General features: G+C 37.4%; 170 protein-coding genes, 1 tRNA gene, 4 pseudogenes and 2 riboswitches (2 of these 177 cut by a window edge). Of the genes and pseudogenes, 118 read left to right on the top strand and 57 right to left on the bottom strand.

Annotated elements, in window-relative coordinates:
- The 6 genes from ACFCT9_RS09215 to ACFCT9_RS09190 form a co-directional block, all read left to right on the top strand.
- Positions 1-488 carry the 3' end of a BCCT family transporter gene (locus ACFCT9_RS09215; RefSeq protein WP_412518782.1) on the top strand. 1,147 nt of this gene lie to the left of the window's left edge, so the window shows 488 of its 1,635 coding nt (coding positions 1,148-1,635); its start codon lies beyond the left edge, outside the window; it ends in the stop codon at positions 486-488.
- A gap of 938 nt (positions 489-1,426) precedes the next feature.
- Positions 1,427-1,537 carry a putative holin-like toxin gene (locus tag ACFCT9_RS09210; RefSeq protein ID WP_412518780.1) on the top strand — a complete coding sequence of 37 codons (111 nt, stop codon included), beginning with the start codon at positions 1,427-1,429 and terminating at the stop codon, positions 1,535-1,537.
- A 752-nt stretch (positions 1,538-2,289) separates the two neighbouring features.
- Complete coding sequence (locus ACFCT9_RS09205; RefSeq protein WP_412518778.1) at positions 2,290-3,747, top strand: carbon starvation protein A; 1,458 nt, start codon at positions 2,290-2,292, stop codon at positions 3,745-3,747.
- Between the two features lie 375 nt (positions 3,748-4,122).
- Positions 4,123-4,227, top strand: a complete 105-nt coding sequence (locus ACFCT9_RS09200; RefSeq protein WP_412518777.1) for a putative holin-like toxin — start codon at positions 4,123-4,125, stop codon at positions 4,225-4,227.
- 485 nt (positions 4,228-4,712) lie between these two features.
- Entirely contained in the window at positions 4,713-5,828 is a 1,116-nt protein-coding gene (locus ACFCT9_RS09195; RefSeq protein WP_412518775.1) for an aminotransferase class I/II-fold pyridoxal phosphate-dependent enzyme, read from the top strand.
- Complete coding sequence (locus tag ACFCT9_RS09190) at positions 5,828-6,514, top strand: 6-carboxyhexanoate--CoA ligase (protein WP_412521654.1); 687 nt, start codon at positions 5,828-5,830, stop codon at positions 6,512-6,514. Before ACFCT9_RS09195 ends, ACFCT9_RS09190 begins: the two co-directional genes overlap by 1 nt.
- Before the next feature lie 57 nt (positions 6,515-6,571).
- Here the strand turns inward: ACFCT9_RS09190 and ACFCT9_RS09185 are convergent, their stop codons facing one another.
- On the bottom strand, positions 6,572-7,525 hold the full coding sequence (locus tag ACFCT9_RS09185) for a rhodanese-related sulfurtransferase (protein WP_412518773.1): 954 nt from the start codon (positions 7,523-7,525) through the stop codon (positions 6,572-6,574).
- 297 nt (positions 7,526-7,822) lie between these two features.
- Here ACFCT9_RS09185 and ACFCT9_RS09180 point away from each other — a divergent pair, with 297 nt between their 5' ends.
- On the top strand, positions 7,823-8,095 hold the full coding sequence (locus ACFCT9_RS09180; protein ID WP_412518771.1) for a GNAT family N-acetyltransferase: 273 nt from the start codon (positions 7,823-7,825) through the stop codon (positions 8,093-8,095).
- Between the two features lie 67 nt (positions 8,096-8,162).
- Here the strand turns inward: ACFCT9_RS09180 and ACFCT9_RS09175 are convergent, their stop codons facing one another.
- Positions 8,163-9,080, bottom strand: coding sequence for a TDT family transporter (locus ACFCT9_RS09175; RefSeq protein WP_412518770.1), 918 nt, complete (start codon positions 9,078-9,080; stop codon positions 8,163-8,165).
- A gap of 139 nt (positions 9,081-9,219) precedes the next feature.
- A complete protein-coding gene (locus ACFCT9_RS09170; RefSeq protein ID WP_412518769.1) occupies positions 9,220-9,708 on the bottom strand; it encodes a hypothetical protein in 489 nt (162 codons plus the stop codon).
- Between the two features lie 232 nt (positions 9,709-9,940).
- On the opposite strand from ACFCT9_RS09170, the gene ACFCT9_RS09165 reads away from it, so the two are divergent.
- The gene (locus ACFCT9_RS09165; protein ID WP_412518768.1) at positions 9,941-10,222 is read left to right on the top strand and encodes a GNAT family N-acetyltransferase; all 282 of its coding nucleotides are present in this window, start codon (positions 9,941-9,943) and stop codon (positions 10,220-10,222) included.
- Between the two features lie 180 nt (positions 10,223-10,402).
- On the opposite strand, the gene ACFCT9_RS09160 is transcribed toward ACFCT9_RS09165, so the two are convergent.
- The gene (locus tag ACFCT9_RS09160) at positions 10,403-11,329 is read right to left on the bottom strand and encodes a VOC family protein (protein ID WP_412518766.1); all 927 of its coding nucleotides are present in this window, start codon (positions 11,327-11,329) and stop codon (positions 10,403-10,405) included.
- A gap of 203 nt (positions 11,330-11,532) precedes the next feature.
- Between ACFCT9_RS09160 and ACFCT9_RS09155 the strand changes: the two genes are divergently transcribed.
- The 5 genes from ACFCT9_RS09155 to ACFCT9_RS09135 all read left to right on the top strand — a co-directional run bounded on the left by ACFCT9_RS09155 (position 11,533) and on the right by ACFCT9_RS09135 (position 15,850).
- Positions 11,533-11,709, top strand: a complete 177-nt coding sequence (locus ACFCT9_RS09155) for a hypothetical protein (protein WP_412518764.1) — start codon at positions 11,533-11,535, stop codon at positions 11,707-11,709.
- Positions 11,710-11,844: 135 nt separating this feature from the next.
- Positions 11,845-12,450, top strand: coding sequence for a DUF4004 family protein (locus tag ACFCT9_RS09150; protein ID WP_412518763.1), 606 nt, complete (start codon positions 11,845-11,847; stop codon positions 12,448-12,450).
- A gap of 5 nt (positions 12,451-12,455) precedes the next feature.
- The gene (locus tag ACFCT9_RS09145; RefSeq protein WP_412518761.1) at positions 12,456-13,181 is read left to right on the top strand and encodes a hypothetical protein; all 726 of its coding nucleotides are present in this window, start codon (positions 12,456-12,458) and stop codon (positions 13,179-13,181) included.
- Between the two features lie 148 nt (positions 13,182-13,329).
- Positions 13,330-14,739 (top strand): sodium:solute symporter family protein, encoded by a 1,410-nt coding sequence (locus tag ACFCT9_RS09140; protein WP_412518759.1) that lies wholly within the window; start codon positions 13,330-13,332, stop codon positions 14,737-14,739.
- Entirely contained in the window at positions 14,717-15,850 is a 1,134-nt protein-coding gene (locus ACFCT9_RS09135) for a M24 family metallopeptidase (protein WP_412518757.1), read from the top strand. Before ACFCT9_RS09140 ends, ACFCT9_RS09135 begins: the two co-directional genes overlap by 23 nt.
- Before the next feature lie 69 nt (positions 15,851-15,919).
- Here ACFCT9_RS09135 and ACFCT9_RS09130 read toward each other — a convergent pair whose 3' ends face one another.
- From ACFCT9_RS09130 to ACFCT9_RS09120, 3 genes are all read right to left on the bottom strand, one after another.
- A complete protein-coding gene (locus ACFCT9_RS09130) occupies positions 15,920-16,135 on the bottom strand; it encodes a hypothetical protein (RefSeq protein WP_412518756.1) in 216 nt (71 codons plus the stop codon).
- A 58-nt stretch (positions 16,136-16,193) separates the two neighbouring features.
- Complete coding sequence (locus ACFCT9_RS09125; RefSeq protein ID WP_412518754.1) at positions 16,194-17,375, bottom strand: YbfB/YjiJ family MFS transporter; 1,182 nt, start codon at positions 17,373-17,375, stop codon at positions 16,194-16,196.
- Between the two features lie 173 nt (positions 17,376-17,548).
- Entirely contained in the window at positions 17,549-17,689 is a 141-nt protein-coding gene (locus ACFCT9_RS09120) for a hypothetical protein (RefSeq protein ID WP_412518752.1), read from the bottom strand.
- 189 nt (positions 17,690-17,878) lie between these two features.
- On the opposite strand from ACFCT9_RS09120, the gene ACFCT9_RS09115 reads away from it, so the two are divergent.
- Together ACFCT9_RS09115 and ACFCT9_RS09110 are read left to right on the top strand one after the other, a co-directional pair.
- A complete protein-coding gene (locus ACFCT9_RS09115) occupies positions 17,879-18,958 on the top strand; it encodes an aldo/keto reductase (RefSeq protein ID WP_412518751.1) in 1,080 nt (359 codons plus the stop codon).
- A gap of 184 nt (positions 18,959-19,142) precedes the next feature.
- Entirely contained in the window at positions 19,143-19,631 is a 489-nt protein-coding gene (locus ACFCT9_RS09110) for a DUF4064 domain-containing protein (RefSeq protein WP_412518749.1), read from the top strand.
- Positions 19,632-19,696: 65 nt separating this feature from the next.
- On the opposite strand, the gene ACFCT9_RS09105 is transcribed toward ACFCT9_RS09110, so the two are convergent.
- Both ACFCT9_RS09105 and ACFCT9_RS09100 read right to left on the bottom strand, forming a co-directional pair.
- Complete coding sequence (locus ACFCT9_RS09105; RefSeq protein WP_412518748.1) at positions 19,697-20,119, bottom strand: hypothetical protein; 423 nt, start codon at positions 20,117-20,119, stop codon at positions 19,697-19,699.
- Positions 20,120-20,317: 198 nt separating this feature from the next.
- Positions 20,318-20,503 (bottom strand): hypothetical protein, encoded by a 186-nt coding sequence (locus ACFCT9_RS09100; RefSeq protein WP_002480125.1) that lies wholly within the window; start codon positions 20,501-20,503, stop codon positions 20,318-20,320.
- 90 nt (positions 20,504-20,593) lie between these two features.
- Between ACFCT9_RS09100 and ACFCT9_RS09095 the strand changes: the two genes are divergently transcribed.
- The 4 genes and pseudogenes from ACFCT9_RS09095 to ACFCT9_RS09080 all read left to right on the top strand — a co-directional run bounded on the left by ACFCT9_RS09095 (position 20,594) and on the right by ACFCT9_RS09080 (position 26,951).
- Positions 20,594-22,639, top strand: coding sequence for a Mur ligase family protein (locus ACFCT9_RS09095; protein ID WP_412518747.1), 2,046 nt, complete (start codon positions 20,594-20,596; stop codon positions 22,637-22,639).
- Positions 22,640-22,942: 303 nt separating this feature from the next.
- Positions 22,943-24,895, top strand: a pseudogene (locus ACFCT9_RS09090) (Ig-like domain-containing protein); the annotation flags it as partial.
- Between the two features lie 246 nt (positions 24,896-25,141).
- Positions 25,142-25,264: pseudogene (locus ACFCT9_RS09085) on the top strand (LPXTG cell wall anchor domain-containing protein); the annotation flags it as partial.
- A gap of 70 nt (positions 25,265-25,334) precedes the next feature.
- Positions 25,335-26,951, top strand: a complete 1,617-nt coding sequence (locus ACFCT9_RS09080) for a poly(glycerol-phosphate) alpha-glucosyltransferase (RefSeq protein ID WP_412518745.1) — start codon at positions 25,335-25,337, stop codon at positions 26,949-26,951.
- A gap of 50 nt (positions 26,952-27,001) precedes the next feature.
- Here the strand turns inward: ACFCT9_RS09080 and ACFCT9_RS09075 are convergent, their stop codons facing one another.
- The 4 genes from ACFCT9_RS09075 to ACFCT9_RS09060 form a co-directional block, all read right to left on the bottom strand.
- Positions 27,002-27,187, bottom strand: a complete 186-nt coding sequence (locus ACFCT9_RS09075; protein ID WP_002480121.1) for a helix-turn-helix transcriptional regulator — start codon at positions 27,185-27,187, stop codon at positions 27,002-27,004.
- Between the two features lie 376 nt (positions 27,188-27,563).
- Positions 27,564-27,896 (bottom strand): hypothetical protein, encoded by a 333-nt coding sequence (locus tag ACFCT9_RS09070; RefSeq protein ID WP_412518743.1) that lies wholly within the window; start codon positions 27,894-27,896, stop codon positions 27,564-27,566.
- Positions 27,897-28,010: 114 nt separating this feature from the next.
- Complete coding sequence (locus ACFCT9_RS09065) at positions 28,011-29,315, bottom strand: LLM class flavin-dependent oxidoreductase (RefSeq protein WP_412518742.1); 1,305 nt, start codon at positions 29,313-29,315, stop codon at positions 28,011-28,013.
- A gap of 31 nt (positions 29,316-29,346) precedes the next feature.
- Positions 29,347-30,099, bottom strand: a complete 753-nt coding sequence (locus ACFCT9_RS09060; RefSeq protein WP_412518740.1) for a 3-oxoacyl-ACP reductase — start codon at positions 30,097-30,099, stop codon at positions 29,347-29,349.
- 114 nt (positions 30,100-30,213) lie between these two features.
- A riboswitch (TPP riboswitch) is annotated at positions 30,214-30,315 on the bottom strand.
- A 150-nt stretch (positions 30,316-30,465) separates the two neighbouring features.
- Here ACFCT9_RS09060 and ACFCT9_RS09055 point away from each other — a divergent pair.
- The 3 genes from ACFCT9_RS09055 to ACFCT9_RS09045 all read left to right on the top strand — a co-directional run bounded on the left by ACFCT9_RS09055 (position 30,466) and on the right by ACFCT9_RS09045 (position 33,515).
- Complete coding sequence (locus ACFCT9_RS09055; RefSeq protein ID WP_412518738.1) at positions 30,466-30,780, top strand: hypothetical protein; 315 nt, start codon at positions 30,466-30,468, stop codon at positions 30,778-30,780.
- A 174-nt stretch (positions 30,781-30,954) separates the two neighbouring features.
- Positions 30,955-32,370, top strand: coding sequence for a YfcC family protein (locus ACFCT9_RS09050; protein WP_412518736.1), 1,416 nt, complete (start codon positions 30,955-30,957; stop codon positions 32,368-32,370).
- Between the two features lie 281 nt (positions 32,371-32,651).
- A complete protein-coding gene (locus ACFCT9_RS09045; protein WP_412518734.1) occupies positions 32,652-33,515 on the top strand; it encodes a phytoene/squalene synthase family protein in 864 nt (287 codons plus the stop codon).
- A 90-nt stretch (positions 33,516-33,605) separates the two neighbouring features.
- Here the strand turns inward: ACFCT9_RS09045 and ACFCT9_RS09040 are convergent, their stop codons facing one another.
- Positions 33,606-34,031, bottom strand: a complete 426-nt coding sequence (locus ACFCT9_RS09040; protein ID WP_412518732.1) for a pyridoxamine 5'-phosphate oxidase family protein — start codon at positions 34,029-34,031, stop codon at positions 33,606-33,608.
- 127 nt (positions 34,032-34,158) lie between these two features.
- Between ACFCT9_RS09040 and ACFCT9_RS09035 the strand changes: the two genes are divergently transcribed.
- Positions 34,159-35,325: a glycerate kinase gene (locus ACFCT9_RS09035; RefSeq protein ID WP_412518731.1), complete on the top strand. Its 1,167-nt coding sequence runs from the start codon at positions 34,159-34,161 to the stop codon at positions 35,323-35,325.
- Positions 35,326-35,396: 71 nt separating this feature from the next.
- Here the strand turns inward: ACFCT9_RS09035 and ACFCT9_RS09030 are convergent, their stop codons facing one another.
- Complete coding sequence (locus tag ACFCT9_RS09030) at positions 35,397-35,582, bottom strand: hypothetical protein (protein WP_412518729.1); 186 nt, start codon at positions 35,580-35,582, stop codon at positions 35,397-35,399.
- Between the two features lie 220 nt (positions 35,583-35,802).
- On the opposite strand from ACFCT9_RS09030, the gene ACFCT9_RS09025 reads away from it, so the two are divergent.
- The gene (locus ACFCT9_RS09025; protein WP_412521653.1) at positions 35,803-36,804 is read left to right on the top strand and encodes an NADP-dependent oxidoreductase; all 1,002 of its coding nucleotides are present in this window, start codon (positions 35,803-35,805) and stop codon (positions 36,802-36,804) included.
- An 85-nt stretch (positions 36,805-36,889) separates the two neighbouring features.
- Here ACFCT9_RS09025 and ACFCT9_RS09020 read toward each other — a convergent pair whose 3' ends face one another.
- Positions 36,890-37,738: a CPBP family intramembrane glutamic endopeptidase gene (locus ACFCT9_RS09020; protein ID WP_412518727.1), complete on the bottom strand. Its 849-nt coding sequence runs from the start codon at positions 37,736-37,738 to the stop codon at positions 36,890-36,892.
- A gap of 314 nt (positions 37,739-38,052) precedes the next feature.
- On the opposite strand from ACFCT9_RS09020, the gene mqo reads away from it, so the two are divergent.
- On the top strand, positions 38,053-39,540 hold the full coding sequence (mqo, locus tag ACFCT9_RS09015) for a malate dehydrogenase (quinone) (RefSeq protein WP_412518726.1): 1,488 nt from the start codon (positions 38,053-38,055) through the stop codon (positions 39,538-39,540).
- A gap of 261 nt (positions 39,541-39,801) precedes the next feature.
- Here mqo and ACFCT9_RS09010 read toward each other — a convergent pair whose 3' ends face one another.
- The 3 genes from ACFCT9_RS09010 to ACFCT9_RS09000 are packed head-to-tail and all read right to left on the bottom strand — an operon-like array spanning position 39,802 to position 44,088.
- Positions 39,802-41,481, bottom strand: a complete 1,680-nt coding sequence (locus tag ACFCT9_RS09010; protein ID WP_412518724.1) for a hydantoinase B/oxoprolinase family protein — start codon at positions 41,479-41,481, stop codon at positions 39,802-39,804.
- Positions 41,471-43,519 (bottom strand): hydantoinase/oxoprolinase family protein, encoded by a 2,049-nt coding sequence (locus ACFCT9_RS09005; RefSeq protein ID WP_412518722.1) that lies wholly within the window; start codon positions 43,517-43,519, stop codon positions 41,471-41,473. The genes ACFCT9_RS09010 and ACFCT9_RS09005 overlap by 11 nt, the downstream gene beginning before the upstream one ends.
- Before the next feature lie 26 nt (positions 43,520-43,545).
- A complete protein-coding gene (locus tag ACFCT9_RS09000; protein WP_412518720.1) occupies positions 43,546-44,088 on the bottom strand; it encodes a helix-turn-helix domain-containing protein in 543 nt (180 codons plus the stop codon).
- A 773-nt stretch (positions 44,089-44,861) separates the two neighbouring features.
- On the opposite strand from ACFCT9_RS09000, the gene putP reads away from it, so the two are divergent.
- Entirely contained in the window at positions 44,862-46,406 is a 1,545-nt protein-coding gene (gene putP / locus ACFCT9_RS08995) for a sodium/proline symporter PutP (RefSeq protein WP_412518719.1), read from the top strand.
- A gap of 213 nt (positions 46,407-46,619) precedes the next feature.
- On the opposite strand, the gene mbcS is transcribed toward putP, so the two are convergent.
- Positions 46,620-48,206, bottom strand: coding sequence for an acyl-CoA synthetase MbcS (gene mbcS, locus ACFCT9_RS08990; protein WP_412521652.1), 1,587 nt, complete (start codon positions 48,204-48,206; stop codon positions 46,620-46,622).
- A gap of 215 nt (positions 48,207-48,421) precedes the next feature.
- Here mbcS and ACFCT9_RS08985 point away from each other — a divergent pair, with 215 nt between their 5' ends.
- Positions 48,422-49,255 carry a sialate O-acetylesterase gene (locus ACFCT9_RS08985; RefSeq protein WP_412518717.1) on the top strand — a complete coding sequence of 278 codons (834 nt, stop codon included), beginning with the start codon at positions 48,422-48,424 and terminating at the stop codon, positions 49,253-49,255.
- Between the two features lie 72 nt (positions 49,256-49,327).
- On the opposite strand, the gene nhaC is transcribed toward ACFCT9_RS08985, so the two are convergent.
- The gene (gene nhaC, locus ACFCT9_RS08980) at positions 49,328-50,824 is read right to left on the bottom strand and encodes a Na+/H+ antiporter NhaC (RefSeq protein ID WP_412518715.1); all 1,497 of its coding nucleotides are present in this window, start codon (positions 50,822-50,824) and stop codon (positions 49,328-49,330) included.
- A gap of 626 nt (positions 50,825-51,450) precedes the next feature.
- Between nhaC and ACFCT9_RS08975 the strand changes: the two genes are divergently transcribed.
- Positions 51,451-52,164, top strand: coding sequence for a poly-gamma-glutamate hydrolase family protein (locus tag ACFCT9_RS08975; protein ID WP_412518713.1), 714 nt, complete (start codon positions 51,451-51,453; stop codon positions 52,162-52,164).
- 65 nt (positions 52,165-52,229) lie between these two features.
- Here ACFCT9_RS08975 and ACFCT9_RS08970 read toward each other — a convergent pair whose 3' ends face one another.
- Both ACFCT9_RS08970 and ACFCT9_RS08965 read right to left on the bottom strand, forming a co-directional pair.
- Positions 52,230-52,451, bottom strand: coding sequence for a YfhO family protein (locus tag ACFCT9_RS08970; protein ID WP_412518711.1), 222 nt, complete (start codon positions 52,449-52,451; stop codon positions 52,230-52,232).
- Positions 52,436-52,756, bottom strand: a complete 321-nt coding sequence (locus tag ACFCT9_RS08965; protein WP_412518709.1) for a MurR/RpiR family transcriptional regulator — start codon at positions 52,754-52,756, stop codon at positions 52,436-52,438. Before ACFCT9_RS08965 ends, ACFCT9_RS08970 begins: the two co-directional genes overlap by 16 nt.
- A 174-nt stretch (positions 52,757-52,930) precedes the next feature.
- Here ACFCT9_RS08965 and pfkB point away from each other — a divergent pair, with 174 nt between their 5' ends.
- A complete protein-coding gene (pfkB, locus tag ACFCT9_RS08960) occupies positions 52,931-53,809 on the top strand; it encodes a 1-phosphofructokinase (protein WP_412518708.1) in 879 nt (292 codons plus the stop codon).
- Positions 53,810-53,822: 13 nt separating this feature from the next.
- Positions 53,823-55,706 carry a fructose-specific PTS transporter subunit EIIC gene (locus tag ACFCT9_RS08955; protein ID WP_412518706.1) on the top strand — a complete coding sequence of 628 codons (1,884 nt, stop codon included), beginning with the start codon at positions 53,823-53,825 and terminating at the stop codon, positions 55,704-55,706.
- 542 nt (positions 55,707-56,248) lie between these two features.
- Here the strand turns inward: ACFCT9_RS08955 and ACFCT9_RS08950 are convergent.
- From ACFCT9_RS08950 to lpdA, 4 genes are read right to left on the bottom strand one after another with little or no spacing between them, the layout of a single operon-like run.
- Entirely contained in the window at positions 56,249-57,496 is a 1,248-nt protein-coding gene (locus ACFCT9_RS08950; protein WP_412518704.1) for a dihydrolipoamide acetyltransferase family protein, read from the bottom strand.
- An 18-nt stretch (positions 57,497-57,514) separates the two neighbouring features.
- Positions 57,515-58,555, bottom strand: a complete 1,041-nt coding sequence (locus tag ACFCT9_RS08945; RefSeq protein WP_412518703.1) for an alpha-ketoacid dehydrogenase subunit beta — start codon at positions 58,553-58,555, stop codon at positions 57,515-57,517.
- Positions 58,556-58,575: 20 nt separating this feature from the next.
- Positions 58,576-59,523 (bottom strand): thiamine pyrophosphate-dependent dehydrogenase E1 component subunit alpha, encoded by a 948-nt coding sequence (locus tag ACFCT9_RS08940; RefSeq protein WP_412518701.1) that lies wholly within the window; start codon positions 59,521-59,523, stop codon positions 58,576-58,578.
- 23 nt (positions 59,524-59,546) lie between these two features.
- Entirely contained in the window at positions 59,547-60,899 is a 1,353-nt protein-coding gene (lpdA, locus tag ACFCT9_RS08935) for a dihydrolipoyl dehydrogenase (protein WP_412518699.1), read from the bottom strand.
- A 367-nt stretch (positions 60,900-61,266) separates the two neighbouring features.
- Between lpdA and ACFCT9_RS08930 the strand changes: the two genes are divergently transcribed.
- The gene (locus tag ACFCT9_RS08930) at positions 61,267-63,015 is read left to right on the top strand and encodes a DUF2075 domain-containing protein (RefSeq protein ID WP_412518698.1); all 1,749 of its coding nucleotides are present in this window, start codon (positions 61,267-61,269) and stop codon (positions 63,013-63,015) included.
- Entirely contained in the window at positions 63,008-63,346 is a 339-nt protein-coding gene (locus tag ACFCT9_RS08925; RefSeq protein WP_412518697.1) for a nucleotide pyrophosphohydrolase, read from the top strand. The genes ACFCT9_RS08930 and ACFCT9_RS08925 overlap by 8 nt, the downstream gene beginning before the upstream one ends.
- Positions 63,347-63,385: 39 nt before the next feature.
- Here ACFCT9_RS08925 and ACFCT9_RS08920 read toward each other — a convergent pair whose 3' ends face one another.
- From ACFCT9_RS08920 to argF, 4 genes are all read right to left on the bottom strand, one after another.
- On the bottom strand, positions 63,386-64,615 hold the full coding sequence (locus ACFCT9_RS08920; RefSeq protein WP_412518696.1) for a transposase: 1,230 nt from the start codon (positions 64,613-64,615) through the stop codon (positions 63,386-63,388).
- A gap of 2,156 nt (positions 64,616-66,771) precedes the next feature.
- Positions 66,772-68,340, bottom strand: a complete 1,569-nt coding sequence (locus tag ACFCT9_RS08915; protein ID WP_412521651.1) for a YfcC family protein — start codon at positions 68,338-68,340, stop codon at positions 66,772-66,774.
- 479 nt (positions 68,341-68,819) lie between these two features.
- Positions 68,820-69,752, bottom strand: a complete 933-nt coding sequence (gene arcC / locus ACFCT9_RS08910; protein WP_412518694.1) for a carbamate kinase — start codon at positions 69,750-69,752, stop codon at positions 68,820-68,822.
- A gap of 14 nt (positions 69,753-69,766) precedes the next feature.
- Complete coding sequence (argF, locus tag ACFCT9_RS08905; RefSeq protein WP_412518692.1) at positions 69,767-70,771, bottom strand: ornithine carbamoyltransferase; 1,005 nt, start codon at positions 70,769-70,771, stop codon at positions 69,767-69,769.
- A gap of 469 nt (positions 70,772-71,240) precedes the next feature.
- Here argF and ACFCT9_RS08900 point away from each other — a divergent pair, with 469 nt between their 5' ends.
- The 5 genes from ACFCT9_RS08900 (at position 71,241) to ACFCT9_RS08880 (ending at position 75,433) form a co-directional block, all read left to right on the top strand.
- On the top strand, positions 71,241-72,266 hold the full coding sequence (locus ACFCT9_RS08900; RefSeq protein WP_412518690.1) for a DUF4352 domain-containing protein: 1,026 nt from the start codon (positions 71,241-71,243) through the stop codon (positions 72,264-72,266).
- A 231-nt stretch (positions 72,267-72,497) separates the two neighbouring features.
- A complete protein-coding gene (locus ACFCT9_RS08895) occupies positions 72,498-73,535 on the top strand; it encodes a DUF4352 domain-containing protein (protein WP_412518689.1) in 1,038 nt (345 codons plus the stop codon).
- A gap of 45 nt (positions 73,536-73,580) precedes the next feature.
- Positions 73,581-73,934 carry a DUF4064 domain-containing protein gene (locus tag ACFCT9_RS08890; RefSeq protein ID WP_412521650.1) on the top strand — a complete coding sequence of 118 codons (354 nt, stop codon included), beginning with the start codon at positions 73,581-73,583 and terminating at the stop codon, positions 73,932-73,934.
- Between the two features lie 103 nt (positions 73,935-74,037).
- Complete coding sequence (locus ACFCT9_RS08885; RefSeq protein ID WP_412518687.1) at positions 74,038-74,388, top strand: DUF4064 domain-containing protein; 351 nt, start codon at positions 74,038-74,040, stop codon at positions 74,386-74,388.
- A gap of 118 nt (positions 74,389-74,506) precedes the next feature.
- Entirely contained in the window at positions 74,507-75,433 is a 927-nt protein-coding gene (locus ACFCT9_RS08880; RefSeq protein ID WP_412518685.1) for a DMT family transporter, read from the top strand.
- A gap of 48 nt (positions 75,434-75,481) precedes the next feature.
- Here ACFCT9_RS08880 and yidC read toward each other — a convergent pair whose 3' ends face one another.
- Complete coding sequence (gene yidC / locus ACFCT9_RS08875; RefSeq protein ID WP_412518683.1) at positions 75,482-76,342, bottom strand: membrane protein insertase YidC; 861 nt, start codon at positions 76,340-76,342, stop codon at positions 75,482-75,484.
- Positions 76,343-76,560: 218 nt separating this feature from the next.
- Positions 76,561-77,142 carry a hypothetical protein gene (locus tag ACFCT9_RS08870; protein ID WP_412518682.1) on the bottom strand — a complete coding sequence of 194 codons (582 nt, stop codon included), beginning with the start codon at positions 77,140-77,142 and terminating at the stop codon, positions 76,561-76,563.
- A gap of 295 nt (positions 77,143-77,437) precedes the next feature.
- On the opposite strand from ACFCT9_RS08870, the gene ACFCT9_RS08865 reads away from it, so the two are divergent.
- Entirely contained in the window at positions 77,438-78,361 is a 924-nt protein-coding gene (locus tag ACFCT9_RS08865; protein WP_412518681.1) for an osmoprotectant ABC transporter substrate-binding protein, read from the top strand.
- A 221-nt stretch (positions 78,362-78,582) separates the two neighbouring features.
- Here the strand turns inward: ACFCT9_RS08865 and ACFCT9_RS08860 are convergent.
- A pseudogene (locus tag ACFCT9_RS08860) lies at positions 78,583-80,172 on the bottom strand (BCCT family transporter).
- A 219-nt stretch (positions 80,173-80,391) separates the two neighbouring features.
- Here ACFCT9_RS08860 and ACFCT9_RS08855 point away from each other — a divergent pair.
- The 4 genes from ACFCT9_RS08855 (at position 80,392) to ACFCT9_RS08840 (ending at position 84,515) form a co-directional block, all read left to right on the top strand.
- The gene (locus ACFCT9_RS08855; protein WP_412518679.1) at positions 80,392-81,642 is read left to right on the top strand and encodes a Fic family protein; all 1,251 of its coding nucleotides are present in this window, start codon (positions 80,392-80,394) and stop codon (positions 81,640-81,642) included.
- A gap of 415 nt (positions 81,643-82,057) precedes the next feature.
- Positions 82,058-82,681: a thiaminase II gene (gene tenA / locus ACFCT9_RS08850; protein WP_412521649.1), complete on the top strand. Its 624-nt coding sequence runs from the start codon at positions 82,058-82,060 to the stop codon at positions 82,679-82,681.
- A gap of 86 nt (positions 82,682-82,767) precedes the next feature.
- Positions 82,768-83,487, top strand: a complete 720-nt coding sequence (locus ACFCT9_RS08845) for an acetoacetate decarboxylase (protein ID WP_412521648.1) — start codon at positions 82,768-82,770, stop codon at positions 83,485-83,487.
- Positions 83,488-83,645: 158 nt separating this feature from the next.
- Positions 83,646-84,515, top strand: a complete 870-nt coding sequence (locus ACFCT9_RS08840) for a hypothetical protein (RefSeq protein ID WP_412518677.1) — start codon at positions 83,646-83,648, stop codon at positions 84,513-84,515.
- A gap of 171 nt (positions 84,516-84,686) precedes the next feature.
- On the opposite strand, the gene ACFCT9_RS08835 is transcribed toward ACFCT9_RS08840, so the two are convergent.
- The gene (locus ACFCT9_RS08835) at positions 84,687-85,811 is read right to left on the bottom strand and encodes an SAP domain-containing protein (RefSeq protein ID WP_412518676.1); all 1,125 of its coding nucleotides are present in this window, start codon (positions 85,809-85,811) and stop codon (positions 84,687-84,689) included.
- 234 nt (positions 85,812-86,045) lie between these two features.
- Between ACFCT9_RS08835 and ACFCT9_RS08830 the strand changes: the two genes are divergently transcribed.
- Complete coding sequence (locus tag ACFCT9_RS08830) at positions 86,046-86,237, top strand: hypothetical protein (protein ID WP_412518674.1); 192 nt, start codon at positions 86,046-86,048, stop codon at positions 86,235-86,237.
- Between the two features lie 90 nt (positions 86,238-86,327).
- Here ACFCT9_RS08830 and ACFCT9_RS08825 read toward each other — a convergent pair whose 3' ends face one another.
- Entirely contained in the window at positions 86,328-87,032 is a 705-nt protein-coding gene (locus tag ACFCT9_RS08825) for an SDR family oxidoreductase (RefSeq protein ID WP_412518672.1), read from the bottom strand.
- A 334-nt stretch (positions 87,033-87,366) separates the two neighbouring features.
- On the opposite strand from ACFCT9_RS08825, the gene ACFCT9_RS08820 reads away from it, so the two are divergent.
- From ACFCT9_RS08820 to ACFCT9_RS08795, 6 genes are all read left to right on the top strand, one after another.
- A complete protein-coding gene (locus ACFCT9_RS08820) occupies positions 87,367-88,965 on the top strand; it encodes an FMN-binding glutamate synthase family protein (protein WP_412518670.1) in 1,599 nt (532 codons plus the stop codon).
- A gap of 293 nt (positions 88,966-89,258) precedes the next feature.
- Complete coding sequence (locus ACFCT9_RS08815; protein WP_412518669.1) at positions 89,259-90,719, top strand: MDR family MFS transporter; 1,461 nt, start codon at positions 89,259-89,261, stop codon at positions 90,717-90,719.
- Positions 90,720-90,989: 270 nt separating this feature from the next.
- Positions 90,990-91,778 carry a putative hydro-lyase gene (locus ACFCT9_RS08810; protein WP_412518667.1) on the top strand — a complete coding sequence of 263 codons (789 nt, stop codon included), beginning with the start codon at positions 90,990-90,992 and terminating at the stop codon, positions 91,776-91,778.
- Positions 91,779-92,128: 350 nt separating this feature from the next.
- A complete protein-coding gene (ald, locus tag ACFCT9_RS08805; protein WP_412518665.1) occupies positions 92,129-93,247 on the top strand; it encodes an alanine dehydrogenase in 1,119 nt (372 codons plus the stop codon).
- A 39-nt stretch (positions 93,248-93,286) separates the two neighbouring features.
- A complete protein-coding gene (gene tdcB, locus ACFCT9_RS08800; protein ID WP_412518663.1) occupies positions 93,287-94,327 on the top strand; it encodes a bifunctional threonine ammonia-lyase/L-serine ammonia-lyase TdcB in 1,041 nt (346 codons plus the stop codon).
- A 30-nt stretch (positions 94,328-94,357) separates the two neighbouring features.
- Complete coding sequence (locus ACFCT9_RS08795; RefSeq protein ID WP_412518661.1) at positions 94,358-95,680, top strand: APC family permease; 1,323 nt, start codon at positions 94,358-94,360, stop codon at positions 95,678-95,680.
- Between the two features lie 139 nt (positions 95,681-95,819).
- Here ACFCT9_RS08795 and ACFCT9_RS08790 read toward each other — a convergent pair whose 3' ends face one another.
- From ACFCT9_RS08790 to ACFCT9_RS08780, 3 genes are read right to left on the bottom strand one after another with little or no spacing between them, the layout of a single operon-like run.
- Positions 95,820-96,272, bottom strand: a complete 453-nt coding sequence (locus ACFCT9_RS08790) for a hypothetical protein (protein ID WP_412518659.1) — start codon at positions 96,270-96,272, stop codon at positions 95,820-95,822.
- 57 nt (positions 96,273-96,329) lie between these two features.
- A complete protein-coding gene (locus tag ACFCT9_RS08785; RefSeq protein WP_412518657.1) occupies positions 96,330-96,650 on the bottom strand; it encodes a hypothetical protein in 321 nt (106 codons plus the stop codon).
- A 17-nt stretch (positions 96,651-96,667) separates the two neighbouring features.
- Entirely contained in the window at positions 96,668-98,197 is a 1,530-nt protein-coding gene (locus tag ACFCT9_RS08780; protein ID WP_412518656.1) for an SAP domain-containing protein, read from the bottom strand.
- A gap of 253 nt (positions 98,198-98,450) precedes the next feature.
- On the opposite strand from ACFCT9_RS08780, the gene ACFCT9_RS08775 reads away from it, so the two are divergent.
- Both ACFCT9_RS08775 and ACFCT9_RS08770 read left to right on the top strand, forming a co-directional pair.
- Complete coding sequence (locus ACFCT9_RS08775; protein ID WP_412521647.1) at positions 98,451-100,385, top strand: catalase; 1,935 nt, start codon at positions 98,451-98,453, stop codon at positions 100,383-100,385.
- A gap of 193 nt (positions 100,386-100,578) precedes the next feature.
- Positions 100,579-101,886: an anaerobic C4-dicarboxylate transporter family protein gene (locus tag ACFCT9_RS08770; RefSeq protein ID WP_412518654.1), complete on the top strand. Its 1,308-nt coding sequence runs from the start codon at positions 100,579-100,581 to the stop codon at positions 101,884-101,886.
- 70 nt (positions 101,887-101,956) lie between these two features.
- On the opposite strand, the gene ACFCT9_RS08765 is transcribed toward ACFCT9_RS08770, so the two are convergent.
- Positions 101,957-102,985, bottom strand: a complete 1,029-nt coding sequence (locus ACFCT9_RS08765; RefSeq protein WP_412518653.1) for a DNA-3-methyladenine glycosylase family protein — start codon at positions 102,983-102,985, stop codon at positions 101,957-101,959.
- Between the two features lie 238 nt (positions 102,986-103,223).
- Between ACFCT9_RS08765 and ACFCT9_RS08760 the strand changes: the two genes are divergently transcribed.
- From ACFCT9_RS08760 to ACFCT9_RS08715, 10 genes and pseudogenes are all read left to right on the top strand, one after another.
- Positions 103,224-104,465 (top strand): putative glycoside hydrolase, encoded by a 1,242-nt coding sequence (locus ACFCT9_RS08760; protein ID WP_412518651.1) that lies wholly within the window; start codon positions 103,224-103,226, stop codon positions 104,463-104,465.
- A gap of 391 nt (positions 104,466-104,856) precedes the next feature.
- A complete protein-coding gene (locus ACFCT9_RS08755; RefSeq protein ID WP_412518649.1) occupies positions 104,857-111,342 on the top strand; it encodes a YSIRK-type signal peptide-containing protein in 6,486 nt (2,161 codons plus the stop codon).
- A gap of 183 nt (positions 111,343-111,525) precedes the next feature.
- Positions 111,526-111,637, top strand: a riboswitch (SAM riboswitch).
- 121 nt (positions 111,638-111,758) lie between these two features.
- Complete coding sequence (locus ACFCT9_RS08750; protein ID WP_412518646.1) at positions 111,759-112,775, top strand: methionine ABC transporter ATP-binding protein; 1,017 nt, start codon at positions 111,759-111,761, stop codon at positions 112,773-112,775.
- 1 nt (position 112,776) lies between these two features.
- Entirely contained in the window at positions 112,777-113,436 is a 660-nt protein-coding gene (locus ACFCT9_RS08745; RefSeq protein WP_412518645.1) for a methionine ABC transporter permease, read from the top strand.
- A gap of 23 nt (positions 113,437-113,459) precedes the next feature.
- On the top strand, positions 113,460-114,302 hold the full coding sequence (gmpC, locus tag ACFCT9_RS08740) for a dipeptide ABC transporter glycylmethionine-binding lipoprotein (RefSeq protein WP_412518643.1): 843 nt from the start codon (positions 113,460-113,462) through the stop codon (positions 114,300-114,302).
- A 169-nt stretch (positions 114,303-114,471) separates the two neighbouring features.
- Positions 114,472-115,176, top strand: coding sequence for an alpha/beta hydrolase family protein (locus ACFCT9_RS08735; protein ID WP_412518641.1), 705 nt, complete (start codon positions 114,472-114,474; stop codon positions 115,174-115,176).
- Positions 115,177-115,587: 411 nt separating this feature from the next.
- Complete coding sequence (locus ACFCT9_RS08730; RefSeq protein ID WP_412518639.1) at positions 115,588-125,289, top strand: Rib/alpha-like domain-containing protein; 9,702 nt, start codon at positions 115,588-115,590, stop codon at positions 125,287-125,289.
- 298 nt (positions 125,290-125,587) lie between these two features.
- Complete coding sequence (locus ACFCT9_RS08725; protein ID WP_412518637.1) at positions 125,588-126,418, top strand: hypothetical protein; 831 nt, start codon at positions 125,588-125,590, stop codon at positions 126,416-126,418.
- Between the two features lie 198 nt (positions 126,419-126,616).
- A pseudogene (locus ACFCT9_RS08720) lies at positions 126,617-126,716 on the top strand (YSIRK-type signal peptide-containing protein); the annotation flags it as partial.
- Between the two features lie 8 nt (positions 126,717-126,724).
- Positions 126,725-137,041 (top strand): GA-like domain-containing protein, encoded by a 10,317-nt coding sequence (locus ACFCT9_RS08715; RefSeq protein WP_412521646.1) that lies wholly within the window; start codon positions 126,725-126,727, stop codon positions 137,039-137,041.
- Positions 137,042-137,246: 205 nt separating this feature from the next.
- Here the strand turns inward: ACFCT9_RS08715 and ACFCT9_RS08710 are convergent.
- A tRNA-Ser gene (locus ACFCT9_RS08710) sits at positions 137,247-137,336 on the bottom strand.
- Between the two features lie 364 nt (positions 137,337-137,700).
- On the opposite strand from ACFCT9_RS08710, the gene ACFCT9_RS08705 reads away from it, so the two are divergent.
- Positions 137,701-138,534, top strand: a complete 834-nt coding sequence (locus ACFCT9_RS08705; RefSeq protein ID WP_412518635.1) for a helix-turn-helix domain-containing protein — start codon at positions 137,701-137,703, stop codon at positions 138,532-138,534.
- A gap of 150 nt (positions 138,535-138,684) precedes the next feature.
- Positions 138,685-139,725: a hypothetical protein gene (locus ACFCT9_RS08700; RefSeq protein ID WP_412518634.1), complete on the top strand. Its 1,041-nt coding sequence runs from the start codon at positions 138,685-138,687 to the stop codon at positions 139,723-139,725.
- Between the two features lie 85 nt (positions 139,726-139,810).
- Here the strand turns inward: ACFCT9_RS08700 and ACFCT9_RS08695 are convergent, their stop codons facing one another.
- Positions 139,811-141,097: a YhgE/Pip domain-containing protein gene (locus ACFCT9_RS08695; protein WP_412518632.1), complete on the bottom strand. Its 1,287-nt coding sequence runs from the start codon at positions 141,095-141,097 to the stop codon at positions 139,811-139,813.
- Positions 141,098-141,262: 165 nt separating this feature from the next.
- On the opposite strand from ACFCT9_RS08695, the gene ACFCT9_RS08690 reads away from it, so the two are divergent.
- The gene (locus tag ACFCT9_RS08690; RefSeq protein ID WP_412518631.1) at positions 141,263-141,862 is read left to right on the top strand and encodes a TetR/AcrR family transcriptional regulator; all 600 of its coding nucleotides are present in this window, start codon (positions 141,263-141,265) and stop codon (positions 141,860-141,862) included.
- Between the two features lie 533 nt (positions 141,863-142,395).
- On the opposite strand, the gene ACFCT9_RS08685 is transcribed toward ACFCT9_RS08690, so the two are convergent.
- Complete coding sequence (locus ACFCT9_RS08685) at positions 142,396-143,526, bottom strand: DsrE/DsrF/DrsH-like family protein (RefSeq protein WP_412518630.1); 1,131 nt, start codon at positions 143,524-143,526, stop codon at positions 142,396-142,398.
- A gap of 173 nt (positions 143,527-143,699) precedes the next feature.
- On the opposite strand from ACFCT9_RS08685, the gene ACFCT9_RS08680 reads away from it, so the two are divergent.
- From ACFCT9_RS08680 to ACFCT9_RS08670, 3 genes are all read left to right on the top strand, one after another.
- The gene (locus tag ACFCT9_RS08680; protein ID WP_412518628.1) at positions 143,700-144,158 is read left to right on the top strand and encodes a MarR family winged helix-turn-helix transcriptional regulator; all 459 of its coding nucleotides are present in this window, start codon (positions 143,700-143,702) and stop codon (positions 144,156-144,158) included.
- A 178-nt stretch (positions 144,159-144,336) separates the two neighbouring features.
- Complete coding sequence (locus ACFCT9_RS08675; RefSeq protein WP_412518626.1) at positions 144,337-145,983, top strand: alpha-keto acid decarboxylase family protein; 1,647 nt, start codon at positions 144,337-144,339, stop codon at positions 145,981-145,983.
- A gap of 506 nt (positions 145,984-146,489) precedes the next feature.
- A complete protein-coding gene (locus ACFCT9_RS08670) occupies positions 146,490-148,106 on the top strand; it encodes a BCCT family transporter (RefSeq protein WP_412521645.1) in 1,617 nt (538 codons plus the stop codon).
- A 112-nt stretch (positions 148,107-148,218) separates the two neighbouring features.
- Here the strand turns inward: ACFCT9_RS08670 and cudC are convergent, their stop codons facing one another.
- A complete protein-coding gene (cudC, locus tag ACFCT9_RS08665; protein WP_412518624.1) occupies positions 148,219-148,773 on the bottom strand; it encodes a choline uptake/conversion transcriptional regulator CudC in 555 nt (184 codons plus the stop codon).
- 208 nt (positions 148,774-148,981) lie between these two features.
- Between cudC and betB the strand changes: the two genes are divergently transcribed.
- The 11 genes from betB to ACFCT9_RS08610 all read left to right on the top strand — a co-directional run bounded on the left by betB (position 148,982) and on the right by ACFCT9_RS08610 (position 176,885).
- Positions 148,982-150,472: a betaine-aldehyde dehydrogenase gene (betB, locus tag ACFCT9_RS08660; RefSeq protein WP_412521644.1), complete on the top strand. Its 1,491-nt coding sequence runs from the start codon at positions 148,982-148,984 to the stop codon at positions 150,470-150,472.
- A 123-nt stretch (positions 150,473-150,595) separates the two neighbouring features.
- Complete coding sequence (gene betA / locus ACFCT9_RS08655) at positions 150,596-152,284, top strand: choline dehydrogenase (protein WP_412518623.1); 1,689 nt, start codon at positions 150,596-150,598, stop codon at positions 152,282-152,284.
- A gap of 338 nt (positions 152,285-152,622) precedes the next feature.
- A complete protein-coding gene (locus ACFCT9_RS08650) occupies positions 152,623-160,923 on the top strand; it encodes a G5 domain-containing protein (RefSeq protein ID WP_412518621.1) in 8,301 nt (2,766 codons plus the stop codon).
- Between the two features lie 6 nt (positions 160,924-160,929).
- Positions 160,930-168,348: a G5 domain-containing protein gene (locus ACFCT9_RS08645; RefSeq protein WP_412518619.1), complete on the top strand. Its 7,419-nt coding sequence runs from the start codon at positions 160,930-160,932 to the stop codon at positions 168,346-168,348.
- Positions 168,349-168,752: 404 nt separating this feature from the next.
- A complete protein-coding gene (locus tag ACFCT9_RS08640) occupies positions 168,753-169,958 on the top strand; it encodes a DegT/DnrJ/EryC1/StrS family aminotransferase (protein WP_412518617.1) in 1,206 nt (401 codons plus the stop codon).
- Positions 169,955-171,064: an ATP-grasp domain-containing protein gene (locus tag ACFCT9_RS08635; RefSeq protein WP_412518615.1), complete on the top strand. Its 1,110-nt coding sequence runs from the start codon at positions 169,955-169,957 to the stop codon at positions 171,062-171,064. Before ACFCT9_RS08640 ends, ACFCT9_RS08635 begins: the two co-directional genes overlap by 4 nt.
- Positions 171,065-171,970 carry an NAD-dependent epimerase/dehydratase family protein gene (locus ACFCT9_RS08630; RefSeq protein ID WP_412518613.1) on the top strand — a complete coding sequence of 302 codons (906 nt, stop codon included), beginning with the start codon at positions 171,065-171,067 and terminating at the stop codon, positions 171,968-171,970.
- Positions 171,948-172,538 carry a sugar transferase gene (locus ACFCT9_RS08625; protein ID WP_412518611.1) on the top strand — a complete coding sequence of 197 codons (591 nt, stop codon included), beginning with the start codon at positions 171,948-171,950 and terminating at the stop codon, positions 172,536-172,538. The genes ACFCT9_RS08630 and ACFCT9_RS08625 overlap by 23 nt, the downstream gene beginning before the upstream one ends.
- 15 nt (positions 172,539-172,553) lie before the next feature.
- A complete protein-coding gene (locus ACFCT9_RS08620; RefSeq protein WP_412518609.1) occupies positions 172,554-173,810 on the top strand; it encodes a glycosyltransferase in 1,257 nt (418 codons plus the stop codon).
- An 85-nt stretch (positions 173,811-173,895) separates the two neighbouring features.
- Entirely contained in the window at positions 173,896-175,353 is a 1,458-nt protein-coding gene (locus ACFCT9_RS08615) for an O-antigen polysaccharide polymerase Wzy family protein (protein ID WP_412518607.1), read from the top strand.
- A 2-nt stretch (positions 175,354-175,355) separates the two neighbouring features.
- The gene (locus ACFCT9_RS08610; protein WP_412518605.1) at positions 175,356-176,885 is read left to right on the top strand and encodes an oligosaccharide flippase family protein; all 1,530 of its coding nucleotides are present in this window, start codon (positions 175,356-175,358) and stop codon (positions 176,883-176,885) included.
- A 64-nt stretch (positions 176,886-176,949) separates the two neighbouring features.
- Here ACFCT9_RS08610 and ACFCT9_RS08605 read toward each other — a convergent pair whose 3' ends face one another.
- The 3 genes from ACFCT9_RS08605 to ACFCT9_RS08595 are packed head-to-tail and all read right to left on the bottom strand — an operon-like array spanning position 176,950 to position 179,522.
- Positions 176,950-177,672 (bottom strand): hypothetical protein, encoded by a 723-nt coding sequence (locus tag ACFCT9_RS08605; protein ID WP_412518603.1) that lies wholly within the window; start codon positions 177,670-177,672, stop codon positions 176,950-176,952.
- 29 nt (positions 177,673-177,701) lie between these two features.
- Entirely contained in the window at positions 177,702-178,922 is a 1,221-nt protein-coding gene (locus tag ACFCT9_RS08600) for an LTA synthase family protein (RefSeq protein WP_412518601.1), read from the bottom strand.
- Positions 178,923-178,964: 42 nt separating this feature from the next.
- Entirely contained in the window at positions 178,965-179,522 is a 558-nt protein-coding gene (locus ACFCT9_RS08595) for a hypothetical protein (protein ID WP_412518599.1), read from the bottom strand.
- A gap of 230 nt (positions 179,523-179,752) precedes the next feature.
- On the opposite strand from ACFCT9_RS08595, the gene ACFCT9_RS08590 reads away from it, so the two are divergent.
- On the top strand, positions 179,753-181,276 hold the full coding sequence (locus tag ACFCT9_RS08590; RefSeq protein ID WP_412518597.1) for a DUF6056 family protein: 1,524 nt from the start codon (positions 179,753-179,755) through the stop codon (positions 181,274-181,276).
- 71 nt (positions 181,277-181,347) lie between these two features.
- Here ACFCT9_RS08590 and ACFCT9_RS08585 read toward each other — a convergent pair whose 3' ends face one another.
- Positions 181,348-181,920, bottom strand: coding sequence for a TetR/AcrR family transcriptional regulator (locus tag ACFCT9_RS08585; protein ID WP_412518595.1), 573 nt, complete (start codon positions 181,918-181,920; stop codon positions 181,348-181,350).
- A gap of 234 nt (positions 181,921-182,154) precedes the next feature.
- Here ACFCT9_RS08585 and ACFCT9_RS08580 point away from each other — a divergent pair, with 234 nt between their 5' ends.
- From ACFCT9_RS08580 to ACFCT9_RS08545, 8 genes are all read left to right on the top strand, one after another.
- A complete protein-coding gene (locus tag ACFCT9_RS08580; RefSeq protein WP_412518593.1) occupies positions 182,155-183,654 on the top strand; it encodes a glycosyltransferase in 1,500 nt (499 codons plus the stop codon).
- Between the two features lie 139 nt (positions 183,655-183,793).
- Positions 183,794-185,968 carry a CDP-glycerol glycerophosphotransferase family protein gene (locus ACFCT9_RS08575; protein ID WP_412518591.1) on the top strand — a complete coding sequence of 725 codons (2,175 nt, stop codon included), beginning with the start codon at positions 183,794-183,796 and terminating at the stop codon, positions 185,966-185,968.
- 93 nt (positions 185,969-186,061) lie between these two features.
- Positions 186,062-186,628 (top strand): DUF488 family protein, encoded by a 567-nt coding sequence (locus ACFCT9_RS08570; protein WP_412518589.1) that lies wholly within the window; start codon positions 186,062-186,064, stop codon positions 186,626-186,628.
- A gap of 59 nt (positions 186,629-186,687) precedes the next feature.
- On the top strand, positions 186,688-186,939 hold the full coding sequence (locus tag ACFCT9_RS08565; protein ID WP_412518587.1) for an AbrB/MazE/SpoVT family DNA-binding domain-containing protein: 252 nt from the start codon (positions 186,688-186,690) through the stop codon (positions 186,937-186,939).
- Positions 186,936-187,325, top strand: a complete 390-nt coding sequence (locus ACFCT9_RS08560; RefSeq protein ID WP_412518585.1) for a type II toxin-antitoxin system death-on-curing family toxin — start codon at positions 186,936-186,938, stop codon at positions 187,323-187,325. The genes ACFCT9_RS08565 and ACFCT9_RS08560 overlap by 4 nt, the downstream gene beginning before the upstream one ends.
- Before the next feature lie 128 nt (positions 187,326-187,453).
- Positions 187,454-187,846: a (deoxy)nucleoside triphosphate pyrophosphohydrolase gene (locus tag ACFCT9_RS08555; RefSeq protein WP_412518583.1), complete on the top strand. Its 393-nt coding sequence runs from the start codon at positions 187,454-187,456 to the stop codon at positions 187,844-187,846.
- A gap of 5 nt (positions 187,847-187,851) precedes the next feature.
- On the top strand, positions 187,852-190,725 hold the full coding sequence (locus ACFCT9_RS08550; RefSeq protein WP_412518581.1) for a DUF3427 domain-containing protein: 2,874 nt from the start codon (positions 187,852-187,854) through the stop codon (positions 190,723-190,725).
- 123 nt (positions 190,726-190,848) lie between these two features.
- Positions 190,849-191,367, top strand: coding sequence for an AAA family ATPase (locus ACFCT9_RS08545; protein WP_412518580.1), 519 nt, complete (start codon positions 190,849-190,851; stop codon positions 191,365-191,367).
- A 55-nt stretch (positions 191,368-191,422) separates the two neighbouring features.
- Here ACFCT9_RS08545 and ACFCT9_RS08540 read toward each other — a convergent pair whose 3' ends face one another.
- Both ACFCT9_RS08540 and ACFCT9_RS08535 read right to left on the bottom strand, forming a co-directional pair.
- Positions 191,423-192,571, bottom strand: a complete 1,149-nt coding sequence (locus ACFCT9_RS08540; protein WP_412518578.1) for a low temperature requirement protein A — start codon at positions 192,569-192,571, stop codon at positions 191,423-191,425.
- A 200-nt stretch (positions 192,572-192,771) separates the two neighbouring features.
- Entirely contained in the window at positions 192,772-193,662 is an 891-nt protein-coding gene (locus ACFCT9_RS08535) for a fructose bisphosphate aldolase (protein ID WP_412518576.1), read from the bottom strand.
- A gap of 229 nt (positions 193,663-193,891) precedes the next feature.
- Here ACFCT9_RS08535 and ACFCT9_RS08530 point away from each other — a divergent pair, with 229 nt between their 5' ends.
- Positions 193,892-194,593: an MOSC domain-containing protein gene (locus ACFCT9_RS08530; RefSeq protein ID WP_412518574.1), complete on the top strand. Its 702-nt coding sequence runs from the start codon at positions 193,892-193,894 to the stop codon at positions 194,591-194,593.
- 434 nt (positions 194,594-195,027) lie between these two features.
- Here the strand turns inward: ACFCT9_RS08530 and ACFCT9_RS08525 are convergent, their stop codons facing one another.
- Both ACFCT9_RS08525 and fmdA read right to left on the bottom strand, forming a co-directional pair.
- The gene (locus tag ACFCT9_RS08525) at positions 195,028-195,288 is read right to left on the bottom strand and encodes a zinc ribbon domain-containing protein (protein ID WP_412518572.1); all 261 of its coding nucleotides are present in this window, start codon (positions 195,286-195,288) and stop codon (positions 195,028-195,030) included.
- Positions 195,288-196,481 carry a formamidase gene (gene fmdA / locus ACFCT9_RS08520; protein ID WP_412518570.1) on the bottom strand — a complete coding sequence of 398 codons (1,194 nt, stop codon included), beginning with the start codon at positions 196,479-196,481 and terminating at the stop codon, positions 195,288-195,290. The genes ACFCT9_RS08525 and fmdA overlap by 1 nt, the downstream gene beginning before the upstream one ends.
- A 232-nt stretch (positions 196,482-196,713) precedes the next feature.
- Here fmdA and ACFCT9_RS08515 point away from each other — a divergent pair, with 232 nt between their 5' ends.
- Positions 196,714-197,013: a hypothetical protein gene (locus tag ACFCT9_RS08515; protein ID WP_412518568.1), complete on the top strand. Its 300-nt coding sequence runs from the start codon at positions 196,714-196,716 to the stop codon at positions 197,011-197,013.
- A 61-nt stretch (positions 197,014-197,074) separates the two neighbouring features.
- On the opposite strand, the gene ACFCT9_RS08510 is transcribed toward ACFCT9_RS08515, so the two are convergent.
- Positions 197,075-197,755, bottom strand: a complete 681-nt coding sequence (locus tag ACFCT9_RS08510) for a type 1 glutamine amidotransferase domain-containing protein (RefSeq protein WP_412518566.1) — start codon at positions 197,753-197,755, stop codon at positions 197,075-197,077.
- Positions 197,756-198,201: 446 nt separating this feature from the next.
- Between ACFCT9_RS08510 and adhE the strand changes: the two genes are divergently transcribed.
- From adhE to ACFCT9_RS08470, 8 genes are all read left to right on the top strand, one after another.
- Entirely contained in the window at positions 198,202-200,754 is a 2,553-nt protein-coding gene (gene adhE, locus ACFCT9_RS08505; protein WP_412521643.1) for a bifunctional acetaldehyde-CoA/alcohol dehydrogenase, read from the top strand.
- Positions 200,755-201,023: 269 nt separating this feature from the next.
- Positions 201,024-202,109, top strand: a complete 1,086-nt coding sequence (locus ACFCT9_RS08500) for a MupG family TIM beta-alpha barrel fold protein (RefSeq protein ID WP_412518564.1) — start codon at positions 201,024-201,026, stop codon at positions 202,107-202,109.
- Positions 202,075-202,959, top strand: a complete 885-nt coding sequence (murQ, locus tag ACFCT9_RS08495) for an N-acetylmuramic acid 6-phosphate etherase (RefSeq protein ID WP_412518562.1) — start codon at positions 202,075-202,077, stop codon at positions 202,957-202,959. Before ACFCT9_RS08500 ends, murQ begins: the two co-directional genes overlap by 35 nt.
- Before the next feature lie 14 nt (positions 202,960-202,973).
- Entirely contained in the window at positions 202,974-204,428 is a 1,455-nt protein-coding gene (locus tag ACFCT9_RS08490) for a PTS transporter subunit EIIC (RefSeq protein ID WP_412518561.1), read from the top strand.
- Between the two features lie 5 nt (positions 204,429-204,433).
- Complete coding sequence (locus ACFCT9_RS08485; RefSeq protein ID WP_412518559.1) at positions 204,434-205,291, top strand: MurR/RpiR family transcriptional regulator; 858 nt, start codon at positions 204,434-204,436, stop codon at positions 205,289-205,291.
- Positions 205,292-205,332: 41 nt separating this feature from the next.
- Positions 205,333-206,190, top strand: coding sequence for an alpha/beta hydrolase (locus tag ACFCT9_RS08480; RefSeq protein WP_412518558.1), 858 nt, complete (start codon positions 205,333-205,335; stop codon positions 206,188-206,190).
- A gap of 117 nt (positions 206,191-206,307) precedes the next feature.
- Entirely contained in the window at positions 206,308-206,925 is a 618-nt protein-coding gene (locus ACFCT9_RS08475) for a CadD family cadmium resistance transporter (RefSeq protein WP_412518556.1), read from the top strand.
- A gap of 37 nt (positions 206,926-206,962) precedes the next feature.
- A complete protein-coding gene (locus ACFCT9_RS08470; protein ID WP_412521642.1) occupies positions 206,963-207,292 on the top strand; it encodes an ArsR/SmtB family transcription factor in 330 nt (109 codons plus the stop codon).
- A 335-nt stretch (positions 207,293-207,627) separates the two neighbouring features.
- Here ACFCT9_RS08470 and ACFCT9_RS08465 read toward each other — a convergent pair whose 3' ends face one another.
- Together ACFCT9_RS08465 and ACFCT9_RS08460 are read right to left on the bottom strand one after the other, a co-directional pair.
- Positions 207,628-208,350 carry a peptide ABC transporter permease gene (locus tag ACFCT9_RS08465; RefSeq protein WP_412518554.1) on the bottom strand — a complete coding sequence of 241 codons (723 nt, stop codon included), beginning with the start codon at positions 208,348-208,350 and terminating at the stop codon, positions 207,628-207,630.
- Between the two features lie 17 nt (positions 208,351-208,367).
- The gene (locus tag ACFCT9_RS08460) at positions 208,368-209,000 is read right to left on the bottom strand and encodes an ATP-binding cassette domain-containing protein (RefSeq protein WP_412518552.1); all 633 of its coding nucleotides are present in this window, start codon (positions 208,998-209,000) and stop codon (positions 208,368-208,370) included.
- Positions 209,001-209,465: 465 nt separating this feature from the next.
- Between ACFCT9_RS08460 and ACFCT9_RS08455 the strand changes: the two genes are divergently transcribed.
- The 10 genes from ACFCT9_RS08455 to ACFCT9_RS08410 all read left to right on the top strand — a co-directional run bounded on the left by ACFCT9_RS08455 (position 209,466) and on the right by ACFCT9_RS08410 (position 217,792).
- Positions 209,466-209,753, top strand: a complete 288-nt coding sequence (locus tag ACFCT9_RS08455) for a hypothetical protein (protein WP_412518550.1) — start codon at positions 209,466-209,468, stop codon at positions 209,751-209,753.
- 181 nt (positions 209,754-209,934) lie between these two features.
- Complete coding sequence (locus tag ACFCT9_RS08450; protein ID WP_412518548.1) at positions 209,935-210,495, top strand: tyrosine-type recombinase/integrase; 561 nt, start codon at positions 209,935-209,937, stop codon at positions 210,493-210,495.
- A gap of 36 nt (positions 210,496-210,531) precedes the next feature.
- Complete coding sequence (locus ACFCT9_RS08445) at positions 210,532-213,015, top strand: DUF4040 family protein (protein ID WP_412518547.1); 2,484 nt, start codon at positions 210,532-210,534, stop codon at positions 213,013-213,015.
- Positions 213,002-213,427, top strand: a complete 426-nt coding sequence (locus tag ACFCT9_RS08440) for a monovalent cation/H+ antiporter subunit B (RefSeq protein WP_412518545.1) — start codon at positions 213,002-213,004, stop codon at positions 213,425-213,427. The genes ACFCT9_RS08445 and ACFCT9_RS08440 overlap by 14 nt, the downstream gene beginning before the upstream one ends.
- The gene (locus ACFCT9_RS08435; RefSeq protein ID WP_412518543.1) at positions 213,424-213,771 is read left to right on the top strand and encodes a Na(+)/H(+) antiporter subunit C; all 348 of its coding nucleotides are present in this window, start codon (positions 213,424-213,426) and stop codon (positions 213,769-213,771) included. Before ACFCT9_RS08440 ends, ACFCT9_RS08435 begins: the two co-directional genes overlap by 4 nt.
- Positions 213,758-215,254 (top strand): Na+/H+ antiporter subunit D, encoded by a 1,497-nt coding sequence (locus ACFCT9_RS08430; RefSeq protein ID WP_412518541.1) that lies wholly within the window; start codon positions 213,758-213,760, stop codon positions 215,252-215,254. The genes ACFCT9_RS08435 and ACFCT9_RS08430 overlap by 14 nt, the downstream gene beginning before the upstream one ends.
- Positions 215,254-215,742 carry a Na+/H+ antiporter subunit E gene (locus ACFCT9_RS08425; RefSeq protein WP_412518539.1) on the top strand — a complete coding sequence of 163 codons (489 nt, stop codon included), beginning with the start codon at positions 215,254-215,256 and terminating at the stop codon, positions 215,740-215,742. Before ACFCT9_RS08430 ends, ACFCT9_RS08425 begins: the two co-directional genes overlap by 1 nt.
- Entirely contained in the window at positions 215,739-216,035 is a 297-nt protein-coding gene (locus ACFCT9_RS08420) for a Na(+)/H(+) antiporter subunit F1 (protein WP_412518537.1), read from the top strand. Before ACFCT9_RS08425 ends, ACFCT9_RS08420 begins: the two co-directional genes overlap by 4 nt.
- A gap of 25 nt (positions 216,036-216,060) precedes the next feature.
- Complete coding sequence (gene mnhG, locus ACFCT9_RS08415; RefSeq protein WP_412521641.1) at positions 216,061-216,483, top strand: monovalent cation/H(+) antiporter subunit G; 423 nt, start codon at positions 216,061-216,063, stop codon at positions 216,481-216,483.
- A 316-nt stretch (positions 216,484-216,799) separates the two neighbouring features.
- Positions 216,800-217,792: a D-lactate dehydrogenase gene (locus tag ACFCT9_RS08410; RefSeq protein WP_412518535.1), complete on the top strand. Its 993-nt coding sequence runs from the start codon at positions 216,800-216,802 to the stop codon at positions 217,790-217,792.
- A gap of 132 nt (positions 217,793-217,924) precedes the next feature.
- On the opposite strand, the gene ACFCT9_RS08405 is transcribed toward ACFCT9_RS08410, so the two are convergent.
- Positions 217,925-219,298 (bottom strand): amino acid permease, encoded by a 1,374-nt coding sequence (locus ACFCT9_RS08405; RefSeq protein ID WP_412518533.1) that lies wholly within the window; start codon positions 219,296-219,298, stop codon positions 217,925-217,927.
- A gap of 306 nt (positions 219,299-219,604) precedes the next feature.
- On the opposite strand from ACFCT9_RS08405, the gene ACFCT9_RS08400 reads away from it, so the two are divergent.
- The 4 genes from ACFCT9_RS08400 (at position 219,605) to ACFCT9_RS08385 (ending at position 223,352) form a co-directional block, all read left to right on the top strand.
- On the top strand, positions 219,605-220,282 hold the full coding sequence (locus ACFCT9_RS08400) for an NDxxF motif lipoprotein (protein WP_412518531.1): 678 nt from the start codon (positions 219,605-219,607) through the stop codon (positions 220,280-220,282).
- Between the two features lie 116 nt (positions 220,283-220,398).
- Complete coding sequence (locus ACFCT9_RS08395) at positions 220,399-221,298, top strand: ATP-binding cassette domain-containing protein (RefSeq protein ID WP_412518529.1); 900 nt, start codon at positions 220,399-220,401, stop codon at positions 221,296-221,298.
- Position 221,299: 1 nt separating this feature from the next.
- A complete protein-coding gene (locus tag ACFCT9_RS08390; RefSeq protein ID WP_412518528.1) occupies positions 221,300-222,892 on the top strand; it encodes an ABC transporter permease in 1,593 nt (530 codons plus the stop codon).
- Between the two features lie 109 nt (positions 222,893-223,001).
- Complete coding sequence (locus ACFCT9_RS08385; protein WP_412518526.1) at positions 223,002-223,352, top strand: zinc ribbon domain-containing protein YjdM; 351 nt, start codon at positions 223,002-223,004, stop codon at positions 223,350-223,352.
- A 100-nt stretch (positions 223,353-223,452) separates the two neighbouring features.
- Here ACFCT9_RS08385 and ACFCT9_RS08380 read toward each other — a convergent pair whose 3' ends face one another.
- On the bottom strand, positions 223,453-223,689 hold the full coding sequence (locus tag ACFCT9_RS08380) for a hypothetical protein (protein WP_412518524.1): 237 nt from the start codon (positions 223,687-223,689) through the stop codon (positions 223,453-223,455).
- Positions 223,690-223,872: 183 nt separating this feature from the next.
- On the opposite strand from ACFCT9_RS08380, the gene dhaK reads away from it, so the two are divergent.
- The 7 genes from dhaK to ACFCT9_RS08345 form a co-directional block, all read left to right on the top strand.
- Positions 223,873-224,838 (top strand): dihydroxyacetone kinase subunit DhaK, encoded by a 966-nt coding sequence (gene dhaK / locus ACFCT9_RS08375; protein WP_412518522.1) that lies wholly within the window; start codon positions 223,873-223,875, stop codon positions 224,836-224,838.
- A 21-nt stretch (positions 224,839-224,859) separates the two neighbouring features.
- Positions 224,860-225,438: a dihydroxyacetone kinase subunit DhaL gene (gene dhaL / locus ACFCT9_RS08370; protein WP_412518520.1), complete on the top strand. Its 579-nt coding sequence runs from the start codon at positions 224,860-224,862 to the stop codon at positions 225,436-225,438.
- Positions 225,439-225,442: 4 nt separating this feature from the next.
- Positions 225,443-225,805, top strand: a complete 363-nt coding sequence (gene dhaM / locus ACFCT9_RS08365; RefSeq protein ID WP_412518518.1) for a dihydroxyacetone kinase phosphoryl donor subunit DhaM — start codon at positions 225,443-225,445, stop codon at positions 225,803-225,805.
- A 173-nt stretch (positions 225,806-225,978) separates the two neighbouring features.
- Entirely contained in the window at positions 225,979-227,328 is a 1,350-nt protein-coding gene (locus tag ACFCT9_RS08360; RefSeq protein ID WP_412518516.1) for a glycosyltransferase family 2 protein, read from the top strand.
- A 3-nt stretch (positions 227,329-227,331) separates the two neighbouring features.
- On the top strand, positions 227,332-228,438 hold the full coding sequence (locus ACFCT9_RS08355) for a glycosyltransferase family 2 protein (protein WP_412518514.1): 1,107 nt from the start codon (positions 227,332-227,334) through the stop codon (positions 228,436-228,438).
- A 12-nt stretch (positions 228,439-228,450) separates the two neighbouring features.
- Entirely contained in the window at positions 228,451-230,532 is a 2,082-nt protein-coding gene (locus ACFCT9_RS08350; RefSeq protein WP_412518512.1) for a CDP-glycerol glycerophosphotransferase family protein, read from the top strand.
- Positions 230,516-230,686: the 5' end (the start) of a DUF6270 domain-containing protein gene (locus tag ACFCT9_RS08345; protein WP_412518510.1), read on the top strand. 1,671 nt of this gene lie beyond the right edge of the window; only the first 171 of its 1,842 coding nucleotides appear in the window; its start codon is at positions 230,516-230,518; its stop codon lies off the right edge, out of view. Before ACFCT9_RS08350 ends, ACFCT9_RS08345 begins: the two co-directional genes overlap by 17 nt.

Below are 230,686 nucleotides of genomic sequence, written 5' to 3'. Positions count from 1 at the left end.
AAATTGTAGACAAAGATTACTCTGTCGCATTATTTGAGTTGTTGAAACAATTCCCAATCTCAGATATCACAAGTATTTTAGCTATTGCGTTAATCTTTATCTTTATCGTGACAAGTGCTGACTCTACGACACATATTGTCGCAAGTATGGCAACAGGTGGGGTTGATAATCCGAAAGTCAAAGATAAAGTCATTTGGGGCTTACTTATCGGTGCGATTTCAGTCACAATGACGATCGCAGGTGGTTTAACAAGTTTACAAACCGCTTCACTCGTAACAGGTTTACCGTTCTCGATTATTCTTATCTTAATGATCTTTGCGATTATGAATGCTTTACGTCGAGAACCGACGAAACACTTCCAGATGTCTTATATTGATGATGATAAAGACTTCTCCATTCCATTAGAGAAACGAGAGAAAGAAGTTCAAAAAGAACAGGAAGCACAAGCGCGACATGATGAACAAGAGCAACAACATAAAGAAGACTAATTATACTAGAGATAGAGAGATAGCTGCTTCAAACGATACAGGTTTGAAGCGGCTATTATTTATTGTATAATATAAATAACTATTACATTGTATAATTAAAAATAGATTCACCTAATTGAAAAGCAATGCATGCTTAATCAAGAGAAATCCCTAGATAAAGAGAGAAGGCTAACCATGATTAAAACATTAAAAATCATCGCTTTTATCTTTTCGCTCATTTATTTGATTCTATTTATTATCAAATTTGTTTATCAACCCATACTAAGTGAAAAGACTGAAGGTTTCGCAGCAATATTCATTATTGTACTCGCTCTGGTAATTATAGTAAGTGAAAAATTAAGTAAGAAGCATAAAACATAAGCAACCTCATGATGTCATGAAGTTGCTTATGTTTTATTTTTATAATGATATATAACATAGGCAATGATTATCACCCACATAAACATATCAAAAGGATGAAGCACTGCCTGAAGAATAGTTTCATGATCAGCGAAGATATTATCTAATATTTTAACGATTTGAAGTAGAACCATCGCAATAATGACATAATACAATGGTTTGCGTTTCACAATACAGTAGATAACGAAACTTAAGACAGCTATGGGAATAAGTATAATACCAAGTGTGTAAATCAAATTATGCATACCTTTCTTTATCTGTAATTATTAATAGTGTCTCACATGATCTATGAATACAGTATCACAATTATATATAGATTAGACATAAACTGTCATTTCCATGAAAATATTTGTAAAAATTGTAGATACATTTGCATGTAATTATATTGATTTTGGTAATAAAAATAAATAATTTTATTATGCCATAATGTAAAGTACGTAGAACCATAATATAATAAAAGTATGAGAAAGTTGAATAGATGGTGGCAAATCTAATTTAAAGGAGGTGATGCCTATGGTATCGCTGAATTTAGAAAGGAAATGCCAATGAGTGTATTTGAAGCTATAAGTATAATGATTGCGTTCTGTGACTTACAGATCACAATTCTAGTATTTATCGTTTTGTACATTTCTAATAGAAATAAAAAATAAACCATCTACACACTTTGACAAGTTAGATGGTTTATTTATAAATCAATAATTGTCACCGTCTTTGAAACGGTCTCAAAGAGTCGTGTAGCAAGCACGGCTCTTTTTTAACACACTTATATTATCGCACAACGCAATTAAGAAGTGCAACTGAAAATAATTCATCAATTACCGAATTCAGTCAAATTCATGCTTTGTGTTTCTTTTGATAGACAAATACGCCATAAGCAATAAAGACAATGAGCAAAGGAATGATGAAAGGATCTAGCAGTGCTTTAGATAGCGGTACATGAGTGATAAAGATACGGTCTAATAATTTTGCGAAAAAAGAATCAACATCCCGACAACTATGTAATACAAAGGCTTCCTTTTAATCACACAGTAGATAAGAAAAACAATAATTAATATTGTGAGAATGATAAATCCATATTGAAATAACATATGTCTAACACCCCTTTCTTAAATTGAAGTAAGCACTACTTAGCTGAGATTTGAGAAAATCATGCTAAATCTGTTGTCCGTTATTACTGAAATTGTTGAGAAAGGGACGGTGAATAAAAACATATACAATCTATAACTTATATAATATAATTATAATTAAAAATAAACAAAACAATGAATATTGTAAAACAACATTAGAGAAATATTTCACATTCTTGTGACAAATATCAAAATATGGTTAAATTAAGAAAACGCTTTCATAAAGTTGTCACAATTTAAACTATAGGGAGAGATAGAAAAAGGGGGATTGTGAAATGATTACATTTATTGTTTCTATTATTTTACTAGTGATTGGTTATTTCACTTATGGGAAGTATATTGATAAGATGTTCGGACCGAAAACAGGAAGACCGACACCTGCACATGATCAACGAGATAATGTGGATTTTGTACCGATGAAGACCTCATCAAACTCGTTGATTCAATTGTTGAATATTGCAGGGGTAGGTCCAATCTTTGGGCCGATTATGGGGGCACTCTATGGACCGGTCGCGTTTTTATGGATTGTCTTAGGTTGTATTTTCGCAGGAGCGGTTCATGATTATCTGACAGGTATGATTTCTATTCGAAACAAAGGGGCACATTTACCGGAACTTGCGAGTAAATTCTTAGGGAAAGTAATGAAACACTTCGTTAATATTTTCTCGATTTTATTACTATTGCTGACGGGGACGGTATTCGTTACGAGTCCAGCATTACTGCTACATAATATGATGGACGGTCGTATTGCATTAGGTGTTATTATCTTCGTTATTTTTGTTTACTACATTCTTTCTACAATCTTACCGATTGATAAAATTATAGGACGTATTTATCCGATCTTTGGGGCGTTATTATTAATTAGTGCGGTCGCAATGGGCTTTCGTTTAATTCAAACAGGCGCACCAATTCCAGAATTGAGTTTAAAGAATATGCATCCTGATGGCGCACCAATTTTCCCATTGCTATTCTTTACGATTACTTGTGGCGCATTATCAGGTTTCCATGCGACACAAACACCGATTATTTCACGTACTGCGAACAATGAAAAGAATGGTCGCTTTATCTTCTATGGCATGATGGTCGCAGAAGGGATTATCGCGATGATTTGGGCAGCAGCAGGTATGAGTTTATTCAATGGTTACCAAGGCTTACAAGGCGTGCTAGCGAAAGGGGAAGCAGCACTTGTTGTGAGTGAGGCATCTCATTTATTACTTGGCTCTGTTTTAGGTACGATTGCGGTGTTAGGTGTAATTGTGTTGCCTATCACAAGTGGCGATACATCATTTAGAAGTGCGCGTATGATCATTGCAGACTACTTGAATGTGAATCAGCGTTCATTAGTTAAACGCATTATTGTCGCAGCACCATTGTTTATTATCAGTTTCGGTTTAACGCAAATTGATTTCACGATTCTTTGGCGCTACTTCTCATGGGCGAACCAAACAACAGCGGTTGTCGCATTATGGGTCGGTGCAATGTATTTATTATTGGCTAAGAAGAACTTCTGGGTTGCGGCTGTACCTGCGACATTTATGACTTGGAATATCTTTGTCTATATCTTAAGTCAGAAGATTGGCTTTGGTTTAAACTTAACGCTTAGCTATTATTTAGGTGCTGTCTTAACACTTCTTTGGATTGCTTATTTCATATATCAATACAAGAAAATGACAGCTGGTGTAAAATTTGAGTTAGATCATCCAATCGTGTCACAGCGTGATGCGGCAGTCTAACAAGGCGTCTTATATAGACTAGTTCAACCCGTACGTAAAAGCGCGTGCGGGTTTTTTAATTGTGCTAAAATACTGCGCTCATTACATATTTTCATAGTCAGGTTCAGATCTAGTTAATAATTACAGAAGATAAAGTTGCATCATAGATTAGACATATAATGTCATTCTTGTAAAAATATTTGTAAAAAATGTAGGTACATTTACATGTAAATACTTTGACTTTGGTTATAAAAATAAATAACTTTATTATGTCATAATGTAAAGTGCGTTGAACCATAATATAATAAACATATGAGAAAGTTGAATAGATGGTGGCAAATCTAATTTAAAGGAGGTGATGCCTATGGTATCGCTGAATTTAGAAAGGAACTGCCAATGAGTGTATTTGAAGCTATAAGTATAATGATTGCGTTCTGTGACTTACAGTTCACAATTCTAGTATTTATCTTTTTATACATTTCTAATAGAAATAAAAAATAAACCATCTACATACTTTGACAGTTAGATGGTTTAGTTATAAATTAAAAATTGTCACCGTCTTTGAAACGGTCTCAAAGAGTCGTGTTCCCGCACGGCTCTTTTTTAATACACTTATATTATCGCACAACGCAAATAAGAAGTGCAACTGAAAATAGTTAAACAGTTATTATGACTTGCAGTTCACAATTCTAGTATTTATCTCTTTGTACATTTCTAATAGAAATAAAAATTAAACCATCTACACGCTTTGACAATTAGATGGTTTATTTTAAACATTTATATGTCACCGTCTTTGAAACGGTCTTAAAGAGTCGTGTTAGAACACAATCTTATTATGACACAACTTAAAGTAGAAGTACATAGTGTAAATTTATTAAGGTATAATTACAAATGTTAATTTTATTGGCTTATCGGTTTACATTTATGAGGTGGAATTATATTCTATTATTATGAATTTAATGATGGCATGGAATTGAGGGGATAAGATGGATTTTCAACACAAAATTGAACACCTTAAAGATAAAGGACGATTTCGAGAGCTGAAAGAAGTGACGAGTCTAGAAGGAAAATTCATTGATATTCAGAAGCGGCGTTTTGTTAATTTTACTTCTAATGATTATTTAGGAATTGCCCAAACACCTATAGACTTAGAACGCTTAGATAAAGATCTACATACTTATGGTAATCATTTATCAAGTTCGCGTCTTGTAAGTGGCAATTCAATAATGTATACCGAAATAGAAGCAAGACTATGTGCATATACGGGTTTTGAGGCGGCTTTGATTACTAATAGTGGGTATGATGCAAATTTAGCTGTTTTCAATGTCTTGAAAGATGAAGATGTCATGATATTTTCAGACGCTATGAATCATGCCAGTATTATTGATGGTATACGATTAAGCCAGTTGGACAAAAAGATATATCCACATTTAGATTATGATATTTTAGAGCACAAAATCAAAAGCGAGAAACCAGAGAAAACAAAAATCATTGTGACTGATACAATATTTTCAACAGATGGCAGTATGGCTGATTTGAATCGATTAAAACAAATTAAGCAGCAACATTCTAACGTATTTATCATTATAGATGATTCACATGGTTTAGGATTAGCTCTTAACGAAGACTATGCAGAAATAGATGTACTAACTTCAAGCTTATCTAAAGCTGTGGGCGCATATGGCGGTGTCATCTTATCTTCAAAAGCGTTTAAGGTTATGTTGGTGAATACTGGCAGACCAGTGATTTATGCGAGTGGTTTACCAACTATTAACCTTCACATCATTCGCGAAAATGTGAATCGATTGATAGACAATGATACAAAATGTAAACAGTTGCTTGAACTCAGTCGCTATTTTAATCAAGAATTTAGCCGCTATGTTGACAGAAATCAAAATACAGATTCACCGATAAAGGAAATTAGATTTAGAGATAACCAAACAGCCTCAAGTGCTTATCAAACATTGATTGATAATGGTATCCTTGTAAGTTATTTCCGCTATCCCACAGTTAAACATCCAGCTTTGCGCATATCATTAAATACATTTCATAATAAAGCAGATATAGATGCTTTATTGAAGATAGTGAGGGATGTTTTATGATGTATAGTATCAAAATGAGAGCAAGTCAACATGCTGAACATATTAGCGGGGCGGAAACAATTTGTAGGAAAGAAGAAATTGAAAGTACGCTCCAAAAATTCATGCGTAAAGGCTTTTTCCATGAAAATGGTGAACCTGACTTCATGAATTTTAAAGTAGAGCAAATCACAAAACCATTGATTACTTTAGAAGCACTTCAAATTATAGGTAATCAAACACAAAGTGCAACATTAGCAAGTCAAGGGTGTGGTATTTCAGTACAAGCATTGACTGAAGCTTGGAAATATATTCAAAATGAAGTGAATTATCGAGGTGCAGTTATAATTGATGCTGCTAGTGGAAAACGTCTAGATGATACAAATGATAGGGGAATTAGAGTTACTAATTTTATGATGGATCAAAGTGCTTCAAACGGATTGAATGAACGTGTCCAAGATGCATTAGCGATTGCGACATGTATTAATGCCTATCCAGGTGTAGCAGGTGAATTATGCGTATCAGATGATTTAAATTACACGACAGGCTATTTTGCATCTCAAGCAAAAGGTTATTGTCGTTTGTATCAAGTTAAAGAGGTTGGTTCACGTAACGGAGGACGGGTCATATTTGTCGAAGAGGCCATTGATTTAAACAATTATAGAAGATTTCTAGAGCAAGAACCGAAATGCATAGTTTCAAAGAACTAGAAATTTTAAATAAGGCATAAAAAAGATGGGTACTGAGTACCCATCTGTATTGATTAATTATTGGTGAACAGTTTCTTTAAAGTTTTCTAAACGGTTTTCTTTTTCCTCGTCACTGAGATTGTGTTTTGCTACATAACGGTTACGTTCGTGTTCTGCACATTCTTTACAACAAGCACCTAAATAACGGTGTTCATTTTCTTCTGATACTAAGATTTGTTTATTACATTCAGGGTTGCTGCAGTTGATATAACGTTCGCATGGTGTACCATCGAACCATTCTTTACCAATGACTGTTTTTTCAACTTGGTTAACATCTACACTGATACGTTCATCAAAGACGTACATTTTGCCGTCCCATAATTCACCTTGCGTTTCTGGATCTTTACCGTACGTTGCGATACCGCCTTCTAATTGTGCAACATCTTCAAACCCTTCTTTAAGTAAGAAGCCTGAGAATTTTTCACAACGGATACCACCTGTACAATATGTGACAATCTTTTTATCCATGAACATATCTTTATTGTCTCTGATCCATTGTGGTAAATCACGGAAACGTGTGATGTTTGGACGTACAGCACCACGGAAATGACCTAAATCAAATTCATAGTCATTACGTGCATCTAAGATAATCGTATCTTCATCATCTAAGGCTTCTCTGAACGCTTTAGGTGATAAATATTTACCTGTTGTTTCACGTGGGTCAATATCATGTTCTAAATCAAGCGCAACAATTTCATGTCTTGGACGAACATGCATTTTCTTGAAGGCATGGTCTTCTGCTTCATCAATCTTGAATGTGATATCTTTGAAGCGTTCATCTGCACGCATATGTGCAATATAAGCGTCTGTGTCTTCTTTTGTTCCTGATAACGTACCATTAATCCCTTCAGTAGAGACTAAAATACGACCTTTCAAATTGTGTGCTTTACAGAATTCTAAGTGTTCTGCCGCAAATGTTTCTGGGTCATCTATCGTGACATATTTATAATATAACAATACTCTATAATCCATTTTATGATACTCCTCAATCTTTCTATCTATTTCTCATTATAAAGGAAAAAGTTGAAACCTAAATGATGCATTAGACCTATTTTTTATACCGATAAGCATTATTTTCCACTGTCATATCTTAACAAATCATTGTAAATATGCAATAAGTCTGTTTGTGAAATTAATACTAAATGCACTTAAATGATGGGAATAAGGCTGGTCTATACAGTATTTAAAACATTGAAAGCACATGGACATTTGCTTTACACACAAACGGGTATAATCATAATATATAGAACTTTAAATGAGGTGAGAGACATGGCAGAGATTAAACATGGAAATAATAAATTTTATGTGGGTGATGAAGCGAAGCCTGATGCTGAAATGGATTATACGATGCATGATGATGTGATGACGATTTCTCATACAGGTGTAGATCCAAGTTTACGCGGACAAGGTGTAGGCAATCAATTAGTTCATGCAGGTTTAGAGTATGCGAAAGAGAATAACTTGAAAATTGATGCACAATGCTGGTTTGCGAAAGCATTCATTGAGAATACAGATGATAAAGATATCCTAGTAAATAAATAATCATGAGCGTTTAAAAATGGCGCGTTAGTCTGAGAACTAGCGCGCTTATTTTATGATTTGTATCGATTCAATTCAGTAGGTGTTTGGTATATTTGTAGTAGACCCAGGCAATAACACATCCCGCAAAGATAACTTCAAGTATCGCAAGCACTCCAAGCATTTCCTGGGAAATATCAGGGAGGTCTAATTGTGTATAGAGATGATACGTTGATGCGGCAGTGACAGCCCATGGGAAAGTCAGTGCTGCGTATGCAGGTTTAAAACGTTTCTCAATGATTTGAGGTAAGAAAATGATGGAGAATATAAATAGAAATTGTGCAATCACGAAATAAAAGATGATATAGCTGATAGACAAACTTTCTACATAAGATAGATATGCATTTAAACATAGTGAAGCGGGTGCACTAATAATCACTGCCATGGGTAATTGATCTTTCGGATAATAGTGCCACATTCTCTCGATTAAGATGAATGCTAAAAGTATCCAGAAAAGGACGGAACTGAAATCAATGGCGAAGATGCCAATTTTAGCATAGAACGTAGAAGCCGTTTCCCCAATGACACCAATACCGACAAACATCACAAACCAACTCGTATTGGGATACGTGCGATGTCTAATAATAAAATACACAATAAATACTATCAGCATGACAATATGGAGTAAGACTGCGCTGAACCAGAAAGCTGTCAGAATAGGTGTATTGATATGGAACTGTGATTTCAAAATAGATGCCAGTGTCATCAATCCCATAGGTAATGCGGGCATAATCGCAAAAGTATTACTGTCTTTTATTTCTTTCCTTATTGCTTTTGGAAAGTGAATTAGCTTGATTAGGAACAATACAAGGCAGAGGCTGCCTAGAATTGTTGTGAATGAACCTAACCAAGTGAAATGGATTTGAAATAATGTGTGACTAAAAGTAAACGTACCTAAAGCTAAGCCGCAAATAGCGGCGGGTACGTTTTGAATGATGGATTTAAACATATATATAGCCTGCCTATTCTCTCTCTTTTCATATGCTCAAAGTATAGCACTGCGTAATAGAATAAGAAACAGAGTATTCAATGAGAAAGAAAAACAAAAACAGAGAGAATCTTGGGAAGTGAGATTCTCTCTGCTTGTATTAATGACCTTGACCTTGCGGTTGTTGCGCAGGTTGGGCTGGTTTTTGTGGTTGAGGTGCAGGCTGCGGTTGAGGTTTTGGCTGTGTTTGTTGTTGAGGTTGCTGTTGAGAAGATGAATTGTCAGCTTGACTAGATGTTTCAGCTTTCTTTTCTTCTTTCACTTCTTCTTGTTTTGGTTCTGGTTTTTCTTCAGGTTGCGGTGCTTGGTAAACATGCACTGTAGATTGTTGTACCTCATATTGTGTTTGTTCTTCTACAGCAGGTGCTTCTGGTTCTGCTTGTTTATGTTCTTTTTTCTCAGCTTTCTTCTCTTTTTGTTCTTCTTTATTTTTATCTTTTTCTTTCTTTTCATAGTATTTCGCCGCATCCACTTGTGTACTGCTGTGGTGCTTATATTTATCATATGCAATCATACCAGTGACAATGACACCTGTCACAAGCAATGCTGTGACAACGACTGCTAGAATACGTTTGATAGCTTGAAACATAATAGATTTTCTCCCTGTATTTGTAGTTTTATCTTGTTGCTTTGTGTATAGCTTCATTCTAAGTTTATAGAATTGTTCAACGCTTTTCCACTCTTTTAATATTAAATGAACGTTACATTATGAAAAAATTAAGGCTTTATGAAGGAATTGAGCACTAAGTCTTATGAGTGTTTAGACAAAAAGTAAAGTGGTATATGTTTTATACTAATCGATGTGAAAGCGAGGAGATATTATGACAGAGATTAAACATGGACATAACAAATTCTATGTAGGAGATTCAGAAGAAAATCCAGATGCAGAAATGACGTATGTGCCAACAGGTGAAGATAAAATTATAATTGATCATACTGGTGTAGATGAAAGTTTAAGAGGTCAAGGTATCGCGAAGCAATTAGTTGAAGCAGGTGTGAACTATGCACGAGAAAATAATATTAAAATTTTAGCAACTTGCCCATTCGCTAAACAAGTATTGGAAGAGACGCCGGAGTACCATGACGTCTTGCTTAAAGGTTAGTCTTAGGATTGTCTTAAAACCCTTTGACAACAAAGGTTTATAGTGTTGCGGTAAGTGTAAACAGCGCTGAGATATGACATCCCAGCGCTGTTTTTTATGATTGCTTTTCTTTCGTTTTTAACGTTACTTTTATCTTGATTTTAACGATTTTAAACGATGTCTATCGTTTCAATTTAATGCTTATATTTCTTCTAATTGGCTTTCAATTTGTGCGCGTTTATGTTCTAAGAAATCAGGTAATGCGAGTTTACTTCCTAAATCTTTAACATCTGTATCGACCGTAAAGCCGGGTGCTTCTGTCGCAAATTCATATAATATTTTGTTGTTGCGGTAGTAGATAGATTTAAAGAAATAACGGTCAATAATACCTGAAGTATTACCAGGTAATTGTTCTAATTTGGCTAACAACGTTTCCAACGCTTCGTCAGTCGGGACACTCACTGCGATATGGTGTATATAACCACGACCTGGTTTCACACTTTGACCTTGTGCTTCAACTAAGACAAAGTCAGTATAACGTCCATTAGGATTGAGTGTGTAGACATTATCATCACCTAAATGTGCTTGATAACCTAGTGTTTGAGTTAAGAAATCAATCGTAGGCTGTAAGTTGCGCAAATGGAGTTCAACTGGTCCCATACCTAAAATTTGAACTGCTTTGGGTACATCTGTATATGGATTAGCACGCCATGCGTTAGGAACGGTATTGTCACCATTGACCATTAGTATTAATTTCAGGCCGTCAGGATCTTCAAAGGCTAATGCAGATTGTCTAAGATATGTGATAGCTTCTGTTTCCACATGATGATGATGCAAACGTTCTTTGAAATAGTCTAGTGCTGCTTCATCCGGTACGAGTAAAGTTAAACGTTCAATACTATTGGTTCCTGCGTGATGTTTGCCTAACATTTTCATTTCAAAGAACGTTAATAAAGTACCAGGGGCACCTGTTTCATCCCCATAAAATAAGTGATACATAGATGGATTATCTTGGTTCACAGACTTTTCAATTAAGCGTAAACCTAATACTTCTGTATAAAATTGTTTATTTTCGCGTGCATCTTTTGTGTACATTGAGATATGATGATGTCCTGTAATCAGTGTCATACTATCCCTCCTGTTCATCTAGTATAATTTTTATACTTATATCATAACTGCTTCTCTACAATAAAGAAAGTTTTATGTACTTTACTTTAAATTTACCCTTAATTTTGACAAAACACGCAAACCTAGCGTTTTTACTTTGAGGATACGTTGGTAATCGGTCATAATAGAATAAAATACCTAAGAGAAATAGATGGGGTGAAACGATGAACTTGGTGAAAATATCGCTGTTGGTTGCGTTAATGTGTTTGTTAGCATTAATTGAAATGATAGTCGCATCAACTATAGGACTAAACTATATCGTGGCTGTACTCATCACGATTGTTATGGTTGTATGTATCGTATTAATCGTATTAGAGATATTTAAAGGTAGAAGAAAGTGATAGAAAGATAAAGAGAAGCCTGATCTAGCCAGTTTGCGTACGCATCCGTCTGGATCAGGTTATTTTTATGGGAAAATAGTGGAAATGCTCGTATGTGTAACAGTGTTATGTTACATTATAGCTAGGAGGATAATGATGAAAGAACAATTAATCAGCAAAAAAGACTTATTAACAGAATGTGGTATTACTTACGGACAATTGTATCGTTGGAAACGTAAACACTTGATTCCAGATGAATGGTTCATACGTAAATCTACGTTTACTGGCCAAGAAACATTCTTGCCTAAAGCGAAAGTGATTAAAAGAATTGAGGACATTCAACGTTATAAACATGATTATGTGTTAGATGACATGGTCAAAATGTTCGCAGAAGATGGCTATGAACCTGAAATTGAATATAAAGATAATGATACTTTGATTCAATCATGGGCAGGCTTCTTTTATCGTGAAATCGGTAAGGTATTGTTAGAGAAATATCCGAAAGATCAAGCTGTGTATGTCGGTACCATTTTAGATGAAGTTGTAACACGCAGTATTGTCTCTATGGAAGAAGCACAGGATTTACAAGCATTCTTATTAGAGTATAGCGAGAATGATAAAGAAGCAGCATTATATATCTGTCGTAAATTTGGGATTACTTTTTATTTGCTGGTTGAACAGAATACACCGATTAAAATTGATGACAGTGTAAGAATTTTAGAAACCATTAACATCCAAAACCTATTTAAGAAAGAAGTGTAAACATCATGAGTCAGTCAATCAGAGGCATGGGCACGAAAAGGTTAGAAGACCAAACATATGACACGATTACTTTATTAGGAGAAGTCGAGTTTCCTTTTGAAACGAGTGTCAATCATATTAAAATGACGGGTGAAATTACCGCATTAGACCAAATTGATATCGATAAAATCAACCTGATTGGTAATTTCACAGGTCATAAAAGTGCGCATGTAACCACAGCTTCGATTATTGGTGAAGTTGAAGTAGCAGAAAATTTAACCTTTGAACTATTGAAAGTTACAGGGACGATTGAAACGCCAGCCAACTTAAATGGCAACAAACTGAAACTGATCGGTGGACTTAAAACAGCAGGACACTGCGAAGTGGATGAACTCAATATCAATGGCCGCGTTGAAGTTAAAGGCATGTTGAATGCGGATACCATTGATATCACTGTGCAACAAGACAGTTACGCACGTGAAATAGGCGGTAACATTATCAAGATACGCAGACAAGAAAAGGAAAAGAAAAAGTTTAAACTGATTACGGTCATTTCAACGCAAAAGGAACCTGCTTATTTAACAACGGAAGTCATTGAAGGTGATCGTATAGAAGTCAATCGTGTGAAAGCGAAAGTGATTCGCGGTGACCATATCATCTTACATGAAGACGTAGAAGTTGAAACTGTCGAATACACGAAGACACTAGAATGTGCACAATCAGCAAAAATAAACCAAATCACCAAACAATAATTAGCGCTTTAAACTAAGTTGCAATTTAAAATATCAGAATAATTAGATTGTTGTTACTATTGTTTTATTTTTGTGATAAAATTAACCTTTATTCTTAAACTAATCGTTGAAAAACGGTTAGTTTTTTTAATAAGGGGAGGGGATTCTTATGGGCTTTTCAACGGAACCAATTTTAATCTGGTTCGTCATTGGTTATGGCGTGTTGATGGTTGCATTAGGATTTGTTTATTCAAAGAAAGTAGAAAACAATGAGGATTTTATTCTTGCAGGTAAATCTTTAGGTCCAGTGGTGTTAATGGGGACACTGCTTGCGACGTGGGTAGGAAGCGGTTCTGTCACAGGGGGACAGAACTCATTAGCATACAGCTTCGGTTTATGGCCAGCAGTAGGTTATGCCATTCCAAGTGTCATTGGGATTGGGACCATTTATATTATCAGTTCCAAAGTTAGGAACTACGGCAAATATACAGTCGCAGAAATTTTAGAAATGAAGTATGGTAAAGTTGCGAGTTACTTCGCCGCAATTATCATTATTTTAGCGTTTGTCGGCATAGTCTCTTATCAATATCAAGGTTTAGGTTATGTCTTGCATGTCTCTACAGGGATTTCAGTAGAACTGGGTACAATTATTGCCGCAGTAATTATCATTTTGCTTGCGACAATGGGCGGTTTAATGTCCGTTGCGCCGACAGATGCGGTCAGTGCCTTCTTAATTACCATTGCGTTGATTATCGCAGTGCCCGTTGCGATTGCGATAGGCGGGGGCTGGGATAATATTGTCGCGCATGTGCCAAAGACACATTTGAAACCGATGGGCACATTAAGTTTTGTTCAAATTCTCGGTTTCTATATTCCAATGTTGTTCTTACTATTAGCTGATCAAAACATTTATCAACGTTTGGCATCGTCACGTGATAATAAAGTCACACGTATCGGTACAATTGGTTGGGTTGTCGGTTTATTGATTGTGACACCTTTAATTTCATTACTCGCGTTTATTTCGCGTTCATTATTTCCGAAAATTGAACCAGGTATGGCATTGATAGCTTTAACGAGTCAACTGCCGATTGTGATTGGCGGTATTTTAATTGCGGCGTTAACGGCGTTTATTACAACGACAGGCAACTCTTATTTATTATCTGCCGCAACAAGTGTACTTTATGACTTGTTCGGGGATAACTTTAAGTATAAGTATGAAAGCAAAATGTTATTGATGACAAGAATTCTCGTACCGATTTTAGGTGTGATCGCATTCTTATTAACCATGTATTTCCCATCTGTACTTTCTGTACAAATGTACGCATACACCGTTTACGGTGCAGGGATTACGCCAGCCTTATTAGCTGTATTCATTTATCCGAAAGTGACGAAAGCAGGCGGTCTTGCTTCGATGGCAGTCGGCTTAATTACAACATTGATATGGGAATTCGGTTTTGTTCAAAGTACAGGCATTAACTCAGCATTAATTTCAGTACCACTTGCGATTATTGTATTAGTGGTCGTGACATTATTTACTTCTAAAGGAGGCAAACAACGTGAACTTGAAACAACGTCTTGATGCATTCAGAACAACGATGAAACAACAAGACATCGATTTAAGTATTGTGATGAATTTTGAAAATCAAATGTATTTTACAGGGTTTAAAGCTGTGATTTATTCACGTCCGATTATCTTATTTATTTCCCAGGAAAACATTGAAGTGATTGCGCCGAAACTAGAAGAAGCGCACTTCAGAGATAAAACAGGGATTCAAGACATTTATACGTATACGGAAATTCCAGTTTCAGAAGCTATTCCGACACAGTATCAAACAGTCTTTAACGACTTATTAGAGAAACACCAATCAGCTGAAACTATCGGGATTGAAACAGGCTTCTTGCCAACCCAATTCTATTTAGATATTGTGAATCATGCGTTTAAAGTGAAAGATATCGGTCAAGCATTGGTAGACCAACGCACGTATAAATACGAAGATGAACAACAAGCAATCAGAGAAAGCGGAGAGATTGTCAGTCAAGCTGTCGCACAAACGATTGAACATACGAAAGCGGGTCTGACTGAAATGGATATTGATAATTTCGGAAACAGTTACTTATTCGACACGATTTCTCAAAATTATCCGGATGCAGAATTTGGGTTCTTTGTGATGTCACCTTCTGGCATCAAACGTTCTACGATGCCGCATACCTTCTCTAACACGAAACCGATTGAACAAGGCGATGTTATTGTTCATAGTCGTCAATTAGAGTTGAATGGCTATCGTGCGGAATGTGAACGGACTTTCTTTGTCGGTGAACCGAATGAGGAACAACGCCGTGCGTTTAATGCGATGGTTGAAGCGCATAAAGCTGCGTTAGATTTCATTGAAGTCGGTGCAACCGCAAATGCGGTTGATCAAGTGGCGCGAACGATTCTTGAAGCGGAAGGCTATGGGGACTACATCAGTCATCGTACAGGACATGGTATCGGTATTGGTCAACATGAAGAACCCTCATTACGTTTTGATAATGATTTAGAATTAAAAGAAGGCATGGTTTTCTGTGTCGAACCAGGTATTTATATTCCAGGTGTTGGGGGTTTCAGACATTCTGATACAGTCATCTTGAAGAAAGAAGGCACAGAAGTCGTAACGGACTATCCGCATGATTTGGAAGATTTAATTAAATAGATACATCAGCAACACATTATAAAAAACCTGTGCGATCATTTGATGGCACAGGTTTTTTATCTTTAATCATTATTTGCTTCTTTCTCTTAATAATAGACCAAGTAGTGAAAATGAAAAGACCGCAAAGACAATATTCATAATTGATAAGACTTCAATAATGACGATGTCTTTACCTAAACGTTCAAACGCTCTGTTTTGAAGTTCTTGGTCTGTCGTGAAGCTGTCTTCGCTTACACGTGGATCTTCAGTTAAATCTTCTTTCATTCTGCTTTTTACAAAAGGCATAGTAACATCCTCCTTTGTTAGTAGTTACATTCCCTTTGCACAAAAGACCAAACTTAACCTATTGCATAGCGTCTTTGTTTAAAGCACGATAACTGATCCAACTGCTGATTAACCCGATGATTAATATCACAGTCGCAAACAGTAATGCCGCATTATAATTACCTGAATCTCCAATCAGATAACCAGAAACAAAGGGGGCAATCATTTGACCAATACTGTAAATGACAGTTAATGTCGCGATGAAGTTAGACTTGCCGCCTGTCTGAAGCATCAACATTTGTCCTTTAGACATAAAGAGTGTTGTGAGTCCTAAGAATGTACTGCCGAAGATGAGTGAACTGATAATCAAACTAACGATATGGTGTGAAAATACAGGCAAAGCGACACTGATAATTTGTAATCCAAACGCCATATAAGTAGCTTTACTATAATCCATTTTCTCCGCAATCATTGACCAAACAACCGTAGAAGGAATGGCACCTAAGCCGACAAACATCCAACTTAATGCTGCGTATTCAGAGAAAGCAGGAATGGATTTGATAATTGCGACTAAGAATGTACCAGTAATAATATAGCCGGCCCCTTCACAGAAATAAGCAATAGAAAACCACCGCATAAAGGTTTTATTGAGACGGAAGGATGTCTTAGATTCGTTGTCATGGTGGGGTTCAACTGTAATTTCTGGGTTCTCGCGCATAAAGAGAATCACGAGTAAACTGAGTGCGAGTGAAAAGATTCCAAGAATAATCCAAGTCATTTTCCATGAGTTGACGTCTGTATAAAAGAAGACGAAAATACTACTTGAAAAGAGTCCGATTCCAACAGCGCTGTACAATAATCCTGAAATCCCTTCTTTGTGTGCTTGTCTTAAAGCTTCTAACACCACATTAGAGGCTAAAACAAAAACAGTTCCACTTGTGATTCCAGCAATTAAACGGAGGACAGACCATAACACGAAGTTTGACGTAAAGCCCATAAAAATAGTAGAAAGTACATTCAATATGAGATAAATCTTCACATCAACGACTTTACTTTTAATAATCCAAAACATCGGAATAATGGCACCGATTAAGTAACCGAGATAGTTAATCGTCGCGAGCAGTCCAGCGCCTTTACCATCCATATGCTCTGCTTGCTGCATAAACGGTAGGATTGGTGTGTAGGCGAAGCGACCGATGGCCATTACGATAAATAACGATGCCATCCCGAGTAATAACTGACGATGTGCGTGTTGTGACATGGCATTCACCCCTGAATTGTGATAGATGACCTCATTATACGCCTCGATATAAATTAATAATAATGATGATTAGTGATAGTTACTATAAGTAAAAGTTATCATAATAAAAAAACAGACCACTTTCGATTGAAAGCAGTCTATCTATAGGCAAATAAGTGGGTTAATCCACTTTATTATTTATTATCGTCTTTTTTCTCGTCTTTTTTGTCTCCGCCTAATTGATCTTTAGCGAATTCTTTACCTTTTTCAACGTACTCATCTTTATGTTCGTTTAAGTGATCTTGGCCTTTTTTCTTAATATCATCAAAGTTCATAATCAAATTCCTCCTTAAAAATTAAGTACAGTTATGTGTTACCCCGCGTATGACATCCGAAACATCCCACACATAATTTTTTTGATTCAGTAGGTAGAATCCATTTTATTTATTGATGTGACAGGTTAGATTTAAAAGCCTTCTGAACAGGGAATTATACTTGTAAGCTTTAAAAGGAGGAGAAAGATCATGGATTATACAACGTTAGGTAATTCTGGACTAGTTGTTTCAAAATATGCGTTAGGTTCTGTTCCGTTCTCCGCAACGAATGGGTTTGAAAATGCGGGCGGTATCACAGAAAAAGAAGCCGCATACTTTATAGACTATGCTTTAGAACAAGGGATTAACCATTTTGACACCGCAAACCTATATGCGAAAGGTGATGCAGAACGCGCATTAGGCAAAGCAATCAGACATCATAGAGATGAAATGGTCATCAGTACGAAGACAGGATTCCCTTATAATGAAATCGCAAATAATATAGGGGCATCTCGCTTGAATATTGAGCGTTCGATTGATCATTCATTGAAACGCTTAGGCACGGATTATGTTGATTTGTATTATATTCATACATGGGATGGACAAGTGCCGGTTGAAGAAACGATTCAAACGATGAATGATTTGATTCGAAAAGGTAAAATTCGCTATTGGGGTGTGTCTAACTATAGCGGTTGGAATTTAGCTAAGACTTATACCGTCGCGGTAGAAAATAATATGGCACCGCCGATAGCCCAACAAATTTACTACACACCTGAGTCGAGAGAAGCGGAATATGAATTGTTGCCTGCAGGTACAGAACTGGGTGTCGGCAACAGTATTTGGTCACCATTAGGTGAAGGATTACTGACGGGTAAAATAACGCGTGATAAAAAAGGTGAACCGAACACACGTCAAGGTGACGGTTGGGCTGAACCTTATGTCAAAGACCATGAGGTATTCTATCGCTTAATTGAACGCGTACAAGAAATCGCGCAAGCGCACAATGCGACCGTCCCTCAAGTCATCTTAGCGTGGTTAAGAGAACGTCCAAACGTAGATTCAATGGTGCTTGCGGCACGTAATCAAGCACAATTAAAAGAAAATATCGCATCTTATAATTTGAAACTAACGAAAGAAGAACATCAACTGATTACAGATTTAACACAGCCCCAACCGATCTATCCGTTATGGCATCGTGCGATGAATTCAGCAGCACGTGGTTCTAATGCTGAAAAAGTTTATTTAGAAGAATATAACCGTTTAATGAAAAACAGTGATACGTTACTATAATCTAGTGAATTACAGCTATTTGAAAAAGTATTTAAAAAACAAACATTTATATTTATTAAAAGTGTAAAAAATGTTTGAGATTTTAAGTAGACTATGGACGTATAACTGATGTATTAGTATACTAATGATAATTGTAAGCTTATAAAATTTTTAACAATAATTTGCATATAGGGGAGGGTTTCAAATGATTAAACGAACTGGTGAACATGTCTTAACATGGATTGGTGTCGGTATTACTGCATTAATTGTCTTGATGGTTGCGTTAATGGTGCCATTAATGCAAAGTGAAGAATTCATGACAGGTATGCAACAAAGTGAAGCGGGATTAACAGCTGATGAAATTACGCAAGCTACTGCAGGGTTCCAAGTTTTAGGAACTTTCGTGCTAGTCGGTAACGTAATTGCAGGTATTCTAGCAATTGTCGGCGGTATCTTTATTAGTAAGAAAGCAAAAGCAGCTGCGATTTTATTATTAATTGCAGGTATCGTGTCATTACTATGCAACTGGGTTTCAGCTATTCTTTGGATTATCGCATCTATCATGTTATTCAGCAGAAAACCAAAAGCACCATCATTAACACAAGATGGTTACTATAACTATGATCAAGCGAATGAACTCGCTCAAGAACGTACACATGAACGTACGAAAGAAGAAGATCCTTATAAATATTAAGGATAGCAATATTTAAGCCGTCTCACATCGAGGCGGCTTTTTTTATGTGATGTGAGAAACAATGATTATCGCTTTTGATACCATAAATTTTTCTCGAAACGCAGGATAAATACGATTAAGAAGATAAAGATAGTGTGTCCTAACATCCAAAAGGCATAGTCTATCCAATAAAATTGGTAGGTTGGATCAATAGACCAATTGATAAGGGAGAGGTAAATCACGCCGAATAAGACAATGATAATTAAGATACCAGCAGGATAAACGTAAGAATCACGGATGGCTTGAAAGACGATATAAATCATTGTGGTGAAAATGATATGTATCATAAATTTAAGCCCAAAGCTTGCGTTATGAAAACCTGGCACAAAATCCATGTTTAATAATAAACTTGCGAGATGATGGGTATAAAATAAATCAGTCAAGCTGAATAAACCGAATAAAAAGACGGATAAAATTAAAATGGATATTGTGTGGTACAGTACTTTCATTTTTGACGCCATCCTTTATAGAGAGGTATGTTAACTTTGAGCGTATCATATTTAAGTGAATCATACATAAAGAACTCACTTGATTAAATGTGTACAACATTAAAAGTAAGTGGCGAAGCGACTGCTTTCCTGTATGACGGCACACATTAATTTTAGATTATGATATAGTAGCGTTAATTATTGATACGTATCCAATTTTTAGAAAAAGAAGTGGAGTAAACGATAGAGCGCAAGTCCTAATACTACTAATAGAACAATAAGTCTGGGTTTGGTGAAGAGTACACTTCTTTTTGGTTTTTCCTCTTTATCAGGATCATAATTTCTTAATTCTTCTTCAATTTCTTGGTTAATTTCATCTAGACTTTTATCTTTCTCAGTCGTCATTGCTGTAAGCCTCCTGTAAATTGTTTAGATTATCTATACAATAAACCATAAGGCTAAGCCAATGCAAAACTAAAATTTTCGGAGGTCATCATGTATACATTAGAAACGATTGCACAAATCTTAGATACAGAACTACTTGATGCACAAGGAAAGGAACAAAATAAGATTGATGATTTTGAATATCAAATGCTGCATGTACATTCAAAATCGACCGCATTTATATCAATCAGTGAGACATCATGGAAACAATATTTAAAGAAATCTAAAGTCATGAAAGATGGCAATGCACAAATTCCACAAGATGTTTCAGAAATTGGTTTAATCATCACAGAAACTTATGTAGAAGACTTAAAACACCAAATTCCGCAAATTGTAGTAAAGAATGCGATTAAAGCTATGAAGCGATTGGCTTTACATATTAGAAAACATTATCACAACCCAGTCATTGCACTGACAGGTTCAATGGGGAAAAGTTCGACACGTTTAATGTTAAGTGCAGCGTTGCAACCTTATCAAGTTCAACAAAACAGAGGGAACAGTAACACACGCAGTGCGATTTATTTGCATATGTGCAAGTTAGCTTCTAACCCAGATATTGCGGTGTTTGAAACGTCTTTAAATGCACTCAATAACCGTGGTAATATGGCAGAAGTATTGAAACCGCAGATTGCGATTGTGACAGGCATTGGTTCTGCTCACTTATCTACGATTGGTTCAACAGAAGAAATTGTTGCGTTCAAATCAAGAATCTTTGCGGGATTAAATCAAGAGGGTATTGCGATTTATAATGGTGACACGCTTCATCAAGATAAACTGAAACAAGCAGCATCTACCTATACTAAACATGTATATTGCTATAGCACGAAAGATGCTACAGCTGATACTTATACGACACAAATCAAGCCTGTAAAAAAAGCAGTAGAAGTGACCACAAATGATGGTTACCAGTTCGAAGTACCTTCGGTCAGTAAAGGTATGGTTGAAAATGCATTGGCAGTATTACTGACTTTGAAACATTTAGGTGTGGATGTATCGCATCAGTTGAAACAGTTAGCACAAACACAGCTCTTTAAAAAAGTTTTAGAATTTAGACCTGTAAAAAGTAAAAATGAGGAAGCGACTGTTTTAGATGATACACATAATGCCTCCTTACCAGCCATGTTGAATGCGATTGATGCGTTTAATTCACAGGCACCTTTCTTTAAAGGACATAAGGTGATTGCGTTAGGTCAAATCAGTGATTTAGGTGAACAAACAGACCGTGTGCATGCAGAACTTGTGCCGGATTTAGAACAGTCGGAAGCGGATTATATTTTGTGTATGGATCAACCATTACGTAAAGTCGTGAATAAAGTGAAGGGTAAGCACATCACTTGGTACCATAATAAAGATTTGATGTTGAAGGATTTATGTTATTTGATTAATCAAGATGCTTTAGTGTTGATGAAATCATCAGTCACGCAAACGGAATTTCCTAAAGTGGCAAGTCAACTTCAAAATGCTTTGCTTCATTATGAAAGGTCGGGAAAAGATGGGAAGCATTTTGAAGCGGCAGTACGTCAAGGACGTGCATATCTCATTTATAATTTAGAAACGAATCAGATTGAAACTCAATCTAATCGGTATGGTTCAGCCACAATTGAAGGATTAGCGCCTATTATTTATTATCTAGATGCGAAGCAACGAAAGGCTAAAAATGATACGATTACGCTGAAACAATGGCCGACGAACAATCAAACGTATTACGAAGGTATGAAGATCTCATGGGATGAGCTCGTTGAGGCAATGACAGATACGCCGCATCCATCACTGGTATATCAGTTAGCGCACGAATTGTATCCAACGCACCAAGCAAGGAAGCATTATGTTCAACAACTCATAAAAGAATTAAAATTGTCTGACTCTGTTGCGATTAATTTAACAGGACGTTTTAGAATGAAAGAACGACAAACCTTTAGTGTTGATGATTTACTTGCGCTATGGGTTTATGGACAAAACCAACTCTTTGATAATGCGAAGAAAGGCGTGGTGATTGGTGAGTATGGGCGTCATGGAATATTGAAAATAGATCATAGCGTCATCATTTTCACAGGATTTGAAAGTGATGACGCAGCAAAAGCATATGTAACATCATAAGTCTGAGGGTAACTTTGTCTGAGGTTAGCCTCAGACTTTTTATTAATTAATTGAACTTAATTGGATTAAAAACTTTGAATCGTGGTAAAAACATACTACTTTTAAAATAATTTTCAGGAAATCTATAAAAATAAACGAAGTCTATATTAATTAAAAACCTATTAACCGTATACGATTAATAAAAATAAATAAAATGTGACTAAAATTTAAAGATTTCGCCAAATTAACCTAAAAATGTTTATTTGTTGTGTAAATGTGTAAGAGTAAAGGGGTAAGACCTTATAAAAATGTAGGAGGGATTTCTTGAATAATCAAGACTTTTTTAACAAACGTAATCGTTATTCAATTCGTAAAATCACAGTAGGGGCAGCCTCGGTTATTGTAGGGGCAACATTATTTGCGAATGCGAATGACGCACAAGCCGCAGAAAATACCACAAGCGGTGAGACGACGACAGTATCAACATCACAAGAACAAACTCCATCAACTGACACGCAAACTCAAAGCACAACGACAAATGCGACAAACGCAACACAGGATCAAACACCTGCAAAAGACACATCAACAACTAGCACGACTAACACAACTGCGAATCAAACAATAGCAGGGGAACAACCATCTGCAGATTCTACCCAACAGTCGACAGATACGACTACACCAAAAGCAGATGCACCATCAACAACTGATACGAAAGCACCAACGAATGATACAACAACAGATACAAATGCAACAAGTCAAAATACGCCAGTTGAAACACAAGCACCAAAAGCAGATACGCAAACTAATACAAATACATCAAATACGACTTCAACTGAGCCGAAAACAACTGAAACAAATGCTAACCAAACAGTTGATAAACCAACATCAACAACAAACACAACAACGCAACAAGATGCACAACCAGCACAAGATACTGCATTGAACGCATCTACACCTGTAGCGCCAGTTGAGGCACCAACAACAGATGCAACAGGAACAAATACAACTGGAGACACAGTTGCACAAAATACGACAACACCAACGAATGATACAACAACACAACAAGCGCAATCTGTTTCACCACAACAAGATGCACAATCAACTGCGCAAGCACCAGTTTCAAATACACAACAACCAGCATATGATCCAAATGCTGCACAATTAACTGATGCTAATGCGCCTGCATCTGCAACAGTAGGTGACACTTCAACTACAGCTGATCCGACAAACTTGAATAAATCAGTACAAGATTATTCAAATCAAAAAGACGGTTCTCAAGCACTTGCGACAACATCAAATACTACTGCAGCACGTTCATTAGAACAACCGACTCAAGAAGGTACAGCACAAACTTATGCGTTAGCACAAGCTGCACCAACAGGTAACAATGTTGACGGTGATGTGACTGCTTCAAATATTCAAATCAGTCCGAATACAATTGAAGCAAACGATAGTCAATCAACAAACATGTCAGCAGATTTAACAATTGCGGACAGTGTAAAAGCTGGAGATTACTTCAATGTTCAATTCCCTGAGTACTTGAACTATTATGGTAACAGTACACCAGGAAGTACTAAAATTCCTGACTTGATGAATGGAACTGAAGTTGTCGCAACAGGTGAGTTCAATCCAGATTCGAACTCATTAACATACACTTTCTCTGATTATGTTGACACTCACGACAACGTAACAGGAAGCTTTGAAATCCCATTATATGCGGATAGACAAAATGCGCCAACAAGCGGCACATACCCAGTACAAACAACAGTGGCTGGCGAAGCATATAACACTGATGTTGATATCAATTACAGAACTTCAGATTCGCCATATCCATCAAACGTAGATGGCTTTATCACTACAACTGATAAAAATACTGGTGATTACAGACAAATTGTATACGTAAACCCACAAGGTAAAGAAGCGTATAACACTAAAGTGAACTTATACAATTACTGGCCTAATACTGCTGACGGCACACCTGCACAAAGTTCAGCACAATTAAACCCAGATGTGACAAACTTCAAGATTTATGAAGTTAGAAATGGTGAACAACTGAACCCAAGTTTCTACGTTGATGAAAGCAATCCTAATTTGGTAGACGTTACAAATAATCCAGATGCGATTTACAACTTCAACCCACAATATTCAGTAGATGAAAATGGTGGACAAGTGCTATCACTAGATTTCCAAGACCTAACTTCAAACGGAAGTCGCTACATTATTGTTTTAGATAGCGTGGCTCAAGACGGCTCACGTGAAGAAATCAAAACAAGATCAGAAATGATTTCAGATGCGACAAATGATGGTCAAGGTCACACTTACTACACATGGGATAACTACAATACTTATAATAGTGGTTCTGGTGATGCAGGCGGTGACGACACTGACGCAGATGCAGATGCCGACGCCGACGCCGACGCAGACGCCGATGCTGATTCAGATTATCCATTTGAACCAAATGAACCGGGTAATCCAGACGAACCAGGACAAGGAGTTACACATGGGGAACATCAAGGTCATGGCGATAAAGCATTACCTGATACAGGTGAAGAGAATAATAAACAAGCTACATTATTTGGTGGCTTATTCGCAGCATTAGGTTCTGCATTATTATTCGGACGCCGTAAGAAAGATAAAGAACAATAATTCTATTTAAATAGTGGGCTGGACATTGTTTCGGCCCACTTATACATATTAAATGAGAAGGGGCTTGGATATGACAATTAGCAACGAGATTGAACAAGTACTACAAAAAGCAGATCAACAATTACTAGGAAAAGATTATGTGTTTGTTAGTTTAGGTAACCCTAATATGAAAGCTGTTGTAAAATTGATTAAACAGTCACGCAACCTTAAAAGAGATATTGTGAAGTTTTATGAGCAGTTTAAGAAAAAAGCAGGTAAGTATCCAAAATGGGTTAAAATTGATTTTGTTTATCGTACGAAAGAAGTTGTCTTTGAAGAAGTTAAAAGAGATTTAGAAGAAACACGCCGTAATTACATTGATTATGGAATCGTTTATGATAAAAACTGGAATTTAGCTTTCATGGCAGAGGAAATTAATATCAATGCGTTTGTCAGACCCACTAAAGATAAAAAAGCGTTCTTTTTATCTGAAGATAATATCAATAACTATTTGAAGAAATATACGAAACATCAACAGTTCTATCGTCATCAAGACTACATGGGTAAACCGATTAAAAAGTTTTATACGAAAGGTTATTTTATTGAAAACCATGAGATTTATGAATTAGCTGCAGAAGGTCGTGAAAAGGGATTACGTCATGTCGAAGATTTGACACAAGAAATTGATAAGATGTTAGAAACATCGACAAGCTATCTTGCGAATGAACTACAACCTAGCGGTCAATTTATCTATGGCTACTTTCCACACTTCGATAAGAAAATCAGTTTCTATAATAACTTGAGACATGCATCTTCAACATATGCATTGATGGAAGGATTACATTATTTAAATAAAGATATTAGTGTTGCTGAAAAAGCGATTGATTATTTAATTGATAACTACTTATACAAACAAGGAGAAGTCGCACATATTTTTGATGACACAAAAAATATTAATGAAATCAAGTTGGGGCAAAATGCGGCTTTTGTCTTTACGGTTTGTGAGTACTTGAAAATCAAACCAGGCAACCAAAAGTATTTAGAAGCTGCACAACAAGTTGCTGAAGGGATAGTTTCAATGATTGATAATGAAACGGCTGAAACGGTCCATGTTTTACAGTATCCAAGCCTGGATGTTAAAGAAAAGTTCCGTGTTATTTATTATGATGGGGAAGCTGCGTTAGGTTTATTACGACTATATCAAATCGATCAAAATGAGAAATGGTTAGAAACTGTACGTCATATGTTTGAAAGATTCATTTCACTCAGCTATTGGAAAAACCATGACCATTGGTTAGGATATTGTACAAATGAATTGATTCAAATTGCGCCTGAAGCAAAATATATAGAATTTGGGATTCGAAACGTTTCTAGTTATTTAGATTATATTCATAACCGTATTACAACCTTCCCAACATTCATGGAGATGTTGATGGCCACGTATCATATTGTACGTAAAGCAAGAGAAAAAGGATTTGGAGAACTTGTAGACCGATTGATTAATGTAGATGATTTAATGACAACCATTCATAAGCGTGCAGATTATCAACGTACAGGTTATTTCTATCCAGAACTAGCGATGTACTTTAAAAATCCACAACGTATTCTTGGTTCATTCTTTATCAAACACCATGGTTATCGTGTGCGTATTGATGATATCGAACATTATATTTCAGGTTATGTCCAATACCAAAAAGTCTTTAAATAACCACATATTAATAGGCTATGAACGCATTTGTGATGTTCATAGCCTATTTATTATGAAAATAATTCATCTACTGTCACTTTAAACTGTTTAGCGATTTTAAAAGCTAAGCTTAAAGAAGGATCATATTTATTATTTTCAATCGCATTTATCGTTTGTCTTGAAACATTGACACTTTTACTCAGTGCTTCTTGAGACATACCGTTTTGTTTACGATACAATTTTATTTTGTTTTTCATGACTCTCAACCTTTATAGGTGTATTTTCGTTTAACAGCAAAATAATTTATCAAAAGGAACAAGAATATAACAATTAATATAATTATCTCAGGATACTTCAACATGAATTCAAATCTAGGTTGATTCGAGGTAAAAAATTTGAAGAATAGCCCAACCAATAAAAAGTATACCGTGCTGATTAAAGTTCTTGAGAAAATTTCATGATACATACGTACTTGTCGTTCATCAAAACGTTTATCTTTTTGTTTAACACCGGTTACGCTTGAAGGTAGGTACTTTGTGGTGAAAACTGACCATAATGTAGTCAGGACTCCAAAACTTATAAATACGATTACCTTTGTAAGTATCAATGTAAAAACTCCTTTGTGTGATTAAATTATGAGTATTTTCGTTTAACAGCTTGATAGTTATAAATCAAAGTGCTGACTGTTATAACTAGAAAGACAGTTTCAGGATATTTTGAGATAAAACTATGTGCACTGACTAGCCCTAACGTACGATTTAGAAAGGCGAAAGTAATAATAAGGATGGTAATGATAAAAGTCTTTGCGAGTACTTCTAAAATAATTTTAGTTTGACGTTCGTCATAATGAGACTCAGTTTGAACATCTACTGCTTCTGAAGGCATATAATTTTTCAAAAAACCTCTCCAAGCAAATGCGAAAGCAACTAAAGTCATTAAAGGGATGACAAATTTTAATACTATCATGATGAACCTCCCTGAATGTAAAGTTTATTTGACATTTTTAGAATACTGCTGTGTTTAAATAATGTCAAGTATGTTTTACATTTGGTATAAAAAAACAGAGCCTAATGGCCCTGTTTATATTCCTAAATGCTCCTTAAACGTATGTCCCTCATATGCTGTTCTATAAAGTCCGCGTCTTTGTAGTTCAGGAACTATAAGATTAACGAAGTCGTCTAAGCTATCTGGTAATGTAGGCGGCATTAAGTTGAAACCATCTGCTACACCTTCATGGAACCAGTGTTCCATTTCATCTACAATTTCTTCTGGTGTGCCAATGAGTGTTAAATGACCGCCACCAGCATTTAAGTATCCCAGTAATTCTCGAACGGTTGGGTCTGTGTCTCTAATAATTTCAAGGACTGTTTCATAACGCCCGACGGGTCCAGTAAATTCGGAGACAGGCGGTAGTTCAGGTACTTTGTCATCTAAGTCCCAATTATGACAATCTTGTTGAACAAAGAAGCTTAATTGATTGAGTGCTGTTTCAATCGGCAACTGCTTATCAAGCGTTGCTTTCTTTTCTAAGGCTTTGTCATGTGTTTCTGCGACATAAGTGACGAGGCCAGGGAAGACTTTAAGATTGCGGTCAGTCTTACCTGTACGTTTGATTTCATCATCTAAGCGTTGTCTGAACTGCTTAGCTTGTTTGAGATTCCAAGAGACCGAGTAGACTGCATCTGCATATTTGACTGCCAATGCCACACCTTGTTTAGATGCGCCTGCCTGCATCGCAACCGGCTTACCTTGCGGACTGGCCGGTGTTGAGAGCGGTCCACGAACTTGGAAGTGTTCACCTTGATGGTTGAAAGGTTCTATAGCTTTAGCGTCAATCAACTGATTATGTTTACGGTCGTGTTTGAAGGCACTGGTTTGCCATGATTCAAAAAGTTGATTCATGACTTTCGCAAACTCATCTGCTTTCTTATAGCGATTCGCATGATCAGGCAGACCTTCCATACTATGATTTTGTGCTTCAATTTCTGTCATAGATGTCACTAAATTCCAACCGACACGCCCGCCAGTAATATGGTCTAAACTTAACAGCTGACGTGCTGCACTATATGGATTAGAGAACGTACTAGAAATCGTTGACACTAATCCCACATGTTTTGTGACTTGAGAAATCGCAGTTAAGTTGACGATAGGGTCAAACCAGAACGCGGGCATGGTTGTGTCGTGGTTTGCGGGGAAAGATTGATTATCCGCAAAGAATACTGCATCAAAGTAACCACGTTCTGCGATTTGTGCTAATTGTTGATAATATTCAATGGTGCCGATGCGTTCAACACTTGAATCAGGCATCAGCCATGCGGCTTGATGATGGCCGCATCCATATAATAATACGCCGATGTGCAGTTGTTTCTCTTTCTGCATAGGCATGTCATTCACCTCTTATTTAGTCATTCTTAAATTAGTTCATAGTCAATCCGCCATCAACAGTGATGTTTTGGCCTGTAATGCCGTCTGCTTGTTCTGAAACAAGATAGGCAACCATATTGGCGACATCTTGCGGTGTTGTTACTTTGCGTAATGGCGTACTTTGCGCAATTAAGTCAAAGACTTCCGGTGTGGTTACTGAACTTGCATCAGTGGTTTTAAGCAATCCGCCGGACACGACATTCGCATTAATCCCATATTGGCCAAGTTCTGCTGCGATGTTACGCGTGAAACCGATTAATGCTGCTTTAGCTGTTGTATATTCGTGATAAGGTACAACAGGATTTTGGTATAGATTGGTACCAATAGAAACGACACTGCCACGTTGGTTTTCAATAAATTGAGGTACGACACTTTGTACGACATTAAATGCTGCTTTTAGTGTACCGTCGATTTGATTTTGATAGTCTGACCAATCCATATCTTTAAATGCTTTTTGTGTTGTCGGGTCAAACTTGAAACCAACTAATGCATTGTTGACCACACCATCAATGCGACCGAACACTTCAGTACCTTCCTTGACTAAGCGCTCAACAGCTTCACGATCAGTGACGTCTGCTTGAATTGCGATAGCACGCTGATTATCAATATCCTGAGCCAATGCTTCTGCTGCTGCTTTACTTTGGTTATAGTTAATAATTACATTAAAGCCTTGTTCACCTAGTGTACGGCTGATGACAGCACCTAAGCCGCGTCCACCGCCTGTAACTAAAATTGTTCTTGCCATTTAAATCGCCCCTTTAGTTAAATTCAGACATAAAAAAACACACAACCTGTATCAGCTGTGCGGATTAGAGCGAGATAGAAAGTATAGACTTAGACATGCTGCACCATACTTTCTTGATATGTACTCACACTTTCCTACGCTAGTTTCAGCTAGATCAGGTTCAAAGGGTCTGAAGCCATGCTTCATCTCAGTTAAAAAACGCCCCTAGTGCATTTATAATTGTCATTAACTTTAATCTATCGACTTTGTAGAAGCAAGTCAAGGCAAGCCTATGAGAAAGGATTTAGTGAAAATGCAACGTGAGACATGTTATGATAAATAAGAATACAAATTACAGGGTCTCCCTACAGAATTGGAGTGAATTGTATGTTCTGGTTAGGCATGTCATTCCCTTTATTAGCCATTATTTTCATTGTCTTTTCCGTACGTGAAGAAAAGAAACGTAAATTGAAAAAACAAGAAAAAGAAGCTAGATGGGAAGCGCAAAAGCAACAAGAAGCAAAAGCGCAAGAAGAACAAGACGCGGCGACAACACAAGAAACAAAACAACAGCCGCAAGATGTTAAAGCACTTGAACAAAAACAAGAACATCAAGAAGTAACAGCTGAGGAAGAAGCACAGCGTGTTGAAGCAAAAGCAGCAGCGCATGCGCCGCACGAAGATGATAAACCTTCTTCATAACTCAATATAATAAATGAAAGCTGACCGAAAATATAATCGGTCAGCTTTTTCACTGTAACTTTTTTGCAACCAGTACACATTGCTACAGAAATTTCTACGACTAATGTTTTGAAAATAGGCTATACTATACAAAATAAGAAAATTCAGATAATTATAAGTGGGAGAGGGATGTGTATGACAGAAAATACCAAGGGACAATCCAAAGATTCATCTTCTAAGTTTAAATTAAAAACGCCACATACGTATGCGTTATTGATGATGATTATCGCCATTGCTTGTGTCTTGACGTATGTGATTCCGGCAGGGGAATACAAACGTGTGGATAAAGGCGGACAAACATTAGTTGTACCCGGTTCTTATCACGGTATTGAACAACATGGGGTATCATTTTTAGATTTATTCCGTGCAGTACCTGAAGGCTTGTTGACAGGGGGAGAGATTGTCTTTTATATCTTTTTAGTCGGCGGTGCTTTTGGTATTGTACACAGAACCGGCGCATTTGAAAACGGGATTAATCAAGCGATTAAAACGTTAGGCTCATCGCGTATTTTAATGATTCCTTTTACGATGATCGTGTTTTCTATTTTAGGATTTTCAATCGGCTTAGCTGAAGAAACCATTATCTTTGTGCCGATTGGTGTGATTATTGCCAGAACATTAGGTTATGACGCCATGACAGGTGCAGCCATGGTTATTTTAGGTGCCGCAAGCGGCTTTATCGGAGGTATGTTGAATCCATTTACAGTCGGAGTTGCGCAAACAGTCGCAGAACTTCCAATGTTCTCAGGTTGGGGATTGCGTTCTATTATTTATCTATTTATTCTAGGGGCAGCTATCAGTGCTGTCATGCTGTATGCGAGAAAAGTAAAACGCAATCCAAAGAAAAGTGTGGTCTATGCCTTAGAACAAGAAGAAGGACAAAGTCATAAAGCGATCGAATATGAACGCTTTACGAAACGACAAGCTTTCGCCCTCGCAATTATTGCGTTAACCATTGTGTTTAATGTCTATGGTATCTTTCGTTATGAATGGTCATTCAATCAAATGAGTGCCAACTTTGTCTTAGCGGGACTACTTGCAGGCTTTGTGAGTGATTTAGGTATGAATGGCACGTTTGATGCCTTTATTGAAGGAATGAAAGATATTTTATTCGGTGCGATGATTGTTGGGTTTGCGAAAGGGATTGTCGTAATCTTAGAACAAGGCAAAATCATTGATTCAATCATTCATGGGATGACCACATTATTGAATGATGTACCTTCATCTGTGGTGATTATTGCGATGTTTATTTTCCAATTCTTCCTAAACTTCTTTATTCCGTCAGGCTCGGGACAAGCATTGACGACAATGCCTTTGATGGTGCCGATTTCAGATTTACTGGATATCAACCGCCAATTAACAGTCCTTGCATTCCAATATGGAGATTCAATCAGTAATGTATTGTTTCCGACTTCTGCCATATTAATGGGAGCACTGGCGGTGGCGAAAATTTCATATGTCCAGTGGTTAAAGTTCGCTTGGAAGATTATCTTATTGTGGGTTATTATCTGTGCGATAGCGATGTCCATCGCATTATTCGTCGGCTATTAGGAAATAGGTTGTTGATTCATATACTTACACTTAAATATGCGTGTCACGCCTTGTTGAATGCCTCAATTTTGAATAAAGCATGACGGAAAATGATGCAGGCTGAAAAATTTGAGGAAAACGGTAGGTTATTAAATGACTTTTGTGTGGTTTTCGCTTAACATGTAACACAAGTTTCAAATTAAATCATGTTTGGTTAACTGTATAACTTAATTCATTATTAAAATTTTAAATAGAGGGTAAGAGACTCTAGTAGGAATATTGACAACAAGGTGTGAAATGTTATGGAACAATTAATAAATGAAGATTATGAATACTGCAGAAAGATTATGGAAGCATACTCTAAGACTTTCTCTTACGCGTTTAATCGCCTGCCTGAACAAGAACGTAAAGCCGTCTGGGCGATTTATGCAGTATGTCGTATGATAGATGATAGTATAGATGAATATGAAGATCCGAAACGCTTAGATGCGCTTCGTGAAGATTTAGAACACATTTACAATGGTGATTCTGAAAATGTGAACTTTAATAGTAACGCATCTGTGATGCGTGCGTTTCGTCATACATTACAATCTTACTCCGTTCCATTACATGCCTTTAAAACACTAATGGATTATGTGGAAAGTGACTTAACGATGACTGCGTTAGAAACAGACAAGGATTTAGATGCCTATTGTTATGGCGTGGCAGGGACGATTGGCGAATTGCTGACACCTGTACTGGCTTATGAACAATATTATGAAACGGCAGATAAAGTAGGTATTGAACTTGGGAAAGCCCTGCAAATCACCAATATTTTACGTGATGTCGGTGAAGACTTTGAAAATGGCCGAGTTTACTTAAGCGCAGATCGTTTAAACGCATATGACGTTGACTTAAAGTCAGTGTATAAAGACGGTGTAACACAAAACTATATTGATTTATGGGAAAGTTACGCTAAAGATGCAGACGACATGTACAACAATGCATTAAGTCATTTGGATTACTTCCACGAAGAAGCACGTCCAATTATTGAAGTCGCGGCACAAGCGTATCGTGAAATTCTTGAAGTTGTGCGTAAAAAACATTACTCGCTGCATCAACGTGCGTATGTGAGTCGTTTGAAAAAAGGACAGATTTACCGTCGTGTCATGAAATCATATAAATAAACTTAATTAAAATGAGAAATATTAATAAATCCTAAATCAACCAGCATGCCTATTTCAACACGGCATGCTGGTTTTAGCTTGTCTATCCATTTAATTAAACTCTACATATTGCGGGCCATCTTCAGAATCGCTATTCATTAATTTAATAGATCTTGGCATAGCTCGGATGACACATAGTTTAGGGTCTTCTTTAGATTCAAAGAATGATTTATCTTGCTCATCCCAAATCCAATCTAAGACATCTGGATCTTCAGTCACTTCTAAATCTGCATAAATTTCTAAGAAACTATGATTTTTTGTATCGTCATAACCTAATAAAATATGCGCAACAGGGTTTTGTTTGATTTCTTCAATCTTCATTGAGTCCGTGCTTGTTTTCGTATATAAATCAAATTCTTGGTCATAGAAAATCATATAACGGCTATCTGGTTTATCTTCATAAGAAGTAGAAAGTACACCGATACGAGATGCTTTCATAATATCTTTAATTTTTTTCAGTACAACTTGTCTGTCCATGTTTTTCACCTCTCTTCTTAAATACCCGTATGTGAGGTTGCTAAATATTGTGTCAGGTATAACACGTACTTTAAGCATGTCTAAATTGTCGCTATAATGAAGAGGAAATAAGAAGGAGGCCTCATCTATGATTAAGAAAATTGTGATTGCGCCAGATTCATTTAAAGAAACGTTAACAGCGGCTGAAGCGGCACAAGCTATTGAGTCAGGACTGCGAGAAGTATTGCCTGAAACTATAATCTACGACAAAGTCCCCATGGCAGATGGCGGTGAAGGCACGATGCAGTCACTCCATGATGCCTTAGGCGGGATGATGATGCCTGTCAAAGCCACAGATGCATTAGGGCGCATCATAGATGCACAATATTCATACGTCGAACAAAGTAAAACAGCGATTATTGAACTCGCAGAGGCTTCTGGTTTAGAAGCGATTCAACCAACAGAACGTAATCCGCTTGTGACGTCCACATATGGGACAGGCCAATTGATATTAAGCGCATTAAATCAAGGAGCCGAAAAAATCATACTTGGTATTGGCGGCAGTGCGACGAATGATGGTGGAACAGGTATGATGAAAGCACTTGGCGCTACCTTTCTTGATGATAAAGGTGACAGCTTACCTGAAGGTGGCGCAGCCTTAGCGCATTTAGCGCAAATTGATAGATCGGGTATAGATACACGATTAAAAGATGTGACTTTTGAAGTGGTATGTGATGTAGATAATCCATTGCTTGGCACCAAGGGGGCAACACATACGTATGCGAAACAAAAAGGGGCTTCTCCTAAAGTTATTCAACAACTTGAAACAGCTTTAACACACTATAATCAAATCTTAACGGAAACCTTCCAACATGATTATGCCACTGTACCGGGTGCAGGTGCGGCAGGCGGGACAGGGATTGCGCTTGTGGCCTTTTTAGATGCTGAACTTTCACGCGGTATCGATATTGTGTTACAAGAAACGCGTCTTGAAGCACGTTTAAAAGAGGCGGATGTCTGTATAACCGGAGAAGGGAAAATAGATCAACAAACGATTTATGGTAAGACACCGATTGGCGTTGCGAAAACGGCGAAACAATTCGCTATTCCAGTTGTGGCGTTATGCGGTGTGACTGGAGAAGGATATGAAGCGGTTAAAGCCCATGGGATTGATTATGTATTCAGTGTGACAGGTTTAGATGACAGACCGGCAAATAGCCATCCTTCCATCAGTAAAACAGAAGCATTGGCACATCCGTATCATTATTTAAAAGCACTCGCACAAGAAGCGGCACAACGCCTTAATATGATGTAAGAACGTCCAAATTGCTGGACGTTCTTTTTTAAGGAATTGATGTTATATGTACTTTAATTCGGTTATAACCTTTATTGCTTAGGCGGTATATGACGTCCTACCATCCATGCGATTAAAGCCAGCAAGAGTACACAAATAAAAAGTGCAAGATTGAGATAACCTTTGAGTGTTGGATTAGGATTAAACAAACTGTTGAGTATCATAATACCTGTCAATAGGATTAATATGTATTGAACAACGGTATAACGCTTCTTCATAATGTATCTACACCTCTTTTTATATCAGTGACTTGTTTTAAAATAAGAATAACATAAAAATATTAAATAATGATTAAGAAGCAGAAAAACTTTAGTTTTATTGGGAAGCTGCCAGTTATTTGTATGCATAGTCAATGTAGAGAGACGGGTATAGAAGGATAATAACCATTCAATATTGAAAGTAATCAGTATGAAGGAGTTGAGAGGTATGTCAGAGACAATGAAAGCCATGGCGGTACGCAAGTATGGGAAGCAACCTGTTGAGATGATTGAATTACCTGTTCCGGAACCCGGGCCTGAAGAGGTCTTAGTGCGTGTTAAAGCTGCGAGTGTGAATCCGGTGGACTTTAAAATACGAGATGGTGCGTTAAAGACAGTCGTTAAATATCAATTTCCGCTAGTACTAGGTAATGATTTAGCGGGTGTGGTTGAGAAAGTTGGTCAAGACGTTAAGCACTTTAAAGTCGGAGATAAGGTTTATGGAAGACCGGGTAAAAATAATATTGGTACTTTTGCGCAGTATTTTGCGATTAATCAATATGAAATAGCGTTAATGCCGAAGAATTTAGATTTTGTGGAAGCGGCGAGTATTCCGTTGGTTGGTTTAACGAGTTATCAAGCATTCCATGAAATCATGCATCTCAAAGAAGGAGATAAAGTGTTGGTTGAAGCGGGGTCAGGCGGTATCGGCACCTTTGCGATTCAATTAGGCCGTGTGATGGGTCTGCATGTCGCAACCACTGTCAGTGAAAAAGGCGAGGCTTTAGTAAAATCACTCGGTGCAGATGAAGTCATCAATTACAATAATCAAAACTTCTGGGATGTCTTATCTGATTATAATGGCGTCTTTGACACATTAGGCGGTAAGAATTTAGAAAAAGCTTTTACGATTTTAAAACCAGGTGGAGCTATCGCATCATTGGTTGGACCACCGACCATGAAATTCGCAGATGAATGGCACTTAAACTTAGCGAAACGTGCAGGCATTTGGTATTTATCTCGAAATATACGTAAGCGCGCAAAAGCACATCAGGTTTATTATGAATTCTTCTTAATGCATCCAAATGATGCACAATTGCGTACTATCGCCAATTTAATTGAAGAAGGCGAAATTAAACCGGTCATTGATAAAGTCTTTCCTTTCCATGATACGCAACGGGCATTGGATTATTCAGAAGAAGGCCATGCGAAAGGTAAGATTGTGATTAAAGTCGAAGACTAATTCATGGTTTGTTTGATAACTATAAAAGGAGCGCCTATCAACAAGGTGCTCCTTTTATGTATACATAGGGATGAAGTCACAAGAACTACATTAATAATAAACCAATAATAATCGCAATACTTGCGGTACCGTTATTTAACACATGTACCATGTAGCTGTCCCAAATGTTGCGGCGGCGATGATAAGCAAGATAGAAAGCAGCGCCCATTCCCATATAGAGTAGGAAACCGACAATATTAGTGCTGGCATGGTTTAATGAAAAGATGGCTGAAGAAATCAACATCGGCAGCCAAAAAGAGAATCTAGAGAAAATCGTTTCTTTGAAAATCCCTCTGAAAGTGATTTCTTCTAAAAATGGCCCGACAAATGTCAGATGAAATACAAACAGTGCTAAAGCGATAAGGATCATGGGGTTGGTGAAGTCTTGAAGATGTTGGACTTGTTTTAAAAGCAGCTCATCATTTTCAGAACCTTGTTCACCAAAGACGACGCCCATCACAATGACGCACAATGCAGTCCAAATACGTGTAGCAATGAAATATAAGATGTTCCATGCGACATCCACAAAGCCGATAGGTTTAAAAGTTTCATATCCTTTTTTACGGTAGTACCAAACTAGTAGCCAAATGATAAGGGCTGACCAGACAACATACGCGGCAATAATGCCTGTGAATGCGAGTGGGTTACCGTGAGGATGCATTGCGACATAGCCAATTAAAAACATGGCGATAATGGTAGGGGTTGTACATAGAAACATAAAGACAACCCAGAGGATAATATTCAACCAACGTTTTCCTTTAGGCTTGATGTTGTCAGGGTGTGAACGTTTTGACTTTGGACGCTCAGGTTGCTCTGTTTCATCAGGTGTTATGTAATGCTCAGATGGTGCTGTTTCATCGGAGTGATAAATATAATCGTTATTTTGTTTAGACATGAAGTGACTCCTCTCTTTTTTGCACTTAATGTTTATAATTTTAGTCTATCATATGTCATAAAAAAGCTAGGCATAATATCGTAAGTGATGTTATATCATGCCTAATTGTTAGAGGCTCATATTGCATATTGACAGTGAGAATGAATATCACTTATCATAAAAGTGTAACAAGTTACGCTTATTCGTTTTAAGCAAATAATTATAAACATAATGTTTTGGTTTTTGTTTGATATAGTTTAAGATAAATAAGTACAATCATTATGTCTTAAGTCATCAGATGACCAGACATTTAATTTGAGGAAGGTGGTTTCAAAATGAGTCAAGCAGAATCAAAAAACGTAATTTTGATCGGTGCAGGGGTATTAAGTACTACTTTTGGTTCATTTTTAAAAGAAATTCAACCTGACTGGAACATCAAGTTATTTGAACGCTTAGATGGTCCTGGGTTAGAAAGTTCTTATGACACAAGTAATGCCGGTACGGGGCACGCAGCATTATGTGAGTTGAACTATACAGTGGAACAACCAGATGGTTCAATTGATGTGGAAAAAGCAAAAGAAATTAACGAGCAATTTGAGATTTCAAAACAATTCTGGTCACATTTAGTGAAAACAAATGCGATTGAAAATCCACGTGAATTTATTACACCATTACCACACATCAGTTTCGTACAAGGTGTGAAAAACGTTCAATTCTTGAAGAAACGTTATGAAGCACTAAAAGATTTACCGATGTTCTCTGACATCGAATATACTGAAGATCGCAATCAACTTGCGCAATGGATGCCTTTAATGATGGAAGGCCGTTCTCCGCACTTAGCAATTGCGGCAAGTAAGATTGATAAAGGTACAGACGTAAACTTCGGTGAATTAACACGTAAATTAGCGTCAAACTTAGAAACACACGAGAATGCTGAAATGTATTATCGTCATGAAGTTTTCGCATTCCAACAACGTGCAGATAAGAAATGGGAAGTAGAAGTACGTAATTTAGAGACTGGCAATGTTGAAACACATATTGCAGATTACATCTTCATCGGTGCCGGCGGTGCCGCAATTCCATTACTTCAAAAAACACACATCGAAGAAAGTAAAAACTTAGGCGGTTTCCCAATCAGCGGTGCTTTCTTAGTTTGTAATAAACCAGAAATCGTACAACAACACGATGCGAAAGTTTACGGTAAAGAGCCGCCAGGCACACCGCCAATGACTGTACCGCATTTAGACCGTCGTTATGTACGTGGAAAAGAAAGTCTACTATTTGGACCATTTGCGGCGATCGGCCCTAAATTCTTAAAACACGGATCAAACTTAGACTTATTCCGTTCATTAAATCGTGATAACTTATTAACAATGGCAGCTGCCGGGGTTAAAAACTTATCACTTGTAAAATATTCAATCCAACAAATGTTGATGAAAAAAGAAGACCGTATGAAAGAACTCCGTCGTTTCGTTCCAGATGCGAAAGATGAAGATTGGGATTTACACATTGCTGGTAAACGTGTTCAAGTTATCAAAGATACACAAGAACATGGTCGCGGCTTTATCCAATTTGGTACAGAAGTCGTACACTCTAAAGACCATACTGTAGTCGCAATGTTAGGTGAATCACCAGGCGCTTCAACTTCAGTATCTGTTGCATTAGAAATCATTGAACAAAACTTCCCAGACTATCTTGAACAATGGTCAGGTAAATTAAAAGAAATGATTCCATCATATGGTGAATCATTAATCAATGATACAAACTTATTAAACAAAGTACGTCAAGCATCTGCAGACACTTTGAAATTAAATGAAAAATAAGCCATAACACTATTAAGCAGTGCTTCCTAAGAGGAGCGCTGCTTCTTTACATATTCAATTTAGGTCAGACTCCCGTTTGTCTGATGTAAGCATGACGTACGTCTAATAAACATTGCGGAGACAAAGCTTCAGATGATTTGTTTGGCATATAGAAGAACCCACGTTTACCTATAAAAGGAACGTGGGTTCTTCTAATATCTTTTAACTTATCGACTTAATTTAAACGAACAATGTTGATAAGTGTGACGTATCATCTTGTGTTTAGTCAGCTTGATAACCATAAATATCTTGTGCTTGTTGAAGCGTAATAATGCCGTTCTTAATATCGCGTGCAACTGCACTTCTGTCTCGAAGTGTCGGATCACCATAACCTCCACCAGTTGCGGTACGTAAAACGACTTTATCACCTTTGTTTAACGGGTATTGGTTATATTTACCATAAGGTCCGTCCACTGTGCCGTCTGCTTTAATGAATAGGAATTCATTGTTTGACCCTTCATGGCCGCCATCTGCACCCCAAACATTTGATTTATGATGACCGAAGCTGCCTGTGAAGAATTGACCGTCTGTCAGTGCTTTGTATACACGGACAGCACCAGGACCGCCGCGATGTTGACCGGCACCTTTGCCATCTGTACGCATTGAGAATGATTCAACTTGGATACCATAAGTGTGTTCGGCGATTTCTACTGGAACGTTAAACGTTTGACCATCTAACATACAAAATTGTCCTGTATCGCCATCAAAGTGATTTGAAGCACCCCAGCCGCCAACAGAAGGCTCAACGATTAGGAAATTATTGTCGGTATCAGGATGTTGGCCGCCCATAATGACAACACAAACAGATAATAGATGCCCAGCTGTTAAACGGTCTGGTAAGACAGGCGCGAGTGCACGCCAAACCATTTCTGTCCCATATAACATAGACTCCCAGTACATGGAAACCGGTGCAGGTCGCTCAGCTGAAATGATGGAACCTTCATCTGTAATGATTTTAAGTGGTCTGAACGAACCGTCATTCACTTCTTGTGACGGATTGGTGATTGCTAGGAAGATTGTCCTAACCGCTGAGACTAAACCTGTATAGGAACTGTTAATCGGACCTAGGACTTGTTTAGATGATCCTCTGAAATCACAAATAAATTCATGATCTGTGATAGTGAGTTTAAGTTGGACTGGAATTTGTGCGTCTGTAATTCCATCATCATCAATCAAGTCTTCAACGTTATAAACACCATTTGGTAATTGCTCAATTTCTTTTAAGGTTAAAGCTTCGCCTTGGTCTAAGAAACGATCCATGCTTTCTAAAATGGCAGAAGCAGTATATTTCTTACATAGTCCTTGAATACGGCGTTCGCCAGTTTTTAAAGAGGCGATTTGTGCCCACATATCGCCAATAGACAATTTAGGGAAGCGTACATTCGCTTCAATGATTTTAAGCAGTGCTTCATTTTTAACACCGCGGTCAAACAATTTCACACATGGAAATTGGAGGCCTTCTTGATAGACATCTGTGGAATTAGTCGACATTGAACCTGTATCTTTACCACCGACTTCTGTCCAGTGTGCTTTGTTTGCGACGAATGCGATCAGTTCATTATCTTCAAATATAGGTAAAACAACGCCAACATCACATAAGTGTGAACCACCGCCGCGGTATGGATCGTTGATTAAGAAGATATCTCCTTCATGAATATCATCTTCATAGTTACGCAGCACTTCTTTAACCATAAATGACAGCATACCGATAAAGCCTGTGACACCATTCCCTAAAGTGACCAGCTCACCACGTTTGTTGGTTAATCCACAGGCATAATCAAGGACTTCGTAAATAATTGGACTCATAGAAGTTCTTGATAAGGCAATAAACATTTCTTCGCCTGTAGAAATTAATGCATCTTTTATGACTTCATAGGTGAAAGGGTCTGTGTTATAACTCATAATTATCTCCTCCAATGTGAATCAGTAAGTTGCCATAGTCGTCTTTAACTAGGTGGTCACCTGGATTCAACGGAATGGTAGTAGAGGTTTCCTCAATCACGGCAGGACCATGAATGGTTTCATGGATAGGTAAGGTGTCTCTGTCATAGACATTGACTTTTTCCCAACCTGATTCTTCAAAATAGACCTCACGTTGTGCTTTGATTGGATTGCCTGATTTCGGTTCTGCTTTTTTAATAACAGGTTTATTAATTTTACCAAGTACGGAAACTTTGACGTTGACGACTTCAATACCGTTGTCTTCTAATGTGTACGTGTATAACTGTTCGTGCTTGCGGTGGAAGGCTTTTATGACTTCATCAGTATTGGTTTCAGTCAAGCTGTCGAATGGGACAGAGACCTCAACAGGGTGGTCTTGTCCGACATAACGCAAATCAATCGATTTCGTGACAACAATTCGTTGTTTATCGACAGCCTCTTGTTTAAGTGTGTCATGTGCTTCGTCAATCATGGCTTGGTAGGTGTTGTTGATGTGTTGATAATCTAGTTGTTCCGTGTTAACAACATAGGTTTGTGAATAGTCATGACGTAAGTCAGACATCAACATGCCCCATGAAGCAAAGACACTGGAAGCTGATGGCACGATAACTTTTTTAACCCCTAATTCTCGTGCTAAATCTTGAGCATGCATCGGGCCGCCGCCACCAATCGCAACCATAGTAAAGTCACGTGGATCATAGCCTTTTCGGACTGAAATCAGTTTCAATGCGTTTAACATGTTAGAGTTCGCAATTTTAACAATGCCCATAGCGGCAGTATCCAAGTCCACATCTAAGTGCTGTGTAATGGCCTGTTCAAATTGTTTTTTCAGTGTATCGATAGAGACATCTGTATCAAAATTTTGTAAGTTCAATCTGCCTAATAACAAGTTAGCATCAGTCGTTGTAGGTTCTGTACCGCCTTTGCCGTAGGCAATAGGGACAGGTTCTGCGCCAGCTGATTTCGGGCCGACTTTGATAGAACCGCTATCATCAAACCATGCGATTGAACCTCCGCCATTGCCGATTTCAACAATGTCGACAACGGGGACTTTCATCGGATAACCGGCATAGTTTTGCGTTTGTTCTAAGTGGTAATCCGTTGATACTTTGACTTGGTTGTTTTCAATTAACGAACATTTAGCAGTGGTACCGCCAATGTCCAAGACGATTAGATTTTCTTCTCCTATAAGTTCACCAAGTACCGCTGCACCAAAGATACCGGATACTGGACCTGACTCTACCATATTGATAGGTGCTGTTTTAGCATGGTCGAAAGTACTCGTACCACCATTAGACTGCATCACATAGTTGTTGGAATGATGACTTTTAGTTGTGATATGTTCTTCTAAGTTAGATAAATAGTCGTTCGCAATTGGTTTGACATAGGCGTTTAAGACAGCGGTAGATGTCCGCTCGTATTCGCGCCATTCATTATTTAATTCGGTGGAGTAGGTGATCGCAAATTCTGGATGGTGTTTCTTGATATAACAAGCGATTGCACGTTCATGATCGTTATTTTGATAACTATGCAAGAGTGAAATCGCAATGGCTTTAACGCCTTCAGCTTTAAAATCTTGAATAATATTTTCAACTTCATCAAAGTTAAGACCGTTGATGATTTCGCCTTTATAATTCATGCGTTCTGATACTTCTCTGCGTAAATGACGTTCTACAAAAGGGACGGGTTTCTTGTATCGTACGTTAAATAAGTCTGGTCGATTGCCACGTGCAAGTTCTAAGACGTCTCGAAAGCCTTTTGTGGTAATTAAACCAGTTTTGACACCTTGCTTTTCTGTTAAAGCGTTAATGACAATAGTCGTACCATGGATAAACATTTCGATATCTTGTAAATCTACTTTTGCTTGGTTTAAGACATTAAAGATGCCTTCTTCAAAGTTTTGTGGCGTTGTATCTGACTTTCCTAAAATCAATTCCCCGTTATTATCTAATGCGACTAAATCTGTGAAAGTTCCTCCAATATCTGTTGCTACGCGCATAATAATATCCCCTTTCAAATTTGGAGTTAAAATATTTTGGGTGTCACTACACTCAATACTGTAGCGGGATATTCTGAATCATTTCTGCAGTAATGTTGAAAGCGCGAAGGATAATGAATAATTTCGCCTTCTTTGATGACATGTTTCTTATCGTTCACATAAAATGTGAGTTCACCTTCAACCATGTAGAAAAATTCTTCACCGCCATGCATGGACGTTTCACTACGACTGCCTGGCGCAAATGTGATGAGATAAGTCTCTAAGTTGCGGTTTTCAAATTCACTCGAAACGCGCTTAATTGAAGCGTTAGCGTGATTAATAGTGTTTGGTTTCATTTTTTGTGGTTGTACATGATAATTATTAGGTGTTTCTGGTGAAAAAAATGAAGTAATACTAACATCAAGTGCTTTCGCAATTTTATCGAGAGAGGTAATCGCAATAGACGATTCCCCGCGTTCAACTTGAGACAAGAAACTTGTAGATAATCCTGTCATAGCACTTAACTGTTTTAATGTCTGTCGTTGTTGATTACGAATTAATTTAATTTGAAATCCAACTTCTTCAAGCATGAACATCCCTCTTTCAGTTACAGTATAAGTGTAATTTTGTTTAATATTACCACAACAACATATATTTTCAACGAATATTCCGAATATTACAATTTATTGAAGTGCTGTATAAGGCATGACTACAAGGATAGTAGAGGATTATTTGAAAATATTATGGTTTTATTACATTAAGAAAACGTTACCAAATGAAAAAAGTTGAAAAAATTTTTGGATTTCGCTGTAACCATTGCTATTGAAGTGACGAACGCGGATAAAAAAATCTCTAAAAAGGGCGAGAAAGTGGCTTTTTTGCCGACTTGAATTTGCGTAAAAATATCATTGTGTTAAGCTAAGAAACATCTTTGCTAAAAAGTTAAAAGCAATTTTTTGCAAGGGAAAAAGGATTTCAGGTTAAAATTTTAATTAACTCAAATGTTCTTAATCTAAAAACTAGGGTATAAGAAAATATCTTAAGCAAAAAAAGCAGTATAAATACTATTTACTACAACGTTACATAAACAAAGGTATTTTGCTTACGAAACTTGGGAGAATTGTTTTAAACTGTTTTTCTAATTTAGATTAAGTATTTCAATTGGGGCAAGTATGTGGGGACATACTTTGAAGAATTGTGCGCAATGCGTTAATTAAAATTAAATTTCAGGGTGAATGGGGAGTTATTCAAAGTCACTTTGACTTTGTGACTTTAATTTAGATTCTGAACCTTGTCATTGCTATGCCTAAGAACGATCCGTACATTTTATTACAAATAATTTGAAAGGATGTTTATTTTAGACATGTTTACTTTAGGAGCAACATTGAGACAACAGGTACACCCAGACTGGCAAACCTATATTATGATTGGTTTGTATTTCTTAATCCTTCTAGTCATCGGCTATTATGGTTATAAGAAAGCAACGGGGAATGTCAGTGAATATATGCTGGGCGGCCGTAGCATTGGGCCATACGTTACAGCACTATCTGCAGGGGCATCCGACATGAGTGGTTGGATGATTATGGGGCTGCCCGGTGAGGTCTATACAACTGGACTTTCAGCTGCGTGGCTTGCGATTGGTTTAACACTTGGTGCATATATCAACTATTTCGTCGTCGCACCAAGACTACGTGTATACACAGAACAAGCTGGCGATGCGATTACGTTGCCAGACTTCTTTAAGAACCGTCTTGCAGACCATTCTAACTTAATTAAAATTATTTCAGGCGGTATTATCGTCGTCTTTTTTACCCTTTATACACATGCGGGTATGGTATCAGGCGGTAAGCTCTTCAACAGTGCCTTCGGATTAGATTATCGTTTAGGATTAATCTTAATTTCAGTTATCGTTATCGCTTATACATTCTTTGGAGGTTATTTAGCAGTATCACTGACTGACTTCTTCCAAGGTGTGATTATGTTGATTGCGATGATCATGGTTCCGATTGTCGCATTATTAAAATTAAATGGATTAGACACATTCCACACTGTCACAGATTTAAAACCGACAAACTTAGATTTATTCAAAGGGACAACAATTGTCGGAATTATCTCATTCTTCGCATGGGGTCTAGGTTACTTCGGTCAGCCACACATCATCGTGCGCTTTATGAGTATTAAAACAGTCAAACAAATCAGAACAGCGCGTCGCTTCGGTATCGGCTGGATGGCTATCAGTTTAATTGGTGCAGTCTTTGTCGGTCTAATCGGTATTGCGTTTGTTAAAGATAAAGGCGTGGAATTAAAAGACCCAGAAACATTATTTATTTTAATGAGTCAAATCTTATTCCATCCATTAGTCGGCGGTTTCTTACTTGCTGCGATCTTGGCTGCGATTATGAGTACGATTTCTTCTCAATTGCTTGTAACTTCAAGTTCATTGACAGAAGACTTCTATAAATTAATTCGTGGTGAAGAAGCTGCGAAGAAACATCAAAAAGAATTTTTAATGGTTGGTCGTATTTCAGTATTAATCGTTGCGATTATCTCTATCGCAATCGCATGGTCACCAAACGACACGATTTTAAACTTAGTAGGTAATGCATGGGCAGGTTTCGGTGCCGCATTCGGTCCGCTTGTAGTGATGTCATTATACTGGAAAGGTTTAAGTCGTACAGGCGCAATCAGTGGTATGATTGCTGGGGCAGTCGTTGTTATTCTATGGATTGTCTTCGCGAAACCACTCGGTGAAATGAATGATTTCTTCAACTTATATGAAATTATTCCTGGTGTAATTGCCAGTGTGTTAGTGACGATCATCGTTTCTAAATTCACGAAGAAACCAGACATAGATGTTTCAGGTGATATGGACCGTGTTAAAGCAACAGTTAAAAAAGAAATGAACTAAGTTTCAATTTCATCTGCGCACAATCAATGTGATGAATAGATACAATCTCATATAAGATATAGAAAAGCCTCTGAAGTGTTACGCTATGCACTTCAGAGGCTTATTTTAATTCTATTTTGTTGGGTTCTATGACCTGGGAAATAATTTCACGCTATCTATTCTATCACTATACAAAAATATCCCCGCCAAATGGCAGGGACATCCGTTGATAACTTATTGTTGATTGTTGTATTTTTCAATTTCTGCTTCACGTAGTTCAACACGACGGATTTTACCTGAATTTGTTTTAGGTAATTCTTCTACAAATTCAATGGCACGTGGATATTTGTAAGGTGCGACATCGTATTTTACATAATTTTGAAGTTCTTTAACTAAATCGTCACTTGCTTCATAACCATCTTGTAGGATAATGAAAGCTTTAACGATATTACCACGTAATTCATGTGGGCTTGCAACTACTGCACATTCTTTAACGGCAGGGTGTTTCGTTAATGAGTCTTCAACTTCGAATGGTCCGATCGTATACCCTGAACTGATAATAATATCGTCTTTACGGCCTTCGAACCAGAAGTAGCCGTCTTCATCTACTTTGGCTAAGTCGCCTGTCATGAAGTAATTACCGACCACACGTTCTTGTGTACGTTCAGGCTCTTTGAAATAACCTTTGAACAATGCAGGTAAATCGACTGGAACAGCAATATTGCCGACTTCTCCGATTTCAGCTAAATTACCTTCATCGTCAATAATAGTTACCTCACTGCCAGGGATAGCTTTACCCATTGCGCCTGGTTTGCCTTCAACGTCTTTTAAGAGTCCGATTAGTAAAGTACTTTCAGTTTGGCCATAGCCGTCACGTACAGTAATATCGAAAGTATCTTGGAATTTCTCAACAACTTCTTGGTTTAAAGGTTCACCAGCTGATACAGCGTCATGAAGGTGAGAGAGATCATAGTTGGCTAAATCTTGGAGTTTAGCCATGATACGGTATTCTGTTGGCGTACAGCATAGTACATTGATTTTGTACTTTTCAAGCAATTCCAAGTACACTGTTCCATTGAAACGGCCATTAAAGACAAAGGCTGTTGCGCCGGATGTCATGACTGATAAGAATGGACTCCACACCCATTTCTGCCAACCAGGGGCTGCAGTTGCCCAAACAATATCATCTTCACTGATGTTTAACCAATGCTTGGGTGCCATCTGCATATGTGCATAACCCCAACCATGTGTATGTACAACAGCTTTAGGGTTGCCTGTTGTCCCAGAAGTATAAGGCAAGAACGCCGTGTCATCACGTTTTGTCGGTGTGATGTCTAATACATCGCTCATTTCTTGTTTACCTTCTTCGACATTAATCCAATCTTCTTTAGTATCCCCAATAATAAATTTTGTTAAGTCATCATATTCTTTTACGCCTTCAAATTCATCTGCCCCTGACGCAATAGATAAGACTGCATCGACTTCACCGTGTGTAATACGGTACTGCAAGTCTTTCGTTCTTAACATTTCAGATGCTGGGATTAAAGCGACACCGAGTTTTAATGCCGCAATATAAACTTCATATGTTTCAATACTGCGTTCCATTTTAATGAGTAATGTATCGCCTTTACGCAAACCATGCTGTTTAAATAGATTGCCAATGCGATTTGCACTGCGAATCAATGCATCATAAGTTACTTCTGTTGTTCCACCTGCATTATCTTCAAAGATGATCGCAACTTTTGATTTATCTTTTGCGTACTTCTCGATCTCAGAGACGATATTAAAATCCTCAGGTGCCACTAAATGGGGTTTATTTATTGTTTTCTCCTCCTAACACTAAAAGCACGTTCTGTTATTTCATTTAATTTTGAAAATAGAATACCACTTCATTCTATCAATCCTCAACTTATAAGATAAGCGAAACGGTTTAATATATTATGGAAAACGTTTTCTTTTGAAATATAAAATGACTTAACACAGGCGACGACTTGTTATAATGAAGCTAGATTATAAAATAGAAAGCGGGTGTAATAATGAAATCAATTCTTTTAATAGGCCAATCGAATATGGCAGGCAGAGGCTTTCTAAATGAAGTGCCAGCGATTATCAACGAACATATTTATGTCTTGCGCAATGGCAGATGGCAAATGATGGGCGAACCGATTCACGCTGACAGACATTTGGCAGGTGTTGGTTTAGCGAGTGCGTTTGCGCAAGCTTGGTCCATTGATCATCCGGATGAATCTATCGGTTTAATTCCTTGTGCCGAAGGCGGCAGTGCCATTTCAGAATGGCAGCCTGATAGTATTCTGATGCGCCATGCGTTATCTGAAGCACGCTTTGCACAAGAAACAAGTGACATCATTGGTATCTTATGGCATCAAGGTGAAAATGATAGTAATGATGATTTGTATAAAGTGTATCAAGCACAACTCAAACGTGTGATTGCACATGTCAGAGCGGAACTGAATTTGCCGCATGTACCATTCATTATCGGTGGGTTAGACCACTTATCAGATCCACAAGGTTTCAGTCTCACTTTGACACAACATGAAGCAATCAATCAAATTCTACAAACAATGCCGCAACAAGAACCTGACACTTACTTTGTGACTGCGAAAGGCTTAACGATGAATCCAGACGGCATTCATTTCAATGCTCAGTCATTAAGACGCTTCGGTATCCGTTATTATGAAGCCTTTAAGACACTTGCTTCATTAAATGAACCTTTAAATGACGAAACTGCACGTGTCGAAGTATTATATGAACGTCCGTTATCTAAAAATGAACAGCTGCGCGTTGAATATGAAAAACTGGCGACAGGTCAAATTTCCTTTGAAACATTCAATGAACGATTGAATTCATGATAAACAGAGTGCACCCCCGTGTTGGTAACACGAGGGTGTGCTGTTATATATTTCAAAATATTTCGATAATTATTATGCTAAATGTGTATCGTTAGGCAAAGCGGCTTTCTTTTTTCTAGATTTAACATCTTCACTTTGCTCTTTCGGCAACTTCACAATCTTGAATCCAGTGTAAGCGAAAATAATAGAAATGATAGGTACTAAGAAGTTTAAGAATGCGAATGGCGCATACTCCATGACACCGACACCTAAGGTAGAGGCGATAAATACACCGCATGTGTTCCAAGGGACGAAGACTGAAGTCAGTGTACCGCCATCCTCTAACGCACGTGATAAGTTCTTAGGATGTAAGCCTTTGTCTGTAAACGTCTGCGCATACATACGACCTGGTACAATAATAGAGATATATTGTTCTGAACATGTGAAGTTTGTACCGATACAAGATAGAATCACTGACGTTAACAATGAACCTGTATTCTTTGCCCAACGTAAGATGATACTGATAAGTGAATCTAACATACCTGAATATTCCAAGACACCGCCGAATGTCATTGCGACAAGTGTCAGTGAAATGGTATAGAACATAGATTCTAAACCACCACGGTTAAACAGTTCATCTACCATTTTATTGCCTGATTCCATCGTATAACCTGTTTGAAGTGCAGTCAGCGCCTCAGTTAAAGAACCGCCTTGTACAAAGATTTGTGCAAAGAATCCTAAGATAATTCCGGCAGAAATGGCAGGAATCGCAGGAACTTTGAACATAACTAATACAATAACAGCCAATGGAATCAACAATAACCAAGGTGAAATAAGAAATTGTTCTTGCATTGTTGATAGAATTTTCTCAATATTTTTAGCGTCAAAATTACGATTACCATACTGTATGCCAATCACGAAAAATGCGATGAGTGAAATGACAAGTGCTGGAATGGTCGTATACGTCATATGTTTAATATGTTCGAATAAATCTACTTTTGTTAACCCTGATGCTAAGTTAGTGGTATCAGAGAGCGGACTCATTTTATCCCCAAAGTATGAACCTGAAATGACAGCACCTGCCACCATACCTGGATTAATTCCCATACTGATTCCAATCCCCATAGAAGCAACCCCCACAGTTGCCATGGTAGACCAAGAACTTCCGATGGCTAAGGCGACAATCCCGCACAGTAAGACGACGACTGCTAGGAAAAATCTCGGATCAATTAATTGAAGTCCGTAATAAATCATCGTCGCAACGACACCGCTGCCAATCCATGAACCGATGATTAATCCGACTAAGATAATAATGACAATGGCAGGTAATGCGTGTCTAATCCCCTTATACATCATCTGCTCGACATCATCGAATTTATAGCCATGTAACATCGTGACCCCAATGGCTACTGCCGTTCCAATCATCAATGGAATATGCGGCTCCTTTTTCAAAATTGCGACTGTAAATAACATGACCGCTATCATTAACCCTAATGTAAATAACGACGGCCAAATCCCAATGGCTTTTGGTTTCTTTTCATTTTGTGTTTCTTGTTCTACGTTTTGCCCATTTTTTTCTTCTCCTTGCATATATAAACCAGCCCCTTTTTATATCTTTAGTGTCATAATACATAAGAATGAAATCGCTTTCAACAGACGAGCGACAGACAAAATGATTAAAATCAACACTTTCTTGTCTTTTCTGAAAATACATTGTCATTTCACAATGTGCTACAAAGCAAGTAATATCAAATGTTTTGATAATTCTGAAAAATTAATTTTCACTATTATTTCACTGCACATTTAAACGCTGAAAAAAAATTAAAATGTAGTTATGTTTCAGACACTATACACAGCAACACTTTAATGCAGTAAACAACAGGAGATATGCTATTAGTTATTACTACCCCAAATTATAAATTTAAAGCAAAATGCATAAAAATGTATGGAGAAAATTGATTGATAAGATATTGAATGCGTATCATCTGTTCTCGAAATGCAGTTTTTTTGAATCTGATGCGTTTGAACCCCTTTAGCCATTCCAATATATAATTAGGATGATAATCTTTTCACTTAAAATATGATTAAGATATTTCAAGTCGGATACACTATTACTAAAAGGATTAAAGCGTATGGTTAAATCTAAAATGTTAATTAAATGAAAGTAAGAAAGGAGATTACATTATAATAAGCGCATTTAGAAGAGGTGTTGTTGAATGAAAAAGATAAAAAATCCAGTATTGATTTCAGCCAGTGTGGTTTCGGTAGCAATCGTGAGTTTGTTGACCTTAACGCCGTTAACGTTCAGTGCTTCAGATAAATATGAATCTATGACACAACTGCAACAGGCGACACAAGAGGGTAAAGATTGGACCATTGATACAAGCAAGGGAACAAATGATACACTCATCGTTGCGCCGCATGGCGGAGGTATTGAACCAGGGACAAGTGAAATTGCCTATGAAATCGCAAATAAAAATAATGCAAGTTACTATACATTTAAAGGGATACGTCCTATCAATAATAAAGACTTGCATGTGACTTCTGCAAATTACGATGAGCCTAAGGCACAGTCTATGGTACATGAATCTAAAAAAACAGTGACGATTCATAAGACAGCTCGTTCAGGTAATGATATTTATGTTGGAGGTCGAGACGATGCATTGCGATCACGTATTACAGCCACATTAAGATCAAAAGGTTTTGATGTGACAGAAGCGACTGGTAATATCGCAGGACGTAATTTAAATAATATTACGAATCAAAACCAACAAAAAGCAGGGGTACAAATTGAGTTGAATAATCAATTTGCGAACCAATTCTTTAAAGATGGCAATGCTTCTCGTCCAAATCGTGAAAATCCCGCAAACTGGACAGACCGCATGGCTGCTTTCACTGACAGCATCAATAGTGCTTTAAATGAATCTTAAATATTTATCATGAATATGAAAAAAGAAGCAGCGGTAAGGGTTCCGCTGCTTCCTTTATGCATTATTTACTTATCTTGTTGATGATGAGATTTGATTTTATGGCGTACAAACCAAGTAAAGCCGATAGCCAGTATTAAGCCGATACCGCTCAGTACTAATAACGGATAGAGGTAAGGCGGTGTATAAGAAAGATGAATTTGTTTTTGTCCTTTCTTAACAGGAATGACAGTTTCAATACCATTACCTTTTTTAACCTCTGCATCTTTACCATCTATCGTCGCATGCATACCTTTTGATTCTTTATTATTGCAGACTTTATTTGTGAATTTATATTTTTAAGTTGTCTTAATGGCTCGGAAAATTTATTTTGATCTTCATTAACGATTTGGTATTTAAAATCAGTAAAACCATTATAGCCTAATTTTTTCATACTTCGGACTATTGTAGAAGTGGATACATTAGCTAGTTCGCTTAAGGCTACTATAGAAATGTTGGCAATTTTTGAATAGTTATTTTCTATATAATTTATCAAAAATTTTTCGCTGATACTTAAGTTATTATAGTGTAATTGGACTCTTTGTTGAAAATTCATTTCTTTTCTCCTCGCTTGATTTGTGAAAATTTTTTCACCTTTCATTAAATATATCATAGAAGTTGTAAACATTTTCATTTCTCACAATGAAATAATAAATATAAGAAAAATAACGGAGTGATAGTAATGATATATACGTGCACATTAAATACAGCTATTGACATGTTTGTACAGATGGAGAATTTTGTAACAGACAAAGTAAACCGTAGCTTATATGATGAGCTTCAACCGAATGGGAAAGGTGTTAATATTTCTATTGTTTTAAATAAATTAAACACACCTTCTACTGCGACTGGATTTATAGGAGGGTTCACTGGAAAGTTTGTCAATGATGAATTATTAAAATTAGGGATAAAAACTGATTTTATTGAAATTAATGGTGATACGAGAATCAACGTGTTTTTAAACTCGAATCAAGGAGAGTTTAAAATTGTTAATAGAGGACCGAGAATTTTACAAAATGAAAAAGAGAAACTTTTGAAAAAAATAAATAATCTAACTAAAAAAGACACCTTATTTGTTTCTGGAAGTTTGCCTGTGGGATTAGATAGCGAGATTTTAAAAAATATAGCGGAAATATCTTTCAAAAATAAATTTAGATTAGTTTTAGATACTAGCAATCCTATATTGAGAAATCTAATGAAATATCAGCCGTTTCTTGTTAAACCTAACGAAGAAGAATTACAAAATATATTTCCTAGGTTATCTATTTCAAGTGAAGATGAAATATTAAAAGCAGCAGAAATGCTTTTACATGAAGGATGTGAAAATATTTTGGTTTCGTTAGGTTCAAAAGGAGCTTACTTCATAAATAAAACAGAAAAATATTATTGTACTGCTCCAAACGGAACATTAGTTAATACGGCTGGTGCAGGTGACACCATGTTAGCAGCCTTTTACGACACCTATACAAAGACTAAAGATTTTAAAAAAGCTTTAAAGATATCGGTTGCTTCTGGGTCATCAACAGCATTTACAACAGGATTAAGTAATTTTACAGATATAGAAGAATTAATAAAACAAATTAAAGTTATGGAGATTAATACGACATAATAGGGGTGATAATATGTCTTACAGAATATTAGGAGTAACGGGATGCCCAACTGGCATAGCACATACTTATATGGCAGCCGAAGCCATTGAAAAAGCAGCTAAAGATAAAGGTATTGCTGTTAAGGTTGAAACTCACGGTCAAAGAGGCGTTGATAACTCTTTTACACAAAAGGAAATTGACGATGCTGACGTAATAATTATTGCTGCGGATAAAAATGTGAATATTGAACGATTTGCTGGTAAAAAAGTGATTAATGTTTCTGTATCAAAAGGAATTAAAAACGCCGAACAATTGGTAGCCCAAGCAATAAATGGAGACGCGAAGGTATACAAAGGTTCAGAACAGAGAATTATTAGTGATAGTAAGCTAAATAGACGAGATAATAATTTTTGGCATCAAATTTATGTACACTTAATGAACGGTGTTTCTCATATGTTGCCAGTAGTAGTAGCTGGCGGTGTTATGATTGCAGTTTCATTTATGTTTGGTATATATTCAGCTGATCCTAAGTCAAGTCAATATAACGTAATTGCAGAACAAATGCATACTATCGGTGGGTTGGCAATGGGATTAATGGTTCCAATTTTAACAGCATATATAGCACAGTCAATAGCGAATAGACCAGGTTTGGTTATAGGTTTTATCGTTGGTATGATTGCTAATACTAATGGTACAGGGTTCTTAGGCGGTATTGTCGGAGGTTTTTTAGCTGGTGGGATAATACTATTACTTCAAAGGGTAATGAAAAATTTACCTAAATCTTTAGATGGATTAAAAGCTATATTTTTATTGCCAGTATTCGGTATATTTATAGCTGGGTTTTTAATGTGGTATATTTCTGCTCCAATGGAGTTCGTAAATAAAACACTAATGAACTTCTTATCTGGATTTCAAAATACTAACCCTATTATTCTTGGATTGATTATAGGTGTTATGTGTGCAGCTGATATGGGTGGGCCTATTAATAAGGCGGCATATGTAACTGGCACAGCATTGCTTGCAGATGGAAACTATCTATTTATGGCAGGAGTATCTGCAGCTTGTATTGCACCCCCATTAGCGACTGGATTTGCAGTATTATTAGGAAAAAAATATTATAACGATGCTGAAAAAAGTGCAGGTTATGTAAATTTCTTGCTCGGTTCTACGCATATTACAGAGGGTGCAATTCCTTTTGCAGCCAAAAGGCCTTTAACAATTATCCCAATTTTAATGGTTGGATCATCAATTGCTGCAATATTAACTTATCTATTTAAAGTTAAGGTGCCAGCTCCACACGGTGGTTTTATTGTCTTACCTGTGGTAACTCATCCTATACTGTGGGTTTTATCTATTCTAATTGGGTCAGTAATAGCAGGACTTTTAATGGCTATAGAAGAAAGAAGATATTATAAAAAGAATGAAAAATCAGAAAATAATCCCAAGAGCAAAAATAACCAAAATGAAACTTTTGTGCTGATAGGTAATGACCAAGTATTTTTAGATGAAAATTTGAATAGCAAAGATCAAGTTTTATCATTCATTGCTAAGAAGGCAAACGAACTTAATATATCATCTGATTATAATAGTATTTATGAAGGATTTAAGGAGAGAGAAAGACAAAGTAGCACAGGTATGGAAAATGGCATTGCAATTCCTCATGTTTCAAATGAACAAATTTTAAATCCTAAATTGATAATTGTTCGTTTGAATAAAGGTATTGAATGGCCAGCTTTAGATAATAAAATGACAGATTTTATTATCAGCATTTTAGTTCCAAAGAGTAATAATAATACACATCTAAGCATTTTATCAAAAATTTCTAGAAAATTGATTTCCATTGACTATATAAACAAATTAAAAAAAGCTAATTCTGAAGAAGAAATAGTTCAGATTATCATGGAGGCAATATCATAGTGAAAATTTGATAAAGTTAGTTAATTAACATAAGGTAATCTCTACTTTTTCAATACACCAGAGTGGTTTGTTGAAAAATGGTGAAACTAGAAGAAGATGAACAATCTTTATCAGAGTTTAAAGAATAGTTTTTGAAAAACCAACTTTTTCTAGTATCTATTAGATTCTGAGTACGATATAGGAGCCTCACAAAAGAGACTAAAATTGTGTATTGATTTTTTCTTTAAGAAACAATCAGAAGTTAGTAAAATACAATTTATATTTTTAAGTGCAGGAGTACCAACTCAATTATTTAAAGAGACATTGTTTTTTGCAAATGAATCAGTTTCTAAATTTAATGGCGTATGTTCCAAAAGAGCAGCATGAAGTGGAGTGACAGAAGCATAGTGAGCATCAAAAAGAGTGAAGTAAAGTGATTAGACACAAATGAAATAGATAATATTAAAGAATTAGATGAATTAGTAAATAACGTTGTGACACCAATTAATTATAAAAAATCGGAATCATCATAAAAATCATGGTGATTCCAATTTTTTAAGGTTCTATAATATTAACAAATAAGGGTTCTCTATATATTTTGCTAAAACTTTTAAGTATTCAGCAGCATCGGCACCATCTAATAATTGATGATCAAATGTTAGACTTAGAGGCAAACGTTTTATTTGTTTTACACTTCCATCTTGTATAACAACTTCTGATTGCATAGCGCCAATACCTAGAATACCCGCTTCACCCACATTTAAAATTGGAGTAAAGTATTCAATTTCACTTGCCCCCATATTAGTGATTGTAAATGTAGCACCAGATAGCGAAATATCATTAGTTTCACCATTACGGACTTTTTCTGCAGAGTCTTTAATTTCATTTGCTAATGCCCCGATACTTTTACTATCCGCTTCTTTAATCACAGGCACCATTAGTCCTTCATCTAATGATGTCGCAATACCTAAATGTACTTTATCAAATTCTTGAAGCTCACCATTTTCATAGCGGACATTAATCTTCTGGTATTCTTTAAGAGAGAGTACTACAGCTTTAGCGAGTAATGCTGTAATTGAGATCTTCACATCTTGTCCTGCATTACTTAATTTTGTTGACAACTTATCTTTAAATGAAAGTAATGAATCAGCGTCAACTTTGCGATGTAGGGTAAGTTGTGCTGTTTGTTCAAGACTCTGACGCATATTTTGAGCAATACGTTTCCGCATTGGATTTAATCCTTCTCCAGCTGAAGAAGTTGAAACAGAAGCGGCCGTAGGTGTATCCGCTACTTCTTGGCTATCTTTATCTAATCCACTTTCAAGTACGCGTTGTATATCCAGTTTAGTGATTCTGCCATTTCCACCTGTACCATCAATACGAGAAATATCTAAATTGTTTTTATCTGCCATATTGCGTGCAAGAGGAGAAATAAAGATGCGAGTATTTTCATCTTGAGTATTGTGATCTTCTTTAGGAGGTGGAGATTCATTAGTATCATTTGAATTATTCTCTTCAGTAATATCATCTTTTTCTGAAGTTTTTTCTTGTTCATTTTCTTCGATAGACTCTCCGCTTTCTCCTATTACCCCAATTGGTGTTTTAACTTTTGTATCCTCACCAGCTTGAGTAGTGATTTTTAAAATAGTACCATCAGCAGGGGCTTCAATATCCTGTGTCAATTTTTCTGAACTGATTGAAGCGACGATATCACCTTTAGTTACTGAATCACCTTCTTGTACATGCCATTCTTCAACAGTTCCTTCTTTCATAGTCATACCTAATTTAGGCATCATAATATTTGTGCTCATCTTATCCACCCCCTTAACTTAAGATTTTACTTTCTTTAAATCGGCGATTAGTTCATCAGCTATATCTAACACTTTTTCAACACTTGGAATATATGCTTGCTCTAGATTCTGAGCAAATGGAACAGGTGTATCTGGTGCAGTGACCTTTTTGATTGGTCCATCTAAGTAATCGAATCCAATATCACCAATAACTGAAGCAACATCTCCAGCAATATTACATTGAGGATTAGATTCATCAATCACAATCAAACGGCCTGTTTTCTTCACTGATTCTAATACCGTTTCCTCATCCCATGGAGAGATTGAGCGTAAGTCAATGACCTCTGTTGAAATATTATCTTCAGATAACTTTTCGGCAGTGTCTAATGCTGTTTGTACCATTTTTCCTATTGCAACAATTGTTAGGTCTTCACCTTCTTGAACAACGTTAGCCTTGCCGATTTCCACAATATAATCTCCTTCAGGAACTGCACCTTTCATACTTAATAAAGTTTTATCTTCTGAGTAAACAACTAAATTATCATCTTTAATCGCTGCTAGAAGTAATCCTTTAGCGTCATACGGATTAGAAGGAACAACTACTTTAACACCTGGTATACTAGCGAAAATATTATATAGTGTTTGAGAGTGCTGTGCAGCAGCACCCGCACCGGCGCCATGAACAGTTCTGACAACCATTGGAATTTTAGCTTTACCACCAAACATATATCTCATTTTTGCACCTTGGTTTAAAATAGGGTCTAAACCAAATCCGATAAAATCGTTGAACATTAATTCGGCTACCGGTCGCAAGCCGGTTGCTGCAGCACCAACTGCAGAACTTAAAGTAATGTGTTCAGCGATAGGTGTATCAATAACTCGATTACGTCCGTACTTTTTTACTAATCCTTTTGTAACACCGAATACACCACCGAATGAATCATCGTCTTGTAAATGGTCAACATCTGCACCACCGGCTACATCTGTACCAATTAATATAACGTTTTCGTCTTGTTCCATTGCAATATCCATAGCTTCGTTTACGGCCTTCATAAATGTGATTTTACGTTCTTCTCCCATTGTCAGTTCCCCCTTTAAGCTTATGCAAATACATCTTTATATAAAGAATCTAAATCTGGTAATTCACTGTTTTCACCAAACTCTACTGCATCTTCTACAGCTTTTTTCGCAGCTGTTTCGATCTCATCTGCTTCATCTTCAGTTAGCAAGTCATTTTCGATAGCATATTTTCGAAACTCTTCGGTTGGATTACGATCAGCATTTCGGTCGTCTTTTGATTTTACTTTTTGTTCGTCGCCCTCGAAATGGCCATATTTACGATAAGTATCGCATTCAATAAGCGTAGGGCCGTCACCGTTTTTAGCACGTTTAATAGCTTCTTTAGCAGCATCGTAAACTTCTACGACGTTCATTCCATCTACATAAACGCCAGGCATGTTATAAGCTGAAGCTCTCTCAGCAATTGTCTCTGAGGCACTTGCATATTTATGTGTTGTACCTTCACCAAATTGGTTGTTTTCACAAACGAAGATAACAGGTAGATTTAAAATTGAAGCAAAGTTTAAACCTTCATGGAAGTTTCCTTCGTTAGCAGCACCATCTCCAAAGAAGCATACTGCAACGTTATTTTTGCCTTGATTTCTTAAAGAAATACCAGCTCCAGTTGCTAAGCCAAAACCTCCACTCACAATACCGTTGGCACCAAGCATTCCTTTATCTATTTCTGCCACGTGCATTGAGCCGCCTTTACCATGGCCTAAGCCATCTCGTTTACCCATGATTTCAGCCATCATACCGTTTAAGTCGCAACCTTTAGCAATAGCATGACCATGGCCTCGGTGTGTACTAGTGATATAGTCATCGTCTTCTAATAAAGCCATGACACCTGTTGCGACACCTTCTTCACCAACGTATAGATGTACAAATCCAGGGATTTCGCCTTTGCCGAATATTTCATGTACCTTTTCTTCAAATACACGGATTTCATTCATTGTTTTATAGATCCAGCGTGCTTCTTCTTTATTCATAACTAATTCCCCCTTAAAAGTAGCTATTTATGAATTGCTTTATTTAGATAACTATCTGCAGATTCTCCCATTACTTCTAAAAGAGAAGGGTGAGGTTGAATTACTTGAGATAGTTCTTCTATTGTTCCTTCTGATACCTTTACACCTAATAATTCTCCGATTAATTCAGTGGCATTAGGACCAGTAATAAACCCACCTAAAATTTCGCTATATTCTGTATCAATAACGAGTTGAATAAAGCCATCAGATTCACCTTCGATTAAAGTTTTAGCATTGCTTTGGAATTGAGCTTCAACTGTTTTAACTTTATAGCCTTGTTCTTCGGCTTGTTCTTGAGATAATCCTACTGAAGCGGCTTCTACACGCGTATAAATACAGCGCGGAATCATTTCATTAAGAATTGGTTTAGGCTTTAAACCAGCGATACTTTCCGTAGCCACGATTCCTTCTGCACTCGCAGCATGAGCAAGTTGATAACTATTTACTAAATCTCCTACAGCATAAATGTGAGGGATGCTAGTTTGATAATTTGAATCAACTTTTAAAAAGGCTTTTTCATCTTTATCGATTTTAAGCTCATTAACAACTTGAAGGTTAGGCTTTCTGCCAGTTGCGACAAGTAGTGTATCAAAGCGTATATCATTTTGACTTTCTAATTGGATAGTGTTTTGGTTAACTTGATTAATTGTGCATTGCGTTAAAACTTTAATATCTTGAGAAGCTAAATGTTTTTTTAATACGGAGCGGACTTCTTTAGTTTCAGTGAGTAAGATATCATCAGCGACTTCAATAATTGTTACTTTAACACCTAAATCAGCCATTGATGATGCAATTTCAGTAGCGATCACGCCACCGCCAATTACTGCTAATTGCTTGGGTAGTTTTGTTATTGTGAAGATAGTGTCTGTGGTGTGATAATTTGTTTCTTTGAGTCCCGGAATAGGAGGAACGAATGGAGTGCTGCCAGTTGCCAGAATAATGTCGTTAGCCTTGATTGTTTGTTGATCAACATTAATGGTTAAGTCTTCATTTACGATTGCCTCGCCCTTAATTTGATCAACTTTATTTTGTTTGAGTAAATGTTCAACACCACTCGTTAATTGAGAAACTACCGTTTTTGATCTAGAGAGTAACTTAGAATAATCAACTTCTAAGTTTTCGGTGTGTATTCCCCAAGAGTCGGCAATGTTAATGCTTTGAACTTTTTTACCATATTCTAATAATAATTTAGATGGTATACAGCCAACGTTTAAACAGGTTCCCCCAAAATACTGTTTTTCAACAATGGCTGTTTTCAAACCTAATTGTGCTGCTCGGATAGCAGAAACATAACCACCAGGGCCAGCGCCAATAACAACTAAGTCATATTGCTTCAAATTATCGCCCCCTTAATTTAAAAGATAGAAACGGGTAAACATTTAAAATGTAAGCGCTTACTTCGTTTAATGTTATTTTACTCAATGTTTTCTAAATATTCAAATAAATACATCTTTATCAAGTGCAAAATGCAAAATAGTATTTGGTGACAGTTTTGAGAGTTTGGTTATATTCAGAAGTTTTAAGAATACATAATTGCGATAATGAACCATTTTAAAGTAGGGAGTTTTTTAAAGAAATATACAGTTTAAATGTTGTCATATACGATGGTTATGTTGTTTTCCTAATCTCAGACACTTATAATTACTTTAAATAGGTGTGTAGTATTTGATTACTACAATATTAATGGTGTATTAGGTGATTAAAATGAATGGGAAAAGAAAGCCGATAATTAAACAAATCGGGTATTCGATGGAGGACTTGAATCATTTTGTGGATGTATGGGAAGGCTCTGATGATTCGAAGTATCTGTTGAAGTATCCAACGGTCTATATTATTAATGATGATAAGCAGAAGGGTTTTAAGGTGTATGTGGGGGAGACGGCGGATATTAAGGGGCGTACTTCTCAACATTTGTTAACGGATGCGAAGACGGTGCCGTATTGGGCAGATTTTTCTTTGTCGATGACGTCAACGATGTATGTGATAGGTCACCGTTATTTTAATAAGTCTTTAACGTTAGATGTGGAAAATCGTTTGATGCAGTATTTATCGAGTGTAGACAGTATTGAATATATCTACAATAAGAGAACCAATCAACAAAATGATTATTATACAGCAGATCAACTCGATGATATCTTTACGGATATTTGGGCTAGGCTGAACAAAGAGAATAACATCTTGTTCCCGGTAGAAAGTATTATTAGGGATTCAGCAATATTCAAGGCATCTCCGTTTCATAAATTGACACAAGAACAAAACAAAGCCAAAGAAGCAATCACAGGTAAGATTAAAGTTGCGTTACATAATCATTTAGAAGAGCAGTTAGTGCTGGTTGAAGGTGAAGCGGGTTCTGGTAAGACAGTCTTAATGAGTAGCCTATTCTTTGATTTGAAACGTACACTGTTAGAAGAAAATGATAACCAACCGTTAAGCGTCTATTTGTTGGTTAATCATGATGAACAATTAAAAGTCTATCAAGAAATTGCGAAAAAATTAGGTTTATATGACCCTAAAAATAAAAAACAAGCGATTGTAAATAAACCTACAAGCTTTATCAATCAACATAGTACTGAAGATAAAGTGGATGTGATAATTGTGGATGAAGCCCACTTATTATGGACACAAGGTAAGCAATCTTATAGAGGCCAAAACCAATTGGAAGATTTAATTGCCCGTGCTAAAGTGGTTATCGCTGTATTTGATAGAAACCAAATTTTAAGTACAGAACAAGTCATAGAAGCGGATCAGTTAGAAAAGTTGATCTCAGATACTAAGGCAAACAACAACCATATACATCTCAATAATCAAATGCGCATTAATAGTAACGAAGATACTGTTGCTTGGATTCGTCGTCTGATAGATAAACAAACCATAGATAATATTCCAGAAGATGATAAATACGACATAAAAATATTTGATCAACCTCAACAACTAGAACAAGCTATTCGACATAAAGCTAAATCCCAAGATTCGGGTATCTCACGTTTACTCGCAACTTATGACTGGAAGTATAATGGCAAAGCACCTGAAGATGCAGATTATTGGCGTGTACGTATTGGGCAATGGAGTATGCCTTGGAATAGTCAACTAAAGGTAAGTAAACGGGAAAAATCTTTGTCTTGGCCTGAACAAAGTCAAACCATCGATGAAGTTGGTTCAACCTTTACCGTTCAAGGTTTTGATTTGAATTACGCTGGTGTGATTATCGGACCTTCTGTGAAGTTCAGAAATGGTAGAATTATCTTTGACGGTTCAGAGAGTTATAATCAAAAAGCAACGAGAAATAGAACACTCTCAGATAACACTAAAGCCAAATTTACAGAAGAATTGCTTAAGAATGAATTGAACGTCTTATTAACACGCGGTGTCAACGGCTTGTATATCTACGCAGTAGATGAAGCCCTTCAAAATGAATTGAAACGTGCCGCTAATGGAGGAATTAACCATGAATAATACAGAACAACTCATCCAAGAAATTAATGATTTTCGTAATGCGCGAAATTGGAGACCTTATCACAATGAAAAGGATTTAGCCATTTCACTATCGCTTGAAGCTTCGGAACTATTAGAGCTGTATCAATGGAAACAGCCAGAAGAAGTTAACGAGATAAAGCGTGAACGTATTGCGGAAGAACTCGCAGATGTCTTGATATACAGCTATATGATTGCGGATAACTTAGACATGAATATTGATGATATCATCCGTGAAAAGTTAAAGAAAAACGCGATCAAATATCCCGTTGAAAAAGCCAAAGATTCAAATAAAAAATATACAGAGTTATAACTGTGTGGACTGCTTAAAATTAAGCAGTCCCTCTTTGTTTTAAAACGGTTCTCTATTTTTCAACTTAATGCGCTTAAAGAAATTGTTGAATTCCAAATACATCATAAAACAAGAAATTGCGAGTTCTGCAGATGCTGGACTTGCATAGACAAAAGGACATTCACTCATTTTCTTAGCTTCTTTATTGATACGCTCTGCGCTATTACTTGTGAGCGTATAGTTATAGTTAGGTGCGACAGGTACAGTCAGATACGTGAAGCAACTTTCAAAGTATTGATTTAATAGAGTCAAACCTTCTTGAAAGCTTGGATAGTCTTGAGTCAGTGCTTCTAACTCTGCTTTAAGCCCTAGGTTAACCTGATATTCTGTATTAGGTTCAAAGAGTGCCGCAACTAATAGACGCGCTTTTTTCGCAATATCCTTTGGCGGTTCAGTATATTCATCTGTATTTAAAACACATTCAAAAGATGCGTTCAGCGCACTTCGCATAGATTTAGAACATATTTGATATTTGGTTGATGGCAATTGTTCTGCAGCTACTTTCATCAAGACAGGTGAAAGATCTGCTGAAAGCAATAACGGTGGATTCATACCACGACTTTTTAATTCATCAAAGAGTCTCGTCCATACGGTATATTCATCTTCAAATGAAACTGTTAAAGTCAAAATATCTCTATCCCCATGGCCATTGATACCCGTGATAGTATAGAGTTTCGCAAAGCCGATATGTGCGCCATCAAAGACAGGCAATTGAAGCGCATGCGCATGAATGAAGTGATAGTGCTTACGATCTAACAAACGATTTCGCCAATTTTCAGTTTTACGTTGCAAAATATTTCTTAGTTCTGCGAGTTTTGTTTCGGTGATAGAATGCCCCCAAAAGTAATAAAGCGCATCATGTACCGAACCTTGAGTTAAACCATTTACATGATTTTCAAGCAATGAAATACACATAGCAGCTTCCGGCAAGGCATAACTTAAGACGACAGAGGGTTCGAATTCAGTAAACAGACGTGTAGGGAAATTCATATCCAACTGTCCCATTTTCAGTCGATAACCTTGTTGGTATGATTCGGCGGTCAAATTTGAGATAGGGATATAATTATCACGCAATATTTTCACTACGTTAAGCGGATATTCGTGATGAAGATGATGCGTTAAAGAAATCAATTCTTTCTTCGTGTCATAATCCATGTTACTTTCTTTGATTTCAGAGATTAAAGTTGAAATAGGGTAGGTTGTTTGTGGTGTTTTGTGATATTGAGTCATAACAATATTCTCCTGTCTAGATGTCGTTGAAGTGAATACTGGGTGCGTTGCATTCAGCAAGTCGTTTACGAAGTGACGTATAGGCGCCTAGCGTCTAGCTGAAAGTAAGTACTGAGATAGTACAAGGTGATGAATGATAATAAGTATTTAGGGAGTATGGGTTGAATATTGGGCATATTAAATTTTCCTTTCTCTGATGTCTAAAATTAATATGATTTGGAAATGATCAGGATGATCTTAAACTCAATTGAGTATGATTATGTATGAATGGTGTATTGCTAGATTGTTTAGATATTTTGTATAACCTGAAAAATAATATTTCAATGTCGATTGTTATCGACGAAAAAGGAAATAGATGTGATCATAAAACGAGGAAAAGATACGCTAACAAAATTTGAGTGGATATAGCGTGATTTAAAAGTGATGCACCTTTATGCAAGGTGATGAGATATTTGAATTATAAAATGATATTTAATTCTTGTAAATACCTTTTTTGATAATACGATAAAACGATTTGATGATATTGAATGCCAAACAATGAAAAAATGCTTTAAATATAAGAGAGTGGGATTGTTTGAAAAACTTTTAATGACCGCTTAATAAGCATTGAAAACTGCTGATTTATTCGTCAGGATGCTAACTATTATTTTGGTTGATTGTATATATTGCAAGCAATAAAAGTATACATGTTTTTATCGGAAATAAATGCGTGGAAAAATTCATTTAAAAATCAAAATATTAGATTGACAATATAATTAGCGCAATGCTAAGCTTTTATCATGTAGCATCTCCAAGAAGCTACATAACCGTTTCTAGTTTAAGACTAGACATTCTATTCTGATTAGGCTGGGACATAAAGTTATCTTTATGTTCTGGCCTTTTTGTTTTGTTTAACAAAAACCGCCCATAAAGGGCGGGTTCTACAGGTTTTGATAAAAAGAATCTTTCAAAAAACATAACATCAAAAAAAGATCGAATGACAATCACTTTGTCTTGTCCCCAAGACAAGCAAAAGTATATAGTATTATTTTTAAGAAGTAAAGTACTTTTTCATAAAAAATCTAGATAAAAATTTTACTTCATATATAGCGAAAAAAACAAAGTTAATTATAAAGATTTTTTCAACGCTAAAACACAGAAAACACAAATTCAGAGAGTTTTGTTATTAGGATTTAGCTTTAATCGCTTTTGTAGTGCGGTTTTAGAAAAATAACATTTGTTACTTTGATATAGTGATAAACAGCGAGAATTTGTATGAAAATGTAATGATTGTAAAAAAATCTATAAAAATTTTAAGATTTTTCTTGACTATCTAAAAACAGGGTGCTAATATTTAGCCATGCACAAGACAAACACCTCTCAAAAAAGGATTCCAACTTTGATACAAATTGAGAGAGAAAAAGGCCAAAGCCCAATTTGTATTTGCAGCTGTGAAAGGTGCAAGTTCAGTGCTAGATTGAATTGCTGAGTTCATAAATAGAGATCGAACTTCATGAAGGTTTAACAACACAGTAGTTCAATTGATTTAATCGATTAGGTTTGTTGCTGGTAAAAAAATAACTGAAGAAAGGCAATCTTTCACATAACGGTTATATTATTTCTGGTTAGAAATCCAGTTAGACAAACCATTAGTAAAGGCTACACTCCTTTTAAGTACAAACGATCTTTTACAGGTTCGTATTATAATGAGACATAGAAAATTTGTAGTACAGAATTCAAGAGAAAAAGAAAATGAATTTTTATTTGAGACATAGAGAGATAAATCGTCACAAATAGAACATGCAAACGATTGGTTGTATTTCTTTTTTGTTAAACACCCTTTAGTGGGTGAGGCTAATGCAGTATGAGAAAAAGAGAATTACTGCAGCGGCCTAAAGTTTTTAATTGTTTTAGAAATATATGGAAACTTTTGGATGCATTATCTACGGGGGTTTTATCGTACTTGTTTACGATAGCCCTTTTTTTATTTGCCTAAAAATTTTATTTTACCAAAGTAATCAGGGGAGTTTGCTTAAGTAGACGATGCAATTTTTTTACTAAATAGGTACACTATTTTTACTATTTAGCAAAAAAATCATGAGTTTCTTCCTATTATAAATATAAAAGCAGAGACCTACTAAGATCTCTGCTTCTGAATACATATTTGATTTTATATTCTATGAGTAGATTAATACTTGTGATACTAACATTGCGCCACCGAATACTAGCACGAATACTACAACTGGCCATACAAATCGGAACCAGTGTGAGTATCTCATATCAAGCATTTGTAATGTAGCCATTACAAGTCCTGTCGGTGCTAAGAATAACATTGCGTATTGTCCGAATTGATATGCTGTAACAATGACGAATCTTGGAATACCAACAGTATCTGCTAGCGGCGCGAAAATCGGCATAGATAATACGGCTAAACCAGAAGATGATGGTACGATAAATCCTAGGAAGAAGAAGATAATCAATAAGATAATAATGAATATTGGACCACTCACATGAGATACGATATCAGAAGAGAATTTTAAGATTGTATCTGAAATTAATCCTTCATTCATTACTAAGTTGATACCACGAGCTAAACCGATGATTAATGATACACCCACTAAACTAGAAGCACCGTTTACAAAGGCATCAACTGTTCCTTTTTCTCCTAAACCATGTTTACCCATACCTGCAATGAACATGATAACGATTGTTACAGATAAGAACATTGCGGCCATGACTGGGAACCACCAACCTTGTGTCATTACGCCCCAAACCATAAGTGGGAATGGAATGATGAACAAGATTAAGATAATTTTCTTACGCCAAGTGAATTGATCTGCGTGTGCATCTTTACCCATAACAGACCATTGTTCATTGAATTTCTCACGGTCTTCATAAGAATAAGATGCTTCAGGGTTATTTTTAATTTTCTTAGCGTACCAATATAAGTAACCAATGACGAAAATGGCACCTACAATACAACCTGCGACACGCCAGTACAATCCTTCAGTGAAGGCAGTACCTGCTGCGTTAGAGGCGATAACCACTGAGAACGGATTGATTGTTGAGAAGGTCGTTCCGACGGAACTTGCCAAGAATATGGCCCCAACACATATAATTGAGTCATAGCCCATGGCTATGAAAATAGGTACCAGTATTGGATAGAAGGCGACGGCCTCTTCTTCAATACCACATAAAGTTCCCCCGAGTACCATCAAGATAGATACCATGAAGATGAGCATAAATTCATGACCTTTAGTCTTTTTCGTTAATGCGAGCAATCCAGATTCAAATGAACCGCTGGCACTTACGACTCCAATCAGTCCACCAAGTACAAAGATGAAGACCATAATGTCTACGGCTTCAATTGTCCCTTCAACCATAGCATTTGTAATTTGGTTAGGTCCTGCTGGATTTTGTTCTAATCTTTCGTAAGTATCTGGGATGGAAATTGGTTTGTTAATTGCACCGGATTCAAACTGTTCAATATCGATTTTGACACCCATTTTATCTAATTCTTCTTGGGTTCCCGGTACTTTTTTAATTTCTTTATGAGGGTTTTCAATTTTTAATTGATCAGACCCTGGTTCATAAGATAATTTAGAATACGCACCCGCTGGAATCAGCCATGTCGCAATAACAGCGACCACTGTTAAAATGAATAAAATGGCAAAGGCACCAGGCATACGAAGTTTAAATTTTTTCTTCTTTTTAGGTGGCTCTGTTAATGCTTTCGCAGCATCCATTTGATTTGTATGATCCATTATAATCATCTCCTTATAAGCAAGGGAATCTCAAAAATGCAGTTATCATATTCAAATGTTAAATAGAAGACAAGATACATTTTGTTCAGCCCATACGCTTTATTTATAGTTACAGCTTCAAATACTGTAATAATCATTCTGTATAGAAAGTGTTTGATACACTTTAACTATTTAATTTATATTCAAAAGCTATCCAACTCAGGACTTTTAAAAGTTATGAAACCTTATAGTGTAATGGTACACTTTATTTTTGCGTAAAAATTTTTTGAATCAGCGAGCACGCTCATTCAAAATTCTGTGTATGATAGGACTTGAATATAAATTATGTAACAAAATATTTATAAAAGGCCTGAACAAGTTGTAACAAATGTGAGATTGTTCAAGCATGTTCAGGCACTTTTATAAGCAATTTATCTATCATGATTCACTATTATTGAGCATTACCTACCATCAATAGCGAATTATTTTGTAATCACTGTACCCACTTTGCCTTCTAATGCAGCATCTAGATTTTCTAGAGAAGTGATGAGTACTTCGCCTTCTGGGTTCTTTTCAATAAATTGAAGAGATGCTTCAACTTTTGGTAACATACTACCTTTAGCAAATTGATCTTCTTCAATATATTTTTCCATTTCAGAAGTAGTGACGTTAGTTAATTTTTCTTGATTTTCTTTACCGAAGTTGATGAAGATATTATCGACTGCAGTTAAAATGATTAACTTATCAGATTTAATGTGTGCTGCAAGAATCGCACTTGATTTATCTTTATCGATAACTGCATCTACACCATGTAAGTCGCCGCGGTCGTCTTTAACAACAGGGATACCGCCGCCACCACCAGCAATAACTAGTGATCCGTTATTGATTAAATCTTCGATACTTGGTAATTCCACAATTTCAATTGGTTGTGGAGAAGGGACTACTCGACGATAGCCGCGTCCAGAATCTTCTACGAATGTGTAATCACGTTCTTTAGCAATTGTATCTGCTAAATCTTTGTCGTAGAATTTACCAATTGGTTTTGTTGGATTTTCAAATGCTGGGTCTTCTTTAGAAACAACTGTTTGTGTAACTAAAGTTACAACAGGTTTCTTAATATCTAAGTTGTGTAGTTCGTTTTGTAAACTTTGTTGTAGTTGATAACCAATGTATGCCTGACTCATTGCACCACATTCAGGGAATGGGAAGGCTGGACCTTGATCATGTTCTGCCGCAAAGTTTAATCCTAGGTTGATACTGCCGACTTGCGGACCGTTGCCGTGACTGATGACTACCTCGTGGCCTTTTTGAATCAATGCTACAAGTGATTTTGATGTGTTTTCCACTAGCTTTAATTGTTCTTGTGGAGAATTGCCTAAGGCATTTCCTCCTAATGCTACTACGATTTTAGCCATGCTTAATGTCCTCCTTATCCAATATCTCCTAGAGTTGCAACCATTACAGCTTTGATAGTGTGCATACGGTTTTCAGCTTCTTGGAATACTACAGAGTGTTTGCCTTCGAAGACTTCATCTGTAACTTCCATTTCTTTTAAGCCGTGTTTATCAAAGATTTGTTTACCGATTGTTGTGTCAGTGTTGTGGAAAGAAGGTAGGCAGTGTTCAAAGATAACACGTGGGTTGCCTGTTTTTTCAATCATTTCTTGGTTAACTTGGTAAGGTTTTAATAATTTGATACGTTCTTCCCAAACTTCGTCTGGTTCACCCATAGATACCCAAACGTCTGTGTAAAGTACGTCTGAACCTTTAACACCTTTATCGATGTCGTCTGTTACTAAGATTTCGCCGCCGTTTTCTTCAGCGATTTCTTTACAACGGCTCAATAATTCATCTGTAGGATTTAATTCTTTAGGGCAAACTAGGTTGAAACGCATACCCATGATTGCTGCACCTTGCATCAACGCATTCGCAACGTTGTTGCGTCCGTCACCTACGTAAGTGAAGTTGATTTCGTGATAAGGTTTTTTCAATACTTCTTTAGCTGTTAAGAAGTCAGCTAATACTTGTGTTGGGTGATCTTCGTCAGTTAAGCCGTTCCATACAGGTACGCCTGATTCTTCTGCTAATGTTTCAACAGTACGTTGTGAGAATCCACGATATTCGATGCCGTCATACATGCCGCCTAATACACGTGCTGTATCTGCTGCTGTTTCTTTTTTGCCCATTTGAGAACCAGTAGGTCCAAGGTAAGTCGTGCTTGCACCTTGGTCAGCTGCCGCAACTTCAAATGCGCAACGAGTACGAGTTGAGTCTTTTTCGAAAATTAATGCAATGTTTTTTCCTTTAAGTGTTTGTTGCTCAATACCTGCGTATTTCGCGCGTTTTAAATCTTCTGATAAGTTCAGTAAGAACTCCATCTCTTTCTGTGAAAAATCTAATAATGTTAGGAAATGTCTGTTTCTTAAGTTTTGCATTCTAATACAACTCCTCTATGTGATTGATTTCACATTAATTGTAAACGCTTTCTGTTGCTTTCGTCAATGCAATTTTGCACAATTCTTTAATTCTAACTTTAAATTTGTCCGAGAAGTTACCGTTATGCATAGTGTAACTTTAAAGTCGCGATATTCGCGAGAACAAAAAGAAAAATATTCACTTATTTGTATGATTATATAGTTCACATTTATATGTATTACCTCTTCTGTGTAAGTTAATCCTTTTTTGTTCAAAATCAACAAAAAACAATATGGGTTATCACGCTGTAACCCCTATAAATAAGCCACTTTCACTAGAAAAAAGAATAATATTTCACATGTGCTTAACAAAACCTTAAAAATAGATTGATTTTACTTAAAATTAATATAAGATAGTGTTATACAAGAAAAAGATACTTCCCTGAAACAACTATGATATAGACAACTTAGACAGAACGGAGAGATATCCATGCATAAACTTTGGTTCATTGTCATCAGCGCATTATTCTTATTAGCGGGCTGTTTCGGTTTGAAATCACAAGATCAAACAGAAGAAACCATTAAAAAGGATAAAGCGACTGATCAAATGCAGACATTTAAAATTGGTCAAATTGTAGACGCCGACGGCGTAGACGTTCAAGTGATCAAAGCAGAATACATTAATAACTATTCAGCTATTGATGCGCCAAAAAATGGTAAGGCACTTCAAGTCACGTTGAAGTTCAAAAATAATAATAAAGACAAGGTTACTGTGGATTCTACCGCATTCACCATGAATATTAGAGGAGAAACTTATCCAGACTGGATAGGCAGTAATCATTCAGAAGGGGCATTTACACATCAACTCAGTCATGGGAAAACCGCAATAGAGACTGTGACTTTTGATGTACCAGAGGCTAAAGTATATACCTTAGAGATGGATGCTCAATTCAAAAAGAAAATCGTTAAAGGTAAATGGAATATCCATCAAGCCATGATTAAAAAAGGTGCGCACCAAAACGATACTAATCAGGCAACTACTTCTGATACAAAAGAAAAGCATACTAAAAAAGCTTCTAAAGAAAAAGATTATCCTTATTCGGCAGATGAATATAACGGGCTAGTTGATTTATATAATACCTTCACAAAAGGTGAACGTATGAATCATGTAACACGTGGTGTAACGAATAAAGAATATAATGATTTGGCAGACCGCGTAGATAAACTTCTAGCAGACTATGGAGAAGATTTAGAGGCTGCATATCAAAAAGCAGTAAAAGAAGAAGAAGCAGAGTGGCAAAAAAATCAAGATCGTATCAACAAAGAGTTCGAAGCAGAGATGAAACGTCAGGATGAAGTCAACGCACGTGAAGAAGCACAACGCCAAAAACAAGAAGAAGCTGCACAACGTGCCTATGATGCTGAAGTAAAACGTCAAAACGAACAAGCTGCACGAGAAGCAGCCATGCAAAAACAACAAAATACGAACCCTCCATCTCAAGAGGACTCACAATAATTGAAAAGCTGCCTTTAAGGCGGCTTTTTTCAATATTTATACACTGTCATAAAGATGATTTCCTTTATGATACGCAGTCAATTCAAAAATATTCATCTAATCTTCATAAATATTCAAAAAATGATTGCTTTTACTTAATGGTATTATAAAATATTGTTATATAGGTAATTTAATGGGAAGTACATTGAAATACCTTCGTTTTACAACTAAATATAGAGCGGAGAGAGACAGATGAAAAGACTTTGGTTTTTGATGATTAGTGTATTATTTGTATTAGCTGCCTGCGGTGGCGCAAAGTCTGAAGAAAAGACAGAAAGTACAGAAGCAAGAGGTAAAGCAACAAGTGAAATGAAGACATTCAGAGTTGGACAAATCGTAGATGCCGATGGCGTAGACGTTCAAGTGGTCAAAGCTGAATATATTAATGATTATGAAGATTATGAAGCACCAAACAACGGTAAAGTATTAAAAGTGACATTGAAATTCAAAAATAATAACAGCGATCAAGTGCTAGTAGATTCTAGCGCATTTACAATGAATGTCAGAGGAGAAAATGCCCCAGATTGGATTGGCGGAGACGGTACAGATGGTATATTCTCTCATCAATTAAATCAAGGTAAAACAGCAACAGGTACATTAACATTCGATGTACCAGATGCAAAAGTCTATACCTTAGAAATGGACACTTACTTTAAGACTGAAAACGTTAAAGCGAAGTGGAATCTTCACCAAGCAATGATTAAAGATGATAGTAAAAACGGAAACGATAACCAATCAGATTCAAAGAAAGATACATCAAAAGATAAAAATGATAGTGAAGATTATCCATATACAGCAGAAGAATATAATGCATTAGTAGATGAGTACAATGCATTAACAGATGGCGAAAGAATGGATCACGTGACACGTGGTGTTACGAATAAAGAATACAATGATTTAGCAGCACGTATTGATAAACTCTATGAAAAACTAGAAGCAGAATGGGATAAAGAGTATCAAAAACAACTTGACCGTGAAGATGCTGAATGGCAAAAGAATCAAGACCGTATGGATAAAGAATTCGAAGCAGAAATGAGACGCCAAGATGAAATCGATGCACGTGAAGAAGCACAACGCCAAAAACAAGAAGAAGCTGATCAACGTGCATACGACGCAGAAATGAAACGTCAAGAAGAACAAGCAGCACGTGAAGCACAACAACAAGCAAAATTAGATGCAGAATTACAGAGACAAGAAGAAGCAGCAAATAAAGCAATGTCAGAAGAATAGGTAGAAATTACTACAAGTTTTAAAGGTGAGTTGAGCTATGGATGAATTAAGATAAAAAAACCTAGAAACCGTATTGCAGAGATTGTCTTAGGCATTGTCGGTAGTATATTTGGAATAATCGGCGGCATTACTGCATTAATGGTCGCAAGTGCGAATGAGGCTGTCGGCAATAGCGGAAGTGGCGATGTGTATACTTTAGGTATTATTGTCATATTTTTAAGTATTGCGACCTTTGTGATCAGTTGTTTAATTAAGAGGAAACGTATCGTCATGAGTATCTTGCTCATTATCGCAGGTGTGCTGGATTTCTTCCTCATCGGTATATACGGCATCATCGCAGGTATTTTAATTTTAGCTGCCGGTGTCTTAGCACTCTTGCGTAAAGAACCCATCAGCTAATGTGTGTTAATACCAAGCATTCACCAAAGTATGAATTAAACAATGACAGCAGCGCAATTAAGAGGTATGATTATTTTATAAAAAATTAAAAAGGCGGACTAATATGAACGAAGTGAGATTTGAAAGACAAACAAGTCGTGTAGCAGAAATGATTTTAGGGATTTTAGGTAGTGTGTTTGGGATTATTGGCGGAGTTTTCGCAATTATGGTAGCGGGCGTTAATGATGCTGTAGGTAATACTGGAAGTGAAAGCGTATTTGGATTAGGTGTCGCGGTAATCCTAGTATGTATTGTGACACTTATCGTAAGCTGTATTATTAATAAGAAACGTGTCTTAATGGGTGTATTACTTGTTTTAGGTGGCGTACTTAACTTTATTTTTATTGGTTTATTCGGCATTTTATCAGGTATTTTAATCCTTGTCGCAGGTATTTTAGCGCTAGTACGTAAATAATTAGAAGAATAAAAGCTGCCTTGATGGCGGCTTTTTTTTGTTGAATCAATAGATAATCGGATATTTCTAATAGTGTTATGCTATACTGTTTTAATCATTAAAGGAAAGAAGGGCGCTTATGCTGTTTTTATTTCTACTCGGTTTAGTGGCAGGTATGGTCGTTCCTGTACAAACTTCTATTAATACGAAACTTGTACGTTATACCCACTCCTCTTTTTATTCATCAGCGATTTCTTTTTCGGTAGGCGCTCTATTTTTATTTGTTGTTAATTTGATGATGTCACCAGGACGCTTCACACCAAGTTTCTTCGCAGGGCAATCTTTAAATTATACTTGGTTTGTCGGTGGATTATTAGGTGTTTTGTTCTTAACAGGTAATTTATTACTATTTCCAAAATTAGGCGCGTCACTCACAGTGATCATTACCATTGCGGGACAGATTATTATGGGCGTGATGATTGATACTTTTGGTTGGTTGGGCGCTAAAACAGAACCCTTTACACTATTAAAGCTTTTAGGTGTCATATTATTGTTCATAGGGATTATCGTTATGAATTATGTAAGAAACCAACCTAAAGCAGAACAATCTAGCGCAGTATTGCCATGGTTGGCAATAGGATTTGTATTTGGCTTTGGGCCGCCGATTCAAACAGCCATTAATAGTCAACTCGGACAACAAGTACATAGTTCGTTATTTGCCTCTCTTATTTCATTTACGATGGGGGCAATCGCTTTAATTATCATTACCGCTTGTGTAAATCGTTCATTCAAGTTATCCACTTATGAACCAGATGTCGGTAAAATCAAACCAGTTTACTTTATTGGTGGTGTACTCGGCGTAGTGTTTGTCACAGTGAATATTATTTTAATGCCTCATTTAGGTGCGGCATTGACGACCATTGTTGGTATGCTTGGCCAAATGTTAATGGGTGTCATCATTGATCATTTTGGTATTCTAGGTGCGAAACGAAACCGAATTAATTTACGTAAAATTCTAGGTATTATCTGTATCTTTATCGGGATTGTCTTACTTAGATTCTTTTAAAAGCGCACAAATATAGCCCAGGAAATAACATCCTGGGCTTCAATATTGCTATTTTTTCTTTTTCTTATTCTTCTTAGAAACGACTTTTGTATTTTTAGGTTTGTCTTCTGTCTTTTTCTGTTCACGTGTAATACGTTCTACTTCTGCATCTGCCACTTTACTGTAATATCTATTCGCAAAGAACATTTGAATAATCATAAAGATGGCACTGACTGACCAATACAGACCTAATGCTGCAGCTGAAGTGAATGAGATGTAAATGATGAAGATAGGTGAAATAATCATCATCATGTAACCCATTTGACGTTGTTCTTTCGGCATATTTTCAAGGCTGACTAATGATTGTAAGAAGTAAAGTACACCGGCGATAATTGTGATTAAGATATCTGGCTCAGTCAACTTGAACCATAAGAAATCAGGATGATTTGTGATACCGCCATGTGAAGGCCATTTTAATGATACATATAAACCGAAGAGTATAGGCATTTGAATTAAGATTGGAAGACAGCCAAGCATATTCTTCATCGGGTTCATATCATATTTTTTATAAACAGCCATTAATTCTTGTTGTGCTGCCATTTTTTCTTCTTGCGTACGTGCGCGTTTTACTTTTTCTTGTACTTCTTTCAATTCAGGTTTCGCAAGATCCATAACCTTACGCATGATTTGACCATTTTTTGTTTGGCCTAACATAAATGGCAACATCACTAAACGAATTGTTAATACGATTACGATAATAGCGAGACCATAGTTATCATTCAGATTATTACCTAGCCAATGTAATAAATGATCCATTGGTTTGGCGAAAGTATTAAAGAAGAAACCATTTCGATTTTCACTCTTTGAATAGTCACAACCTGCAAGGAGAACAGTAGTTAACGTTAACAACAGTATGTATTTTATTTTCATCTTTCTCTGCCTTTCTCTCTTTATTTGAAAATAACGAAGTATCGAAGTCATTGAAAAAGCAACCACTTAAAATTAGGGTTGCGAAAAAGGACAACAATTCCATATACACTTACAGGTTACAATACTAACATAGAAACAGCGTCGATTAAAGAAAGGAAAAAGTGAAATAACAAGATAAAAAGTTATGTATAAATAGGCAAAAAGAAATGCTAAAGTGCTTAATCTACCACTTTAGCATCCTTTTCTTCCTTCAATACATGAATCGAAATAGACCATAAAATAATATTTAAGATAATCAAAATTACTACTGAAATTGTCATATAAGGTAATTCAAAATCCGAAGCCATCGGCAAGGTCTCAAGTAATACATAATAAACCAATCCACCAATGACGAGTTGACCAACAAAATTTAAGAAAATCCCGATAGTTGATTCCACATACTGCATTAAGAGAGACGGCAAAGATAACACACTATATACCGCATAACTGACAAGTGTGATTTCACCTAATGCTATCGCAGATGTAGTACCTAAGTTCACAAAAGGCATTAAATCTGCCAATCTCAAAAAAGTAATAAACGCATATGTAAAAATTAAAAAGCCGATAACAGCTTCTAGTACTAATGAAAAGATAGACTTAAGAATATGCTGATCAGGTTTCTGAAAGCGTTCGAAAGTATATTCAATCACTAGATTCAACAACATTGAAACAATCAATAAAACTATAAAGACAGTCGGAAGTTTACCAGTGACCAGTTGGCCTAAAAATTCAATGCCGATTTTCCAAATAGATTCTAACATTCATTTAAGCTCCTCTTCTCTTTATACAATGAGTATATAGACAAACCTCAATTAAAATCAACCACCAATTTATAAAAATATAATCAAAATAAAGTAAAGTTCTATCCTTCTTCAATGGCTCAATATGTGGTAATAACAATATTTAAGAACGTAGGGGAGTCTAACGTTTGTGTGCGGTAAGACTGAAGTGAGGATAGGAAGTGTAAGCAAATACAGAAATGAGTATGTGTTATAATGTGTAGTGGTTATTTATTGAAATAAAATTATTTCTTTTTGAATTAATTAGGGGGTCAAAATGAAAAAGTTCAAATATTTAATAGGTATTATACTCGCAAGTCTATTGATTGTTTCAGGATGTGGTTTACCAGGTTTAGATGGTGGTCCGGGGAAGAATGTTAAGATTACTGCACTTGCGACAAGTGAATCACAAATTATGGCGCATATGATTCGCCTACAAATTGAACATGATACAAAGGGAGAAGTAAAACCGACAATCATCAACAATTTAGGATCTGCTACGATACAACATAATGCTTTAATGAATGGAGATGCACAAATATCTTCTACACGTTACACAGGTACAGATTTAGTTGGGGCATTAAAACAAGAACCTATTACTGATACAAAGAAAGCAATGGATGTTGTTCAAAAAGGATTCACGAAAAAATATGATCATACTTTCTTTGATAGTTATGGATTTGAAAATACATTCGCATTTATGGTGACTCAAGAAGTAGCTGACAAGTATCATCTTGAGACTGTTTCAGATTTAAAGAAGCATAAAGATGAATTGCGATTAGGTACAGATTCTACTTGGATTAAACGTGCAGGCGATGGTTATCCAGCATTTACTAAGGCATATGGCTTTAAGTTCAAAAGTATTCGCCCTATGCAAATTGGATTAGTATACGATGCATTGAAAAATAAGAAGTTAGATGTGGCTTTAGGTTATACAACAGATGGACGTATTTCAGCTTATAATTTGAAAGTATTGAAAGATGATAGAAAATTCTTCCCGCCTTATGATGCAAGTCCGCTTGCGACGAATGACTTTCTAAGAAAGAACCCTAAAATGAAACATTCAATAGAAAAACTACAAGGTAAAGTCTCCACTAAAACAATGCAAGAATTAAATTATCAGGCAGATGGTAAACAACAAGAACCGGCTGTAGTTGCAGAAAAATTCCTTAAAAAACATAACTACTTTGAAAATGAATAGTTATCAATTTGTCTAAGGTTCCGACCATGTTATACTGACAAAAATTGGAGGTAGATTATGGCTAAAATCAATCAAAGACAAGCGAGACAAATTGTTCGTTTGGTTACGCGTATTGTACGTCAAATCATTCGTTCTAGAAATAATAGACGTTAATCATATAAAGAAGCAGCACGTTCTCAAATTAACTGGAACGTGCTGCTTTTATTTATAATGTGATTGATTTAATGATTTTCTGATGAATGGCGCTTAGAGGCTGCGTGCAAGATTTCAGTGTGTTCTTTATTAGGTGTGAGTGTTAACCCTAATGCCTTTCGTTCTCTATTCGCATCTTTATAGAAGGATATTGTCATTAAGATAACGACCACACTAAATGGCAAGGCTGAAATAATTGCGGCGGATTGTAAGGCATCAAGACCTGTTGAACCCCCGGCAAGTAGTAAGACATAGGCTATCGCAGAAAGCGCAAGTCCCCAAACAATCTTAACGAATCCTGCTGGGCGTAATGTCCCAAATGCGGTCTGCATACCTAAGACGAAGGTTGCGGAATCGGCAGAGGTAATGAAGAATGATCCGATTAACGCAAGCGCGATAATGGATAAGACACTGCCTATCGGCAATTCATTAAAGATACCGAAAAGTTGTGTTTCTGGCGGCATCTTGAAGATTTCCGCATGTTCTTGGCCAACACTGATACCTGTTAAACCAAATACACTGAACCAGAAAATACTGACAACGGTAGGGACTAATAACACTGCCAGAACGAATTCTCTGATAGAACGTCATCTAGAGATACGAGCAATAAAGATACCGACGAATGGACTCCAACTCATCCACCAGCCCCAATAATAAACAGTCCATGTCTGCATCCAGTCATGTTTTTGTTTATTTAAGGGTGCGGTATCTAAACTGTTGAAGATTAAAGTGTTTAAATAGTCACCTGTCGCAGATGTCATCATATCTAAGATAAGTAATGTGGGACCGATGATTAATAAAATCGCAAACAGAATCGCGGCTAAAATCATATTCAAATTACTTAAATATTGAATTCCTTTACTCAATCCGCTCCATGCGCTGTATAAGAAGAGTACAGTAACAATTGCGATAATAATGCCTTGAACGAGCTTGTTGTTTGGAATACCGAAGAGATAATTCAAACCACCATTGATTTGCATAGCGCCAACACCTAGTGATACCGCAACACCGATAATTGTCGCAAATACTGCTAAAACATCGACTATCGTTCCTGGCAAACCATCTACGCGCTTACCTAGAAGTGGACGCAATGTTCTAGAAATAAGACCGACTTCACCTTTTCTGAATTGGAAATAAGCGAGTGTTAATCCGATGATGCCGTAAACGGCCCATGGATGGAAACCATAGTGTAAGAAACTCGCACGTAATGAATCAGCGAGTGCGGCTTTCGTTTCTGGAGAAGCAGTAGGCGGTGTTAAATAGTGAGAAATCGGTTCAGAAGCACCATAGAAAACTAAACCAATTCCCATCCCTGCACTAAACAACATCGTGAGCCATGAAATAGTATGGAATTCAGGTTTATCTGTAGGTTTGCCTAATTTTAATTTACCGATTGGGCTGAATACAAGGAAAATACAGAAAACCAAAATGAAAGAAAAGACAAGCATATAATACCAACCAAAAGTTTCAGTTATCCACGCCCCAAGTGCACCAGAAGCCTTTCCGAATGGGTTAGGAAAAATTGCGCCGATTAATACTAACAGTCCGACAAGTATAGACGCATAAGTAAATACGGGCGAAAACGTTTTTTGATGTGTCTCCTTATGAGTCGTCTTCACAACTGAATCATCCTTTCTGATTGTAGTGTTAAAAAAGAAAAAGACGATGTTTATGCTATCATACCTAGGTCTTAATTCAACTTATTGAAAATTGTAGCTTAAAAAGCTGAAATAATTCATTATAAATTCAAAAAATACCTGTTTTTTGAATTTACATCTTTACAAAGGTGAGGTAAAATAAAAAAACTGGTAAACAAGAAAAAAGAGAGGAGGTTGAAGATGGATTATAAAAATTTGAAAAAGATATTTCACATGTTTGGGGAACAAAATTTAGAAAATGAATATCAAATAAGACAGGAAGCATTTACTACTTTTTTAACGAATATTGAAATACATCCCATTAGAGACCAAAGACAATGTCAGACTGTAAGCTACCCACTATTTATATGCATGAGTAAGACCTTAACACACAAAATGGAACATGTTCTTTTAAATTCAAATAGAATAATAAAGTTTTCATATGCTCAACCACCCATTGCGCTACAATCTTATTTAGACAAGTTACTAATTAATGAGCTACAAAGTACCAACGAAAAAGAGAATGTGCGCAGTACGAAAGCAGAACTTGCGGAGATACTAAATAATCATCAAGGAAAGAAAAATAAGAAGTTCCAAGGATTAGTAAAGCAATATCAAATGTTAGGTAATGCGGAAATTAATATTAAAGAAGTATCTGACTTTCGCATGGTATATGATATGTTGCTGTCACATGATATTGAACAAGAACAACAGCCTGATGGAAAAAACTTTAGAACAGAAGGTGTAGGAGTTTATGATAATGCGATGGGTAAATGGATACATCGTAATGATTTTGATGAAGTGAAAATCAATGAATTCTTAAATAAGTTGCTCGTATTTCAAAATGATGAAAGTATCCCTTATTTGATTAGAATGGCAGCCTCTCACTACATCTTTGAATATTTACACCCATTTTACGACGGCAACGGAAGATTAGGACGATATTTAATCGCAAAAATGTTGCATGAAGCACTAGATCCAATTACAGCGCTGACCTTTTCATATACAGTTAATCGCAATAAGACTAAATATGACAAAGCGTTTGCTAATGCTTCAGAATACTTTAATAAAGGTGAGTTGACTGAGTTTGTAGAAACAATGTTTGATTTGATTATAGAAGGACAAGAAAGTGCTTTAGAAGAGATGCAAATAAGTCTGGTTACATTACAAAGACTAGAAAAAGGTCTAAAACAGCTGGATTTGTCACAAGAAGCTTACCAATTTCTATTTGTATTGATACAAGATAAAATCTTTGGCAGCCAATTATCGAGAATTGCTTTGCCTAATTTAACAGAAGTCTTGAATTTATCGCGGCATAAGGTGAATGGTCTTGTAGAAGAACATCATGATAAATTAACTCAGATTAAAAAGAGACCTGCTGTATATGAAATTAAAGATACATTTATTGAGCAGCTACTAAGTACAGAAATAGAAGAAAAAATGAACATCTAAGCATGCACAAGTGTCTGAAGTTTTCAGATATTAAATGCTTGCGCAATATATATGATGAGTTAGGCATAAAAGAACTATATAGGATAAAAGAAGAATAAAATATAACTATCCCAAGTTGGAGGTGATAGTTATGTTAGGCGCTATTATTGCAGTAATCAAACAAATTATTGCTCATTTCATTTCAGGTGGTAAACAAAACGTGAAATAATTTGTATCTCACTCAGTATGACGATTGAATGCGTCGACTTGTATTAAGTTACAAGTCGGCGTATTTTTGTATATTGTTTGAATATAGGTTAGATTAAAGATGAGCAGTTTAATGCATAGCATCTTATCTAACTAGGAGGAACTTGAAGTGACACAATTATTTACAGATCGTTTATATGACCGCGTTGAACCCATTTGGGCATCTTATATGGAACATCCATTTATTAAAGGGTTGGCAGATGGCTCTTTAGATGAAGAGAAATTCAAACATTGGTTGAAACAAGATTATATTTATCTGATTGAGTATTCTCGTTTGTTTGCGATTGGTGCCGCAAAAGCGATTGATTTAGAGATGATGTCAACTTATGCACAGTTATTAGACGGAACGATGAATACAGAAATGAACTTGCACCGTGGATATGCGAAAGAATTTGGGATTAGTGAAGCGGAATTAGAAGCGACAGAACCTGCAGAAACCACAACAGCGTATACAAGCTACATGTTGAATATGGCACAAATTGGCGGTGTGGAAAATGTCATTGCGGCGATTTTAACATGCACATGGAGTTATAACTACATTGGGTTGAAATTGGCAGAACAAGATGCCGCAAAAGATCATCCGTTATATCGCAAATGGGTCGATATGTATTCATCTGAGGAATTTACACAATTCAAAGAAGATTGTGTTGCACTCATGAATAAAGTGACAGAAGGGCGTTCAGAAGCAGATTTGAAACGTCTTGAAGATATTGTAGTACGCACAAGTTATTATGAATATAAATTCTGGGATATGGCAGAGCACTTAAGCACGTGGGATGTACCCGTGAAGTAGAATCATTGAATATTCAAGCCGAGAGCTTTAAGGTTAATAAAGTAAATTGCGTTAAGGAGGCAAAAGGATTGAATAAACAAGAACTCATGAAATTAGCTTCAACACCTGTCAATGCACCAACTTATTCAATGGTTGATGTCCATTTCAGAAACAGAGAATTTTTAAATATTGTGTATCGTACAGATATTGAGAAATTAAAAGAAGTCGTGCCTGAACCATTGAAAGTGACAAGTGACTTAATCAAATTTGAAGTGATTGATATGCCTGATAGTACAGGGCTTGGTTCCTATACAGAATGCGGACAAGTGATTCCAGTAGAATACAACGGAGAAGAAGGCGAGTTCTACTTATCCATGTATTTAAACAATCAACCTGCCATTGCGTTAGGTCGAGAGCTTTCAACATTTCCTAAGAAATACGGAGAGCCGAGATTGTATGTCGATAACGATACATTAGTCGGCACTTTAGATTATCATTCATTGCGTGTCGCACAAGCAACCATGACATATAAATACCATCCGATTGAAACAGAAGAAGCGAAACAACTTATTACCAAACCGAGCTTCATGCTGAAACAATTACCAAATTATGATGGTACGCCTAGAATACTAGAAATGACACGCTCTCAAATTACTGATATTCAAATTAAAGAAGCATTCCGTGGTGATGCACGTCTGCAATTATTTGAACATGTCAATGCGCCGCTCGCCGATTTCCCAGTTAAAGAAATTGTCGATGCACAACACATCTTGGCAGACTTAAGACTCGGAAAACCTGAAGTCATTCATGATTATCTAAAAGAATAAGCATATAGTTAGGAGAGACAAGCTGAAAGGTTTGTTTCTCCTTTTTTCATATAAATAGACAAATTATGTCCCTTTTGTAAAAAATGAATACAGTCGTATTCAACTCAGGTATACTCAATAGTGAGTGTGTAAAATTATATAAAGAGAGTAGGGACACCATGAGTAAAATTAAATATTTAGGGACAGGACTTTTAGCTGCAGCGTTAGTATTAACAGCTTGTGGTCAAAAAGAAGAAAAAACAGAACACCAAGAAACATCTAAGGAAGAGAAAACAGGACAATCCTCAAATGAACAAGCTTCACTTGAAAATCACAAAGAAACGGATAAAAACAATAAGCAACAGCCCAGTTCAAATGCTTCAGAATCAAAACACAATGCATTCAGCCATTTAGATACCAATAGTGATGAGTATCTGGCACGTGTCTGGTTAGCTGCGTTGCCAAGTTATCGAAGCGCAGAGCCTGCAGATGTATCCATTAGTCATGGTGATTTGTCAGGAAAAATTATGTATGGGCCAGGTTCAATTAGATATGGGCAAGGTGTCCAAACTTTGTATGGTTCACCATCTGCGGCAGGTCATGTCGTTTATAAAAATAATGGGGATGGCACAATAACAGTCTATCCTGTGCCAAGCCACTTCCAAGATCACCGTTGGGCAGAAGAGGAATTTAGTCGTGAGGAATCTCAACGTATTATGAGTAGTGGGAAAATCGTGTCCTTATATGATGGGAATGAGGAAGCGGTACGTCTAGTCGAAAGTTATATTAATGCGACACCGCCAGGACTAAAAGAAGATTATAGTGAATCAAAAGAAACTGTAACACGTGAAAATGTGATTGATAAAGTTGAGGAATATGAGGGGCATCTCTTAGATACAAGCCGTTATACATTTAAAGAGCCAGAACGTCGCAGTGATGGCGGATGGGGCTTCTCAATTTTAGATAAAGAAGGTAATTTAGTCGGTTCATATATCATTGATTCAGATGGCAATGTGACAAAGTTTGATGAAAAAGGTCATGAAGTTTAATAGAAATTGAAAAGAACTTGATTCGTCATATTGTAATGGTTGAATCAAGTTCTTTTATATATCATAGGTTTAATCATTGTTTTGAATTTCGCATCTTCAAGTTTTGTTTTTTCATTTCTTAAATGATGATACTTTCTATGAAAAAAGCGCCCAAAGGGGGCGCATTATAAACTATTTTCGATATTGGTTAAAATCAATGACATTACCAGAAGATTTATTGTTGTGTTTTTGTTCTTTTGTTTGAGGTTGACGATGCAAGTCTTCCAAGAATTGATCTAATTCTTCTTGAGATGTGACTTTACCCTCAATAATCGCATTCATGACTTTCGCATCATCACTATCTTGATCTAAGTCGAACATTTCTTTAAACATTTCACGCATTTCGTCATCTTTACCTGCTTCTACAAACGCAGAAATCGCAGTATCGATATCTGCATCTTCATTAATCGGCAGACTATTGAGCTTTTCATATCTTTCAATCTCTTCTAATAAATCACGATCTGCTTCATCAAGGAAATCTAATGGATTCAAATCATGCTCTTCAAAGTAATCGACTAAATCTGTAAAGATATCCAGTGGCATAAATAGCGCTTCATAGTAGTCTTCATCAAGAATGAAGAAAGTTTTGGAGCTTAACGATTCAAGATGTGTGTATGGAATTACGTTACTGCCTTCAGCGATAAAGTAAGCAATTAAACTCAATTCTTTTTTAGTGAGATGTTTGAACATCAATGAAGGGCTATTTGTAAAATGGTCTTGAATTAAATCAATGATGTCGCTTTTTTTACCTTTAGAAAAGCCAGTGATTTTAAAGTCACGGCAGATTTGTTTCAATTCTTGAGTGGTATAGTCTTCCAACACGTATTCAAGTGTGTAATTTCTATATATTTTACGTGCCTCCATCAATTCACGCATCTCTTGAAGCGCTGCTGCTTCATCATCATCTAATGGTGGTATAGCATCATATTTATTGTTGAGGACGTATTTATTGAAGTTATTTAAAAACTCAGTTTCTACAAAATAAGATTCTTGTTCAATTTCGTAAACGAAATCTGTCATTTCTAAAATCTTTAAGCCATTGACTTTGTCTTCTGAAATGATTGTAACTTCAGGGTGATACTTCAAGATAGTTTCTAAGACTTTTCTTTCTTTTAACGTCGTATATTTTCCATAATCCGTACAAATTTCTTCAACAGACATATGTTCTGCATCATCTATTTTATAATCCGCATTATGAAATGCGATGGCTTCAGCTAAATCAATATATTTCTGTTTTTGTTCTTCTAAGTAATTCATGTATGTCACCTCTGACGCTTTAAGATTTAATTATATCTATTCTATACCAATTTTACCCTTAAAACGAATAGTTTAATGTCTAAATCGGGTTACTTCTAACTATTTTGAAAGCCTATAATACCCACACGCTTAACCCATGTTTAAAGTGCAGTGCTATTTTCCCTTAATTATAGTACCTTTCGTCATCAAGTTGTGATACATTAAACTAAATTAACAATGTGAAGGAGTACCTCAATGGATACGACAGCTTTGATTTATGTCATTATTATATTTATTAGTTTCATCGTCACGAACATGATTTCTAATCGTTTCATTAAGAACCGTTCTAATACTGGTCTCTATTTGTTGAAACGTGTAGGGATTTTCATGGGTGTCTATCTTGTCTTATTTAGTATTTATTTTCTCTTGTTTAAGCCAGAACTATAAAGTAAGGGTATGTGTCGGATAGGCATCTGACGGGTAGCTTTAGAATATGTAAAAGTCAGGTGTGCAACCTGACTTTTTTAGTTCATTGGATTAAACAGGACGTACGGTAATTTCATTCACATTGACATGACTTGGTTGTGTTAAGGCATAAACGACCGCATTGGCAATATCTTTTGGTTCTAACATTTTTCGTGAACCCCAATCTGTCTCGCTAGTCATAGCTGTGTCGACCATGCCTGGTGAAATGCTGGTAGAACGGATGCCAGTTTTTGCGAGTTCTTTCTCTAAGCCTTGTGTAATCGCATGTACCGCAGCTTTTGTAGCGCTGTATAATGTGCTTGATTTTGTGACTTCAAAGCCTGAAATAGAAGCGATGTTAATGATATGACCGCTTTGTTGTTGTTGGAAGTAAGGCATGACCGCATTGATTGCGTATAATGTACCTTTCACATTGGTGTCGATCATGTCATCCCATGCTTGGACATCGCCTTCTGTAATCGCTGATGATTTCATTTGGCCAGCACTGTTCACGAGGATATCAACCTTGCCGAATTCTTCTATAGTTTGTTTAATTGCACGGTCAATATCTTCACGTTTCGTGACATCCGCGCTGATAAATTCGTAATTTCTTGCTCCTGCTTTACGCAGTTCTGTTGAAACGCGATCTAGTTTCTTTTCATCACGTGCCACAAGGACAACAGTTGCGCCTTCATTCGAAAGCTTTAAGGCAATGCCTTTCCCGATACCGCTGCTTGCGCCAGTAATGACTGCCACTTTCTTATTTAATTCTGTCATAAGTAAATCCGCCTTTCTCTCTCTTATTTACACTTATTATGATACTTTCCCGTTTTCTGTTTACGGTAAAGATAATCGCTGACACCTTCAGTATATACAAGCTGTCGTACGAAAGCGAAAATTGAAGCGAAATCGTAGAATATTAAAGGCTTTTCTCATCCTTCCAGCAATATTGCATCAAAAATGTAAACGTTTTCCAAAAGACTGATGAAACACGCAAGATTTTGGTATACAATGGAAATACATTTGAAATTTAGTGCAATTTCAGCAGAGTGGGCTGCTAGGAATTGAAGTAATACATGTTAAGCAGGTAAATAGAGAGAGGGGAACTATAATGTTATTGCTTACGATTCTTCAATTCATTATCAATATTTTCATTGCGTTAGTGGTTATTGGGATATTGGTAGCTGGATTAATATTGTTATTTAAAGACAAACATCAACAACAACACAGTGTGTTACGTAACTATCCTGTGTTGGCACGTGTCCGTTATTTCTTCGAAAAGATTGGACCTGAGATGCGTCAATATTTATTCTCAGAGGACACGAAAGGTAAGCCGTTTTCTCGTGCACAATATACAGATATTGTGAAAGCAGGAAAATATAAATCACGTATGACTAGTTTCGGGACACAAATGGATTATGAAACGGGATTCTTTATCCAAAATACGATGTTTCCGAAACAAGCGCAGGAACTGCGTATTGACCAATCTAATATGATTTCGACGTTCTTATATAAAGTCGATAATGAACGCTTATTTGACCGTGAAGAACATCGAGATCCAGAAGAAGTTGATCCATATTATCTTTCAGATGAAGATGCGGTTGTTTTAGGTGAAGATTTAGAACACCCTTATAAAGTGAAACGTTTAGTGGGTCAATCTGGTATGAGTTACGGCGCATTAGGTAAAAATGCGATTACCGCGTTATCTATGGGATTAGGCCGTGCAGGTACTTGGATGAACACCGGTGAAGGTGGTTTATCTGACCATCACCTTAAAGGCGGCGGCGATATTATCTTCCAAATCGGACCAGGCTTATTCGGGGTACGTGACACGGATGGCAACTTTGATATGGCGAAGTTTATAAAAAAAGCAGATATCGACCAAGTCAAAGCCTTTGAAGTGAAGTTAGCGCAAGGGGCTAAAACACGCGGCGGTCACATGGAAGGTGCTAAAGTAACTGAAGAAATCGCAGAAATCAGAAGTGTGGAACCAGGTAAAACAATCAACTCACCGAACCGCTTCGAATTCATCCACAACTATGACGATTTATTAGATTGGATTATAGAATTGAAAGAAGCGGCACAAAAACCTGTCGGCTTCAAAATCGTTGTGAGCCATGTCGATGAAATTGAAGCGTTAGTCAGAACGATGAAACAACGTCAACAATATCCAAGTTTCATCACGATTGACGGCGGCGAAGGCGGTACCGGTGCGACATATCAAGAACTCCAAGACAGTGTCGGCTTACCATTATTTACCGCGTTGCCGATTGTGACGGGTATGTTAGAGAAATATGGCATCCGAGACAAAATGAAAATCTTTGCGTCAGGCAAACTGGTCACACCGGATAAAATTGCGATTGCGCTCGGTCTAGGGGCAGACTTAATCAATGTGGCACGCGGTATGATGATAAGTGTCGGTTGTATTATGAGTCAACAATGTCACATGAATACGTGCCCAGTCGGTGTCGCAACGACAAACCCTAAATTAGAACGTGGTTTGTTTGTGAATGAAAAGAACTATCGTGTCACAAACTACGTCACAAGTTTACATGAAGGTTTGTTTAATTTAGCAGCGGCGGTCGGTGTTAATAGTCCGACAGAAATCACACAAGATCATTTGATTCTTAAAAATCCAAACGGCAGTTTACAGTCGATTTATGATTATAAATTAAAACTTGTCGATACCTCACAGAAAGTATCGGTCTAATATAAAGTCAAGCTCTCACGCAGTTTAGTGAGAGCTTTTTTCTATCTATAATGCAGGGGGCTTGTGCAGTTAAGCAACAAAACACTGGATATGTAGATAGAATCATCTGTTTTGATGTGTAATACTTTTCAATGCACGATTCATTAATTGTAAATGCACAACATAGTTTACTGCTCAACATTTTAAGATACTTAAGTATTTTGTTAATGTAATTCAATTTCTATATGGTATGATAAAGTGCGTTGTAAAACATAGATAAGGAATGTCAGGATAAAAATAAGAGGAGATGACTTATGACACTCAAAACAAAATTATGGATGATTTTTACGATGTTGCTGGGCGGGTTCTTCGGAATATTGAATGAGACTTTGCTGGCGACAGCTTTACCAAGTATTATGAAAGCTTTTAATATTGAATATACACAAGTACAGTGGTTGACGACCGCTTTCTTACTGACTAACGGTATTGTGATTCCGTTGTCAGCAATGGTGATTCAGCGCTTTAGTACACGCCAAGTCTTTTTAACGGCGATTTTAATCTTTTTAGCAGGTACAATAGTTGCGGGCGTGAGTCCAAGCTTTAATGTATTGTTAATCGCACGTATTATTCAAGCTTTAGGTTCAGGTGTGATGATGCCGCTCATGATGACAACGATTTTAGATGTCTTTGAACCGCATGAACGCGGGAAATATATGGGGATTTTCGGTCTAGTAATCGGTTTAGCACCAGCAATCGGACCAACATTATCAGGTTATATTGTTGAATATTTAAATTGGCGTTCATTATTCCACGTCGTTACACCGATTGCGGAAATCACATTCTTAATGAGTTTGAAATTTGTTAAGAACGTAGGTACGACACGTAAAGTACCGATTGATATTTTATCTATTATCTTATCTGTCGCAGGGTTTGGCGGATTATTATATGGGACAAGTTCAATCGCACGTGACGGTTGGGATGACCCAGTAGTGCTCACAACGATTATTGGCGGGATTGTATTAGTCACAATCTTTGTCATCAGACAATTACGTTTAGAAACACCGCTGCTTGATTTCAGAGTGTTTAAACAAGGTCAATTCGCAGTTGGTATTCTTATTATGGCCTTTACGATGATTGCGATGATTGGTTCTGAAACAGTATTACCAATCTTTATTCAAAATATTATGGGCAAACCTGCTTTAGAATCTGGTTTGACTTTATTGCCAGGTGCTATAGTCATGGGGATTATGTCTGTCGTTTCAGGTGTCCTTTATGAGAAGTTCGGTGCGAAAATATTAGCCTTTATTGGTATGGCGATTGTCGTTGTGACGACAACATACTTCGTCTTTATGGATGCTGAAACATCTATCGCAATGTTAACGACAGTGTATGCGATTCGTATGATGGGGATTGCCTTAGGATTAATGCCACTCATGACACATACGATGAACGAGTTACCGCAAGAAATGAATGCGCATGGTTCATCAATGACTAATACGATGCAGCAAATTTCAGCATCTATCGGTACAGCCATCCTATTTACGATCATGAGTCATTTTGCGAAAATCTTTAAACCAGATATGGCAGATTATCAAGGCATGAAACCTGAAGTGATGCAAGCCCAAATGGCGCAAGATGCGATGTTAAATGGTTATCATGCAGCGTTCTGGTTCACAGTCATTATTGCGATTATCGCATTCTTAAGTGTGTTCTTATTAAAAGGTAAGAATAAAGCTAAACAACCAGTGACATCAGAACAAAATACAACTGCATAATATGAATTAACTAAACAAAATCAGTATTTCCATTACAGAGATGCTGATTTTTTAGGTTTGTATTAATCGCATAATTAAAAATTAAAACTGGCGATATCTTGTGCAATTTCAGCAATCATTAAACGCATCATAGGGTGGGCCATATATGACTTAATAGGTTCATGTTAGTCTATTCAATATGTATACAATTAAATATTTCTTAACACACCATTGTGTATTTCTGATAAACTAGTAAAAATATCATAATTTAAACAAAGGGGATATTTATTTATGACAAATTTACAAAATATTCAACCAACTGTATTGAGAAAAATGATTCGTAATAAAGAAGTGACCGGGCATACAAGTGGAATGGCTAAGGGGTACATTCAAGCGAATGTGGTCATTTTACCTTCAAAATATGCTTATGATTTCTTGAAATTCTGTTTTAAAAATCCAAAAACTTGTCCGTTATTAGATGTCTCTGAAGTAGGGGAAGTCAACTTTTCTAAATACGGTAAAGATGCGGATATCACAACGGATGTAGGGGCGTACCGTGTTTATGAAAATGGGGAATTGATTGACACACCTTCTGACATACAACATTTATTCAATGACGATATGGTCAGTTTCTTGATCGGCTGCAGTTTTACTTTTGAACATGCCTTATTAGATGCGGGGATTCCATTACGTCATCTTGAAGAAGGACACAACGTACCGATGTATATTACCAATATTCCAGCTGAACCAACAGGACGCTTTGACGGGAATATTACGGTGAGTATGCGTCCAATGACCATGAAAGATGCGATTCGTGCTACTGAAATTACGACACACTTTAAAAATGTTCATGGTACACCGATTCATATTGGAGATCCAACTGCCATTGGTATTAAAGATTTGAATCAAACAGACTTTGGCGAACCAGTTCACATTAAAGAAAATGAAGTGCCTGTATTCTGGGGTTGTGGGGTAACACCACAATCAGTAGCATTAGATGCTAAGCCAGAATTAATAATCACGCATGCACCCGGACATATGTTTATCACAGATATTAAAGATAGTGAATTGAGTGATTGATAATTTGTAAAAATCAATTTAAGTATATAACTACCTTGGCGAAAGCCAGGGTTTTTTTATTGTCTATTTTTATACATACGTGATACTCCCCGCATAATAAAAATGAAAGAATAGAATAATTTTTCTCTATAAATAGGATTATACAAATTGTGACAGTTTCAATATATGGATGTAAGTGATGGTTGTCACAATTGGAGTGAAAGCGTTTGTTAGCAAGAGGTTTAAAATTGATAAACAATTCTGATTATGTTTAAAAATATAATTATTTATAAAACTCCTATAAATTAATTTGATTTTGTTGTATTTGAGTGTTAAGTTTTATGTGAAAACATTCACAAGGAGAGATGAACATGGAAATCGGTATCATAAAAGAACTCAAACCAGGTGAAGGACGTGTCGCTTGTACCCCAGAAAATGTGAAGAAACTAGTATTAGATGGACATCGTGTACTTGTTGAACATCTTGCGGGTGCAGGCTCTGGATTTGATGATGCGCAATATGAGAAAGCAGGCGGCTTTATTGTGAATCATGAAGAAGCATGGCAAGCAGATTTAATTGTGAAAGTGAAAGAACCTGATGCGAAAGAATTCAAATTCCTTAAACCAGGACAAGTTATTTGGGGCTTCCAACATTTAGCTTCATCTAAAGAAACAGTAGAAGCGATGCAAGAAGCGGGTGTTACCGCAATTGGCGGTGAAACGATTGTGAAAGATGGACAAGCACCATTACTTGCGCCGATGAGTGCGATTGCTGGCCGTCGTTCAATGTTAATGGGTGCGTATTATTTAGAGAAACAACACCAAGGTGAAGGGATTTTAATTTCAGGTATTGATGCTATTGATGGTATTCCTTCTGGTAAAGTTGTTATTTTCGGCGGTGGTTCAGCAGCAGTCAACGCCGCAACAATCGGCTTAGGCTTACAAGCCTCTGTGTCAATTATCGAATTAAAAGATGACCGCATCGCATGGCTTAAAGAACACTTCAAAGGCCAAGATGTGACAGTGATTAAATCTAATGAAGCAAACCTCAAAGAAGAAATTAAGACAGCGGATGTCTTTATTTCAACGATTCTTATCCCCGGTTCTAAACCACCAAAACTCGTTACACGTGACATGATTCAATCTATGAAAGAAGGATCTGTGGTTGTGGATATTGCGATTGACCAAGGCGGTACAGTTGAAGGTATCCGACCAACAACGATTGATGATCCAGTTTATGTTGAAGACGGTGTAGTTTTCTATGCGGTACCAAACCAACCTGGTGCTGTCCCACGTACTTCTACAATGGCACTCGCTTTAGGTAATATCGAATACTTACAAGAAATCAGTAATAAAGGTATTGAACAAGCAATTAAAGATAATTCAGTGCTTGCGACAGGTGTCAATATTTATAAAGGCCATATTACGAACGAAGGCCTTGCGCAATCCCACGATTTAACTTATGAAGTCTTAACTACGTTAATGAATTAAGTGAATAAATCCTATATATAAAGAAATGGAGAGAGCGACATGACAGTAAACAGTACAGTAATGCAGACGGAGAAATATTGTAATATTCAAGACATTAAAGAAGCGAAAATGATGATTCGTGATTACGTGCGTGAAACACCGTTAATCCAATCCATGTTCTTAAGTAACGATATCACGGGCGGCGATGTTTATCTTAAATTAGAAAACATGCAGTTTACAGGATCATTCAAATATCGCGGTGCCTTGAATAAAATCTTACATTTAACAGATGAACAAAAAGCAAAAGGAATTATTACTGCGTCAGCTGGAAATCACGCTCAAGGTCTCGCACTGACCGGTAAGTTACTAGGTATCCAAGCAACCGTTATTATGCCAGAAGAAGCACCAATCGCGAAACAAGAGGCCACAAGAGGCTATGGTGCAGAAGTCATATTGAAAGGAGAGACGTTCAATGATTCTCGCCTCTATATGGAACAGCTTGCGGAAGAAACCGGGAAAACGATTGTTCATCCATACGATGATAATGAAGTAATGGCAGGACAAGGCACAATTGGTTTAGAAATTTTAGACCATATTTGGAATGTGAACACGGTGATTGTACCTGTTGGCGGCGGGGGATTAATTTCAGGCGTTGCGACTGCGCTGAAATCATTTAACCCATCCATTCATATTATTGGTGTACAAGCAGAGAATGTTCACGGTATGGCAGAGTCTGTAAAACAAGGTAAGATTACGTCACAATTTACTGCGCATACGATTGCGGATGGTACAGAAGTCGCAATCCCTGGCGACAAAACATACGAAGTTGCGGACAAATTAGTCGATGAATTTATCTTAGTGACTGAAGATGAAATTGCCAATGCGATGCGCCATTTAATGCAGAGAGCAAAAATTATTACAGAAGGGGCTGGCGCACTACCTACAGCAGCAATCCTGAGCGGAAAAATTGATCCGAAATGGTTGAAAGATAAAACAACAGTAGCCCTTGTGTCTGGCGGAAATGTGGACTTAACACGTGTCTCTCATATTATTGAATCATTACTAGAACCCGCTGATACAAGTGAAGGTGTAGTAGGTTAACTGAAATAGGACAGAACGGAGGTAAACCTAATGAGTAGTGATAAAGCCTTAAAGAAAAATATAGGTTTCTTTGCTGCACTTTCACTTGTGATGGGCTCGGTCATCGGTGCGGGCGTCTTCTTCAAAGTCTCCAGTGTCACTGAAGTTACCGGCTCAACAAGTATGGCAATGCTAGTATGGTTCCTTGGAGGACTGATTACCATTTGTGCAGGTTTGACAGGTGCAGAGTTAGCGGCTGCCATTCCTGAAACAGGTGGTCTGACAAAATATATCGAATATACCTACGGCAACTTCTGGGGCTTTCTTTCAGGATGGGCACAAGGGTTCATCTATTTCCCAGCGAATGTTGCGGCACTTGCGATTATATTCGGCACACAAATTATTAATTTATTTCATCTCAGCACGATTTACTTAGTACCTATCGCAGTATTAAGTGCGTTGACCATACTGCTGATTAATTTATTAGGTTCTAAGGCAGGCGGCATACTCCAATCTATAACGTTGGTTATTAAATTAATTCCCATCGCCATGATTGTATGTTTCGGCTTCTTCCAAAGCAGTGAAGTATCATTCTCTTTATTCCCAGTCGTCAACGGTACAAGTTCTGGTTGGTTTGAAGCAATCGGCAGTGGTTTGCTAGCGACAATGTTCGCATATGATGGTTGGATTCATGTCGGCAATATTGCCGGGGAAATGAAGAATCCTAAGAAAGATTTGCCTGGCGCTATTGCTTTAGGTATTGGCTTGATTATGGTCGTATATTTACTGATTAATGCGACCTTCTTAATGACTTTGCCGATTGACCTTATTATGGGTAACTTAAATGCTGCGAGCGATGCATCATCTATTCTGTTCGGCGCAGGCGGCGGTAAAATTATCACTATCGGTATTTTGATTTCTGTATACGGCACAATGAATGGCTATACAATGACAGGCATGAGAATTCCATATGCGATGGCACAAATTAATCAATTACCTTTCAAACGCGCATTCTTGAGTTTAACACCTTCAGATACACCATGGTTAGGCGGTGTGATTCAATTGGTAATCGCTGCGATCATGATGATGCTTGGCGCATTTGATACCATCACAAACATGTTGATATTCGTTATTTGGACGTTCTATTGTATGGCCTTCTTGGCAGTGATGCTATTACGTAAACGAGAACCTGAATTACAACGGCCTTACCGTGTACCATTGTATCCAGTCATTCCAATTATCGCTTTAGCTGCAGGTGTGTTTGTATTAATCAATACATTAATTACACAACCTGTACTTGCCATCATTGGTATTATAGTTACTTTAGCAGGCATTCCAATCTATTATTACAAGAAAGCACAAATGCAGTTATAATGTAAATATTTAAAATTCATTCACTATCCACTTATACCTTTCAAATGAAAGAAGGAAGTCTCTCATGATCAGCGTCATGATGGGACTTCCTTTTCTTATGGTTTGATTTAGCTGTTTAGTATGAGGTGTGTCATGTGTGTTAAATGTTTTCGAACTCATGACGTCTTGACTTAGGGACGAAATGTAATGGATTAAGGTGTTGTGAATCAAAATATGATTTAACTACAAGCATTAATTCAGGTGGCAGGAACACGACGGTTTCCAAAGGATCTATTTGAAACACAAAGGCATTCATTGAAAGTTCTTCTGGTGTTTCGACGGGGAAACAGTTTTGATTTAACAAGACAAATTGCGCTAAGATGAATTGTTCTTCCGGCGCAAATGTATCAATAAATCGTGCTGGATTTTCAATAAAGGCATGTTTCAATAAGATCGCAATGTCCTTTTTTTTCTTATTCGAATAGCCTTTGATTTTAAAATGACGACAAATCGCTTTTAATTCGTCGAGTGAGAAATATAAATCTAATGCTTGTAATAAAGAGATATTTTGATGTAATCTGATATCCGTTTCTCGACGACTTAACCAAGCCATCGATTGCTGGTCTTCTTTGGACAATGGCGGCAGTTTGGCATAGGCATTGTTAAATACCTACTGATTATAGAGATTTAAGAAATCATGATCGACATAGTATCGGTCTGATAATAAAGGTTTAATCACAGCCGTATGTTGTAATTGTTCGAAATGTGGCAAGTGATGGTTACCAATGATCATGATAGGGCGCGGATGTTCTAAGACAAATTGAATCGCGCGTTTTTCTTCATCAGATAAAACTTGTTCAAGTGTCTGGAAGATTATCTTCTCATCTAACGTATACATGTATTTCGTTAGGAAATAAGGTTGTTTTTTCGTAATGATATGACATAACTGTCTCAACATGATAGGAAATGCGTTTAGATTCACTTGCATCATTGACACCTCTTTTGTGATTAGGAGTGTGCAGCATCTAGTTCAGCTTGGCTATGTCCACGTAATTTCCATAAAGGGACATAATAGGCAAGCTTTTTCAAATGGCGTTTTGCTTCTAGTTTATTAAATTTGCGTACTTCTGGTTCTTGTGCCAGTTTGTCTAAAATTTGATCGAGTTCTGCTGAATCCGTGTGCTTTCTCACTTGTTGTAAGACAACTGAATCTGTGAATATAGCTTTCATGTCATCATCTTTAACGAGTTTGGTGAAGAACTTGATGGCGTTTCTAGTCGCTTTATCTATACTTAGTGCGTCAATATCTCCATATGCTAATAATGCCTCATAGCTTGTTGGCTCGTAATAGCTGACAGCTTCATAATGAGTGAGAACGTCTGGATATTCATCTTGTAGGATTGGGTGGATGAATTGGTCTGTATCACTGATTAATATGTCTTGCATATGTTCTGAAACGAGCGTTTTGACTTCGGCTTCTGTTTTCGTTTCGTTGTAGAAGCGGTTATATAATTTAGTCGCAAAGCTGTAAGGAACAACGCCATAAGCATTAAGTAAGACAGAAAATAGTTCGAATTCAGGTGTGATGTTTGCTTCATTTTCTAGAAAACGATCGAGTTTCGCATCAAAATCGTTCTCTTTCTGTGAACTTGTTTGTTCAGGTGCGGTTTGTTTTGCTCTTTTATTTTGTGCACTTTCATGGTCTTGGAATAACACTCTGTCTTCTTTTCTAATGTAATCTAATGGATTCATCTCATGTGCTTTAAAGAAAGCAATAATAGGTTCCATAACATCTGCAGCTGTGAAGTAAATGTTATTTAATCGATTCGTATCCACCAACCAGAAGTCTGTATTCAAATCTTCAAAGGACTGCTTAGGAAGACTGTTGCGCTCTTCTAAGATAAAGTATGCAAGTAATGGGTAAGCTTCTTTAGCATAACCTTCAATAAATGCATCAGGAGATTCAAAAAAGGCTTCTGTCACTAAGTCGATGATGTGCTGCTTAGGACCTTTAGAAAAGCCTTTGATTTTATGTTTGCGACAGATGTCCTTTAATTGATTTGCCGTTAAGCTGATATCAAGGAATTCAGATAGTGTTAAATCATCACAGTTGCGTCTGCTTTTTTCAATAAGATATTTAATACTATTTTGATCTTTCGCAGTATCTGCTAACTCAGGAAATTTTGACGAAGAGCCATTTAGAATATAGTAGTTGTAGTTATTTAGGAATTCACTATCTACATAATTTAACTCCCTGTGGATTGGCAATAAGTAATGCGTTTGTGCTAACAATTCCATCTGCTTTGCCCGTGCATTAGACACGAAGGCTATATACTCGGCATTTTGAATCAAATCTTCAATGATTTGACGTTCACTTTGAGACATATGTTTCGCAAAGCGTTGGTATAATATTGCTTCAGGGTTATTCGTTTTGAATAATTCATCATGAGATAAAGTTGAAGGGCCATCTAACTTAATAAGTACTTCCATAATTTCAGAAAGTGAGCCTTCTATACGAAAATAATTTGGGGCTGACATAGTGTTCACCTTTTCTATTAAGTTATGTATAGCCTTAGTTTACTGAAAATATCTTAATATGGAAAGTATCACTGATAATCATTAAATATTTATATATTGTTAATTAGAATTATCTTTAAAATTAAAAAGAGTTTCGTTTGAAAGTAATGGGGAAACTGATAACTAGTTAGTCTTAGAGGAGGTTATTTGTGTGGCTAAAAATAAAAAGCAAGAACAATTAGACCAATTCAGAAAAAGTCATGAAGGCGAAGCGATGACAACGAATAACGGCACAAAAGTCAGTGAAGATGAATTAACACTCACAGCAGGAGAAAGAGGTCCAAGTCTGTTAGAGGATTTTCATTTCCGTGAGAAGATTATGCATTTCGACCATGAACGTATTCCAGAACGTGTGGTACACGCACGTGGCTTTGGTGCACATGGCGAATTTGAAGTGTATGAAAATTTATCTGAATATACATCAGCGGATTTCTTAACGAACCCTGATAAAGTGACGCCAGTCTTTGTACGTATTTCAACGGTACAAGGTTCAAAAGGTTCTCCAGATACAGTTCGAGATGTTCGCGGCTTTGCGACGAAATTCTATACAGATGAAGGTATCTTTGACTTAGTAGGTAACGATATTCCAGTCTTCTTCGTACAAGATGCGATTAAATTCCCTGATTTAATTCACGCAGTTAAACCTGAACCTGATACTGAAACACCACAAGGCGGCTCAGCACATGATACATTCTGGGACTTCTTCGCAGAGAATCCAGAGTCCTCACACACGGCAGTATGGGCAATGAGTGACCGTGGTATTCCTAAGAATATTAGACAAATCGAAGGCTTCGGTGTACATACGTATCGTTTAGTCAACGCACAAGGTGAAGCATTCTTCGTTAAATTCCACTGGAGACCGGTACATGGTTTAGAATCATTAGTGTGGGATGAAGCGCAAATCTTACAGGGTAAAGATATCGACTTCCATCGCAAAGATTTACATGAATCTATTGAAAAAGGCGACTATCCAGCTTGGGAATTAGGTTTACAAATCTTAAGAGAAGACCAAGAATTTGATTTTGATTTCGATATTTTAGATCCGACGAAATTATGGCCGGAGGATGAAATTCCAGTCAAAGTCGTAGGGAAAATGATATTGAATCGCAACGTAGATAATGTCTTTGATGAAATTGAACAAGTCGCATTCCATCCAGGTCACGTAGTTCCAGGCATTGATTTCTCTAACGATCCATTACTACAAGGCCGTTTATTCTCTTATACTGATACACAAATTTCACGCTTAGGCGGACCGAATTTCAACCAAATTCCAATTAACCGACCTGTAAATAAAGTACGTAATAACCAACGAGATGCGATGCATCAAATGAATGTACATGAAGGTCAAACGTCATACCATAAGAATGGTTTAGCAGGGAACTGTCCATTCACAAGTGCGAAAGCAGAAGGCGGCTATGAACATTATCCAGAAAAAGTAGAAGGACATAAAATTCGCCGACGCAGTGATAGTTTCAAAGATTATTATTCACAAGCCAAATTGTATTTGAATAGTTTAACAAAACCTGAATATGATCATACCGTTGATGGCTTCTCATTTGAAATCGGTAAATGTAAAAGCATGGATGTACGTCAACGTGCAGTCAATCAACTCAATAAAATTGATCGTGAATTAGCGGAACGTGTCGCAGATAATGTCGGTGTACAAGTACCAGAAGAAAATGAAGAAGTACAATCAGACAAAAAAGACAGTCAATTGACGATGGAAAAATATGATCGCCCATTGCCAGGTCATTCTGTCGCAATCTTAGTAAATGGTGACATTAAACCTGAAACGTTAAAAGACTATGCGAAAGCATGCGCAGACAATGATTTAAATTATGCGTTTGTCGGCAAACAGCAAAAAGATTTATCTGATGATATTTCAATTCATGAAACGTATGATACTGCTCATGCGACATTATTCGACAGCTTAGTCATCTTGTCAGATGGCAATGGTTTAGTGCCGGATGCGGAAGAATTTGCGGCGTTGTCTTATAAACATAAGAAACCGATTGTCTTTAATGAAGCGGCTTCTAAAGATTTACAAGTTGGTAAAGTGAAATTAGATGCGGAAGGTATCTTTGTATCAGATGAGCCACAAACCATTGTGAAGGCCTTTGAACAAGTGCGTTATTGGGACAGAGTTTAATAGCTTTATATAAAGCCTTGGCATTGCGCCAGGGCTTTTTGTATACATATTTATAGATTAGAAATTCAGAAAGTTGTTTTCACTAAACTTTCATATTTTAGTTATATTCATTTGCCAAAATGAGAAAAAATCGTGATAAACTGGACTATGTTATCTTTTTCACAATATAGAGAAACTAAAGTGAGGAGTTCAAATGTTTCTATTTATCACAGAAATTATCATCATGATTGCGGCCATACTGATGGGGTTACGGCTTGCTGGTGCGCTCGGTTGCGGGATATTTGCGATTGTGGCACAACTGATCATGATTTTTATCTTCGGTTTGCCGCCGGGTTCAGCACCTGTAACAGCGGTATTAATCATTCTATCCATTGGTATCGCGGGCGGTACATTACAAGCTACAGGCGGTATCGATTATCTCGTACATCTTGCTTCTAAAGTCATTGAGCGCTTTCCTAAGTCTATTATTTTTATTGCGCCTATGATTGTCTTTCTTTTCGTTTTCGGTATCGGGACAACGAATATCGCATTATCACTTGAACCGATTATCGCTAAAACTGCAACACGTGCAGGGATTCAACCGAAACGTCCTTTAACGGCTTCAGTATTAACTGCCAACTTGGCATTATTATGTAGTCCGGCTGCTTCTGCGACAGCTTATATTATTGCGACATTGGCAGTCACTGGTGTCACAATGGGTAAATATCTGTCTATCGTTATGCCGACAGCGATTATTAGTATGTTAGCGTTAAGTGTCTATTGTACAGTGGTTGGAAGACGACGTAAGATGAAGCCAAGTTCATTTGCGTCAAATATTATGGAAGACCTTGAATCACAACCATTACCCACGCAGTTTTCACCTCGTGTGAAATGGGGTGTAGCGGCTTTCTTATTAGGTGTAGGTTTGATTTTAACGTTCGGTATCTTCCCGGATTTAGTTCCGACATTTAAAGTAGAGGGTGAAACTGTCAAACTTCAGACAACTGAAATAGTCCAGCTCTTTATGTATATGAGTGCGGCGATTAACTTAGTCTTAGTTAAATTAAATACGCGAGATATTTTAGATAGCCATATTACACAATCTGCGATTGGTGCGTTATTCGCAGTACTCGGACCGGGTTGGCTCGGTGCGACCATCTTTACTGCACCTGGCAATAAGAAGATTATGACTGAACAAATCGGCGGGATTATCCAACAAGTGCCTTGGTTAGTTATTATACTTGTCTCGCTTGTAACGATTGTGGTGATTTCACAATCTGCGACAGCTTCAATCATGTTGCCGATTTTAATGAGCATGGGTGTACCGCCGATGTACTTTATTGCGATGGCACAAACATTAAATGTAAACTTCGTGATTCCAGCGCAACCGACATTATTATTTGCGGTGGATTTAGATGAAACGCAACAAACGAAGCCGACAAGCTTTATCTTACCTGGTTTCTTTGCGATCACTGTGTCTGTGATTGTCGGATTTAGTATTAAAGCGTTACTTGGTTATTAAGTCATGAACTAATATAAGAATAGCCTCCCATTTGGATAGATACGCCAATGGGAGGCTATTTCTATATAGGTTATTTCCATAAATTCATCACCGCATAACTGCGTAGGGGACGCCATGTGTCAGCCATAGCTAATCTGCCTTTTGGTGTTTCAACTTCTTCTGAGCCTGGAAATAAAGCTTTCATGGCTTTAATGACACCGATGTCAGATTCTAGGAAGGCATCAGGGTAACCTAAAGCACGCATGCCTATCGCATGTGTTGTCCAAGGTCCAATCCCTTTAATGGAAGATAGACGTTTCATTTCAGCTTCTGCTTGTGCCATCACTGCGGTATCTAGCTCATGACCTTTCCATATTGGATAAGGTTTAAGTTGAAGTTCTCCATTAATGAGCGCATATGCGATGGCTTCAATCGTTGAAGCACGTCTGCCTGTAATGCCGAGAGGTCCGAGTACATCACTAATCCCTTTACCGCCGTTTATATTATTGGCTCTGCCTGCCGCAATGAGTGTTTCTGCAGAAGGAAAGAAGGCAGATAAACCAGGCAAGTTAATAACGAAAGGCGTACCTAAGGCATGAACTAATCTACCGGTTAAAGTGGTCGCAGCTTGGACAGTAATTTGTTGGCCGAGTATAGTGCGGACACTGACTTCAAAGCCATCAAAGCCGCCTGGCATGCGTGTACTTGCCTCCAACCAAGCTGCATTCAGCACATCTTTAGCTGTATGAGGTACATAATCTAAATCGAAGAGGTGACGTATGCGTTCAATGACTTGTGAAAGAACAGGATAGAGACTGGCACTCAATGTCAGTGTTAAAGCGTTTTGTTGGTTATGTTGTGTGACCGCAACCCATCCTTTAAAGGTATAGCCTTTATTATGAAGCAATACTGTACGATAGTACGTATCTTCAAACACAGTTTCTACACCGGGAATGGCGCGTCGTTCTAAGAATTGAAGCAGTCTTTCAAAAGCGTAGGGAGGTTGGTAAGAAAGGTCTAAATGTAAGGTTTGATGATACCAACTGTCATCAATGGTTACCGCTTTATAGTTGGATCGTTGATGATAGAAATGTGTGAGTGTCGTAAATTGTAATGTCATACGCATTCTCCTAACAATCATATTATTCTTCTATACCCAGTTCACTAGGGGGGTTAAAAGCTTTCTGAATCAATTGATGTAGGTGTGATAACACAGATTTCTATAGCTTGTTTAATATCAGCCGGAAATTCATTGCTAACTATCAACAATTTCGTTAAGCTAGAAACATGATGATAGTTTATTATTTTCTATTTTAAAATGAATAAAATAATTATAACTGTTGATTTCAGATGAAGGGATGACGATAGCATTGATGAAACGCGTGCTGATTTTAACTGCAGCGAGTACTTTGATACTTACAGCATGCGGAACGAATGATTCAACCTCACAAAACAACAACAAATCCGCAGAACATCAACAATCAGAAAATCATAACGACAATAAAAGCAAAATCAAATATCCGAAAGACGGGGTTAAAGGGATTTATGTTACACCGGGTTCACTACAAGGTGAACGCTTTGATGAATTAATTAAAATGATTAATGACACGGATTTGAATGCGATGGTTATCGATGTTAAAGATGATAGCGGTAATATTACTATGGATCTGGACTCAGAAAATCAGCTGATTCAAAAGAACACGACAGAAATGGTCAATCTTAAGAAATTAATGAAGACACTTGAAAAGAATCATGTTTATCCGATTGCGAGAGTGGTGACCTTTAAAGATGCACGTGCAGCTGAAGCACATCCGGATTGGTCATTTAAAAAGAAAAATGGCGATGTTTGGGAAAGTGACGGCGGCGATAAATTCTTAAATCCGTTCAAAAAAGAAGTCAGAGACTATAATATTGATGTTGCGAAAGCCGCAGCAAAAGCTGGCTTTAGGGAAGTGCAGTTTGACTATGTACGTTTCCCAGAAGGATTTGAAAACATGGATAAAGCGTTAGTGTATTCGAATGGGAAATATAAAGGGGATGACATGGATCATACGCAACAACGTGTTGATAGTATTACACAGTTCTTAAAATCAGCACGTAAGGAAATTCATCCATTAGATGCGCAGATTTCTGCGGATGTCTTTGGCTATTCTGCAACGGTAGAGGAAGCACCGGGAATCGGTCAAAGCTTCCCTAAAATTGCGGAAAATGTTGATGTCATTTCTTCAATGATTTATCCGTCGCATTGGAGTCCGGGTGACTTTGGGATTGAACATCCTGATTTAGAACCGTATCAAACTGTGGATGCGTACTTAAATAGAGAATCAGATGTGTTGAAAAAGGCAGACCATCAACCTAAAACACGACCGTGGTTACAAGATTTCACGGCGAGTTATTTAGGTGAAGGGGATTATAAGGAATATGATGCAGAAGCGGTGTCTGATCAAATTCAAGCATTACGCGATCATGGCGTCAATGAATTCTTGTTATGGGATGCTTCTAATGAATATACTAAAGGTGTCGATTATTCACCAAATAAGCGTGAAAAAGCGCAATCAAATGAAGTGAAGCAAGACAAAAATGAGAAAAAAAGACAATAAATAGAATGATGAAACTGAACTTTCTTAATGATGGAGAGTTCAGTTTCTTTGTCAATTTCAGAAGTGTTCGGTGAATAAAACTTATACATAAAATGAATAACTATGGGATGTGCGTAGGAAAATGTGTTGAATTTCATTACCATAGTATGCGGAATTTAAAGGAAGTGTGAAGAAACATATTTTCTAGAAATACAAAATATTGTCGAAAATCGACACTGAAAATGGATTAATTAGGAGTTTTAGTGAAATCAGGGTAATATCCTTTAATAAATTCACAAAAATTTAAGTTTTACTATACTAAGTGGTACAAAATTTTGTTATAATAAATCGAATGTGAGAGAAAAAAAGCATTTACACTTTAACGTGCTAAACGCACTAAACGGAGGACATCATGAAAAAACCAAGCAAGAAACGTTTAGACTTCCTACCGAATATTCATAATCAATATTCAATCAGAAAATTCACAGTTGGAACTGCGTCTATTTTATTAGGTTCAACTTTATTATTCGGCGTAAGTCGTGATGCAGAAGCGGCAGAAAATGATTCACCGCAAAAAGCGGTAGAACCAGCTGAACAAAATGCTGCTCAAGCTGCTGCACCTGCAGAAGCTCAACCAACTGCAAAAGCGGAAGTACAACCAGAACAGTCATCGACACCCAATGCAACATCTGTTGAAAAAACAAATGAAACAAGCCAACCGACTTCATCATCACAAGTAGCGTCAAACCCTACGAAAAATGACACGCAAGCAACACAAGTAAATAATGAAAGTGTTCAAAATGCAAAAGCAGTAGAAGCACCTTCAAAAACTGAAGCAGCGCCTAAAGCTGAAACAGTTCAAAAAGAAGCTGCACCAACAGCTGCCCCAAAAACTGAAGTTCAACCTTCAGAAACAGCCCAAGTAAGCAGTGTTCCTGAAAGTGCTGTAGACTACGCAAACTTAAATGATGGTGCAAAAGCACCTGTTGAATTTGTGGAACAATATCTACACACACCAGATAAAGAAGATTTAGTTCGTAACTTATTATCTGAAACATATAACGCTAAAGATGTTGACGGTATTTTAAGTAAATTAAATGTTGATTATAATACAGTATCAGCAGAAGATTTATTCCAAGACATTTTACGTGCAGGTATTGAATATGCGAATGAACAAACGTCAAAATTTACAGTATATGCAGTACGTGCAGCAGCAGATGATCCTAATGCGCCGACTGCAGCTGATAGTGCAGCACCAACAACAAGTCGTGTAGGAGATCCTAACACAACTTCAAATATTACTATGCCAACAACTACTTCAGGACCTGAAGCAGTCGGTGCACTTAAAGCAAGTGCGTCTATTGATCCTAATACAGGTATTATAATCACTGGTGAAGGTAAAACGTATTCGGGTCAAAAACCGGCGCGATATGTGGTTATTGCTAAACCAGACAGAGTCAATAACACAATGGACTTTGAGATTAAATATTATGCAACAGCTGGTACAGGACAAACCCATGCAATTGATTTAGGTGGATTTAAATTTGGTGATGGTTTCCAATTACCGCCACCAGGCGCAGGCATTTCAGTAACTGTAGATATGGTGGGTACTACTGGACAACCTACAACATCTGTAATGAGAGAAGGATTAGCTAAACCAGGTTATCCAACGGGTTACGCGTTAAATGGACGTCCTTTCCTTACTGATACAGCAATCCGAGATGGTGGTTATGCGGATCTTAAATTCAGCTTACCTGTTAAAAACTGGAATGGTGATTTAAGTGTTGATGGTTTCGTTATGATGTTTCCAAATGGACAAAACTATAGTTCAACACCGGATCCATATTCAACAACCAACTATTTCAATGAAAAAATGGAAGTTGTATTAGATGGTAATGTTGATTTCAATATCAGACAAGATACACAAAAAATTCAAGAAGCTTACCCTTTTACGAGAGAATATAGAACATCAACAACCCTTCCAGCGGGTACACAACGTGTAGCAAGACAAGGTGTTAATGGTGTTAAAGAAATTACAAGCACAAACTGGTACTACAAAAATGTTCAATTAGGTAGTACTGTCAAAACTGAAACAATAGTTAAAAAAGAATTGCCAGAAATTATTGAATTAGGTGTTGCAGCAGCTGCAGATGCGGCTAGCAGTATTATTTTACCGCCAGTTGTAGATCCTAAATTATCAGGCGACAATGTGGTTACTGGAGAAACAGAACCCAATGTGCCTGTCACAATTCATGTAGGTCCAACAACTTACAACACAACTTCTGATGCACAAGGTAAATTCACACAAACATTAAATGCACCTTTAAAACAAGGTGATGTAATCTCAGCAACAATCGATAAAAACGGTAAAGTAAGTTTACCAGGTAAAACGATTGTACCTAGAGATGGTAAAACACCAAATCTTGCATATTCAAATACAAGAACGCAACAAGATGGAAAAAACGGTACATTAGTTACTGTCACTAACGCAGATACAGGCGAAAAAATTGGTGAGACATTTATTCCTGATGGTGAACCAGGACCAGCAGGAAAAGCAGTTGCTGTTGCAAGTACAAAAGAATTACCTAACGGTATTCAAGTTACCTTTACTGATGGCAACTCTATAGTAGTTCCAAAAGGTGAACAGGGACCACAGGGTATTCAAGGCCCTAAAGGTGATTCAATTAGAGTTAAAACAACTGAAACATTGCCTAATGGAGATATAAAAGTTACATTCACTGATGATACGTCAGTTACAGTACCAAAAGGAACAAAAGGTGATTCAATTACAGTAGCCGGAACTGACAATACTCCTACTGGTATTAAGGTAAAATTCTCTGATGGAACATCAATACTTGTACCTAAAGGACCAAAAGGTGACCCTGGAGAAGATGGAATAGATGGTCAAAATGCTGATCCATTAACAGTGGTGGGTTCTAAAAAAGATGCTGCTGGAAATACAGTTGTTACCTTCAGTGATGGTTCACACGTAACGATCTCTAAAGGCGATAAAGGTAATCCAGGTGTAGCCGGAGCAAAAGGAGACAAAGGTGATACTGGAGCAACAGGGGCAAAAGGCGACAAAGGTGATTCAATTACAATCATATCAACTGAGCCTCAAGCAAATGGCGATATCAAAGTAAACTTCAGCGATGGAAAATCAATCGTTGTTCCAAAAGGCGACAAAGGTGATCCAGGTCAAGATGCCGCGCCATTAAAAGTTTTATATGAATCAAAAGATGCTGCTGGAAATACAGTTGTACACTTCAGTGATGGAAAAAGAGTTACAATCTCTAAAGGTGATCCAGGCCTTGCCGGACCAAAAGGTGAAAAAGGTGATACTGGAGCAACCGGAGCACAAGGTGCGAAAGGTGAAACTGGCGCAACTGGAGCTGCAGGTAAAGACGCTGCACCATTAACAGTGACTGGTGAATCAAAAGATGCACAAGGCAATACTGTTGTAAACTTCAGTGACGGTTCACACGTTACCATCTCTAAAGGCGATACAAAAGTCACATTCTCTGATGGTACATCTGTCACAATTTCAAAAGGTGATAAAGGCGACAAAGGTGATTCAATCACAGTTGCTAAAGTAGAACCACAACCAAATGGCGATATTAAAGTTACATTTAGTGATGGTAAAGAAGTAACAATTCCTAAAGGCGAAAAAGGTGACAAAGGTGATACTGGTGCCCAAGGTGAAGCAGGTCAAAATGGTGCAGATGCAAAACCATTAACTATTACAGGATCTACACAAACACCAGAAGGCAATACTGAAGTCACATTCTCAGATGGCACAAAAGTAACAATTCCAAAAGCCAAAGATGGTAAATCAATTACAGTTGCTAAAACTGAAAAAGATGCTGATGGTAATACAGTTGTGACATTCTCAGACGACAGCACAATCACTATCCCTAAAGGAGCAAAAGGTGATGCTGGTGAAAAAGGCGATAAAGGTGATTCAGTCACAGTCGCAAAAGTAGAACCACAACCAAATGGTGATATTAAAATCACATTCTCTGATGGAAAAGAAGCTGTAATTCCTAAAGGAGCAAAAGGTGATAAAGGTGATACTGGTGCTCAAGGTGAAGCAGGTCAAAACGGTGCAGATGGAAAATCAATCACTGTTCAAGATGTACAACCTGATGCAGACGGTAACACAGTCGTGACATTCTCTGATGGATCTAAAGTCGTTCTTCCAAAAGCGAAAGATGGCGTAGACGGTAAATCAGTGACTGTTCAAAGCACTGAAACAACACCAGAAGGTAATACGAAAGTTACATTCTCTGATGGACATGAAATCACAATCGCTAAAGGCGACAAAGGTGATAAAGGTGATTCAGTAACAGTTGCTAAAGTAGAACCACAACCAAATGGTGATACGAAAGTGACATTCTCTGATGGAAAAGAAATTGTAATTCCTAAAGGCGAAAAAGGTGAACAAGGTTTACCTGGTAAAGACGGTGTGAATGGTAAAGACGCAGCACCATTAACAGTAACAAGCACTGAAAAAGATGCAGACGGCAACACAGTTATCCACTTCAGCGATGGCGGCACAGCAGTTATTTCTAAAGGTGATAAAGGAGCAGACGGTAAATCTATTACTGTACAAAATGTTCAACCAGATGCAGACGGTAATACAGAAGTGACATTCTCTGATGGATCTAAAGTTACTATTCCGAAAGCAAAAGATGGTGTAGATGGTAAATCAGTCACTGTCACTGGTAACGAAACATTACCAAGCGGTGATATCAAAGTAACATTCAGTGATGGACATGAAATCGTTATTCCTAAAGGCGCTAAAGGTGATGCTGGCGCATCAGTAACTGTTGTTAAAACAGCAAAAGATGCAGACGGCAACACAGTCATCGACTTTAGTGATGGAAGTAGTGTAACTATCCCTAAAGGTGACAAAGGCGATAAAGGTGCAGACGGTACTTCAGTCACTATTACTGGTACAGAAGTACAACCTGACGGTTCAACTAAAGTCACATTCTCTGATGGCCGTGAAATCAATATTCCTAAAGGATTAGACGGTAAATCAGTAACAATTACTAAATCAGAACCAGATGCAGATGGTAATACAGTGATTGAATTCAGTGATGGTTCTAAAGTGACAGTACCAAAAGGTAAAGACGGTGTGGATGGTAAATCAATTACTATCACTAACACTGAAAACTTACCAAATGGTGATGTTAAAGTGACATTCAGCGATGGACACGAAGTTGTTATTCCTAAAGGTGCTAAAGGAGATAAAGGTGAAGATGGTAAATCTATCACAATTACTTCTTCTACAGTTCAACCAGACGGCAATACAAAAGTAGTCTTCAGTGATGGACATGAAATTGTTGTACCAAAAGGTCAAGATGGTAAATCAATCTCTATCGTTTCAACTACAAAAGATCCTAACGGTAACACAGTTGTCGAATTTAGCGACGGTACTTCAGTAACGATTGCGAAAGGCGATAAAGGTGATCAAGGCTTACCTGGTAAAGACGGTAAAGATGGTAAATCTGTAACAGTTACAGGCCAAACAATTGATAAAGACGGCAACACAGTTGTGACATTCAGTGATGGCAACACAATCACAGTATCAAAAGGTAAAGACGGTACTTCAGTTACAGTTAAAGCCTCACACCAAGATGCTGATGGTAATACAGTTGTAGAATTCAGCGATGGATCAACAACTACGATTGCGAAAGGTAAAGATGGTCGTGATGGTAAAGACGGTGTAGACGGTAAATCAATTACAGTTACAGGCCAAACAATTGATAAAGATGGCAACACAGTTGTAACATTCAGTGATGGTAACAAAGTGACAGTACCAAAAGGTAAAGATGGTATCTCAGTAACAGTTAAAGATTCAAGTCTTGATAAAGACGGTAACACTGTTATTGAATTCAGTGATGGTTCAAAAGTTACTGTTCAACGTGGTAGAGACGGTCGTGACGGTAAAGACGGCAAATCAATCACAGTTACAGGTCAAACAATTAATAAAGACGGTAACACAGTTGTAGAATTCAGCGATGGCAATAAAATTACAGTAGCAAAAGGTAAAGATGGTATCTCAGTAACAGTTAAAACATCAAGCCTTGATAAAGATGGCAATACTGTAGTAGAGTTCAGCGACGGATCTAAAATTACTGTTCAACGCGGTCAAGATGGCAGAGATGGCGTAGATGGCAGAGACGGACGTGATGGAAGAGATGGCAGAGACGGCAGAGATGGTCGCGATGCACAACCAGCACAACCTATTTATATCATCAACAACTACATCGATGCTGAAAACACAAATGTCATCATCTTTAATGATGGTCAACGTGTTGAAATTCCATGTGATGTGGATGGTAATGCGGTAGTAATTATTGGATACAATCATGATGTGAAAGGTAATGTGGTATTACAGTGTGCTGATAAAACAAAAATTATCGTACCTTGCCAAAAACCAAATACACCTAAAGTAACAATCCCAATGATTCCATTAGTTCCAGCACAACCAACTGTAACAAAACCAACACCGAAACCAAATGTAACAACAACAGTGACTACACCAGGCAATGTTACAGTAACAGGTAATGGTTCAGTAACAAAAACTGATCAAAGTAATTCTGATGGAAACCAACAAGGTAAAACAAATTCGGATAAAAATGGTCATAATGGCTTCATCAATGTGAACAATGGCCAAGATCATAAATTTGTAGGTAAACAAACTACAAACAAAGTGGTTTATCATAATGTAGCAAAATCACAAGCTAAAGCAGCAACAAAATCTAAACAAACAGCTAAAGCTTTACCTGAAACGGGTTCAGACGATACAGCAGCATTAGTTTATGGTGCAATCATGGCTGGTTTAGGTGCTACAACAGTACTTGGTGCTAGACGTCGTAAAGAAGAATAAGATTCAGTTCTAAGTATTTAAGAACCGGGCTTCGGCCTGGTTCTTTTTATTAAATATAATGTAATCGCTTTCTTATCATAGATTTTTTGAATTGAATAAATATAGACAAATTTCTGAAAAATAATGTTGACTTTTTCTATCAGACTTTGTAACATATGGAATATAAATGAATTGAATATAACTTTCTTATCCAGAGAGGCGGAGGGACAGGCCCTGCGAAGCCTCGGCAACAGGATTAATTATGAAGATTAATTACTGTGCCAATTCCTGCAGTGAAATACTGTGAAGATGAGACGATCCGATATAAATGTATCCCGGGGACTTGTTTCATCAGTCCTCGGGATTTTCTTTTATTATTAATTGATTGAAAAGAGTTAATATTCATTTATTTTAAAATGATTAAGGGGGATTTACCTATGATTGAGTTCAAGGATGTTAATAAAACATTCCGTAAACGCTCAACGGAAATTCAGGCTTTGAAAGATGTCAGTTTTACTGTAGAACGCCAAGAGATTTTTGGTGTCATCGGGTATAGCGGTGCAGGTAAAAGTACATTAATCCGATTAGTGAATAAGTTAGAAAATGTGACATCAGGAAACATTATTGTGGATGGTCATGACATTAATCAATACAACAAAAAAGAACTGCGCAAAGTGAAGAAAAACATTGGCATGATTTTCCAACATTTCAATTTATTAAATTCTAAAACTGTATTCAATAATGTTGCGATGCCGCTCATCCTTGAAGGGAAAAATAAGTCATACATAAAAGAGAAAGTTGACGAAATGCTTGAATTCGTAGGTTTAGGAGACAAAGGCACACAGTATCCGAATGAGTTGTCTGGCGGCCAAAAACAAAGAGTTGCGATTGCGAGAGCTTTAGTTACTGATCCTAAAATTTTGTTGTGTGATGAAGTAACGAGTGCACTAGATCCAGCAACAACAGAGTCTATCTTACGTTTATTGAAGAAAGTGAATCGTACATTTGATGTGACTATTTTATTGATTACACATGAAATGGGTGTGATTCAACAAATTTGCGATAAAGTTGCGGTCATGGAACAAGGCAGTGTGATTGAAATCGGCAGTGTATTAGATGTGTTTAGCCACCCTCAAACGAAAACAGCAAAAAGTTTCGTTTCGACGGTTATCAGCACAGATATCAGTGATAAGATGATACATCAATTACCAACTGACGCAGATTATGCGGACGTCAAAGTGTATTTAGAAGGTGCGCAAATCGGCTTATCAGTGATTCAAACGTTAATTAAAGATTTCAATTTAGATGTCAATGTGATTTATGCATCCATGTCAGATATTCAAGATACTTCAGTCGGCTATTTGACACTTCGAATTAAAGGATCGAATGAAAATAAGCAACGTGCATTTGATTATATGAAAGAAAATCATATTGAATTTGAGGAGGTCGTATAAGATGCTTGGATCTACATTAGATTCGTCTCAATTAATGGAGGCGTTGTATCAAACGTTGTTGATGGTCTCCATTTCATTAGTCATCGGGTCATTGATTGGTATTCCGCTTGGCGTATTGCTTGTGGTTACTAAGAAAGATGGAATTTGGGAAAATGTGGTGATTTATCACATCCTCAATCCAATTATTAATATTTTACGCTCTGTGCCTTTCATTATTTTATTAATTGCGATTGTACCTTTTACGAAATTAGTAGTAGGTACATCCATTGGGACAGCAGCGGCTATTGTACCATTAACGGTTTATGTCGCACCTTATATTGCGAGATTAGTTGAAAACTCATTGTTAGAAGTGAATTCAGGTGTCATTGAAGCAGCGAATGCGATGGGTGCATCACCGCTTCAAATAATTCGTTATTTCTTATTACCTGAAGCATTAGGTTCATTGATTTTAGCATTAACAACAGCAATTATCGGTTTAATCGGAGCAACAGCTATGGCCGGCGCAGTCGGCGGAGGCGGTATTGGTGACTTAGCATTGGCTTATGGTTACCAACGTTTCGACACAATCGTTATTGTGATCACAGTTGTCATTTTAGTCATCATGGTTCAGCTGATTCAATCTCTCGGGAATGTCTTAGCTAAGAAAATTCGTAGAAATTAATTAAGTAAAGGGGCAATCATTGAATGAAGAAATTATTAGTATTAGCCATCGCATTTGTGGTGATTTTAGCTGCATGCGGGAAAAAAGAAGATAATAAAACAGTAACAGTCGGCGTAGCATCTAACGAAACAAAAGTATGGGATAAAGTTGCAGAACTTGCGAAAAAAGATGGTATTACAGTGAAAGTTAAACAATTCTCTGATTATAACGTACCAAACAAGGCGCTAAACGATGGGGATATCGAAATGAACGCATTCCAACACTTTGCATTCTTAGATCAATATGAAAAAGCGAATAAAGGTACAAAAATCACACCAATCCGTACAACAGTATTTGCGCCATTAGGTATTTATTCTAAAAAAATCAAAAATATTAAAGACTTAAAAGACGGTGCGAAAGTCATCATTCCAAATGACGTTTCTAACCAAGCACGTGCATTAAAATTATTAGAAAAAGCAGGCTACATCAAACTTTCTAAAGATTTCGGCTTAAAAGGCGGCATTAAAGATATCGAAGAAAATAAAAAACATTTAGATATTAAAGCAGTAGATGCACAACAAACAGCACGTGCCTTAGATGATGTAGATATTTCAGTTATCAATAATGGTGTTGCGACAAAAGCAGGATTAAATGCGAAAAAAGATCCAATCTTCTTAGAAAAAGATGACGCAAAAGCATCACAACCGTACATCAACATTATCGCAGTGAACTCTAAAGACAAAGACGATAAAACATTGAAAAAAGTTGCGGAACTTTATCATTCTAAAGAAGCGCAAAAAGCTTTAAAAGAAGAAGTTAAAGATGGCGAAATCGTCGTTGATTTAAAACAAGATGAAATTAAAAAAATTCAAGACAGTTTAAAATAATAAGTAAAGCTATCATAAAATGGCCGGCAAATCTCCTAGGTTTGTCGGCTTATTTTATGTATTTGATCATCAGCATGTAGATTATACAAATGTGGCAACGTGTGGGTACTGACCAAAGGGGGTAAAGAGTTAGTGCTAGAAAATCACATTCACTTAGGAGTGATGATCAATGGAAGTATTACAATATGGAGATCATGAAGAACAATTCATCGATGTCTATGCATCTAATGATAAAAATGAAAAACATGAGGATAAATGGCTTGTGTTAGTTCATGGTGGTTATTGGAGACAACAATATGACCGTTCGTTAAATGACAAAATGATTGAAGTGTTAACGAACAAAGGCTACAATGTCGCAAATGTTGAATATCGCCGTGGAGAACACAAATGGCCGACACCAGAAGAAGATGTTAAAAAAGCGATTCAAACATTTAGAAATTCTGAATTTGTAGGTACAGGCGAATCATTAATTCTGATTGGACATTCAGTGGGTGGCCAACTCGTATTAAATAATGAAGATGAAGCTGATAGAATTATCGCTTTAGCACCTGTCACTGATGTGCCGTATACAAAAGAAAAAGAATTAGGACGAAAAGCGGCAGAAGAATATTTTGGAGATGTGTCAGAAGATATATTATATGCGGCATCACCTCTTTCACGTTTACCGTTAAATACTAAAACATTAATCATTCATGGCTTCGATGATACACAAGTGGAAATTGAGACAACACTAGATTACGTATCTAAAAACACGGATAACACAATAGATTTATATGCCTTATCAAGTTTGTCTCACATGGATGATATTGAACCTGAAGGCAGACATTTTGACCTCATGTTAGAGTGGATTGACAATGATAACGAAGAAAATTAACTCAGTGTTGAATAATCATGCGTGAAAATATAATGAATTTAAAACAGCAATAAAGTTGAACATTTTGGGAATGGAGAAATCCATTCCTTTTTTGTAGCCAATCAGTTATTTGTGTTTTAAAAATTAATAGCGTTGACAATTTTTTAATCATTTATTATGCATATTATTCAAATGCTACGTTCGGAATCAGTATAGCAAAACTAGTATTACAACCGCATTTTATAAAACGATATAAGTAAAGTGAGTAAAAATACTATTACGTACAATTAGATAGGTGGTATAATCTGTATGGCACCATATATTGTTGTGATGGGGCTCAATTTAACAATTATAAATAGAAATACGAGAGTTAAGTTAAAGTGTACTCGTTATTATGATGTATGCCCAAATTTAATTTAAGGAGTGTCTAGGTTGAAAGACGAACACACATCTAAGAGAAAAGCATCTTTTCTACCCGATAGAAAAAACAAATATTCTATACGGAAATTCACAGTAGGTACCGCTTCTATTCTAGTAGGAGCTTCTTTACTTTTCGGGTTAGATACACAAGATGCACAAGCAGCTGAACAATCAACAACATCTACAGAAAACGCAGCAACTCCAAACAAAGACACGAAAGTTGAAGTGAATCATGCAGATGCAGTTGTAAATGAAACTGCAAATTCTACATCATCTGAAGTAGTGAAAACAGATGATGTAAAAGAAACATTAAAAGCTATAGTTGAAGCACCTCAACCGACAGAAAGTAAAGCCTCAACAGAAAAAACAACTTCTGACGATCAGGTAGTTGTTAAAGAAACAAGTCAAAAAGCAGAAGTTGTAACATCAAACCAACAAGAATCAAAACAGCAAGTGGTTTCAGCAGAAAAAGCAACACTTGAAAACAAAGCAGAGGTTCAACAAGCAGTTGAAGCACCTAAAGTAGAAGTACCAACATCTACTTTAGAAATCCAACAAGTTCAAGACTTGAATACAGCTGCTGAATTTTATGCACAATCTTCAGGTGTTTCAATAGAAGATGCACAAGCTCTAATTCAAGAATTGAATTTAGATAGCAATGCGACACCAGAAGAAATTCAACAAGCTTTAATTTATCAATTATCTCATGAATATGATGTATGGTTTAAACCTGCAGTTCGTGAAGGTTTAACGACAGAAGCTGAACACGTAGCAGGCAGCCCTGACATTGTGAAATATGCGGCTACATTACCAAATGATCCAGAAGTTATTGAAGCAGATGCGATTAAAAATGGTTATGTCCGTTCAGGTTCAGATGAAATTAATAAAGCAAACTTGATTTCTGGTCGTGCTTGGATTACATCAACAGGTACATTGGCGACAGGTAGTAATGGTATGTTGCCAGTTCCTGTAAATACACCAGTTTTCTTACAATGGAAAGACCAAGATGGCAGTGTATCTCCAATTTATGTGGCTTATACACATAACAACAAAAGTGATGATGCAGCACAAGATGGACCCGGTGCATACGCCTTTGATTTAAGAAAAGGATGGACAGATGCGACAGGTAAACAACATCTTTATACTGCGCATGAAGGCCAAGAATACCGTTTCTGGATTGAAGATTTCAAAACTCCAGAAGGCAATACAGCTACAATGTTACGTCAAGCTGGCGGTTACTTCCCAGGTGCGTTCGTAAATACATTTACAGGCAGTAACTTAGGTCAAGTACCGGTTGTAGGTAAAAACGTCAGCCGTACAGGTATTTATATGTCTGTCATTCCATCTGCACATTATATGACAAAAGATGCGAATCAATGGTCAACATCAAACGCAAGTCCTGGTGACCCAGGTATATTAGCAGTAGACGGAATGAATTCAGTACGTGGTAAAGTATGGCTTGAAAGTTCAGGTGGAGATAAAGCCAACTCTGCGACAGGTCCTGTGTTTAATCCTAACTTTGGAGATAAAGTTGCGAGCAACTACCATGTTGTATTCAGTACATTAACAGCAGCTGGAGCGAGTGCATATAGACAACAAGTGGAAAGTTTACCAACTAACCAAAGACCAGCCGCCGCAAAACGTTTATTATCACAACATCCTGAATACATCGCATCAACTGTTCAAACTACTACAGACAGTAGAGGAGCTTATGCGATAAAATTCCCAACTGGTATGCAAATGGATTATCTATATGGATTTGTTACAGACCCAAAAGGTAACTTAGTACAAGCTTATTCAGCTTATACATCACCAGAATTTAGAAGACCTAACTCAGCGCCTTCTATTTCACCACAAGCTATTCCATATCCAGGATTGCAACAATGGGCTAACGTAAACTTTGCAGTTGTTACAAGTCCAAGCCAAGCGCCAAAATTAGATATTACAAACTTTAATACAACAACACAACCTGCTTCTCCAGGTAGTAAAGCATTAATTAAATTGGACGGTAAAACGATTCCAGCATTGCCAACACATATTGTATGGACTAACGGTGCAGGTCAAGTTGTTCATACAACAAAAGATTTCTACACAATTAAAGAAGGCGAAAAATTAGGCGCCTTTACTATTCCGTCAGGGGCAAAAGATGGTGAAATTTATACGGCATTACTTGTATCTGGCGACAACGTCATTTCAGGTGATTCTTTAATTGTTCGTAAAATACAACCGCAAAAAGATAAATATGAACCAACAACAGGTGAAATCACAAAACCATTTGGTACACCAACGACTGAACAAGAAGTAAAAGACAAAGTTACAGTACCAAAATTCCCAACAACAGGACCACAACCTACTTTCACTGTAGATACAACTAAGATTCCTGATGGCCAAACAACAGGCGAATTCCAAGTTCCAGTGACAGTGACATATCCTGATGGCACAAAAGACCATGTGAATGTGAAAGTCACAGTAGGACCAAAAGATTCAGATACGTACGAACCAACAACAGGCGAGATCACAAAACCATTCGGTACACCAACAACTGAACAAGAAGTGAAAGACAAAGTTACAGTACCAAACTTCCCAGCAGATAAAGGTACACCAACGGTAACAGTAGATGATCCAACAAAAGTACCTGATGGTCAAACACCAGGCGTATACGATGTTCCAGTGAGAGTAACTTACCCAGACAAAACAACAGACAAAGTCACAGTTAAAGTGACAGTTGGCGAACAACCGCAAAAAGATAAATATGAACCAACAACAGGCGAGATTACAAAACCATTCGGTACACCAACAACTGAACAAGAAGTGAAAGACAAAGTTACAATTCCAAACTTCCCAGCAGATAAAGGTACACCAACGGTAACAGTAGATGATCCAACAAAAGTACCTGATGGTCAAACACCAGGCGTATACGATGTTCCAGTGACAGTAACTTACCCAGATAAAACAACTGATAAAGTGAACGTTAAAGTTACAGTTGGTGAACAACCGCAAAAAGATAAATATGAGCCAACAACAGGCGAAATCACAAAACCATTCGGTACACCGACAACTCCTGATGAAGTCAAAGGCAAAGTAACAGTTCCAGACTTCCCTAAAACAGGAGACCAACCAGTAATTACAGTGGATGATCCGACAAAAGTTCCAGACGGTCAAACACCAGGCGTATTTGATGTTCCAGTAACAGTGACTTATCCAGATAAAACAACTGATAAAGTTACAGTTAAAGTGACAGTTGGTGATCAAGCAGATAATGCGAAATACGAGCCAACAACAGGGGAAATCACAAAACCATTCGGCACACCAACGACTGAACAAGAAGTGAAAGAAAAAGTCACAGTCCCTAACTTCCCAACAACAGGAGACCAACCAGTCTTTACTGTAGATACAACTAAGATTCCTGATGGTCAAACAACTGGAGAATTCCAAGTTCCAGTCACAGTGACATATCCAGATAAAACAACTGACACAGTGAATGTGAAAGTCACAGTAGGACCAAAAGATTCAGAAACTTACGAACCGACAACAGGTGAAATCACAAAACCATTTGGCACACCAACGACTCCTGATGAAGTGAAAGGCAAAGTCACAGTCCCTAACTTCCCAACAACAGGAGACCAACCAGTAATTACAGTGGATGATCCAACTAAAGTTCCAGACGGTCAAACAACAGGCGTATTTGATGTTCCAGTAACAGTGACTTATCCAGATAAAACAACTGACAAAGTAACAGTTAAAGTTACAGTTGGCGAACAAGCAGATAATGCGAAATACGAGCCAACAACAGGGGAAATCACAAAACCATTTGGTACACCAACGACTGAACAAGAAGTAAAAGACAAAGTCACAGTTCCTAATTTCCCAGCGGACAAAGGTACACCAGTAGTAACAGTGGATGATCCAACAAAAGTTCCAGATGGCCAAACACCAGGTGTCTTCGACGTACCAGTAACAGTAACATACCCAGATAAAACAACTGACAAAGTTACAGTTAAAGTCACAGTTGGTGATCAAGCAGACAATGCGAAATACGAGCCAACAACAGGGGAAATCACAAAACCATTTGGTACACCAACAACTGAACAAGAAGTGAAAGACAAAGTTACGGTCCCTAACTTCCCAGCAACAGGAGACCAACCAACAATTACAGTGGATGACCCGACAAAAGTTCCAGATGGCCAAACACCAGGTGTCTTCGACGTACCAGTAACGGTGACATACCCAGATAAAACAACTGACAAAGTCACAGTTAAAGTGACAGTTGGCGAACAACCGCAAAAAGATAAATACGAACCAACAACAGGCGAAATCACAAAACCATTCGGCACACCAACGACTGAACAAGAAGTAAAAGACAAAGTCACAGTTCCAAACTTCCCAGCAGACAAAGGTACACCAGTGGTAACAGTGGATGATCCAACTAAAGTTCCAGACGGTCAAACAACAGGCGTATTTGATGTACCAGTAACAGTGACATATCCAGATAAAACAACTGATAAAGTTACAGTTAAAGTGACAGTTGGTGATCAAGCAGATAATGCGAAATACGAGCCAACAACAGGCGAGATCACAAAACCATTTGGCACACCAACGACTGAAGATGAAGTTAAAGGCAAAGTCAAAGTCCCTAACTTCCCAACAACAGGTGATCAACCAGTCCTTACTGTAGATACGACTAAGGTCCCTAATGGTCAAACAAGTGGAGAATTTGAAGTTCCAGTCACAGTGACATACCCAGACAAAACAACTGACACAGTAAATGTGAAAGTAACAGTAGGTCCGAAAGATTCAGACACTTATGAACCAACATTTGAAAATATCACAAAACCATTCGGTACACCGACAACTGAACAAGAAGTAAAAGACAAAGTCAAAGTCCCTAACTTCCCAGCTGATAAAGGCACACCAGTAGTAACAGTAGATGACCCAACAAAAGTACCAGATGGCCAAACAACAGGCGTATTTGATGTTCCAGTAACAGTGACATATCCAGATGGTTCAACTGACAAAGTAACAGTCAAAGTTACTGTTGGAGAACAACCAGATAATGCGAAATACGATCCTAAAGCAGGAGAAATAACTAAACATTATGGTGAAACAACAACTCCAAATGAAGTAAAAGATAAAGTAACAGTTCCAGGATATCCAGAAAATGGTCAACCATATACAGTAACAGTAGATGAAACAAAAATTCCTGATGGTCAAACAAGTGGAGAATTCGAAGTTCCAGTCACAGTGACTTACCCAGATAAAACAACTGACACAGTAAATGTGAAAGTAACAGTAGGACCAAAAGACTCAGACACTTACGAGCCTACAACAGAACCAATCACAAAACCGTTTGGCACACCGACAACAGAACAAGAAGTGAAAGACAAAGTCAAAGTTCCAAACTTCCCAGCAGATAAAGGTACACCAGTAGTAACAGTAGATGATCCAACAAAAGTACCAGATGGTCAAACACCGGGCGAATATGATGTTCCGGTTACAGTGACATATCCAGATGGCACAAAAGATCACGTGAATGTGAAAGTAACAGTAGGACCAAAAGATTCAGACACTTATGAGCCTACAACAGAACCAATCACAAAACCATATGGTCAAGGTACGACTGAACAAGAAGTGAAAGACAAAGTCAAAGTCCCTAACTTCCCAGCAGATAAAGGTACACCAGTAGTAACAGTGGATGACCCAACAAAAGTACCAGACGGTCAAACACCAGGCGAATATGATGTTCCGGTTACAGTGACATATCCAGATGGCACAAAAGATCATGTAAATGTGAAAGTGACAGTAAATCCACAACCACAAAATGATAAATATGAGCCAACAACTGGTGAAATCACAAAACCTTACGGTTCAACAACTACAGAAGACGAAGTTAAAGATAAAGTAAGCATTCCAGACTTCCCTAAAGAAGGCGACCAACCTGTAATTACAGTGGATACAACTAAAATCCCAGATGGTCAAACAAGTGGAGAATTCGAAGTTCCAGTAACGGTGACATACCCAGATAAAACAACTGATAAAGTCACAGTTAAAGTAACAGTAGGACCGAAAGATTCAGACACTTACGAACCAACAACAGAACCGATCACAAAACCATATGGTCAAGGTACAACAGAACAAGAAGTGAAAGACAAAGTCAAAGTTTCAAACTTCCCAACAGACAAAGGTACACCAGTAGTAACAGTGGATGACCCAACAAAAGTACCAGACGGTCAAACACCAGGCGAATATGATGTTCCGGTTACAGTGACATATCCAGATGGCACAAAAGATCATGTAAATGTGAAAGTGACAGTAAATCCACAACCACAAAATGATAAATATGAGCCAACAACTGGTGAAATCACAAAACCTTACGGTTCAAAAACTACAGAAGACGAAGTCAAAGGTAAAGTAAGCATTCCAGACTTCCCTAAAGAAGGCGACCAACCTGTAATTACAGTGGATACAACTAAAATTCCAGATGGTCAAACAAGTGGAGAATTCGAAGTTCCAGTAACGGTGACATACCCAGATAAAACAACTGATAAAGTCACAGTTAAAGTAACAGTAGGACCAAAAGATTCAGACACTTACGAACCAACAACAGAACCGATCACAAAACCATATGGTCAAGGTACAACAGAACAAGAAGTAAAAGACAAAGTCAAAGTCCCTAACTTCCCAGCGGATAAAGGTACACCAGTAGTAACAGTGGATGATCCAACAAAAGTACCAGACGGTCAAACACCAGGTGAATATGATGTACCGGTTACAGTGACATATCCAGATGGCACAAAAGATCATGTAACAGTTAAAGTTACGGTTAATCCACAACCACAAAATGATAAATACGAGCCAACAACAGGGGAAATCGCAAAACCTTACGGTTCAACAACTACAGAAGATGAAGTCAAAGGAAAAGTAACAGTTCCAGACTTCCCTAAAGAAGGCGATCAACCAAAAGTAACAGTGGATGATCCAACAAAAGTACCAGATGGTCAAACACCAGGCGAATATGATGTACCAGTGACAGTCACTTACCCAGATGGCACAAAAGATCACGTGAATGTGAAAGTAACAGTAGGACCAAAAGATTCAGACACTTATGAGCCTACAACAGAACCAATCACAAAACCATATGGTCAAGGTACGACTGAACAAGAAGTGAAAGACAAAGTCAAAGTCCCTAACTTCCCAGCAGATAAAGGCACACCAGTAGTAACAGTAGATGACCCAACAAAAGTACCAGATGGCCAAACAACAGGCGTATTTGATGTTCCGGTTACAGTGACATATCCAGATGGCACAAAAGATCATGTAAATGTGAAAGTGACAGTAAATCCACAACCACAAAATGATAAATATGAGCCAACAACTGGTGAAATCACAAAACCTTACGGTTCAAAAACTACAGAAGACGAAGTCAAAGGTAAAGTAAGCATTCCAGACTTCCCTAAAGAAGGCGACCAACCTGTAATTACAGTGGATACAACTAAAATCCCAGATGGTCAAACAAGTGGAGAATTCGAAGTTCCAGTAACGGTGACATACCCAGATAAAACAACTGATAAAGTCACAGTTAAAGTAACAGTAGGACCGAAAGATTCAGACACTTACGAACCAACAACAGAACCGATCACAAAACCATATGGTCAAGGTACAACAGAACAAGAAGTGAAAGACAAAGTCAAAGTTCCAAACTTCCCGGTTGATAAAGGTACACCAGTGGTAACAGTAGATGACCCAACAAAAGTACCAGATGGTCAAACACCAGGCGAATATGATGTACCAGTGACAGTCACTTACCCAGATGGCACAAAAGATCACGTGAATGTGAAAGTAACAGTAGGACCGAAAGACTCAGACACTTACGAACCAACAACAGAACCGATCACAAAACCATATGGTCAAGGTACAACAGAACAAGAAGTGAAAGACAAAGTCAAAGTTCCAAACTTCCCAACAGACAAAGGTACACCAGTAGTAACAGTAGATGATCCAACTAAAGTACCAGATGGCCAAACACCAGGCGTATTTGATGTCCCAGTAACAGTGACATATCCAGACGGCACAAAAGACCATGTGACAGTTAAAGTAACAGTAGGACCAAAAGACTCAGATGTCTTTGAACCGGTTACTGAAACAGTAGAAAAACCATATGGTACACCGACTACAATTGATGATGTGGTTTCTAAAGTAACTGTACCTGGATATTCTAAAGTGGATGACCCTTATAAAGTTACAGTAGACGATCCATCAGAATTACCTAATGGTCAAACACCAGGTGAGTATGATGTAACAGTTACCGTAACTTATCCAGATGGTTCAACAGACCATGTTGTTGTGAAAGTTGTTGTAGGACCAAAAGACTCTGACACTTATGAACCAACAACAGAACCGATTGAAAAACCATTTGGCACTCCAACTACAATTGATGAAGTTGTAGGTAAAGTGACAGTTCCAGGTTACCCAGAAAATGAAAAACCATATACAGTTACAGTGGATGACCCATCATTAATTCCAAGTGGTTCAATCCCAGGAACTTATGATGTCCCAGTAACAGTGACTTACCCAGATGGCACAAAAGACCATGTAAATGTCACAATTACTGTTGATCCACAACCTGATGCTGATATTTATAACCCGGGTTATAATGATGTTGAAGTAAATCCAGGCGAATCTATCGAGATTCCTCAAGTTAAAGATGAAGTACCTACTGGTACACGCTTCGAAATCCCTGAAGAATCTGGAGTGGATAAAGATTGGACAGTCACAGTAGATCCTGATACAGGTAAAGTGACAGTGACAGCACCAAAAGATGCGGTTGAAGGCGATGTTGTAACAGTTACAGTTCAAGTCACATATCCAGATGGTTCAACTGAAAATGTAACAGTGAATGTCACAGTTCATGACTCTATTGCGCCAGAAGCACCAGTTGTGAACCCAATTGAAGCTGGCGATAGAATTGTTACAGGAACTGGTAAAGAACCAGGTACAACTGTGACAGTAACATTCCCAGACGGCTCTACTGTATCAACTAAAGTCGATAAAGACGGTAATTGGAAAGCAGATGTTCCATCAACAGTAACATTGAAAGTCGGCGATACTGTTAAAGCAGTAATTACTGATGAAGCAGGTAATGTTTCAGAAGAAACAGCAGCACCAGTTAAAGATACAGTTGCACCAGACGCTCCAGTTGTGAATGGTATTCACACAGGTGATAAAGTCATCACAGGTACAGCTGAACCAGGTACAACTGTGACAGTAACATTCCCTAATGGAACAACAGTTTCAGTTAAAGTGGGACAAGATGGTACTTGGTCAGTAGATGTTCCTTCTGGTGTAACATTGAGAACTGGCGATAAAGTAACTGCAGTAGCGATTGATGATGCAGGCAATGTTTCTAAATCAACAACTGCGATTGTTGTAGGTGATAAAGAAGGTACTCCTAGTCCGAACGAAGGAAAAACTAAAGTATCAACAGATCGCACAACAAACCATACTCATAACAACAATCAATCAACTAAAGTTGAAGTATCTAAAGCGAAAGATACAGATTCAAATAAAGCAGCTAAAAAAGCAAAATCAACTGCTAAAGCATTACCAAATACTGGTGAAGAAACTACAAATAGCGGCGTATTATTTGGAGGATTGTTCGCAGCCCTTGGCTCAATCTTGTTATTCAGAAAACGTCGTAACCACGATGACAATAAATAAAACTAAATAGTAAACAGTTTTTAGGTCGTACCTTTTTAAAGGGTGCGGCCTTTTTTTATACATATGGGGAATTCCCTGATTTTGATATTAAGTACAATTTAATTTAGCAAAAAGTATTCATTTATTAAAATTTATACGATATGATAAGTGAAGTTAACGCTAATGAGCGTCCCTTTTAATTCCTATCACAAACAAGGCTTTGTTTGTTTCAATCTTTTTATTTCACTTCTAACCACCTCTTTAATCTCTCTTTTAGCAACGATTTCTTAAATTAAATGACTCGATAGGAGAATCAATTATGGACTACACCTACAATATTTTTACTTCATCCGTATGTAATTTTGATTTAATGCATGATAACCAATACATTACTGTTTATTTTGTGATAAGTGGTTTAGCTAAAGTAACCATCGATGAAATTGAATTAGAATATGGAACGGGCGATATCTTTGTGACAACACCAGAAATGAAATATTCACAGATTCAAAGTATCAATGGCAGCATGGTTTGCCTCTCTATCAACAAAGTTCACTTTAATAAATATTACTTAAGAAATGCGCGGAACATTACTAAAACAGCTGAAACAAAACTATGTATGAAAAAGGCGTTTATGAATTATATTCGCTTTATGTATGAAGAGGATTTATTTATGGCAGATATCAATATCATTAAGCTGATTAATTATCTGCACATTTACTACAGTGAAAGTGAGAGCTATATTTTTAATTTCACGAATAATGAGAATGTATTGAAGGCTGTTGCACATGTGAATCATAACTTTAAAGCGCAATTAAAGTTGAGTGATGTCGCACAAGTTCTTTATGTTAACAGTAGTTTTCTTTCAAGAAAGTTTAAAGAAGAAATGCAGATAGGCTTTAATGAATATGTGAGACGGCTTAAGCTTTATAAATTAGCTGAAGAATTATTAATTCGCGGTAATGAATATGAGTTATGGAAAGAATATAATTTTACGAGTTATCGTACTTATTTGAAGAACTTCAAAAATCAATTTCATATGAGTCCTAGTGAATTTATCATTCAAGCTCAGTATTATAAAAGTGCAGAAAATACGATATCTGAATTGATTTATAGAGAAGCTTTGGCGTATTTGGAAGGGACAAACAACTAAACTTTACTGTGATATCCATTGTCTACACTTTTTTTACTTTTAACATGCACTTTTTTTACTATTCCTTTGATGTCTATTTATTTTCAAAGAAAATCAGTTAATATAAATTTTGTTCTCTTAACACGAGTATGTTAGGAACTGATTTTTTTAGAAATAGAACACTCAGCATATAGACAAAGACACATCGGAGGAACAACTATGAAACAACCTAATCGCAGACTTGATTTTTTGCCTAATAAGCAAAACAAGTACTCTATCCGTAAATTTACGGTAGGAACCGCTTCTATCCTTGTAGGAGCAACATTCATGTTTGGACTCAGTCATGATGCCCAAGCAGCAGAAGAACAAACATCAAGTACAGACACCGCACAAACCCAGTCTGAAGCACCCAAACCTAACTCAGACACAAAGTCTCAACATACCCAAGAGACACAAAACAAAGCAGTCGTTACACCACCTGTAACAACAGAAGCTCCTGCCTCTGAAAACACTGCACTTCATAATCCAGAACCAAATCAAACAACATCCAAAGAACCAACAACAATAGAACACGCACCTCAACCAGAATCAGCACAACAAACAGATAAAGTTACAACTCCAGAATCAACACCAACGATCGAGCAACCATCAAAATCCAATCCAACAACAAACAAACGAGCTAAACGTTCATTAGACCCAGAAACGGTTGAAGCCCCTGTCAATAACGAAACATATAGTGGGAAAATCATTGATTATACTGGCAGCAATTTAGTGAAAAAAGTTAGTAATCCAGGACAAAAAGTTGCGCCAGATTATATTGATTTTTCACCTAAATTCAAAGAACGCGACAGTAAAGCTTATTCATTCCTGACAAATAAAGAAACAGTGACAAGTACAAAAACTACAACAACAAATGGTGGCAGTATTCATGCATATTTAGGTGATTATATTACGCTCGATGACAATCAACCAGAAGCTTATGTATATATTAACAACGTAGGTATAGCAAATGGTCATAAAGTAGATGCATTGGTACATGTCAAAATGGATGAACCATCTAGAAAGTTTCCGACTAATAAAAGGTATTTCTTTACTTCAGGTCGAGACATGTTATCAATGACTTCTCAAGACGGTGGCGGTGCAACAGCTAACATTAAGTTTTTGTCTCATGTTGATAAAGCAAAGTTAGACGATTTTTATAATAAAAATTCTAAAGGTACATCTATTACTTCTGTAATAGAGGGCTTAAAACAGCTTAATGAGCATTTACATCCAGTAAGTGGATTGTTAAATATTTACGACCTTGATGATTATGATCGAAACAAAGCTATAGATGTTAGAAAGTCCGTCACTTTTAACCAAAATGAAATCAATGAACTGTATATTAGTAATAAGCCTTCTTCAGAAGCAACAGCTAATTTAGAATTAAAAGATAATAAAATCATTATTTCAACAGGTGAACGTCCAAAAGGACCTGTTGAAGATTATCCAAATAGAGTAACTGCGACTTTTAAAGATAAGAGCGAATTAACTTATAGTATGACTGGAAGACAAGCTTCAGGAACAGCGTTTCATGTAAAAGGTATCTTACTAGTGCCGGTACAACCTTATACAGTTCAAATTGATAATCCAACAGGTAGCGATGATGCGAAAGTAACAATTACTCAGTATATTCCAACAAGAGAAGTAAACCAGGCAGCTACTTTGCCAAGCAAAATTGAAATATCAGCTGAGTTTCCACAAGACATTGTTGCAGTGGCGAAGTCTGATAATACTTTCTTTACTGTAAAACAGAATAATACAAACAAAGTTATTTTCGCTAATAGTAATACCGCTTTAAAAAACCCCACTTTTTATGATAAAACTTACACGCCTTCAATCGCTTTGAAACATAACTTAACAACTGAAGATATCACCTCAAATTCAGAAAAGTGGACACGATTAAAAGAATATTACGATGGAAATGTATTAAACGTTCCAGTGAAGTGGTCATTTGATAATGGAACAAAGCACGTTGAAGATCTTGTAACAGATAATCAAACAGTTGGTCTCAAACTTTCAGATGAATTGAAGAATGAAATTGATAAACAAATTATGGCAGAAGCAACCGCTTCTGTAGAAGAAGCTAAGAGAGCTCATGCGCAAGCAAAAACTACTGCTCAAACAATTGCTGCAGATCAACTTGTCAGTAAGAACGAAATAGATAACTTGAAAAATGAAATTCAAAATGCAACTGCCAAGAAAAATGATGCTCAAGCGAAAGTGGATCAATTACCAGAACGTTTAAAGGCAAAATTGCAAGACGAATTAAATCAATTAACTGATATTGTATTGCCTGAAGTAAACGATGAAAATAATAATTCAATCACTGATGATCAAGACAAATTGATAGCAGAGGCTGAACAACTGTTAAAAGAAGCACAAGAAGCCGAAAACAAAGCTAAAGCAGAATTAGAATCAGCAAACGAAAATAATGCTATCTCTCCAACTGAATATGATAATTTATCTGCACTACAAAAAGAATTTGAAACTAAGAAAAAAGCGGCAGAAACTAAAATAAAAGCAGTGAATGAGAAACATCAATCACCTTTAATAGAAAAATTGAATAAGCTAACTGGCATTGAAATTCCAAAAATGAACGACAAGAACAACAATGGAAAACCAGATGAACAAGATGAACAGGAACAGCAAGCAGCAGCTTTAGTGAATGTAGAAGATGTGGTTAAGAAAGCTGAGGCAGCAGATCAAACTGCACAATCACAGTTACAAAAAGCAAACGAAGATCAATTGATTAAGCCACAAGAATACACAGAATTAACTGCACTAAAAGAACAAGCAGCTTCAACTAAGAAAACAGCAGAAGACGCAGTTAGAACTTTGCCATCAGACCAACAGCAAGATTTCTCAGATAGATTGAATGTCTTAAAAGGAATTGTTGTACCAGAAGTTAATGACAAAAATGAAAATGGTATTCCAGACAACCAAGATGAGTTAATTAAGTTAGCGGAAGCGGCTATTAAATTGGCTGAAAATGCTGAGAAAGTAGCGGTTTCTGATTTAGCAACAGCACAAGAAAATCAAGCAATTAATCAAAAGGAAAATGAGAAATTAACAGAAGAGCAAAAGCAATTCGAAGCATTAAAACAAGCGGCTATTGAAAAAGCGAATGCGGTTGATTCTAAATACAATGACAAACTATTACAACAAATCAATGCATTAAAAGGTATCCAAGTACCGAATGTTAATGATACTGATAACAATGGAAAACCAGATACGGTTGATAATGAAGAAATCAATCAATTGTTAGAACAAGCTAAAGCAGCTATTGAAGTAGCTAAAAAAGCTGATAAGGCAGCACAAGATAAATTAGCTGAAGTTAAACAAGACGAAGTAATTTCTCAATCAGAATTAAATGGTTTATATGTAGTTGAAAATCAAGAAGACGAGGCGAACGCAACTGCACGAAATTTAGTTGGATTACTTCCAGAAAATCTGCAAGCACCATTATTAGATGAACTCAATGCATTGGATGGCATCGAAATTCCATCTATTAATGATATTGATGGCAACAACATTCCTGATGACCAAGATACATTAATTGCGGAGGCTAAAGATTTACTAGCAGCAGTTAAAGCGGCCGATCAAAAAGCAAACGAAGAATTAACAAACGCAACCGCGGACAAAGCTATTAGTCAATCAGAACATGACAACTTAGAAAAACTGCAGCAAGATTTCACAGCGAAGAAACAAGCAGCTGACAAGAAAATTAAAGAAATTAATGAAAAGTATCGTGGTGATTTACCGACTGAACTTGAAGCATTAAAAGGCATTGTTGTTCCTGCAGTAAATGACAACGATGCCAACGGTAAACCAGATGATGAAGATGCAAAAGAACAACAAGAATCAGCGTTGAAATATGCACAAGCGTTAGTTGAGAAGGCAGAAGAGGCAGATAAAAGTGCGCAAGAACAATTACAACAAGCTAATGAAGATCATTTGATTAAGCCTGAAGAACATACAAATTTACTTGCTGCAAAAGATAATGCAGACACAACAAAAGCCACAGCAGATACAACAGTAAAAGCATTGCCACAAGATCAACAAGCATCATTGTTAGAGAGATTAGATAAGTTAAATGGTATTAATGTACCAGAAACAAATGATGCCAATGGTAATAACATCCTAGATGCTCAAGATGCATTGATTGCTGAAGCAGAAGCGTTATTAAAAGAAGCAAAAGCAGCTGAAGACAAGGCGAAATCATCATTAGAAGCAGCGAATGTCAACAATGCAATTACACCTGAAGAACATGACAACTTAGCAAACTTACAACAAGCGTTTGAAGCTAAAAAACAAAAAGCAGAAGATAAAATTGCAACAATTGAAAAGCAGCACCAAACACCTTTAACAGAAAAATTAAATCAACTTACAGGCATTAACGTACCAGAAGCTAATGACAACGATCCCAACGGTAAACCAGATGTTGAAGATGCAAAAGAAAAACAAGAAGCAGCGTTTAAGAATGCAGAAGCATTAGTTAAGAACGCTGAAGCAGCAGATCAAGCAGCACAGGAAAAATTACAACAAGCTCAAGCAGATGACTTAATCAAACCTCAAGAGAAACAAGATTTAACTGCAGCAAAAGACAACGCAGACACAACAAAAGCATCAGCAGATGAAGCGGTTAAAGCTTTACCTTCAGAATTACAGGCACCGTTATTAGAAAGATTAGCTAAGTTAAATGGTATTGCAGTACCAGAAACGAATGATGCCGATAATAACGACATCTTAGACGAACAAGATGCATTAATTGAAGCGGCTAAATTATCTATTAAAGAAGTTGAAGTAGCTGATGAAAAAGCTAAAGATGAATTAGCAAAAGCAGATGCAGATAAAGCTATCAACCAATCAGAACATGACAACTTAGAACAACTACAACAAGATTTCGTAACGAAGAAAGAAGCAGCTAACGATAAAATCAATGCAATTGATGAGAAGCATCGTGATGCATTATCAAAACAACTTGAAGCATTAAACGGCATTGTTGTACCTGATGTGAATGATAAAGATAACAATGGCAAATCAGATGATATTGATCAAGCTGAACTAGATGCATTAATTAAAGCAGCACAAGCCTCATTGGATAAAGCAAAGGCAGCAGATTCAGCAGCGAAACATCAATTAACAGAGGCAACTGCAGATAAGTTGATTAATCCTGAAGAACATCAAAAGTTAACTGAAGGTCAGAAGTCAGGAGTTTCAACAAAAGCGGAAGCAACAGAGGTAGTTAATGCATTGCCTGAAGCATTGCGTACACCATTTGAAAAAGAGTTAGAAAAATTAGATGGCATTATTGTTCCGGAAATTAATGACACAAACAGTAATGATATTTTAGATACTCAAGAACCATTGATTAAAGCAGCTGAGGATGCAATTACGTTTGCTGAAGCAATGGATGGTTTAGCGAAAACAAAATTAGCAGAAGTAACTGAGAATCAAGCTGTTTCACCTGAGGAACATCAAATACTGTTAGACTTACAACAAGGTTTTGAAGCAAGAAAAGCAGAAGCACAACAAGCTTTAGATGCAGTGAATCCGTTATATCAAGGTGTATTACCTGGGAAATTAAAAGCATTAACAGGTATTACAGTTCCTGCAGTAAATGATAACGATGCTAATGGTAAACCAGATGATGAAGATGAGAAGATAAAACAAGCAGCATTAAAAGCAGCAACAGAATTAGTTGAAAAAGCGGAAGCAGCAGACCAAACTGCGCAAGCACATTTAAAAACGGCACAAGCAGACCAGTTAATTACACCAAAAGAATTAGATGATATAACTTCAGTTGAAGATGATGCCGCTTCAACCAAAGCGCAAGCTAACAAAGTCGTTAACGAATTACCATCTGACATACGCCAACCATTATTAGATCGCTTAGCACAATTAACAGGTATTACAGTTCCATCTGTAAATGACAACAATGAAAACAACATCCCAGATGAACAAGATAAGTTGATTCAAGAAGCCGAAGATTTATTGAAAGATGTTAAAGCGGCAGATGAAAAATCAAAAGATGCATTAACTAAAGCACAAGCAGATCAAGCTGTTAATCCAGCTGAACACGCTGCACTTTCACAACTACAAGATGAGTTTACAGCGAAGAAAGAAGCAGCTAATGATAAAGTTAATGCGATTGATGAGATGTATCGTGGCACATTGCCGCAACAACTTGCAGCCTTAACTGGAATTGAGGTTCCGGATATTAACGATACAAATAGTAATGGTGTACCGGATGATAAAGAAGCTGAACTCAGACGACTTGTACAAAAAGTTATTGATACTGATAAAGCAGCAAAAGATGCTATTTTAGCTATTCAAGATGACGGTTTGGTTAATCCAGATGAAATTGAATCATTAAGACCATTCAAATTAGTAGCATACGAATCGAAAATGATTGCCTTCACGGATGTGCATAACTTATCGAATGAGACACCTTTAAAAGCAGAATTACTCAGCGTTTTAAGACAATATCCTGATTTAGTTGTTCCACCAGTAAATGACGAAAACAACAATAATATTCCTGATTCAGAAGATTTATTAATTCGTTTTGCTGAAGCGGCATTGAAAGAAGCTAAAACAGCAGACCAAGCAGCCAAAGACATGTTAGCTGCGGCACTCGAGCCAAATGAAGTCATCAATCCAAAAGAACAACAGGTATTATCAACAGCACAAACAGAGTTTGAACAAAAGAAAGCATTAGCAAACGAAAAGATAAATAAGATTCAAGAAGCATATCGCAGTGACCTGCCACAACAACTTGCAGCCTTAACTGGAATTACTATCCCTGACATTAATGACACTGACAGCAATGGCATTCGTGATGACGTAGATCAAGCAATTGATAAGGCGAAAGAAGCGGTTGAAGCAGCGAAAGCAGCATATCATAACGCTTTAGATCAATCTGAAGCTATTCAAAAAGATGCGCTTGTTACACCAGAAGAAAGCGAAGCATTATCAGAAGCAATCACAGTCGCAGAAGCTAAAAAAGCAGATGCACAAGCACAAGTGAACGCATTGTTATCAGGTTCTGATAAACAAGCATTGCAAGCAGCACTTGATGCCTTATCAACGATTGAAACACCACAAGTCAACGATGAAAATCATAATGGTGTTCCTGATAAAGAAGATAGATTGTTTGATGAAGCAGTCAAAGCTTACGAAACAGCCAAAGCAGCTGAAACAAAAGCGCAAACAACATTAGAAGAAGTTCAAGCAGATGGTGTGGTAAACCCTGATGAACAAGCACAATTGGATGCGTTACAAGCAGACTTTAAACAAAAGAAAGAACTTGCTGAAGAAAAACTACAAGCAGTTGAAAGTCAATACAGACAAGATTTACCAGAAAAACTACAAGCTTTAACAGGTATTTCTATTCCGACTATCAATGATGCAAACCATAATGGCATTCGTGATGACGTCGATACATTGATAGATAAAGCACAACAATTAATTGATGCTGCTAAAAAGATGGCACTATTAGCACAAGATAAAGTAGAGAAAGCATCAGAGGACGGCCTAATTAATCCTAGTGAATTAGAAGCTTTAAGTGGTGCTAAGAATTTAGTTGAAGCGAATAAAGCAGCAGCCCAAGCACAAATTGATGCATTACCAGCTGCGTACCAAAAAGAATTACAGTTACAATTAGATGCGATTAATGAAATCACTTTGCCAACAGTCAACGATCGAGATAATAACCATATTGATGATCATACAGATGCGTTAAAAGCAGCTGTTCAGGCTTTAATTGATGAAGCAAAACATGCTAATGAAAAAGCACAACAACAACTAGAAACAATTCAACAAGATCAATTAATTACACCAAAAGAACAGTTCGAATTAAACAATCAAGCTAATTATGCGAAAACAGCTAAACATTATGCACAAAAGGCAGTGGACATGATTGCGGAAAGTTTGAGACCAGAGTTCCAAACGCAATTAGATGCATTAAAAGAAATTGAAATTCCAGAAACAAATGATGCTAATTCAAATGGCATCAATGATAAACAAGATCAATTGATTAGTGATGCATTACAAGCAATTAAGGCAGCACAAGCAGCTGAAAATGTGGCGAAGGTCGGGTTAGAGACAGCGTTAGATAATGACCTTATCAATGATGATGAACAGCACATATTATCAGAACTTCAAACAGCATTCTTAGTACAAAGAAATAACGCTGAAGAAAAAGTTGCATTAGTAGATGAGGTCTTAAAAGGCGATATGCTGAAAATGTTAGATGCTTTAAAAGGTATTGAAGTACCAACAGTTAATGATCGTAACCATAATGATGTAGAAGATACATTAGATCAAACGTTACAAGATTTAATGGAAAAGGCTAAATCAGCACATCAAACAGCACAAGAGGATTTAACAAAAGCGAATGCTGATTCATTAATTACGCCACAAGAACATGCTGCATTAGTCAAATCAAAAGACAACGCAGAAAAAGCAATAGCACAAGCAACTGAGACAATTCAACAAAGCAAAGTGCCGACAGCAGTGAAAAATGAATTGTTGAATGTTTTAGCACAGATGCAAGCTATCACAATTCCAACTATCAATGATCAAAATAGTAATGGCATTTCAGATGACATTGATACATTGCTTGAACAAGCAGAAACACGTGTAGCTCAAGCTGAAGAACTGAATCAATCAGCACAAACTGAACTTGCTACAGCAACAAAGAATGGATTAATTACACCACAAGAACATCAAACATTAACGCAACATCAAGCTTTATTCGAAGGTGCTAAAAATACAGCACAACAAGTTGTTGATCAATTACCAAAAGCGTATCAAACACCTTTTGAAGTGCGTTTAAATCAACTTCACGGTATCGCAGTTCCAGTCATCAATGATCAAGATGCCAACGATATTGCGGATGTAGATGATGCAGCATTAGCTGAGGCAACAGAGTTTGTCAAAGTCGCACAAGCTATGGATGCTAAGCTGCAAGAAAAACAAGCAGACATTATTGCTGATAGCTTAGTTACGCCAAGCGAGTACGAACAATTAACTCAATTACAAGCTATTTATGAAGCTGTGAAAACACAAGCAAAAGCGAAGGTGGACCACTTACCATCATCACTTCAAGGTCATCTGCTTAATGATTTAGCAGCACTAAAAGGTATTACATTACCGCAAATTAATGATCGTAATGAAAATGGTATTGAAGACAACACAGATGCATTAATTAATGATGCAAGAGAAGCTGTAAAGACAGCGCAAGCAGCTGATATGAATGCTCAAAAGCAATTCACTTCTACGGTTTCAGATAACTTAGTGACACCACATGAACAAGCATTATTGAAGTCAGCACAAGAACACGAACAATTATTAAAAACAACTGCAGAAGCAAAAGTAGAGGCATTGCCAAGTGAATTAAAAGGCAACTTACCAAAGTTATTAGCACAGTTGCAAGGTATAGACATCCCAGAAATCAATGATGTTAATGCGAATGGAACGAATGATATTCAAGATAAGTTGTTAAGTGATGCCGAAGTGGCAGTAAAAGAAGCAGAACTTGCGGATAAAGCAGCGCATGCCACATTTGATATGGCGGTTTCAGACAACTTAGTGACACCACAAGAGCAAGCATTATTAAAGTCAGCACAAGAACACGCACAAACATTGAAAACAGTTGCAGAAACAAAAGTAGAGGGATTGCCAACTGAATTAAAAGGTGAATTACCAGAGTTATTAGCACAATTACAAGGGATAGACATTCCTGAAATCAATGATGTTAATGCGAATGGAGCGAATGATATTCAAGACCAGTGGGTAAGTAATGCTGAAGCGGCATTAAATCAAGCGATATCAGCAAACCAAGCAGTCCAATCTGAACTCGAAAAAGTCATTTCAGATCATCATGTACAGTCAGAGGAACAAGCGACTCTAACGATTGCGCAAGAAAAAGCGAACATCGCAAAAGAAACTGCTCAAACTGCTATTAATCAATTACCAACTGAACTAAAAGGTAACTTGGTTTCAGAGTTGGACAACCTAGAGGATATTGAAATTCCAGCAGTTACTGAAGATAATTCAGCACAAGATTCAGATACAACTCAGAATGAAATTTCATCAGAAAAATGTGAGACAGGAGAACAACATCCAGAACCAACACATCAAGAAAAAGTTGACGAAAATACACTTAACAAGTTAATTTCTGATACAACATCAACAGATAAAATAAGTGATAATGAAGTTAAGCAAGAAGCTAAAACAGATAATAAAGAAGAACATCAAGACAACACATCGCAAGAAGAAGTATCATCTGACAATGTGTTATTAGAAGAACAGCAAGTAACAACGCAAGAAGATCAAACATCTGAAGATACGTCTAATGAATCAACACATCAACAGAATAACACCCAAACTTCTTATGAACACTTAAATCACAATAACAAAGCACAATGGACACAAACATCAACGCAACAAGATAGCAATACTACACAACCCGTTGCTTCTGAACATCACAAAGCCTTACCAAATACAGGAGGAACACAATCTAGTGGAATCCTTGTAGGCGGTTTAGCCGCATTGATTGGCGCAGCATTCTTAGTAAGTAGCCGCCGCAGAAAAAATTAATCGGTAAATGAAAGTCGTACTCGTCATGAGTGCGGCTTTTTTGTCGGTTTAATATGTAAAAACATCATAAAGAACCCCCATTCTATTGACCTAGAGTGGGGGTTTAGTGATTCATAAGTTTAATATGTATTAAGTAAATGACAACTTTACAATAGGTTAATAAAAAAGGATGAGACACTGTTTAGTATCGCATCCTTTATCGTAGCGGAGAAAGAGGGATTCGAACCCCCGCGAGCCGTTAAGCCCCTGTCGGTTTTCAAGACCGATCCCTTCAGCCGGACTTGGGTATTTCTCCATAGTTTTTTAACACAAGATTTATTATATCGGAGAATGTGTAACGCGTCAATAATTTTTTTAATGAAATCCACAAAAATTATAAAGTAATTTTACAAGTCCTTAAAGGTTAAGGGCTAAGTGGACTGATTGAATAAAATCGATAAAAATATAACATATTAGCACAAAAAATGACAATTAGGCATTCAATTTTCTGAACATTTAGTTTATTATAAAAAGGTGTAGTCTTGCTATGGATAATTTCATGATTTATGAAAACTATCTACCTCAATCATTCACTTCTTTTACACTTCTGATTAACTACTTGCTTTTCTATTGATAATAGAAGAACTCATTCACATTATCATTTTAATAGGGGGGATATTTTGGATTACAGTTATAATATTTTTCAAGGTTGGTCTTGTATAAAAGATAATTCGAAAAGCGAGGAGTACGTTAATGTTTATTTAGTCTTATCAGGTACAGTCTTCGTAAAGAAAGGGGCACAGCACTTTACCTATAAGACGGGGGATCTTTTTGTTCAAAAGCCGCATTTCACAAATATAGAAGTGGAGATACAAGAAGGTAAGGTCGTTTGTTTATCTATTCATTACGTTTACTTCAAACCCGCATGTTTAAAAGAAATCCATAATGCTGAAAGCAATTTCGAACTGCATTACTTTATTAAAAACGATTATATTCAAGCGTTGCGTTGTGTATGTGAAACCAATTTTATACAAGCGAATGAGATTATCGTCAGACTCGTAAAATATCTGCGCGTCTACCTGGAAAACTTCGATATCTACTTATTTAATGTGACAAGAAACCCAACAATCAACCATATCATCGAATATATTAACCATCATTCAGATGAATCATTAAAGCTGGCGCATATCGCTGAAAGCTTTGATTTGAATGTTAGTTATCTCTCTCGTGTCTTTAAAGACACAGCACATATCAACTATAATGATTACGTACAACAAGTTAAAATCTTTAATGTGGCAGAATATCTATTGCTTAATGGTGAAGATAGTCAAAAAAGCAAAGAAGTTTGGAAAAGATATTCATACTCTAGTAAACGTTCCTTCCTTAATAATTTTAAGAAACAATTTAATATGGTACCGATGCAATATGTGGCTCAAGCTCAAATGAGACGTATCAAAAATAATGAGCGTTCCCAACAGGTTTATGATGAAGTAATAAAATTCATAAACGGTTAGTTAATCAGCGTGTACACGCATATCGATCTTATTATGTGAGCAGTAAATCCAAATTAGTATTCAATTGTATAAATTCTTAATATTATTTTGTGTCTGATAGGGTATAAGTTACTAACTTAATGTATAAATTAAACCTATGGGGGAATAATCATGAAAATCAAAATTGCAGATGATTTAACAAAAAGATTGGGTAAACTAGACAGCAATTTCAAACATTATATGGATGATATGGCGTATCTAACGCTAGTTTCAGGAATAGATAAAACTTTAAAGGATTTAGTAGCGATTCAAATCTTGCGTCAAGCACAGTCAGAAACGGTCGCAAGAGAAATATCACGTTTAGATTTAGCTGTCCTTGATCAAAATGAAATGACAGATATCGTTAAATTGAGACCTGTATATCTACATGATTTTGAATCAAATACAAACAACGCAACAGGACAAGCAGTATCAACCATCCAACGTGATTTTAAAGAACATTTAAACAAAATGAAGAATCCGCCTAAATCTTGGGGTTACAATGTTTCAGACCAAACCAAACTTCATTATGCGGCAGTCTATATTGATGTACAAACGAATGAAGACTTTGAATTACCAGAAACAAAGCGTGCATTTTTAGAACAATATCCAGAGTTGAAAGATGCGCATGCAGTTCATAAAAGTATTCAGAATCATCAACAAGAGCGTGATCATTCAATTGAAGAGATTGTAGAAACAGCCTTACAAACAAATGTCATAGAACCAGCATTAACAGAACATACTGAACTACAAGCACGTCAAAGTGATATCACTACACTTTATAAAGGACAGTATAAAGACTTCCAAGTTACTGTATACTTACAAGTATTAGAGCTAGGTAATCAATTAGATGAAGAAGAGGAACAAGAAGCTGAAACAACACTCACAACAGATGAACAAGGTGAAGTAGTCGCAATAGATGAAGTCGCAGAAGCATTAAATGAAGTCAAAGAAGAACCTGCTCAAGAAAAAGCAGAAACTAAAGACAAAGATAGTAAAGATAAGAAAGACAAAAAAGACAACAAAGATAAAAAAGATAAGAAGGACAAGAAAGACAAAGATAAGAAATCCAAGAAAAAGGATAAAAAGAAAGACGATAAAAAAGAGGATTCTAAAGACAAGAAGAAAAAGGATAAGAAGAAAAAAGATAAAAAGAAAAACAAAAAGAAGTAATAGGAAAGAATGATTGAGATAAGATAATCCACCTTCCAAAACAAATATATTTGGAGGGTGGATTATTTTGATTGCCTTTATTTAGTTATGCCGGAATTTCTGCTTTTTTATCTGAGTGTTTACGAACAAATGCGGCTATGATAACTGAAATTATTCCGAAAAGCATAAAGCCGATGAGCATCCAAACTGTCGTATTAAGCTCAATTGGATGATGCATGTAGATGATCTGTCTTAAGGTAGTCGCATAGTTAGAGAATGGGTTCCAATCTACGATATAATCACGATAAAATTTCGGCAACATTTCTTTGGGTGTTGTAACCAACTGCATACTGAAGAACATCAATAAGAAGAAAATCGGGACACTCTTCATACCTAACCAAGTCATAGTTCCTAAAATCAATCCAATGAAGCCTAAGAATGCTAACATCACAAAGAATGCGACGCGATTGGGATGATCAAAGTGGAAATCTTGAACCCCTGACATAAAGTAAATATAACCAAAGCTTCCGATAAAGGCAGTGAGTACTGCGATAACGATTTGGCTCAATGCAGCAATAACACGCTGGCTGCGTTGAACTAAATGACTGGTTCTAAACGCAAAGAACAATAAGATTGAGCTGACAATAGAACCCATCCAAACGGGCATAAACATTAAGAATGGCGCATTACCATTTCCTTGGTGATCTTTTATTTTATCAACTGTTACTGCTTGTGTTTCAACAGGTTGGATTAAACTTTCAATCTCATTAGCTGGAATAGATACGTTCTGTTTATCTAAAATAGTTAAGCTTTGCTTCATAATTTGTTGGTTTAAGTTCGTGCTGACCCCCTCTAAAACTTTCTTCGCTATTTGAGTGCCTTGTAAACCAGAACCTTCACTGACAATGGTTTTTAATTGTGCCGCTTGTGGTTTGGTGTCGTTTGAACCAGATTGCTTCATCTTCTCTGCCATTTGTTGTGCAACTTGCGGTGGAATTTCCCCAGATTTTACTTTATCTTCCATTTCTTGTTGTTTAGCTTTCATAACTGTTGCTTGTGATTTGCTTAAGGCGTGTTTTGAAAAGTTTTTTTCTAAGATAATGACGCCAAAGTATTTTTGGTTAGATAAACCGTCTCTCGCTTTAGCTTCACTTGAAACGGATTGCCATTGAAGTGCTTCTGATTTGTTTTTAAGTAAACGGTCTTCAAAGTTTTTTCCGATATTGATAGATTTGCCTTGAATCGATGTGCCCTCATCTAGATTCACAATTGCGAGTGGCAAATCTTTTGGTTTTGGATTATATGCTGGATAGAACGCGATCGATAGCAACATTAAAATTAAAATTAATGCGAAAGGCGCAATCCATAGTAGTTTATTTTTTAGAATGTTCATCTTTATCACTTCCTTATATTTTTTATTGAACACTGTGTTGATTTATCATTACTTTGATTATTATAATAGGGAATGAAATAGATGCAATGCGCAATTTACTACAATATGTTTGTTAATGAACACATTGTTGATAATTGTTTATTAATATGTAAGGAAGTGTCAATTATGGCTGTAGATCGACGTGTACGTAAGACACAAAGCGCGATAAAAAAAGCATTCATTCAGTTGCTTAAACAAAAAGATTTAGAACGTATTACAATAAATGACATCACAGAAGCCGCAGATATTAATAGAGGAACATTCTATCTGCATTATGAGGATAAATATGACTTGCTTGCGAAAATGGAAGATGAATATGCGAAAGCACTCTATGATAAAACACGATTTTTAGAAAGTATGAAAACAGTTGCTTCCATTGATGAATTCTATGAATTGTTTTCTAATCAAGTGCTAAAAAGTGTGGTCACGCACGTTTATCATAATCTAGAGTTCTATCAAGTGATTTTAACTATAGAAAGACAAAGCCAATTAGAAGAACGTATTTCTCAAATGATTTTAGAGAATATGAAAATACGCATGAATGATAAAGGAGAAATCGCAGGCATTCCTGTAATGTATTTCCATAGTTATGTCAGCGGTTCAATGTTGAATGTGATTAAGTATTGGGTTCAAGATGACAATCGTGTAGATATTGATACGTTAATTGAATATATTTCTAAGATTGTATTCAATGGTCCGGTACGTTTATTAGCGATGGATCATTAGCTGAGTGTTTAGGTGTATTGTGTGGAATCTTGTTTTAGATGAACCGCAATTTAATTGAAAGCATGCTATAAATTTGGTAAGCTTTAGGTGTATTAAAATAGCCCTCAGTCTTACTGGACTGAAGGCTAGAGTAAAGGCTCACAACGCACAATTGTGATTACCAAACGAACCGAATGAGAGACTAGTTATGTTGCAGCATAGCTAGTCTTTTTTGTCGTTCTTGCTGATCAGAAATTTGATAGCTGTTGCTAGAAGCGTCACTTGCACAATAGAAGAAAAATTAATCGTGAGTTCATGGATTATGATGTCCATCCATATCACCTCACTTTCTTGCGGTTCAAGGCACGTGAGGTACTCACAATAGAAGAGAACGACCTTTACTCATGCATTAAGTTTAGCATTTTACGAACGCGTTTTCAAAGAAAAAGCGAACAAATGTTCGATTAAATTTCACTGTGATTTAGAAGATGATTAACGGAAAATTAAAATATCCTCTGCCTTTATAGACAGAGGATGGTAATGCTGGTGAGTTTTTAGATAAATAAGTTGTGTTTCGCATGTTCGGTATCGCCGATATAAGTACCGACACCACCAATTTGTACATCATCACGTAATTCTTCTCGTTTAATACCCATGACATCCATACTCATGGTGCATGCGATGAGTTTAATATCATTTTCAATTGCCTTATCGATTAATGCAGGTAATGAATCAACATTTTTTTGTTTCATTAGTAATTTCATCATGAAGCGACCTAAGCCGAACATATTCATTTTAGATAACGGCATACTTTCTGGGCCTTTAGGCAACATCAAATCAAAAAGTTTTTCTAATCCTTTTTTCTGTACCTTCGGCGCATCTGTGCGTTTCAAGGCATTTAAGCCCCAGAAAGTAAAGAAGATAGAGACATCTCGACCAGCAGCACGTGCACCATTTGCGATGATTAAGGCGGCTAAAGCTTTATCGAGTTCACCGCTGAATAATACAATGGTTGTGCCATTGTTCGATTCGTGGACAGACATAGCTTGATGAGAAGCTTCCCCTTTTTCAATAATTGCGGTCACTTTCGAATCGTCTGTGTTTAAATCGATTAAGTGATGACCTGTTTGTTTAACCCAGCTTTGGATGTCACTCGCAAAGCCTAAATCCGTCACGATTACTTCTACTTGTTCGCCAGGTTGTAGTTTCTGTATGGCTTGGCTTAAATTCACAATCGGGCCTGGACATCGTAAACCGCTATAGTTTAACTGTTTGCGTTCTGGTTTAATCGTGCGTTCAGCTTCTGTTTGTTCAGGTGAGGATTGTGTATTTGCAGTTTGTGGTTCCTGTGTGTCTGGTTCTTGGCTTTGTGCTTCTGCCTCTTTTTGTGAGTGATAAGCTTCGTAACCTCCGTTTAAATTAATCACATCAAAGCCGCTGTCACTTAACATTTGGCTTGCTTGTTGACTGCGTCCGCCTTTTTGACAATAAATATAATACGTTTTTCCTTGGTCTAATGGGAATTTTGTATTTAATGTTGAGAGTGGGTAATTCAACGCATCTTCAATATGACCAGCTTCGTATTCATCTGCTTCACGTACATCGATAAGTTGATCTTGTGCGCCCATTGCTTGTAAATCTTCGTCTGTTAAATCTGTAATTTGAACCGTTTTAAATCGAACCATTCATTCGTCCCCCTTATGATTGATATTGATGTTATTGTACAAAGAAAATGACGAAAATGCACAAAGTTGAAATGACTATGCATTCTGATGAATTACAAATATGTCCCTTTAGGAATGAGGGGAGTCTTGCTATAATGAGATTAACTATTAGATGAAGTAAAGGATTGTGAAGCATGACGGCATATAATAATGACTATGAACATCTCTTGTTCTATTTTGCCTACAAGACATTTATTAATACTGCAGATGAACTTATCGAAACCAAAGGAATGCGTCGCCAACATCATCGTTTTTTATTCTTTATTGATAAGGTACCTGGCATTACGATCAGTGATTTATTGAGAGGGTTGGAAATCTCCAAACAAGGCAGTCATCAAACGCTAAAAAAATTAAAAGATGAAGGCTTAGTGATTGAAAGAAAGTCAGAATCAGATGGCAGAGTTAAAGAACTATTTGCGACAGATAAAGGTCATGCATTGGTTACTGAGATTAATAAAGCACAAAATGATTTACTTCATAGTATTAAAATGAAAGTCGGCAATGATTGGAATGCGATTATGGAAGAACTCGCTAGTAAACGCCCAGGCTTTCAAGAAGTCCAGTACTTAAAAGGTGAATCAGATAAGGAATAATAAATTGAATAGGTTGTGTTTAAAGAATATCGTCTCCCATGTTTAAGACGATATTTTTTTGTTTAAACAAACGTTGGAATCATAAAAAAACAAAATATAAGTCAACTAACTTGACCTAATGTGTGAATAGGGTTTATTCTATTATTGTATTAGAGAAAGAGAAAAGGTGGAATAAATTATGAAAAAACGTGTTGGAGAATATTTAATGGACTGCTTAAGTACTGCAGGTGTAGACAAAGTATTTGGTGTACCTGGAGACTTTAACTTAGCTTTCTTAGATGATATTATCAGCCGCGATGATATGGAATGGGTTGGTAATACAAACGAATTGAACGCAAGCTATGCGGCAGATGGTTATGCACGTATGAGCGGTTTAAGCGCTATGGTTACAACATTTGGCGTTGGGGAATTATCAGCAGTTAACGGCATCGCAGGTGCTTATGCTGAACGCATTCCAGTAGTTGAAATTACAGGTGCCCCTACACGCGAAGTGGAAAAAGCGGGCAAATATATTCACCATTCATTAGGTGAAGGTAATTTTGATAACTACCGTAAAATGTACGCAGAGATTACGACAGCACAAGGCTATATTACACCTGAAAACGCACAAGAAGAGATTCCGCGTTTAATCAATGCGGCACTCTCAGAAAGAAGACCAGTTCACATTCATTTACCAATTGATGTCGCAATGGTAGAAATTGATGTAGAAAATGAATATCAAGTTCCAGACTTTAAACAAAACGATGTATCTCAATATATTAAAATGGTCAAAGAAAAATTAAACAAAGCATCACAACCTGTCATCATTACAGGTCATGAAATCAACAGCTTCCAATTGCATGATGAACTTGAACAATTTGTAAATAAAACACACATTCCAGTTGCGCAATTATCATTAGGTAAAGGTGCTTTCAACGAAGAAAACCCTTATTACATGGGTATTTATGACGGCTCAATCGCAGACAAAGCGATTCGCGATTATGTAGACCAAAGTGATCTTATTTTAAACATCGGCGCAAAATTAACAGACTCTGCGACTGCAGGCTTCTCATATAAATTTGATATCAATGATGTCATCATGTTAAATCAACACAACTTCAAATTGGGTGACACAGAAGCGAAAGAAGTTACGTTACCAGAATTATTAGATGGTCTATTAGAAATGGACTATGTGAATGAAGCGGACTATCCAAAATATGAACGTCCAGAAGCTGGCCAATATGAAGTAACAAATGAACCATTGTCACAAGAGACTTACTTCAAAATGATTCAAGACTTTATTAAACCTAACGATGTATTGATTGCTGAACAAGGTACATCATTCTTCGGCGGTTATGATTTAGCATTAAACAAAACGAATAAATTTATTGGACAACCATTATGGGGTTCAATCGGTTATACACTACCCGCAACATTAGGTTCACAAATTGCAGATCCAAATCGTCGCAATGTCTTATTAATTGGCGATGGCTCATTACAATTGACAGTTCAAGAGATTTCTACAATGATTCGTCAACACTTAAAACCTGTATTATTTGTGATTAATAATGATGGTTATACAATTGAACGTAAAATCCATGGTGAACATGCACCATACAATGACATCTTTATGTGGGACTATAAAGCACTGCCAGCAGTGTTCGGTGCTAAAGAAGAAGATGTTCAAATTCACGAAGCAACAACAAGTGAAGAACTTCAAAAAGCATTTGAAGCAATCGATGCTAACCCAGATATTATGCATTTAGTTGAAGTTAAAATGGCAATGCTTGATGCACCACACAAATTAGAAGAAGCAAGTAAAGCTTTCGCTGATCAAAACAGCTAAGTTTGATTAAAATAAAAAATCTTATTTGGACAATAGAATCATAAGATGACACGAATGAAATCCCTGACGTTTATGCGTTGGGGATTTTTTCTGTTTTCTAGTTTTAATAGTTAAGAAAAGTGCTGGAAAAAGGATGGAATTGTGAGATACAACTTAGCATTTCAAAAAAATATTTATTCGTATAAAATGAATATTCATGCATAAAAATCAAGGTTAAATGCGTTCAATTTGTTAAATTTAAACTTAACGCAAGGGTTACAAGCGATAATTACGCTTAAATTACTGTTTGAAAATATATAATTATTCATTTCTGAAGAAAAAGATTTCTGTATGAATTTGCATTATTATAAATAATTCGTTAATGTCTTTATGTAACATATGAAATGGGGTACAGGAAAATAGACTAAAAATTAGTTTGTTGTTTTCCTCAATAATTAATCAATATAGGGAGTGCAAAAACATTGCAAAAAGCTAAAAAACAAAACAAAGCTAAAAAGTCCCAAATTATGGACTGGACAACGTTTTATGGTACTGTCGCTATTTTATTAATTGCTGTCATTCCGATGATGGCATTTCCTAAGGCGAGTCAAAAAGTTATTACAGACATTAACGAAGCAGTATCCAATTCACTCGGTGCAGTGTATTTATCACTGGGTTTAATTGTTTTAGGTTTCGTGCTTTACATAGCATTTGGCAAATACGGTAACGTTACACTTGGCAGAGCAAGTGATAAACCGGAATTCGGCAACTTTACTTGGGCAGCGATGCTGTTCTGTGCTGGTATCGGTTCAGATATTTTATATTGGGGCGTCATTGAGTGGGCGTTCTATTTCCAAGTCCCGCCGCATGGTGAGAAAGGTATGACAGATGCAGCATTAGAATATGCCACAATGTATGGAATGTTCCACTGGGGTCCTATTGCTTGGGCAATCTATGTCTTGCCAGCATTACCCATCGGCTATTTAGTATTCGTGAAGAAAAAACCAGTTTATAAAATCAGTCAAGCTTGTCGACCGATTTTAAAAGGACAAACTGAAAAATTACCAGGTAAAGTTGTGGATATCTTATTTATCTTCGGTTTACTTGGCGGTGCAGCTACATCTCTAGGTTTAGGTGTACCGATGATTTCAATGGGGATTGAACGTTTAACAGGTATTAATGGTCACAGTATGGTGTTACGTTCAGCGATACTAATTGCGATTACTGTGATTTTTGCGGTCAGTTCTTATACAGGACTGAAAAAAGGGATCCAACGTTTAAGTGATGTTAACGTTTGGTTATCATTTATTCTGTTAGGCTTTGTCTTTATCGTAGGGCCTACGGTATTCATTATGGAAACAACTGTTACTGGCTTCGGTAATATGTTGAAGAACTTCTTCCAAATGGCCACATGGTTAGAACCGTTTGGTGGTATTGATGGACGTAAAGAAACAAACTTCCCACAACAATGGACAATTTTCTATTGGTCATGGTGGATTGTTTATGCGCCATTTATCGGCCTCTTTATTGCGCGTATTTCTAAAGGACGTACGCTAAAAGAAGTTATCTTAGGTACTATTATTTATGGGACATTAGGTTGTGTCTTATTCTTTGGTATCTTCGGTAACTATGCAGTATATTTACAAATTACACATCAATTTGATGTCGTTTCATTCTTAAATCAGCATGGTACGGAAGCAGCGATTATTGAAGTCATTCATCAATTGCCGTTCCATAATATCATTGTGGTACTGTTCTTGATTTCAGCGTTCTTGTTCTTAGCAACGACATTCGATTCTGGTTCTTACATTCTAGCTTCAGCATCTCAAAAGAAAGTCATCGGTGAACCATTACGCGCAAACCGTTTATTCTGGGCATTTGCGCTATGCTTATTACCATTCTCATTAATGTTAGTCGGTGGTCAACGTGCACTAGATGTGTTGAAGACGGCTTCTATTCTGGCCAGTGTGCCGTTGATAGTAATTTTCGTCTTTATGATGATATCCTTCATTATCACCTTGTCGAGGGACAGAGTGAAATTACAAATACGTGCAGCACGCTTAAGAGAGGCAGAACATCGCTCATTAAAAATTAATCAAATCGCAGAAGAACGTGAAGAGGAACAGCAAGCACAAAAACCATAATGATGATTTATTATGATTAGAGATTAAATGAATTAAATAGACATGAAAAAGACACGCATTCCAATTTGGAGTGCGTGTCTTTTGTATACCGAATACGATATGGAAAGTGCGGTTATACATCTTTCGGATCAGGTATCGGGAAATATTTAAAGATTTCGCCAGTGCGAATGGCTTCATTGATTTGTGCGAGCCATTCGTAATAAATACGAGAATGTTCGAGCTGTGCATTGACACGTTGTGCATAGTTGTAAGTTTCTTCATCGATATCATTTGCTTCTAGAACTTGATGAATGATTTGTTCAGCTTCATCAAGCGAATCTAAATTGACATTGATTTCACGACTGAATTTCACGTCGAAGAAATGTCTGAAGAATACAAAGAAGTCTTTCTCAGCGACAAAATGTTGTTTACGACTGCCGCGTGTAAATTGTTGTTTCACTAAATCATATTCTTGCAGGCGTTTCACACCTGTACTCATACTTGGTTTGCTCATCTGCAATTTCTCGCGCATTTGATCTAACGTCATATTATCTTCAAATACCATAGTCCCGTAAAGGTTGCCGACACTACGATTGATGCCGTACAAATCCATTGTTTCGCCAATCGCGCTAATCACTAAATCTTTCGCTTCTTCGATGGCTTGTTCGTATTGATTTGAACTTGTCATACTTAAACCTCCGTCCACTACATTTATATTCATTTTAGAGTTATTTCCCGTATTCGTCCAATGTTGAATTGTAAATAGTGTATCAAAGTACAGGATTATGTTTCACTAAAATTGTAGTGCATTTGACACTTTCTCTTTATTCATGCTAACATAAAGTTTGTAAAATTCGTTAAATAAAAATTTAACAAAGTTAACGGGGGTCTAAATGATGGAACTTGTAAAGCGTTTATCTCATCAACAATATATTGATGGTGAATGGGTAGACAGTGCGAACCAAGCCACACGTGAAATAATCAATCCTTATAATCAAGAAGTTATATTTGAAGTATCAGAAGCAGCAGCAAACGATGCTGAACGTGCAGTAAAAGCAGCAAGACGTGCATTTGATCAAGGTGACTATGCGAATGAAACAAGTGAAGTCAAAGGACAAAAAGTCAGAGCGATTGCGGATAAAATTAAAGAGCATCGTGAAGAACTTGCGAAATTAGAAACGTTAGATACTGGTAAAACATATGAAGAATCTCTTGCAGATATGGATGATATTCATAATGTCTTCATGTATTTTGCAGGATTAGCTGATAAAGATGGCGGTGAAATGATTAATTCACCAATTCCAGGTACAGAAAGTAAAATTGTGAAAGAACCTGTTGGCGTTGTAACACAAATTACGCCTTGGAACTATCCTTTACTTCAAGCATCATGGAAAATTGCACCAGCCTTAGCTACAGGTTGTTCATTAGTTATGAAACCGAGTGAAATCACACCATTAACAACAATTCGTGTATTCGAATTGATGGAAGAGGTTGGTTTCCCTAAAGGTGTCATCAACTTAGTACTAGGTGCCGGTTCAGTAGTCGGTGATGTGTTATCAGGTTCACCTGAAGTGGACTTAGTGTCATTTACAGGCGGTATTCAAACAGGTAAACACATTATGAAACAAGCCGCAAACCACGTGACAAATGTCGCATTAGAACTTGGCGGTAAGAACCCGAATGTAATTTTCGAAGATGCTGACTTTGATTTAGCAGTGGATCAAGCTTTAAATGGCGGTTATTTCCATGCAGGACAAGTATGTTCAGCAGGTTCACGTATCATTGTTCAAAATTCAATTAAAGACAAATTTGAACAAGCATTAGTTGAACGTGTAAAAGCTATCCGTTTAGGTAACGGGTTTGATGAAGATACTGAAGTCGGTCCATTAATTTCAGCAGAACACTTAGCTAAAGTTGAAGGCTATATGGATGTTGCGAAAGAAGAAGGCGCAACGATTGCGACAGGCGGCAAACGTCCTGAACGTGACGACTTGAAAGATGGTTTCTTCTTTGAACCGACAGTAATTACAGATTGTGATACGTCTATGCGTATCGTACAAGAAGAAGTCTTTGGACCTGTAGTAACTGTTGAAGGATTTGAGAATGAAGCGGATGCAATTCGTTTAGCGAATGATTCAATTTACGGTCTTGCAGGTGCAGTCTTCTCTAAAGACATCGGCAAAGCACAACGTGTTGCAAGCCGATTACGTATGGGTACAGTTTGGATTAACGATTTCCATCCATACTTCGCACAAGCGCCATGGGGCGGCTATAAACAATCAGGTATCGGCCGTGAATTAGGTAAAGAAGGCTTAGAAGAGTACTTAGTTTCTAAACACATCTTAACGAACTATCATCCAGAGCCAGTTAATTGGTTTAAAGGCTAATTTATGCATTTTAAATAAAGCGAGAATACAGGTGAACTAAGTTTCACCTCTCTGTTCTCGCTCTCTTTTTGGACAATTCAAGCGCAATAAGTAATAACCATTTTCTATAGGAGGAAGACATAAATGAGTAAATCTTATGATTATGATTATATTATTATCGGCGGGGGCAGTGCCGGTTCAGTTTTAGGTAATCGTTTAAGTGTAGACAAGAATAACGAGGTATTAGTATTAGAAGCAGGACGCAGTGACTATTTCTGGGATCTATTTATTCAAATGCCAGCGGCATTAATGTATCCATCAGGTAATCGCTTCTACGATTGGATTTATGCGACAAATAATGAACCTCACATGGGCGGTCGTCAAGTATCACACGCACGTGGTAAAGTACTAGGCGGTTCAAGTTCTATCAATGGGATGATTTATCAACGCGGTAACCCAATGGACTATGAAAAATGGGGTGCGCCAAAAGGTATGGAAACATGGGACTTCGCACATTGCTTACCATACTTCAAGCGTTTAGAAACAACGTTCGGTGCAGACAAAGATGATGAATATCGTGGCCATCATGGTCCAATCAAATTAAAACGCGGACCAGCGAAAAATCCATTATTCCAAGCATTCTTTGATGCAGGTGTGCAAGCAGGCTACAACAAAACACCTGACGTGAATGGTTTCCGTCAAGAAGGTTTCGGACCATTCGACAGCCAAGTGCATAATGGTCGGCGTGTTTCAGCATCCCGTGCTTACTTACATCCAGTGATGAAACGTAACAACTTGCATGTTAAAACACGTGCTTTTGTGACGAAACTGAACTTTGAAGGTAACAAAGTCACAGGTGTGACATTCAAACGTAATGGTAAATTGCACACTGTAACCGCAAAAGAAGTTATCTTATCAGGTGGCGCATTCAATACACCACAAATACTTCAATTGTCAGGTATCGGTGATTCTGAACACTTGAAATCATTAGGAATTGAACCACGTATTCATTTACCAGGTGTGGGTGAAAACTTCGAAGACCACTTAGAAGTTTACATTCAACATGCGGCGTCTCAACCTGTGTCAGAACAACCAAGTTTAAACCCATTAAAAATGCCGTTCATCGGTTTACAATGGATCTTCAGCCGTACAGGCCCAGCCGCAACAAACCACTTTGAAGGTGGCGGTTTTGTACGTTCAAATGAAGATGTTAAATATCCGAACTTAATGTTCCACTTCTTACCTTTAGCGGTTCGTTATGATGGTGAAAAAGCAGAAACAAAACACGGTTTCCAAGTACACGTGGGACCAATGTATTCTAACTCTCGCGGCAGCTTGAAGATTAAATCAACAGATCCATTCGAACATCCAGACTTTGTGTTTAATTATCTTTCAACAGAAGAAGATAAACGTGAATGGGTAGAAGCGATCCGTGTAGCACGAAACATCTTATCTCAACCTGCACTTGCGCCATATAACGATGGAGAAATCTCTCCAGGACCAGACGTTCAAACAGACGAAGAAATTTTAGACTGGGTACGTCGTGACGCTGAAACAGCATTACATCCATCATGTAGTGCGAAAATGGGACCTGCTTCAGATCCGATGGCAGTTGTAGACCCATTAACAATGAAAGTACATGGTATGGAAAACTTACGTGTAGTAGATGCATCAGTGATGCCTACAACTACAAACGGCAACATTCATGCACCTGTATTAATGATTGCTGAAAAAGCAGCAGATATTATTCTAGGCAATGATCCAATGGAACCTGAATACATGGATTATTACCAACATGGCAAGCATGATAAAGATGCTGGGACAGTAAAATAATTGTTTTTCAAAAAGAAGTCTTCGAGATATCGAGGACTTCTTTTTGATTTTTTTAAGATGTTTTAAAAGCGGGTTAAACGTTGTAGTTTTACATGAATTGATGTTTATTTTTAGAACTTTAGGGATACATGAAGGGTAATGAGGAAGTACACAAAAGTAAATTTCATGTTTAAAATATTTTTTAATATTAAAAAGTGTGAAACTTTTGATATGTTAGAAAATAATGATAGACACTTCTTGATTTTCCAGTATAATTAACTCAATTAGCAATTTTTAAATGAAACTAAATGTAAACAAGTTAAACAAAGGATTGTAAGAAATGAGGAGGAATTTTTCTTATGAAAAAGTTAGATTTTCTTCCGAATAGACAAAACAAGTATTCCATACGTAAATTTACTGTAGGAACTGCTTCGATTCTATTAGGAACAATGTTGATTTTAGGTGTAAATGATGAGGCGCGAGCGGCTGAAAATAGCACTACAGATTCATCAGGCGGCAGCTCAAGCAGCACATCAGGCAGCAGTGATACGTCAACAACTGACACTACAACAGATACACAACCAACACAAGAGACACAAACTCATACTACTGATACAACAAATACGACAAATACAGCACCAGCATCACAAGCTGATACCACAACACCATCAGACCCTGCCCAAAATACGGCTGAAACAACAGAACCATCAGCGGCATCTACGCCATCTGGCGAGACGTCTGCACCATCAACTGATCCTGCGCCAGACACGACAACAGAACCAGCACCTTCTAATCAAGAATCTTCAACACCAACTACTTCAGAAGCACCAACACCTTCACAACCATCATCGAATGAACCACCGCAAACTAACAGTACCTCTGAAACTACGCCAACACCTTCATCATCGAATGACACATCGTCAAAAACACCATCAACACCAACAACTGATACTACAACACCAGATACATCCTCAAGCACAACAGGAACACCAACGTCAACAACGGATAATAATACGATTAACAACACAACAAACAATACAACTCAAGATACAACTGCGCAAAGTTCAAAGAATGATACAACAGTATCTTCGACAGAAACACCGACACCAACGTTGTCTCAGGATTTATCACAAACATTGGCTGATAGCACCAATAAAGAAAGCGCTTTAACAGATTATTTGACGACTCAACAAAATTTATCTCCTGAAGCAGCGCAACAAGTGGTAGATGGAATGGCAGTTGACGCAAATACTGCGACTGATGGACAAATCGCAGATGCATTGTTGACGTCTTATTTATTGAATACATCTAATGCACCTGGCAGTAATCCAGTAGGTGAAGTGCCTTTAACAACGACTGCTCAAGCATCAACGACAACAAGTTCTACAAACATTTCACCGAGACTACGTATGATGAGTTTTGCAGCGTTGGCAGCGCCGGCACCTGCGACGCAAGTCAGCACGTGGGATCAATTTGTGACGGCATTAAATGATAAGACAGTTTCTAACATTCAATTGGCTGGCAATATTACTGGCACAAGCTCGCCAACACTGCTGGCATCTACAGGGCGCACTGTAACGATTGACGGTGGCGGTTATACATTAAATACAGGTACCAATATTATTAATGCACCAGCGACATCTGGCAGTTGGAATATGACGTACCAAAATATGAATATTACAACTGGCAACACAGGCGGTTTAGTAAACTTCGGCGCAAGTACAACGACGAACAATACGATCACGTTCAATAATGTTAAACATACTGGCAGCAACTTGGTAAATAGTACACTCGCAAACCAAAATGTGACAGTTAATTTAAACGGCAACTTCAGTTCTGTCAGCAGTGACAGTGCCACAAACCGTTCTAATATTGGTGCGAAGAATATTAATATCGCGCCAAACGCGACAGTGAATATGACACGTACCGGTTTAGGTAACGCACTACAAGTGGTAGATGGCGGTGTGATTACAACAGGTACGAATTCGAATGTGACGATGAATGTTTCGCCGACAAACCCATGGGGCACAACGAACGGCACAACTGCGTTCCAAGTCGGTAACGGCGGTTCTGTATTGATTGGTGATGGTTCAACGATGAACATCACAGGTCAAAATATCTTTGCCTTTGGTAATGATGGCAAGCTTTATACAGGGGCGAACTCTAACATCAATATCAGCCAAAAAGGTAACGGCAATATTGTAGATATGGGTACTGGCAGTACTTTCGAAGTGGGTCAATACTCTAAATTCATCGCATATTCTGATGGTCACCGTGTCGGAGACTATTCAAATAACAACATCATTGGTTTAGACGGCAACTCTCAAATCTTAATTGATGAGTATGCGACATTGTTCTTAGATGCGAAAAACCATCAATGGAACCCAGATACGAAGACACAAATTGGGGCTTATAATGACTTAGTCAATATTAATGCGACAGGTACACAAAGTGCGTTATTGCGTGTTAAAGATAACGCCACATTAGATTTACGTACAGACAACCGTGACTATTATGCGGAAGCCTTGTCAATTCCTTTAGGCGGTACGAATCAAAACCGTCAATTCATCTTTGATAATGTGAATTACGTCAACTTACAAAAAAATAGTATCGTCACAAGTGGTCAAAGTGTTAACGGCAGTAAACCTAACTTAATCTATATGGATCCAAACTCACCAGGTTATATGCAGTGGAATGGTTCTTATATTGTTAAAACTTGGAATGCGACACACTTCAGTGATCCAAACCAAAGTGCAGATGCGGATACAGTTTGGTCTGATGTCGTAGATTTACAAGCAGCACAAAAAGGGTTCTCGACAGGAACACCCACTTATAATACGACAGAGTCTACACGTGCCAGCTCTACACCTTCAGGTACGAGCAGCAAAGACTTAAGTACGTTAAATTTAAATACGATTCAAAGAATTGTGTTAATCAGTAACAACTCAGTGAACCCTGAAGCGGTGCCAGCACAAACAACCGTTCAGGCTATTCAACCAAGCACAAGTTATCAGGCGAATCCTGATCCATCACAATCACTTGGCACGAAAACAGTTGTGGTTCCAGGTGTAGCGGGTTCTCAAACAGTTACGACTGAACCAGGTAAAGATACGATTGTGAATGTGACACAACAACCAACGAACGAAGTAATCGGTGTCAATAACGTTCAAGCAACCACAACGACGATTCCATATAGCACGCAATACGTAGGTGTGAATCAACCAACAGATTATACGAACGTGCGTACACAAGGCCAAGCAGGTTCAACCACAACGACAACAACTTATACGGTAGACCCAGCAACAGGTCAACTCACTAATCCAGTAACGACAACATCGACAGTTCAACCTGTGACACAAGTCATTGAAAAAGGTACTGTTCAGGTCACAACGAATGAGGTTGCGTATAATACAATCTATGTAGAAAATTCAAACTTGCCTAAAGGTACACAAAATGTCGTACAACAAGGGATAACAGGTCAAACACAAACCACAACGAATTATACCGTGAATCAACCAACAGGAGCACTGGAAAATCCAACGTCATCCACAACGACATTAACGCAAAAACAAGATCAAATTATTGAAGTGGGTTCAGGTGTAACTACTTCAACAACGTCACCGATTCCATCAGGTACAACATATGTCGCTAATCCAAATCCTGATGCAGGTGTTGGAGATCAAGCTGTAGTGACACAAGGTCAAGACGGTGTCGCAACAACGGTGAAAGAACCAGGTAAAGATGCGGTAACGACAACAACAACACCAGCCGTCGATCAAGTTATCAGTGTTGATAATGTGGATACGAGTGTGACACCTATTCCATATAATACGGTCTATCGTTATAACCCAGATTTAGCAGTAGGTACACCGAATACATTAGTTCAACAAGGTCAAAACGGTTCAACAACAACGACAACGACTTATGATGTCAATGCGACAACAGGTGCGCTATCTAATCCGACGAGCGTGACGAATACAATTAATCCAGTCGACCAAGTTTATGAATATGGTCCAGTCGCAGGCAATACAGTGTATCAAGCGGATCCGAATCAGCCAGCAGGTCAAACAACAACTGTACCAGGTAAGCCTGGTGATCCAAATGATCCGAACAACTTGCCTACAGATACCATTGTTTATGTCGGTAATGTCGGCACAACAACGACACCAATCCTTCATAATACAGAATATATCGGTGTTAATGAACCGACAACTTATAGAAATGTTGTTGCTGAAGGCAGTGATGGTTCGACGACTACGACAACGACATATGAAGTGAATCCTGAAACAGGCGAATTAATTAACCCGCAAACTAACACAACAACCGTACCAGCAGAAAACCGTGTGATTGAAAAAGGAACAGTTCAAGTTACAAATACGGACGTACCTTTTAATACGATTTACCAAGAAAATCCTGATTTACCACAAGGTACAGAAAATGTGATACAACAAGGTGTCATTGGTCAAACGCAAACAACGACAACGTACACAATTAATAGCGCAACAGGTGAATTAGAAAATCCAGTATCCAATACAGATACATTGGTACAAGCACAAGATCGAATTATTGAATTGGGCACAGGTACAACTTCAGTTACAACAACACCAATTCCACCAACAACAACTTATCAAGCGAACCCTGATAAAGATTCAGGCACGGGTGATCAAATTGTGATTATTCAAGGCCAAGATGGTGTCGCAACAACGGTGAAAGAACCAGGTAAAGATGCGGTTACAACGATAACAACACCAGCGGTTAATGAAGTAATTGGTGTCGATAATGTTGATTCAGCGACAGCACCAATTCCATACGAAACAATCACGCGTTATAACCCGACATTACCTGTTGGTTCACAAAACGTTGTTGTTCAAGAAGGTCAAAACGGTACGGCCACAACAATCAAAACATATGAAGTGGACCCAGCAACGGGGGAATTATCTAATCCAGTGACGACGGAAGAAATTTCTCCGGCGACACCACGTATCGTTGAATATGGACCAGTCGCAGGCAAAACAGTGTACCAAGTTGATCCGAACTTACCATATAACCAAACGAATACAGTTCCAGGTAAACCAGGCAATCCAAATGACCCGAATAATTTACCGACAGATACGATTGTGTATGTGGGCAATGTCAACACAACGAATGAAACCTTGCCATATAGCACACAATATGTAGGTGTAAACCAACCCGTTGATTACACAAATGTACAAACCGCAGGTCAAACAGGTGTGACAACAACGACAACTACTTATGAAGTAGATCCAAATACAGGCGCATTGATTAACCCGTCTATTTCAACACAAACGACACAACCTGTCACAGAAGTGGTTGAAAAAGGAACGGTTCAAGTTGCGACGACCCCTGTACAATATGAAACAATCTATCAAGAAAATGCGAATTTGCCTGTCGGTGTGCAAAATGAACTACAACCAGGTATCATTGGTGAAACAACAAAAACAACGACGTATGACGTAAATCCAACAACAGGTGCCTTAGAGAATCCGACGTCAACTGATGCGACAACGGTTCAAAAACAAGACCGTATTATTGAAGTAGGTACAGGTACAACTGTTGTGACGAAGGATCCAATTGCGCCGACAACGGTGTATCAAGCAAATCCTAACTCAGATGCGGGCACAGGCGATTACACAGTAGTGACACCTGGACAAGCAGGTGAAACTACGACAACGAAAGAACCAGGACAAGACCCTGTCACTGAAATCACAACACAACCTGTGAACGAAGTCATCGGTGTCGATAATGTAGATACCGCGACAACACCAATTCCTTATCAAACAGAAACACGTTATAATCCGAACTTGCCAGTGGGCAGCACGAATGTTGTTGCGCAACAAGGCCAAGACGGTGTGACGACAACAACGACTACGTATGATGTCAATCCAAATACAGGGGCGTTATCTAACCCACAAGTATCAACAACGACAACCCAACCTGTGACACAAATTATTGAGTACGGTCCGGTTGCGGGTGAAACGATATATCAAGCAGACCCGAACTTACCGTATAATACAACAACGACAATTGAAGGCACACCAGGTAATCCGAATGACCCGAATAACCTTCCTACAAACACAATTATTAAAGTAGGTAATACAACACATGAGTTGGCGACACTTCCTTATGACACGCAATATGTCGGTGTCAGTCAACCAACAGATTATACGAATGTCAAAACAACAGGTAAAGAAGGAACAACAGCAACGACAACGACGTATACAGTGGATCCAAATACAGGTAAATTATCTAATCCAGTCACTTCAGTTCAGACAGTTGGACCGATTACACAAGTCATTGAAAAAGGTACAGTTCAAACAACAACAGCGGATGTACCGTATGAAACGATTTATAGAGAGAATCCTGATTTACCACAAGGTACACAAAATGTGGTACAACAAGGCGTCGTTGGTCAAACACAAACAACGACAACGTATACGGTTAATCCAGAAACAGGTGTGTTAGAAAATCCAACCTCTGACACGGTGACAACGCTATACAAACAAGACCAAATTATTGAAGTGGGTACAGGTGTAACGACTTCTACAACAACGCCGATTTTACCGACAACGACTTATCAAGCGAATCCTGATGCAGATCCTGGCACAGGCGACCAAGTCGTATTAGTACCGGGTCAAGAGGGTGTCGCAACAACAGTCAAAGAACCTGGTAAAGATGCGGTCACAACAACAACGACACAACCAGTGAATGAAGTCATCGGTGTCGATAACGTAGATACCACAACAAGCATATCAGCTTATGACACGATTACGCGTTATAATCCGAACTTGCCAGTAGGCAGCACAAACGTAGTGGTACAACAAGGTCAAGATGGTGTCACAACAACGACAACGACTTATGAAGTAGACCCGACAACAGGTCAATTATTGAATCCTAAAGTAGATACAAATACAACTGCACCTGTGAGTCAGATTGTGGAATATGGTCCAGTGGCAGGCAATGTGGTGTATCAGCCGGACAGTAATGTTCCTTATAATCAAACGAATACGATTGAAGGCACACCAGGCGATCCGAAAGACCCGAATAACTTACCGACAGATACCATTGTCAAAGTAGGTAATGTACAAACGGATGTGACGACACAACCTTATGAAACAACGTATGTCGGTGTGAGTCAGCCAACGGATTATACAAATGTACAAACGCAAGGTCGAGACGGTACAACGATTTCCACAACAACGTATCAAGTGGACCCAAATACAGGTGCATTATCAAATCCAGTAACTGCGGTTAAAACCATTGCGCCAGTAACACAAGTGGTTGAAAAAGGAACGGTTCAAACATCAACGGCAGACGTTGCGTACAATACGATTTACGTTGAGAACCCAGATTTACCACAAGGTGCACAAAATGAAGTTCAAGCAGGTGTGACAGGTCAAACACAAACCACAACGACTTACACTGTCAATACACAAACAGGAGCACTAGAAAATCCGGTCGATAATACAACGACATTAGTTGAAAAACAAGACCGTATTATTGAGGTAGGTACAGGTGTAACAACGTCTACGACAACACCAATTCCACCTAGCACAACGTATCAAGCGAATCCAGATAATGACCCAGGTGTCGGTGATCAAACAATCATTACACAAGGTCAAGCGGGTGTATCAACGACGGTGAAAGAACCAGGACAAGAAGCGGTTACGACAACGACGACAGAACCTGTGACACAAGTTGTCGGCGTAGATAATGTGGATGTCGCAACACAAGATATTCCATATCAAACGATTGAACGCTATAATCCAGACTTACCTGTTGGCACAACGAACTTAGTGGCACAAGAAGGCCAAAATGGTGTAACAACAACGACGACAACGTATGAAGTAGATCCAAATACCGGCGCATTATTAAAACCTGTAATCGATACGACTGAAACAGCACCGGTTGACCGTATCGTTGAATATGGTCCAGTGGCAGGTACAGTGGTTTACCAGCCAGATCCAAGCTTGCCTGTAGGTCAACAAACCACAACTGAAGGTGTACCAGGAGATCCAAATGACCCAAATAACCTACCGATAAATACTGTAGTTAAAGTGGGTAATGTCGATACGTCAACGACTGTCTTGCCGCATGATGTGACATACGTGGCAGTACAACAACCGACAGATTATAAGAACGTCACAACGACAGGTGTTGATGGATCAACGACTACGACAACAACGTATCAAGTGGACCCTAATACAGGTGTCTTAAGTAATCCGACATCAGTCAATCAAACGACGGAACCTGTGACAGAAGTAGTGGAAATTGGCTCACAACAAGTTACAACAGCTGAAGTCCCTTATACAACGATTTATAGAGAGAACCCAGACCTTGCGGCAGGTACACAAAATGAACTTCAAGCAGGTGTGATTGGAGAGACGCAAACAACGACAACTTATAGTGTGAATCCACAAACGGGTGAATTATATAATCCAGTGGCGAATACAGTCACATTGACACAGAAACAAGACCGTATTGTGGAAGTAGGTACAGGTGTAACAGTCACAGATACGACAGTGATTCCACCTTCTACATCGTATGAAGCGGCACCAAACCCTGATGCAGGTGTAGGTAATCAAACAGTCATTACAGAAGGTGTGCCAGGTGAATCGACAACAACGAAAGCACCAGGATAAGCACCTGTGACAGAAACAACGACACAACCTGTCAACCAAGTCATCGGAGTCGATAATGTATCAACAACAACTCAAAACATTCCTTACGAAACACAATATGTGGCAGTCGATCAGCCAATTGGTTATGAAAATGTATCAACAACAGGTCAAAATGGTACAACAACGACGACAACAACGTATCGAGTCAATCCGAATACAGGTGCGTTGATTTATCCAGAAACAACGACAACAACAGACCAACCTGTCGCACAAGTGGTTGAAATCGGTACGAAACAAGTGACAACGAATGATATTCCATTCAACACAACGTATGTCGATAATCCGAACTTGCCAGTAGGAACTGAAAATGAAGTTCAAGCAGGTATTGTTGGACAAGAAGAAATTACGACAACGTATACAGTGAACCCGCAAACAGGTGCGTTAGAAAATCCGACTTCTGTGACGACAACACAAGTCGCAAAACAAGATCGCATTATCGAACGTGGTACAGGTGTCACAACAACGCAAGTGACAACTATTCCGCCGAAAACCATCTATGTGCCGAATTCAAACAGCAATGCAGGTGTCGGCGGTACGACGATTCTCACACTAGGACAAGCAGGTTCAACAACGACAACGACTGAACCAGGTCAACCACCTGTTACAGAAACAGTTCCGGCTGTAGACCAAGTTGTCGGTGTCGATAATGTGGATAAAAGCACAGTGGATGTGCCGTTTGAAACGCAATATATTGGTGTGAATCAACCTGTTGGCTATAAAAATGTAGCGACATCAGGTCAAAACGGAACAGAAACAACGACAACAACGTACGATGTGAACCAAGAAACAGGTGCACTAACAAATCCTCAAGCCACAACGACAACAACGCCTGCGACAACGCAAATTGTTGAAATTGGTACGACACAAGTTGTGACGAATCATGTAGATTACGAAACGATTTATAGAGAAAACCCTGATCTACCTGCAGGCACACAAAATGAAATTCAAGCAGGTGTCGCGGGTCAAACCGAGACAACGACGACATACACTGTCAATGCACAAACAGGTGCGTTAGAAAATGCGACATCTAATACAGTGACGACACAACCTGTTCAAAACCGTATTATAGAAGTCGGTACAGGCGTGACAACATCTACGACAACACCAATTAATCCAACAACAAGTTACACTGCAAATCCTGATTATACACAACCTGCAGGAACACAAACGGTAATAATTGAAGGTGTACCAGGTGAATCGACGACAACGAAAGCACCAGGACAAGATGCTGTGACAGAAACAACAAAACAACCAATAAATGAAGTCATTGGCGTTAATAATGTGACACAAACTCAAACGGATGTACCATTTGAAACGATTATCCGTTATAACCCAAATCTGCCAGTCGGCACAACAGATTATGTGGCACAAACAGGTACAAACGGTACAACAACAACGACAACGACTTATGAAGTGGATTCAAATACAGGCGCATTGACAAATCCGACAGCACAAACAACAACGGTTGATCCAGTGAATCAAATTGTAGAGTATGGACCAGTTGCGGGCGGTACCATTTATCAAGCCGATCCAACGTTGCCGGCAGGACAAACAAGTACGGTGCCAGGTCAAACAGGAGACCCGAATGATCCGAACAATCTGCCGACGGACACAGTTATAAAAGTAGGTAATGTGACTACTGAAACAAGTCCTGTGCCTTATAACACGCAATATGTTGGTGTCAATGAACCAACAACCTATACCAATGTACAAACACCAGGACAAAATGGTTCTGAAACAACAACGACAACATACACTGTGAATCCAGAAACAGGTGCGCTTGAAAGTCCAGTAACGACAACAACGACGACACCTTCAACGACAGAAGTTATCGAAAAAGGTACAGTCCAAGTTGTGAATACGGATATTCCTTATGATACAGTTTATAGAGAGAATCCAGATTTACCTGAAGGAACACAAAACGAAATTCAAGCAGGTATTGACGGAACATCACAAACGACAACAACGTACCAAGTGAATCGTCAAACGGGTGCATTGGAAAATCCAACGTCAGATACAACGATTCTAACTGGTGCACAAACGCGTATTATTGAAGTCGGTGTCGGCACAACTGCCACAACCACAGATGTGATTGAACCGAAGACAAACTACGTCGCAAACCCAGATGCAGATCCTGGTACGGGTGATCAAACTGTCATCACACCAGGTACGCCAGGTGAATCAACAACGACGAAAGCACCAGGCCAAGACCCTGTCACTGAAACGACAACACCAGCTGTGGATACAGTGATTGGTGTCGATAATGTAGATACGACAACACAAACGATCCCGTACGAAACGATTGTGCGTTATAACCCAGATTTACCAGTTGGCACTGTGAACCAAGTGGTACAAGAAGGTCAAAATGGTACAACAACGACAACAACGACATATGATGTGGACAGCACAACAGGTACATTGTCTAATCCGCAAGTCACACAAAATACGACAGCACCAGTCAACAAAATTGTGGAATATGGTTCAGTTGAAGGTACGATTGTATATCAACCAGATGCGAATCTGCCATATGGTAAAACAGAAACGATTCCAGGTACGCCAGGCGATCCAAATGATGTAAATAACTTGCCTACAGAAACAGTCGTGAAAGTAGGTAACCAAGTTACAACGACGGATGCCTTGCCATATGAAACACAATATATCCCTTCAACTCAGCCAGTTGGTTATGAAAATGTGAAAGTAGCAGGCCAAGACGGAACATCTACAACGACAACTGTTTATAGTGTGGATCCAGCTACAGGTACCTTAAGCAATCCAGTGGTAACGACAAATACGACACCGGCTGTAACACAAGTAGTTGAAAGAGGTACAACACAAGTTACGACTAGTGCGGTACCATATGAAACTGTTTATGTAGTAAATCCTAAATTGCCTGAAGGTGCACAAACTGTACTGCAAGAAGGTACAACAGGTCAAACACAAACAACAACAGTTTACACACTAAACGCTGAAACAGGGGCATTGGAAAATCCTGTATCTAACACTGTGACAACACAAGAAGCGTTAAATCGTATTATTGAAGTCGGTACAGGCGTTACAACAACGACAACAACGCCGATTGCTCCGACAACATCATACGAACCAAACCCAGATTATACGCAGCCAGTCGGTACACAAACTGTGACGGTACCTGGTCAAGCAGGAGAAACGACGACAACGAAAGCACCAGGACAAGAAGCAGTAACGGAAACAACGATTCCTGCAGTGAATGAAATTGTTGGTGTCAATAACGTTGAACGTACAGGGACAACGATTCCATATGAAACGATTGTCCGTTATAACCCAAGTCTTCCGATAGGTACGAAAGATTATGTGGTACAAGAAGGCACAAATGGTACAACGACTACGACAACAATGTATGATGTCAATCCACAAACTGGCGCATTGACGAATCCGCAAACGCAAACAACAACAGTAGATGCGGTCAATCGCATTGTAGAATATGGACCAGTAGAAGGCGGCATCATTTATCAACCGGATGCGACATTGCCTGCAGGTCAAACATCTACAACACCAGGTATACCTGGCGATCCGAACGATCCAAATCATCTGCCAACAGATACAGTTGTGAAAGTCGGCAATACAACGACAGAAACAACGCAAGTACCGTATGAAACTAAGTATGTAGGTGTAGATGCGCCAACGACTTATACGAATGTACAAACACCAGGTCAAACAGGTACAGCAACAACGACAACAACGTACACAGTCAATCCATCAACAGGCGCTTTAAGTAATCCGCAAATTACAACAACGACAACACCTGCTGTAAATGAAGTGATTGAAAAAGGTACAACACAAGTCACTACAACAGACGTACCTTACAATGTGATATACAAAGAAAATCCTGCGTTACCACAAGGTACAGAAAATGTCCTTCAAGAAGGTGTAACAGGTCAAACACAAACAACAGTGAAATATACAGTTAATCCACAAACGGGTGTGTTAGAAAATCCATTAGCATCAGATCAAGTATTAGTAGAAAAACAAGACTTGATTATTGAAGTGGGTGTCGGTACAACTTCAACGACAACAACTGTGATTCCGCCTGAAACAACATACGTCGCAAATCCTGATTCAGATGCAGGTACAGGTGATACAACAGTTATGACACCTGGTATAGCAGGCGAGTCAACAACAACGAAAGCGCCTGGACAACCAGCAGTCACAGAAGTAACGACACCAGCAGTTAACGAAGTAATTGGTGTAGACAATGTGGATACGACAACACAAACGATTCCGTATGAAACGATTGTTCGTTACAACCCAGATTTACCAGTCGGCACAACAGATTATGTCGCACAAGAAGGACAAAACGGTACGACAACAACGACAACAACCTATGAGGTTGACGGTCAAACGGGTGCGTTGACGAATCCGAAAATTGAAACGCAAACGACAAATCCAATTCAACGTATTGTGGAATATGGACCAGTCGAAGGCGGTGTGGTTTACCAACCGGATGCAAGCTTACCTTATGGTGAAACTGTCACAGTTCCAGGTACACCAGGTGACCCGAATGATCCAAATCATCCACCGACAGAAACAGTTGTGAAAGTCGGTAATAAGACAACGGATACAACACCAGTTGCTTATGACACGCAATATATACCGACAGCTCAGCCAGTGGGCTATGAAAATATCACAACCCCTGGTCAAGACGGTACAGTAACGACAACAACTATTTATCAAGTGAATCCGAAGACAGGCGCACTAATTAATCCAGAAGTGACGTCAATCAAGACACCGGCTGTAACACAAATTGTAGAAATAGGTACGACGCAAACATCAACGCATGATGTACCGTATGAAACGGTTTATATTGAAAATCCTAACTTGCCTCAAGGTACACAAAATGAGTTGCAGGCAGGCGTAACGGGTCAAACAACGACAACGATGACGTATACGGTTAATCCGCAAACAGGTGCATTAGAAAATCCAACAGAAGTTACCACAACAAGTATTGCGAAACAAGATCGTATTATCGAAGTGGGCAGCGGTACAACAACATCAACAACAACACCGATTGCGCCACAAACAACATATGAAGCAAACCCAAATGCATCACAACCTGTGGGTACACAAAGTGTGATTACAGAAGGTGTACCAGGTGAGTCAACGACAACGAAAGCACCGAGTCAAGAAGCCGTTACGGAAATCACAAAACCAGCAGTAAATGAAGTGATTGGTGTTAACAACATCGTACAAACAACAACACCAGTTCCTTATGACACGATTGTCAGATACAATCCAAATCTGCCAGTTGGCACGACTGATTATGTCGCACAAGAAGGTCAAAATGGTACGACGACAACAACGACAACGTATGAAGTCGATAAGACAACAGGTGCGTTGATTAATCCGACAACGGCAACACAAACCAAAGATCCAGTACAACGTATTGTGGAATATGGTCCAGTTGCCGGCCAAGTCGTTTATCAACCAGACCCAACGTTACCTGCGGGTGAAACGAGAACGGTAGAAGGCCAACCTGGTGATCCGAATGACCCAGATAATCTACCGACAAATACAGTTATATACGTAGGTAATGTCGCAACGGATTCAACATCAGTACCAATTGATACGCAATATATCAGCACAGATGAACCTATCGGTTATGAAAGTGTCGTAACACCTGGCCAAGAGGGTACGACGACGACAACGACAACGTATGAAGTCGATAAGACAACAGGTGCGTTGATTAATCCGACAACGACAACACAAACCAAAGCACCGACACCACAAATTGTCGCAAAAGGTACAACGCAAACAACAACGAATGATGTACCATTCGAGACGATTTATCAAGAAAATCCTAACTTGCCACAAGGTACACAACAAGAAGTACAAGCAGGTATTGTTGGTCAAACAGAAACCACAACAACGTATACAATCAATCCAAAAACAGGTGCGTTAGAAAATCCATCCACTGTCACAACAACAATTAAACCAGCACAAAATAGAGTGATTGAAATCGGCGTCGGCACAACCGCAACGACAACAACAGAAATACCGCCGGCAACATCATATGAAGCGAACCCAGACCCATCACAACCTATCGGCACACAAACGGTGACAACAGAAGGTCAACCAGGTATTGAAACAACAACGAAAGTACCAGGACAACCAGCGACATCAGAAATTACAACGCCGCCAGTCGATAAGGTCGTGGGTGTGAACAATGTTGAACAGACAACATCGCCAATCCCTTATGAAACAATCATCAGATACAATCCGAATTTACCAGTGGGTAGTGTGAACCATGTGGCACAAGAAGGTCAAAATGGTGTGACAACAACGACGACAACGTATGAAGTGGATAAAACAACAGGCGCATTATTGAATCCGACAACAACAGAATCTATCACAACACCGCCAGTTGACCGCATTATCGAATACGGTCCTGTCGCACCATCTACAACGTATCGTCCAAATCCTGACTTGCCAGTCGGCGAGACACAAGTGATTGAGGAAGGTACACCAGGCGATCCGAATGACCCGAATAACCTTCCGAAAGACAGAGTCATCAGTGTCGGCACAAAAGTAGTCACAACGACAGACATTCCATACGACACAATCTATCAAGATAATCCTAACTTGCCAGCCGGCACAGAATATGAAGTACAACCAGGTAAAACAGGACAAACACAAACAACAATCATTTACGGCGTAGATCCGAAAACAGGCGAATTGATTAATCCTTCTACAACAACAATCACATTGACTGATAAAGTCGACAGAATTGTTGAAAGAGGTACAGGTACCGTGCCGGTAGATCCAGGTACTACACCAGAAGAACCAGAACAACCAGAAGATCCTGAGACACCAAAACCTGAAGATCCACAACAACCGGAAAATCCAGCACCGACACCTGAAGTACCAGAAACGCCTGAACAGCCAGAAAATCCAAATCAACCAGGCACACCTGAAGTACCAGAAACGCCTGAACAGCCAGAAAATCCAAATCAACCAGGCACACCTGAAGTACCAGGTGAACCGACACAACCAACAACACCAAGTACACCTGAGAAACCGGAACAACCAGAAGCACCATCACAACCAACACAACCAGAGGTGACACCACCATCAGAAAATCCAGATGAACCAAACCAACCACATGGTCCATCTGTAACAGAAGATCATGATGGTTCAACGGTAACGCCTGAAGACAAGCGTGATGTACCAGTTGAATCAGGTACTGAAAAACAACCAGCAAAAGCAGATAAGAAAGAAACTGCGCAAGACAAAGACTTGCCTGATACAGGTGAAGATGATGCGAAGAAAACATTGTTCGGCACATTGTTCGCTGGTTTAGGTTCATGGTTATTATTTGGTAAACGTCGTAAGAAAGATAAGAAAGAACAATAAGCTTTTACGTTAAAAATAGAATAAGTAAGATGAGACGTCCTTTGGCTATCAAAGGGCGTCTTTTTATAGGAATGTACTTGTGTTAATTAGATGTAAAGAATGTTAAGTGAATGTTGATTTGATAATTAGTTTATTAATGTTATGTAATTGTAAATTTAGGATTGTTAAATAATAATTTTAATTACGAATATTGATTGAATACTTTTTACTCGGTGGATTATACTGTTACTAAATTGGAACATAATATCTAATTAGAATATTTGCGATGTGTGATGAAATGGCAGAAATCTTTTTGATGGATGCGATAAATGCAGAACCATTTAGATATTTGGCAGATATTCTAAAGTATTATTTCTTGGCATCATAGTGAGAGATAATCGTTAAAGATAAAGGAGAAGATAGCTATGCAAATACCATTCAGCCCGCCTAAAATTTCTGAAGAGGCAATCGAAAGTGTTGTGGAGACGTTGAGATGCGGTTGGATTACGACAGGGCCAAAAACGAAAGCATTTGAGGAAGCATTAACTGACTATATGGGCACAGAAGGCACAGTCGCAATGAACTCAGCTACGGCTGCTTTAGAAATGACATTACGTTTATTAGGTATTGGCGAAGGGGACGAAGTCATCACTTCTGCTTATACATACACCGCGTCAGCCTCAGTCATCGCCCACGTCGGTGCGAAAATTGTATTAGTAGATACGCAAGAAGACTCCTTAGAAATGGATTATGCGCAAGTAGAAGCAAACATTACAGAACGCACAAAAGCCATTATTCCAGTGGATATCGCTGGGCAACTATGCGATTATGATACATTGTTTGATATTGCACGCCGCAAACAAGCACTTTTCCATACGGAAAATCCAGTACACGCTACGCTTAACCGTATTGCGATTATTAATGACGGTGCGCATTCTTTCGGTGCGAAAAAAGGCGAAGCCAAAAGCGGAAGCTTTGCCGACTTTACAACATTTTCATTCCATGCGGTTAAAAACTTGACGACAGCTGAAGGTGGCGCAGTCACATGGACGAAAGACTACAAAGCACATGGATTTGATTTACAAAAACTATACAAAACATCTATTCTACATGGTCAAAGTAAAGATGCATTGTCTAAAATGCAGAAAGGAAACTGGGAATACGATATTTCAGAGTTAGGTTACAAATTCAATATGACAGATATCAATGCGGCGATTGGTTTGGATCAGCTTAAACATTATGATGAGAATTTAGCACGTCGTAAAGAAGTGGTACGTTTATATGAAGAAAACTTAAACTCAGACGTTATCAAAAGTTTAAAACATTTCGATCAAGATAAAGAATCCAGCTGTCATTTATATATCACGTGGATTAAAGGTGCTACAGAAGCGCAACGTAATGCGATTATTGAGCAGTTAGCAGAAGAAGGTATTGCGACAAATGTTCATTATATACCATTACCAATGTTTTCTGCGTATCAAGCGTATGGCTTTGACATTAAAGACTATCCCAATGCATATGCGCACTATGTGAATGAATTGACATTGCCGCTTTATCCGCAATTAACGGATGAACAAGTAGAATATATTGTGAATCAAGTGAATGAAGCAGTCGGCGGGGTGCTGGTATGAAAAAGGTCTTAATCTTAGGGGTTGCGCCCGTTCAAGCAGAAGCCATTGAAAAATTAAAAGAGATGGGCTATGAAACACATGCCTTGGCTATGAAAAAAGATGGCCCGGGTGCTGAGAGTGCAGATCACTTTGAAGAGATTAACATTATAGATGAAGCGGCAGTCATTGATTATATCAAGCAACATCATATTGATGCCGTTTATTCTGTAGGTTCAGATTTAGCGATGCCAGTCGCAAATGAAATTTCAGAGACTTTAGATTTACCACATTTTGTCAGTCATGAGACCGCTTATGCATGTAATCATAAGGATGTGATGCGTGCGCAAACCAAAGGAATTACAGGTTCTGTGCCTTTTGAAATCACTAAAGACAGCCAACATCAAACAGCAATCGAGTATCCTGTCTTTGTGAAGCCGACAGACGGCCAAGGACAACGGGGTATTACTTTAGTGACAAACGCTGAAGCTTTGCCTGAAGCGATTGCGCATGCTATAGAACACTCTAGAGAAGGTGCCGCAATCATTGAACGTTATATTGAAGGTTATGAAATCTCAGTCAATGGGTATGTCGTAGAGGGTGAACTGCAGTTTACTTTAGTATCTATGCGCGAAACATGGCCACAACACCCAGGCTTAATTCATAAACATATTATCGATCCTGACTATGATTATCCAATGGCTTCTATTGAACAAGCGATTTCAGCACATTTGAAGACATTGCATATTCAAAATGGTCCAGTTTATGCGCAAGTGAAAGTGATGAATCATGAAGCGTTTATCATTGAAATCACACCACGCTTTGATGGTTGTCATATGCATAAATTGATTCAATATTATAATCATGATGATTTGTTAGAGAAAACTTTCAAACATTTACTAGAAGAACAGGCACCGACATTTACCAATACTACAACCATTCAACCAGTGGTCTTAGAGTTTATGTGTGAGACACCGAAACAACCGATTGATTATTATCAATTCAAAGTGCCGGATCATACATTAGAAAGCTATCGTTATTACCAACAAGGAGAGTACATCAGACCGGTGAACGGCGTGTATGATAAAGTCGGCTTCTATATTTATCCGCTGATGAAGGAGGAAGAATAAATGGCCTTTCGAATTACAGGCGGTACCGGATTGCTTGGCCGTTATCTGACAGCATTATTAGAAGATAAAGCCGTTGATTATACCGTTTTATCACGTCGACAAACAATTGAAGATGCACACCAAATCCAAACAGATTACAGTCAAGCTGCTTTAGAAATGATTTTTCAAGAGGGCGACGTAATTGTGCATCTGGCAGGAAATAGAGGACCAAGAAAAGATATCAGCAGTTATACTGAAGAATTAAAAATGGCACAGCATGTGTTTGAAGCCGCACTTGAATGCGACTGTAAACAAGTCATCGTTGCTTCTTCTATTTCTGTTTATGCGGATACACAGACATTGCCGTGGACAGAAGCGGACGCAGTGGATACCGTGCCGAAATCTTTATATGGTTTAAACAAACTTTATATTGAACAATTGGCGGCGTATTACCGTAAGCACTATCAGTTAGATGTTGTGTGCTTGCGTTTCTCACATTTATATGGCGCACTAGAACAAAATAACTATATGATTAATTACTTTATGCGTTTGGCGTTATTAGGCAAACCGCTCACAGTGATGGGTGAGAGTGATGTGTCGCGTGAATTTTTATATGCGAAAGATGCCGCGACAGCGATTTGGCAAGCTGCACAACATCCAGATGTCTCACTCATTCAAAATATCAAAGGCAGTGAAACGTTGACTAATTTAGAAGTCGCGCAACACATTAATCAAGCGTTTGATAATTCTGCGGGTATTGAACGTCAAGATGAAGATGTGCCGGATTATTTTGAACCTTCTTATATGGATGGCACACGGGCGCAAGAAGAAATTGATTTTGTCCCTCGCTATCGCTTTATAGATGCGTTACAAGAAATTTATCAAGAAATGGAGGGACTGCGTGATGAGTTACCGGAAAAATATTAAGCGCGGGTTAGATGTCGTATTATTTATAGCACTCTTACCTGTACTGCTCATGGTCGCTTTGCCTGTAAGTGTGTTGATTAAAAGAGAAGATAAAGGCAGTATTTTATACAATGGACAGCGTTTAGGTGTCGGCATGTTGCCGTTTAAAATGCATAAATTCCGTACAATGAAAGAAAATGCGCAAGATATTCGTAATGCGGACGGCAGCACGTTCAACAGTGATCAAGATCCGCGTGTAACGAAGGTGGGCCATTTCTTACGTCAATCAAGTATTGATGAATTACCACAGCTGTTAAACGTATTAAAAGGTGACATGAGCTTTGTGGGACCACGTCCTAGTCCATTAGGCAATACACACCGCTATCCGGATTACTATAAAACAAAGTTTCATGTGAAACCCGGAATTACTGGTTTAACACAAGCTTTGTTACGTAACAGTGCTTCGATGGAAGAACGCATGCGTTTAGATGCGTTTTATGCGGCGAATGTCAGCTTTAAAATGGATGCATTTGTGATTTATAAAACGATTTCAACAGTGTTATTACGAAAAAATATCAATCAGAAGTAAGCGAGGAATAGCACTATGAAGAAAGAATTGATTTTGTTGACGAATTACTTTCCTTACTACAAAGGAGAGGAATACTTAGAAGAAGAAATCAAATATTTGGCCGAAGCTTTTGATCATATCACGATTGTTCCAACGATGGTCAGTCAAAAGATGAAGGTGACAAGAGAAGTGCCTGATGTTGCGACGGTCATTGATTTACCGTTTCCGCAAGGATTAAAAGATAAAGGTATCAACTTCTTAAAGACAGGGCCTCATATTTTATTCAATCAACCGCGTGTGCGTAGTATTGGTGAAAATGCAGGTTCATTGAACCCTTATAAATGGATGTACAATTTGTATTTTGAAGCGAGAACAGATGCGATTTATCAAGATTTAGTACGTTCACATCTATTGCCGGAAAATGATGACCATACGCAGCTGTATCTATACAGTTATTGGTTTTATATCACGGCGAATCTCGGTAAGAAATTGAAATATGATTATTATGGAGATGCTTCGATTCCGTTTGTTTCAAGAGGTCATGGATATGATGTGAATGACTATATTAAACCATTTAGTTTCTTGCCTATGCGTCAAATGATGTTGGAACATGTAGATAAGTTATATCCAGTATCGGATACGAGTTCGAATTATTTACGTCATAAGTTTCCGAAATATGCGCATAAAATTGAAACAAGACGTCTTGGCGTCGGTGAAGGTGACTATCAAGTTTCTTTACGCCAGCCGCCATTGTTTGTCAGCTGTTCAACGATACGTAAATTAAAACGTTTAGACGTTATTATTGATGCCTTAGCACAATTAAATGAAAAAGGTTATGATTTCAAGTGGGTACATATCGGTGACGGTCCAGAAACACAAAAGATTGAAGCGATGGCAAAAGAAAAATTAAAACCTTCGCAATACGAATTACTTGGCCGTTTGCCGAACAAAGCGGTAAGAAAATGGTATCATGAGCATAACCCAACGTTATTTTTAAATACATCTGAATCAGAAGGGGTACCTGTATCTGTGATGGAAGCAATGGCGAATGCGATTCCAGTTGTTGCGTCTAATGTTGGAGGCACAGCTGAAATTGTACAGCCAGAAGTGAACGGCATGTTAATCAGTGACGCGCTTAAGCCGAAAGATGCGGCAGGTGCTATTGAATATTTCTTGAATCTTTCAGATGAAGCGTATGAAAGTTATGCGAAAGGTGCTTATCAGACTTGGCAGACGCTTTGTGATTCTGAAAGTCTGTATACCAAATTTGCGAATGAATTAGCACAGCCTTGAGATATAGAATGAGTATGAGACACCTATGAAACAACCAGACGCAAGCAATGACAAATAAGTAACGAATGAGTAAGTAGGTGGAAGTTTGACCAAGTTATTAAGATGGAGTGTGCTGATGATTGCGGTGATATTGCTTGCTGTCGGCATTATCTTTTCAAATATTACCCTGTTATTTAGTGCACTCTTACTATTTTTCCTGAACAACCTTATATATGGACTAGAAGCGTTCAACCAGCGGGTCATCTTCTTTATGTTCAATGTGACTTTCTTTGTCTTTTTAATGGGCAGAATGGTTGTGAGTAAACTGTTCCATTATCATGAAAAAGATTTTAAATTGCTGGGAACGTATTTTACAGATCAAGCCACAATATTTAATATCTTAATCTTATTAAGCTTAAGTTTGTTTTGTCTCTTTTTAGGCTATGCCATGTTAGATCGTACGGCGCGCCAAGGGTTTAAACAGTTTCAACCCATCGAGACATCGTATAAACAAAATATCCGCATCATCAGTTTAGGTGTCTTTACAATCGCGATTATTTTTAAATTGATGTATTTGGCAGAAGCAGTTCAAGCCTCACAAGCCCAAGGCTATTATGCCTATTTCGCAAGTTTTAAATCTAGCTTGCCGGGTGTATTTGTGTTAATCAGCCGTATGTTTCCAGTTGCCTTCTTTGTGTATTTAGCAACCTTGCCGGCACAAAAGAAAGCGTGGCTGCCAATACTCGCTTATTTATTTGTGGATGGCCTTTCTGTGTTAACAGGTTCTCGTTCTGACTTTATGTTAGATGTGCTGATTTTGTTTATTTATTTCTGTTACCGCAACATTCTAGCAAAACATACTGGGACACAAGCTTGGTTTGGCAAAAAGACATGGATCGCTGGGATTATTTCAGCGCCGATTTTATTAGCCATGATGAATTTTGTCGGTAATAGTCGTGGAGGGTCTAAGACAGAAGGCGGCTTCTTTGATGCATTGTTGTCATTTTTCTTCTCACAAGGCATCAGTGTCAACGTCATCGGCTATACCATTGAGAAAGCGAAAGAAATTCCAGATAAAATCTATTCTATCGGACCTTTAACAGAGTACGCTATATACAATATCTGGGGTAATTTAACCGGAGGTCAAGGCGGATGGTCTGGTCAATCGGTTGAACGTGCGTTAGAAGGGTATCAATATTCGCATACGATGTCCTATGTCATTATGAAAGATTTGTATTTAAAAGGTGTAGGTTATGGTTCGAGTTTCGTAGCGGAAACATACCATGATTTTGGTTATGTCGGCATGATGTTCGGCAGTATCATCATCGGTTTGTTGATTGCGATGTTTACGAGAATGTTGACCGCAAAACATATCATTGTCATTGCGGCAGCGTTGATTATGGCGCGTAAGATGTTGTTTATTCCGCGTGCGAGCACGATAGCGTTTATTATTGATACATTTTCACCAGCGAATATTTTTACGGTGCTTGTGATTTTCGGTTTAGAACGTGTGCTGCGTTCATACTTGAACCGCAAGCGTAACCAACATAAACAGGAGTTATGAGTATGAATCAAAGAAGAGCTGGCGCCATCTTATCCTACATATCCATATTTGGTAATATTCTTGTGGCGGTCTTATATACACCGTTCTTCATCAGAACACTCGGCACTTCTGAATATGGATTATATAATTTGGTTTTATCCTTTTTAGTCTATTTGAACATTATGGATTTAGCATTTGGAAATACCATTGCTAAATATTTATCACAAAATAGAGTAAAGGGGTCAAAAGCACAAGAAGCACGGATTTTAGGTAATATCTTGAACATTTATTTCTTATGTTCTTTATTAGTCGGTTTGATGGGCTTAGTGTTGTATCTGAATGCAGAAGCGGTATTCGGTAATGCATTAGCCCCTAAACAATTATCTGAACTGAAGCTGATGTTGATTTTTATCGTCATCAACATCATGATTTCTTTTTACCCAGGTATCTTTAACGGTATTTTACAAGCATATGAATACTTTGTGATTGCGAAGAGCATGTTGTTAATCAGAGTGATTATGCCTTCTATTATTGCGACTCCTTTCTTGTTGATGGGATTTGGTGCAGTAACAATTATTTTAATCACATTAATCGTTAACTTTGCATGTCTCTTCATGGGTATGATTTTATGTCGGCGTCATGTATCGATTCGCTTTGATTGGAAGGGCGCGCTTTCCCTTGATCACTTCAAACAGCAGAAACAATTGAATGTTTATTTAGGGTTGGTCTTGTTCTCTATCGCAATTGAACAATTGACCTTAAACTCTGGTCAAATGATTTTAGGGGCGATAAATGGGACTGTTGCGGTTGCGATTTATGTCATTGCTGTACAGTTCGTAAAAATCTTCCAACAGTTTGCGACCTCGATTAATAATGTGACGTTCCCAGGCTTCTCCATGTTAGTGGTAGAAGGCGCAAGCAATGAACGTTTGCTTCAACAAATGGTGCGTATCAGCCGCATTCAATTGATTGTCTTATCATTTATCTTGTCAGGCTTTGTGATATTTGGTGAGAACTTTATTGTTATCTGGGCAGGACAAGATTTCAGACCCGCGTATATCATGACAGTTATCTTAATGTTTACGATTACGTTCCAACTGTCGCAATTGCCGGCAGTCAGTATTATTCAAGCACATAACCGCCAAACATTCCGCTTCATCGCTTTAGCTGTCACACTAGTCCTCGCAATGATCAGCGCAGTTATTTTAGCACCGAAGTATAGCGGTTATGGCGTATCGCTGTCTATCGCAGCGTTCAGCTTTATCGGTTATACCTTGATCATGAATGTGTACTATCACCGTAAAATCGGTTTAAATATGTATCGCTTCTGGTTTGAAATGAGTAAGATTTGGCTGCCGATGATTATCACTACAGTGATTTATTATTTCATCTATCAATGGATTGCGGAAATATTCGGTAAAGGCTTAGTGGTGCTAGGTTTAAACATTATCGTTTACGTCATCTTGTATTCTGTCGTGTTATGGACAGTGATTATGAATCAAAGCGAACGACAAATCGGTATGCAAGTAATCCAACGCTTTAAGCGTGCATAGAAACTAAAATATAAAATAAAGACGCTGTTCAGACAACAAAATCTGAACAGCGTCTTTTATGCCTTTATTTGCGGAATAATGTTAAACATACTTCAATTAAATGCAGGTGAGAGACACTATAAATCAAACCAGAAAGAAATACAGTTAAGGTTATCGCAAAGAGTGCTGTTTGAATCCATGACCGTTTCATAATCGTAATGGATCGAGTTGTTGTATTCCAGACGAAATTGAAGCGGTTGAAATATATCAGCAACAGCACAAGCAATGAATAAAAAACAGAAGTTATCAGTACCGTTTGAATCAAACCAGGTAATAAAGTAGGGTCTGACAAATGTATAATACTTTGAAACTTAGTTATAAATGCTTTTGGCTTCATACCTCCGAATAAATCAAACCACCAATCTGTAAATTTGATTAATAAGACTCCGATAAACATAAAGAGTAATAAAGCACAGGCGTTTAAAGTCGTTAGCCATGCGCGACGTCCTGGCACAGCAGTAAAGGTTAAACGGTGCATCAATATAGCATGAACGATTAATAAAACAATGCCAATCGCAAACGCCAGCACAATGTATTCAATGACGAAAAACGTATGATACAGTTGCGACTTATAAGCATTGGGTTTTCCTAACATTAAGAGTGTGCCAATAATAAAGCCATTAATAAATAGAGTGTAAAAGACTAATGTACTAAACCAAACGAGTATACGATGATTACGACGAATCAAGCATACATCTAATAAGGTGAACAACATTCCAATTAATACATATAAGATGATTTGAGTCATGATGATAAGTTTCTCCTTTGGGAAAAGTGTTACTTTTTCTTTTCGTTTACAAATTCACGGTCATAATAATTACTTCGGATACTGATTTCTTTGTCGAAATGTTTTAAACCGTCTTTTTCAATTAACGTCGGTTCTTTTGAGAAAAGGTTGGTTCCAAGACCTAAACGCTCGCCTTTAATTTCAACGCCCATAGCGGCTAATGTTGTCGGATATAAATCCAATGGCGCAAACTGACGGTTTTTCGTTTTATCCGGTTGAACTGCAGGGTTTAAAATTAAGTTAAATACCGTGCGTTCATAATTGGGATTGAAATCTTTAAAGAACTTTTTATCCATACTGCGATGATCGCCTGTGACTACAATGGTTGTATCTTTATAGAAAGGTTGTGCTTGAATCCATTCAATGAACTTAACCGCTTCTTCATCCGAATAAGAAATCGCATTTGCATAATGATTTTGATGCGGTCTCGGTGCATGTTTTGGCAAATAACCATCTGGGAAGTGGGTGTCCGCCGTTTCCATAGTAAAGTTAAACGGCTTACCTTCTTTGGATAAACGTGTAATTTCATCTTTTGCGAAACCATACAATTTATCGTCTTCAAAGCCCCACCAAACGTTGTAGTCTTTAGGAATCAATTTGTGTTCACGTGCGTATTTCACATCAAAAATCTTATAGTGGCCATGTGTTGTGAAATATGTGGTTAAACCACCAAAGTCCGCATCGGCACCAAACATAATTGTTTGATTATAACCTTCTTTATGCAAAACATCTCCAATGCCGACAGCGCCAGGCAAGAAGTAGCCCGATTTTCCGTAACTATTGCCGTTCATCGGTATTTTCAAAGGAATACCCATGCCCATATTTACCATCCCAGCAACAGACCAGCTTGATCCGTATGTTTGATGTGGGCCGCCAAAAGTTGCTTTGGAATTTGAGAAATGTACGCCTTGTTCTGATAAACGCGTCAAATTAGGAATTAAATTTTTATCCATATGGCCGCCTAAATCTTTAGAGGTATAGGAATTCTCCATAGATTCTAAGTAGATATGGATCAAATTCCGTTTTTTCTCTGGGAATTTCAAGTTGCTGTCAGTGGCACGTACATAATGATTTTGAATATATTTAGAGTCTTCATTGTAAGCTTTGTAGACTTCAGCTAAACGTAATTTATCTGAACCATAGACAAGACCTGAAACTAATACAGCAATGGAAAGGATGGCTAATCCGATTTGGATTATAAAACGTTTCATGACTGTAACCACTTTCGTGTTTGTATGCCACTGGATGTGGTATCAATTAAAGACGATAATCAGCAACAATGGCATCAGATAAAAGAGCGACTTTAATATAGGTCCTTTTAACATCGCATCTGTCATGTCGCTGCTTGTCCCTTTAATGGGTGAGTTTAAGTTGAACAAGAATTGTTCTGGTGTAATATTGCCAAAGAAGTCGATAAACCAATCCGCAAAGAATACTGCAGCTAAACCAATTAAAGCGAATAATAGAATGACACTATTCAATAAGCCGCTTAAAAAGCGACGCTTAGGTTTTGAGGGTTCGAATGTCATACGTTGTATGATAATTGCTTTAAGCAACAGGACGAAACAACCGATGACGCACGCAAAAAGTACATATTTTAAAGCGAATAAAGAATGATACATGTCCGGCATTAACACGTTCGGTTTCTTAAGATACAACATGAGTATGCCAACGGAGACAATATTAATAAAACATGTGTAGAAACAAAAAGAAGTTATCCACTTAACAAGAGAACGCTGACGTGAAATTATTCGTTTGTCTAACACAGTAAAACTTAATCCGATTAATAAGTATAAAATGATTTGAAACATGATGAACAGTTTACTCCTTTTTTAAAGGTGATAAATCAGGATGTATTGATAATTAATAATTTTACTATTGAAGATAGAACTTGTCAGTAAAAAGTTGAAGTGAGTGAAAATATTATTATATTTTACAAATTTGGCGGAGTCAGGAAAGCACTTATGATAATTATAGGTTTGCATGACAATCATATAATGAAAGTGTATTATATGATTAGCACAATAAGGAGAACGACATCATGAAAATAGTGAAGGAAAACCCGTATTTTTTAGTATATGGATTGTTAGTGATTTTTTATTTTGTTTTTGCGGCGCTTGTTCCGCTTGCACAAGATGATTGGAACTGGTACGTACATGGATATGAAGTATGGTTCCAAGAACATTTTGAGAAATTAAATGGTCGATATTTCGGCAACATTTTAGAAATCTTAGTTGTGAGAAGTCTGGTATTGCGCATGATTGTCTATGCGTGTGTATCTTTCTCAATACTTTGGATGATATTGAAGTTCGTAGGTAAAACGAAAAGCACAGCTTATAGTTTAATCACATTTATAATATTGCTGCTGATGCCAGCTGCCATTTTTAAACAAACGTATGCTTGGTATGCGGGCTTTAATAACTATGTAACAAGTTCACTCTGCGCCTTAATCGTTTTAATGTTTATTTTAAACACACTGAATCCTCAAGAAAACACATCTAAGTGGTCGTTGCGTATTCAAAGCGTACTCTTTTTGATCGCATGTACGGCAGGGCAGTTATTTATGGAAAATGTGACCTTGTATAATATTGCGATAACCGGTTTAGGTTTAATCACTTACGTCGTGTTATATCGTAAAATCAATTTGAAATTACTGATAGGATTTTGTTTAACGTGCATAGGTGCGGTTATTATGTTTACCAATCCTAACTACTTGAACATTCTGGATGGAAAGAGTGATTATCAACAAGTAGGTTCTAATACTACGATGTATGACAAAGTCATTGTGACATTATTGAAAGTCATCCCATATCAGGGTTATTTCCAGTGTGCGATATTCTTAAGTATTATCGCAGTGCTGTTAATCATTGTATTATATCGCAGCCCGAAATTTTTAAATTTAGCAATCAGCTATAAAGTATTGTTAACGGCTTCCATCGCGTTCTTCACATTTTATAAGTACTTTGTCTATGAACCTTTTGGTTTAGATGAGATGAAACATATCCCGTGGATTGCGGGACTGAACTTTTTAGCATGCCTGATTTATTTCTGTTCGATTGCGGCAGGAATTTATTTTATCGGGCTATCTAGAAGAGCGTTGTATATTGCGTACTTTAGTTTAGTTTCAATAGTGATTGCGACGACGCCTTTATTAGTTGTAGCACCGGTAGGACCGAGAAACTTCTACTTCATGTATGTGCTGTGGCTGATTGTATTGTTAATCATAGTGAAACAACTGCCTTTGCCTGAAAAGCGTACCAGTATCATCGCAGCCAGTATCGCATGTGTCGCAAGTTTCATGTTTATCGTTATCTTTTCATTTATGACACATGCCAATGCACAGCGTATCGCAAAGTTGAAAGAAGATGCAGCACATGCCTCTAAAAATGACACAATTACGGTAGAAATGTTGCCGTTTGATGCCTATTCGCAACATTCTTCACCTTGGGATTCTGGAACGGAAAGAGTGTTCAAAACATACTTTGATATTCCGCAAGACGCAAAATTGCAGTTTAAACCATATGGCCAAAAATATTTGAAGCCTAAAGCAGAACAGAAGAAATAATAAAAAAATCAGAACCGTTTCTAAATAAAGGAAACGGTTCTGATTTTTTATTTGTTTGAAATGTATGTGCGTTATTTTGATTTTACTTTGATATTGAGCAACTGATTGTACATACGATCCAGCGCATCAGGGTCACCGATAGCTTCTGAATAGTCAGCACAAATTTTGTGTTCATCATATTTCCAATTGCCAATCGCTGAAATGGCAGATTCAAACACACGCGCAACCACTTCAATGGGCGGATTGCCAGGGACTTCGATAATTTCTGCATTATCTATGATGTCTTGGCGGAGTTTTTGAATGAAAATCGCTGTGACCGTTTCCATAAATTGTTGGTCATGACGTTGTTTAATATCGATTTTCTCAATGGGTTTATCAAAGAAAGAACTGAGTGATTTGAACGGTGCTTCAATGCGATCACTAATATCTTTTTCGAAGTATTCTTTTGTCAGGTTAGTAATCAAATAAGACAATAAATCGTATTTATCATAAAAGTGCTTATAGAATGTAGTGCGGTGGACTAAGGCATTGTCACAAATCATATTGACAGTAATCGTAGAAAACAATTTTTCGCTTAATAGATGAAAGAGTGATTCAGATAATGCACGTTTCGTTTTGATAACACGTAAGTCATTCGGATTCATAAGATTATCTCTCCTTTAGTTTCATGTGTAAAAAGGGTATATATATTTAGCGTTAAGTATGTGCTATTAATAAACTACTATGTAGTTTAAACTATAATGTATATAGAGAGAAGGGGCAAGGATTTCAACTTAAATCGTCTTAAGATTAATTTTGCCGTTTTATTTATGAGTTAAAGTGTATATATAGAAATGATATAATTTAATTTAAAGAATTTTACGAAATGGGGTTTAAGGTTGATTTATACTGTAACATCGACTTTGCCTCCGAATCATGGAGGCAGAACGAAAGCATTGTTGAAGCGGATTCAATTTATTTATGACACGTTGGGGATTAAACAAACAATTTTAACAACCAACTATAATATTGAATATCCTGAAGTACTTGCTGACTTTAGAGCACAAGGGATTTTAAATGAAGAGACATCAGTCATTAATCTCTATGATTGGCTGTCAGGTTATCATTTATTCAACATTCCAAAGTCGAGGTTTAAGAAAGAAAAGAAATATAAAGCACAACCTGTCGCACTCACGCATTACACAGCACGTACGAATAAGAAGGGCGACGTCGTACGTTATTATGACCAAACAGATGATACGTATTTACTGTATCGTAAATTTTATGAGGATTCTGAGGTTGTCCGTTTTGAAGATGTGATGACGCCTGGGGTCAAACATAAAATTATCCGCTATGAATATAATCCTTATGGCTATCTGCATAAGCAGACGAATTATAGTGCACGTAAAAACATCAAACTAAGTGAGACCCTGTATGACCTTAACGGTAATGTCTATTGCCAGAAATGGTTTGAAGAAAATAAACACGGCAAACCAGAAGCCATCTCTATTTTGATTTATCAAGATGGACGTGTGGTTAAAAGCTTTACGCATGATAAAGCATTATTTGCCTATTTTTATAACGCACTGTTTAAAGATGGAGATATTGTGTTTGATGATGCGCGAGTATTAGATCAACCGTTGATTGATAATCAGCATGCGATTAAACCGGTTATGGTCTTTCATAGTTCCCATTTATCAGGTGAAAACATCAAAGGGTCTTATCGTTATGCGCTGAATCATCACCAGAACGTTGCGCGGTATATTGTGCTGACTACACAGCAGAAACAAGATATCCTTGCCCAAACCGACATACCTGAACATCAAATTGAAGTTATCCCGCATTTTATTGAACCAAGTACATTATCTGAAGGCGCTCGTAAAAATCAATTTGTTTATTTAGGACGGTTCTCAAAGGAAAAACAAATTGATCATATCGTCAAAGCATTTAAGTTATTTAAATCAAAAGGGTATGACACGACGCTGAAATTATATGGAGGCACACCAGGACCAGACCAAGATGAAATCAAAGCTTTAATTGAACAAGAAGGTCTAGAAGACGTTGTGACAATAGAACCTTTCACCCATCATCCAACAGCTGTATTTCGTGAATCCCGTGCCTCTCTGTTAACGAGTACACATGAAGGGTTCGGGTTATCGATGATGGAAAGTATTAATGAAGGTTGTCCAGTTCTGGCCTATGATATTCGTTATGGACCGAATGAAATCATTGAAGCGGGTGAAAATGGGTATTTAATATCAAAAGATGATATTGAAGGTTTAGCACAGGCCATGGAACGTATCATTCAACATCCGCTTCAAAACGTCCATACACGTCAATCATTAACCCCTAAAGCAGCACAACAACACTTTGAACAGTTATTCAAAGTGTTAACATAGAGAGTGTATACGTGGGTGTACGCTAAATAACGACACTGTGATAAAGTATCAAGGTGTCTTATTTGGTTCAGTGCGTATTTATCAGTACAATAAGACAATGTGAAAAACAGAGATATAAATCAGTAAGGAGTTCGCAATCATGAATGAGTTAACAGTTATTATCACTTATTACAACTCAGAAGATTATATTCAAGCTTGTATCGAAAGTTTGAAACAACAACGCAATCAAAATTTTAATGTGATTATCGTCAACGACGGATCAACAGATCGTTCAAAAGCATTATTAGAAGCATCATTGAAAAATTATGATAAACAGGTTGAAGTCATTAATTTTGAACAAAACCAAGGCCATGCGCATGCACGTAATGTGGCGATGTCGCATGTTGAAACCCCTTATTTTATGTTTTTAGATGCAGATGATGAATTAGCGTCTTATGCGATTCAATTCTATTTAAAAACAGTTAATGGGTTAGATGCGTTAATCGCACCGATTAATAAATTTACAGTGACGCAACCGCAATATATTGATCAGAATAAAATCAGATTAGAATATATGAACGCTGAGACAAATCCTAATTCATTCTTAAGAAAAAACACCGCATGTAATATTTTATTTAAAACTGCGATTGTAAAAGCGCATCAACTTGAATTTGATGAAACTTTAAAGACCTATGTCGATAATTCTTTCGTAGTGGATTACTTGAGTTATGCAGAACGCTTTGTGCGTATTTTAGGGTTCCCGTTCTACTTCAGAGGAGAAGTCTATGATCCTTTTGAAACAGAACAGCTGACACAACAAGCGTTTGACCAACTATTTGAAGATTACGCAGATGCTTATCTGCATACGATACAGAAAGTTAAAAATAAAAAAGTCCGTCAATTTATGACACATAAAATGGCGGGTATTATACGCAAAGGATTCGATCCAGCGAATAAACAAAACGCGTATCACTACAAACAACATCAAGATACTTTAATTCAACTCGCACAAAAATTAAAATGGCATCTTTTTCAAGAAACAGATGGCGGTTCCTTGTTTAAAGTAGAGATGTTGGCGTTAATGTTTAATCAACCTGACGCCGCAATTGCGATTAACAAATATAGAGGCATGTTGCGTCATGTGAAGAACATTGTCATGCGCAATAAGAATAAAGACCGTTCTATGTATCAATTAACAGATGCACCAGAAAATGTGTCTCATAAAACTATCGTCTTTGAGACATTCGGCGGTAAAAATTACAGCGATAGTCCTAAATATATTTATGAATATATGCAGAAGTATTATCCGTATTATAACTATATTTGGGTGCTGAATAATCCGAATAAAACTTACGTGCCGGGCAATGCGACGAAAGTGAAAAGAAACTCAAAAGCATACTATGATGCGTATTCAAAAGCACATTACTGGGTGACCAATGCCCGCACACCGCTTTATATCAACAAGAAAGAGAATCAAACGTATATTCAAACGTGGCATGGTACGCCATTGAAACGCTTGGCCAATGATATGAAAGTAGTACGTATGCCAGGCACAACAACACCTGCGTATAAACGTCATTTCAGAGAAGAAACAGAACGTTGGGATTATTTAGTATCACCGAACCGTTATTCAACTGAAATCTTTGAGTCTGCCTTTTGGATGGACCGAGACCGTATTTTAGAAATCGGTTATCCAAGAAATGATGTGCTCGTCAATCGTTCAAATGACACAGCGTATCTTGAAGCGATTCGTGAGAAATTGAATATTCCTAAAGATAAGAAAGTCATCACATACGCACCGACATGGCGCGATGATGAATTTATTAAAAAAGGCCAATATCTCTTCAACCTTAAAATTGATTTAGACAACCTATATAAACAATTAGGTGATGACTATGTCATTTTATTACGTATGCATTATCTGATTGCGAATGCGTTAGATTTATCAGGTTATGAAAACTTTGCGATTGATGTATCTGATTATGATGATGTCTCAGAAATCTTCTTGATTTCAGATGCGTTGATTACAGATTACTCATCTGTCATGTTTGATTACGGTATTTTAAAACGTCCGCAATTCTTCTTTGCGTATGATATTGAGAAATACGATAAAGGGTTACGCGGTTTCTATATGGACTACCATAATGATTTACCAGGACCGATTTTCACAGATGCGCACAAACTGGCAGAAAGCTTAAAAGACTTACCGAAAGTACAAGCTGAGTATCAAGATAAAATTGATGCATTCTATAATCGTTTCTGCAGTATTGAAAAGGGTAAAGCGTCACAATATATTGGTGAATTGATTCATCAAGGGATTGAAGCAAAAGAATAATGTAAAGCGATACACGCAAAAACACGCTGAGTATAGGCTGTTTTTGCGTGTTTTATTTATATTAGGCTATAGAGTAAGAAAGAGGTGAGCAGTATGGGGAAACAAAAAGTCATTTATACGATTGGTCATTCTGATCACGACCAAGCCACATTTCTTGAAATGTTGAAAGCATTTCATGTGGAAGTCTTAATGGATATCAGAGCGTTTACTAAGAGCCGCAAACATCCGCAATTTAAAGATGATGCGATGAAAGATTGGTTGAAAGAAGAAGGGATTCAATATCAAACGGACAAATTTCTCGGTGGACGCAGAAAACCGAGCGAAACAGTGGGGCGTAGTTTAAATAGCGGCTGGCAAAATGAATCCTTTCATAACTATGCAGATTATACTTTAACGGATGATTTTAAAGAAGGTATTCAAATCTTAACAGAAACTGCACAACAACAAACCACTGCGTATATGTGCTCAGAACACCATCCTGCACGTTGTCATCGACTGATCGTCAGCAATTATTTAGCTGCGCATGGATGGGAAGTTTATCATATTATGCAGAACAATAAAGGGGATATTATTGCGCAACCGCACAAGCTAGGCCAATGGGGAGCAATGCCGATTATTGAAGATGATGGTGAAGTGGTTTATCCAAAAAATATAGATTGACATATATATGTATATACGTATATACTAATGATAACAACAAGAAAGGTGGCATCAGTCATATGAATCAGAATAATTTAGAACGTAAAGTAAGAAAAAGTGGTAATAGTTATATCGTTGGTATTCCTCCAAAAGTATTAGAAGATTTAAATATTAAAGAGGGATCTAATATTGAGTATGTCAAAGAGCCAACAGGCGGATATACAATTAAAAAAGTAAACACAGATGAGGATAAAGACTTAGAAATTTTAAAATTAGTAGATAGAACTTTGGATAGACATGGAGATATTATTAGAGGCTTAGCGGATAAATGATAAAATATTTAACTGAAAGACAAATTGTTGCTATAAATCATAAAATCATCTTAGAAACTACGCCTACTGAACAAATTGGAATTAAAGATCCATACGCATTGAATATGATTGTCGGTTTGTTAAAGCAAGATGTTTTTGGCAGAGAGCTTTACCCAGACCTTTTATTAAAAGCTGCAAGATTATATGAATTGATTATTAAGAAGCACATATTTTTGAATGGAAATAAAAGAACAGCTTTTACATGTTTAGAAATTTTCTTGTTCATAAATGGAAAAACAATAGCAGTACCAACTCAAGAAGGTATTGATTTCACATGTGCAATTTTAACTGAAAATTTAGATAGAAAAACAATAGAAAGATGGATAGAATATCATATTCTTAATTAATAGACAGGTCACACCTGTCTATTTTTTATGAAAAAATTAAAAAATTGCAGCAATTGTGTGGCAATCTTTTATAAAAAATGAGATCCTGCATATAAGTAGTGAAATATTTATGTGAGCGGAGGATACATATGAAAAAGTTAATCAGAGTGGTAGGTGCCGTGATTGAACATCAAGGTCAAATATTATGTGCACAACGCAGTGAACAAATGAGTTTGCCGTTATTATGGGAATTTCCGGGCGGTAAAATTGAACAAGGTGAAACAGATGTGGAAGCGTTAAAACGTGAAATCCAAGAGGAAATGAAATGTGATTTAGCTGTAGACGAGAAGGTTACGACAACGACGCATGAATATGATTTTGCGATTATCGAATTATCCACGTATCGTTGCACTCTACAACAAACAATGCCGACTTTAACAGAACATAGTCAAATCAAGTGGTTAGCACCAAAAGATTTACACCAATTAGCGTGGGCACCGGCAGATATTCCGGCAGTGGACATATTGGTTGAACAAGGGTAAAGCTGATGGAACATTTAATTGATGATTTAACCCAGTCACTGCATAAAGGGTTTATTGACCGTTCTCTTGTACATCAAGGTCATCATGTGCCGAAGTTAGTTTTAAATAACCAAGAGGAAAATGTTCTCGCGACGTTGATTGATGAACTTGAGAAATGCCAATCCTTCATGATATCTGTGGCGTTTATTACGCCGAGCGGTCTCCAAAGTTTGAAGTCTCACTTATTTGATTTAGCGCAAAGAGGGGTTAAAGGGAAAATCCTGACTTCTAACTATTTGGGGTTCAACTCACCAAAAGTCTATGAAGAATTAATGAAGTTAGATCATGTGGAAGTCCGTGTCACTGAAGTGTCAGGCTTTCATGCGAAAGGTTATATTTTTGATCATGAAGCCTATTCTACCTTCGTTGTCGGCAGTTCAAATTTAACTTCCAATGCGTTGAAAGTAAATTATGAACATAATATTTTATTGTCGTCACATCAAAATGGGGATTTGGTTCATAAGGTCAAAGACCAATTTAAGGGTTTATGGGAAGAGAGTACACCTTTAACAGAAAGCTGGATTGAAGCGTATCGCAATGTCTATCAACCGCAGATGACACAGCGTTTGTTTGTAGAAAGTCAACAACAGACAGCGCTTGAAAATAAGATACAAGAAGCGGTTAAAATCGAACCGAATTTGATGCAGGTAGAAGCGTTGAAAGGTCTGGCAGAACTGCGTGCACAAGGGGAAGACAAAGCATTGATCATTTCTGCGACAGGAACGGGTAAGACGATTATGTCTGCGTTAGATGTTCGTGTCTTTAAACCTAAGCGTTTCTTATTTGTGGTACATAGTGAAACGATTTTAAATGATGCGTTGGCTGCGTATCAAAAAGTGCTGGCTGATGAACCAGCTGCCGCATTTGCGAAGTTGACAGGTACTGAGAAAAATCTAAATGCAAAGTATTTATTCGCAACCGTTCAAACTATGTCTAAACCTGACATTTATCAACAATTTGATTCAAACACGTTTGATTATATCGTCTTTGATGAAGCACATCGTTCGGCAGCACAAAGCTATCAGAATATCTTTCAATACTTTCATCCAAAGTTCATGTTAGGAATGACCGCAACTCCTGAACGTAGCGATGATTTAAGTGTCTTTGCGCAATTTAATCATAATGTGGCATATGAAATCAGACTTCAAAAAGCATTAGAAAGTGATATTTTATGTCCGTTCCATTATTTTGGGGTGTCTGATTATATTCAAGAGGGGCATGTCATTGATGATAAAACAGAAGATTTAAAGTTGCTTACGTCTGATGATCGTGTGAAATATATTTTAGAGAAGACACATTATTATGGTTATTCAGGTGATGTGTTAAAAGGCTTAATCTTTGTCAGCCGTAAAAGTGAAGCGACAGTTTTAGCACAAAAATTAAACGACAAAGGAATTCCAACTAAAGCTTTAACCGGTGAAAATTCACAAAAGCAACGTAATGAAGTCATTCAACAATTAAAAGACGGCAGTTTGAATTATATCATTACGGTAGATTTGTTTAATGAAGGAGTCGATATCCCTGAAATTAATCAAGTTGTCATGTTGAGAAGTACACAGTCGAGTATCATTTTTGTACAACAACTCGGGCGTGGATTACGTAAGAGTGCGAATAAAGATTATGTGACAGTCATTGATTTCATCGGTAATTATAAGAATAACTATATGATTCCTATCGCATTGTCAGGTGACCATTCACATAATAAAGACAGTTATCGTAAATTTATTTCAGACTACGCACCACTAAAAGGCGTATCAACGATTAATTTTGAACAAGTTGCGCAAAAGAGAATCTTTGATTCAATCCAGTCTGCAACTTTAAATAAGAAGGCGATGATTTTACAAGCTTTCAATGAGGTGAAAGCACGTATTGGCCGTACACCAACGTTAATGGACTTCATTTATCAACATTCTATTGACCCAGAAGTGATTCTATCAAAATATGGAAATTACGAAGCGTTTTTAGAAGATAAAACAGATGTAGGCACAAGAATAACTGACAACGCCTCGAAGAATTTAACCTTTATCTCTCAAGAATTAGCGAAAGGGTTAAAAAATACAGATTATCTGACATTAGCGTTATTAATGAGACAAGAGGAAAGTTTTGAAGGATTAGTTCAGAAGCTTCAACAAAGTGATGAGCAAATTGAAGAAGCTGATGTGCGTACCAGTCTGAAAATCTTAGATGCTTCGTATTTCAGTAAGAATATCGATAAAAGATATGGTACACCGATGATTGAATGGGATGAAACCAACAATCTGATAAGATTAACAGAAGCCTTTAAAGTGAACTTAAATAGCGAGGTATTTCGTCATCATGTGAATGATTTAATTGAATTAGCCCGCTACAAACACCAACATGTCTATCAAAATCAAAATGATTTCATCTTGTATGAACGTTATTCAAGAAAAGACTTTGTGAAGGTGATGAATTGGGATAAAGATGAATCCGCAGTGATTAACGGTTACAAACAAAAACACCAAACACTGCCTATATTTATTACGTATCATAAAAGCGAAGATATCAGCGACAATACGGCGTATGAAGATCAATTCATTAATCAAAATGAGTTGAAGTGGTTTACACGTTCGCCGAGAAAGTTAAGCTCTGATGAAGTTCAAAAAGTGATGCAGCACCAAGAAACGAATACACCCATGTATCTTTTCGTGAAGAAAGAAGATGGCGAAGGCACGGACTTTTATTACCTGGGAAAAGCGCGATTCATGCCAGGAACAGAAGCACAAACAAAAATGCCAGATGGCAAAGATGTGGTCACGATGCATCTAGCTTTAGACACACCAGTGCGTGATGATATTTATCGCTATCTAGTTGAAAAATAAATGTATGGCCTGACTCGAGATGGAGTCAGGTTTTTTGTTTGGAATATGGATTTGCTTGTGTGGGCATAGATGCATATAATCTTTATTAAACATATGGCAGCGATTCAATAGGGGATAGATAATGTGGTAAAAAGGATTCTGGTAATTGGCAGTCCTGGTTCGGGAAAATCAACATTTGCGAAACAATTAAGTCAGAAAATGCATGTTCCAATCTTTCATTTAAATCCCCTTTTTTGGAAAAATGATCATGAAACGGTAAACCAAGAAGTATTTATAAGACGAATTGAAAAAATCATTGGGGAAAATGAAGCTTGGATTATAGATGGAAATTATAGCGATACCCTATTGTTGCGGTTAGAAAAGGCAGAACTTGTCATTTGGTTGAAAGCACCACGATGGAAATGTATTTTGAATGTTGTTAAACGCTATTTTAGATTATTGCGAAATGAAGATACTGGCGGTAATCCAAAAGCACTGCGATTTGAATTTCTAAAGTATATTTGGGACTTTCCAAGCAATCATTTTCCTTCTATGATTCTAGCTCAATCAAAGTGTTCAAATCGAGTCAAATGGATTGAATTAAATGGTTTTAAAGAAATTGATCGTTTTATGCGAGAAAGTGAAGCTAAACTAAAACACTAGTCCAAATGGTTATTTTGGACTAGTGTTTTAGTTAATGAACATAGATTTAGAAGGTTTAATGATGTGTCGCAATACCTGCGCGTGTTAATTTGCGTTTATTTTTATAATATACAAGTGCGATGGTTGAATTGACCATAGCGGCTGAAATAACTAAGACATCATCGTATTGGACAAAGATAAGGCTGATGATATAACCGATAATAATGAGTGATACGGATATGATAAATAAACGTAATTTTCGATAGTAATCATGGAAGTAAGACATGTTCATCCATAATCCAAAGAAGAATAAGAAAATACTCGCATACATAAAGTGTACTTCAAATAATCGGTTGATTTTATCACTGCTGCTGAAGACAATGGCCGCATTGACGCCACCTAAAGCGATATTAATAATCAGGTGTGAATAGTTTAATTTGAACCCGATAGTGCGGTGGCGATGGTTAATATAAAACTCAGTAATGGCCCAATAGGCTAAGAATAAGCCGATTAAGATCATGAATTGGAAAATATAAAGGTAATCGAATTGCGTGATACTGAATATACTTGCGATACCGACTAATAATTCTCCGAATACGATAATAGTCAATAGGGCATAACGTTCAACTAAATGCATCATATTGACAGGTGATTCTATTAAATATTTGCGGAATGGAATTAAACCTAGCGCCGCAACGGCTAATCCAATATTACCTGGCACAAAGCGATAGGGTGGTGGTGTGAGTATGCCAATGATAGATAAAATTGCGACCAGTGATGTGACAATCACATATGCGATACACGTCATTTTATCGCCCTTTGATTGTGTCTGGCGTATTTGTAGTAAATATTGTAGACAAATACTCAAATAGAGTAATGACATATAAGTCATGAAAGGCACAAAAGTTTTATTGAAATCTGGGTAGAAACTGTTCGATAAGAAAACCAAAAGAAAAATATTAACGATGGTAAAGCCGACATCTTTCGGTGACAGTTCCCCAAAGCGATTGGTAAAGACGGTTTGATGAGACCACAATAACCATAAGAATAGGCTCATTAAAATATAAATAACAAAGGTATCTAAGGTTAGAGTGCCATTTCCTGTAAGGTGCAGTAATACGTGCGCAATTTTTTGTAAGGCATAAACAAAAATTAAATCATAGAAAAGTTCATGAAAGTTTGCGCGTTTATCTTGTAAGTAACGTGGTGTTAAATTAGACGCCATTTGTGTCATCTCCTGTTGTGTAAAGTAGGCGACTATGTTCTGTTTTTATTTTAGTCTCTTGTATTTTATTATGAATGGTTTCAAAATAAAAGGATTTTTATTTAACATGGACGATGTAAGCATTTGGACGATTAAATAAATATTAAGCAAAATAAAAAGCGAACCTCGTAGAGAGATTCGCTGTCATCGAATAATTATAATTATGCTTTGTTTACAGATGCATCGTAGATTGTGTCAATCGCATCTTGTAATTTACTGTTGAACTCTTCATCAGATTGTTTAACGTTCAAGTCAGTGACTAAAGCACGAGAGAAGCTTGCGATTAAGCCATCGTTTTCTTTTAAGATTTTGTTTGCTTCTTCACGGCTGTAACCACCAGATAAAGCAACAACACGTACCACTTGAGGGTGTTCGATAAGTGCTTTATATGCGTTAGCTTTTGTTGGAATTGTTAATTTCAACATTACATTTTCATCTTTGTTTAAGTTGTCTAACTCAGCTTTGATTGCTTCTGCTAAGTTTGCTTCGATTGCTTCTTTATCTTCTGCATGGATGTTTACTTCTGGTTCAATGATAGGTACTAAACCAGCTGCAATGATTTCTTTCGCAACTTCGAATTGTTGTTTAACAACTTTTTCAATACCTTCTTTGTTGTTTTCTAAAATGTTAGAACGCATTTTTGTACCGAAGATATGACGTTCGTTTGCGCGTTGTAATAATTTATCTAAATCTGGAATAGGTTTCATTAATTGAACGCCTTCGTTTTGGTCAGCTAATCCTTTGTCGACTTTTAAGAAAGGCACAACACCTTTGCTTGCTAGGAAGTCACCAGTGTATTGACCTTCAATTTCGCGATCCATTGTTTGTTCGAATAAGATTGCGCCTAGGATTTTGTCTCCGTTGAAAGCAGGTGAAGTGATGATACGTGTACGCATTTCGTGTACAAGGTCAAACATTTCATCATCGTTTGAATATTCATTTTCTTCGATTCCGTAAGCTTTAAGCGCTTTAGGAGTACTACCACCGCTTTGGTCTAATGCTGCGATAAATCCTTTACCATTTTTAATTTTGTCAAATTGTTCTTGGTTCATTTATTGACACTCCTCTTTCCGCATTTTGCTATATCTCTTTCATCTCTAGTATGGTAAAAATGAAGTGATTTCGCAAATAGTTTAACTTGAAATTGTAAAATAAATCACAAACGTATTTTTAGTGCGCTGAAACGCTTGAATCTGGGACGTAGAATGTCTTGACAGTGTTCATTTAAAACGAAAATACGTTACAATAGAAGGAAAGGGATTCGTAGAAAGGGTGTAGCTGGTGAGCAGAATTGAGACGTTATTTGTAGGCGGTGTGGAAACAGTTGGACATCCGCATGCCGTTAATAAACTTGAACAACAATGGATGACAGCCGCATATAAGAAAGCGATGCCGATACCTGTCTTTCTAACTAAAGAGGGATTAGAAGGTGATGATGTAGGAGATAAGAAACATCATGGCGGACCTGAGAAAGCGTTGTTTGCGTATAGTGTGGTACATTATGATAAATGGAACGAAGAATATCCTGAAGGTGATTTTAAAGCGGGCACCAACGGCGAAAATGTTTCGGTTTCAGATATGGACGAAACGACAGTGTGTATCGGAGACATTTATCGTGTAGGTGAAGCATTAGTACAAGTATCACAGCCACGCAGACCGTGCTGGAAACCGGGAAGACGTGTGAAATGGATAGACTTTGGCCAACGTATTCAAGATACAGGTCGCACAGGTTGGTATTTCAGAGTCTTAGAAGAAGGACGTATTCAACAAGGTGATGTGTTTGAGTTAGTTGAACGTCCTTGCGGGACATGGTCGATAGCGAAGATGAATGATGTTTTATATCATCATGCTGATCATCCGCAGTTAATGCATCAATTAATGGAAAATGATTATACACCGCAGTCTTGGAAAGATGAGTTAAGACAATTGATTGCGGGGGAAGCGGTAGACCATACGCCTAGACTTTATGGTCCCAATCTTTAAAATGAATTTATGTATTTTATCAATAAGGAAAGCAAGACACATGTGTTTCAATAGCGACATGTGTCTTGCTTATTTAATATGTTTTATAATCTGCCAGCCCCATGGCTGTGAAGGGGAGAAAACAACCATGAGGCCTTCATGACAGATTAACCTTTTACTTTTGTGGCAATAATTGGATAGGATTGTGTAATCCAATGTGTTGCACGTTTATATTTAACATCTTCAATCAGTTTTTTTACTTTTAATATGTGCAACTGTCATATGCCAAGTGTTTGAATGGACATCAAGCATCATAGATTAAGGAGGGTAAATCTCAATGTTGATGGATGTACCTGGTTTAATTTTTTATATTGTAGGTTTATCACTCGCATGCAAATGGGCTGTATGTTTGCATGGGTGTGTTTTCATAATGGGTATTCCAAATTTAGTATTGATTAGACCATCCAAGGACGGTTATGCGTATTTTGTTGTTTCTGTTTTATTGGGAGTTTATCTTTGGAAACAACTTTTGGTTCTTGACCAGATTCAATTCTTCTCTTCAACTTTGAATCAATTTTGGAAGTGTTGAATGGGACAAAGACGCGCTTTGCGTCTTGATTGCAGTCAGGGCAAACTGCATAATCATGATTTTCATTCATGGATTGATTTAAGGTAAATTCACCGTGATGTTCGCATGCATAAGTGTAATTGGGCATTACGCATCAGGCTCCAAATTTGGGATGATGTCATCGTTAAAGATCTCACGAGGTATTGCGATGGTACAACAAGCGTTTGGAACATCCACGATACCAGCAACTGTACCTTGGACGGGCGCTGTTCCAAGTAACATATAAGCTTGTTCGCCTGTAAAGCCTCGTGTTTTCAAGAATTCAATCGCGTTTAAACAAGCATTGCGATAAGCAGTATTCGCATTTAAATACTCTTGTTTTCCGCTGAATTCATCGACTGAAATACCTTCAAATACAATGTAATCTGTATAATTCGGCATTACAGGCCCAGGTTTGAAGGCTGGGTTCTTTTTAATTTGATATTTTTCCATGCCATTTTTAATCACGTTGACACGTAAATCAATCCAACCAGGCATTTCGATACCGCCGCAGAATGTAATCTCGCCATCACCTTGTGAGAAATGCAAGTCGCCGACAGATAATTTTGCACCGTCGACAAAGACTGGGAAATAAATGCGGGAACCTTTTGATAAATTTTTAATATCGCAGTTACCGCCGTTTTCTCTAGGAGGAACGGTTCTGGCACCTTCTTTAGCGACACGATCGAAATCTTTGCCTTCTAAAGTACCAAGCACCACAGCATCCGTATCGGGCAAGTTTGCTAAGACTGGCTCTCTGTTCGGATCTGTATCTACCAATGCTTGTTCACGTCGGTTCCATTCATCCAACATTTCTTGGGATGGCGCAACCCCAATTAATCCTGGGTGAATCAAGCCGACAAATTCTACGCCAGGTACATGACGACTTGTCGCATAAATTCCATTGAAATCCCAGATTGATTTTTGGGCGTTCGGATAATGATCGACGAGGAAACTACCACCATTTGTGACGTCGAAAATACCGTTAAAGCCCCATTGATGTTCTTGGAATGCACCGATATCTAAAATGTCGACGACGAGTAAGTCGCCGGGCTCGACACCGTTGACATATACGGGACCACTGAGTACATGTACACGATTCAAGTTAACATATTTGATATCGCTCGGGTCGTCGTTGTTTGAGACTTGACCATCGGTCCAGTCTAAACATTCCATACGAAATGATTCCCCCGGTTCAACTGAAAATGCGGCCGGAATGTCCGGATGCCATCGGTTGTGTCCGGGATGTGCTTGCTGATCCATTTTCTTATTCAAATCCACACTAAATAATTTCTTAGGCATATGCCTACCCCCTTGCCGAAATAATTTGTGACTGAATGATTGTGACTAAAAATAGTATTCCTCAAAAAGTTACATTTTAAACTCGTTTTCTGAATTTTTGTGAAAAATATTGATTTTTTGTTAAAAAGTTACAATTTGTGAAATAATAGAAAGGATGACTATAAAAAGAAGGTGACGAAATGCATAAAGGATTCGTTTGGTTTTAGGAGGTCTATTCAGCCTAGCAGGATTCATGCACTTTGTGCGTTCTGATGCTTTTACTCGCATCGTTCCGAAGTATTTACCATTGCGTAAAACAGCAGTAATTGTAACAGGTATTGTTGAACTAATCATTGGTGGCGTTCTATTCTGGAAACGCCCAAGCCAAGCATTTAAACGAGGTATCAATGCTTTTTTAATTTCGGTATTTCCAGCTAATATCTATATGGCACGCAAACAATTGCCGCTTGGAGATTATCAACCCCCTAAATGGGCATTGTACAGTCGCTTGTTACTACAATTTGTGTTGATGACGCTGATACGAAAATTATAATTGAAATGAATAAAGCTTCTTCTTGGCAAAATGAAGGCAAGAAGAAGCTTTTAATATATGATTAAAGTAATCGGTTTACTGCTTGTGCCACTTGTTTAGGTGATTGTGGATTTTGACCAGTGACAAGACGTCCATCCGTTTCAACTTCAGGTGTGAAAGGTAACATCGCCTTATGGTAATCTGCACCACGACGTTTCAATTCATCTTCTAACATGAAAGGAACGAGTTTCTTACGATTTGCGAGCATCTCTTCTGTATTTGAAAAACCTGTTATTACTTTTGGGTCAATGAAGTATCTGCCATTGCTGTCTTTAACATTTAATAACGCTGTGACACCATGACATACTGCGGCGACAATGCCATTGTGACTATAAACTTCATTAATTGCGTTTTGAATCGCATGATTATTAGGGAAATCAAACATTACCCCGTGTCCGCCAGTGAAATATATAACATCGTATTTTGTGGGATCCGCTTCTTTAATTGATTTTGAGTATTTTAATTGTGTCATAAACTTTTCATCATCAAAATAACGTTTTGTGACTTTATCTAAAAAGACAGGACTCAAACTAACTGGGTCAATTGGCGTTTCGCCGCCCTCAACATTAAAGATGTCAATCTCATAGTTGCCGTCGTTAAAGTAATCATAAAAGTGAACCAGTTCTCCTAGCCAAAGTCCAGTTGGCTTAGAAAATTCACCGAATTGATTTGTGCTTGTGTTGACAATCATAATTTTTTTCATTATTTATCCTTCTTTCTATGGAAAAACTCCACTCTTATTTATTTACCCTGAAAGGCTATGAAGTACTTCTCTTAATGTTTTTTGATGAATCTTTTAAGTTAAATCTACTTTACTTTGGGCAGAACAGAATGGAAATTGATATGCTCGCGCAATTTTATGAAAGTAATTTGAAGAATTCATTTTGAATTATGTAAGCGCTTAACTTATTGCGGTTCTAAGGCTTTTAAAAATTTATTAAAATGATATGTTCACACAATTGTAAGGAAATAAAATTAAAATACATGTTTTTCATTTACTCTAAAAGAAAAATAGGCTATTCTATTTGTGAAATAATTCACAAAGTAAAACAGTGGTAATCATATCGAGGAGGAAATGAAATGACTATATCTGCACAAAACAAGAAACAACCAACAGAAGTACAACCTGAAGTTAATCCCACGGAAGAAATGATTAATGCGCTTGCGGAGAATGGCCAACAAGCTTTACGTGAATTAGCGAAACTCGATCAAGCACAAATTGATCACATTGTTCATGCGATGGCAATGGCAGCAGTAGATCAACACATGGAGATTGCGAAAGCAGCCTATGAAGAAACTGGACGTGGTGTATATGAAGATAAAGCGATTAAGAACTTATATGCATCAGAATATATCTGGGAATCTATTAAGTACAATAAGACGATTGGTGTCATTGATGAAGATGAACAACGTGGTTTGACGTATGTAGCTTCACCTGTCGGTGTAGTATGTGGTGTAACACCGACAACGAACCCGACTTCTACAACAATTTTTAAAGCAATTATCGCAATTAAAACAGGTAACCCGATTATCTTCGCTTTCCATCCAAGTGCACAACAATCTTCGACACTTGCGGCAAAAGTGATTTATGAAGCAGCACTTCAAGCAGGTGCACCAAAACATGTTATCCAATGGGTAGAACACCCATCACTTGAAGCGACTAAATTATTAATGAACCATGACAAAGTGGCTTTAGTGCTTGCGACAGGTGGTGCAGGTATGGTGAAATCCGCATACTCAACAGGCAAACCAGCTTTAGGTGTCGGACCGGGTAATGTGCCTGCATACATTGAAAAATCAGCGAATATCAAACGTGCGGTGAATGATGTTATTGTTTCTAAAACGTTTGATAATGGTATGATTTGTGCGTCTGAACAAGGTGTCATTGTAGATAAAGAAATTTATGATGAAGTGAAAAATGAATTTGAAGCGCATCAATGTTATGTCGTGAAGAAAAAAGAATTACCTAAATTAGAAAGTATCGTGATGCGTGAAGACCGTTGTGCGGTCAACGCTGATATCGTTGGTAAACCCGCTGCTGAAATCGCGGCATCTGTAGGTATTAAAGTACCTGAAGGTACAAAAATGTTAATTGCGGAACTTGATGGTGTCGGTCCGGATTATCCGCTATCTCGTGAAAAGTTATCTCCAGTACTCGCAATGGTGAAAGCAGAAAATCGTGAACATGGCTTAGAATTATGTGAAGGCATGTTAGATCTTGGCGGTTTAGGCCATACGGCAGTGGTGCACACAGAAGATGCAGCTTTACAGCAAATTTTCGGTATTCGCATGAATGCCTGCCGTATCTTAGTCAATTCACCATCAGCTGAAGGCGGTATTGGCGGTATATATAATGAAATGATTCCATCGCTTACATTAGGTTGTGGTTCTTATGGTCACAACTCAGTTTCTCATAACGTTTCAGCTGTTGATTTGATTAATGTAAAAACAATTGCTAAAAGGAGAAATAATATGCAATGGTTCAAACTTCCACCTAAAGTATTCTTTGAGAAAAACTCACTGCTTTATTTAACACAAATGAAAGAAGTAGAACGTGTAATGATTATTACTGATGCAGGTATGGTTAATCTTGGTTATGCACAACGTGTACAAGAAGTTCTCGCTAGACGTCATGATGCACCAGATGTACGTATCTTTAGTGATGTTGAACCGAACCCGTCTACCAACACAGTGTATAAAGGATTAGAGTTAATGGTGGAGTTCCAACCAGATACGATTATCGCAGTGGGTGGGGGTTCTGTGATGGATGCCGCGAAAGGCATGTGGGTATTCTTCGAACATCCTGATTTATCATTCTTCGGCGCTAAACAAAAATTCTTAGATATTCGTAAACGTGCTTATAAAATTATGCCGGCACAACGTGCGAAAATGGTCTGTATCCCAACGACTTCAGGAACAGGTTCAGAAGTGACACCATTTGCGGTAATTACAGATAGTGAAACACATGTTAAATATCCACTCGCAGATTACGCGTTAACACCTGATGTCGCAATCGTAGATTCACAATTTGTCTTAAGTGTGCCAAGAAGTGTTACCGCTGATACAGGTATGGACGTCTTAACTCATGCGATTGAATCTTATGTATCAGTGATGGCAAGTGATTATACACGTGGCTTAAGTTTACAAGCGATCAAAATCGTCTTTGAGTATTTAAAAGCTTCCGCAAACGATGGCGATCCAGACGCAAGAGAACGTATGCATAATGCTTCTACACTTGCAGGTATGGCATTTGCGAATGCTTTCTTAGGTATCAGTCACTCTATCGCACATAAAATCGGTGGAGAATACAATATTCCACATGGACGTACGAATGCGATTTTATTACCGCATGTCATCAGATATAATGCGAAAGATCCGCAAAAACATGCGATGTTCCCTAAATATGATTACTTCAGAGCGGATCAAGATTATGCAGATATTGCGAAATACTTAGGCTTGAAAGGTAAAACAACTGCAGACTTAGTAGAAGCTTTAGCAGATGCGGTTTATGAATTAGGCCAAAGTGTAGGGATTGAAATGAACCTTAAAGCACAAGGTTTAACTAAAGCAGTCTTAGATGCGACAGTAGATCGTATGGCAGAGCTTGCATACGAAGACCAATGTACGACTGCCAACCCTAAAGAACCATTAATTAGTGAATTAAAAGATATCATCATCACAGCGTATGATTATCAAAAATAAAATAATGTAACTTCATCAAAGTGCTAAATTCAATCATCCATCCTTAAACACGTTCCTTAAATACGGGACGTGTTTTTTTGATAGAGTTAATTTGAACTATCATTACAAAAATATATAAATTACTTGTAGTTATTGTAATGCAATTTCAAATGTGTAATAATGTAAGCGATTACATATAACATCTTTGTATAATCAACTTTATGTTAATTTGCTTTTTGTGTTACTTCCTGACAATACAGTAAGAAAAATGAGATGAAGAGGTGAGTGGATTGGAATTAGGATTTTCTGTTTATCTAGGTGATACGTTTGATGAGGCATATATCGATGACATGCTGCAATATGGTTTTCGCTATATCTTTACGTCTCTTCAAATTCCAGAAGATAATCACGAAACGTATTTGTCACGTTTAAAACAGTTAGCGGCAATCAATGGACAACGTGCCCAAATTATCGCAGATGTGAATGGTCAAACTTTGAAGGCGCTGGGTTTATCTTTAAACCATCCTGAAACCATTCAAGAAGCCGGTATTGATATGATTCGTTTGGATGAAGCGGTAGATATGGATAGTCTGGCTGATTTTGTCGAAGCGAAACATGCGGTGATGTTGAATGCGAGTACGGATGCCTTTCAAATCTTAAGAGAATTAAGCGACCGTGCGATTTCACAAGAGAATATTTTAGTTGCGCATAATTATTATCCGAGACCTGATACAGGTTTAGATTGTAAGTTCTTTCAACAGATTAATGCACGTTTAAAAGGGGCATTTCCTGAAATACAAATCATGGCGTTTGTGCCAGGTACGCAAATGAGAGGACCTATTTATCGTGGGTTACCGACATTAGAAGACCATCGTCAACGTCATCCGCTTGCGGCTGCGGTCGAGCTTGAAGCGGATTTATGTGATATCGCATGTATCGGAGACAGTAAATTGGATAACTTCATAGTCAAACAATTTGATGCATATTTCAGAATGAATCGTGTGCTATTGCGTACGCAATTAAGTACGGACAGTCCATATCTAGGTGTTTATCATAACCGACCGGATGTTGCACGGGATGTTGTAAGAGCGGTTGAAGCTCGAAAAACATTTACTGCACCCGTACCACCGCACAATGTTGTAGAACGTCGTAAAGGGTCGGTGACTTTAGATAATCAATTATATGGGCGTTATATGAATGAACTGCAGATTGCAAAATGCGATTTACCAAAGGATGAAGCAGTTAATGTCTTAGGTTATGTAGATACACGTGATTTAGATTGTATAAACATGATTGGTTCAAATACCGCATTTGAATTAGTTTCAAACGAGGAGGAAAGTCATGGACATTCACAAGATGACAACGGAACAACGTAATGAGAAAACCATGCATCTCGATGAATTGAGTACAAAAGATTTTGTGACATTGATGAATCAAGAAGACCAGACTGTCGCACAAGCGATTGCGCGAGAAAATGCATCCATTGCACGTGTGATTGATACTGTGATTGAAGGTTTTAAACAAGGCGGCAGATTAATTTATATGGGTGCCGGAACAAGTGGCAGATTAGGTGTATTAGATGCGGCTGAATGTGTACCAACCTTCGGTGTGACACATGATGATGTAATTGGATTAATTGCTGGTGGTGCTAAAGCAATGACCCAAGCGGTAGAAGGTGCTGAAGACAGTAAGTCACTTGGAGAACAAGATTTAAAGGCTATCCATCTTAATGAGGCAGATACGGTGATTGGATTAGCCGCAAGTGGCAGAACACCTTATGTTATTGGTGGTTTAGAGTATGCGAAAGCAATAGGCGCAAACACCGCAGCTGTTGCTTGTAATAAAGATACAGCCATTGGTGCAGTCGCAGATATTGCTATTGAAGTTGAAGTGGGACCTGAAGTATTAACAGGATCTACACGTTTAAAGTCTGGTACTGCACAAAAGTTAGTGTTGAATATGATATCCACGGGCGCAATGATCGGTATCGGCAAGGTATATGAGAATTTAATGGTGGATGTTCAACCGACAAATGAGAAGTTGAGAAGACGTGCAATCAATATGATTTCGGAAGTCGTTCAAACCACTGAAGCAGAAAGTCAACAGCTGTTTCACGACAGTCATGGTCATGTGAAGGCTGCGATTGTCATGGGGTTGCATGATATTTCATACGAAGAAGCCGTAGAGCGTTTAGAAGAAGCGGATGGTTTTATTAGAAAAACATGAGGAGCTGAACAACAATGTCAAAAGAGAAAAAGATTGCCCAGGAAATATTGAATTATGTTGGTGGTAAAGCGAATTTAGAACGTGTCATACATTGTATGACGCGTGTGCGCATGGATATTATAGATTATACTCAAGTTGATCTTGAAGGGCTCAAAGCTATAGAAGGTGTCATGGGTGTAGTGGAAGATGAAACATTACAAGTGATTGTGGGACCTGGTACTGTTAATAAGGTTGCACATGAAATGAGCGCAATGATTGGAACGCCTTTAGGTGAAAAAATCGTCCATCATGAATCTGCACACCAAACAGATAAAGCACATGTAGAATCAGAAGCACAGCTCTTTAAGAGCCAAATGAAAGAGAAACAGAAACAGTCTAAATGGAAAAAAGTACTGCGCGTTATCGCGAATATCTTTGTACCTTTAATTCCCGCATTTGTTGGTGCAGGGTTAATCGGCGGGATTGCGGCAGTTCTAACGAACTTATTATCTGCCGGCTATATTGAAGGCGCAATGTGGAAACAACTGACATTAGTATTCGATATTATTAAGAGTGGTTTATTAGCGTATTTAGTCATCTATGTTGGGATTAATGCGGCTAAAGAATTCGGCGCAACACCAGGACTTGGCGGTGTCATTGGCGGTACAACTATGTTGACGGGCATGACACCTGAACAACCGCTGCATAATATCTTTAACGGAGAAGCATTAGCACCTGGACAAGGGGGCGTCATTGGCGTCATCTTTGCGGTATGGTTGTTGTCTATCGTTGAAAAGCGTCTGCACAAAGTGATTCCAAACGCAGTTGATATCATTGTGACACCGACCATCACCTTATTAATTATGGGACTTGCGACGATATTCTTGATTATGCCGATTGCGGGTGTCATTTCTGAAGGTCTGTTAGGAATCATTAACTGGGTTTTAAATATCGGCGGTGCATTCAGCGGCTTTATTCTCGGCGCAACATTCTTGCCATTAGTTATGTTTGGTCTGCATCAAGTCTTAACACCAATCCATATTGAAATGATTAACCAAGATCATGCGACATTCTTATTACCGATACTAGCGATGGCTGGTGCGGGTCAAGTTGGTGCAGCATTGGCACTTTGGGTAAGATGTCGTAAAAATAAAAAGATTGTCCGTTTATTAAAAGGGGCATTGCCTGCAGGGATTTTAGGCATTGGAGAGCCTTTAATCTATGGTGTGACATTGCCTTTAGGTCGTCCATTCATCACCGCATGTATTGGCGGCGGTATTGGAGGAGCTGTCATTGGCGGCATTGGTCATATTGGTGCGGTGGCAATTGGCCCAAGTGGTTTGTCATTGATTCCTTTAATCTATGACAATATGTATTTAGGTTATATTGCAGGAATATTAGCGGCGTATGCAGGCGGATTTATCGCGACTTACTTCTTCGGAACTACAAAAGAAATGACTGCACCACAAGATGTTGAAGAAAAGGTGTGAGGTACATGGAAAATGAGCAATTGCTAATTTATATAGAAGAACAGATGGAGCAGTTGACTAAAAACGAACAGCAAGTGGCACGTTATTTGATTGAATCCCCTGAAGCGGTGTTAGAAATGAGTGCGCAAGCTTTAGGTAAAGACACACAAACAAGTTCTGCAACTGTGATTCGCTGTGTACACAAATTAGGCTTTAAAGGTTTAGTGGACTTGAAACTGGCAATTTCAAGCTATTTACCCAATCATCAAGCCAGTATCTATCAAGAAATGGAACAAAATGAACCAGCAAACGAAATTAAAAATAAACTCTTCACAAGAGCTGCGTATACTTTAAAAACGACTGAGACGTTGTTAGATGACCAAACCTTAGAGGAGATTGCTGAGAAACTCCGACAATGTCAGAAACTGGTTGTGTTCGGTGTAGGCGCAAGCCATATTGTGGCGGAAGATATCTTTCAAAAATTCACAAGAGCAGGGATGAACGTGGTGCATAGTTCAGATGCTCATATTATCGCCACAGCCCTGACGGGAAGTAGTGAAGGTACACTATTGATAGGTATTTCAAACTCAGGTCAAAATCAAGAAACATTAAAGCTCGCACAAGTCGCACAGCATTACGGTATTCCAGTTATTGGTATGACGAGTCGTAAAGATTCAGAACTCGCCAGTGGAGCGGATTATTGTCTGCTTCATGATGCAAGTTCAGATCGCAGTCTGAGATTAGCCGCAACAAGTTCTTTAATCGCTCAACTCATCACAGTAGATACTTTGTTTTATACCTATCTTGCGAAGGATTATACCGAGCATGTTGCACATTTAAGTCAAACGAAGGATGCTGTTGATTTATATATGGATGAAGCATGAGGTATGATGGAAGTAATGTTGATATTAAAGGAATGAGAGAAATGTATGCTTTAGAAACAAATAATGCGATCATTCGTTATGACATGATTGGACATGGACCGATTTTGTTATGTATTCCAGGCGCAAGTGGTATTAATGATAGTTACTTGGATTTAGCGCATAAGTTGGAAGATGATTTTACAGTTGTCTTGCCTGATAGAAGAGGATATGGTGCGAGTGAATTATTAACGGCTTTGCCAGGTTCAATCGCAAATACTAAAGATACGTTTCGTTTAACGAGGGATGTACAGGATATTCAAGCTTTAATTCAAACTTTGAGTGATGGTCCTGTAGTTATATTTGCGACGGATACAGGTGCGGTTCCGGCAATGGAATTTGCCTGCGAATATCCAGAGCTGGTTGAGACTTTATTGATTCATGAACCCTTCAATACTTCAGTCTTGCCGAATAAAGAAGAGATTATGAAACAAACGGAACAAATCAACCGTACTACGATGATAGAAGGTGTGCCTGCAGCAATGCGGCAATATGAAAGTTTAGTTCGGCCATCTCATTCTGACATGCAAGTATTAGTAGAACATACAATTGCACCTTGTGCGGTTTGTTCACCGAGTACTGCACAGATGCGCAGTCAAGCTTCTACACAGATTTGGCTTCAATATGAATTGAGACAATATATGAATTATCAATTTGATGTAGAAGCACTGAAGGATACGAATGTGATAATAAAGTTCTTACAAGGTGAACAATCAAAAGGCTCGTTAGGGTACGAAACGGCGATGTATTTTGCGCATAGTTTAAATACAGACGTCAGTAAAGTTGCGGGTGGTCATTACGGCTATGCGCAAAAGCCAAAACGATTTGGGAAAGAGACTAAAAAGATACTGCGTTCACTATAATAGCTTTTAAGATCTTCGAGATAAGAAGGTCTTAAAAGCTTTTTTTATGAGGTCCTGTGATTTTATGTGCAGGAGTGTTATAATACATTCAAATTTATTTTTGAATGAGGTGGCAAAGTGATACAAACTGTCTTGACTGCAGTAATACTATACACAGCGACGGCACTAGATTTATTAGTCATTTTATTAATCTATTTTGCACGTGCGCAAACGAAAAGAGAATATCGTGATATTTATATAGGACAATTTTTAGGTTCAGGCGCACTCATCGCAATCAGTTTATTCTTTGCGTTCGTGTTACATTATGTGCCTGAAAAATGGATACTAGGTTTATTAGGACTAATTCCTTTGTATTTAGGGATTAAAGTCGCGATATATGATGATTGTGAAGGAGAAGAACGGGCTAAAAGAGAGCTGGATAAAAAAGGTTTGTCCAAATTAGTCGGCATCGTTGCGTTAGTTACGCTCGCTAGTTGTGGTGCAGATAATATTGGATTATTTGTCCCTTACTTTGTCAGTTTGAGCTTAGCACAAGTGATCGTGACACTTATTGTTTTTGTGATTATGATTTTCTTGTTGGTGTTCACTGCACAACAATTATCAAAAGTACCAGGTATTGGTGAAACGGTAGAAAAGTATAATCGTTGGATTATGGCAATTATCTATATTGGTTTAGGATTATACATTTTAATCGAAAATAAAACAATCCAAACGTTATTAAGTTTCATTTCATAGAAAGGATGGGAGATAGGTGTCTAACGAACAATGTGACATGATGTATGTGCATGAAGAAAAGGTAAAACATGCGGAAGCATTTTTGACGGAAACACATACGATGAAAGCAATAAATACCTTAACCGCAATGGGCGATGAAAAGAAATTAACAATTTTATTTGCGTTGCTTGAAGAGGAAAAATTATGTGTTTGTGACATTGCGAAACTCCTTCAAATGAGTATCGCTTCTACCTCTCACCATTTGCGCACGCTCTACAAAAAAGACATCATAGATTTTCGTAAAGAAGGGAAAATGGCTTATTATTTCATTCATAAGCCTCAAGTAAAAAAGGTGCTGCGTTTTGTGTTGGCAGAAGTCCAAAACTAAATAGCATACATTGAAAGAAAAAACTGTTGTGCTCACAACGTTAGAAGTCACAACAGCAACAAGGTTATTTTTCTTTTCGATTCGCGTTATAATTCATAGAAGCAATCGCGATTATAACTAAAGGACCTACAAGGAACACGATAGATAGCGTGTTAGCTTGAATATAAAATTTAAACATGAGAAAACCTAATAAGGCAACGATTAAATAAACAGGTATCATAAAGGGTTTCCAAAATATTGAATTTTTCATAGTTTATTTGCACACACCTTTCTATTCATAAGTTTGTAGAAAAGAGGCGGGATTAAATCCTGCCTCTTTTCTTTATGATTTCAAATTATAATCCCAATTGCAGCCAACGTTTTCTCGCAAAGAAAAGAACAACGAAGTTGATCGCAAATAGTAAAGGGAAATATACAACAAGTAATGTGATATCGTATGTTGTGAGTGCTAAGGTATCGCCATTCAAAGTGGTGTCGACATTAGGGTACATGACATTACTTGCTTCAAACGGCGCTAGGATACCGAATATGGTTGGATTAAGGATCACTAAAACAATAGAAACGACCCAATATATTAGACTAGTAATGACACTGGTTAGTATGTTTGAAATCAAAATACTAATGGTTCCAATGATTAAAATATATTGGAGTATTAATAACGAAAACATGGTGATTAAAAAGAAATAATGTGAAAAGTTATTAAACAGTAAAGACGTTACAGTAATGCCTATCACTACGAACACAAAGCATTCTAAGAATATAACCAACATTTTTTTGTAAAAGAAAGTGAACCCTGTATTGCCTAACAGTTTGTAGAATAGAATGTTTTGATCTGCATACTCTTTATTGAAGTAATATGCGATGATAAATGAAAAGAGTATGAAGCCAGTTTCTACAGCTATCGTGTATGTGTTAAAGAAATATGAGCCATAAGATAGCTGGTGATTGTTACTCATGATGGTGGTATAACCATATCCAAGTACGAACAGTAATAAAAAAAGCGAACCAAGAATCAGTGTGATTTTGTTCAACACTGTCGTTCTTAACTCTAACCTCATTTTGTACACCTCAAATATTAGAAACAGATATATTCATCAACTACTGCTTCTTTAGAATTGTATTCTTCAATCGTTAAATCTTTAAATAAAAAGTATTTACCAGGAAGGTTTGTTAAGTCTTTTGCGCTATGCGTCATATTGATAATGACTTTTTCAGGATTATCCGCAATGTAGCTGTTGAAGAATGTGTAGATATCATGGATGGTTGTGTCATCGAGGTCTTTTGTGATTTCATCTAACACAATGATAGGTTTGTCTTCTGACAGAAAGCTTAATAACTTCAGTTTCTCTTGATGTCCTTTGCTTAATTTTCGAATAGGGATGTTGTCAGGAATCGTTTCAATACCTAACAAATCACCTAAATAATCGATTTTGACAGTACAGATGAAATAACTCTTAAGCAACTGAATGAGAAATGCTTTTGTAATGTCTCTTGGGATACATGATGCATGACTGATCAAAGTTGTATTTTCTGTGATCTCTTCGTTCATATGGCCGCTGTGATTCAGTACGAAATCTTTAGCTAATTGAGATTTGCCAACTTTGTTTCTGCCGATAATATGATTGATGGTTCCTTCGTGAAATACCAAGTCAGTTGGCTGTAATAATATCTTGCTTTTGATACGCAATACATACTGTTTGATTTCCATTTAACTCGGCTCCCTTGCCAAAATTGTAAAGTTTCAAGCAATGCGATTAAATAAGTCTTAACAAAATTTTTAGGAATTCTTAAATATAGGGTATCATAAATATTACTTGATTATAATTTGTCTTTTAGTAATAATTTGTGAATTTTTTGTCATGCATAAGAAAATTACGGAAACGTTTTCAACATATACGAAATGGGAATTTTATGACCTTATTAATAGGGAAGGAGAAAGCTTGGAAATCTGAAAGATGAATCGATTTTAAGAGGGTTGGATGTCTACGTTCAGACAACCGTGAGGCTACCATGTATTGTTAGAAGCTGATAAAAAGCAATCAAGAGACAGTGGATGTTGATGTGTCAATGTCTCTTGGTTGCGTAATGTTAGTGATGATCAGAACGTTCTTTCATAAGTGCTTTGCGCATTTGTTGTCTTGAACCATACGTACTTTCTCGAACGAGTTCTGCATTGCGCATACCAGCACCAATAGCACCTGAAGGTATGAAATTTTATACGCTTGATCCAAGATCAGGTCCTTATGCTGTTTTTGTAGGCGTATCTCGCGATAAAGTTGCGATTTGGTGTTCTCAAGCGACTTATGAAAATTATCCGGCAGAAGTTGCTAACGGTAGTATTATGGAATATCAGATTGCTGATTTAAAGAAAATGAACATCTCATCAACACAAATACAATCAGTCGCAAATAAAATTGTGGTTGGCAATAACGAAGGCCAACAGGTCATTCGTTTAGACTAAATTATGGAAGCAAGCTTCGGCTTGCTTTTTTTTATATCTTTTTGACAAATGTATGGTTTTTAAAATTTTTGGAAAAATGAGACTTTGTTACTTTAATGTTACTTAAATATGAATTATAATGATTAAGTATCATTAATTTGTATTAGAAATATTTTGTTTTTGGAAAGGAGTGGGGCTGTTCATGGAATGTGTCTTGCCGATTAAAGAGAAGTCGGATATCGAAGCGATGTATGAAACGTTGCGTCAACATAATCAACGGGATTATTTGTTGTTTCGTTTAGCCATACATACTGGGTTGAGAATTAGTACGTTAATTCATTTGAAAGGCTTAGATGTTTTAACACAAGATGAATCTTGTCAGGCTGTGATTAATGCTTGGAAACAACCGGGTATTACTGAGATTCATGTGTCATTGCCTCAATCGCTATGTGAAGAATTAGCGCTGTTTATTAAGGATAAAGGGATTGGCCAAGATGATTATTTGTTTCGTTCTGTGAAAACAAAGCGTCCGCTCTCTCGTCAACAAGCGTATCGCATTATTCATGATGCGGCGGTTAAAAATGGACTCTCTCAAATCGGTCTTCAATCTTTACGTAAAACTTTTGCTTATCATGCGTATCAAGCGGGTACACCGCTTACAGTGATACAAAAATACCTCGGTCATCAGACGATCTCTGAGACCCTCAAATTTATAGATGTCCCAAAACAAAACCACACGATTACGATTCAGATAGATCTTTAATGATTACCCCATTTATAGAAAGGAGTCTCACTTTATATGAGCCTTATTTGGCTGTTTGTCTTTATTATTGTTGTGATGTTGTGCGTGCTCATGACAAACTTGCCGAATCGTTCTGTACGTTCTGAGACTGTTTCAGAACAGGCACAACAAGAAATCACACATAATACGAGTCGGTATAGAACGACATTGAGCAGGCAAGCTGGATGGATCGCATTGGCTGCGCCTGTTGTCAGCGCAATTTATTTCATCACGATGATTCCGCGTATCGCCGCTAATGAGCTGGTGATAGTTTCATTGCCGTGGATGCCGTCGATTGATGTTAACTTTGCGTTCAGATTAGATGGCTTGTCTATCATCTTTGCCTTGTTGATCACTTTAATTGGTACGGGTGTTGTATTATATGCGAATGCATACCTCTCAAAAGCACATGATGATTTACCAAGGTTCTATGTCTATTTACTGATGTTCATGTTTGCGATGTTAGGCGTTGTGCTCGCAAATAATACCATATTACTGTACGTCTTCTGGGAGTTGACCAGTATTGCGTCTTTCTTACTCATTGCTTATTGGTATAATCGTCCTTCCAGTCAATCGGGTGCCATGAAATCCTTCTTAATTACTGTCTTTGGCGGCATGTTTATGATGGCAGGCTTTGTGATTTTATTTAACATTACAGGCACAAATACGATTTCTGAATTAGTGAAGATTCCAGTGCGTCAAACGATGTATGAATCTCCATGGTTCCCACTGGCTGTTGTCTTTATTTTACTAGGTGCCTTTACGAAATCGGCACAATTTCCATTTCATATTTGGTTGCCAGATGCGATGGAAGCACCGACACCTGTCAGTGCGTACCTGCATTCTGCGACGATGGTTAAAGCCGGACTTTATTTATTATTCCGTTTTACACCGATATTAGGTTATGAACCTTGGGTGGCTTATATTGTCATCGCTGTTGGGATTATTACACTGATGGTTGGTTCATTTGTGGCAGTAGGACAACGAGATTTAAAAGGGCTGTTGGCGTATTCCACAATCAGTCAACTGGGCATGATTATGTCAATGGTCGGCTTTGGATTTTTGGCTTATAGTCATCAAGCACAAGGGTTCCAAGCTTTCTATGTCGCAAGTTTATTTGCGGGGCTGTTTCACTTAATCAACCATGCACTCTTTAAGAGCGTGCTCTTTATGGGTGTCGGTATTATAGACCATGAAACAGGTACACGTGATTTGTCTCGCTTAGGTGGTTTACGTAAGTTGCTGCCGGTTACTACTGTTATGATGACCATCAGTGCGATGGCTATGGCAGGATTACCGTTATTTAATGGTTTCTTATCGAAAGAAATGTTCTTTAAGACTTTAGTAACTGCGAAGAAGCTTACTATGTATGACCAAGTCTTTGTGTCAATCATGCTGATTGTCGCAGTCGTTGCCAGTCTCTTTACGTTTATCTACAGCTTGCGCTTAGTAAAAGATACTTTCTTTGGTCCACTACACAAAGCAGGTTTACCGCAAGTACCAGAACATGAGCCTGTGGGTCTTTATATCGCACCGGCCATTATTACACTCGGTATGCCATTGTTCTTTATGATTCCGAACGTATTAGGACACTATTTAATCGGGCCGGCATTACGAGATATCGGCCATTCAGATAAAGTTGCACCGTTTATTCCGCACATTGCTGCGTGGCATGGTTTAAGTCCTGAGTTATGGATCACCTTAACGATTTATGTCGTCGGCATTTTATTATTATGGCGTTCACGTTGGATGAACGTGTACAACAAATTACCGGAAGTTTTATCTATCAATAGTTTATATCGCGGTATGTTGCGTGGCAGTGAACGTTCCAGTCGAAGCGGGATGCAGATTATGATGAATAACCGCTTAAACCAATACTTACACGTGATTTATTGCTTATTCTTCGCGATGATGGCTTATGGTTTTATCCGTGTAGGCTGGATTCCGATTAAAGGGTTCGAAGTGAAACCTGTAACGTGGTTTGAAATTTTAGTTACAGTCAATATCGCATTTTTATCGACTGCGTTAGTCTTTTTACGAGAACGGATGGCAATGATTATTATCAATGGTGTGATTGGTTATACCATTGCGATTGTTTTCGTACTGATGCGCGCACCTGATCTTGCGATGACACAGTTAGTGATTGAAACGATTACGACGATTTTATTCTTGTTAGTCTTCTATCATTTGCCGAACGTGCGACGTGATAAAGTGCATATCGGGAAAGAAGCAGTGAAATTATTGATTGCGCTATTCATGTCCATCTTTGTGGTGACATTTGTGATTATGGCGCAACAAGAACAAGCTTTTAAGAAGATTTCAAGTTTCTATGAAAATAGCGATACTTTAGCGGGTTCTAAAAATATAGTCAATGCGATACTCGGTGACTTCAGAGCGCTAGATACGATGTTAGAAGGTATTGTCATTATGATTGTCGGACTGGGTATTTATGCATTAATTAAATTCAAAATTAGAAAGGGTGATTCAGATGCACGAAAATGACATTGTGTTAGAAACGATTTCTAAAGTGGCAGTCTTTATTATTTTAACCTTTGGTGCTTATATTTTCTTAGCGGGTCATGACAATCCAGGCGGCGGTTTTATCGGCGGCTTAGTTTTCAGCTCAGCGTTTATTTTGATGTTTTTAGCATTTGATGTTGAAAAGGTTATTCGTTCACTGCCGTTAGATTTCAGAGCGGTTACGATTTCTGGTTCTTTATTGTCAATTGCCACAGCGATCGTTCCGATGTTTTTTGGCCACCCTTTATTGTCACATGAAGATGTTTATATCACATTACCTTATTTAGAAGAAGTACATCTTTCAAGTGTGACTCTATTTGAATTTGGTATTTTATTAACCGTTGTCGGTTCAGTGACAACGATCATGCTTGCGATAAGTGGTGATAAAAGTTGAATGTGATTTTAATCATAATTATAGGTATTTTAACTTTCGCAGGAACGTATATGATTTTATCGAAGAACTTAATTCGTATTGTATTAGGGACAGCCATTTACACACATGTCGCAAACTTAGTCATTTTGGCAATGAGCGGCTTTGATGGGACGAAAGTTCCGATTATTAACGAGGAAGGCAGCAACTATGTAGATCCATTGCCGCAGGCATTGATTTTAACTGCGATTGTCATTGGCTTTGCGGTTTCAGCCTTCTTACTCGTCTTGGTGTATCGTACGTATAAAGTGACACGAGTGAACCGAATTGAAGCGTTACGCGGTGAGGATGATGATGTCGATGAATAATATGATGTTAATTCCGCTGTTGTTGCCTTTAGTCACAGGTCTGATTTTATTCTTCTTCAAAGAACGTCTCATTGTCACAAGGCGTATTGCGATAACCATTCAAATACTGAATACCGTGGTTTCAGCTTATTTATTGGCATATGTTTATCAACATAAACCATTAGTCATTAATTTCGGTGATTGGCAGCCGCCATTTGGAATTCAGTTTGTTGGGGATACGTTAAGTCTCTTCTTCGTGACGATTGCGAACTTGGTCGTCACATGTGTGATTTATTTCGGTTTTGGTAAACGTGAACATATAGCGAACCGCTATTTCTTGCCATCCTTTATTTTGTTTATGCTGACAGGAGTGAATGGCAGTTTCTTAACGGTTGATATCTTTAACTTGTACGTCATGTTTGAGATTATGCTGATTGCTTCGTTTGTCTTGTTGACACTTGGTCAAACTTTAGAACAATTACGTGCCAGTGTCATTTATGTCGTGATGAATGTCGTCAGTTCATGGTTCTTCTTAATTGGAGTCGCCTATTTATATGGGACACTCGGAACTTTGAATTTCGGACATTTAGCGATGCGAATTACTGAAAGTCATCAACCGCCGATGATGACCATGATTGCGATTATTATGATTTTCGTCTTCGGCGGTAAAGCAGCCTTAGTCATGTTTATGTGGCTGCCAAAAGCCTATGCCGCATTAAATACAGAATTAGCTGCGCTATTTGCGGGCTTAATGACGAAAGTCGGTGTCTATGCGCTGATTCGTGTCATGGTACTGTTGTTTGATCAACAACCAGATATCACACATCAACTGATGTATTACATGGCCGTTATCACTATGATTATCGGCGCAATTGGTGTGTTAGGTTATGATGATGTGAAGAAAATAGCGGCGTATCAAGTCATATTGTCTATCGGCTTCTCAGTTATGGGCTTAAGTACGTTAAACCAAGCAGGTGTTGCTGGTGCGATATTCTATGCGGGTCATGACATGATTATCAAGACATTATTATTTTTAGTGATGGGTGTCTTGGTGGTCATGACAGGTTCTCGAAGTTATAAACAAATGGGTGGTTTAATTCATACCCACCCATCACTCGGGATTATATTATTTATTGTTACTTTATCTATTGGCGGCGTACCGCCATTCAGCGGATTTCCTGGGAAATTATTGATTATCCAAGGTGCACTCGCTGAAGGATATGTGGTCGGTGTTGTTGTGATGCTGATTACGAGTTTGATTGCGATGTACAGTTTGTTGAAAGTTTTCTTCTATATGTATTTCGGAAGAGAAGGCATGCCGGTCGTTCAACGTCAACCGCTCTTGCCGCACAAGTTGTTTGCGATGATTTTATTGACACTAGCGACTGTGTTGATGGGGCTTTGTGCAGAATGGATTTTAGATATCGCAAATCATGCGGCTGCGTTTAATTTAAATCCGAGTGATTATCTTAAGTCAGTCATTCCGAATGTGGAGGTGGAATAATGTTAGCCCAATTAACACTTAATATTTTAATCGCTGTTTTATGGACACTCTTTCAAGATGAAGACAAATTCCACTTATCTACCTTTATTGCGGGATATCTGATTGGGATTGCGATTGTCTATTTAATCCATCGTTTCTTCTTTACACGCGTATTCTACTTAAAGAAAGTCTGGATTATCACGAAATTTATTGTGATTTATAATATGCAGCTGTTGATATCAAGTCTCTCTACGATTAATTACATTTTATTTAAATCACATGATATGAATCCTGGTTTATTAATTTATGAGACATCATTAAAGAGAGACTGGGCGATTACATTATTAACCTTGCTTATTATGTTGACACCAGGTTCGTTAGTGCTCAGGGTATCGCCAGATGGCAGTCGTTTCTTTATTCATGCGATTGACGTATCTGAAAAGGATAAAGCAGTGTTAACCAAGCAGATTAAGAAATATGAACGTTTGATATGGGAGGTGCTCAAATGATTGATGTGATCATTGATTGGATGATACGCAGTGCATTAGTAATATATGGAATTGCGGTTATTATCGCTTTGATTCGTGTGATTAAAGGACCGACCACACCGAATAGAGTTGTCGCATTTGATAGTATTGGTGCGATGATTATTTCTATCGTAGGTTTACTGAGTATTGTCTTAAATACATTAGCCTTTTTAGATGCGAGTTTGATTATCGCAATTCTAGCATTCTTGAGTACCATTGGTATTTCACGCTTTGTAGAAGGAGGACGAATCTTTGATAATAAACGAAATCGTTAGTTTATTTGCGGCAGTCCTTATTTTAATGGGTTCCATCGTGGCGTTAATCAGTGCCATCGGTATTTTGAAATTCAAAGATGTCTTTTTACGTGCCCATGCGGCGACGAAAAGTTCAACTTTATCTGTATTATTCTCGCTCATTGGTGTGTTTCTTTATTTCTGGTTTACAAGAGATTATTTTAGTGTCAGAACACTATTAACCATCTTATTCTTATACATGACTTCACCTGTTGCTGGACAGATGATTGTACGTACGGCGTATAACATAGGTTCATATATGTATATGAAAGATAATACGCAAAAAGGCGCTTCTTTAAATATTGCGTATAATAAACGAGAAGCGAAGAAAAATCGGAAACTGCGTGCAGAACGTAGACGTAAAGCAACAGAAGCTTTTACCAAAGGTGAACATCAGCCCACCATCCGTTATAAAAAGAAAGAGGATTAATTCATATACGCGTACGATAGTGTATTTCACAACTAGGGTACGCGTATTTTTTTATGGTTAAATGGAGAATGGAAGGTAAAAGGACTAGAATGGGTTTTTAATCGTGGTAGGGTCGCGATAGTTTATACAATGTTATTTAAAAAAATAAAAGTATTGGACAATCATATATGCAAACGTACGCAAATAGAGTATAATCAGTTTGACAGAGTATTCAGATTAATTCATAACCTATTGACTATGTGAAAGTATTCACATAATATATGAAGTAGGATATGAATTACTCTACTTCACAACTTTTAGAATCGAGGGAGTAATTATGACAAAAATTAAATTTTTCGGTACACGTGACTATGAAAAAGATGTTGCTTTAAATTGGGCGAAAGCACACGATGTTGAAGTGTCATTCTCAAATGACTTCTTAAGTCTTGATACTTTGGATCAACTTGAAGGGTTTGACGGTGTAACAACAATGCAATTCGGCAAACTTGAAAAAGAAGCATATCCTAAATTAGAAGCAATGGGCATCAAACAAATTGCACAACGTACTGCAGGTTTTGACATGTATGATTTAGAGTTAGCCAAAGAACACGGTATTATTATCTCAAACGTACCTAGCTATTCTCCTGAAACAATCGCAGAATATGCGGTAGCTGCCGCATTAAATCTTGTACGTCGATTCCCACGCGTTGAAAAACGTGTTCAAAATTATGACTTTACTTGGGATGCGACTATTATGGCAAGACCTGTGAAAGACATGACAGTTGCAATCATCGGTACTGGACGTATCGGCGCATTAACTGGTGAACTTTTCGCAGGATTCGGTGCTAAAATTGTAGGTTATGATTTATATCCAAATGATTCATTAACTTTCTTAGAGTACAAAGACTCTATTGAAGAAGCAGTTAAAGATGCAGATATCGTTTCTTTACACATGCCTGCGTTTGCGGATAACCATCATATCTTCAACAAAGAAATGTTTGCGAAATTTAAAGATGGCGCTATTTTAGTCAATGCTGCACGTGGTGCAGTTGTGGATACAGAAGCATTAATCGAAGCAGTCAACAGCGGTAAATTAGCAGGTGCTGCAGTCGACACTTACGAATTCGAAATGCCTTATTTCACATTTGACTTTGGCGGTAAAGAAATCGAAGATGAAACATTTAAAACATTAATCGAAAATGACAAAATACAATTAACACCGCATGTCGCTTTCTTCTCTGATGAAGCGGTACGTAACTTAGTTGAAGGCGGCTTAAACGCTGCATTAAATGTCATCAAAACAGGGGATACACCAACACGCTTGAACTAATTATTGTGAGTCGAAGTTATTTTATATAAAGGAGTCGGATCAGTTTAACTGGTCCGGCTTTTTAATTTACGAAGACAAAGAAACAGGTGGAGACTTCCTAAGAAATCTCCACCTGTTTTAAAGTGTTATCGATTAGTGTTTAATGCGGTTAAGACCACGGTTTTTAAAGCCGCCGACTTTATACGCAATGAATAATAAGATGAGCCAGAATGGTGAGAAGTATAAAGCGACTCTTGTATCTTCTGCTAAGAATAAAATGGCGATAACGATGACGAAGAAGACAAGGGTACTATATGAACCTACAACACCAAAGAAGTTTTTGAATTTCGAAGCAGCATGTAATTCAGGATGTGCTTTACGATATTTGATATAACATACTAAAATAATCGTCCAGATAAAGATAAAGAAAATCGTTGCGACAGTTGTCACGACAGTGAACACTGTATCTGGAATAATATAGTTTAATAATGCGGCTAAGAATAATACAACCCCTGAGAAAATCAATGCATTGTATGGGACACCATGACGATTGGCTTTACCTAAAGGTTTAGGCGCACTGTCTGACACAGCTAAACCGTAAACCATACGGCTGTTACTGAACAATCCGCTGTTTGCGGCACTAGATGCTGAAGTTAAGACGACAAAGTTAACGATACCTGCCGCAGCTGGAATACCCGCAAGTACGAATAAGTTAACGAATGGACTTTCTTTAGGATCTAATTTGTCCCATGGTGTGATACTCATAATAACCATTAAACTTAATACATAGAAGATGATGATACGAATACCGACACTATTAATCGCTTTCGGCAAGTTCTTTTCTGGGTCTTTCGTTTCACGTGCAGTGACACCAACTAATTCAATCCCAACGAAACTGAATACTGCCATTTGGAAGGCAAGCAAGAATCCCATAACCCCGTTAGGGAAGAATCCGCCGTGAGAATAAAGATTGCTGAAACCACTTTGAATATGGTTTGGTGATGAGAAACCAGTAAAGATTAAATAGAGTCCGATGACGATTAAGAATAAAATCGCAATAACTTTAATAATCGCAAACCAGAACTCAATTTCCCCGTAAGCTTTAACTGTCATTAAGTTCAGTGCGAGTAATAGGATAACGGTAATAATAGCGGTTAAATACGGCGGAAAAGACGGCCACCAGAAATTAATATATTTGGTTACGGCTGTGATATCCGCAATTCCTGTAGCTACCCAACAAAACCAATATGTCCAACCTGTAAAGAAACCTGCCATATGCCCTAAGTAATCTTCCGCGATATCAATAAAAGAATTGTATTGGCTGTTTGATAACAGAAGTTCACCTAATGCACGCATCATAATGAACAAGAAGAACCCGATAATGATGTAGGCCAAGAGAATGGATGGCCCAGCTAACGCAATACTTTTCCCTGCCCCCAAGAAAAGCCCTGTACCGATAGCGCCCCCGATGGCGATCAGCTGAATGTGACGATTGGTCATACTGCGTTTTAAATCATTGTTTTCCATGATGTTACACCTCTTTGTAGTTTTTATATAGAGAATGGATGGCGTGCAGAGTAGAAATGCGAACTGCATATCATCTATTTTCTTTTTATGTTGTACGGAATAGAATATGTGTATGGAAGTATTATACACTAACTTTAATGAGTTGCGTGACTAATTTTTTAATTTTCTAAATTAAATTTAAATGAAAGCGTTTTATATATGATTTGACAAGAAGACACCATACATGATGAGAATTAGGGTAAAAAAGAAATGAGCGAAATTTAATGTGAAATTAAAGAAGATAATTATTCAAAGGAGAAGGTGACAGTGAAGAAACAAATAGCAGGCTTGCTGTTTGCGTCGATGACATTAGCAGTATCAGGATGTAGTAATTCAGAGGTAAAAGAAGTGAAACAAGAAGCCAAACAAGAACCGACGCAACAAGCACCTACACAACAAGAACAAAAAAAGGATACAGGTCCTGCTAAAGCAGAAGGTGAACAATTAGATTTGCACCCAGATATCTTTGATAAGAAGAAAAAGAATCAAACGTTGACCAAAGCTGAATTGAAAAAAGATATTCAAACTTATTTGAACGCTGACCATGATATCACGCGTATCTATGAGCATTACCAAGAAAAACTGCATTCTAAAGAAGGTATCTCTAAAGGTGATGCGAAACATATTGAGAGAGCCAGTGCCTTAGCGAGTACGAATGATAATAACTTCTCGCAGTATATCAATGAGAACCGTTTGCCTAAAAAATATGATGGCCATGCGCATAAGATTAATCGCTATATTACAAATTCCAATCAGTACCTTAGAGATATCGATGAGAAAATAGACGCAGCCATCGCATCTTCTAAGAATGGACGTATTACAGCGAAGGATATCGGTGAGATTGAAAAAGGGAATGACAAACCGAGTCAGCGTGAACAAAAGAAAATTGAAAAAATATTGGAAGAAGAACAAATTGATACACGCGCATTTAACTCTAATAAGTAATAAGGGCATTCTTTGTGAATGTCCTTATTTTATTCGGCAATCTTTCATGAAAGCGGTGTATAATGAAATTAAGTTTTAAAGGGATAGGTTGAGAATAGAAAAAGAAGGTGAATCTTATGGTATCCGTGTTAGAAATTAAAGATGTAACCAAACGATTTGGTAAATTTGAAGCACTCTCCAACTTAAATATGACAGTAGAAGAAGGAGAAATCTTTGGGTTTATCGGTCCGAACGGTTCAGGAAAATCGACGACGATAAAGACATTACTTGGGCAGTTGAAACCCAGTTCTGGACATATCACATTGTTTGGCAAAGATGCGTTTAAAGAAGCAGTCTCTATCCATGAACGCATAGCTTATGTACCAGGTGATGTCAGCTTATGGCCGAATTTAACGGGAGCAGCAGTGATTGAGTTCTTATTAAGTCTGCAAAAATCAGTGAATCATGAACGTAAAGCAACGTTAATTCAAGACTTTGAACTCGATATTCATAAGAAGTGCAGTACGTATTCAAAAGGGAATCGACAAAAGGTAGCACTCATTGCCGCATTAAGCATGGAAGCTGATTTTTATATCTTTGATGAACCGACGTCTGGTTTAGATCCTTTGATGGAACGCGTCTTTCAACAACATGTGAAAGCATGTCGTGAACGTGGGAAAACAGTTTTGTTATCGAGCCATATACTTTCTGAAGTTGAACAATTATGCGACCGTGTCGGTATTATTCGTAAAGGGACACTGATCGAATCAGGTACATTAGATGAAATGCGTCATTTAACACGCATGCGTTTTATTGTTACGACTTCAGATGAACTTACACAGCTAGAAGCACAACAAGGGGTACACGATGTGACTAAGCAAGGCGAAACGTATCAATTCCAAGTAGATACCGATCAAACCAATACTTTATTGCGCTATTTAAGTCGCTTCAATATTAAAAAATTAGAAAGCCAACCTATGACATTAGAAGATTTATTCTTACGACACTATGGTGAAGCACTTAAAGAAGGTGAGTAAGATGAAACGAAAAATGGCGATGCTTTCTAAAGTCATGTTGTTTTATTTGAAGCGGAATCAATGGTCTATTGTCTTTTGGATTGCGGGGTTAGTTATCTTAACTTTAATGATTCCACAGTCATTTGCGAATTTGTATCCTGACAAAGAAGCTTTAATACCTTTATTTGAAATGTTTAAAAACCCTGCGATGCAAGCGATGTTGGGGAAATCAAATTTAGGACACATTAATCTAGCAACCATGTTCGGTTATGAGATGTTAATGTTTACTGTGATACTAGTGGGTATCATGAATATCCTATTTGTGTCGAAAGATTCAAGAGGGGATGAAGAAGAAGGGCGTTTAGCGTTATTAACTGCGTTGCCTATTGGACGTCATACTTTAATGTTAGGGACTATTATTCAACAAGTTTTCATCAATTTTGTGTTAGGTGCAGCCATCAGTATCGGCTTACGCTTTACAGGTGTTGATGGTTTCACTGCTGAAGGTGCATGGTTATATGGTTCATTGATTGCGGCTACTGGTTTTATGATGGGCATGTTAACGCTATTTGTTGCGCAATTTACCACAACGCATAGTCAAACAACAGGCGTGAGTATCAGTGTCTTATTAGTGATGTATTTAATGCGTGCGATGGGAGATGTCTCAGCCTCTTGGTTAGCTTTAAGTGTGCCTTTAGGATGGGTGACACGTTCAGATGTATATAGTCATAATCATTGGTGGCCTGTCATAGCGCTATTAGGAACTGCGTTGATATTGATGATTGTTGCTTTAATATTGAATCGCCAACGTGATATGGAAGCGGGCTTATTACCAAGGTTTAAAGGACATCACCATGTATCGCATGTTTTGAAATCACCTTTTGGTCTTCAGTTGCGGTTACAACGTACAGGTATGATTGTGTGGGCAATCGGTATGTTGATGCTTGGGTTATCATATGGATCAGTATTTGGTGATTTGGAAAATTTCTTTAAAGACAATCCACTCTTACAAAGAATGCTGACAGGTAAAGGGGATAATTATGCAGAACAATTTGTACCCATCTTGATGGCCATCATGGGGATGGTGTCAACGATTCCTGTATTAATGGCGCTCTTTAAAGTTCAAAGGGAAATGCGTCTCCATCATACGGAAATGGTATTGGCTTTACCTGTCCAACGTTTACGCTATGTCATGAGCTTTGTTTGGATTGGATTCATTAATAGTGTGCTGATGATCAGCTTGGCAGCTATCGGTATGTATATCGGTGCTGTATCAAGCATGGCTAAACCTATCGCATTAAGTAAGTTATGGACTGCAGGACTTGTTTATATTCCAGCTATCCTTATCTTTGCAGGTTTAGCAGTATGTGTGATTGATTGGTTGAAGAAAGGCAGTTTAGTTGTATATTTGTATTTAGCTTATTCATTTTTAGTCGTTTATTTAGGCCAATTATTGAATGTAAAACCGTGGTTGAAGAAAATAACACCGTTTGGACATGTGCCGCGATTACCGATTGCGGATATGGATTGGCAAGTGACATGTATCATGTTGATTATCGCATTCGTTCTTTTTATTACAGGTATGATTGGATTTAAATCTAAAGATATTTCTTAGAAATGAATATAGAAAATAATTTGAACACATGAAATTCTAATCGTTGATATATCTTTTTCTTTTGAAATATGGTAGATTTAGAGGGTCATTAAAGAGCATGGAGGAAAACATGGAACAAACATTACCAAATTGTCCGAGCTGTGGTTCGGAATATACGTATTTAGATGGTGCGTTATTTGTCTGTCCAATGTGCGGACATGAGTGGACACAAGATTCAGTAACAGAAGCTGAGGAAGCGTTAAAAGTACGCGATGCCAATGGTCAAGAATTACAAGATGGAGATACAGTGACAGTCATTAAAGACTTGAAGATTAAAGGTGCTTCATCTGTGATTAAACAAGGAACGAAAGTGAAAGGCATTCGTTTAGTCGATCCTGACGATGGTCATGACATTGATTGTAAAATTCCAGGTGTCGGTCAAATCGGTTTAAAATCGATCTATGTGAAGAAAATCAAATAACATTTCGTAGCTGAAAACAATCGCAGTCACGAATTAAGTAAATCACTAATAAAGATTTACCAAAGCCCTCCTATTCAAATCGAGTAGGAGGGCTTTTTTGCTAATGTTTGTATTTAAGTTTGCGTTTTAAAATGGTGCTGATGATATCACTGATTAAACTGATAGCGAAGAGTAATGAAACTAAAACGATGTGGGTTGTACTTTCAATTTTAAAACCTGCGGAGAAGCCGTTTGCTTGGGCATTGATATAAAAATTAATTGACAACAATACTAATAAGGCTATAAAGCTGACAATGGTAATGATATCCGCTGTACGTTTCGCATAAACAAGGTTCATAAGCACACCCCTTCTTTTTATATGATTTATATTGCTTATCTTAGTTTTAATATAACACATTTGTTAATTGTATAAACGCTTAATATAACAGCTTTTTACATGAATAATCATGATTCAGATTATATAATAGAGGTGTATGTAAAGTATGAATTGATGAATGCACACAAAAGGGGTTGTGAACATATGAAAAAATTGATTCAAGACAAAACAACAATACTTTCAGATATGTTAGAGGGATTGGCACTGTCAAATCCTGAACAAGAGATAGTTGCTGAAACGGTTGTTGTGAGAAAAGAGAAAAAGCAAAAGGGCGTTGCGTTGGTTTCTGGCGGAGGAAGCGGTCATGAACCGGCACATGCAGGCTATGTGGCACAAGGCATGTTAGATGCGGCTGTCTGTGGTGAAATCTTTACTTCGCCGACACCGGATAAAATTTTAGAAGCAATTAAAGCTGTCGATAATGGAGACGGTGTCTTATTGGTGATTAAAAATTATGCCGGTGATGTCATGAACTTTGAAATGGCGCAAGAAATGGCTGAAATGGAAGGTATCAAAGTCGGTAAAGTGATTGTCAGAGATGACATTGCGGTAGAAGACGAAGAGATGCGCCGTGGTGTCGCAGGCACAGTCTTTGTGCATAAGTTTGCGGGTTACCTTGCAGAACAAGGCGAATCTTTAGAAACGATTATTGAGAAAACAGAAACACTCTTAACTGACATGCGTACCATCGGTATGGCTTTAACACCGCCGTTAGTCCCTTCAACAGGCAAGTACGGCTTTGATTTAGAAGAAGGTGACATGGAAATCGGTATTGGTATCCATGGGGAACGCGGGTTGAAGAGAGAAGCGGTTAAACCTGTAAAAGCCATTGCGTCTGAATTGGTTCAAGCCTTAACACAAGAAGTTCAAGCTAAAGAAGTCATTGTGATGGTTAACGGTATGGGCGGAACGCCGCTTTCAGAATTGAATATCGCAGTGAAATATATTAATGCAGTACTTAAAGAAGAAAATATCACAGTCAAAGACTGGTTTGTCGGCGATTATATGACATCGTTAGATATGCAAGGGTTCTCATTAACGTTATTAGAAAGTAATGAGGAACGATTGAACGCATTAAACGCACCGACAAAAAGTCGTTATTTCGGATAACGCACAAGGAGGATATACATTATGAATGCTGAAACATTAAAAAAACGTTTAATACACTTACAAGAAATCTTTCAAGAACGTGAAGATACATTAACAGAACTTGACCGTGCCATCGGAGATGGGGATCATGGTGTCAATATGGTCAGAGGTTTTAATGCTTTACCTGAGGCACTTGAAAATGCGGAGACTGTACAAGATGTCTTGAAGACAACAGGGATGACTTTGATGTCTAAAGTCGGCGGGGCTTCAGGACCGTTATACGGCTTCAGTTTCGTTAAAATGGCACAAGTTGCGGAAGATGAAGTTACTGAAGACAATTTACCGAGGTTATTAGAAGCATTTTCAGAAGCAGTGCATCAGCGCGGTAAAGTCGAGTTAGATGAGAAAACAATGTATGACGTTATTGAAAGAGCGAGAGAAGCAGTCGCAAATGGCGAAAGTGTCGATATCGCATATCTTCAAACACTCGCAGATAATACAGAAGATCTCATTGCGACAAAAGGACGCGCAGCATATTTCAAAGAAGCATCTAGAGGTCACACAGATCCAGGCGCACAAAGCAGTGTTTATATCTTAAATGCGTTGATAGGAGATGAGTAAATCAATGACATCAATTATTGTAGTCAGTCATAGTGAAGAAATCGCAAACGGCATCAAAAAGCTCATTAGTCAAATGGCCGAAGGCGTTCAAGTTATTCCAGTCGGCGGCAGCGATGGCACTATCGGAACATCCTTCGAACCCATTCAACAAGCAATCGAAGGCCTAAAAGACGACGCGATTTGTTTCTATGACTTAGGTTCAGCAGAAATGAATTTAGATATGGCAATTGAAATGTATGAAGGACAATATAGAGTAGAAAAAGTGGAAGCCCCTATTGTAGAAGGCAGTTTCTTAGCCAGTGTCAACATCTCTACAGGCATGGGCTATGAAGAAGTGATAGAAGTAGTAGAAAGTGAATATAGATAAAATAGCGGCGCATTTGTGTAGGCAAGTGCGTCGTTATTTTTATATTTAACAAACATAAACCAGCAACAAATACGCCTTTAATAAGTGTTGTAAAGTATTAAAATAATAAATGTAGATTGAGCAATATACACTTTTGTTTGAAAACGTTATGTAGTATATTAAATATAAGGCAAATGCAAACCACAAAGAAAATACATCATAGAAATGAAAGCGTTGGTGAACAAATGTTTAGCTTTATACTGCCTGCATATAATGCAGAAAAGACGATCAGTAAGACGATTGAAAGTATCTTAAGCAATAATACATCGCAAGAGTTAGAAGTTATTGTGATTAATGACGGAAGTACAGATGACACTAAAAAAATTTTAGAAAAATATAATCATCATCAAAGCATAAAAGTGATTAACCAAGAAAATAGAGGAGTCAGTGCAGCACGCAATTCAGGGCTAAATGCATTAGATAAATCTTCTCAATTTACTGCGTTTATAGATGATTCTGATACTATTAGTGAAAATTATATTGAAGCACATCTGAAAATATATGAGCAGTATCCAGAATTAAAGTTATCAGTAGCTCCAATTTTATTGAATAAGGATAATAAACTATCCTCTCAATCTTTGAATTTCAAATTTGAAAATATTTCTGGATATGTTGATATCAGGCAGCATTCAACTTCTATTCAGTATCACATGGGTGGTACAGTATTTCGCAGTGAAGTGTTTACTGTACAACAACATAGATTTCAAGAAGACCTTACTTTTTGGGAAGATGCTTTATTAATTAATACTGTATTATTAGAAAATTTAAAATATGGACTGGTTGATGCTGCCTATTACTATTATGATCGCAATAATTCAAATTCATTAAGCCACGTTGCATGGGCACAAGAAAGCAGATACACAGCACATCTGAAGAATGCCTATTTCCCTTTAATTCATTTATCTGAAACATTATACGGAGAAGTGCTCCCCTACATTCAATATTTAATTGCAAGACATTATTTAGGTTATGTTGCAGAATATAATCAAAAGTACATAATGGAACATAAATATATCAATGAAACGTTCAAATTGCTTTCTAAACAATTGTTTAAGCATATAAAACTCTCTGTGATAGATGTATTAGAATGCCCAATTTATTGCAAAATTTATCTGTACCAGTTAAAAGATGTAGAAATGCACTTATCTTCAATCAGAAAACAAATAAAGGTCTTGATTCAAGGATATCACTTTAGAAATAGAACATTACAATTTACTTTTTCGAATGAAGCTGTTGAGATACCAGGAGATAGTGAAATTTATATTAATAACACAAAGGCAGAGATTTTTAGTTTTTATAAAAGGTATATCTTAGGAGAAGAAATTGAAAGAGATATAACTGTCAATAAATATGATGTGCAAATAAATCCTTGGCACTTATTCTTTGGTTTTACAGTACAGATAAAAGGTGAGGGTTATAATTATTTGATAAAAAGTCCTTCAATCTTAAAAAGACTATCTATGAAACTACATAGGAGGAAATAAACAATGATTTCAGTGATTTTACCGGTTTACAATGCAGGAGATTATATAGAAGAGTGTTTAGATTCATTATTAAACCAAACAATCGGCGAAGAAAATCTAGAAGTGATTTTAATAGATGATGCTTCAACTGATAATTCGGTTGAAAAAATAAAGAACTTTAAAAATAAATTTACTAACTTAGTATTATATCAATTCAAAAAAAACAACGGTTCACCAGGAAAACCAAGAAATAAAGGTGTTTCATTAGCAACAGGTGAATTTATCCATTTTATGGATCCTGATGATGTACTATATAAAAATACCTATGAGATATTGTTGGATAATATGAGAGATAAAGACGACTTTGTGATGGGGAAAATGATTGCGTTTAATGAGGATGGAAGCACCTTTCAACATGTTACTTTTCGAAATTATAAGATGCAAAAAACATACGTGAGTACTAAATTGAAACTTGTACCATTTTTTGCCCAAGTAAAAGTGGGAGTAGTTTTAAAATTGATAAGAAAACAATTTTATTTAAAAAACGAAATCCATTTTGTTGAAAATATGAAAAATGGTGAGGATAAATTAGTTGATACAATGTTATATACAAGAGCTAATCATTTTACATATATCCCAGAACCGGTATATCTGTATAGAAATAGAATCGAAGATGAAAACGAATCATTAACACATGGTGATATTAATAGAAGCATAAAGAACGATATAGAAGCTTTTGGTATTTGTCGTCCTTATTTTAGTTCTGAAGAACTGGAGTTTTTTAAAATCAATGTTTTTAGATCATTGTTATGGAAAATTATTTCTGAAGAATTTATCAATAGTGACACATCATACAAAAATGAGGTGTTGAAAGAAATTCAAAGTAAAATACTTCCAATTAATAAGCAAGTTTTAAAATTATATTTGGATAACGAAGCAGCGATTATCAAGTTGATTTCTGATTGTGAATATAAGTTGGCCATTCAGTACATTGAATTGTTTCATAATAGAAGAGAAACTTTCTATATAGGTTCTAGATTATTAAGGAAAACAAGAGAGTCAAAAAAATTCATTAATAGTAAAAGTTATAAGCTGTATAGTCTTTTAAGTAAATATAATATTTTGCGATAGTAGGGGTGAAAAATGAACATTTTAACAATTGATTTGAACATTAAAAAGTTTGATGAAAACAAGGAAAGCTTTCCAAGCACTATCAACAATAAAAAAGGTGATTTTCAAATTGATCCTATTAAGGATATTAATCAGGTTATAAACACACAAGAATATGATTATGTTTATTTTCGAAATCCATCATACATGGTAGAACACAACACTATCTTAAAAGTTGCTAGAAAATTGGAAGAAACCAAAATAAAATGCGCAGAATTCACATATACAAATGTGAATCAAGAAAAGTTTTCAACATTAACAACATTTAATTTTAAAGATTTACTTTCTAGCAGTATGATTGATGTAAAAAATGATCATGTTATTTGTTTTGGAGAAGTTTATTACAAATCAAAATTAGAAAAACGACCTAAAATTTACGTTCAAGCGCATAATGAAAACAATCGCTTGTTGAGTGCAAAAAAAATGCAGTCACTTGATTATAGTAAAATGCAATCTTATGAAATTAGCTATGCAATTCGATTTTTAACTAAATCAAACTATTTATATGAGTTGAGAAATAATGCGAAAATCAATATGAATGACCGTGACATATTGAACAATCTTCAATCGCTTGTTGTTAGTGGTGAATTTGTTAATGAAGCAAGTAAAGATACGCAATATCAAATACTGAACAAAATAAAACAACTTCTACGTCTAGTTGATTTAGAGGGAAATATTGAAAACAAACTATTCTTTGATTTGGTGAAAAAGGATTATTTCGAAGAGGCATTAAAAGAAATTGCTATTTATAAAAGCTATGTATATTGGAATGCTATCGAAAAGGATATTGAAAGTAAATATAGTGTTGAGTTTGTTGATATCAGAGGAACAGCCGCATGGAAAAAAACACAAAAATTCAGAGATTTGCGAATCAGTTTAAAAATGAAAAAACATCAGATTGAAAAAGTGTTGTTGAAAAGTATAGCTAAAATTAGTTTTAAGAAAACCAAAGAAATATGGCTCATTTCAGAAAGGATTAATACTGCATCAGACAATTCTTATTTTTTATATAGATATCTAAGAGAAAATCAAAGTGAAGTCGATGTTTATTATTTAATTGATAAAAATGCACATGAAGTTATTAAAAAACTAGAAACTTTAGGAAGTAAAAATATCATTTTCATTTCTTCCTTATTGCATAAATTGATGATGATCAAAGCTGATAAACTGATTACTTCTTTTACGATTGAAGAAACAATGATGCCATATAACACTAAAGAGTACATGGAAATCAATAGTGACATCTTAGAAAAGAAAGATGTTATTTCTATTCAACATGGAATGATTATAAATAATGTATCACCTTATTTATCCAAGAAAAATTATTGGGTAGACTACATTACTGTTAATAACAAATATGAGAAAGACATTATTATGAATAGTTTAGGTTTTAAAGACGATGAAGTACTTATTACAGGTATGGCCAGACAAGATAATTTATTGGAGCATAGTAAAATGGGTAATTCTATTATTTTAATGCCAACTTGGCAAAGAGAGCTCCAACATTTAAATCCCTCACAATTTTTACATTCAGAATACTATTTAAAGATAAAAGAGCTAGTAAATGACAGACGGATGTCTGATTACTTAAAGGATAGTGGATTAACTTTGAACGTACTACTTCATCCACAATTTAATAAATATATAAAATTGCTAAGTAGTAGTAATCCTATGATTAAATTTATATCATTAGAGGAAGCAGATTTACCTACTTTGATAGCTGAAGCTAAAGTATTAATTACTGATTTTTCATCAGTAAGTGTTGATTTTCTCTTCCAGCAAAAAAATGTGGTTTTTTATCAATATAATAAATATGTATTGCACCATGTGCCAACGGAAGAGATTAAATATGAAGATATTGGTAAAGTTGTTACTAACTTATCTGATTTATTTGAAACACTAAATAGTATCAGTTCAATTAATTTTGAGTTATTACCTGAATATCAAAATTCATATGAAAAGCTGTTTGAAGTGAAAACAGATATTAGCTCGCACATCTTCCAAGCGATAAAATCATTAGAAAAGAAGGTACATCATCATGTTAAAGAGGATTAAATATAAATCTAATATCTTAAGTATTAGAAGTAATGAAAAGGTTGATTATAGTTACGTAGACATGATTGGTAGATTTTCGAACCGAATTAATTTGAAAATCAATCAGGTTGGAAGATATTCTGAAATTGACTTGACGCCATTAAAAACACAACAA

Origin of the sequence: Staphylococcus simulans (assembly GCF_047037175.1) — a bacterium.
GTDB lineage: Bacteria > Bacillota > Bacilli > Staphylococcales > Staphylococcaceae > Staphylococcus > Staphylococcus simulans_C.
This window is presented reverse-complemented; position numbering and strand designations above follow the sequence as displayed.

Excerpts from the sequence above, each read along its gene's own strand:
- ACFCT9_RS09165 (WP_412518768.1), top strand. The coding sequence starts at position 9,941 with ATGACAGAGATTAAACATGGACATAACAAATTCTATGTAGGAGATTCA.
- dhaK (WP_412518522.1), top strand. The coding sequence starts at position 223,873 with ATGAAAAAATTGATTCAAGACAAAACAACAATACTTTCAGATATGTTA.
- ACFCT9_RS09100 (WP_002480125.1), bottom strand. The coding sequence starts at position 20,503 with ATGACGACTGAGAAAGATAAAAGTCTAGATGAAATTAACCAAGAAATT.
- ACFCT9_RS09175 (WP_412518770.1), bottom strand. The coding sequence starts at position 9,080 with ATGTTTAAATCCATCATTCAAAACGTACCCGCCGCTATTTGCGGCTTA.
- nhaC (WP_412518715.1), bottom strand. The coding sequence starts at position 50,824 with ATGCAAGGAGAAGAAAAAAATGGGCAAAACGTAGAACAAGAAACACAA.
- ACFCT9_RS08885 (WP_412518687.1), top strand. The coding sequence starts at position 74,038 with ATGAACGAAGTGAGATTTGAAAGACAAACAAGTCGTGTAGCAGAAATG.
- ACFCT9_RS08765 (WP_412518653.1), bottom strand. The coding sequence starts at position 102,985 with ATGACATTACAATTTACGACACTCACACATTTCTATCATCAACGATCC.
- ACFCT9_RS09050 (WP_412518736.1), top strand. The coding sequence starts at position 30,955 with ATGACAGAAAATACCAAGGGACAATCCAAAGATTCATCTTCTAAGTTT.
- ACFCT9_RS09000 (WP_412518720.1), bottom strand. The coding sequence starts at position 44,088 with ATGCTTGAAGAAGTTGGATTTCAAATTAAATTAATTCGTAATCAACAA.
- ACFCT9_RS08405 (WP_412518533.1), bottom strand. The coding sequence starts at position 219,298 with ATGGAAAACAATGATTTAAAACGCAGTATGACCAATCGTCACATTCAG.
- ACFCT9_RS08840 (WP_412518677.1), top strand. The coding sequence starts at position 83,646 with ATGAGTAAAATTAAATATTTAGGGACAGGACTTTTAGCTGCAGCGTTA.
- ACFCT9_RS08695 (WP_412518632.1), bottom strand. The coding sequence starts at position 141,097 with ATGAACATTCTAAAAAATAAACTACTATGGATTGCGCCTTTCGCATTA.
- ACFCT9_RS08420 (WP_412518537.1), top strand. The coding sequence starts at position 215,739 with ATGATTGATGTGATCATTGATTGGATGATACGCAGTGCATTAGTAATA.
- ACFCT9_RS09140 (WP_412518759.1), top strand. The coding sequence starts at position 13,330 with ATGGGCTTTTCAACGGAACCAATTTTAATCTGGTTCGTCATTGGTTAT.
- ACFCT9_RS08555 (WP_412518583.1), top strand. The coding sequence starts at position 187,454 with ATGAAAAAGTTAATCAGAGTGGTAGGTGCCGTGATTGAACATCAAGGT.
- adhE (WP_412521643.1), top strand. The coding sequence starts at position 198,202 with ATGATTAATGCGCTTGCGGAGAATGGCCAACAAGCTTTACGTGAATTA.
- ACFCT9_RS08900 (WP_412518690.1), top strand. The coding sequence starts at position 71,241 with ATGCATAAACTTTGGTTCATTGTCATCAGCGCATTATTCTTATTAGCG.
- ACFCT9_RS08480 (WP_412518558.1), top strand. The coding sequence starts at position 205,333 with ATGTATGCTTTAGAAACAAATAATGCGATCATTCGTTATGACATGATT.
- betA (WP_412518623.1), top strand. The coding sequence starts at position 150,596 with ATGAGTAAATCTTATGATTATGATTATATTATTATCGGCGGGGGCAGT.
- ACFCT9_RS08650 (WP_412518621.1), top strand. The coding sequence starts at position 152,623 with ATGAAAAAGTTAGATTTTCTTCCGAATAGACAAAACAAGTATTCCATA.
- ACFCT9_RS08715 (WP_412521646.1), top strand. The coding sequence starts at position 126,725 with ATGTTTGGACTCAGTCATGATGCCCAAGCAGCAGAAGAACAAACATCA.
- ACFCT9_RS08965 (WP_412518709.1), bottom strand. The coding sequence starts at position 52,756 with ATGAATTTTCAACAAAGAGTCCAATTACACTATAATAACTTAAGTATC.
- ACFCT9_RS08855 (WP_412518679.1), top strand. The coding sequence starts at position 80,392 with ATGGATTATAAAAATTTGAAAAAGATATTTCACATGTTTGGGGAACAA.
- ACFCT9_RS08460 (WP_412518552.1), bottom strand. The coding sequence starts at position 209,000 with ATGGAAATCAAACAGTATGTATTGCGTATCAAAAGCAAGATATTATTA.
- tdcB (WP_412518663.1), top strand. The coding sequence starts at position 93,287 with ATGACAGTAAACAGTACAGTAATGCAGACGGAGAAATATTGTAATATT.
- ACFCT9_RS08670 (WP_412521645.1), top strand. The coding sequence starts at position 146,490 with ATGGACTGGACAACGTTTTATGGTACTGTCGCTATTTTATTAATTGCT.
- ACFCT9_RS08425 (WP_412518539.1), top strand. The coding sequence starts at position 215,254 with ATGTTAGCCCAATTAACACTTAATATTTTAATCGCTGTTTTATGGACA.
- ACFCT9_RS08930 (WP_412518698.1), top strand. The coding sequence starts at position 61,267 with ATGAATGGGAAAAGAAAGCCGATAATTAAACAAATCGGGTATTCGATG.
- ACFCT9_RS08630 (WP_412518613.1), top strand. The coding sequence starts at position 171,065 with ATGGCCTTTCGAATTACAGGCGGTACCGGATTGCTTGGCCGTTATCTG.
- ACFCT9_RS08620 (WP_412518609.1), top strand. The coding sequence starts at position 172,554 with ATGAAGAAAGAATTGATTTTGTTGACGAATTACTTTCCTTACTACAAA.
- ACFCT9_RS08590 (WP_412518597.1), top strand. The coding sequence starts at position 179,753 with ATGAAAATAGTGAAGGAAAACCCGTATTTTTTAGTATATGGATTGTTA.
- ACFCT9_RS08445 (WP_412518547.1), top strand. The coding sequence starts at position 210,532 with ATGAGCCTTATTTGGCTGTTTGTCTTTATTATTGTTGTGATGTTGTGC.
- ACFCT9_RS08925 (WP_412518697.1), top strand. The coding sequence starts at position 63,008 with ATGAATAATACAGAACAACTCATCCAAGAAATTAATGATTTTCGTAAT.
- ACFCT9_RS08560 (WP_412518585.1), top strand. The coding sequence starts at position 186,936 with ATGATAAAATATTTAACTGAAAGACAAATTGTTGCTATAAATCATAAA.
- mnhG (WP_412521641.1), top strand. The coding sequence starts at position 216,061 with ATGGGTTCCATCGTGGCGTTAATCAGTGCCATCGGTATTTTGAAATTC.
- ACFCT9_RS08835 (WP_412518676.1), bottom strand. The coding sequence starts at position 85,811 with ATGAATTACTTAGAAGAACAAAAACAGAAATATATTGATTTAGCTGAA.
- ACFCT9_RS08870 (WP_412518682.1), bottom strand. The coding sequence starts at position 77,142 with ATGTTAGAATCTATTTGGAAAATCGGCATTGAATTTTTAGGCCAACTG.
- ACFCT9_RS08820 (WP_412518670.1), top strand. The coding sequence starts at position 87,367 with ATGTTATTGCTTACGATTCTTCAATTCATTATCAATATTTTCATTGCG.
- ACFCT9_RS09065 (WP_412518742.1), bottom strand. The coding sequence starts at position 29,315 with ATGCCTATGCAGAAAGAGAAACAACTGCACATCGGCGTATTATTATAT.
- arcC (WP_412518694.1), bottom strand. The coding sequence starts at position 69,752 with ATGGCTAAAATCGTAGTAGCATTAGGAGGAAATGCCTTAGGCAATTCT.
- ACFCT9_RS08685 (WP_412518630.1), bottom strand. The coding sequence starts at position 143,526 with ATGGTTCGATTTAAAACGGTTCAAATTACAGATTTAACAGACGAAGAT.
- ACFCT9_RS08510 (WP_412518566.1), bottom strand. The coding sequence starts at position 197,755 with ATGAAAAAAATTATGATTGTCAACACAAGCACAAATCAATTCGGTGAA.
- ACFCT9_RS08945 (WP_412518703.1), bottom strand. The coding sequence starts at position 58,555 with ATGGGAGAAGAACGTAAAATCACATTTATGAAGGCCGTAAACGAAGCT.
- gmpC (WP_412518643.1), top strand. The coding sequence starts at position 113,460 with ATGAAGAAATTATTAGTATTAGCCATCGCATTTGTGGTGATTTTAGCT.
- ACFCT9_RS08745 (WP_412518645.1), top strand. The coding sequence starts at position 112,777 with ATGCTTGGATCTACATTAGATTCGTCTCAATTAATGGAGGCGTTGTAT.
- ACFCT9_RS09075 (WP_002480121.1), bottom strand. The coding sequence starts at position 27,187 with ATGAAAAACAAAATAAAATTGTATCGTAAACAAAACGGTATGTCTCAA.
- ACFCT9_RS09205 (WP_412518778.1), top strand. The coding sequence starts at position 2,290 with ATGATTACATTTATTGTTTCTATTATTTTACTAGTGATTGGTTATTTC.
- ACFCT9_RS08635 (WP_412518615.1), top strand. The coding sequence starts at position 169,955 with ATGAAAAAGGTCTTAATCTTAGGGGTTGCGCCCGTTCAAGCAGAAGCC.
- ACFCT9_RS09145 (WP_412518761.1), top strand. The coding sequence starts at position 12,456 with ATGAGTCAGTCAATCAGAGGCATGGGCACGAAAAGGTTAGAAGACCAA.
- ACFCT9_RS09150 (WP_412518763.1), top strand. The coding sequence starts at position 11,845 with ATGAAAGAACAATTAATCAGCAAAAAAGACTTATTAACAGAATGTGGT.
- ACFCT9_RS08825 (WP_412518672.1), bottom strand. The coding sequence starts at position 87,032 with ATGACAGAATTAAATAAGAAAGTGGCAGTCATTACTGGCGCAAGCAGC.
- ACFCT9_RS08490 (WP_412518561.1), top strand. The coding sequence starts at position 202,974 with ATGTCAAAAGAGAAAAAGATTGCCCAGGAAATATTGAATTATGTTGGT.
- ACFCT9_RS08350 (WP_412518512.1), top strand. The coding sequence starts at position 228,451 with ATGAACATTTTAACAATTGATTTGAACATTAAAAAGTTTGATGAAAAC.
- ACFCT9_RS08470 (WP_412521642.1), top strand. The coding sequence starts at position 206,963 with ATGATGTATGTGCATGAAGAAAAGGTAAAACATGCGGAAGCATTTTTG.
- ACFCT9_RS08465 (WP_412518554.1), bottom strand. The coding sequence starts at position 208,350 with ATGAGGTTAGAGTTAAGAACGACAGTGTTGAACAAAATCACACTGATT.
- ACFCT9_RS09105 (WP_412518748.1), bottom strand. The coding sequence starts at position 20,119 with ATGAAAGTACTGTACCACACAATATCCATTTTAATTTTATCCGTCTTT.
- ACFCT9_RS08940 (WP_412518701.1), bottom strand. The coding sequence starts at position 59,523 with ATGAATAAAGAAGAAGCACGCTGGATCTATAAAACAATGAATGAAATC.
- ACFCT9_RS08975 (WP_412518713.1), top strand. The coding sequence starts at position 51,451 with ATGAAAAAGATAAAAAATCCAGTATTGATTTCAGCCAGTGTGGTTTCG.
- dhaM (WP_412518518.1), top strand. The coding sequence starts at position 225,443 with ATGACATCAATTATTGTAGTCAGTCATAGTGAAGAAATCGCAAACGGC.
- ACFCT9_RS09170 (WP_412518769.1), bottom strand. The coding sequence starts at position 9,708 with ATGTTTCAAGCTATCAAACGTATTCTAGCAGTCGTTGTCACAGCATTG.
- fmdA (WP_412518570.1), bottom strand. The coding sequence starts at position 196,481 with ATGCCTAAGAAATTATTTAGTGTGGATTTGAATAAGAAAATGGATCAG.
- ACFCT9_RS09155 (WP_412518764.1), top strand. The coding sequence starts at position 11,533 with ATGAACTTGGTGAAAATATCGCTGTTGGTTGCGTTAATGTGTTTGTTA.
- ACFCT9_RS08395 (WP_412518529.1), top strand. The coding sequence starts at position 220,399 with ATGGTATCCGTGTTAGAAATTAAAGATGTAACCAAACGATTTGGTAAA.
- yidC (WP_412518683.1), bottom strand. The coding sequence starts at position 76,342 with ATGAAAATAAAATACATACTGTTGTTAACGTTAACTACTGTTCTCCTT.
- ACFCT9_RS09185 (WP_412518773.1), bottom strand. The coding sequence starts at position 7,525 with ATGGATTATAGAGTATTGTTATATTATAAATATGTCACGATAGATGAC.
- ACFCT9_RS09025 (WP_412521653.1), top strand. The coding sequence starts at position 35,803 with ATGAAAGCCATGGCGGTACGCAAGTATGGGAAGCAACCTGTTGAGATG.
- ACFCT9_RS09005 (WP_412518722.1), bottom strand. The coding sequence starts at position 43,519 with ATGCGCGTAGCAACAGATATTGGAGGAACTTTCACAGATTTAGTCGCA.
- ACFCT9_RS08440 (WP_412518545.1), top strand. The coding sequence starts at position 213,002 with ATGCACGAAAATGACATTGTGTTAGAAACGATTTCTAAAGTGGCAGTC.
- ACFCT9_RS08725 (WP_412518637.1), top strand. The coding sequence starts at position 125,588 with ATGGACTACACCTACAATATTTTTACTTCATCCGTATGTAATTTTGAT.
- ACFCT9_RS09125 (WP_412518754.1), bottom strand. The coding sequence starts at position 17,375 with ATGTCACAACACGCACATCGTCAGTTATTACTCGGGATGGCATCGTTA.
- mqo (WP_412518726.1), top strand. The coding sequence starts at position 38,053 with ATGAGTCAAGCAGAATCAAAAAACGTAATTTTGATCGGTGCAGGGGTA.
- ACFCT9_RS08830 (WP_412518674.1), top strand. The coding sequence starts at position 86,046 with ATGGATACGACAGCTTTGATTTATGTCATTATTATATTTATTAGTTTC.
- ACFCT9_RS09195 (WP_412518775.1), top strand. The coding sequence starts at position 4,713 with ATGGATTTTCAACACAAAATTGAACACCTTAAAGATAAAGGACGATTT.
- cudC (WP_412518624.1), bottom strand. The coding sequence starts at position 148,773 with ATGACAAGTTCAAATCAATACGAACAAGCCATCGAAGAAGCGAAAGAT.
- ACFCT9_RS08540 (WP_412518578.1), bottom strand. The coding sequence starts at position 192,571 with ATGGCGTCTAATTTAACACCACGTTACTTACAAGATAAACGCGCAAAC.
- ACFCT9_RS09055 (WP_412518738.1), top strand. The coding sequence starts at position 30,466 with ATGTTCTGGTTAGGCATGTCATTCCCTTTATTAGCCATTATTTTCATT.
- ACFCT9_RS09130 (WP_412518756.1), bottom strand. The coding sequence starts at position 16,135 with ATGCCTTTTGTAAAAAGCAGAATGAAAGAAGATTTAACTGAAGATCCA.
- ACFCT9_RS08785 (WP_412518657.1), bottom strand. The coding sequence starts at position 96,650 with ATGATGCAAGTGAATCTAAACGCATTTCCTATCATGTTGAGACAGTTA.
- ACFCT9_RS08565 (WP_412518587.1), top strand. The coding sequence starts at position 186,688 with ATGAATCAGAATAATTTAGAACGTAAAGTAAGAAAAAGTGGTAATAGT.
- tenA (WP_412521649.1), top strand. The coding sequence starts at position 82,058 with ATGGAACATCCATTTATTAAAGGGTTGGCAGATGGCTCTTTAGATGAA.
- ACFCT9_RS08525 (WP_412518572.1), bottom strand. The coding sequence starts at position 195,288 with ATGCCCAATTACACTTATGCATGCGAACATCACGGTGAATTTACCTTA.
- ACFCT9_RS08595 (WP_412518599.1), bottom strand. The coding sequence starts at position 179,522 with ATGTTTCAAATCATTTTATACTTATTAATCGGATTAAGTTTTACTGTG.
- ACFCT9_RS08385 (WP_412518526.1), top strand. The coding sequence starts at position 223,002 with ATGGAACAAACATTACCAAATTGTCCGAGCTGTGGTTCGGAATATACG.
- ACFCT9_RS09080 (WP_412518745.1), top strand. The coding sequence starts at position 25,335 with ATGACAATTAGCAACGAGATTGAACAAGTACTACAAAAAGCAGATCAA.
- ACFCT9_RS09070 (WP_412518743.1), bottom strand. The coding sequence starts at position 27,896 with ATGATAGTATTAAAATTTGTCATCCCTTTAATGACTTTAGTTGCTTTC.
- ACFCT9_RS08605 (WP_412518603.1), bottom strand. The coding sequence starts at position 177,672 with ATGACTCAAATCATCTTATATGTATTAATTGGAATGTTGTTCACCTTA.
- ACFCT9_RS08380 (WP_412518524.1), bottom strand. The coding sequence starts at position 223,689 with ATGAACCTTGTTTATGCGAAACGTACAGCGGATATCATTACCATTGTC.
- ACFCT9_RS09120 (WP_412518752.1), bottom strand. The coding sequence starts at position 17,689 with ATGAACTTTGATGATATTAAGAAAAAAGGCCAAGATCACTTAAACGAA.
- ACFCT9_RS08430 (WP_412518541.1), top strand. The coding sequence starts at position 213,758 with ATGTCGATGAATAATATGATGTTAATTCCGCTGTTGTTGCCTTTAGTC.
- ACFCT9_RS08955 (WP_412518706.1), top strand. The coding sequence starts at position 53,823 with ATGTCTTACAGAATATTAGGAGTAACGGGATGCCCAACTGGCATAGCA.
- ACFCT9_RS09110 (WP_412518749.1), top strand. The coding sequence starts at position 19,143 with ATGATTAAACGAACTGGTGAACATGTCTTAACATGGATTGGTGTCGGT.
- ACFCT9_RS08755 (WP_412518649.1), top strand. The coding sequence starts at position 104,857 with ATGAAAAAACCAAGCAAGAAACGTTTAGACTTCCTACCGAATATTCAT.
- ACFCT9_RS08675 (WP_412518626.1), top strand. The coding sequence starts at position 144,337 with ATGAAAAAACGTGTTGGAGAATATTTAATGGACTGCTTAAGTACTGCA.
- ACFCT9_RS08570 (WP_412518589.1), top strand. The coding sequence starts at position 186,062 with ATGGGGAAACAAAAAGTCATTTATACGATTGGTCATTCTGATCACGAC.
- ACFCT9_RS08700 (WP_412518634.1), top strand. The coding sequence starts at position 138,685 with ATGAAAATCAAAATTGCAGATGATTTAACAAAAAGATTGGGTAAACTA.
- ACFCT9_RS09040 (WP_412518732.1), bottom strand. The coding sequence starts at position 34,031 with ATGGACAGACAAGTTGTACTGAAAAAAATTAAAGATATTATGAAAGCA.
- ACFCT9_RS08450 (WP_412518548.1), top strand. The coding sequence starts at position 209,935 with ATGGAATGTGTCTTGCCGATTAAAGAGAAGTCGGATATCGAAGCGATG.
- ACFCT9_RS08735 (WP_412518641.1), top strand. The coding sequence starts at position 114,472 with ATGGAAGTATTACAATATGGAGATCATGAAGAACAATTCATCGATGTC.
- ACFCT9_RS08690 (WP_412518631.1), top strand. The coding sequence starts at position 141,263 with ATGGCTGTAGATCGACGTGTACGTAAGACACAAAGCGCGATAAAAAAA.
- ACFCT9_RS08815 (WP_412518669.1), top strand. The coding sequence starts at position 89,259 with ATGACACTCAAAACAAAATTATGGATGATTTTTACGATGTTGCTGGGC.
- ACFCT9_RS08985 (WP_412518717.1), top strand. The coding sequence starts at position 48,422 with ATGAAATCAATTCTTTTAATAGGCCAATCGAATATGGCAGGCAGAGGC.
- ACFCT9_RS08680 (WP_412518628.1), top strand. The coding sequence starts at position 143,700 with ATGACGGCATATAATAATGACTATGAACATCTCTTGTTCTATTTTGCC.
- ACFCT9_RS08920 (WP_412518696.1), bottom strand. The coding sequence starts at position 64,615 with ATGACTCAATATCACAAAACACCACAAACAACCTACCCTATTTCAACT.
- ACFCT9_RS08485 (WP_412518559.1), top strand. The coding sequence starts at position 204,434 with ATGGAAAATGAGCAATTGCTAATTTATATAGAAGAACAGATGGAGCAG.
- ACFCT9_RS09020 (WP_412518727.1), bottom strand. The coding sequence starts at position 37,738 with ATGTCTAAACAAAATAACGATTATATTTATCACTCCGATGAAACAGCA.
- ACFCT9_RS08610 (WP_412518605.1), top strand. The coding sequence starts at position 175,356 with ATGAATCAAAGAAGAGCTGGCGCCATCTTATCCTACATATCCATATTT.
- pfkB (WP_412518708.1), top strand. The coding sequence starts at position 52,931 with ATGGAGAATTTTGTAACAGACAAAGTAAACCGTAGCTTATATGATGAG.
- ACFCT9_RS09035 (WP_412518731.1), top strand. The coding sequence starts at position 34,159 with ATGATTAAGAAAATTGTGATTGCGCCAGATTCATTTAAAGAAACGTTA.
- ACFCT9_RS08515 (WP_412518568.1), top strand. The coding sequence starts at position 196,714 with ATGCACTTTGTGCGTTCTGATGCTTTTACTCGCATCGTTCCGAAGTAT.
- ACFCT9_RS09210 (WP_412518780.1), top strand. The coding sequence starts at position 1,427 with ATGCCAATGAGTGTATTTGAAGCTATAAGTATAATGATTGCGTTCTGT.
- ACFCT9_RS08795 (WP_412518661.1), top strand. The coding sequence starts at position 94,358 with ATGAGTAGTGATAAAGCCTTAAAGAAAAATATAGGTTTCTTTGCTGCA.
- ACFCT9_RS08355 (WP_412518514.1), top strand. The coding sequence starts at position 227,332 with ATGATTTCAGTGATTTTACCGGTTTACAATGCAGGAGATTATATAGAA.
- ald (WP_412518665.1), top strand. The coding sequence starts at position 92,129 with ATGGAAATCGGTATCATAAAAGAACTCAAACCAGGTGAAGGACGTGTC.
- ACFCT9_RS09115 (WP_412518751.1), top strand. The coding sequence starts at position 17,879 with ATGGATTATACAACGTTAGGTAATTCTGGACTAGTTGTTTCAAAATAT.
- ACFCT9_RS09180 (WP_412518771.1), top strand. The coding sequence starts at position 7,823 with ATGGCAGAGATTAAACATGGAAATAATAAATTTTATGTGGGTGATGAA.
- ACFCT9_RS09200 (WP_412518777.1), top strand. The coding sequence starts at position 4,123 with ATGAGTGTATTTGAAGCTATAAGTATAATGATTGCGTTCTGTGACTTA.
- ACFCT9_RS08550 (WP_412518581.1), top strand. The coding sequence starts at position 187,852 with ATGGAACATTTAATTGATGATTTAACCCAGTCACTGCATAAAGGGTTT.
- ACFCT9_RS08775 (WP_412521647.1), top strand. The coding sequence starts at position 98,451 with ATGACAACGAATAACGGCACAAAAGTCAGTGAAGATGAATTAACACTC.
- ACFCT9_RS08360 (WP_412518516.1), top strand. The coding sequence starts at position 225,979 with ATGCAAACCACAAAGAAAATACATCATAGAAATGAAAGCGTTGGTGAA.
- ACFCT9_RS08390 (WP_412518528.1), top strand. The coding sequence starts at position 221,300 with ATGAAACGAAAAATGGCGATGCTTTCTAAAGTCATGTTGTTTTATTTG.
- argF (WP_412518692.1), bottom strand. The coding sequence starts at position 70,771 with ATGCAAAACTTAAGAAACAGACATTTCCTAACATTATTAGATTTTTCA.
- ACFCT9_RS08750 (WP_412518646.1), top strand. The coding sequence starts at position 111,759 with ATGATTGAGTTCAAGGATGTTAATAAAACATTCCGTAAACGCTCAACG.
- ACFCT9_RS08780 (WP_412518656.1), bottom strand. The coding sequence starts at position 98,197 with ATGTCAGCCCCAAATTATTTTCGTATAGAAGGCTCACTTTCTGAAATT.
- ACFCT9_RS08915 (WP_412521651.1), bottom strand. The coding sequence starts at position 68,340 with ATGGATGCTGCGAAAGCATTAACAGAGCCACCTAAAAAGAAGAAAAAA.
- ACFCT9_RS08970 (WP_412518711.1), bottom strand. The coding sequence starts at position 52,451 with ATGCATGCGACGATAGATGGTAAAGATGCAGAGGTTAAAAAAGGTAAT.
- ACFCT9_RS08895 (WP_412518689.1), top strand. The coding sequence starts at position 72,498 with ATGAAAAGACTTTGGTTTTTGATGATTAGTGTATTATTTGTATTAGCT.
- ACFCT9_RS08865 (WP_412518681.1), top strand. The coding sequence starts at position 77,438 with ATGAAAAAGTTCAAATATTTAATAGGTATTATACTCGCAAGTCTATTG.
- ACFCT9_RS08880 (WP_412518685.1), top strand. The coding sequence starts at position 74,507 with ATGCTGTTTTTATTTCTACTCGGTTTAGTGGCAGGTATGGTCGTTCCT.
- ACFCT9_RS08625 (WP_412518611.1), top strand. The coding sequence starts at position 171,948 with ATGAGTTACCGGAAAAATATTAAGCGCGGGTTAGATGTCGTATTATTT.
- ACFCT9_RS08600 (WP_412518601.1), bottom strand. The coding sequence starts at position 178,922 with ATGAAACGTTTTATAATCCAAATCGGATTAGCCATCCTTTCCATTGCT.
- ACFCT9_RS08845 (WP_412521648.1), top strand. The coding sequence starts at position 82,768 with ATGAAATTAGCTTCAACACCTGTCAATGCACCAACTTATTCAATGGTT.
- ACFCT9_RS08760 (WP_412518651.1), top strand. The coding sequence starts at position 103,224 with ATGACGATAGCATTGATGAAACGCGTGCTGATTTTAACTGCAGCGAGT.
- betB (WP_412521644.1), top strand. The coding sequence starts at position 148,982 with ATGGAACTTGTAAAGCGTTTATCTCATCAACAATATATTGATGGTGAA.
- ACFCT9_RS09045 (WP_412518734.1), top strand. The coding sequence starts at position 32,652 with ATGGAACAATTAATAAATGAAGATTATGAATACTGCAGAAAGATTATG.
- ACFCT9_RS08770 (WP_412518654.1), top strand. The coding sequence starts at position 100,579 with ATGTTTCTATTTATCACAGAAATTATCATCATGATTGCGGCCATACTG.
- ACFCT9_RS09060 (WP_412518740.1), bottom strand. The coding sequence starts at position 30,099 with ATGGCAAGAACAATTTTAGTTACAGGCGGTGGACGCGGCTTAGGTGCT.
- murQ (WP_412518562.1), top strand. The coding sequence starts at position 202,075 with ATGGACATTCACAAGATGACAACGGAACAACGTAATGAGAAAACCATG.
- ACFCT9_RS09030 (WP_412518729.1), bottom strand. The coding sequence starts at position 35,582 with ATGAAGAAGCGTTATACCGTTGTTCAATACATATTAATCCTATTGACA.
- ACFCT9_RS09095 (WP_412518747.1), top strand. The coding sequence starts at position 20,594 with ATGTATACATTAGAAACGATTGCACAAATCTTAGATACAGAACTACTT.
- dhaL (WP_412518520.1), top strand. The coding sequence starts at position 224,860 with ATGAATGCTGAAACATTAAAAAAACGTTTAATACACTTACAAGAAATC.
- ACFCT9_RS08585 (WP_412518595.1), bottom strand. The coding sequence starts at position 181,920 with ATGAATCCGAATGACTTACGTGTTATCAAAACGAAACGTGCATTATCT.
- ACFCT9_RS09160 (WP_412518766.1), bottom strand. The coding sequence starts at position 11,329 with ATGACACTGATTACAGGACATCATCATATCTCAATGTACACAAAAGAT.
- ACFCT9_RS08790 (WP_412518659.1), bottom strand. The coding sequence starts at position 96,272 with ATGGCTTGGTTAAGTCGTCGAGAAACGGATATCAGATTACATCAAAAT.
- ACFCT9_RS08950 (WP_412518704.1), bottom strand. The coding sequence starts at position 57,496 with ATGAGCACAAATATTATGATGCCTAAATTAGGTATGACTATGAAAGAA.
- ACFCT9_RS08410 (WP_412518535.1), top strand. The coding sequence starts at position 216,800 with ATGACAAAAATTAAATTTTTCGGTACACGTGACTATGAAAAAGATGTT.
- ACFCT9_RS08535 (WP_412518576.1), bottom strand. The coding sequence starts at position 193,662 with ATGAACCAAGAACAATTTGACAAAATTAAAAATGGTAAAGGATTTATC.
- ACFCT9_RS08640 (WP_412518617.1), top strand. The coding sequence starts at position 168,753 with ATGCAAATACCATTCAGCCCGCCTAAAATTTCTGAAGAGGCAATCGAA.
- putP (WP_412518719.1), top strand. The coding sequence starts at position 44,862 with ATGTTTACTTTAGGAGCAACATTGAGACAACAGGTACACCCAGACTGG.
- ACFCT9_RS09190 (WP_412521654.1), top strand. The coding sequence starts at position 5,828 with ATGTATAGTATCAAAATGAGAGCAAGTCAACATGCTGAACATATTAGC.
- ACFCT9_RS09010 (WP_412518724.1), bottom strand. The coding sequence starts at position 41,481 with ATGAGTTATAACACAGACCCTTTCACCTATGAAGTCATAAAAGATGCA.
- ACFCT9_RS08575 (WP_412518591.1), top strand. The coding sequence starts at position 183,794 with ATGAATGAGTTAACAGTTATTATCACTTATTACAACTCAGAAGATTAT.
- ACFCT9_RS08810 (WP_412518667.1), top strand. The coding sequence starts at position 90,990 with ATGACAAATTTACAAAATATTCAACCAACTGTATTGAGAAAAATGATT.